Source organism: Mycolicibacterium sediminis (assembly GCF_010731735.1).
Lineage (GTDB): Bacteria > Actinomycetota > Actinomycetes > Mycobacteriales > Mycobacteriaceae > Mycobacterium > Mycobacterium sediminis.
In genome coordinates this window covers 1,415,941-1,646,626 of record NZ_AP022588.1, presented here as the reverse complement: position 1 = coordinate 1,646,626, position 230,686 = coordinate 1,415,941, and the positions used below count along the sequence as shown (strand labels likewise).

At 68.7% G+C, this 230,686-nt stretch carries 200 protein-coding genes and 3 pseudogenes (2 of these 203 running past the window's edge); 87 read left to right on the top strand and 116 right to left on the bottom strand.

All coding sequences use genetic code 11. The features are described 5' to 3' along the window. Together pgfA and G6N64_RS07905 are read left to right on the top strand one after the other, a co-directional pair. On the top strand, positions 1-725 hold the 3' portion of the coding sequence (gene pgfA, locus G6N64_RS07910; RefSeq protein ID WP_163796393.1) for a cell envelope lipid trafficking protein PgfA. Its footprint begins 484 nt before the window's first position; the window shows 725 of its 1,209 coding nt (coding positions 485-1,209); its start codon lies off the left edge, out of view; the stop codon is at positions 723-725. Between the two features lie 17 nt (positions 726-742). Further along, entirely contained in the window at positions 743-2,392 is a 1,650-nt protein-coding gene (locus tag G6N64_RS07905) for an MmpA family trehalose lipid delivery protein (RefSeq protein ID WP_246231030.1), read from the top strand. 93 nt (positions 2,393-2,485) lie between these two features. On the opposite strand, the gene G6N64_RS07900 is transcribed toward G6N64_RS07905, so the two are convergent. Next, on the bottom strand, positions 2,486-3,664 hold the full coding sequence (locus G6N64_RS07900) for a glycosyltransferase family 4 protein (protein ID WP_163796392.1): 1,179 nt from the start codon (positions 3,662-3,664) through the stop codon (positions 2,486-2,488). A gap of 101 nt (positions 3,665-3,765) precedes the next feature. Between G6N64_RS07900 and G6N64_RS07895 the strand changes: the two genes are divergently transcribed. Together G6N64_RS07895 and G6N64_RS07890 are read left to right on the top strand one after the other, a co-directional pair. Continuing rightward, positions 3,766-4,530 carry a class I SAM-dependent methyltransferase gene (locus G6N64_RS07895; protein WP_163796391.1) on the top strand — a complete coding sequence of 255 codons (765 nt, stop codon included), beginning with the start codon at positions 3,766-3,768 and terminating at the stop codon, positions 4,528-4,530. A 55-nt stretch (positions 4,531-4,585) separates the two neighbouring features. After that, a complete protein-coding gene (locus G6N64_RS07890; protein ID WP_163796390.1) occupies positions 4,586-6,058 on the top strand; it encodes an aldehyde dehydrogenase in 1,473 nt (490 codons plus the stop codon). A gap of 85 nt (positions 6,059-6,143) precedes the next feature. Here G6N64_RS07890 and G6N64_RS07885 read toward each other — a convergent pair whose 3' ends face one another. Both G6N64_RS07885 and G6N64_RS07880 read right to left on the bottom strand, forming a co-directional pair. Further along, positions 6,144-7,979: an acyl-CoA dehydrogenase gene (locus G6N64_RS07885; protein WP_163796389.1), complete on the bottom strand. Its 1,836-nt coding sequence runs from the start codon at positions 7,977-7,979 to the stop codon at positions 6,144-6,146. A 5-nt stretch (positions 7,980-7,984) separates the two neighbouring features. Then, complete coding sequence (locus G6N64_RS07880; protein ID WP_163796388.1) at positions 7,985-9,820, bottom strand: acyl-CoA dehydrogenase; 1,836 nt, start codon at positions 9,818-9,820, stop codon at positions 7,985-7,987. Positions 9,821-9,988: 168 nt separating this feature from the next. Here G6N64_RS07880 and G6N64_RS07875 point away from each other — a divergent pair, with 168 nt between their 5' ends. Beyond that, positions 9,989-10,126 (top strand): hypothetical protein, encoded by a 138-nt coding sequence (locus G6N64_RS07875; protein ID WP_163796387.1) that lies wholly within the window; start codon positions 9,989-9,991, stop codon positions 10,124-10,126. A 10-nt stretch (positions 10,127-10,136) separates the two neighbouring features. Here the strand turns inward: G6N64_RS07875 and G6N64_RS07870 are convergent, their stop codons facing one another. The 3 genes from G6N64_RS07870 to G6N64_RS07860 are packed head-to-tail and all read right to left on the bottom strand — an operon-like array spanning position 10,137 to position 12,322. Beyond that, complete coding sequence (locus tag G6N64_RS07870; RefSeq protein WP_163796386.1) at positions 10,137-10,418, bottom strand: hypothetical protein; 282 nt, start codon at positions 10,416-10,418, stop codon at positions 10,137-10,139. Positions 10,419-10,425: 7 nt separating this feature from the next. Beyond that, positions 10,426-11,310, bottom strand: coding sequence for a polysaccharide deacetylase family protein (locus G6N64_RS07865; RefSeq protein ID WP_163796385.1), 885 nt, complete (start codon positions 11,308-11,310; stop codon positions 10,426-10,428). Between the two features lie 40 nt (positions 11,311-11,350). Then, the gene (locus G6N64_RS07860; protein WP_163796384.1) at positions 11,351-12,322 is read right to left on the bottom strand and encodes an asparaginase; all 972 of its coding nucleotides are present in this window, start codon (positions 12,320-12,322) and stop codon (positions 11,351-11,353) included. Between the two features lie 199 nt (positions 12,323-12,521). On the opposite strand from G6N64_RS07860, the gene G6N64_RS07855 reads away from it, so the two are divergent. Next, positions 12,522-13,553, top strand: a complete 1,032-nt coding sequence (locus G6N64_RS07855; protein ID WP_163796383.1) for a LacI family DNA-binding transcriptional regulator — start codon at positions 12,522-12,524, stop codon at positions 13,551-13,553. A gap of 38 nt (positions 13,554-13,591) precedes the next feature. Next, entirely contained in the window at positions 13,592-14,368 is a 777-nt protein-coding gene (locus G6N64_RS07850; RefSeq protein ID WP_163796382.1) for an SDR family NAD(P)-dependent oxidoreductase, read from the top strand. A 302-nt stretch (positions 14,369-14,670) separates the two neighbouring features. Here the strand turns inward: G6N64_RS07850 and G6N64_RS07845 are convergent, their stop codons facing one another. Further along, on the bottom strand, positions 14,671-15,192 hold the full coding sequence (locus G6N64_RS07845) for a dihydrofolate reductase family protein (protein WP_163796381.1): 522 nt from the start codon (positions 15,190-15,192) through the stop codon (positions 14,671-14,673). Beyond that, entirely contained in the window at positions 15,192-16,121 is a 930-nt protein-coding gene (locus G6N64_RS07840; RefSeq protein WP_409370754.1) for a helix-turn-helix domain-containing protein, read from the bottom strand. Before G6N64_RS07840 ends, G6N64_RS07845 begins: the two co-directional genes overlap by 1 nt. 75 nt (positions 16,122-16,196) lie before the next feature. On the opposite strand from G6N64_RS07840, the pseudogene G6N64_RS07835 reads away from it, so the two are divergent. Both G6N64_RS07835 and G6N64_RS30185 read left to right on the top strand, forming a co-directional pair. Continuing rightward, positions 16,197-17,327, top strand: a pseudogene (locus tag G6N64_RS07835) (acyl-CoA dehydrogenase family protein); the annotation flags it as partial. Next, positions 17,301-18,365 (top strand): acyl-CoA dehydrogenase family protein, encoded by a 1,065-nt coding sequence (locus tag G6N64_RS30185; protein ID WP_343044058.1) that lies wholly within the window; start codon positions 17,301-17,303, stop codon positions 18,363-18,365. The pseudogene G6N64_RS07835 and the gene G6N64_RS30185, both read left to right, overlap by 27 nt. 619 nt (positions 18,366-18,984) lie before the next feature. On the opposite strand, the gene G6N64_RS07830 is transcribed toward G6N64_RS30185, so the two are convergent. Genes G6N64_RS07830 through G6N64_RS07805 form a run of 6 tightly spaced genes read right to left on the bottom strand, consistent with a single transcriptional unit; the run spans position 18,985 to position 27,195 of the window. Then, complete coding sequence (locus G6N64_RS07830) at positions 18,985-19,722, bottom strand: HAD family hydrolase (RefSeq protein WP_163796380.1); 738 nt, start codon at positions 19,720-19,722, stop codon at positions 18,985-18,987. Then, entirely contained in the window at positions 19,700-20,359 is a 660-nt protein-coding gene (locus tag G6N64_RS07825; RefSeq protein ID WP_197748338.1) for a uridine kinase family protein, read from the bottom strand. Before G6N64_RS07825 ends, G6N64_RS07830 begins: the two co-directional genes overlap by 23 nt. After that, positions 20,356-21,840 (bottom strand): NAD-dependent succinate-semialdehyde dehydrogenase, encoded by a 1,485-nt coding sequence (locus G6N64_RS07820; RefSeq protein ID WP_163796379.1) that lies wholly within the window; start codon positions 21,838-21,840, stop codon positions 20,356-20,358. The genes G6N64_RS07825 and G6N64_RS07820 overlap by 4 nt, the downstream gene beginning before the upstream one ends. Continuing rightward, a complete protein-coding gene (locus G6N64_RS07815; protein ID WP_163796378.1) occupies positions 21,837-24,722 on the bottom strand; it encodes an FAD-binding and (Fe-S)-binding domain-containing protein in 2,886 nt (961 codons plus the stop codon). Before G6N64_RS07815 ends, G6N64_RS07820 begins: the two co-directional genes overlap by 4 nt. Positions 24,723-24,748: 26 nt before the next feature. Beyond that, on the bottom strand, positions 24,749-26,068 hold the full coding sequence (locus tag G6N64_RS07810; RefSeq protein ID WP_163801514.1) for an aspartate aminotransferase family protein: 1,320 nt from the start codon (positions 26,066-26,068) through the stop codon (positions 24,749-24,751). A gap of 32 nt (positions 26,069-26,100) precedes the next feature. Further along, on the bottom strand, positions 26,101-27,195 hold the full coding sequence (locus tag G6N64_RS07805) for a phosphotransferase (RefSeq protein WP_163796377.1): 1,095 nt from the start codon (positions 27,193-27,195) through the stop codon (positions 26,101-26,103). Between the two features lie 276 nt (positions 27,196-27,471). Between G6N64_RS07805 and G6N64_RS07800 the strand changes: the two genes are divergently transcribed. From G6N64_RS07800 to G6N64_RS07780, 5 genes are all read left to right on the top strand, one after another. Then, complete coding sequence (locus tag G6N64_RS07800) at positions 27,472-28,149, top strand: GntR family transcriptional regulator (protein WP_163796376.1); 678 nt, start codon at positions 27,472-27,474, stop codon at positions 28,147-28,149. 283 nt (positions 28,150-28,432) lie between these two features. Further along, a complete protein-coding gene (locus tag G6N64_RS07795) occupies positions 28,433-29,866 on the top strand; it encodes a gamma-aminobutyraldehyde dehydrogenase (protein ID WP_197748337.1) in 1,434 nt (477 codons plus the stop codon). A 38-nt stretch (positions 29,867-29,904) separates the two neighbouring features. Then, on the top strand, positions 29,905-30,249 hold the full coding sequence (locus G6N64_RS07790; protein ID WP_163796374.1) for a RedY/HapK family protein: 345 nt from the start codon (positions 29,905-29,907) through the stop codon (positions 30,247-30,249). Next, positions 30,246-31,985, top strand: a complete 1,740-nt coding sequence (locus G6N64_RS07785; protein ID WP_163796373.1) for a phytoene desaturase family protein — start codon at positions 30,246-30,248, stop codon at positions 31,983-31,985. Before G6N64_RS07790 ends, G6N64_RS07785 begins: the two co-directional genes overlap by 4 nt. A gap of 22 nt (positions 31,986-32,007) precedes the next feature. Further along, the gene (locus tag G6N64_RS07780) at positions 32,008-33,492 is read left to right on the top strand and encodes an APC family permease (RefSeq protein ID WP_163796371.1); all 1,485 of its coding nucleotides are present in this window, start codon (positions 32,008-32,010) and stop codon (positions 33,490-33,492) included. An 88-nt stretch (positions 33,493-33,580) separates the two neighbouring features. On the opposite strand, the gene G6N64_RS07775 is transcribed toward G6N64_RS07780, so the two are convergent. The 5 genes from G6N64_RS07775 to G6N64_RS07755 form a co-directional block, all read right to left on the bottom strand. Continuing rightward, on the bottom strand, positions 33,581-34,243 hold the full coding sequence (locus tag G6N64_RS07775; RefSeq protein ID WP_163796367.1) for an Rv1733c family protein: 663 nt from the start codon (positions 34,241-34,243) through the stop codon (positions 33,581-33,583). A gap of 763 nt (positions 34,244-35,006) precedes the next feature. Then, positions 35,007-36,743: a diol dehydratase reactivase ATPase-like domain-containing protein gene (locus G6N64_RS07770; protein ID WP_163796366.1), complete on the bottom strand. Its 1,737-nt coding sequence runs from the start codon at positions 36,741-36,743 to the stop codon at positions 35,007-35,009. Further along, positions 36,740-37,075 carry a diol dehydratase small subunit gene (locus G6N64_RS07765; RefSeq protein ID WP_163796364.1) on the bottom strand — a complete coding sequence of 112 codons (336 nt, stop codon included), beginning with the start codon at positions 37,073-37,075 and terminating at the stop codon, positions 36,740-36,742. The genes G6N64_RS07770 and G6N64_RS07765 overlap by 4 nt, the downstream gene beginning before the upstream one ends. Continuing rightward, a complete protein-coding gene (locus tag G6N64_RS07760) occupies positions 37,072-39,327 on the bottom strand; it encodes a propanediol/glycerol family dehydratase large subunit (RefSeq protein WP_264002264.1) in 2,256 nt (751 codons plus the stop codon). The genes G6N64_RS07765 and G6N64_RS07760 overlap by 4 nt, the downstream gene beginning before the upstream one ends. A gap of 173 nt (positions 39,328-39,500) precedes the next feature. After that, the gene (locus G6N64_RS07755; RefSeq protein ID WP_163796360.1) at positions 39,501-41,708 is read right to left on the bottom strand and encodes an oxidoreductase; all 2,208 of its coding nucleotides are present in this window, start codon (positions 41,706-41,708) and stop codon (positions 39,501-39,503) included. A 639-nt stretch (positions 41,709-42,347) separates the two neighbouring features. Here G6N64_RS07755 and G6N64_RS07750 point away from each other — a divergent pair. Together G6N64_RS07750 and G6N64_RS07745 are read left to right on the top strand one after the other, a co-directional pair. Beyond that, positions 42,348-43,145: a FadR/GntR family transcriptional regulator gene (locus G6N64_RS07750; protein WP_163796358.1), complete on the top strand. Its 798-nt coding sequence runs from the start codon at positions 42,348-42,350 to the stop codon at positions 43,143-43,145. Beyond that, positions 43,142-43,852, top strand: coding sequence for a cache domain-containing protein (locus G6N64_RS07745; protein ID WP_163796357.1), 711 nt, complete (start codon positions 43,142-43,144; stop codon positions 43,850-43,852). The genes G6N64_RS07750 and G6N64_RS07745 overlap by 4 nt, the downstream gene beginning before the upstream one ends. 80 nt (positions 43,853-43,932) lie before the next feature. Here the strand turns inward: G6N64_RS07745 and G6N64_RS07740 are convergent, their stop codons facing one another. The 6 genes from G6N64_RS07740 to G6N64_RS07715 form a co-directional block, all read right to left on the bottom strand. Further along, complete coding sequence (locus tag G6N64_RS07740) at positions 43,933-45,438, bottom strand: APC family permease (RefSeq protein ID WP_246231024.1); 1,506 nt, start codon at positions 45,436-45,438, stop codon at positions 43,933-43,935. A 335-nt stretch (positions 45,439-45,773) separates the two neighbouring features. After that, entirely contained in the window at positions 45,774-46,526 is a 753-nt protein-coding gene (locus G6N64_RS07735) for an SDR family NAD(P)-dependent oxidoreductase (protein WP_163796354.1), read from the bottom strand. 42 nt (positions 46,527-46,568) lie between these two features. Beyond that, positions 46,569-47,321, bottom strand: coding sequence for a glucose 1-dehydrogenase (locus G6N64_RS07730; RefSeq protein ID WP_246231022.1), 753 nt, complete (start codon positions 47,319-47,321; stop codon positions 46,569-46,571). A 270-nt stretch (positions 47,322-47,591) separates the two neighbouring features. Then, the gene (locus G6N64_RS07725) at positions 47,592-48,482 is read right to left on the bottom strand and encodes an LLM class flavin-dependent oxidoreductase (protein ID WP_163796350.1); all 891 of its coding nucleotides are present in this window, start codon (positions 48,480-48,482) and stop codon (positions 47,592-47,594) included. Positions 48,483-48,557: 75 nt separating this feature from the next. Beyond that, positions 48,558-50,051, bottom strand: a complete 1,494-nt coding sequence (locus G6N64_RS07720) for an NAD-dependent succinate-semialdehyde dehydrogenase (RefSeq protein WP_163796349.1) — start codon at positions 50,049-50,051, stop codon at positions 48,558-48,560. After that, positions 50,048-51,322, bottom strand: coding sequence for an aminotransferase family protein (locus G6N64_RS07715; RefSeq protein ID WP_174266773.1), 1,275 nt, complete (start codon positions 51,320-51,322; stop codon positions 50,048-50,050). The genes G6N64_RS07720 and G6N64_RS07715 overlap by 4 nt, the downstream gene beginning before the upstream one ends. Before the next feature lie 242 nt (positions 51,323-51,564). On the opposite strand from G6N64_RS07715, the gene G6N64_RS07710 reads away from it, so the two are divergent. Continuing rightward, a complete protein-coding gene (locus G6N64_RS07710; RefSeq protein WP_163796347.1) occupies positions 51,565-52,449 on the top strand; it encodes a LysR family transcriptional regulator in 885 nt (294 codons plus the stop codon). Between the two features lie 109 nt (positions 52,450-52,558). Here the strand turns inward: G6N64_RS07710 and G6N64_RS07705 are convergent, their stop codons facing one another. From G6N64_RS07705 to G6N64_RS07680, 6 genes are all read right to left on the bottom strand, one after another. Further along, the gene (locus G6N64_RS07705; protein WP_409370755.1) at positions 52,559-53,863 is read right to left on the bottom strand and encodes an aspartate aminotransferase family protein; all 1,305 of its coding nucleotides are present in this window, start codon (positions 53,861-53,863) and stop codon (positions 52,559-52,561) included. An 88-nt stretch (positions 53,864-53,951) separates the two neighbouring features. Continuing rightward, the gene (locus tag G6N64_RS07700) at positions 53,952-55,022 is read right to left on the bottom strand and encodes a phosphotransferase (RefSeq protein WP_163796346.1); all 1,071 of its coding nucleotides are present in this window, start codon (positions 55,020-55,022) and stop codon (positions 53,952-53,954) included. Between the two features lie 475 nt (positions 55,023-55,497). Further along, the gene (locus tag G6N64_RS07695) at positions 55,498-56,841 is read right to left on the bottom strand and encodes an NAD-dependent succinate-semialdehyde dehydrogenase (protein WP_163796345.1); all 1,344 of its coding nucleotides are present in this window, start codon (positions 56,839-56,841) and stop codon (positions 55,498-55,500) included. Positions 56,842-57,161: 320 nt separating this feature from the next. Beyond that, a complete protein-coding gene (locus G6N64_RS07690; protein ID WP_246231019.1) occupies positions 57,162-59,309 on the bottom strand; it encodes a N,N-dimethylformamidase beta subunit family domain-containing protein in 2,148 nt (715 codons plus the stop codon). 186 nt (positions 59,310-59,495) lie between these two features. Continuing rightward, complete coding sequence (locus G6N64_RS07685; RefSeq protein WP_163796342.1) at positions 59,496-59,861, bottom strand: N,N-dimethylformamidase alpha subunit family protein; 366 nt, start codon at positions 59,859-59,861, stop codon at positions 59,496-59,498. A 1-nt stretch (position 59,862) separates the two neighbouring features. Then, the gene (locus G6N64_RS07680) at positions 59,863-61,320 is read right to left on the bottom strand and encodes an APC family permease (RefSeq protein ID WP_246231017.1); all 1,458 of its coding nucleotides are present in this window, start codon (positions 61,318-61,320) and stop codon (positions 59,863-59,865) included. A gap of 490 nt (positions 61,321-61,810) precedes the next feature. On the opposite strand from G6N64_RS07680, the gene G6N64_RS07675 reads away from it, so the two are divergent. The 13 genes from G6N64_RS07675 to pdxS all read left to right on the top strand — a co-directional run bounded on the left by G6N64_RS07675 (position 61,811) and on the right by pdxS (position 74,709). Further along, the gene (locus G6N64_RS07675) at positions 61,811-62,500 is read left to right on the top strand and encodes a hypothetical protein (protein WP_163796341.1); all 690 of its coding nucleotides are present in this window, start codon (positions 61,811-61,813) and stop codon (positions 62,498-62,500) included. Further along, complete coding sequence (locus tag G6N64_RS07670; RefSeq protein ID WP_163796340.1) at positions 62,497-63,618, top strand: substrate-binding domain-containing protein; 1,122 nt, start codon at positions 62,497-62,499, stop codon at positions 63,616-63,618. The genes G6N64_RS07675 and G6N64_RS07670 overlap by 4 nt, the downstream gene beginning before the upstream one ends. A gap of 160 nt (positions 63,619-63,778) precedes the next feature. Next, entirely contained in the window at positions 63,779-64,906 is a 1,128-nt protein-coding gene (locus G6N64_RS07665; protein ID WP_163796339.1) for a sugar ABC transporter permease, read from the top strand. Further along, a complete protein-coding gene (locus G6N64_RS07660) occupies positions 64,899-65,690 on the top strand; it encodes a 5-oxoprolinase subunit PxpA (protein WP_163796337.1) in 792 nt (263 codons plus the stop codon). The genes G6N64_RS07665 and G6N64_RS07660 overlap by 8 nt, the downstream gene beginning before the upstream one ends. Further along, entirely contained in the window at positions 65,687-66,559 is an 873-nt protein-coding gene (locus G6N64_RS07655; protein WP_163796336.1) for a 5-oxoprolinase subunit B family protein, read from the top strand. Before G6N64_RS07660 ends, G6N64_RS07655 begins: the two co-directional genes overlap by 4 nt. Continuing rightward, positions 66,556-67,557, top strand: a complete 1,002-nt coding sequence (locus tag G6N64_RS07650) for a 5-oxoprolinase subunit C family protein (RefSeq protein WP_163796333.1) — start codon at positions 66,556-66,558, stop codon at positions 67,555-67,557. The genes G6N64_RS07655 and G6N64_RS07650 overlap by 4 nt, the downstream gene beginning before the upstream one ends. A gap of 31 nt (positions 67,558-67,588) precedes the next feature. After that, the gene (gene otnK, locus G6N64_RS07645; RefSeq protein ID WP_163796331.1) at positions 67,589-68,845 is read left to right on the top strand and encodes a 3-oxo-tetronate kinase; all 1,257 of its coding nucleotides are present in this window, start codon (positions 67,589-67,591) and stop codon (positions 68,843-68,845) included. Between the two features lie 8 nt (positions 68,846-68,853). Continuing rightward, complete coding sequence (locus G6N64_RS07640) at positions 68,854-69,450, top strand: class II aldolase/adducin family protein (RefSeq protein ID WP_246231015.1); 597 nt, start codon at positions 68,854-68,856, stop codon at positions 69,448-69,450. Positions 69,451-69,576: 126 nt separating this feature from the next. Then, a complete protein-coding gene (locus G6N64_RS07635; RefSeq protein WP_163796327.1) occupies positions 69,577-71,070 on the top strand; it encodes a sugar ABC transporter ATP-binding protein in 1,494 nt (497 codons plus the stop codon). Then, complete coding sequence (locus G6N64_RS07630; protein ID WP_163796326.1) at positions 71,067-72,350, top strand: aminotransferase family protein; 1,284 nt, start codon at positions 71,067-71,069, stop codon at positions 72,348-72,350. Before G6N64_RS07635 ends, G6N64_RS07630 begins: the two co-directional genes overlap by 4 nt. Further along, positions 72,325-73,059 (top strand): GntR family transcriptional regulator, encoded by a 735-nt coding sequence (locus G6N64_RS07625; protein ID WP_246231014.1) that lies wholly within the window; start codon positions 72,325-72,327, stop codon positions 73,057-73,059. The genes G6N64_RS07630 and G6N64_RS07625 overlap by 26 nt, the downstream gene beginning before the upstream one ends. Continuing rightward, a complete protein-coding gene (locus G6N64_RS07620) occupies positions 73,056-73,748 on the top strand; it encodes an aspartate/glutamate racemase family protein (protein WP_163796325.1) in 693 nt (230 codons plus the stop codon). Before G6N64_RS07625 ends, G6N64_RS07620 begins: the two co-directional genes overlap by 4 nt. A gap of 73 nt (positions 73,749-73,821) precedes the next feature. After that, a complete protein-coding gene (gene pdxS / locus G6N64_RS07615) occupies positions 73,822-74,709 on the top strand; it encodes a pyridoxal 5'-phosphate synthase lyase subunit PdxS (RefSeq protein ID WP_163796324.1) in 888 nt (295 codons plus the stop codon). A 100-nt stretch (positions 74,710-74,809) separates the two neighbouring features. Here the strand turns inward: pdxS and G6N64_RS07610 are convergent, their stop codons facing one another. The 3 genes from G6N64_RS07610 to G6N64_RS07600 are packed head-to-tail and all read right to left on the bottom strand — an operon-like array spanning position 74,810 to position 80,770. Then, positions 74,810-77,755 carry an aminotransferase gene (locus G6N64_RS07610; protein ID WP_163796322.1) on the bottom strand — a complete coding sequence of 982 codons (2,946 nt, stop codon included), beginning with the start codon at positions 77,753-77,755 and terminating at the stop codon, positions 74,810-74,812. Next, positions 77,752-79,095: an APC family permease gene (locus G6N64_RS07605; RefSeq protein WP_163796320.1), complete on the bottom strand. Its 1,344-nt coding sequence runs from the start codon at positions 79,093-79,095 to the stop codon at positions 77,752-77,754. The genes G6N64_RS07610 and G6N64_RS07605 overlap by 4 nt, the downstream gene beginning before the upstream one ends. Before the next feature lie 40 nt (positions 79,096-79,135). Further along, positions 79,136-80,770 carry an amidohydrolase gene (locus G6N64_RS07600; protein WP_163796318.1) on the bottom strand — a complete coding sequence of 545 codons (1,635 nt, stop codon included), beginning with the start codon at positions 80,768-80,770 and terminating at the stop codon, positions 79,136-79,138. A gap of 289 nt (positions 80,771-81,059) precedes the next feature. On the opposite strand from G6N64_RS07600, the gene G6N64_RS07595 reads away from it, so the two are divergent. Both G6N64_RS07595 and G6N64_RS07590 read left to right on the top strand, forming a co-directional pair. Beyond that, positions 81,060-81,353 carry an SDR family oxidoreductase gene (locus G6N64_RS07595; RefSeq protein ID WP_246231212.1) on the top strand — a complete coding sequence of 98 codons (294 nt, stop codon included), beginning with the start codon at positions 81,060-81,062 and terminating at the stop codon, positions 81,351-81,353. Positions 81,354-81,825: 472 nt separating this feature from the next. Next, positions 81,826-82,830 (top strand): response regulator transcription factor, encoded by a 1,005-nt coding sequence (locus tag G6N64_RS07590; RefSeq protein ID WP_163796317.1) that lies wholly within the window; start codon positions 81,826-81,828, stop codon positions 82,828-82,830. Positions 82,831-82,876: 46 nt separating this feature from the next. On the opposite strand, the gene G6N64_RS07585 is transcribed toward G6N64_RS07590, so the two are convergent. The 4 genes and pseudogenes from G6N64_RS07585 to G6N64_RS07575 all read right to left on the bottom strand — a co-directional run bounded on the left by G6N64_RS07585 (position 82,877) and on the right by G6N64_RS07575 (position 85,811). Further along, positions 82,877-83,611, bottom strand: a complete 735-nt coding sequence (locus G6N64_RS07585) for a GntR family transcriptional regulator (RefSeq protein WP_246231012.1) — start codon at positions 83,609-83,611, stop codon at positions 82,877-82,879. 298 nt (positions 83,612-83,909) lie between these two features. Beyond that, positions 83,910-84,284, bottom strand: coding sequence for an alpha/beta hydrolase (locus G6N64_RS30615; protein WP_308206609.1), 375 nt, complete (start codon positions 84,282-84,284; stop codon positions 83,910-83,912). Between the two features lie 13 nt (positions 84,285-84,297). Next, positions 84,298-84,546 (bottom strand): annotated as a pseudogene (locus tag G6N64_RS30610) (alpha/beta hydrolase); the annotation flags it as partial. Between the two features lie 434 nt (positions 84,547-84,980). Further along, complete coding sequence (locus G6N64_RS07575) at positions 84,981-85,811, bottom strand: arylamine N-acetyltransferase family protein (protein WP_163796316.1); 831 nt, start codon at positions 85,809-85,811, stop codon at positions 84,981-84,983. Between the two features lie 104 nt (positions 85,812-85,915). Between G6N64_RS07575 and G6N64_RS07570 the strand changes: the two genes are divergently transcribed. From G6N64_RS07570 to G6N64_RS07555, 4 genes are all read left to right on the top strand, one after another. After that, positions 85,916-86,395: a hypothetical protein gene (locus G6N64_RS07570; protein WP_163796315.1), complete on the top strand. Its 480-nt coding sequence runs from the start codon at positions 85,916-85,918 to the stop codon at positions 86,393-86,395. Positions 86,396-86,552: 157 nt separating this feature from the next. After that, entirely contained in the window at positions 86,553-87,293 is a 741-nt protein-coding gene (locus tag G6N64_RS07565) for a 1-acyl-sn-glycerol-3-phosphate acyltransferase (RefSeq protein WP_163801507.1), read from the top strand. Between the two features lies 1 nt (position 87,294). After that, the gene (fadD12, locus tag G6N64_RS07560; protein ID WP_163796314.1) at positions 87,295-88,917 is read left to right on the top strand and encodes an acyl-CoA ligase FadD12; all 1,623 of its coding nucleotides are present in this window, start codon (positions 87,295-87,297) and stop codon (positions 88,915-88,917) included. After that, positions 88,907-90,130 carry an alpha/beta hydrolase gene (locus tag G6N64_RS07555; RefSeq protein WP_163801506.1) on the top strand — a complete coding sequence of 408 codons (1,224 nt, stop codon included), beginning with the start codon at positions 88,907-88,909 and terminating at the stop codon, positions 90,128-90,130. Before fadD12 ends, G6N64_RS07555 begins: the two co-directional genes overlap by 11 nt. Here G6N64_RS07555 and G6N64_RS07550 read toward each other — a convergent pair. Together G6N64_RS07550 and G6N64_RS07545 are read right to left on the bottom strand one after the other, a co-directional pair. Beyond that, positions 90,127-91,545: a WS/DGAT/MGAT family O-acyltransferase gene (locus G6N64_RS07550; protein ID WP_163796313.1), complete on the bottom strand. Its 1,419-nt coding sequence runs from the start codon at positions 91,543-91,545 to the stop codon at positions 90,127-90,129. The genes G6N64_RS07555 and G6N64_RS07550 overlap by 4 nt on opposite strands. A 70-nt stretch (positions 91,546-91,615) precedes the next feature. After that, on the bottom strand, positions 91,616-92,839 hold the full coding sequence (locus G6N64_RS07545; RefSeq protein WP_163796312.1) for an alpha/beta hydrolase: 1,224 nt from the start codon (positions 92,837-92,839) through the stop codon (positions 91,616-91,618). 132 nt (positions 92,840-92,971) lie between these two features. Here G6N64_RS07545 and G6N64_RS07540 point away from each other — a divergent pair, with 132 nt between their 5' ends. The 3 genes from G6N64_RS07540 to G6N64_RS07530 all read left to right on the top strand — a co-directional run bounded on the left by G6N64_RS07540 (position 92,972) and on the right by G6N64_RS07530 (position 96,945). Beyond that, positions 92,972-95,140 (top strand): acyl-CoA dehydrogenase family protein, encoded by a 2,169-nt coding sequence (locus tag G6N64_RS07540; protein ID WP_163796311.1) that lies wholly within the window; start codon positions 92,972-92,974, stop codon positions 95,138-95,140. A 145-nt stretch (positions 95,141-95,285) separates the two neighbouring features. Further along, complete coding sequence (locus G6N64_RS07535; RefSeq protein WP_163796310.1) at positions 95,286-96,587, top strand: septum formation family protein; 1,302 nt, start codon at positions 95,286-95,288, stop codon at positions 96,585-96,587. A 121-nt stretch (positions 96,588-96,708) separates the two neighbouring features. Next, a complete protein-coding gene (locus G6N64_RS07530) occupies positions 96,709-96,945 on the top strand; it encodes a hypothetical protein (RefSeq protein WP_163796309.1) in 237 nt (78 codons plus the stop codon). Positions 96,946-97,074: 129 nt separating this feature from the next. Here G6N64_RS07530 and G6N64_RS07525 read toward each other — a convergent pair whose 3' ends face one another. Genes G6N64_RS07525 through G6N64_RS07500 form a run of 6 tightly spaced genes read right to left on the bottom strand, consistent with a single transcriptional unit; the run spans position 97,075 to position 102,785 of the window. Further along, the gene (locus G6N64_RS07525; RefSeq protein ID WP_163796308.1) at positions 97,075-97,872 is read right to left on the bottom strand and encodes an ABC transporter permease; all 798 of its coding nucleotides are present in this window, start codon (positions 97,870-97,872) and stop codon (positions 97,075-97,077) included. Then, positions 97,847-98,758 carry a 2-aminoethylphosphonate ABC transporter permease subunit gene (locus tag G6N64_RS07520; protein ID WP_409370756.1) on the bottom strand — a complete coding sequence of 304 codons (912 nt, stop codon included), beginning with the start codon at positions 98,756-98,758 and terminating at the stop codon, positions 97,847-97,849. The genes G6N64_RS07525 and G6N64_RS07520 overlap by 26 nt, the downstream gene beginning before the upstream one ends. After that, positions 98,749-99,912: an ABC transporter ATP-binding protein gene (locus G6N64_RS07515; RefSeq protein ID WP_163796306.1), complete on the bottom strand. Its 1,164-nt coding sequence runs from the start codon at positions 99,910-99,912 to the stop codon at positions 98,749-98,751. The genes G6N64_RS07520 and G6N64_RS07515 overlap by 10 nt, the downstream gene beginning before the upstream one ends. Position 99,913: 1 nt before the next feature. After that, on the bottom strand, positions 99,914-100,954 hold the full coding sequence (locus tag G6N64_RS07510) for a 2-aminoethylphosphonate ABC transporter substrate-binding protein (RefSeq protein WP_163796305.1): 1,041 nt from the start codon (positions 100,952-100,954) through the stop codon (positions 99,914-99,916). 2 nt (positions 100,955-100,956) lie between these two features. Continuing rightward, positions 100,957-101,658: a phosphonatase-like hydrolase gene (locus G6N64_RS07505; RefSeq protein WP_163796304.1), complete on the bottom strand. Its 702-nt coding sequence runs from the start codon at positions 101,656-101,658 to the stop codon at positions 100,957-100,959. Between the two features lie 11 nt (positions 101,659-101,669). Continuing rightward, the gene (locus G6N64_RS07500; RefSeq protein ID WP_174266772.1) at positions 101,670-102,785 is read right to left on the bottom strand and encodes a TIGR03364 family FAD-dependent oxidoreductase; all 1,116 of its coding nucleotides are present in this window, start codon (positions 102,783-102,785) and stop codon (positions 101,670-101,672) included. A 109-nt stretch (positions 102,786-102,894) separates the two neighbouring features. Between G6N64_RS07500 and G6N64_RS30175 the strand changes: the two genes are divergently transcribed. The 3 genes from G6N64_RS30175 (at position 102,895) to G6N64_RS07490 (ending at position 105,116) form a co-directional block, all read left to right on the top strand. Continuing rightward, on the top strand, positions 102,895-103,404 hold the full coding sequence (locus G6N64_RS30175; protein ID WP_246231010.1) for an HD domain-containing protein: 510 nt from the start codon (positions 102,895-102,897) through the stop codon (positions 103,402-103,404). After that, on the top strand, positions 103,401-104,087 hold the full coding sequence (locus G6N64_RS30170) for a GntR family transcriptional regulator (protein WP_246231008.1): 687 nt from the start codon (positions 103,401-103,403) through the stop codon (positions 104,085-104,087). The genes G6N64_RS30175 and G6N64_RS30170 overlap by 4 nt, the downstream gene beginning before the upstream one ends. A gap of 150 nt (positions 104,088-104,237) precedes the next feature. Beyond that, positions 104,238-105,116 (top strand): alpha/beta hydrolase, encoded by an 879-nt coding sequence (locus tag G6N64_RS07490; RefSeq protein ID WP_163801504.1) that lies wholly within the window; start codon positions 104,238-104,240, stop codon positions 105,114-105,116. Here G6N64_RS07490 and G6N64_RS07485 read toward each other — a convergent pair. Genes G6N64_RS07485 through G6N64_RS07470 form a run of 4 tightly spaced genes read right to left on the bottom strand, consistent with a single transcriptional unit; the run spans position 105,088 to position 109,655 of the window. Further along, positions 105,088-106,137 (bottom strand): aldo/keto reductase, encoded by a 1,050-nt coding sequence (locus G6N64_RS07485; RefSeq protein WP_163796302.1) that lies wholly within the window; start codon positions 106,135-106,137, stop codon positions 105,088-105,090. The two genes, G6N64_RS07490 and G6N64_RS07485, sit on opposite strands and share 29 nt — an antisense overlap. A 42-nt stretch (positions 106,138-106,179) precedes the next feature. Continuing rightward, the gene (locus G6N64_RS07480; protein WP_163796301.1) at positions 106,180-107,481 is read right to left on the bottom strand and encodes an amidohydrolase family protein; all 1,302 of its coding nucleotides are present in this window, start codon (positions 107,479-107,481) and stop codon (positions 106,180-106,182) included. Further along, positions 107,475-108,638: a CoA transferase gene (locus tag G6N64_RS07475; RefSeq protein WP_163796300.1), complete on the bottom strand. Its 1,164-nt coding sequence runs from the start codon at positions 108,636-108,638 to the stop codon at positions 107,475-107,477. The genes G6N64_RS07480 and G6N64_RS07475 overlap by 7 nt, the downstream gene beginning before the upstream one ends. A 33-nt stretch (positions 108,639-108,671) precedes the next feature. Next, entirely contained in the window at positions 108,672-109,655 is a 984-nt protein-coding gene (locus tag G6N64_RS07470; protein WP_163801503.1) for a MaoC family dehydratase, read from the bottom strand. A gap of 81 nt (positions 109,656-109,736) precedes the next feature. Between G6N64_RS07470 and G6N64_RS07465 the strand changes: the two genes are divergently transcribed. After that, positions 109,737-110,927 (top strand): acyl-CoA dehydrogenase family protein, encoded by a 1,191-nt coding sequence (locus G6N64_RS07465; RefSeq protein ID WP_163796299.1) that lies wholly within the window; start codon positions 109,737-109,739, stop codon positions 110,925-110,927. A 3-nt stretch (positions 110,928-110,930) separates the two neighbouring features. After that, positions 110,931-111,656: a GntR family transcriptional regulator gene (locus G6N64_RS07460; RefSeq protein WP_163796298.1), complete on the top strand. Its 726-nt coding sequence runs from the start codon at positions 110,931-110,933 to the stop codon at positions 111,654-111,656. Between the two features lie 9 nt (positions 111,657-111,665). On the opposite strand, the gene G6N64_RS07455 is transcribed toward G6N64_RS07460, so the two are convergent. The 3 genes from G6N64_RS07455 to G6N64_RS07445 form a co-directional block, all read right to left on the bottom strand. Beyond that, entirely contained in the window at positions 111,666-112,592 is a 927-nt protein-coding gene (locus G6N64_RS07455; protein WP_246231210.1) for an enoyl-CoA hydratase/isomerase family protein, read from the bottom strand. Positions 112,593-112,601: 9 nt separating this feature from the next. After that, on the bottom strand, positions 112,602-114,134 hold the full coding sequence (fadD4, locus tag G6N64_RS07450; RefSeq protein WP_163796297.1) for a fatty-acid--CoA ligase FadD4: 1,533 nt from the start codon (positions 114,132-114,134) through the stop codon (positions 112,602-112,604). A gap of 122 nt (positions 114,135-114,256) precedes the next feature. Then, entirely contained in the window at positions 114,257-116,086 is a 1,830-nt protein-coding gene (locus G6N64_RS07445) for a phosphoenolpyruvate carboxykinase (GTP) (protein ID WP_163796296.1), read from the bottom strand. A 238-nt stretch (positions 116,087-116,324) separates the two neighbouring features. Between G6N64_RS07445 and G6N64_RS07440 the strand changes: the two genes are divergently transcribed. Further along, positions 116,325-116,945: a PepSY domain-containing protein gene (locus G6N64_RS07440; protein ID WP_163796295.1), complete on the top strand. Its 621-nt coding sequence runs from the start codon at positions 116,325-116,327 to the stop codon at positions 116,943-116,945. A 1-nt stretch (position 116,946) separates the two neighbouring features. Here the strand turns inward: G6N64_RS07440 and G6N64_RS07435 are convergent, their stop codons facing one another. Both G6N64_RS07435 and G6N64_RS07430 read right to left on the bottom strand, forming a co-directional pair. After that, positions 116,947-117,975 (bottom strand): hypothetical protein, encoded by a 1,029-nt coding sequence (locus G6N64_RS07435; RefSeq protein ID WP_163796294.1) that lies wholly within the window; start codon positions 117,973-117,975, stop codon positions 116,947-116,949. Then, positions 117,972-118,946, bottom strand: a complete 975-nt coding sequence (locus G6N64_RS07430; RefSeq protein ID WP_246231006.1) for a hypothetical protein — start codon at positions 118,944-118,946, stop codon at positions 117,972-117,974. The genes G6N64_RS07435 and G6N64_RS07430 overlap by 4 nt, the downstream gene beginning before the upstream one ends. Before the next feature lie 154 nt (positions 118,947-119,100). Between G6N64_RS07430 and trmB the strand changes: the two genes are divergently transcribed. The 4 genes from trmB (at position 119,101) to G6N64_RS07410 (ending at position 128,626) form a co-directional block, all read left to right on the top strand. Next, complete coding sequence (trmB, locus tag G6N64_RS07425) at positions 119,101-119,862, top strand: tRNA (guanosine(46)-N7)-methyltransferase TrmB (RefSeq protein WP_163796293.1); 762 nt, start codon at positions 119,101-119,103, stop codon at positions 119,860-119,862. A 70-nt stretch (positions 119,863-119,932) separates the two neighbouring features. After that, the gene (locus tag G6N64_RS07420; RefSeq protein ID WP_246231209.1) at positions 119,933-120,571 is read left to right on the top strand and encodes an NYN domain-containing protein; all 639 of its coding nucleotides are present in this window, start codon (positions 119,933-119,935) and stop codon (positions 120,569-120,571) included. Between the two features lie 54 nt (positions 120,572-120,625). After that, a complete protein-coding gene (locus tag G6N64_RS07415; RefSeq protein WP_163796291.1) occupies positions 120,626-123,946 on the top strand; it encodes an MMPL family transporter in 3,321 nt (1,106 codons plus the stop codon). Positions 123,947-124,087: 141 nt separating this feature from the next. Next, a complete protein-coding gene (locus G6N64_RS07410) occupies positions 124,088-128,626 on the top strand; it encodes an EAL domain-containing protein (protein WP_163796290.1) in 4,539 nt (1,512 codons plus the stop codon). Here G6N64_RS07410 and G6N64_RS07405 read toward each other — a convergent pair. Further along, a complete protein-coding gene (locus tag G6N64_RS07405; protein ID WP_163796289.1) occupies positions 128,623-129,804 on the bottom strand; it encodes an AI-2E family transporter in 1,182 nt (393 codons plus the stop codon). The two genes, G6N64_RS07410 and G6N64_RS07405, sit on opposite strands and share 4 nt — an antisense overlap. A 76-nt stretch (positions 129,805-129,880) precedes the next feature. On the opposite strand from G6N64_RS07405, the gene G6N64_RS07400 reads away from it, so the two are divergent. The 3 genes from G6N64_RS07400 to G6N64_RS07390 are packed head-to-tail and all read left to right on the top strand — an operon-like array spanning position 129,881 to position 132,674. Further along, entirely contained in the window at positions 129,881-131,029 is a 1,149-nt protein-coding gene (locus tag G6N64_RS07400) for a lysylphosphatidylglycerol synthase transmembrane domain-containing protein (protein WP_163796288.1), read from the top strand. A 9-nt stretch (positions 131,030-131,038) separates the two neighbouring features. After that, on the top strand, positions 131,039-132,292 hold the full coding sequence (locus G6N64_RS07395) for a M23 family metallopeptidase (protein ID WP_163796287.1): 1,254 nt from the start codon (positions 131,039-131,041) through the stop codon (positions 132,290-132,292). Continuing rightward, positions 132,279-132,674: a DUF3054 domain-containing protein gene (locus G6N64_RS07390; protein ID WP_163796286.1), complete on the top strand. Its 396-nt coding sequence runs from the start codon at positions 132,279-132,281 to the stop codon at positions 132,672-132,674. Before G6N64_RS07395 ends, G6N64_RS07390 begins: the two co-directional genes overlap by 14 nt. Here the strand turns inward: G6N64_RS07390 and G6N64_RS07385 are convergent. The 4 genes from G6N64_RS07385 to G6N64_RS07370 form a co-directional block, all read right to left on the bottom strand. Next, on the bottom strand, positions 132,568-133,998 hold the full coding sequence (locus tag G6N64_RS07385) for a sensor histidine kinase (protein WP_163796285.1): 1,431 nt from the start codon (positions 133,996-133,998) through the stop codon (positions 132,568-132,570). The two genes, G6N64_RS07390 and G6N64_RS07385, sit on opposite strands and share 107 nt — an antisense overlap. A 9-nt stretch (positions 133,999-134,007) precedes the next feature. Further along, positions 134,008-134,685, bottom strand: coding sequence for a response regulator transcription factor (locus G6N64_RS07380; RefSeq protein WP_174266932.1), 678 nt, complete (start codon positions 134,683-134,685; stop codon positions 134,008-134,010). Positions 134,686-134,786: 101 nt separating this feature from the next. Beyond that, entirely contained in the window at positions 134,787-135,167 is a 381-nt protein-coding gene (locus G6N64_RS07375) for a heme-binding protein (RefSeq protein WP_163796284.1), read from the bottom strand. 171 nt (positions 135,168-135,338) lie between these two features. Further along, a complete protein-coding gene (locus G6N64_RS07370; RefSeq protein WP_163796283.1) occupies positions 135,339-135,926 on the bottom strand; it encodes a hemophore in 588 nt (195 codons plus the stop codon). A gap of 285 nt (positions 135,927-136,211) precedes the next feature. Here G6N64_RS07370 and G6N64_RS07365 point away from each other — a divergent pair, with 285 nt between their 5' ends. Together G6N64_RS07365 and G6N64_RS07360 are read left to right on the top strand one after the other, a co-directional pair. Further along, entirely contained in the window at positions 136,212-139,205 is a 2,994-nt protein-coding gene (locus G6N64_RS07365) for an MMPL family transporter (protein ID WP_163796282.1), read from the top strand. Further along, positions 139,202-139,723 carry a helix-turn-helix domain-containing protein gene (locus G6N64_RS07360; protein ID WP_163796281.1) on the top strand — a complete coding sequence of 174 codons (522 nt, stop codon included), beginning with the start codon at positions 139,202-139,204 and terminating at the stop codon, positions 139,721-139,723. The genes G6N64_RS07365 and G6N64_RS07360 overlap by 4 nt, the downstream gene beginning before the upstream one ends. Positions 139,724-139,726: 3 nt before the next feature. Here G6N64_RS07360 and G6N64_RS07355 read toward each other — a convergent pair whose 3' ends face one another. After that, on the bottom strand, positions 139,727-140,416 hold the full coding sequence (locus G6N64_RS07355; protein ID WP_163796280.1) for a hypothetical protein: 690 nt from the start codon (positions 140,414-140,416) through the stop codon (positions 139,727-139,729). Beyond that, complete coding sequence (locus tag G6N64_RS07350; protein WP_163796279.1) at positions 140,413-141,012, bottom strand: hypothetical protein; 600 nt, start codon at positions 141,010-141,012, stop codon at positions 140,413-140,415. The genes G6N64_RS07355 and G6N64_RS07350 overlap by 4 nt, the downstream gene beginning before the upstream one ends. A gap of 83 nt (positions 141,013-141,095) precedes the next feature. On the opposite strand from G6N64_RS07350, the gene G6N64_RS07345 reads away from it, so the two are divergent. Beyond that, positions 141,096-143,123, top strand: coding sequence for a M13 family metallopeptidase (locus tag G6N64_RS07345; protein WP_163796278.1), 2,028 nt, complete (start codon positions 141,096-141,098; stop codon positions 143,121-143,123). A gap of 87 nt (positions 143,124-143,210) precedes the next feature. Here G6N64_RS07345 and G6N64_RS07340 read toward each other — a convergent pair whose 3' ends face one another. Then, entirely contained in the window at positions 143,211-143,702 is a 492-nt protein-coding gene (locus G6N64_RS07340; protein WP_163796277.1) for a hypothetical protein, read from the bottom strand. Next, complete coding sequence (locus G6N64_RS07335; protein ID WP_246231004.1) at positions 143,693-144,265, bottom strand: RNA polymerase sigma factor; 573 nt, start codon at positions 144,263-144,265, stop codon at positions 143,693-143,695. Before G6N64_RS07335 ends, G6N64_RS07340 begins: the two co-directional genes overlap by 10 nt. Positions 144,266-144,357: 92 nt before the next feature. Here G6N64_RS07335 and G6N64_RS07330 point away from each other — a divergent pair, with 92 nt between their 5' ends. The 6 genes from G6N64_RS07330 (at position 144,358) to G6N64_RS07305 (ending at position 147,112) form a co-directional block, all read left to right on the top strand. Beyond that, positions 144,358-144,846 (top strand): Asp23/Gls24 family envelope stress response protein, encoded by a 489-nt coding sequence (locus G6N64_RS07330; protein WP_163796275.1) that lies wholly within the window; start codon positions 144,358-144,360, stop codon positions 144,844-144,846. Beyond that, positions 144,843-145,142 (top strand): hypothetical protein, encoded by a 300-nt coding sequence (locus tag G6N64_RS07325; protein ID WP_163796274.1) that lies wholly within the window; start codon positions 144,843-144,845, stop codon positions 145,140-145,142. Before G6N64_RS07330 ends, G6N64_RS07325 begins: the two co-directional genes overlap by 4 nt. A gap of 294 nt (positions 145,143-145,436) precedes the next feature. Further along, positions 145,437-145,616, top strand: coding sequence for a hypothetical protein (locus tag G6N64_RS07320; protein ID WP_163796273.1), 180 nt, complete (start codon positions 145,437-145,439; stop codon positions 145,614-145,616). Continuing rightward, on the top strand, positions 145,609-145,992 hold the full coding sequence (locus G6N64_RS07315) for an Asp23/Gls24 family envelope stress response protein (protein ID WP_246231002.1): 384 nt from the start codon (positions 145,609-145,611) through the stop codon (positions 145,990-145,992). The genes G6N64_RS07320 and G6N64_RS07315 overlap by 8 nt, the downstream gene beginning before the upstream one ends. Beyond that, complete coding sequence (locus tag G6N64_RS07310; protein ID WP_163796271.1) at positions 145,989-146,552, top strand: DUF6286 domain-containing protein; 564 nt, start codon at positions 145,989-145,991, stop codon at positions 146,550-146,552. Before G6N64_RS07315 ends, G6N64_RS07310 begins: the two co-directional genes overlap by 4 nt. Continuing rightward, positions 146,549-147,112, top strand: a complete 564-nt coding sequence (locus G6N64_RS07305) for a hypothetical protein (protein WP_163796270.1) — start codon at positions 146,549-146,551, stop codon at positions 147,110-147,112. Before G6N64_RS07310 ends, G6N64_RS07305 begins: the two co-directional genes overlap by 4 nt. 575 nt (positions 147,113-147,687) lie before the next feature. Here G6N64_RS07305 and G6N64_RS07300 read toward each other — a convergent pair. The 7 genes and pseudogenes from G6N64_RS07300 to G6N64_RS07270 all read right to left on the bottom strand — a co-directional run. Further along, positions 147,688-149,178, bottom strand: a pseudogene (locus tag G6N64_RS07300) (HNH endonuclease signature motif containing protein); the annotation flags it as partial. 57 nt (positions 149,179-149,235) lie between these two features. Further along, positions 149,236-149,904, bottom strand: a complete 669-nt coding sequence (locus tag G6N64_RS07295) for an alpha/beta hydrolase (RefSeq protein ID WP_163796269.1) — start codon at positions 149,902-149,904, stop codon at positions 149,236-149,238. Positions 149,905-149,916: 12 nt separating this feature from the next. Beyond that, a complete protein-coding gene (locus G6N64_RS07290; protein WP_163796268.1) occupies positions 149,917-150,879 on the bottom strand; it encodes a squalene cyclase in 963 nt (320 codons plus the stop codon). A gap of 19 nt (positions 150,880-150,898) precedes the next feature. Continuing rightward, complete coding sequence (locus G6N64_RS07285) at positions 150,899-151,984, bottom strand: L,D-transpeptidase (RefSeq protein ID WP_163796267.1); 1,086 nt, start codon at positions 151,982-151,984, stop codon at positions 150,899-150,901. Positions 151,985-152,141: 157 nt separating this feature from the next. After that, positions 152,142-152,633 carry a GNAT family N-acetyltransferase gene (locus G6N64_RS07280; protein ID WP_246231000.1) on the bottom strand — a complete coding sequence of 164 codons (492 nt, stop codon included), beginning with the start codon at positions 152,631-152,633 and terminating at the stop codon, positions 152,142-152,144. A 26-nt stretch (positions 152,634-152,659) separates the two neighbouring features. Then, on the bottom strand, positions 152,660-152,965 hold the full coding sequence (ricR, locus tag G6N64_RS07275) for a copper-sensing transcriptional repressor RicR (protein WP_163801498.1): 306 nt from the start codon (positions 152,963-152,965) through the stop codon (positions 152,660-152,662). A 16-nt stretch (positions 152,966-152,981) separates the two neighbouring features. Beyond that, positions 152,982-153,584 carry a DUF305 domain-containing protein gene (locus G6N64_RS07270; protein WP_163801497.1) on the bottom strand — a complete coding sequence of 201 codons (603 nt, stop codon included), beginning with the start codon at positions 153,582-153,584 and terminating at the stop codon, positions 152,982-152,984. A gap of 82 nt (positions 153,585-153,666) precedes the next feature. Here G6N64_RS07270 and ilvD point away from each other — a divergent pair, with 82 nt between their 5' ends. Further along, complete coding sequence (ilvD, locus tag G6N64_RS07265; protein ID WP_163796266.1) at positions 153,667-155,388, top strand: dihydroxy-acid dehydratase; 1,722 nt, start codon at positions 153,667-153,669, stop codon at positions 155,386-155,388. 76 nt (positions 155,389-155,464) lie between these two features. Here the strand turns inward: ilvD and G6N64_RS07260 are convergent, their stop codons facing one another. Continuing rightward, positions 155,465-155,863 (bottom strand): SRPBCC family protein, encoded by a 399-nt coding sequence (locus tag G6N64_RS07260; protein ID WP_409370743.1) that lies wholly within the window; start codon positions 155,861-155,863, stop codon positions 155,465-155,467. A 128-nt stretch (positions 155,864-155,991) separates the two neighbouring features. Here G6N64_RS07260 and G6N64_RS07255 point away from each other — a divergent pair, with 128 nt between their 5' ends. Further along, positions 155,992-156,474 carry a sigma factor-like helix-turn-helix DNA-binding protein gene (locus G6N64_RS07255; protein ID WP_163796264.1) on the top strand — a complete coding sequence of 161 codons (483 nt, stop codon included), beginning with the start codon at positions 155,992-155,994 and terminating at the stop codon, positions 156,472-156,474. A 23-nt stretch (positions 156,475-156,497) separates the two neighbouring features. Here G6N64_RS07255 and G6N64_RS07250 read toward each other — a convergent pair whose 3' ends face one another. The 8 genes from G6N64_RS07250 to G6N64_RS07215 all read right to left on the bottom strand — a co-directional run bounded on the left by G6N64_RS07250 (position 156,498) and on the right by G6N64_RS07215 (position 162,436). Further along, a complete protein-coding gene (locus G6N64_RS07250; protein WP_163801496.1) occupies positions 156,498-157,127 on the bottom strand; it encodes an O-methyltransferase in 630 nt (209 codons plus the stop codon). 43 nt (positions 157,128-157,170) lie between these two features. Further along, positions 157,171-158,448, bottom strand: a complete 1,278-nt coding sequence (locus tag G6N64_RS07245) for an MFS transporter (RefSeq protein ID WP_163796263.1) — start codon at positions 158,446-158,448, stop codon at positions 157,171-157,173. Then, positions 158,445-158,894 carry a hypothetical protein gene (locus G6N64_RS07240; RefSeq protein WP_163794983.1) on the bottom strand — a complete coding sequence of 150 codons (450 nt, stop codon included), beginning with the start codon at positions 158,892-158,894 and terminating at the stop codon, positions 158,445-158,447. The genes G6N64_RS07245 and G6N64_RS07240 overlap by 4 nt, the downstream gene beginning before the upstream one ends. Positions 158,895-158,985: 91 nt before the next feature. Beyond that, on the bottom strand, positions 158,986-159,477 hold the full coding sequence (locus tag G6N64_RS07235; protein ID WP_163796262.1) for a TIGR04338 family metallohydrolase: 492 nt from the start codon (positions 159,475-159,477) through the stop codon (positions 158,986-158,988). Between the two features lie 9 nt (positions 159,478-159,486). Then, positions 159,487-160,236, bottom strand: coding sequence for a DUF2786 domain-containing protein (locus tag G6N64_RS07230; RefSeq protein WP_163796261.1), 750 nt, complete (start codon positions 160,234-160,236; stop codon positions 159,487-159,489). Further along, positions 160,233-160,508, bottom strand: coding sequence for a hypothetical protein (locus G6N64_RS07225; RefSeq protein ID WP_163796260.1), 276 nt, complete (start codon positions 160,506-160,508; stop codon positions 160,233-160,235). Before G6N64_RS07225 ends, G6N64_RS07230 begins: the two co-directional genes overlap by 4 nt. Positions 160,509-160,538: 30 nt before the next feature. Continuing rightward, positions 160,539-161,588 carry an alpha/beta hydrolase family protein gene (locus G6N64_RS07220; protein WP_163796259.1) on the bottom strand — a complete coding sequence of 350 codons (1,050 nt, stop codon included), beginning with the start codon at positions 161,586-161,588 and terminating at the stop codon, positions 160,539-160,541. Continuing rightward, the gene (locus G6N64_RS07215) at positions 161,585-162,436 is read right to left on the bottom strand and encodes an alpha/beta hydrolase (protein ID WP_163796258.1); all 852 of its coding nucleotides are present in this window, start codon (positions 162,434-162,436) and stop codon (positions 161,585-161,587) included. The genes G6N64_RS07220 and G6N64_RS07215 overlap by 4 nt, the downstream gene beginning before the upstream one ends. Before the next feature lie 82 nt (positions 162,437-162,518). Between G6N64_RS07215 and G6N64_RS07210 the strand changes: the two genes are divergently transcribed. Together G6N64_RS07210 and G6N64_RS07205 are read left to right on the top strand one after the other, a co-directional pair. Then, positions 162,519-163,526 (top strand): sigma-70 family RNA polymerase sigma factor, encoded by a 1,008-nt coding sequence (locus G6N64_RS07210; protein ID WP_174266771.1) that lies wholly within the window; start codon positions 162,519-162,521, stop codon positions 163,524-163,526. A 5-nt stretch (positions 163,527-163,531) separates the two neighbouring features. Then, positions 163,532-164,239 (top strand): class I SAM-dependent methyltransferase, encoded by a 708-nt coding sequence (locus G6N64_RS07205; protein WP_163796256.1) that lies wholly within the window; start codon positions 163,532-163,534, stop codon positions 164,237-164,239. Between the two features lie 68 nt (positions 164,240-164,307). Here the strand turns inward: G6N64_RS07205 and G6N64_RS07200 are convergent, their stop codons facing one another. Continuing rightward, positions 164,308-164,760: a MarR family winged helix-turn-helix transcriptional regulator gene (locus G6N64_RS07200; protein WP_163796255.1), complete on the bottom strand. Its 453-nt coding sequence runs from the start codon at positions 164,758-164,760 to the stop codon at positions 164,308-164,310. A gap of 73 nt (positions 164,761-164,833) precedes the next feature. Here G6N64_RS07200 and G6N64_RS07195 point away from each other — a divergent pair, with 73 nt between their 5' ends. The 4 genes from G6N64_RS07195 to G6N64_RS07180 all read left to right on the top strand — a co-directional run bounded on the left by G6N64_RS07195 (position 164,834) and on the right by G6N64_RS07180 (position 168,477). Continuing rightward, positions 164,834-165,598, top strand: a complete 765-nt coding sequence (locus G6N64_RS07195; protein ID WP_163796254.1) for a pirin family protein — start codon at positions 164,834-164,836, stop codon at positions 165,596-165,598. Next, the gene (locus G6N64_RS07190) at positions 165,576-166,904 is read left to right on the top strand and encodes a PQQ-dependent sugar dehydrogenase (RefSeq protein WP_163796253.1); all 1,329 of its coding nucleotides are present in this window, start codon (positions 165,576-165,578) and stop codon (positions 166,902-166,904) included. Before G6N64_RS07195 ends, G6N64_RS07190 begins: the two co-directional genes overlap by 23 nt. Positions 166,905-167,041: 137 nt before the next feature. Beyond that, positions 167,042-168,124 (top strand): phosphodiester glycosidase family protein, encoded by a 1,083-nt coding sequence (locus G6N64_RS07185; protein ID WP_163796252.1) that lies wholly within the window; start codon positions 167,042-167,044, stop codon positions 168,122-168,124. A gap of 50 nt (positions 168,125-168,174) precedes the next feature. Then, complete coding sequence (locus tag G6N64_RS07180) at positions 168,175-168,477, top strand: hypothetical protein (RefSeq protein WP_163796251.1); 303 nt, start codon at positions 168,175-168,177, stop codon at positions 168,475-168,477. On the opposite strand, the gene G6N64_RS07175 is transcribed toward G6N64_RS07180, so the two are convergent. From G6N64_RS07175 to fadD5, 14 genes are all read right to left on the bottom strand, one after another. Next, positions 168,474-169,151 carry a YoaK family protein gene (locus G6N64_RS07175; protein WP_163796250.1) on the bottom strand — a complete coding sequence of 226 codons (678 nt, stop codon included), beginning with the start codon at positions 169,149-169,151 and terminating at the stop codon, positions 168,474-168,476. The genes G6N64_RS07180 and G6N64_RS07175 overlap by 4 nt on opposite strands. 19 nt (positions 169,152-169,170) lie before the next feature. Then, complete coding sequence (locus G6N64_RS30605; protein WP_163796249.1) at positions 169,171-170,274, bottom strand: mammalian cell entry protein; 1,104 nt, start codon at positions 170,272-170,274, stop codon at positions 169,171-169,173. Next, positions 170,241-170,801, bottom strand: coding sequence for an Rv1363c family protein (locus G6N64_RS07165; RefSeq protein WP_163796248.1), 561 nt, complete (start codon positions 170,799-170,801; stop codon positions 170,241-170,243). The genes G6N64_RS30605 and G6N64_RS07165 overlap by 34 nt, the downstream gene beginning before the upstream one ends. Next, positions 170,798-171,775, bottom strand: coding sequence for an RDD family protein (locus G6N64_RS07160; protein WP_163796247.1), 978 nt, complete (start codon positions 171,773-171,775; stop codon positions 170,798-170,800). Before G6N64_RS07160 ends, G6N64_RS07165 begins: the two co-directional genes overlap by 4 nt. Then, complete coding sequence (locus tag G6N64_RS07155) at positions 171,772-172,413, bottom strand: Rv1363c family protein (RefSeq protein ID WP_163796246.1); 642 nt, start codon at positions 172,411-172,413, stop codon at positions 171,772-171,774. Before G6N64_RS07155 ends, G6N64_RS07160 begins: the two co-directional genes overlap by 4 nt. Then, positions 172,383-173,939, bottom strand: a complete 1,557-nt coding sequence (locus tag G6N64_RS07150) for an MCE family protein (RefSeq protein WP_163796245.1) — start codon at positions 173,937-173,939, stop codon at positions 172,383-172,385. Before G6N64_RS07150 ends, G6N64_RS07155 begins: the two co-directional genes overlap by 31 nt. A gap of 3 nt (positions 173,940-173,942) precedes the next feature. Then, positions 173,943-175,103 carry a virulence factor Mce family protein gene (locus G6N64_RS07145; protein WP_163796244.1) on the bottom strand — a complete coding sequence of 387 codons (1,161 nt, stop codon included), beginning with the start codon at positions 175,101-175,103 and terminating at the stop codon, positions 173,943-173,945. Next, a complete protein-coding gene (locus G6N64_RS07140; protein ID WP_163796243.1) occupies positions 175,103-176,737 on the bottom strand; it encodes a virulence factor Mce family protein in 1,635 nt (544 codons plus the stop codon). The genes G6N64_RS07145 and G6N64_RS07140 overlap by 1 nt, the downstream gene beginning before the upstream one ends. A gap of 12 nt (positions 176,738-176,749) precedes the next feature. Next, positions 176,750-178,357 carry an MCE family protein gene (locus G6N64_RS07135; RefSeq protein WP_163796242.1) on the bottom strand — a complete coding sequence of 536 codons (1,608 nt, stop codon included), beginning with the start codon at positions 178,355-178,357 and terminating at the stop codon, positions 176,750-176,752. Beyond that, positions 178,354-179,385 (bottom strand): virulence factor Mce family protein, encoded by a 1,032-nt coding sequence (locus tag G6N64_RS07130; RefSeq protein ID WP_163796241.1) that lies wholly within the window; start codon positions 179,383-179,385, stop codon positions 178,354-178,356. Before G6N64_RS07130 ends, G6N64_RS07135 begins: the two co-directional genes overlap by 4 nt. Beyond that, entirely contained in the window at positions 179,382-180,614 is a 1,233-nt protein-coding gene (locus tag G6N64_RS07125) for an MCE family protein (RefSeq protein WP_163796240.1), read from the bottom strand. Before G6N64_RS07125 ends, G6N64_RS07130 begins: the two co-directional genes overlap by 4 nt. Before the next feature lie 4 nt (positions 180,615-180,618). Beyond that, positions 180,619-181,488, bottom strand: coding sequence for an MlaE family ABC transporter permease (locus G6N64_RS07120; protein ID WP_163796239.1), 870 nt, complete (start codon positions 181,486-181,488; stop codon positions 180,619-180,621). 1 nt (position 181,489) lies between these two features. Next, a complete protein-coding gene (locus G6N64_RS07115) occupies positions 181,490-182,290 on the bottom strand; it encodes an MlaE family ABC transporter permease (protein ID WP_163796238.1) in 801 nt (266 codons plus the stop codon). A 224-nt stretch (positions 182,291-182,514) separates the two neighbouring features. Then, on the bottom strand, positions 182,515-184,173 hold the full coding sequence (gene fadD5 / locus G6N64_RS07110) for a fatty-acid--CoA ligase FadD5 (RefSeq protein WP_163796237.1): 1,659 nt from the start codon (positions 184,171-184,173) through the stop codon (positions 182,515-182,517). A 133-nt stretch (positions 184,174-184,306) separates the two neighbouring features. Between fadD5 and G6N64_RS07105 the strand changes: the two genes are divergently transcribed. Continuing rightward, positions 184,307-184,984, top strand: a complete 678-nt coding sequence (locus G6N64_RS07105; RefSeq protein ID WP_197748371.1) for a GntR family transcriptional regulator — start codon at positions 184,307-184,309, stop codon at positions 184,982-184,984. Positions 184,985-185,062: 78 nt separating this feature from the next. Here G6N64_RS07105 and G6N64_RS07100 read toward each other — a convergent pair whose 3' ends face one another. Next, positions 185,063-185,503, bottom strand: a complete 441-nt coding sequence (locus G6N64_RS07100; protein WP_163796235.1) for an SRPBCC family protein — start codon at positions 185,501-185,503, stop codon at positions 185,063-185,065. Positions 185,504-185,545: 42 nt separating this feature from the next. On the opposite strand from G6N64_RS07100, the gene G6N64_RS07095 reads away from it, so the two are divergent. Further along, positions 185,546-186,487, top strand: coding sequence for a D-2-hydroxyacid dehydrogenase family protein (locus G6N64_RS07095; RefSeq protein ID WP_163796234.1), 942 nt, complete (start codon positions 185,546-185,548; stop codon positions 186,485-186,487). Here the strand turns inward: G6N64_RS07095 and G6N64_RS07090 are convergent, their stop codons facing one another. After that, on the bottom strand, positions 186,488-186,934 hold the full coding sequence (locus G6N64_RS07090) for an acyl-CoA thioesterase (protein ID WP_163796233.1): 447 nt from the start codon (positions 186,932-186,934) through the stop codon (positions 186,488-186,490). Between the two features lie 115 nt (positions 186,935-187,049). On the opposite strand from G6N64_RS07090, the gene G6N64_RS07085 reads away from it, so the two are divergent. From G6N64_RS07085 to G6N64_RS07075, 3 genes are all read left to right on the top strand, one after another. Next, a complete protein-coding gene (locus G6N64_RS07085) occupies positions 187,050-188,147 on the top strand; it encodes an alcohol dehydrogenase catalytic domain-containing protein (protein ID WP_163796232.1) in 1,098 nt (365 codons plus the stop codon). 95 nt (positions 188,148-188,242) lie between these two features. After that, positions 188,243-189,364: an L-talarate/galactarate dehydratase gene (locus tag G6N64_RS07080; protein ID WP_163796231.1), complete on the top strand. Its 1,122-nt coding sequence runs from the start codon at positions 188,243-188,245 to the stop codon at positions 189,362-189,364. Positions 189,365-189,402: 38 nt separating this feature from the next. Next, positions 189,403-190,086, top strand: coding sequence for a FadR/GntR family transcriptional regulator (locus G6N64_RS07075; protein ID WP_163796230.1), 684 nt, complete (start codon positions 189,403-189,405; stop codon positions 190,084-190,086). A gap of 4 nt (positions 190,087-190,090) precedes the next feature. Here G6N64_RS07075 and G6N64_RS07070 read toward each other — a convergent pair whose 3' ends face one another. The 6 genes from G6N64_RS07070 to G6N64_RS07045 form a co-directional block, all read right to left on the bottom strand. Then, positions 190,091-191,614: a tripartite tricarboxylate transporter permease gene (locus G6N64_RS07070; protein ID WP_163796229.1), complete on the bottom strand. Its 1,524-nt coding sequence runs from the start codon at positions 191,612-191,614 to the stop codon at positions 190,091-190,093. 13 nt (positions 191,615-191,627) lie between these two features. Further along, positions 191,628-192,224, bottom strand: coding sequence for a tripartite tricarboxylate transporter TctB family protein (locus tag G6N64_RS07065; RefSeq protein WP_246230995.1), 597 nt, complete (start codon positions 192,222-192,224; stop codon positions 191,628-191,630). A 3-nt stretch (positions 192,225-192,227) separates the two neighbouring features. After that, a complete protein-coding gene (locus G6N64_RS07060; RefSeq protein ID WP_163796228.1) occupies positions 192,228-193,244 on the bottom strand; it encodes a tripartite tricarboxylate transporter substrate binding protein in 1,017 nt (338 codons plus the stop codon). 154 nt (positions 193,245-193,398) lie between these two features. Continuing rightward, the gene (locus G6N64_RS07055) at positions 193,399-195,195 is read right to left on the bottom strand and encodes an acyl-CoA dehydrogenase (RefSeq protein WP_163796227.1); all 1,797 of its coding nucleotides are present in this window, start codon (positions 195,193-195,195) and stop codon (positions 193,399-193,401) included. Beyond that, entirely contained in the window at positions 195,192-195,965 is a 774-nt protein-coding gene (locus G6N64_RS07050) for an SDR family oxidoreductase (RefSeq protein ID WP_163796226.1), read from the bottom strand. The genes G6N64_RS07055 and G6N64_RS07050 overlap by 4 nt, the downstream gene beginning before the upstream one ends. Then, the gene (locus G6N64_RS07045) at positions 195,962-196,651 is read right to left on the bottom strand and encodes a TetR/AcrR family transcriptional regulator (RefSeq protein ID WP_163796225.1); all 690 of its coding nucleotides are present in this window, start codon (positions 196,649-196,651) and stop codon (positions 195,962-195,964) included. The genes G6N64_RS07050 and G6N64_RS07045 overlap by 4 nt, the downstream gene beginning before the upstream one ends. A 147-nt stretch (positions 196,652-196,798) precedes the next feature. On the opposite strand from G6N64_RS07045, the gene G6N64_RS07040 reads away from it, so the two are divergent. Next, entirely contained in the window at positions 196,799-196,912 is a 114-nt protein-coding gene (locus tag G6N64_RS07040; protein ID WP_174266930.1) for a hypothetical protein, read from the top strand. Here G6N64_RS07040 and G6N64_RS07035 read toward each other — a convergent pair. Genes G6N64_RS07035 through G6N64_RS07015 form a run of 5 tightly spaced genes read right to left on the bottom strand, consistent with a single transcriptional unit; the run spans position 196,909 to position 200,773 of the window. Beyond that, entirely contained in the window at positions 196,909-197,337 is a 429-nt protein-coding gene (locus tag G6N64_RS07035; protein WP_246230994.1) for an MOSC domain-containing protein, read from the bottom strand. The two genes, G6N64_RS07040 and G6N64_RS07035, sit on opposite strands and share 4 nt — an antisense overlap. Positions 197,338-197,342: 5 nt before the next feature. Beyond that, complete coding sequence (locus tag G6N64_RS07030) at positions 197,343-198,056, bottom strand: dienelactone hydrolase family protein (RefSeq protein WP_163796223.1); 714 nt, start codon at positions 198,054-198,056, stop codon at positions 197,343-197,345. Positions 198,057-198,103: 47 nt separating this feature from the next. Continuing rightward, on the bottom strand, positions 198,104-198,898 hold the full coding sequence (locus tag G6N64_RS07025) for an ABC transporter ATP-binding protein (RefSeq protein WP_163796222.1): 795 nt from the start codon (positions 198,896-198,898) through the stop codon (positions 198,104-198,106). After that, complete coding sequence (locus G6N64_RS07020) at positions 198,882-199,910, bottom strand: taurine ABC transporter substrate-binding protein (protein ID WP_163796221.1); 1,029 nt, start codon at positions 199,908-199,910, stop codon at positions 198,882-198,884. The genes G6N64_RS07025 and G6N64_RS07020 overlap by 17 nt, the downstream gene beginning before the upstream one ends. Continuing rightward, positions 199,910-200,773 (bottom strand): ABC transporter permease, encoded by an 864-nt coding sequence (locus tag G6N64_RS07015; protein ID WP_163796220.1) that lies wholly within the window; start codon positions 200,771-200,773, stop codon positions 199,910-199,912. The genes G6N64_RS07020 and G6N64_RS07015 overlap by 1 nt, the downstream gene beginning before the upstream one ends. A gap of 192 nt (positions 200,774-200,965) precedes the next feature. Between G6N64_RS07015 and G6N64_RS07010 the strand changes: the two genes are divergently transcribed. Then, a complete protein-coding gene (locus G6N64_RS07010; protein WP_163796219.1) occupies positions 200,966-201,988 on the top strand; it encodes an iron-containing redox enzyme family protein in 1,023 nt (340 codons plus the stop codon). A gap of 63 nt (positions 201,989-202,051) precedes the next feature. Here the strand turns inward: G6N64_RS07010 and G6N64_RS07005 are convergent, their stop codons facing one another. Both G6N64_RS07005 and G6N64_RS07000 read right to left on the bottom strand, forming a co-directional pair. Further along, entirely contained in the window at positions 202,052-202,222 is a 171-nt protein-coding gene (locus G6N64_RS07005) for a CDGSH iron-sulfur domain-containing protein (protein WP_163801494.1), read from the bottom strand. Positions 202,223-202,245: 23 nt separating this feature from the next. Further along, complete coding sequence (locus tag G6N64_RS07000) at positions 202,246-202,932, bottom strand: HemK2/MTQ2 family protein methyltransferase (RefSeq protein WP_163796218.1); 687 nt, start codon at positions 202,930-202,932, stop codon at positions 202,246-202,248. Positions 202,933-203,437: 505 nt separating this feature from the next. Between G6N64_RS07000 and G6N64_RS06995 the strand changes: the two genes are divergently transcribed. Further along, complete coding sequence (locus G6N64_RS06995) at positions 203,438-204,256, top strand: SigB/SigF/SigG family RNA polymerase sigma factor (RefSeq protein WP_163801493.1); 819 nt, start codon at positions 203,438-203,440, stop codon at positions 204,254-204,256. 51 nt (positions 204,257-204,307) lie between these two features. On the opposite strand, the gene G6N64_RS06990 is transcribed toward G6N64_RS06995, so the two are convergent. After that, the gene (locus G6N64_RS06990) at positions 204,308-204,709 is read right to left on the bottom strand and encodes a hypothetical protein (RefSeq protein ID WP_163794981.1); all 402 of its coding nucleotides are present in this window, start codon (positions 204,707-204,709) and stop codon (positions 204,308-204,310) included. Between the two features lie 118 nt (positions 204,710-204,827). Here G6N64_RS06990 and G6N64_RS06985 point away from each other — a divergent pair, with 118 nt between their 5' ends. From G6N64_RS06985 to G6N64_RS06945, 9 genes are all read left to right on the top strand, one after another. Further along, complete coding sequence (locus tag G6N64_RS06985; protein WP_163796217.1) at positions 204,828-205,829, top strand: magnesium transporter CorA family protein; 1,002 nt, start codon at positions 204,828-204,830, stop codon at positions 205,827-205,829. 113 nt (positions 205,830-205,942) lie between these two features. Next, positions 205,943-206,281: a DUF732 domain-containing protein gene (locus tag G6N64_RS06980; protein ID WP_163796216.1), complete on the top strand. Its 339-nt coding sequence runs from the start codon at positions 205,943-205,945 to the stop codon at positions 206,279-206,281. 83 nt (positions 206,282-206,364) lie between these two features. After that, positions 206,365-207,894, top strand: coding sequence for a Re/Si-specific NAD(P)(+) transhydrogenase subunit alpha (locus G6N64_RS06975; protein ID WP_163796215.1), 1,530 nt, complete (start codon positions 206,365-206,367; stop codon positions 207,892-207,894). Positions 207,895-207,897: 3 nt separating this feature from the next. Continuing rightward, complete coding sequence (gene pntB / locus G6N64_RS06970; protein ID WP_163796214.1) at positions 207,898-209,319, top strand: Re/Si-specific NAD(P)(+) transhydrogenase subunit beta; 1,422 nt, start codon at positions 207,898-207,900, stop codon at positions 209,317-209,319. A 6-nt stretch (positions 209,320-209,325) separates the two neighbouring features. Beyond that, a complete protein-coding gene (locus G6N64_RS06965; protein ID WP_246230992.1) occupies positions 209,326-210,192 on the top strand; it encodes an EamA family transporter in 867 nt (288 codons plus the stop codon). 54 nt (positions 210,193-210,246) lie between these two features. After that, positions 210,247-210,816 (top strand): TetR/AcrR family transcriptional regulator, encoded by a 570-nt coding sequence (locus G6N64_RS06960; protein WP_163796213.1) that lies wholly within the window; start codon positions 210,247-210,249, stop codon positions 210,814-210,816. Positions 210,817-210,973: 157 nt separating this feature from the next. After that, positions 210,974-211,408, top strand: a complete 435-nt coding sequence (locus tag G6N64_RS30160; RefSeq protein WP_163796212.1) for an ester cyclase — start codon at positions 210,974-210,976, stop codon at positions 211,406-211,408. After that, positions 211,405-212,151 (top strand): SDR family NAD(P)-dependent oxidoreductase, encoded by a 747-nt coding sequence (locus G6N64_RS06950; protein WP_163796211.1) that lies wholly within the window; start codon positions 211,405-211,407, stop codon positions 212,149-212,151. Before G6N64_RS30160 ends, G6N64_RS06950 begins: the two co-directional genes overlap by 4 nt. 104 nt (positions 212,152-212,255) lie before the next feature. Then, positions 212,256-213,395 carry an acyl-CoA dehydrogenase family protein gene (locus tag G6N64_RS06945; RefSeq protein WP_163796210.1) on the top strand — a complete coding sequence of 380 codons (1,140 nt, stop codon included), beginning with the start codon at positions 212,256-212,258 and terminating at the stop codon, positions 213,393-213,395. 63 nt (positions 213,396-213,458) lie between these two features. On the opposite strand, the gene G6N64_RS06940 is transcribed toward G6N64_RS06945, so the two are convergent. The 5 genes from G6N64_RS06940 to G6N64_RS06920 all read right to left on the bottom strand — a co-directional run bounded on the left by G6N64_RS06940 (position 213,459) and on the right by G6N64_RS06920 (position 220,102). Further along, entirely contained in the window at positions 213,459-214,676 is a 1,218-nt protein-coding gene (locus G6N64_RS06940; protein ID WP_246230991.1) for a sensor histidine kinase, read from the bottom strand. Positions 214,677-214,678: 2 nt separating this feature from the next. Then, positions 214,679-215,317 carry a response regulator gene (locus G6N64_RS06935; protein ID WP_163796209.1) on the bottom strand — a complete coding sequence of 213 codons (639 nt, stop codon included), beginning with the start codon at positions 215,315-215,317 and terminating at the stop codon, positions 214,679-214,681. Positions 215,318-215,545: 228 nt separating this feature from the next. Continuing rightward, the gene (locus G6N64_RS06930; RefSeq protein ID WP_163801490.1) at positions 215,546-217,822 is read right to left on the bottom strand and encodes an MMPL family transporter; all 2,277 of its coding nucleotides are present in this window, start codon (positions 217,820-217,822) and stop codon (positions 215,546-215,548) included. 94 nt (positions 217,823-217,916) lie between these two features. Beyond that, positions 217,917-218,486 (bottom strand): MarR family transcriptional regulator, encoded by a 570-nt coding sequence (locus G6N64_RS06925; protein ID WP_163796208.1) that lies wholly within the window; start codon positions 218,484-218,486, stop codon positions 217,917-217,919. Continuing rightward, positions 218,483-220,102, bottom strand: a complete 1,620-nt coding sequence (locus G6N64_RS06920; protein ID WP_163796207.1) for a pyruvate, phosphate dikinase — start codon at positions 220,100-220,102, stop codon at positions 218,483-218,485. The genes G6N64_RS06925 and G6N64_RS06920 overlap by 4 nt, the downstream gene beginning before the upstream one ends. A 373-nt stretch (positions 220,103-220,475) precedes the next feature. Here G6N64_RS06920 and G6N64_RS06915 point away from each other — a divergent pair, with 373 nt between their 5' ends. After that, positions 220,476-230,686, top strand: the 5' portion of a protein-coding gene (locus tag G6N64_RS06915) for a type I polyketide synthase (protein WP_163796206.1). 2,221 nt of this gene lie beyond the right edge of the window; 10,211 of the gene's 12,432 nt are visible here — the first part of the coding sequence; its start codon is at positions 220,476-220,478; its stop codon lies beyond the right edge, outside the window.

Below are 230,686 nucleotides of genomic sequence, written 5' to 3'. Positions count from 1 at the left end.
ACCGGTTCCCGTTCGACACCGAGAAGAAGACCTATCCCTTCTTCGACCCGATCGCGCAGAAGGCCTACGACGCCAACTACGAGGGCGAGGAAGACGTCAACGGGCTGACCACCTACCGGTTCACCCAGAACGTCGGCTACGACGACGACGGCAAGCTCACCGATCCGATCCCGTACGCGTCGCTCTACGACAACGACGAGGACAGCCAGGTCACCGCACGCGCCGAGCTGTGGGGCGTCCCGGCCGAGGATCCCGCCGAGCCAGTCACGATGGACCGCTACTACGCCGCCCAGCGCACCTTCTGGGTCGACCCGGTCTCGGGAACCATCGTGAAGTCCAAGGACCACGGCTTCCACTACTACGCCCGGGATGCGCTCAAGCCCGAGGTGACGTTCGCCGACTTCACGCTGACGTCGAACGAGGAGACCGTCGAGTCCCAGGTCGCCGCCGCCCGCGACGAAGGCGACACCGTCGGACTGTGGGGCCGCATCCTGCCCATCACGTTCACCGCGCTCGGCCTGGTCGGGCTGGTCGGCGGCGTGCTGCTCGGATCGTTCACGCTGCGGGCCGAGTCCGCGCTCATCGACCCCGGTCTCGACGAGGCCGACCACGGCTTCTTCGGGCGACGCCCGACCGACACCGGGCCCATGCCCGCGGCCGAGGCCCAGACCGAGAAATTGCCCACCCAGCGGCCGTCCGACCTGCCGCCGGACAGACCGGTCTGATCCGGCGCAGTTGGGCGGTGCCGGCGTACGCGCTGGCACTCGCCCTGCTGGTCACCGGGCCGCTACTGGGCCCGGGCTATCTGCTCCTGCGCGATGCGGTCTCGACGCCGCGGTCCTACCTGACCGACGCCGCGCTCGGGCTGTCCGAGGCGGCGCCGCGCGCGCTGCCGCAGGACTTCCTCGTCGCGGTGCTGTCCTCGATGATCGACGGCGGCGTGCTGGTCAAGGCGCTACTGATCGCCGGGCTGTGGGCCGCCGGCTGGGGTGCGGCGCACCTCGTGGCGACCGTCGTGCCCGACGCGGGACTGGCCGGCCGGTTCGTCGCCGCGACGCTCGCGATCTGGAATCCCTACGTCGCCGAGCGTCTGCTGCAGGGGCACTGGAGTCTGCTCGTCGGCTACGGCGCCCTGCCGTGGGTCGCGGCCGCCGTGCTCCGCGCGCGATCGGGTGACGGCGGCTGGTGGCCGGTGGTGGGGTCGATCGCCGTCGCCGGCCTCACGCCGACCGGGCTGATGCTCGCCGCCGTCGTGGCGCTGGCCGGCTGCGCGGCGCCCGGCGGGGGCCGCCCGCGGTGGGCGTGCGCGGCGGTGTCGATGGTCGCCGCCGTGGCGGGCGCGCTGCCGTGGCTGGTGGCGTCGGTCGTGGGCGACTCGCTCGCGTCGTCCCAGGCGGTGGGCATCTCGGCGTTCGCGGCGCGCGCCGAGCCGGGCCTCGGCACGCTGGGGAGTCTGGCCGGCCTCGGCGGCATCTGGAACGCCGATGCGATCCCGGCGTCGCGGACGTCGCTGTTCGCGGTGGTGGCCACGGTCGTCCTGCTGGCGGTCGTCGCCGTGGGCCTGCCGGTCGCGCTGCGCCGCCCCGGCGCCGTGGCGCTACTGGTGCTCGCCGGGGTCGCCGTCGTGGCGCCCGCGCTGATGGCGACGGGCCCCGGCCTGGCCGCGGTCGAGTCGATCGTCCGCTCGGTCCCCGGTCTGGGCGTGCTGCGGGACGGGCAGAAGTGGGTGGCCCTCGCGCTGCCCGGCTACGCGGTCGCCGCCGGGGCCGCGGTAGTGACGCTGCGGGGCCGGGTGCCCGCCGTCGCGGCCGCTGCGGTGTGTTGCGCAGCGCTCGTGGCGGTGCTGCCCGACCTGGCGTGGGGGGTCGGCGGGCAGATGACGGCGGTGCGCTATCCGGCCGGGTGGACGGCGGTTGCTCGTGCGGTGAACGCCGATCCGCGACCGGTCGCCGTGCTGCCGCCCGACAGCATGCGGACGTTCGGGTGGGCGGGCACCGCACCCGTACTCGACCCGCTGCCGCGCTGGGTGTCGGCCGACGTGCTGAGCACCGGAGACCTGGTGATCGGCGGCGAGGTCATCCCGGGTGAGGGCGTGCGTGCCCGCGAGGTCCAGCGGCTGCTGCTCGAGGGTGCGGACGCCTCCGCGCTGGCCCGTGCGGGAGTCGGCTGGGTGATGGTCGAGTCCGGTGCGGCCGCCCTCGACCTGCCCGTGACGTACCGGGACGACGACCTGGTGCTCTACCGTGTCGGTGGCGATCACCCGCCCGCCGCGCACCGCGGCACGCTGATCGCGGCGCACCTGGTGTGGCTGGCGACCATCTTGGCGGCGGTCGTGGGTGGGGCAGTGGGGGCGCTGCGTCGGCGGCGCGCGGCGGCGGCGGCGAGCCAGTAACCACGGCGAGCCAGTATCCACTGTCGCGACGGCGGCCGCTTAGCGACAGGGAATGCCGTTTCGGCGGTATTGCAAGGGGCGGCGGGCGCGCTGCTAGACCAGCCCGCTGACGGTGCGGCCATCGACCACCGCGTCGAGCACGGTCCGCATCGCGTCGGCGCTCTGCTGCCAGGAGAACTCGCCGCTGCGCACCTGCGCCTTCGCGCCGAGCTGCTCGCGCAGCACCGGGTCGGACAGCAGGCGGCATACGCGTTCGACGAGGTCGTCGAGGTCGTCGACCAGTAGCCCGGTGACACCGTCGACGATCGAGTCGGTGAGCCCGCCCGACGACCGATAGCCCACGGTCGGCACGCCGTGCTGAGCGGCCTCGATCACCGCGAGCCCCCACCCCTCCTTGCGCGACGGCAGCACGTGCACCCAACTGCGTTGCAGCACGCCGTGTTTCGTCCACTCGTCGACGTGGCCGTGGAACACGACGGCGTCGGTGATGCCGAGCCGGGTGGCGTGGGCGACCAGCTTGTCGTCCCACCAGCCGCCGCCGAGCACCTCGAGCCGCAGCCCCGGCACGTCCGGCAGCAGCCGCGCTACCGCGTCGAGCACGTCCTCGATCTGCTTGTGCGGCACCAGCCGCGACAGCACTGCGATGGTCGGCGTGGTCGCACGGGGAGCGGCCAGTGTGTCGGCAGGCGCCTCGTCGACGCCGTTGCGGACGACGGCGATGTCGCCGGTGTGCACGCCGAGGTCGGCGAGGTCGCGAGCCGAGGGCAGGGAGACCGTCACGTACTGGTTGCCGCGATGCGCGCGCGGCGACAGCCACGACTCGACGAACCAGCCCACCCGGCTCAGCACCGGACCGGCGACCGGCCACTGCTCCCGGTGGCAGTGGTGGACCAGGACGACAGCGCGGCGGCCGAACACCACGCGCGCCAGGAACGGGATGCCGTTCTGGGTGTCGAGCACGACGTCGGGGCGGACGCCGCGGAGCGGGCCGAGGCCGATCCGCGCGGCGAGCATCGCGAACATGGCGAGCACGTAGACGCCGTAGGGACCGCCGGCCCGGTGGATCGCGACCCCGTCGACCACCTCGCGGCGGGCAGCGCCCGGGTAGCGCGCGGTCCGGAGGGTGACGTCGACCCCGGATGCGGCGAGCCGCGCGCCGATGCGCTGCAGGTACGTCTCGCTGCCCCCACCCTGCGGATGCCCGGTGTCGCGCCAGCACAGCAGCAGCACCGAGCGGACGGGCCGCGGGCTGACGTGGGTGGACGGGGACATCGAGGAGCCAGCTTAGTCGCTGCGCGAGTGGCCAGTTATGGCACGCTTGCCGCCCAGATACGCGCAACAACTGGCCACTCGACGACGGACGGAGGCGACCGGTGCAGGCCCTGACCACGCTCGCGCGCCGCGCCACCCTCGCGCGCTCGGTACGACTGCTCGGCGAGTTCCGCTTCGAGCAGAGCGACCCGGCGCGCTTCTACGGCGGGCTGGCCGACGACACCGTCGCGCTCGTCGAGGACCTGTGGACCGACGTCACCGGCACGGCATCTCGGGGCCGGACGGTGCTCGACGTCGGCGGTGGCCCGGGGTACTTCGCCAGCGCCTTCTCCGCAGCCGGGATGCAGTACGTCGGCGTCGAGCCCGATCCCAGCGAGATGCACGCCGGACCGGCCGGCGAACCCGGCGCCGGGACGTTCGTGCGGGCGTCGGGCACGGCACTGCCGATCGCCACCGGCAGCGTCGACGTCTGCCTGTCGTCGAACGTCGCCGAACACGTCCGCGAGCCGTGGCGGCTGGGCGCCGAGATGCTGCGCGTCACCCGGCCCGGCGGCCTGGTGGTGCTCTCGTACACGGTGTGGCTCGGCCCGTTCGGCGGCCACGAGATGGGGCTGACGCACTATCTGGGCGGCGCCCGGGCGGCCGAGCGGTACACCCGCCAGCACGGTCACCGGCCCAAGAACGACTACGGCTCGTCGTTGTTCGCGGTGTCCGCCGCCGACGGCCTGGAATGGGCGGCGAGCACCGGCGCGCTCGTCGCCGCATTTCCTCGCTACCACCCGCGATGGGCGTGGTGGGTGGTCCGCGTCCCTGTCCTGCGCGAGTTCGCGGTGAGCAACCTGGTGCTGGTGTTGCGGCCGTCCTGAATCACTGAACTGCAACAGGTTCTCGTTTCGCGATCCGGTCGGTACTGTGACTCACATGACACAGAGCACGGCGTTCAAAACACAGTGGGACAAGCTGTTCATCGGCGGCAAGTGGGTGGAGCCGTCCACGTCCGACGTCATCGAGGTGCGCTCGCCCGCCACCGACGAGGTCGTCGGCAGGGTGCCGCTGGCCGCCGAGGCCGACGTCAACGCGGCGTGCGCCGCCGCGCGCAAGGCGTTCGACGAGGGGCCGTGGCCGCAGATGTCGCCGCAGGAGCGCGGTGACGTGCTCGCCGCCGCGGTGAAGATCATGGAGGAACGCGCCGACGAGCTGAAGTTCCTGCTCGGCGCCGAGACCGGCCAGCCGCCGACGATCGTCGACATGATGCAGTACGGCGCAGCGATGTCGGCGTTCCAGCACTACGCCGGCGCCGCGGACAAGTTCACTTGGCGCGACTTTCGCGACGGTGTCTACGGGCAGACGATGGTCGTGCGAGAGCCGATCGGCGTCGTCGGCGCCGTCACCGCGTGGAACGTGCCGTTCTTCCTGGCCGCCAACAAGCTGGGCCCGGCGCTGCTGGCCGGCTGCACCATCGTGCTCAAGCCCGCGTCGGAGACGCCGCTGTCGGTGTTCGCGATGGCCGAGATGTTCGCCGAGGCCGGCCTGCCCGAGGGCGTGCTGTCGGTCGTGCCGGGCGGCGTCGAGACGGGCCGGGCGCTGACCACGAACCCCGAACTCGACAAGTACACGTTCACCGGCAGCAGCGCCGTCGGCAAGGAGATCGCGAAGATCGCCGCCGAGAACCTCAAGGCCTGCACGCTGGAACTCGGTGGCAAGTCCGCCGCGATCATCCTCGAGGACGCCGACCTCGACTCGACGCTGCCAATGCTCGTGTTCTCCGGCCTGATGAACACCGGTCAGGCCTGCGTCGGCCAGACCCGCATCCTCGCGCCGCGGTCGCGCTACGACGAGGTCGTCGAGAAGCTGTCGGCGGCCGTCGCGGCGATGCCCGTCGGGCGGTCCGACGACGCCGGCGCGATGATCGGCCCGCTGATCTCGGAGAAGCAGCGCGAGCGCGTCGAGGGCTACATCAAGCAGGGCGTCGACGAGGGCGCGCGCATCGTCACCGGCGGCGGCCGCCCCGAGGGCCTCGACACCGGCTGGTTCGTCGAGCCGACCGTGTTCGCCGACGTCGACAACTCGATGGTGATCGCGCAGGAGGAGATCTTCGGACCCGTCCTCGCGGTGATCCCCTACGAGACCGAGGAGGACGCGATCCGCATCGCCAACGACTCCGTCTACGGCCTCGCGGGCAGCGTCTACACCCAGGACAACGACAAGGCGATGAAGATCGCGTCGAAGATCCGCACGGGCACCTACGCCGTCAACATGTACGCCTTCGATCCGGGCGCACCGTTCGGCGGCTACAAGAACTCGGGCATCGGTCGCGAGAACGGCTGGGAGGGCATCGAGTCCTACTGCGAGCAGAAGAGCATCCTGCTGCCGTTCGGCTACACCCCGGAGTAGCGCCTCCCCTCCGCCGAACGTTGGTTACCGTCACGGTTTTCACGAAATACTTTGATGGTAACCAACGTTCGCGGCGTGTCCGGGACTAGAAGGCGTTCTCCGCGAGGTCCATTGCCGTCAGGTCGGCGGCGTCGATCACGGCGCGCACGGCGGACAGTCGCGGCAGCACGTTCGCCGCGAAGAATCGTCCGACGGCGACCTTGCCGCGATAGAACGCGGCGTCGCGATCCGACGGCGTGCCGTCGAGGGCGGCGAGCGCGATCTCCGCGTGCCACAGCAGCAACCAGCCGATCAGCAGGTCCCCGACCGCCAGCAGGAACGGCACCGACTGCAGGCCGATGCGGTACACGTCGCGGGGTTCTTCGCTCGACGCCGCCAGGAACCCAGTGAGCGAGACGACCATCGCCCGCACGTCGGCGAGCGCGGTCGCCAGCGCGATGCGAGCGGCCTTCAACTCCGCCCGCTCGGCCGATCCGGCGATGAACGCCTCGACGCGTCCGAGCACGTGGTCGAGCGCGCGGGCCTTGTCGCGCACGATCTTGCGGAAGAAGAAGTCCTGCGCCTGGATCGCGGTGGTGCCCTCGTACAGCGAGTCGATCTTCGCGTCGCGGACGTACTGCTCGATCGGGTAGTCCTGCAGGAAGCCCGAACCGCCCAGAACTTGCAGCGACTCGGCGAGGCACTCGTAGGACCGCCCCGAGCCGACTCCCTTGACCAGCGGCAGCAGGAGGTCGTCGACGCGGTGCGCCATGGCGGCGTCGGCGCCCGAGACGACCTCCGCGGCGACGGGGTCCTGGTGCGCGGCGGTGTAGAGGTAGAGCGCACGAAGTCCCTCGGCGTAGGCCTTCTGCACGAGCAGCGACCGCCGGACGTCGGGGTGGGAGACGATCGGTACCCGGGCGGCGGCCGTGTCCGTCATCTGCACCTGATCGGAACCCTGCACGCGCTGGCGGGCATAGTCGAGTGCGTTCAGGTATCCGGTGGACAGCGTCGCGATGGCCTTGGCGCCCACGGCCATTCGAGCGAACTCCATGACCTTGAACATCTGCACGATGCCGTTGTGCACGTCACCGACGAGCCAACCGACCGCGGGTCGGTCGTGGGCGCCGAAGGTGAGTTCGCACGTCGCGGAGGCGGTCAGGCCCATCTTGTGTTCGAGACCGGCCACGTAGACGCCGTTGCGTTCGCCGGGTGCCGCCGTCCGAGGGTCGGGGATGAACTTCGGGACGAAGAACAGGCTGAGCCCCTTGGTACCGGCAGCGGCGCCAACGGGCCGCGCCAGTACCAGGTGAGCGATGTTCTCGAAGAGGTCGTCGCAGTCACCCGAGGTGATGAACCGCTTGACGCCCTCGAGATGCCATGTGCCGTCTGTCTGTTCTACGGCTCTTGTGCGGCCTGCACCGACGTCGGAGCCCGCGTCGGGTTCGGTGAGCACCATCGTGGCGCCCCAGTTCCGTTCGACGGCGAGCGCCGCCCAGTGCCGCTGCTGGACGTTGCCCTCGCGGAACAGCACGTCCATCATGGGCGGGCCGTCGAGGTAGAAGAAGGCCGCGGGTTGACCGCCGACCAGGAATTCGTTGATGGCCCAGCGAACCATCGCGGGGGCGGGCGTGCCGCCGATCCCCTCGTGCAGTCCGATTCGGGTCCATCCGCCGCGCTGCCACACCCGCACCGACTCCTTGAACGACTCGGGGAGGGTCACAGCGTGGGTCGCCGGATCGAAGGTCGGTGGGTCGCGATCGCCGTCGGCGAAGGCGTCGGCCAGTGGCCCCTCGGCCTGACGCGCCGCCTCGTCGAGCCAGTCGCGGACGGTCTCGGAGTCCAGGTCGTCGTAGTCACCCGCGCCGAGGACGTCGTCGAGCCCCAGCACCTCGAAGAGGTTGAACGCCAGATCGCGGACGTTGGACCGGTAATGGCCCACGACGCTCAGAACCCGTCTTCGTCGAGGTCCATCGGGACGAGGTCGGCGGCGTCGACGATCCCGCGGTCGGCCGTCAGGCGTGGCAGCACGTTGCGCGCGAAGAACCTTGCGGCGGCGATCTTTCCTGCGTAGAAGTCCCGGTCGCGGTCCGACGGCGACTCGTCGAGTGCGTGCAGGGCGACCTCGGCACCGCGCAGGAGCAGCCATCCGATCACCAGGTCGCCGAACGCGAACAGGAAGCGCACCGACTCGAGGCCGAGTCGGTACAGCTCGCGGGGCGACTGCTGAGACTCCATCAGGAACCCGGTCATGCTGACCACCATCGCCTGCACGTCGGCCAGCGCCGTCGCGAGCAGGACGCGGACGTCGGCCAGTTCTGTTCGTGCCGAGGAACTTTCGATGAACGACGTGATCTGGGCGGCGAGATGGCCGAGCGCCACTCCCTGGTCGCGGGCGATCTTGCGGAAGAAGAAGTCCTGCGCCTGAATGGCGGTGGTGCCCTCGTAGAGGGAGTCGATCTTCGCGTCGCGGATGTACTGCTCGATCGGATAGTCCTGCAGGAAGCCCGACCCGCCGAAGGTCTGCAGCGACTCGGTGAGCGTCTGGTAGGCGCGTTCTGAGCCGACGCCCTTCACGATCGGCAGAAGCAGGTCGTTGACGCGATCGGCCAGCGCGGGGTCGGCACCGGAGACGATGGCCGCGGCCGACGGGTCCTGGTGCGCCGCCGTGTAGAGGTAGAGACTCCGCAGACCCTCGGCGTACGCCTTCTGCGTCATCAGCGCGCGACGGACGTCCGGGTGGTGCAGGATCGTGACGCGCGGGGCCGCCTTGTCCGTCATCTGGGTCATGTCGGCCCCTTGGACGCGCGTCTTGGCGTAGTCCAGCGCGTTGAGGTAGCCGGTGGACAGCGTCGAGATGGCCTTGGTGCCCACCATCATTCGTGCATACTCGATCACCTTGAACATCTGCGCGATGCCGTTGTGGATGTCGCCGACCAGCCATCCGACCGCCGGCCGGCCGTGCTGACCGAGCGTCAGTTCGCACGTCGCCGACACCTTGAGCCCCATCTTGTGTTCGAGGCCGGTGACGTAGACGCCGTTGCGCTCACCCGGTTCGCCGGTCTCGGGGTCGAAGTGGAACTTCGGCACCAGGAACAGCGAGAGCCCCTTCGTGCCGGGACCTGCTCCCTCCGGACGGGCGAGCACCAGGTGCGCGATGTTCTCGAAGAGGTCGTCCGAGTCGCCGGAGGTGATGAAGCGCTTGACGCCATCGAGGTGCCACGTGCCGTCGGCCTGCTCGACGGCCTTGGTGCGCCCCGCGCCGACGTCGGAACCGGCATCGGGTTCGGTGAGCACCATCGTCGAACCCCAGTTGCGTTCGACTGCCATTGCGGCCCAACGCTTCTGCTGCTCGTTGCCGATGTGGTGGAGGATGTCGGCGAAGACGGGCCCGGCCAGGTACATGAAGGCGGCCGGTTGCGCGCCCAGCGCCAGTTCGTTGACCGCCCAGGTGACCGTCGAGGGTGCGGGAACGCCGCCGACGGGCTCCGACAGTCCGATGCGGAACCACTCGCCCTGCTGCCACGCCCGGACGGAGTCCTTGAACGCCTTCGGCAGCGTGACGACGTGAGTCTGCGGATCGAAGGTGGGCGGGTGCCGGTCCGCCTCGGCGAACGACGCCGCCAACGGACCCTCGGCCTGTCGTGCCGCCTCGGCGAGCATCTCCCTGACGGAGTCGGCGTCGAGATCGCCGAATTCGCCGCCGGCCAGCACCTTCTCCAGGTCGAGGACCTCGAAGAGGTTGAACTCCAGGTCGCGCACGTTGCTCTTGTAGTGGCCCACTGCCGTGCCTTTCGCCTCCGTCCCCGCGAACCCAGGGTAGACCCGGAGTCCACACCCGACCAGGAAACGAAGCGATGCCGAGCAAACCGGTCGGACCACGGGCTTCGGACCGTCCAGGCACGGGTACCCGCTCGGCAGCACACCGAGAAGCACCACGGAGGAGACCCGATGAGCACACCCGATCACGTCGAGAACACCGGCGAGAACCTTCGTCGCGCCGCCGAGGTCACCGGTGCGACCGACGCGGACGAGACGGTGGTGGCGGACGAGGCACCCGAGACCCCGCTCCCCGACTTCAACACCTAGCCAGGCGGCGTTAGGACGGCCTGGACACCGACCCGGCAGCATCGAGCAGGGCCGACCGGAGCGTCGCACGGTCGAGACCGGTCCGGCCGAGGACGTCGACCAGATCGTCGAAGGTGCGGCAGACGTCGACCTTGCCCGTCGATCCGGAGACGGTCCACGCCCGTCCGCTGACCCGGATGCGGTGACGTCTCGCATGCCGGCCGGCCTCCGCCGCGATCGCAGCCCGCCGTCGCGGGCCCGAGATCAGCGCACCCATCTCGTCGTGTGGTCCGGCGCCGCAGGCTCCACACATCAGGGCATCACGTCGCTACGCGCGGCCGACGGGTGACGAAGTCCTTGGCGATGCCGTCGAAGGTGCTCCAGGTGACTCCGTCGTGGGAGTTGATGTGTTCGATCAGGCGCTCGAGCATCAGCAGCACCTGCGGCCGTCCGGACACGTCGGGGTGGATGGTGAACGTGAAGACGGCGTAGTCGCTTTCGCGGTACACCCAGTCGAACTGGTCGCGCCACATCTCCTCGATGTGCCGCGGGTTGACGAAGCCGTGGCTGTTGGGGCTGGTCTTGATGAACATCATCGGCGGCAGGTCGTCGAGGTACCAGCTGGCCGGGATCTCGACCAGGTCGGTCTCCTGCCCGCGCACCAGCGGCTTCATCCACGTGGCCGCGGGCTGGTCGTAGTCGATGGGAGTCCACTCGTCACCGACGCGGACGTAGTACGGCTCGAAGTCGCGGTGCATCAGGGAGTGGTCGTAGGAGATGCCGCGTTCGATCAGCAGTTCGTTGGTGACCCGGCTGAACTCCCACCACGGCGCCACGTACCCGGTCGGCCTCCTCCCGGAGCGGTCCTCGATCAACGAGATGCAGTGATCCAGGATGTCGGACTCCTGCTCGCGGCTCATGGCAATGGGGTTCTCGTGGCTGTAGCCGTGTACGCCGATCTCGTGGCCGGCGGCGACGATCTGATCGAACTGCTCCGGGAAGGTCTCGATGGAGTGCCCGGGCCAGAACCACGTGGATGGCAGCTGGTAGCGGTCGAAGAGCTTGTTGAGCCGTGGCACTCCGACCTCACCGGCGAAGATGCCGCGCGAGATGTCCCCGGGCGAATCCTCGCCTCCGTAGGAGCCGAGCCAGCCGCCCACTGCGTCGACGTCGACGCCGAATGCCACGAAGATCTCCTTGGCCATGTCACCAATTCCTTTCTAGGGGTTGTGAATACGAGTTGATTCAGGCGTAGTCGCCGAGTGCGCCGGCGACCGCTGCCGGCGTCGCGCCTGACGAGAGCAGCAGCGCGAGGGCGATACGGGCCTGCGATGGTGGCAGTGACGCCGGTACGGCTCCCGCCGCCACCAAGTCGTAACCGCCGCCGTTGCCGTACACCGGCAGCACCGGGCCTGCGGGGACGCGGGTCGACAGGGCGACCACTACGCCGTCGGCGACGATCTCGGCGACGGCACGGGCGATCCCCTCCGGAGCGTTGCCGAGGCCGGTACCGACCAGGACGATGCCGCGGGCACCGGCGCCGACGGCGGCGCGCAGGAGCACGTCGTCGCCGCCCGGGTAGACGGCCACGACGTCCACGCGGGTGGTGTCGAACTCGGGACGCGGGCGCGCCAACGCACCCGGCCGGACCGGGGTGCTGTGGATGCGCACCGTTCCGGTGCGGACCGTCCCCACCGTGCCTGCCGGGTTGGCGAACGCGGCGAGGTCGACGGTGTGCTCCTTGCGGACGCCCCGGGCGGCGTGGATCGAACCGTCGAACACCACGACGACCCCCCTCCCGCGTGCGTCGGCACTGGCGGCGACGGTGATCGCGTCCCGGATGTTCCGGGGCCCATCGGTGTCGGCGACGTCGGCGGCGCGTTGCGCACCGGTGAGTGCGACCGGGCGCGGGTCGTCGTGCACGAGGTCGAGGAGGATCGCGGTCTCCTCGAGGGTGTCGGTGCCGTGGGTGACGACGATGCCGTGCACGTCGTCACGGCGAAGGTGGGTGGCCACGGCATCGGCGATCGCCCGCATGTCCGACGGGGTCATCCGGTAGGAACCGACGCGCACCACCTCGTGCGCCTCGACCGAGATGCCCTCGTCGACGACGACACCGGCCAGCAGCGCCGACGCGTCGTCCACGGCGACGACTGAATCGCCGCTGCGGCGCGACGAGATGGTTCCACCGCTGGTGAGGACGACGACGTGCGGCATGCGGACGGACTCCGATCGGCAGATGTGAGATCCAGGTCACTCGTTATGCCCCAGTCAAGCGCACTCGAACGCGTTACACAATCGTTTGGGCCAAACGTTTGTGTAAATTCGATGCAACGACGCCGGCGTGCCTCCCGGTCTGGCTAAGGTGCTAAGACGAGGCGCGGCACAGCAGACGCGCCACCTCGTGAGGAGGGCGATGGCCGAGTCGAGCGGAGCATCGGTGCCGTTCCCGGCGCCGGTGACACTGCGCGTCATCGCCGAGGAGATGGGCGTCAGCGCCTCCACCGTGTCGCGGGTCCTCAAGACCGAGGGCGACGCCGCCACCCGGTGGGCGTCGGCGGAGACGGTCGCCCGGATCAGGGCGTATGCGAAGTCGCGCGAATACCGGCCGCACCCCCACGCGGCCAGCCTGCGCACCGCACGCTCCGGCCTGGTGGGCGTCCTCGTCCCCCGACTGCAGGACTTCGTGCTCGCCACGGTCTACGAGGGGGTGGAGGAGGCCGCCACGGAGAACGGCTACTCCACGTTCGTCACGAACTCCCTCGACGATCCGGCCACGAAGGCCGAGCGGGCGGAGATGATGCTGCAGCGACGCGTCGAGGGGATCGTCTTCGGCGACGCGCACCACCACGACCCCCTGTTGGCCGCGTTCGCCGGGCGCGGGCAACCCTTCGTACTCGTGTCACGACGGAGCGGGGACTACGTCTCGGCCACGTGCGACGACCTGCTCGGTGGCGCGCTGGTGGGCCGGCATCTCGTTCGCGCCGGCCGCCGCGACCTCGCCGTGCTCGCCGGGTTGCCGTTCGCCTCCACCGCCATCGAGCGGACCACCGGGGCGGTCGACGCGTTCACCGAGGCGGGGCTCCACGTCGCGCCGGAGCGCATCGAGTGGGGGCCCTTCGACGCTGCCGGCGGCCGGTTGGCCGCGGAGAAGATCCTCTCCCGCAGGCCCTACCCGGACGCCATCTTCGCCACCAACGACTTCGCGGCGATCGGCGCGCTCGGAGTGTTGCGCGACCACGGCCTGCGCGTGCCCGACGACATCGCGCTGATCGGGTACAACGACACGCCGCTGGCCGCGGAGATGCCCACTCCGTTGACGACGGTCCGCTCGCCCATGCACCAGATGGGCCGCCGCGGAATCGAATTGCTCATCGAGCTGCTCGGCGGTCGGTCGCCCGCGTCGGAGCGCTTGACCCCGGAACTCGTGGTGCGTCGATCCGGGTGACGGCGCAGCCGGCCCGATGATCGGTAGCGTCGGTGACCATGTCGTCGAAGCGCTTTCAGGACAGGGTCGCCATCGTCACCGGCGCGGGGGCTCCCGGCGGCATCGGTGTCGCCATCGCACGGGACTTCGTCGCCGAGGGTGGTCGCGTCGTCCTCGGAGCAACGTCCGACCGCGTCCACGAGCGCGCGGCGGAACTCGGGGACTCCGCGGTCGGGGTCGTCGAGGACCTGACGGTCGACGGCGGCGCCGAGCGGGTGGTGCAGTCGGCGCTCGATCGGTGGGGCCGCATCGACGTCCTGGTGAACAACGCCGGGATGACGTCGGTGGCGGCGGGGTGGGACGCCGACGGCGACGTGGCCGACCTGTCGCGCGCGGACTGGGACGCGGCGTTGGCCCGCAACCTCACCACGGCGTTCCTGATGTGCCGCGCGGTCGTGCCGGCGATGACCGCAGCGGGCTACGGACGCATCGTCTCGGTGGGGTCCACCACCGGGACGGTGAACGCGATGCCCGGCCAGTCGACGTACACGGCCGCGAAGGCGGCGATGGTCGGCCTGTCCCGGGCGCTGGCTCTCGAGGTGGTGCAGAACGGCATCACGGTGAACGTCGTCGCACCCGGCTACGTTGAGACCGGCTCGCAGCTCCCCTTCGAGGCGAGCGCGGCCGCGGCCGGACCCATCGGGCGCAGCGGATCGCCCGCCGAGGTGTCGGCGTGCGTGCTGTTCCTCGCCCACGAGAGCGCGTCGTTCGTCACCGGAACGGTTCTGGTGGTCGACGGCGGACACGGCCTCCCCGAGACGTGGCCCCGTCCCTAGTCGGACGCGGGTCTCCGGGGTGAGTTCTGGCCGTTCGACGTGCCTGACCAACCGCTGGTCGACCGAACCTCGTGATCCGGAATACATGCACTGCCGCACTGTGTTGTCCGCCTTAGGCTGAGCTGAGTAGACCGAGGAGCGCACGATGTGGACCGTTGAAGTGAACGTCTTCGGTAACCGGTTCACGCGCACCCTGCGCCGCCCCGGCTCTCCGAGGACCTACCCGAGTCGGGTGCAGGGACGTCTGCACCAATTCCTCCGCCCGGGGTTCGCGGCCTGACGCAGGCCGGCGCGGGAATCCCCTAGGCCTTGAGCCAGCGCGCGCAGAGGAACTCGCCGTTCACCGCCGACTCCATCAGCCTCCACTCCGATCGGGTCGGCAGCACGCGCGCTCCGGAGCCCAGCGAGCACGGCGCATAGGTCATCACCATCTCGTCGATCAGGCCCGCGGCCGCGAACTGCGCCGCGACCCGGCCGCCGCCCATCAGCCACACGTCGCGGTCACCGGCGGCGCGGACCACGTGCGGATACAACTCCTCGACGGTGCCGTCGAACGTCTCGACCGGGTGTCCGTCGGCCACGATCTCCGGCCGGCTGGTCAGCACCCAGGACGGTTGCTCGTACATCCAGTCGCCGGGCTGGTCCTTCAGAATCCACTCATACGTCGCCGACCCCATCACCAGAGCACCCACGGACTCGGCGAACGCCTCGTAGCCGAAGGGTCCCTTCGGGTCGTGGTGGCGGCTGGTCAACCAGTCCAGGCTGTCGTCCTCGTCTACGACGAAGCCGTCCAGGCTCGACGCGGTGTAGTACACGCAGGCCATCAGTTCCTCCTCATCCAGTCCAACGGGTCGCCGCGGCCGGCCGTGACGCCGTGGCGGGCGAGCATGCTGCGGGCCACCTCTCGCCGGTGCGCCGAGTACGTCAGGACGTGCGCGACGATCCCGTAGAGCTGGAACGACTCCGGTGGATCGCAGAGCGCGTCGATCACGGTGTCCCCCAACCGGCCCCGAGCGGCGTGGTCGGCGATCATCGCAGTCCACCGCGCGGCGACGTCCCGGTGGTCGGCAGCCAGGTCGGCGACGGACCTCACCTCGCCGCGCCCCGGTTGGTCCGCCCCGCAGATGCTGGCCAGCCACACCTGCTTGGTCCACACCAGCGCATCGAGGACGGCGCCGACGCTCGGCTCCTCGCCGTCCCAGTCGAGGACCACCTGTCCGGGCGAAATGGGCTGGCGCCATTGCACTTCGGCCAGTTCGCCGGACAAGCCGATCAGGTACTCGGTGTCGGCGACGTCGTGCGCGACCATCAGCCCGGATACGTCCGGCGTGGTGTCCTCGCTGCTGCTGCGCAGCCACAGCGACTCCGGCGGGTGAAAGTGCAGACCGTTGGGGGCGGTCAACCAGAAGTCGACGTCGGCGGCCTGCGAAGGCGGCACCCCGTACGACCGCCGAAACGCCCGGGAGAACACCTCGGACGACGACCAGCCCTCGTCGGCGGCGACCGCCGCGACGCCCTCCCCACGCTGCAGCCGCCACGCGGCACGCTCGAGCATGACCCGCCGGCGCAGCGCGGCGGGCGGCTCCCCGGTGAGCCGGCTGACCTGCCGGGAGAAGTGGAACTCGGAGGCGAACGAGCTGCGCGCCATGTCGGCGACGTCGGAGTTTGCCGCGTCGACGACGGCGTCGAGCAGCTCGCGCAGGCGGTCCCGCCGCGGTGCGCTGCCCGGGCTCGGCTGATCGGTCACAGTGATCGAGTATGTCGCCGCCGTCCGCCCGGGGACATGACTTTTCCTGCTGCTTCGCAACCCGCACTACTGTGGTGATCGGTGAGCGAATTCGACGCATTGTGTGCCAACGACGGCGACCTCGCCGACCTCCGGTCGGCGGTGCGGACGTTCCTGCGTGCCGATCAGGACGATTTCGGCTGGCAGCCCGCCGTCGACTGCTGGCTGTCCAAGTGGGATGCCGCCTTCAGCATCCGGCTCGCCGAGGCCGGCTTCGTCGGCCTGACGGTCCCCGTCGAGTACGGCGGCCGCGGGCTCGGCTACCTGCACCGCTATGTCGTCACCGAGGAACTGCTCGCCCACGGCGCCCCGGTGGGGGCGCACTGGATCGCGGACCGCCAGGTGGCCCCCGCCCTGCTCGCCTACGGCACCGAGGAGCAGCGCCGACGCATACTGCCGCGGATCGCCGAGGGCCGGTTGTACTCGGCGATCGGGATGAGTGAGCACGGCGCGGGGTCGGACCTGGCCGCCGTCGCCACCCGCGCCACCCGCACCGACGACGGCTGGTCGCTCAACGGCACCAAGGTCTGGACCAGCGGGGCCCACGAGGCGCATCAGATGGTGGTGCTCGCCCGCACCAGCCCGCTGGACCCCGACCACCGGCACGCCGGCTTCAGCCAGTTCGTCGTCCGGACCGACCTGCCCGGCGTGACGATCGACCCCATCGTGCTGATGAACGGTGAGCACCACTTCAACGAGGTGCTGTTCACCGACGTCCACCTCACCGACGACGACCTCCTCGGCGAGGTCGGCGACGGATGGCACCAGGTGACGTCGGAACTCGGCTTCGAGCGCAGCGGACCCGAACGCGTGCTGTCCACGGCCACACTGCTTTTCGGCACCATCCGCGCGCTGGCAGCGCAGGACACCGACGATCGCACCGCTGCAGAGATCGGCGACCTGGTCGCCCGGATGGTGTCCGTGCGCCAGCTGTCGATCTCCGTGGCCCGCGCGCTGACCGAGGGCCAGGACGCGAATGTCCGTGCGGCACTGGTGAAGGACCTCGGCACCCGCTTCGAGCAGGACTCGGTCGAGGTGGCGGCCGACCTGATCGACGCCGTCGACGACGCGGCTTCACTGCGCGCCATGCTGACGACCGCACGGGTCCACTCGCCGCTGTTCACCCTGCGCGGCGGCACCAACGAGGTGCTCCGCGGCATCGTGGCCAAGGGCAGTCGCGAGGCTCCGTCGACGGACAACGCGGAACTCCGCGAACTCGTCGACGACATCGGCCGTCGCGCGCTCGATGCGCGGGCGAGCACGCCGGTGGTGCCCGAGCCCGTCGACGACGACGCGTGGCGCACGCTGGAGGACACCGGACTCGCGCGACTCACCAGCGAGCAGGACGCAGGGGTTAGCGAAGCAGCCGTGGTGCTGCACGGTCTGGCGCGTCACCTCGTCGCAGCGCCCGCAGCCGAAACCGACGTCCTCGCAGGGTGGTTGGCGGCGACGGCCGGCCTGAAGCTCCCCGCGGACGGTACGGCGACCGTGGCACTGGCCACCACTGAGCCGTCCGGCGGCCGACTCGTCGGAACGGCCGCCGGCGTGCCGTGGCCCGGGGCTGCGACCGTGCTCCTGGCCGTCCGCGCACCCGACGCGACCTACGTCGCGGTCCTCCCGCCGTGGACCGGCACGCCGACGGCCAACCCCGCGGGCGAGCCCCGCGCCGCGGTGGAGTTCGACGTGGCAGTCGAGGATGCGGTCCGACTGCCCGCAGAGACGTACGACGAACTGCTGCGCCGCGGGGCCTGGGCGCGGTGCGTGCAGATCGTCGGCGCGTTCGACGCCGCGGTCGAGCTGACCACCGCGCACGTCCGCGAACGCCAGCAGTTCGGCCGACCGCTCAATGCCTTTCAGGCCGTGCAGCATTCGCTGGCCGGGATGATCGGTGAAGTCGAGCGGGCACGGGCGGTGACGGCACTGGCCACCGCCGCGGCCGACGATCACGGGTTCGGCAGCCCGCAGTCTGACTTCGCGGTGACGGCGGCCAAGGTCGCCGTCGGCCGAGCGGTCGCCTCGGTGAGCACCACCGCCCACCAGCTGCACGGCGCGATCGGCGTCACCGTCGAGCACCGGTTGTGGCTCGCCACGATGCGGGCGCGCAGCTGGGCCGACGAGTTCGGCACCCCCGCGCACCACGCGCGGCGGCTGGGCCGGATGGCTTTGGCCGCGCCCGATCCGTGGGACCTCGTCGTCGGGCTTGGCTTCTAGCGGTCAGATGACGCGCACTGCCCGGTGAGGTTCGCATTACCCACAGTCCGCGGCCACTTTGTTTTCGAAAGAACGGTGCCTCCCGCAAGCGTTTGCGCGTTCGCAGGCGCGCACCCTCACACGACATGCAACTTGCCCGCACGTACCGCGCACCCGCCTATGTCGGACGAAACCGAAGGCCTCTGAGCGGCAGCCACTGCCGCATCTGTTGCGTCGCTTCGTGTAAATCTCCGTTAGGCCCCTCGTTACGGGCGGTCGTTAACCCGACGCCACTCGAGGGCATCGGCAACCTGCGCACGAGCGACTGCCTCGGACCGTGCGAACGTTCCAACGTCGTCGTGGTCTCGCCGTCAGCCCCCGTCATCGTGCCGGCGGTCGGCCTACGTGGCTCGGCCACGTCCTCGACGCGCAGACCGAGATTGACATCTCCGACTGGCTCCGCGACGGGGGACCCGGGCTCGCGCAGCCTCTGGAAGCGTGCGCGCAGAATCGCTTTCGGCCAATGTCGGGCAAGAGGACGAGGGCCTGGCCGGGCTGAGTGAGCCTGCGGCGATGCCGAACCGACCGATCGAGGAGCGGGCAGTCGAGTCGTGGGTGCTCGGGCGGTACGTCGATCGATCTACCTCTGGTCGAAGCACCCATCGAGCAGTCGTGGCGTCAACCGTCGAATCACGCCAGTCGTGACCGCGCGCAGGCCATCGCTGGGCCCGTCACCTGCGACCGCGATGCACCGCATGCCAGCGGCCAGCGCAGCGCCGACTCCGACCACCGAGTCCTCGAACACCAAGACCTCCCGTGCGGGCACGCGCAACGCTCTCGCCCCCATGGCGTATCCCGTCGGGTCCGGTTTGCCATGCTGGACGTCTTCGTCCGCCACGATCACGGGGATCAGGTCGGCGATGGGAGACGAACCGAGCACCGCCAGCACCTGTTCGCGCTGCGCTCCAGTGACAATTCCCATCGGAATGTGATATTCAGCCAGCATTTCGACGAGCTGGACCGTATCCGGGGCTACGAGTTCTTCGCATTCGGCTCGCTTGGCATACAAGGCAGTGTGTAGTCGTTTGACTCGGGCGATCTGTTCGGCAGTGCCGTCGCCCCGGCGATGAACGGCCTTGGTGACGATCTCGGTATCGCTGAGTCCCACGAACTCGGCGAGATACACCGACGCCGTCATGGTCCATCCCAAGCCTTCCTCGAATGCGGCACGGAACGTCTCGCAGAGCAGGTCCGGTTCGTCGTCGGAGAGGGTCCCGTTGAAGTCGAACAGGACGCTGGGTTGCCGGCCGCCTGCCCAGGCGGACATGATGTCGCGCACCTCGTCGCCGATCGGCTCACCGCCACGCATGGTGGCCATCACGCTCGGCTGTGCACGGCGGACCTTCGGCGATGAGGAGCCGTCCGTCGCCCAACGATGATTGGCCCGACACGACCACCGTGGCACGTGCCCAGGGACGATCATTCGCCAGGAAGGGGATCTCGCGCGCTGTCCAATCGTCGACGAACTCGACGGAATCGTCACCGCGAGCAAGGACGCGGCGATACGCGAGATCGGCGTCGGACTGGATCCACACCGTCGCATCGAACCAGGAATGCAGTTGCTCGCGGCACGCACCGACGCCCTCGACGACGAGTACTTCCGTGTCGGCCGGAACCTCGACGGAGCCCGGCCGGTGGCGCACGTCCCACGCCGGCGGCCTGAACGCGACCGGCGGCCCCGCGCGTCGCAGTCGTGACAACACGCCGTCGACGAGGTGGTCGTGCCAGTCGAAGAAACTGTGGTGCCACGCTATGTCGTCGGTGTGAATGACGGCGACGTGCGCGGCTGCACGTGCCAGGTTGGCCGCGAAGGTCGACTTGCCGGACCCGCTGCGTCCGTCAACACCGATGAGCACGATCCCCCCGTGCCGGCGGTCGGAACGCAGTCTGGTCAGCACCTCCGCGTACGTGGTCTCCGCCCACTCGGTGAACGTCGGCTCGTCCCCGGAGTTCACGATCGCGCGATTGATCGGCCCTGGCGTCGGGGAACCGCGAGGTACTTGTACTCCAAGAACTCGTCGATGCCGACCCTGCCGCCTTCGCGTCCCAGACCGGATTGCTTGACCCCGCCGAACGGTGCGGCCGGGTTGGACACCAGCCCGGTGTTGACACCCACCATGCCGACTTCGAGTCGCTCGCTGAGGTCGAACGCGCGGTCGATGTCCTGGGTGAAGAGGTATCCCACCAATCCCCACTCGGTGTCGTTGGCGCGATCGATCACGTCGTCCTCGTCGTCGAAGGGAATGACCGGGGCGACGGGTCCGAACACCTCGGTGCTCATGAGGTCGGACTCGGCGGAGACGTCAGCCAAGACGGTCGGTGGGTAGAAGTAACCCGGCCCCTCCGGCAGCCGGCCGCCCGTCAGTGCCGTCGCACCTCGCGCCAGCGCATCGTCGACGAGTCGCTGGACCTTCGCCCGCCCCGCCGAGTCGATCAATGGCCCCACCTCGGTGTCGCTTTCGAGTCCGTTGCCCACCGTCAACGCCGCCATCCGCGCCGCCAGCCGTTCGGCGAACGTCGCGGCGAGGTCGCGGTGAACGTACATGCGGTTGGCGGCGGTGCACGCCTCCCCCATGTTGCGCATCTTGGCGGCCATGGCACCGTCGACGGCGGTGTCGACGTCCGCGTCCGCGCAGACGATGAAGGGGGCGTTGCCGCCGAGTTCCATCGAGGAACGCATCACGGTCTCAGCGGCCTGGCGCAACAGCAGCTTGCCCACTCCGGTGGAGCCGGTGAAGCTCACCTTGCGGGCCTTGCCGCTGGTCATCCACCGCTCCACCACGGACGCCGCGTCGGTCGTGTTGACGACGTTCAGCACGCCGTCTGGCAGACCTGCCTCCTGCAGAATCCCGGCCAGCGCCAACGAACTCAGCGGAGTCTGCGGCGCCGGCTTGAGCACCATGGTGCACCCGGCGGCGACCGCGGGCGCGATCTTGCGCGTTCCCATCGCCAGTGGGAAGTTCCACGGGGTGATGAGCACGCACGGGCCGACCGGTTCGCGGGTCACGATGATCCGGTTCGCTCCGTCCCCAGTGGTGGTGTGGTCGCCGGAGACCCGTACCGCCTCCTCGGAGAACCACCGCAGGAACTCGGCGGCGTAGGCCACCTCGCCCTTCGCCTCAGCGAGCGGTTTGCCCATCTCGAGGGTCATCACCTCAGCCAGCCAGTCCTGGCGTGACATCACCAGATCGTATGCGCGGCGCAGTATCTCGCTGCGGTACCGCGGGGCGGTGCGCGCCCACGAAGCCTGTGCCCGCACCGCGGCCGCCAGCGCGGCGTCTCCGTCGGCCGGGTCGGCGTCGGCGACGGCGGTCAGCACGTCACCGGTGGCCGGGTTCTCGACGTCGAACACTCGTCCTTCGACGGCAGCCCGCCACTGCCCGTCGATCAGGAGTTCGGTGCGAATCGATGCGACGGCAGAGTGGGGTGTGGTCATGGGGATGACTCCTGTCGGTTGCGGGGGTCGAGGATCTGCGCGAGATGCAGAGAGGCAGTCGGTGCGGGGTTGCCGGTGAGTTGCCGGGCCTGCATGTGGCAGCTGAACCCGTCGGTGAGCACGACCGAGTCGGGATCGGCCCTCAGTGCCGGTGCGAGCGCTTGCTCGGCGACGGCCATGCTGACGTCGAAGTGCTGCCGCTCGAAACCGAAGTTGCCGGCGACGCCGCAGCACCCGGTGGCCTCGCGGACGCCGTCGATGCCGACGGCCTTCAGTGCCCGCACCTGTGTGGCAGCACCGAACACGGCGTACTCGTGGCAGTGGGTCTGCACGGTCACCGCGGAGGGCAGCGCCGCACTCGGAGTCCAGCCGCCGGCCCGTTGCGCACTGACGTGTTCGGCGAAGGTGCGGACCCGTCGAGCCACTCGGTGAGCGGCCGGCGTGTCGACGAGTTCGGGTAGGTCCTTGCGCAGCGCCGCTGCACAACTCGGCTCGATGACGACGACCGGTCGGTCGGAACCGTCGTCGAGCGCAGTGGCACTGCGGCTCAATCGCTTTCGCGCCTGCGACAGCTGTCCGGTGGAGATCCAGGTCAGCCCGCAGCAGACGTCGGTGCGCACCTCTGCAGCCCGTCCGGCGTCCTCCACGACCCGCAGGGCCGCCCCGGCGACCTCGGGTCGGAAGCCCTTCGTGAAGGAGTCCACGACCAGCACCACGTCACCACGGCCGGTGCGGTGGGGTGACAGTTCGCGGCGGAGTCGGCGCCGAGAGGCGAAACTCGGTAGTGGACGCTCGGTGGTCAAGCCGCCCAACCGGAGTCCCACCGAGCGCAGCGGACTGGCCAACACGGCATTGACCAGCGGCGCCATCCGCGACGTCATCGCCAGCCATCGAGGGAGCCAGCCCAGCGAATAGTGCGCCGCCGGGCGGAGTCGCCCACGGTAGTGGTGATCGAAGAACTCGGCCTTGTACGTCGCCATGTCCACGCCGGTCGGGCAGTCCGACGAGCATGCCTTGCAGGACAGGCACAGATCCAGCGCCTCACGCACGTCCTCCGACGCCCACCCCTGCTCGACGCTGGCCGCACCGCGCACCATGTCCTGCAGCACGCGGGCGCGGCCGCGCGTGGAGTCCTTCTCGTCACCAGTGGCCCGAAAACTGGGGCACATGACGCCCCCACCGTGCGAGCGGCACCGTCCGACGCCGATGCAGCGCTGGACGGCGTCCGCGAACCCTCCTCCCGAGCCGTTCGCGTCGTGCAGAACGAACGTCGTCTGCCACGGCAGCGCGGGGATGTCCGCCAGCGCCAACGCCTCGGTCACCGGCTCCGGGTCGACGATCATGCCGGGGTTGAGGGCGTTGGTGGGGTCGAAGAGCCTCTTGAAGGTCGAGAAGGCCTCCATGATGGTCGGGGAGTACATCTCGGGGAGGAGTTCGGAGCGGGCCCTGCCGTCGCCGTGTTCTCCCGAGAGAGTGCCGCCGTGCTTGACCACCAGACGGGCGGCGGCGGTGAGGAAGGCCGACATCACCTGTCGACCCTCCGGTGTGCGTTGGTCGAACGTGATGCGGATGTGCATGCACCCGGCGCCGAAATGCCCGTACATGACCCCGATGAGGCCGTGCCGTTCGAGCAGCACCCGGAAGTCGGCGAGGTAGTCGGCGAGATCTTCCGGGGCGACCGCCGAGTCCTCCCAGCCCGGCCACGATGTGACGCTCGATCCGTCGGGCAGCTCCAGCCGCGATGACAGGCCCGCGCCGTCCTCTCGAACGCGCCACAACTTCCTGCGCTCAGTGGGGTCGTGAACTTCGCGGACGTCCAGCGCTCGCCCGTGGGCGCGAAGGTCGCGCAGGAGCCTTCTGGCCTCCGCCTCGACGGCGACGTCGTCCTCCCCGTCGAGGTCTACGTAGAGCCACGCGCGCCCAGCCGGTAGTTCGGACACCGACTCCGGGCCACGACGAGCCTTCATGGTCGCCACGATTCGCTCGTCGATGCCCTCGATCGCGGCGGGCGAGTACTTCAAGATGGTCGTGACGTCGCGCGCCGCGTCCACGACGTCGTCATAGGCCACGATCAATAGCAGTGCCGACGACGGCACGTCCACCAGCCGCATGGTCGCCCCGACCACTATCGCGCACGTTCCCTCGCTGCCCACGAGTGCGCGGGCGACGTCGAAGCCGTTCTCCGGCAGCAGATTCGCCAGGTGGAAACCCGACACCTGCCGCGGAATGCGGCCCAGTTCGAGACGGAACTGGGCCATGTAGCCGCTGGCGAGGGCCTTGAGATCGGCGGTCAACCCACTCGCACGCTCGACCGCGGCCGTGTCGTCGGGGTCCGTGGCACGAAGTCCGCTGCGGGTGGCGGTGAGTCGCGTTCCGTCGGCGAGCACCACGTCGAGGGACACCACGTGGTCACCTGTGCGGCCGTACCGAACCGAGTGGTTGCCGCACGCGTCGTTGCCTATGGAACCCCCGATGGTGGCGCGGTTCCTGCTCGAGGGGTCGGGCGCGAAGGTCAGTCGATTCCCGGTGCGTCGCTCGACGGCCTCGGAGAGACGGGAGAGGACGACCCCTGGCTCGACGACGGCGGTCCGGTTTTCAGCGTCGATGGACACGATGGCGTTCATGTGGCGCGACGTGTCGAGGACGACTCCACGGCCGATCGCGTTGCCTGCCATCGATGTTCCACCACCACGGGCGACGATGGGCACACCGGCCCGCTGACACGTCGTGACGATGCGGCTGACGTCGTCGGCGTTGCGCGGAAACGCCACCGCCAGCGGCGGGACGCGGTAGTTCGACGCGTCGTAGCTGTACTCGGCGAGGCGCCTGCTCGTCGTGTCGAGTTCGACCCCACTCGTGGCAAGCAGTTCGACGAGGGGCATCCGGGGCCGGACCTTGGGGCCACCGCTCAATGCAGTTCCTCGGCCAGAACCACGGCCAGATTCTCCAACATGCGATCCGCATCGGCGATCGAGAAGGGCAGCGGTGGGCGGACCTTGAGGACGCTCCCCCGTGGTCCCGATGCGGAGATCAGAACGCGGCGGCGCCGCATGTGATTGACCACGCGGAGCGTCGCCTCCCCGTCGGGAGTGTTGGAGTCACGGTCGGTCACGATGTCCACGCCGACGAACAATCCCGCACCGCGCACTTCGGCGATCTGCTCGTAGCCGGCGGCCAGCGTGGCGATCTCGGACTTGATGTAGTTGCCGACCTCGTCGGCGTTGGCGATCAGACCCTCGTCGTTGATCACGTCCAGTACCGCCTGAGCGGCTGCGATCGATACCGAGTTGCCACCGAAGGTGTTGAAGTATCGGATGTTGCGGCCGAACTCGACGAGTAGTTCCGGCCGGAAGGCGGCGGCGGCGATGGGTATGCCGTTGCCCATCGGCTTGCCGGTGGTCACGATGTCGGGTACCAGGCCATGGCGCTGAAACCCCCACCAGTGTTTTCCGGTGCGCCCGAAACCTGGCTGTACCTCGTCGGCGATGAAGAGGCCGCCGGCGGCGTGGACCTCTTCGATGACCGGCTGAAGGAAGCCCGCGGGGTCGGCGTAGATGCCGTCGGAGGAGAAGATCGTGTCGGCGATGAATGCCGCGACCCCGAAGCCGTGGCGTTCCAAGTCGGAGATGGCTTCCCGAACTTCGCGGCGGATGGCCTCGACCACGTCGCCGTCTCCACCGTGCCGGAGGCGATCGGGGGCGCTGATCGTCCGCACGTGCGGCCCCAGCGGAACGCCGACGCCCAGAGACGGCGAGAAGGACGACACGTCGGCCGTGAGGCCGTGGTAGGCGCCGGAGGTGACGATGATGCCGTGGTTGCCGGTGTAGTACCGGGCCACTCGCATCGCCAGGTCGTTGGCTTCAGAACCGGTGCAGGTGAACATGACGTGCCCGAGCTCGGCGGGCATGGTGCCCAGGAACTGCTCGCTGTAGCCGAGGATCGACTGCTGGATGTAGCGGGTGTTGGTGTTCAACGTGCAGAGCTGCCGGTGCACGGCCTCGACGACGTAGGGGTGGCAGTGGCCGACGCTCGTTACGTTGTTGTACACGTCGAGGTAGTCGTTGCCGTCGGCGTCGTAGAGCAGCGTGCCTGCGCCGCGCACTATTTCGACGGGTTCGTCGTAGAACAGTCGGTACCCGGGCCCGAGAAGCCGTTCCCGGTCGCCGACCTGCCGGCGTGCCCGAGGGGGCAGTTCCTCGATGCGCGACGGATCGAAGCCGTTCACCATCGGCTCGGATGCCTTGGGTGCGTAGGCCTTGGTCAAGGTCGTTCCCTTCCTGTCGGGGAGGCTGGTGTACCGGTGGAGATCAGCAGGGCTTCGACGGTCGACGTGGCTACCGACATCGCGTACCGCAGCCTGTTCCAGTCGAGAGCCGAGTGAGACGATCCGTAGTCTCGGCTGTGAGGGTGAACCGAGGCGCGCCAGCCGAAGATCAACGCCCGTAGGAGAAGCCGCGCAGGACCGGTGATGGCGAGCAGCGCCACGTCGTCGTCCGCCAAGCGACACTCCTGCCGGTAGCCGCGAACGATGTCCAGTGCACTGGCCCACGGTCGTTGCTCGTCGGCGCCGATCTGGTTGGCCACTGCAACACTGAGTTCGAACACGATCGGGCTTCGCACCACGTCGCCGAAGTCGATGATCCCGGTGACGAACTCGTCGGCCGCCGGATCGACGACGACGTTGAAGGGACTGAAGTCGCCGTGGATCATCTGGGTGTCCAAGTCGACGATCCGGGGGGCGACGTGGGCGTCGAACTGGTCGAAGATCCACGTAGCCATGGTCACGTCGTCGCGGTCGGTGACCCATTCCAGCAGCGGTCTCATGTGGGAGAAGTTCTTGAGATCCCAGATCAGCAGCCGGGAGTCGTCCGGATGCGTGAAGCCACCGAGCGCTCGATCCAGTCGAGCCAGGATCGCACCCACTTCAGCGAACTGAGCAGGCGTCGGCTGCGCGGACGCGAGAAGGCCGCCCTCGAGGTAGCTCAGGACGCGCAGGATGCGCGCGTTGCCGTCCGGGTCGACGACGGTGGACTCGGTCTGGCCGCGCACCCCGCGGATCAGCCGTTGCGCGGGGATCGGCTCTCCGGATTCCTCCAGGTGCAGCATGACGGCGGACTGCAGGTTGACGATCCGTGCGCTCTCCGACGCGGGAGCGATCTTGACGAGGAATCGACCTTCTGTGGTGGCGAGGCGGAACGTGTCGTCCTTCTCGGTGGGTATGCGCGTCAGCTGACCGCTCAGGCCGTAGAGCCGGCGCAGTTCGGCTGCGACCCGCTGCTCTGGGAACGCCTGGGCACCGTCCACCAGTGCGCTCTCCTGGGCGATGCGCGCGAGGACGCCGGAATTCGTGATCATGGCGTCGACTCGCCCGTCGGACCCATTTGGGTGGGGTGCGGTTGTGGTGCCGTACGGCGGTGTGTGGCGTTCGGCATCCGAGGTCTGGCCCCTTTCGCGATTGGAGGACACGCCACGGGTTACCGATGCGTGCTGTCCAGTTCGCACCCGGTCGGTGCGGGCCGAGTCGAGACTCTGGCGAGCGCAACTGTAGAACATTAGGGCAACACAGTCCAGGCCCTATGATTTCTCCAGTGGTGACCGTGAGCGATGTTGAACAGTTGTACGCTGGCGACCATGTCGGTGGCAGATCGCATTCGAATCGTCGGACGCAGCAGTGCGCAACAAATAGCCGACGGTCTGATGGACATGATCCTCGAGGGTGAACTCAAGCCAGGTGAGCGCATCAGGGAGAGTGTCATCGCCGAGCAGTTGGGAATCTCTCGCAATACGGTGCGCGAGGCCGTGCGCCTGCTGCAGGGGACCGGCCTTGTTCGATACGTCTTCAACCGCGGATTGGCGGTATGGAACCCCTCCGACGAGGAGGTGCTGGACATCTATCGCGCGCGGCTCCACCTGGAGACCGCAGCCGCGGCGTCGGTGGGATACGACACCGATCTGACGCCCCTGACCGCTGCGCTGGACGCCCTCAAGTTGGCGATGCCGACTCAGGATCCGCGCACGATCGTGGAGAAGGACCTCGACATACACCGCGCCATAGTCGGTTTGATGAACAGCCCGCGCCTGAACAAGTTCTACGACGAGCTGCTGGGCGATCTGCGGTACTTCCTGCTCATCCTGTCCCTGGACCACCATGAGTACGAGAGCGGTTCGACTCTGGAAGAGGAGCACCAGCGGATCGTCACGGCCTTCGCGTCTCGCGATCCCGAGCTGGCACGAGCGACCATTGCCGGAATCATCACCGAGAATCGCGACGAAGTGCGCAAGATCTTGGCCATTCGCACCGCCGGTTAGGAACCTGTCCGACCTCGACCGCACACCCGCTGGGTTGAGTCGCCTGCCCGCGGAATCGAGCACGTCGAATCGACGACACCGCGCGGGCCCCTGGGGGGCGGATCTTCGGCGCACGCCCCCGACACCAGCCGAGGCGATTCAATCGAGCCGCATTCGCAATGGATTCCGGCCGTCGTCTTGCGCGGCACTGTGGGCTGTGCTTAAGTCCAACATGTCAACTGTTCAACACTTGGACACAGGGCGGCCCTCGGGTGGTCGTCGCAAGAGTCTGGAGACACTTCACATGACAGACGGCCATCTCATGTACGTCGCGGGCGAGCACGTCGGCGCTGCGAGCGGAGCGACCGAAGAGGTCGTGAACCCCGCCACGGGCGAAAAGATCGCCACCGTCCCCCTGGGCGATGCGACCGACGTGGATCGCGCCGTGGCCGCGGCGGAGGGGGCCTTCGACGACTGGGCAGCCACCACCCCTGGGAAGCGGGCCGAGCTGTTGTTGAAGTTGGCCGACCGGTTGGAGGCTCACGCCGAGGAGTTCGCGCAGCTGGAATCCCGGAACGTCGGTAAACCCATTGCCGTGGCCCGCGACGAGGTTCCCTTCGGCGTGGACAACATGCGCTTCTTCGCCGGCGCCGCCCGCGTACTCGAGGGTCGCGCCGCCGGCGAGTACTCCCCCACCCACACCAGCATCATTCGACGTGATCCACTCGGCGTCGTCGGCAGCGTCGCACCGTGGAACTTCCCACTCGTCATGGCGATCTGGAAGCTCTGCCCCGCCCTGATGACCGGGAACACCCTGGTGCTCAAGCCCAGCGAGCAGACCCCGCTCAGCACGCTGCGATTGGCCGAACTCGCAGCGGATCTGTTCCCGCCCGGTGTGTTCAACGTCGTCACCGGTCACGGCGACACCGTAGGCGCCGCGTTGACCTCGCACCCGCGGGTACGCATGAGTTCGCTCACCGGGGACACCAACACCGGCAAGGTCGTGGCACGTGCGGGCGCCGACAATCTCAAGCGTCTTCACCTCGAATTAGGTGGCAAGGCACCGGTGTTGGTGTTCGACGATTGCGACGCCGAGTTGGCGATCACCAAGATCTGCGAAGGCGGCTACGGAAACTCCGGGCAGGACTGCATGGCCGCCTCGCGGGTCTACATCGCCGAAGGGATCTACGACGAGTTCGTCACCGAACTCGTGCGTGCGGTGTCGAAGGTCGCCATGGGTAGCCCAGAACTCGAGTCCACCGAGATGGGCCCCGTGATCTCCGAACGTCAGCGCGATCGCGTCGCCGGCTTCGTCGACCGGGCAGTCTCGACGGGACCGGCCGCGCTGGCGGTCGGCGGACTCGGCGAGGGACCCGGTTTCTGGTACAAGCCCTCGCTCATCGTCGACGCGGCGCAAGACTCGGAGATCGTGCAGAAGGAGGTCTTCGGACCAGTCGTCACGACCACCCGGTTCAGCGACGAGGCGCAGGCGTTCGCATGGGCCAACGACGTCGAATACGGCTTGGCGGCATCGGTGTTCACCCGCGACGTCGGCCGCGCGATGCGTGCAGCCCGCAAGCTCCAGTTCGGCACCGTGTGGATCAACGACCACCTGCCGATCGTGTCTGAGATGCCACACGGCGGCTTCAAGCAGTCCGGCCACGGCAACGACATGTCGATCTACTCCGTCGAGGAGTACACCGAGATCAAGCACATCATGATCAACCTCGCGTCCTAGACGACACGCCCCTACACAGCCACCTTGGAGCCCCTGCGATGACGTCAACCAGCCGCTCGGTGATAGCGGTCAACCTGTTCTCGATGCTGCCCGGAGTAGACCCGGCCGCCTTCGAGCGCTTCTCCACCGAGGTCGACCGGCCGACGTGTCTGGCTCACCGCGACGTCGTCAGGCGGTTCGAAGCCTTTCGCGTCCACGAGGCACCCGATGGAGCCCCCGCGGACATCCTGGAAGTCATGGAGGTCACCGACTGGGCGGCGTGGGAACAGCTCCGCGACACCCACCCCACGATGAAGCCCGTCACCGACGGATTCGACGAACTTGTCGACCCGGCCACCGTACGCACCTACTTCACCCACCCGATCCCTGGAGAACTCCGATGACCCACCCCACCACCACCACCTACGACGCGATCGTCATCGGCGCCGGACACAACGGTCTGATCACCGCCGGCTACCTCGCCCGCGCCGGCAAGAAGGTCCTCGTCGTCGAGGCACGCGACGTCGTGGGCGGCGCGTGTACCAGCGAGGAATTGATCCCTGGTGCCACCTGGTCGTCGTGTGCGTTCATCGCCAGCCTGCTGCGCCCCGAGATCATCGCCGACCTCGAACTCGAACGCTACGGCCTGGAGATGTACCAGACCGAAGCGAACGAGGTCAGCATCTTCCCGGACGGTAGCCATCTGTTCGTGTGGAAGGACATGGACAAGACGCTCAAGGAGATCGAGAAGTTCTCCAAGCGTGATGCCGCCGCCTTCCTGGACTTCGGCCTGCGGGTCAAGAAGTTCGCCTCCATCCTGACGCCGTTCCTGCTGTCGCCGGCACCGAGTCGCTCGCAGGTGTTGGCAGCGTTCGAGGCCGCCGGCGCCGAGGACCTGTTCAACGAGATGGTCCTGCTCTCCACCAAGGACCTACTCGACCGGTACTTCGAGAACGAACACATCAAGGGCCTCTTCACCTTCTTCGGGATGATCTCGGTCTGGGGCGGCCCGTCGACGCCGGGCACCGGCTACGTCTATGGGCACCACTCCGTCGGCGAGTTCGAGGGCACCCTCGGACAATGGGGCTTCGTCAGGGGCGGAATGGGTGGCATCACGCAGGCGATGGCCCGCAGTGCCGAAGCGCACGGAGCCGAGATCCGGCTGAACTCACCCGTTCGGCAGGTCGTCGTCGAGCGAGGACGGGCGTCGGGGGTCGAGTTGGTCAGCGGTGAGGTCATCTCGGCGCGCACGGTCATCTCCAACGCCGACCCGCAGCGCTCCATGCTCCAGCTACTGCCGGCCGGCACCATCGACGCGAAACTGACCGAGAAGCTCGAGGACTACGACGCCCGCGGCTCCATGGCGCGCATCCACCTGCTGATCGACGAACTGCCCGACTACATCGGCTTCCCGGCCGGCGAGTTCGGACCGCAGCACCAGGCCCAGGCCATCATGGGTGCCTCCATCGAGAACTTCGAACGTGCCTGGGAAGCGGAGCGGCGGGGCGAGATCCCCGAGGACTTCGTCATCGAAGCAGTCATCCAGTCCACCCACGACGACACGTTGGCACCGCAGGGCAAGCACACCATGACCCTTGGTGTGCAGCAGCTCCCGTTCGAGCTGGCCGGAACCGACTGGGACACCATCCGAGACGAGTGGGCCGACCGCGTGCTGGAGGTGCTGTTCCGGTACGCCCCGAACCTACGCGGGCACATCCTCGAGCGAGTCATCATCACCCCCAAGGACCTCGAACGTGACTACGGCCTGACCGGCGGCAACATCTTTCACGGTGCCATGTTCTTCGACCAACTCTTCAACAATCGACCCACCCCGGAGCTGGCCGACTACCGCACCACCGTCGCCGACTACTACCTCTGCGGCTCGGGCACCCACCCCGGTGGCGGCGTGATGGGCGCCAACGGACACAACGCCGCTCAGGTCGTCATCGCCGACCTCAACGGCACGGCTGCACCCGCCGCGGTGCGTGTCGGCCCGGGCCCCAGAGCCGGCGTCGTCGACCGGGCGATGGAAACGGTCATGGGCAGCAAGACCGGCAAGAAGCTCGGCTACACCGTCGCAACGACCCCGGCACTGCGCAAGGTCGTCAAGTTCGCCGCACGTAGCAAATCCACTCGCTGACCTCTACCCCAAAGGATCCGCCATGCTGCATCAGGACGAACCCCAAAAGTTGGCGACTGCCAAGGAACCGCCCGCCGGATCAACGGGATTGGCTCGCAACCAGATCGGCGTCCTTGGCATCGTCTTCTTCGTCGTGGCCGCGGCCGCGCCGTTGACGGTGGTGGTGGCGCTCTTCCCGGTCATCATCGGCTCCGGGAACGGTATCGGCATCGCCGGCGCATTCGTGGTGGTCGCCCTGGTGCTGACCATCTTCGCGGTCGGTTACGTGGCGATGAGCAAGCACATCACCAATGCCGGAGCCTTCTACGCCTTCATCACCCGAGGCCTCGGTCGACCACTCGGGTTGGGATCCGCCTCGCTGGCGATCTTCGCCTACAACGCGATTCAACTCGGCGTCATCGGCGGGTTCGGCTACTACGCAGCTGAGTTCGCCTCCAAGCACACCGGCGTCGACGTCCCGTGGTGGGTCTTCTCCTTCATCGCGATGGGAGCGTCGTTGTTCCTCGGGGTCCGGCAGATCCATGCCGGTGCCCGCGTGCTGGCCGTGCTCCTGACGCTGGAGACCGCGATCATCCTCATCCTCAACGTCGGCATCCTGGTCAACTCGCCGACGCCGGTCAGTGACTACTCCTTCGAACCGTTCGCCCCGTCAGCGGTGTTCGCCGGCGCCATCGGCGTCGCATTGATGTTCGCTCACGCTTCGTTCATCGGCTTCGAGGGCACCGCCATCTACGGGGAGGAAGCCAAGGACCCCAAACGGACCGTGCCGCGGGCCACGTACGCCTCGGTGATCTTCATGGGCGTCTTCTACGCGGTCACTGCATTCCTCATCGTAAACGCCGTCGGCGTCGGCAACATCGCCGGTCTCGCAGCAAGCGAAGGCGGCAACCTGGTCTTCGCGGTCAGTGACAGCGTGCTCGGACGCGTGGGGACCGAGGCGTTCCAGTTGTTGGTCATCACCAGCCTCTTCGCGGCCATTCTCACGTTCCACAACAACGTGGCCCGCTACCTGTACTCGCTTGGCCGACAAGGTGTCATCTGGTCCCGTCTGGGCACCACCCACCCGACTCGCCAATCACCCGCCGTCGCCTGCTACGTCCAGATCGGCATGGTCGCCGTCGTGGTCGCCATCTTCGCCATCTTCGGTCTCGATCCCTACACAACGCTGTTCACCTGGTGGACCGGCGTCGGCGCCGCCGGAATCATCCTGCTGCAGACCATCGCGAGCGTGGCGATCTTCGTCTTCTTCCGCCGCTCCAACGTCGACAAGCGACCCTGGAACACCTTCATCGCACCGCTTCTCGGCATCGCAGGCCTGATGCCCTTCCTGTGGTACGCGGTAACGGGAATGGACGTCTTGCTCGGCGGTGGCGGCTGGCTCCAGTTCACATTCACCGCGATGCTGTTCGCCTCACTCGCCATCGGCGTCATCGGCGCCTACGTCATCAAGGCCCGGTCACCCCAACGCTACGCACAGCTCAATTCCACCCTGGGTGACCGCGTCTGAACGCATGCGAGACTTCGACGAATCCGGCGGGCGCGATGGGGTCCGCCGGGTTCGTGTGCCGGATCGACGTCGTGACGTGATGGCCTGCTCATAGGTCGTGGCTGGCCCAGCCGTCGTCGTTGTGCGCCAACAGGCGAAACTCACGGTGCCAGCACGCCGCACGGACGTGATCGAGGTAGCGACGGAATCCGAAGGCCAGCAGCGCGCAGAGCCCTACGATGCCGACCCATACGGCCCACGCCCGCCCCGCAGCATCCGCTTGCGCGTCGACTTCTCGGTCTGGGGCAGAGACCACTGCACCCGCGTCGTCGAGCCACACGGTCACCGGCGTCTTCGCCGCGACGAACGACGGATTGGTGACGACTTCGGATCGACGGTGCGATCCCTCGAGCCATTCGACACGGACAGAAGCGTCTGCCCCGAGGCGGCGAGGCGCTGGGCTCGAACTGTCCGCGGTTGCGACTGCCACGACGGAGTGCCGGGACTGCTGCTGTGCGCTGATCAGTTGCATGCGATCTGCGTACGCCTCATCACCCTCCCGCTGGGCAACGGGGATGACGAGTAACGCTACTGCCAAGACCATCAGGACCGCCAGTGCCTCCAGACGGTCGCTCGTCCGGACGAGGCGGTTGCGACTCAGTGCATGCAGCAGCCAACGGACCCGGAGTGCAGGGACGGACCTGTTCACCGTCACGCCCGCGCCTTTGGTTGCAGCGAACCAGTTGTTACAACCACGTTTCCATGCTGGCACTCCCCGAGCCGGGCGAGCCAATCGTGCGCGTTGATAGCGACAGAACTCACAAAGGGGGTCGCAGCGACGTCACGGCAGATCCCTGGGGACTGCCAGGCGGTTCGTCAATCTTGGCAGCGCAGTTTTGGGATCGGTAGTGCACGTCTGTTGGTGATGTTGCGGCATCGACGCCGAATCGCGACGCGGGACCAGAGGGGCACGTCATGAGGCACCAGCGCAGGCGGATGATCGCCGGAGCATGCTGTGCGCCGGCGTCGCCATCACGGGACTCGGCCTGTCCACCGGCCTGTCTGCGGGCATCGCCCAGGCTGAGGTCCCGCTTGACGGCCCTTTCAGTGGTGCCCGGGAGATCCGCTCCGCCGGTAACCGGCCACAAGCGGATCAACCCGGTGCGCTGGGACGAGGGCATCTGGCCATGAGTACTGGATGGTCCATCACGGGGCAGGGCAGGGGTAATCACAACGCCCTTTGGACAACCACTCATGAAAAGCGACGCTTCTGAATAAGAACGTGTCAGAATCACTTACATGATTTCAAGGTCCTGGCATGGGCTGTCTGATCAGTTCTCCTCGAGAGGACCGTCCTCGGAGTGCACGAAAGCTGCGACCCGCAGAAGGTCGTCCCCATCGTGTCGGTGCAGAACCCCTCCAACCTGACAAACCGCCCCGCCGAGCCCCTGCTGGACGAGCCCGCGAGGCAGGGCATCGCCGAACGTCGCGGCCGACCAACTCGGCGGTGCGGCAGTCCTGGCGCGACCGCTCGATTAGGAAGAAGCCTCGGCTTCATGCGTTGTGCTCTGGGAGCGACTGCACGCATCGAGATGCACGAGGCCGGATGCCACCGCGTAGCGCGGACCGTGAATGGAGTCGACGTTCGCGCGTCCGACCACCACTCCGGTGGCACGCATCAATTCCCCGACGGTACGCATCAGTTCGTCGTCGAGCGCCCCTCCCCCAGCGAGCAACAATGCGGCAGGTTGGTTTCCGAATGAACGCAGGCATCGAGCGATATTGGCCGCGACGGTCTGCTGCTTGATGGCCAATCGGAGGCTGCGCCATTCCTCGGGGGCCAGCGAGTGTACGAACGGCACGAGGCCCGCGGTACCGCGCGTGCACAGACGACCGATTGTGTCGGCTGCCGCAGGGGTGGGTAAGAACTCGCGTCTGCCGTCTTCTTCATGTGCGATGTGAGGCCCTTCGACCAAGATCGCGGGTGAGCGTTTCACCCGTTCAGCCAGTGCGCGGGGTATTCCCAACACAGCGGCTACCGCCGAGGTAATGGATTCGCCCGCCCCCGCTGCGGTAACAACGGTGTCGTCGGCGATGAGGTCGACGGTGCCGCCGCCTATGTCGCACACCATCGTTCCTGGCGGTACGCCAGGGGTAGTGAGCGCACCCGCCGCGGCGGCGCGGGGTTCGCCGGCGACGGTCCGCGTGGGCCTCCCGGTCAACGTGGCGACCGTCGTCGCCGCGTCGCTGACGACGTCAGTCGCGAGTAGCGCGACGACGCTCCCGCGGGTGTCCACGGTGCCGCGTCGCAACCACGATCCATCGTCGATGGCTGCCAGGCTGGTGAAGTACGCATCGTCCACGGAGAGTCCTGCTGACGCGCTTGGCATGGTGTTGAGTTTGACGTAGGCCACCGAACCTACCGGGGCCGTGTGTAGGAGGTCCGCAGCCTCGGCGACCGGGTAGCGAATGAGGCGTCCACCGGTGTACACGTCGGCGAAATCGATGGAGGTCGATTGAGGTTGAGCCGGGCGTTCGTCGAGGGTTATCGCCAGGGCGGGCGCATCGGAAAGCTCCCTGGCGAATCGGGCGACATCGCTCAGGACTTCGTGCGGCAGACCGAATGTCGCGGACAGCGCGATGGGATCGGTGAGCGCCCGGTAGGCGCGGCCGCGCTCCACGACCTCGACGGCGACGCAAGCGCCCATCGCCAGACCAGTCAAGTCGACTTCGTCGACGATCGGCAGATCGATGGGGATGCGGTTGTGTATGAGCACGGCGTCGTCGTCCGCGACGAGTACTCCAACGATCTGCCACTCACGCGCGAGTGCGGCCGTGATCGCGCTCGCTGCGTAGTCGAAATCGGTACCTGACGGAACCGAAACGACGACCTGGTCGTGCCAGACCGGTTGCACGAGCGCTGCCAAGGTGACGTGGCGCCCCACGGCGACGCCGCTGCCGGCGGGTGTACTGGCATGGCGGTGACGCATGCTCCGCAGGGGCGCGTGGGTTGGCGCAGTGATGGAGATCGGTGTGGTGGCAGTGTCGACGGGTCGAAGTTCCGAAAGCAGGAGTTCGTCGACTCTCAGGTCGTGTTCGACTTCCATCTTGTGCAGCAGCGCGGTAGCACCTTCAAGCGAGTCGTAGGACCCCTTGCGGTCGCGGGTGTGCGCGTTGCCGTGAGCCAGCATGCGTACGTGTCCATTGCTGGATTCAGCCAGCACGATCTCGGTCGTGTGGTTTCCGACATCGATCCCCCCGACCAGTGTCATCGCAACAATCCGCGGCGCTCGTAGATTGCGCGTGCCTCGCGCACCAGCGCAGCGCAGCGCCGCGCATGGTCGCCCTCGAGCCGCACAGCTAGAGCGTCGAGTTCGACAGCAGTGGAGCGGTTGGGGCGCAAGGCCTCATACAGCGCCATGACGGCGTCGTCCGACATTGCCGCCATCTCTGCTGCGCGACGGAAGTTGTCAGCAAGCTGGGGATTGCCATCGGCGGCCGCCACCGCCGCTTGATGCTCCAGCACATCAGCATCCATGCGGAGCAGTTCCGATCCAAGCTTTTCATCGACAGCGGCCGCAACTGTCAGGTCATCGACGTTCACTGCACCCTCACCTTCACCGTCTGCGGGGCCTTGCCGGGTTCGCTGGCAGCACGTTCCAGGGCCACCAGCGCCACGACGCGGGCATGGTAGCGCGCGGAGATCGACTCTTCCGTGCCGCCCGAGAGAATGGGCACGGGGACCATCCCCTTGGCATGCCGCGCGGCGTTCTTGCCGAGCTCCCTGTACCGCTGCGCAGTCAGTAGCGGTGCAACACTGAATAATTCAAGATTGGCTAGGGGCGCCAGATCGCGTCGGTGAATCAACGCCGTACCCTTTGCCTGCAGACCGATACCGATACCTGAGCCCGATAGCCGCGCAGCGGTCAGGCCGATCATGCCCACATCGATGGTCGATCTCATTCGTACGTATCGTGCGACACAGCCTTCTTCTTCGAGGCCTGCCGAAATCTGCCGCAGCACCTCGCCCACCGGCAGACCACACAGCGACACCCACACAGTTGAGGCGAAGGCCGGTGAAAGGCCGATGCATACTTCGCGCGGGTCTGTCCCTGCGTGCGCCTCCCCGATCACGTCGAGAGTGATGTGGTCGCGATGGTCATCCTGGTCTGCCGTCCATTGGCCGGTGGTACGCGCTTGGCGGATATCGTCGATTTCGCGTCGCCGTTCGGTAGTCAGCGCGTATCCAGTGGCCGGCCCGGTGTAGTCATTTGGATCGGTGATCTTCGAGAGCACGTCGAGGTTCTCATCGAAGATGGCGGCCGTCTGAAGTTGATCGCCGCTGAGTCTCTTGCGGGTCAGCGCCATGATGGTCTCCGCCTCGGGGACGAACCCCGTGCGGTGCAACGCGGCGATGATGTCGAAGACGTGCAGTTGCCTTGCTTCGATGGCCTGCGCCGCCTCGGCGACCTTCTTGGGATCACCAACGGGTAGGTCGCGCGAACCGTTGGCCACGACTACGGCGTCGACCCAGGCGTCGTCGTAATCGGCCAGTCCAAGGTCTCGGTACACCGCCTGTACCGCCGATGCTGCGCGGCGCCGCACTCGGGCGAGATGCTCGGGAGTGACCGTCCGTAGTCCGCCGTCCACCCCCCAGTCCCGTTGCAGCACCAGGTAGTCGTCCATGTCATCGGAGTTGAAATTGGATATGGCGAAGCAATTGTCGTATCGAGGTGTCGACCCGAAGCCGCCGAAGTAGAAGTCGGCCCCCCCGAGCAGTGTGGGAAGCGTGTGCGCGGTACGGCGAATGTCGGACTCCGAGATGAGGTTGTCGTTGCCTGCGCAGAGTTCCATGTCGCGCATCATCACCATCAGGTTCTCCGCGATGAGTTCTTTCATGCCTTCGGGCACGGATGCGACGACGCCCACGCCGTCGAGCCCCCCGTTTTGGACTCCCTGGGAGCCGAGAGCTCTGGCCAGCGAGACGCACCGAGACTCCAGATACAGTATCGAGCACCGCTCCGCGGCGCCCATCAAGACCTCTGACCCTCCGCCGCTGCTGATCCGCATCTTCAGGCCGCGCGACGCGTAAGCCGAGGTGAGGATGGCCTTCGAGTACGGGGTGTCGTCACCGTCGGTGAAGACCTGCTCCGTGCCGTAGACGGATACGGTCTCCGCATAACTGGTCAGGCCGCGCAACCCCAGCCGCAACTCGAGGGCTTCCTCGATGGAGCACTGCGCCATCGCGCCGGCGACCCCAACCTGCGAGCCGATGAGTAGGGATACCGCATTGGAGGGCGCGTCACTGAGGACCACAGTCGTTGTCTCGAGTTCCCGAAAGCCGTGTGCCACAGCGCTGGCAGCGTCGGCGGCCAGCAGCACCGGGTCGTCGAGCTGGTTGGTGACGTGCGCCTGGTTGCTCGGTGTACGCCGGGCGCGCATCTTGCCCATGGCGACCTGGAGTTCGGCAGCGTTCAGTAGAGCGACAACGCGGGCAAGCTTGGCCGGAGTAGTGCCGCCGATGAGCCTCACGACCTCGGCGCGGGGCACGTTGATGTCCACGACCATGCGGGCCAACTGTTGGTCCGGCGTGCTCATGGCTTCCTCGGCGACGGAAAGATCGATCCCACGGTTCGCGATGAACTCGTCTATGACGTCGAAGTCATTGCGCGCCTTACCATCAAGATCGACGATACGTCCGCTCTCGATGACCAGCGAAGGTTCGGGATCGAACGGGCTGGACATCGCAATGAGCCCCAGCTCGGGGTCGGGCACGCTGAACCCATCGAGGTTGACCGGACGGGCGTCGAGGACGCGCATCCGTCCCAACCTTTCGTGCTCACCGGTGTGGTCCATGTTCACTGGCTACCTTCTCATCGATGGTTCATGTGGTGCCGGCGGCACCGGCCGAGCTGTCTTGTCCACCCTGCAAACCGCTGTGCTCGCGGCGGAGGGCAGTTCGGTTCGCATCGGCCGGCGCCTACTCGGGTGCACCCGAACCGACGGTGCCACGACTCCCACGGTGCCGTCTAGACCAGGAGGTCTCCCTCAACGACCGGTCGCGCGTCACCGAGCTTGGGAAACGTCTCGTGACCCCACACCTGGCGCTCGCGGATGAACGGCAAGGGACGTTGCGGGTCGGGAGATTCGAACTCCCGGGCAAGTCGATGCCCGTCGAACACCGCGTCCATGGCGTGGCGCGGCTGCACGCAATCGCCAATCCGATAAACGGCCTTGACGCCAGATTCCTCCCACCGACCCCTAGCCTCTTTCAGGCCCGCGTAGAGCTCAGCATTGGGGACTCGCGAGGTGGTGAGAATGAGCGCATCGCAGGCAATCTCGGTCACCTCGTCTGAGAACGTGCGGCCCCACTGACCTGGCCGCTGTTCGCTTAGCGCAGCGGAGTCCTTATAAAGAAAGAACAGCTGCAATTTGCCGCCCTCGTACCCCACGGCCCAATGGTTGCGGATGTACCCGATGCCCTTCTCGTGCATGACCCGCTTGTTGTTTGGCATTTCCATCGTGAATTTGGAGAACTCGAAGACGTCGTGCGTGTTGGTGACTATGGTGACGTTCTTACCGCGGTCAGCCATCATTTCGGCCATCGCGAACCCGACGAAGTGCCCATCACCGTCGAGCACCACCACATTCGACCCGGGAACTTCCTTGCCCGCCATAATCTGCTCAGGAGTCAAGACATCGGGTCGAGATGCATCTACGCCCTGCAGCGGGAGATGCGTCTCAGGACCGAGACCCACCGTGGACCAGTGAGATCCAGTCGCGATGACAACCTTCTCAGCGCCGTAGTCCAGCACGTCGTCCACTGTCATGGGCGCGACCCCAAGCTGAATCTCGACGTTGTCGAGCTTCGACATCATGACCTCGCGGTAGTCGATTACGCGTCCGTACTCACTGCAGCGCGGATACTTGGCAACACTCCGCCAGTGCCCACCCAGTTCATTCGCGCTGTCCCGCAGATGCACGAGGTAACCGCGCCGTCCCAACGTCAGCGCGCACTCCATGCCCGCGGGCCCCGCGCCAACGACCAGAACAGTCTCGGGTTCAGTGACCGTGGTGAACTTCTCGGGGTGCCAACCGCGGCGATACTCTTCGCCGGTGGTGGGGTTTTGGGTGCAGTACATCAGTGCTTGCTGCTGCATGCGTCCCACACACATGTTGCACCCTATGCACTCGCGTACTTCGTCAGTGCGACCTTCTGAGATCTTCGTGGGGAGGAATGGATCCGAAATCGACGGTCGTGCGGCGCCGATGATGTCGCACTGGCCGTTTCGGATGGCGACGACCATGTCGTCGGCCGAGGTGAATCGCCCGTTGCTGACCACGGGAACGCTGACCAAATCCTTGGCACCTTGGATGAACGGTGCCGCCCAATTCGATTCCCGAAAGCGCGAACTCCCGGCGTCCTCGCCCCATTCCTCGTAGTCACCGATCTTCAGCGACCACAGGTCGACCACACCTTCCTTCTCCATGATCTCGAGGAATTTCGACCCCTCGTCGAAGTGCTTGATGCGGTGGTCGCCGTTGACGGTGTCCACCTCGAAGCGCGTGGTCACCGCCATCGAATCGCCTACTGCTTTCTTCAGTGCCGTCATCAACTCGATGTAGAACCGGGCACGGTTTTCAAGAGAGCCGCCGTACTCGTCGGTGCGATGGTTGTATCGGGTCTCCAAGAATTGCAGCGGAATAGTGGAGTCGCCGCCGGAGACCTCGGCGATGTCGAAGCCGGCCTGCTCTGCGCGCTTGGCGCCGAGGATGTACATGTTGATGATCGCACGGATGTCGTCGTGGTCGGCGTAGGACGCATAGACATTGCGTTCCGGGAACACGTTTGACGGTAGTGGCGACGGCCCGCGTGCTGTCTCGCGGGCCTCGAGACGCGGCGAGTGCATGCCGTTGTACCAGAGTTGCACCGCGGCCAGTGCACCGCGCTTCTGAATCTCTTCGGTCAGATGGCCAAGATTGATCACATCCCCGTCATCCCAAAGCCGTGAGGACGTCCAAGGGAACTCGTCGGATTCGGGATGTATCGAGCAGAAGTCGCTCGAGACGACCCCCCAGCCACCTTCGGCCTTCATACCCCGGAAACCGGCTTGAATTCCCGGGCGTTCCGAGCCGTACCCGGTGGAATGGGAGGTCGCCCAGAAACGATTACGCATCGTCTTCGGGCCGAACGTCACGGGTTCGAAGAGGATGTCGTGCCGTGGGTCGCGAGACATGTCGTGTACTCCCTTTGGGCTGTGCCGGGGCCGGCGATGGGTGAGACGTGGAAGTTGTTGCTCAGGTGTCGAGTGCTGACATCAGGTGCTAGATGCGCGTGTAGATCTCGGCCGCGATAGACGCCGTGTCGAGGTCTGCCGCGCCAGTGACGGGAGCCTCGACGAAGGCCTTGCCGTCCGTTGGGCTGACGCCATTGATGGTCTGGCACCGTGCGCGCGCCGGTAACCCCCGCTGGCGAAGTCTTACACCTCGATGGTTACCGATCGGTCCTCCTGGGCTACGAACGGCGCCGCGGCGGGGCGGCACAATTGGGGCGGTCGAGGGAGCCGAGGCTGGGGGGGTGTGCCCTCTGCCGGAGCCCTCGAGGACTACGCGTGCCAAACATTTAATATCCACTGTTATATCTTTTTTGCATGATCTGCGCAACACCCTCTCACGAGGCTCCGGCTGGGGTTTCGGGCGAGCGGATCTCGACCACTCCACACGGCGCCCGGCGGCGGCCCGCGAACGCGCCATCGGGGCTCGGCGGTATGCCAAACTGTGAAGGCCTGTTGTTAACGTCTTTGTGCGGACCAGTAAAGGCCGGGATGACCTCGGTAGCGCAACCGCAGGGTGAGGATGGATTGCAGATGCCCCCCGTGGCAGACCCCGGAGAGACAGCGGGACTCGCCGACGACAGTGTGTTCGCAGTCAGTTCCTCGCTGCTGCAGGTGGCTTTAGATCCCCTGGACTCGTCGACGCGTGCGGACGTGGTGACGAAGCGACTCCAACAAGCCATCGCGCTCGGCCTGCTTAGAAGCGGAGCACCGTTGCCGAGCGAGGCGGATCTGGCGTCCCAGCTTCAGGTTTCCAACGTGACGCTGCGGGCGTCGTTGGCTGAGCTGCGCCGGGAGGGTCTGATCGAGACGAAACGCGGACGCGGGGGTGGCAGCTTCATTCGGTCGGGCGCAGGACATGACCAAGCGATCCTGCGCCGCCAGTTACTCTCGCTCAACATCGACGAAATCCGTGACACCCGTGATCTTCAGGTAGGGGTCACCGGACGGGCCGCGTATCTGGCGGCCGAGAGAGCCAGGGGATACGAGGTTGGCAGACTCTCGAGTTTCGCTCAGGCCCTCGCCGCAGCCTCAACACCAATAGCGCGCGTCAAGGCAGACTTCCGATTTCACGCGGAACTCGCGGCCGCAACGCGATCGGCGCACCTCACGCGAGTGGAGATTGGCATCATGACTACGTTGTCGCCGCTGCTGTGGATCGAAGGATGCGAAGCTCGCCCCGCACATCAATCTTCAACCGAACATCAGGCCATCGTCGAAGCTGTCGCAGCACGCGATCGAAATGCCGCACGAATGCACGCCGAGGAGCACGTACATCGCACACTGGACGGTCTCATCGAATTGCGCATGGAACTCGGCCGCGTCGAGGACCGAGCATGACGCGGGAGTCGGCAGCTCGAGCGCGAAGAAGCCTCAGCCGCAAGTTGGTCACGCTCAGCAAGCAGGTCAACGTCCTGCTGGATTCCATGCGCGCGCGCGTCGAGGAGGAGGCCGCCGGATCCGCTGGCGAGTCCGCGTTGCGCCTAGCAGGCTTCGAGGCATTCGTTCGCGGTCTCTATGACAGCCAAGACACACCCGTGCTTGGGATGGGATTCCTCCCGAACCCAAAAGCGTTGCCGGACACAGCGGTACGATGGTGGTACCACAGTAGCCGCCAACCAGACAGCAGGGGTGGTCTAAGGCCGCTTGCGGTCGGTCTGCAACCCGACGCCATGGACTTCTACGACACGACCTCGACGGAGTGGTGGCACCGAGGTGCGACGTCGGAGGGCCCAGTGGTCTCAGGTCCATTCGTGGACATCAGTGGCACGAACGCCTATGTCGTGACCTTTGCTCAGGCGGTGAGATTGTCCGAACGACTCATTGGCTTGGTAGCTGCCGATATCACTGTCGCCACGCTACAAACCTTGTGCCAAAACCATCTTCTGGACATGCCTCGCCCGACCAGCGTCATCAGCAGCGAAGGCATGGTCATCGCGACGAATGCGGGCGCCCTGCTGGGTGGTGTGGTGGAACAGGAGGCAACTGCCCAGGGCCGAAGCGCGCCGATAAGCGGCACGTCCTGGTACCTCACCACTGCTCATTGATTCTCCGGACGGCCCACAGCTCGCGCAGGCGGCGTGATCGCGGCTGCAACCACGCAACCCGCGCGAGCTGCGCTGCCCGATCAGGTGGTCGTCTTGACCGGGATGGCATCCGAGTAGGGGCCAGTGCTGTCTTCTGCCCGTCCCGATGCCAGCATGTAGACGAGTCCGATACCCACGACGACGACGGCCGCGAGAAGGACCAGATAATCGTCATACCAAGCTGCATCGGGGTTGCGCGGCCACATCATGTTGACCACCGCACCGACGCCCCAGGCCAGCGCCGCTAGGTTGACCGGGAGGCCCCACCGACCCATCGTGAACGGGCCCGACGGAACCCATCCCCTCAGGCGAGCCCGGAGTGCAGCCAAGACCACCATCTGGAAGCCGATGTATATACCTGCCGTCGCGAAGGAGACGATCTTGAAGAGACCGTCCTCGGAGACAAGGGCAATGAGCACCAAGACGCACGGGATGATTCCGGTCACGACGATCGCTGCCGGAGGGATTCCGAGGCGCTCATTGAAGCGCGACAGCAGATGACTGCCCATGATCATGTTGTCCCTCGCATACGCGAACATCAAGCGGCTCGACGCGGCTTGCAAGCTCAGAGTGCACGCGAAGAATGAGATGAGTACGACTACGAGCACGATCGTTGATCCGATGGGACCGAAGGACTGCAACAAGATTTGATTGATCGGGTCGGTGTTCTCTCCGCTGATGACGGCTGCGAAGTCGGTGATGGCGAGGATCAGCGCCAGACACACGAAGATGGCTGCACCGCCGCCGACATAGATCGTCATACGCATGGTCTTGGGGATGTGGCGGCTCGGGTCCGGGACCTCCTCCGCCACATCGCCGCATGCTTCGAACCCGTAGTACTGGTAGACACCGATGAGGCCGGCGGCCAGGAAAGCGGCGACGTAATTGCGGCCGTCGCCAACACCGTGTGTATCGAAGAGGACGTCCAGGCCGTGGTGCCTGCTGAACACCAGCAGCCACGCACCCACGGCGAGAGCGCCGATGAGTTCGGTGACGAATCCGAACTTGGCCACTGCCGAAAGGACCCTGGTGCCTGCGAAGTTGGTGAATGTAGCGACGGTCATCAAGGCAATTGCGAGGAGGATGCTGGTATGCACGCTGTAGTCGACGCCGAGCAGAGCCGAGAGGTAGGGCCCCGCACCGTAGGTGTTAGCCGCCAAGGTCGCGAAGAGGGCAAACATGTAGACCCAGCCCGTCATCCATGCCCACTTACGACCCCACAGTCGGCGGGCCCAGGGGTAGATGCCACCAGCTACCGGGAACTGCGACACCACCTCGCCGAATACCATTGCGACGAGCAGCTGCCCCACACCGGCAATGACCAACGTCCAGATCATCGGCGGTCCGCCGGTGCCCAGCGCGATGGCGAACGTCACGTAGATGCCGACCACTGGAGAGAGGTAGGCGAATCCAATTGCGAAGTTTGCCCATAGGCTCATCTCCCGCTTGAACTTGGGCTCGTACCCCAGGGCGGTCAGTGCCGCATTGTCGCCGGCCAGTTCGCCCGCGGGTGGTTCAGACGCTGAGGTGGATTTACTCGTGGTCACACTGGTCTCCGAAATCCTGTGATGCCGAGAGGGGACTGCCCTCGACGGTGATGGAGCGCGGGATCGGCAAGTGCGGCTCATTCGTCTTCTTTGGCGTGTGTGCGTGATGGGGTTGCCAGTCCAGCGCTGCGACGCCCAGTCGAGGCGTGGCAGGCATCACCCTACAATGATTTTTCATTTAATGATGCATGTTTTACAAGCGTCTTTGGGATGGGCTTCTAGGGGCAGCCACCTCGGTGTCCGGAACACTGGGGTGTCACACGAAGAAATGCCGGTCGGCCATGCGGCCGCCGGCTTCCCCTCCGCCCCAGGCCAACTGCGCCGACGGGCCTGCTCTAGTACGTCTTGGCGATCAGCGCCCCATCGACGACGAGCGAGGTGCCGTTGATGAACGACGCCCGCTCGCTCAGTAAGAACGCAGCCCCCTCAGCGACCTCGCGCGGATGTGCCATTCGCTTGCCTGGGTAGGCGTTCTCCATCTCTTCGCGCGCAGCCGCAGGATCGTCAGTGCCGTTGAAATATTGCGCGATCATGGGGGTTTCCATGTCGCCGGGGCATAGGCAATTGCAGCGGATGTTGTCTGCGGCGTAGTCGATAGCGATTGCCTTCGTCAGACCGAGCACACCGGTCTTCATGGCGGTGTACGCGCCGAGATAGCCATCCGCCGTGAAAGACAGGATGGAGCCGATGTTGACGATCGCACCTGGGGTAGCACGCTCGCGGAAAGTGTTGACGGCGTGCTTGCAACCCCAAAACGCGCCCGTCAAGTGCGTCGCGATCAAGGCGTCCCACAGCTCGTTCGTCGTCTCGTGAAGCCGGCTCTCCCCTAGTATTCCGGCGTTGTTGACGATGAAGTCGAACCCGCCGTAGGTGTCGATGCAGAGCTTGATCGCATCGAGGAAAGTCTGCTCGACCGTGACGTCCCCTCTCACGTCGATGACGTGCTCAGGGCGCACCTCGCCCGCGGGTCGACCCGATCTCGACAGTGCGACGACACGGCCACCCTGTTCGCCGATCACATTGACGACTTCGGCACCGAGCCCTTTGTGGCCACCGGTGACGATGCCAACCTTGCCTTCTAGGTCCATTCTGCGTCTCCTTCGTCTAGTCAGCTGCGTGTGGTCCAAGCGCTACTGCGCGAGGTATCCGCCGTCGACGGCGATCTCAGTACCGGTAACGAACGACGATTCGTCGGAGGCCAAGAAGACTATGGCACCGGACACTTCACTTGGTTCGGCGCCGCGACCCATGGGTGTGAGGGCGATGAGCGCAGCGTTGTTCTCCTCGCCCTCCTCGATCGCCATTTCTGTCATGATCATGCCGGGGCAGACGTTGTTGACCCGGATCTTTTCGGCGGCATGACCAATGGCAGCACTGCGCGTCATCATCCGTACCGCGCCTTTACTGGCTTGATAGGACAGATAGTCTCCGACACCGCTCACGCCCCAGATGGAGCATATGTTGACTATCGAGCCTCCCCCGGCCGACCGCATCAACGGTATTGCATACTTCATACCCAAGAACACCCCTGTCTGATTGACAGCAATGGTGCGGTACCAAGCCTCCTCGGTTTCGTCGGCAGCGCCCAACATCGAGCCAATGATGCCGGCGTTGTTGACCAAGGTAGTCAGAGTGCCGTATTCCTCTGTGGCGATGCGAAATACGCGCTGCCAGTCGTCGGCGCTCGTGACATCGGCTCGTGTGAACGTTGCCCGCCCTCCGTCGGCGCGAATACTAGTAGCAACCGCCTCTCCGAGGTCGTCCAAGACGTCCGACAATACGATTGCTGCGCCCTCCCGCGCCATCGCACGAGCGTGAGCGGCACCCATTCCGCGCGCGGCGCCCGTGACGACGACCACCTTGCCGGCCAGACGGTTCGTCAATCCATTCTCCCTCGGGGTGGTCACAGGCGAGAGGCGTATTACCCTACCGCGCATTTCGATGTAACACTACATGTTAAATGTCGGGTGTGGCCCGATTCAGCTACCCGGGAGAATTCGACACGAGTCCCGCGAGCTCTGTCTACAGCAGTTCGCGTTCGGTGCGGCACGAAGAGTCGGCGCCACACCTCGTCTCTCAGCGCATCTCAATGTGGAGAAACCGCAGGCTGCGATCCGTTGACGCAGTGCGGGTCTGACTCACTTCCATGTGGTTCATCTGTTTGCCCTGCCGTTGAGCAGTGGTTGCACTTCTCTCGCGGCGAGTGTGACGAATTCAGTGAAATCAACGTCGGGGGCAGGCTGAAGGACGATGGTGTCGGCTCCGGCATCTACCCAACGTTCAGCTGCCTCGGTCACTTCTTGGGCGGTGCCGTAGGCAGCGAGATCCGCCGTGGTGTCGAAGCCCCACTTCTCCAGCTCTTCCACGGCACGGGCCTTGGCATTATCACCAAATGTAGTCTGCAAGTACGTGATCGCGGAGTGCGGTACGTCGTCGGGGCGGCGGGCTTGTCCCTCGCGAATACTCACGACTGACTCGCGCAGCATCTGCGGTGTCGTCCAACTGGCGAAGACTGTTGCCGTCGCGAGTTCACCGCTGAGCTGAAGGGTCTTCGGTCCGGTTGCGGCGCAAAGAAGATCGACACCCGGCTCCGGCGGCCACGCCAACTTGACTCCATCGAGTTTGACGTACGTGCCGTCGACCGTGACCTCGTCGCCATCCAGTAACGATCGCAGAGCCATCAGATACTCACGCAAGAACGTCATCGGCGAATCCACCTTGGCGCCAATTTGTTTCATCCAGTCTTGGACACCATGCCCAACGCCGATGCGGACCCGGCCCGGGTACACCCGGCACAAGGTTGCGATCTCCATTGCAGTAAGGGCGACGTTACGCATCGGAGCGGGTAGCACGCCCACCGCAACGGTGAGCCGGCTGCTGTTGGCCAAAGCGATGGCCGCAGCGGAGATGCCTCCGTTGAAGAAGCAATCCTCGAAGATCCACAATTCGTCGAGACCAGCGTCATCGGCTGCGAGAGCAGCGGCGGGCAGTTTCTCCGGCGGATTTTCGGGGCGGAAAACACAGCCTACTTTGATGTCAGTCACCGCGTCAGTCCTCTCCGGTTGTGGTCACCGATGGTTGTCATGATTGGCCTCAACTCGTCCGATTTGCAGCATGTTTCACTCAGTTGTGCGACGGGCGACGTTGTAGAAGCGTGTCTCCTGGTATTCCTCGAGCCCCTCGGCGCTCCCCTCCCGGCCCATACCGCTGTGTTTCATCCCGCCGAACGGTGCGGCTGCGCTGGAGGGCACACCTTGGTTGATCCCAACCAGTCCGGTGTGCAGTGCATCGGCGACATTGAGCGCGCGATCCAGGTTCTCCGTGAAGACGTAGCCGGCGAGGCCATAGACGGTGTCGTTGGCCCGGGCGATGGCTTCGCCTTGAGTCGCGAAGCGCTGGACTGCCGCGATGGGACCGAAGATCTCGGTGTTGGCGATCTCAGCGGTGACCGGCACGTAATCGAGAAGGGTCGCTTCGAAGAAGTAACCTCTACCTCCAATGGCCGTACCGCCGGCGCGCACGGTCGCGCCGTTGCCGACAGCGTCGTCGACGAGCTTCTGCATGTTCGCCACCGCACGGTCGTCGATCAGCGGGCCGAGGTCGACGTCGTTGGCGAGGCCATCGCCGACGCGTGCGGCCGCGAGTTTCTCGGCCAGACCCTCGACAAATGCGTCTGCGATACCTTCCTGGACGAAGATGCGGTTCGCGGCGATACACGACTGACCCCCATTGCGCATCTTCGCCGCGAAAGCTCCATTGACGGCGCGCTCGAGATCGGCGTCGTCGAACACGATCAGCGGTGCGTCGCCACCGAGTTCCATGGAGGAACGCAAGACGTTGTCCGCGGCGAGCCGAAGCAGCACCTTGCCGACACCGGTGGAGCCGGTGAAGGACACCTTCCGCACCCGCGCGTCGGTGAGGATCGCTTCGCTGAATGCGGACGCATTAGTAGTTGTGACGACTCGGACGAGTTCGTCGGGAACCCCGGCTCGTCGCGCAAGGTCGACAGCGAAGAATGTGGCCAGCGGCGTCAGCGTCGCGGGTTTGATGACCGCGGGGCATCCAGCCGCCAAAGCCGGTGCGATCTTTCGTGTCGCCATGGCGAGGGGAAAGTTCCACGGCGTGATCAGAACTGAGAGCCCGACAGGAGCGCGGCGGGTCAGCAACGTGCCACCGCCCGTTGGTAGGTCCCGGACATTACCGCCCGGGCGCACGGCCTCCTCGGCGTACCAACGGACGAAGTCGCTGCCGTAGGTCACTTCTGCGCGGGATTCAGCCAGCGGCTTGCCCATTTCCCGGGTGATGAGCAAGGCGAGTTGGTCGGCGTGCTCGATCAGCAGGTCGTACCAGCGGCGCAGGACATCGGCACGCTCCCGGGGAGTGCGTGCGGCCCACTCGCGGCCGGCCTCGTCCGCTTCCGACACCGCGCGAAGCGCGCCGTCGACATCGATATCGGGTACGGCGGCCACCAAATCGCCTGTAGCAGGGTTGAAGACGTCGGCATTGCGCGCGCTTTTGGGCAAGGTCAAGGCAGCTACTACTGCATCGGCCGCTGCAGCCTGCCGTGGGTCGGCGATTTGCACGCTTCTCTCTGCCGTCAGTTCCGGGCTCATTTGGACTCCTCCTCAACCAGAACGTGGGAGATGGCGCCGACGTACTGAGTCAGTTCCTCGTCGGTCGTGATGAAGGGAGGGCTCAGTTGCAGCGTGTTGCCGCGCAGGGGGCGTGAGATGAACCCGATGTCGATCAGTTTGTCCGCGATGACTTCCGCGGACAGGTCCCCCCGCAGGGTGACACCCCCGAGGAACCCGGCCACTCGAACATCAGCCACGCTAGGGCGGTCGGCGTTCAGCTGATTGAGCTGTACGCGCAACAGCTGTTCGAGTTCGCCGGCCCGCTCTACCAGGCCATCGCGCTCCAGCACGTCGAGATTGGCCATGGCCACTGCGCAGGCGGTGGCGTGACCGGCGTAGGTGGCTCCGTGCCGGAAGATCGGCGTAGCGGTGTCATCGACGTAGAACGGCTCCCAGACACTCGGAGACACCAGCACGCCGCCGAGTGGCGCATAACCCGAGGTGACACCCTTGGCGAAGGTGATGAGGTCGGGGCTCAGTCCGAACCTGTCCGCGGCGAACATCGAGCCGGTCCTGCCGAACCCGGTGATGACCTCGTCCAGGACGAACAGGATGTCGTTTTCTTGACACAGCTGTTGGAGCGTCTCCAGATAACCCGCTTGAGGGGGGTTGACGCCGCCGGTGCCCTGAATGGGCTCGGTCACGATGGCAGCGATGTTTTCAGCGCCTACGTCCGCGATCACGCCCTTGAGGGCATCGACGTCGTGTACGGGCACCCGACGTGTCTCCGGCACGAGGGAGTCGGTGCCATAACCGTCGCGGTTGAACTCCAGGCCGGCGATGCTGGTTCCGTACGCATGCAGGCCGTGATAGGCGAACTCACGGCTGATGATCGTGGTCTTGCTGGTGCGCCCCTCGCGCTGCCAGTGCCGGCGCGCGAGCTTGCATGCGACATCGATCGCGTCCGAACCACCTGAATTCAGGATCACCTTCGGATTGTCGATCGGCGACATGGCGGCGAGTCGGTTCGCGAGCGCCAAGGCCTGGTCATTCACGAAGCGGCCGAAGATGTGGTACGTCTCGAGCTTCAACATCTGGGTGTGCGCGGCGGCGGCAAGGTCGGGGTGACCGTGGCCGACGTTCGCGTGCCACAAACCGGCCGTACCGTCGAACAACCGCTGCCCGTCCGCGGTGTAGACGTAGGCCCCCTCACCGCGTTCGATCACCAGTTGTCGGCCGAGCACAGACGGAAGATGCGCTTGGGCGGACCACAATGCTGGTCCATCGAGGATGTCTGAATCTACCGTCATGGCAGTACCTTTCGAAATCGGAACTCGCTGAAGTTAGGCCGCCGACGAAGCCGTCCTGCAACTGCAGCCCGTCCTCGACGCTGATCACCGCCCCCACCTCGTCGTGCGCGACCGATTAGCACCCAACCTTCAGTGGTACGCCCAACGTACTGCGGAGAACCATTCATTAAAATTGACGCTTTCGAACATGTACGTGTCAGAATCACTTACATGTTTCAGGGTCCTGGCATGGACGTCCGCTGATGTTGGATGTGCGCAAGCTGGTCTTACTTCGCGAGGTGCAGTTACGAGGGAGTATCAGTGCGGCGGCGCAGGCGCTGTCCTATTCGCATTCTGCGGTATCTCAGCAGCTGAGCGCCTTGGAGGCTCAGGCCGGCGTACCACTCTTGGAGAAGGTCGGCCGGGGTGTCCGCCTCACCAATGCCGGCGAGGAGCTGGCGCGCCATGCCGAGGACATCGTGGTCATACTCGAACGCGCGGAAAGCGACCTGGCGTCCAGCGACACCAACGTTCGCGGTGTGCTGCGACTGGCCGCATTCACCACTGTCAGCCGCCTGCTGGTTCCCGGAGTGATCTCCCGCTTGCATGAACTTCACCCGCAGCTCGATGTTCGGTACCGGCAGGTCGAACCTGAAACCGGTCTGCGGCTGTTGTCGTCACGCCGGATCGACGTCCTGATGGTCGACACTTACCCCGGCACTTCGCATTCGACACCTCCGGACCTGCACGCCGAACTCCTGATGGAGGATCCCATCCGGGTGTACCCGCCTGCCAACTCGAACGCTGTACGTCTCGAACATTTGAAGCGTGTGCGTTGGGTGCTGGAACCAGGCGGTACCGAGTCGAATGCGTGGACTCGAACTATCTGTCGCCAGAATGGCTTTGAGCCGGATGTGGCGTTCGAGTCGCCGGACCTCTTGTTCCACCTCCGGATGGTTCAGGCAGGTGTGGCTGCGGCCTTCCTACCTGACCTACTCGTGCGCGGTGCTGGTGTGGACGTGGCTTCGGCTGCTCTGGCAGACCTTCACCACCTGCGCGGCATCTCCTTCGTCTGCCGCTCCGGCGCCGAGCGACGTCCCTCCGTGACCGCCTGCCGAGCAGCGTTCGCCCAGTTGCTCGCTAATTGACAAGGGTGAGCTGCAGCGACTCTGCGCCGCTGCAGACCCGCCGCTGTCTGATCAGATGCCGTCCAGAGGACCGTCATGCGGGCGCCGGCTCGAATCAGCCCGGCTCGAGTTAGCTCCGCACCACCGACTCGAGCTCAGTGAGCAGCCGGTCGGCATCCGCGGCGCGGAACGCCATCGGCGGACGGATCTTGAGAACGTTCCCGTGATAGCCGGAAGCGGAGATGAGCACGCGACGGTCGCGCAGACGGTTGACGATCGATGCCGCCGCTTGCGGATCCGGACGGCCGGGGTGCTCGGTCGAGCCGACCTCCACGCCTATGAAGAGGCCAGCGCCTCGCACGTCGGTGAAACGTGGATCGTTGCCGATGATCTGGGAGATGCCCTCGCGCAGCACCGCACCAACTGCCCCGGCGTTGGCGATGAGCTTCTCGTCGCGTATCACTCGTAGCACCTCATGCGCTGCGGCAATGGACACCGAGCTTCCACCAAATGTGTTGAAGTATCGAATATCTCGGCCGAACTCGGTGAGCAGGTGCGGGCGGAACACCCCGGCCGCGATCGGCAGTCCGTTACCCATCGGCTTTCCGATGGTCACGATGTCTGGGGCGATTCCGTGTCGCTGGAATCCCCACCACGTAGTGCCGGTGCGTCCGAATCCTGGTTGTACCTCGTCCGCGATCCACAGCCCGCCCGCGACGTGCACCTCCTCCATGGCCGCGGCCAGGAAGCCCGGGGGGTCCGCGAACACGCCGTCGGAGGAGAAGATGCTGTCTGCCATCAGCGCGCAGAGGCCGAATCCGTGCCGCCGTAGATCCGCGATCGCACGTCGCACCTCGGTCGCCAAATGAGCCGAAAGGTCACCAGCCGCCAACCGCGGGTCGGGGGCCGAGATCGTCCGCACGTGAGGGCCAAGCGGAGAATTTTCACCCAGTGAGGGCGAGCATGCGGCGACCGCGGCCGTCAGACCGTGGTAGGCGTTTGCCGTGACGATGACCCCCTCACTTCCGGTCACCCGTCGCGCCACCCGTAGCGCGAGGTCGTTGGCCTCCGAGCCGGTACTGGTGAAGGTGACGTTGCCGAGTTCGTCGGGAAAGGTACCGAGGAGGTCTTCGGCGTAGTCCACGACCATGTCCTGGACGTAGCGGGTGTTGGTGTTCACCAACTGCATCTGCCGGTGAACGGCGTCGACCACTCGCGGATGGGAGTGCCCGACGCACGGCACGTTGTTGTACGCGTCCAGGAACTCGTTGCCGGCAGAGTCATAAAGGTAGGTCCCCTGCCCCCGGACGACTTCGACTGGTACGTCGTAGAAGAGTCGATATCCGGGTCCGAGCACCCGCTCGCGGCGCTGCACCTTCTGACGCAGTGCCGAGGGAAGCTCGTCGAGCCGCTCACGATCGAATCCGTTGGCCATGGTCACCGGTCCCGCATCGGATCCGACTAACCCTCGGGTCATCACGCCTCCTACCTACTTGGTGGACATCGTCCTTGGGGTGGCCGCATCAGGCCAGTCGGTCATCCTGGTGATCGGTCGAGCTCGGGCGCCCCCGATGGCCTTGCAGCGTGTCAAGGACCTCCCGGGGGTCGAGCGCGACCAGCTGCGCCAGAGTCGACCAGGTGTGCTGGGATCGCTTCCACCCGTAGCCGCCCTGGATCGCTGCATTCCTCGACGCCCACGTCACTCCGTTGAGCGCGAGGCGGAGCGCAGCCATCGGGAAGAGCACCGACACTTCGAGTTCGGTCAGTTCGACCACCTCGCCGAATCCGTTGACCACGGTTGCGAGCGCCGCCACTGGATCTGGCTTCCTGAGCATGGCGTAGGCCCCGGCGATTGCGACCTCGCTGACCCTGGCCGTCAACAGTGCGTCGGTGAAGTCGATGACTCCGGTGAGCAGTTGGACACCGGACGAATCGACCTCGGCAAGGATGTTGTGGTCGTTCAGATCCTGGTGGATGACCGAGCGGGGCAGGTCCGTACGTCGTGGTGCGACGATGTCGTCGAACCACTGCAACACGGTTTCGACGCTACGGCGACCCTCGTCATCCGCAACGGCGTCGAAATGCATCGCAATGGCCCGAGGTGCAGCCAGGAGGTCCCATTCATGGGTAGTTCTGATCTCCGGTCCGGGGGTCATCCCCTCCAAGGCAACGACCATGTGGCCCGCAGCTCGACCCCATGCCGCGAGGAGATCCGCTGTATGACAGGGTAACTCGCCCACGATTCGTCCAGGAAGCCAGGAATAGCATGACACCAACCACGGATCGGCGTCCAACGACAGGGTGGCGGTGTCGGACCCCGATGGATCTCGCATCACGCTGGGCGTGGGCAGATCCGAAGACGGCCCGCACCGGTCGAGCAAGTCGTGCTGCCAACGCACCTGTGCGCGTTCCACGTCGTCGTCGGGAATCGTCTTGGCGATGAAACGCCGGCCACCCTCGGCGGTCAGATGATAGGTGCGGTTGAACTCGCCACCAAGCTGGGCGACCCGCTCGATCACGCACCCCAGCAATTCAGCCGCAGCGGCGGCGACGGCGACGTTCGAAGCGATCTGGCCGTTAGACGCTTTGGACATGTAACCCCAGTTCGGTGGCGTCGTTTTGAATCGACTTCACGGGCATTGGAGAAGCTTCAGCGTGCCGCTCCTCGTCTACCGTATCGGCCACTCATAGCATTGGTCAATTGGTCACCAATAATATGCCGCCGGGACCACTGCGCCTCATCTGGCAGCGGACCTCGGGTTCTTTCCCGGGTCGACAAGAGAAGCGACTTCGTAGAACGTCTGCCGACTGATCTGCTCACGGTGAGAACTCCGCCACGTTGTCCATCTGCCCGGCCAACGCCGCTGCCACGCGAATGTCCATCGCCATCACCTTCTGAGCCAAGAACCACCATTGTCGCAGCTCTGGTCAGGTGTCAGCGATGTCCCGAGACACAAAAGTGTCAGCGATGCCCCCGAGCAGGACATGGGTCTCCACCGCCGTCCGCGTGCCTCGACCTGCGGGTAACAGCGCGCCTCTCAGGCAGAGTGGCGCGCTGCCCCCGGGTGGTTACGGTTGGCGCAGGGTGCGAATCAGCTTCTTGTTCGCGAACTCGTCGATCCCATGACGCCCGAGTTCACGGCCGAAGCCTGAACGCTTGACCCCACCGAATGGCAGCTCCGCACCTTCGCCGCCAAAACCGTTGATGTAGACCATTCCCGCCTCGAGTTGCTCGGCAACCCGGTTGGCCTGGTCGGCATCGGTGGTGAAGAGGTAGGAGCCGAGTCCGAACGGGGTGTCGTTGGCGATCCTGATCGCCTCGTCCTCGTCCTGGACGCGGAAGACCATCGCCACTGGGCCGAAGAACTCTTCGTAGAACACGTCACCGCCGGGTTGGACGCCGGTGAGCACGCCCGGGGGGAACCAGGCCCCGTCGCGTTCGCCGCTGGTCTGCAGCGTCGCTCCGGAGGCCACCGCACGGCCCACCTGGTCGCTCAGCCGCTCCGCGGCGACCAGTGAGGATACCGGGGACGCGGGCCGTGCCAGCATCTTCGCGGTGTATCGCGCGACGAAGTCGTCGTACAACTCGTCGAGGACGATGACGCGCTTGCCCGCGTTGCAGGACTGGCCGGTGTTCTCCATGCGCGCCTCGAAGGCTGCGTCAACGGCCTCATCCATGTCGCTGACGCCGAGCACGATGAAGGGGTCCGATCCGCCGAGTTCGAGGACGACCTTCTTCAGGTTGCGGCCGGCGATCTCTGCGACCGCCGCCCCCGCTCGCTCCGAACCCGTGACCGAGACGCCTTGCACGCGGGGATCGCCGATGATCCGTTCGACCTGCTCGTTGGTCGCGAACACGTTGTTGTACGTTCCCGCCGGGAACCCCGCGTCATCGAACAGGCCTTGCAGGGCGAGACCGGATTCCGGGCACTGCGGGGCCGGCTTGAGCAGGATCGTATTGCCCAGCGCGAGGTTCGGTCCGGCGAACCGCGCCACCTGGTAGTAGGGAAAATTCCACGGCATGATGCCGAGAAGAATTCCAACGGGCCGCCTTTGGACGATCGCGGTACCCGGGCCGCTGGTGACCTCGATCGTCTCGTCGGCTAGGAATGCGGCGGCGTTCTCAGCGTAGTAGCGATAGATCGAGATGCACACGCCGATCTCGCCGAGGGCGTCCTCGCGAGACTTCCCCATCTCCTTCTGGATGATCTCGGCGAGTGCGTCCTGACGCTCTTCGTGGAGTTCGGCGAGGCGTTGCAGGAGCGCCACCCGCTCCTCGATCGTCTGACGAGCCCACGTCTTGTAGGCGCCGTGGGCGGTGTCGAGCTTCGCGTCGATCTCGGCGTCGGTGTCGACCGGGTAGGACGTCAGTTCCTCGCCGGACCTTGGATCGATCACGGTATAGCTGCTCATGGCTGTCTCCTCATCGTGTTGTTTCGTTGATGCGCAGGGGATTTCGTGGCTCTCGACGAGAAGCGATCCAAGTCGAGACCACGAACGACGGTAGGGTGGCGGGGCAGGTGGAGGCTGGCGGGCGACAGGGCAGGGTTCACCGGTGTCGATCCGCGCGCTCTCGCGCGCGCCGACCATCCGGCATCACCGGGCTCGCCGCCCATCACTCGGCATCGATCGTCAGTGCCGTCGGTGCCCAGCACAGCCAAGGGTCGCCATCTCGCACGGGAGAGTATCCCGCACGAGATGGCGGCCGGGAGAGAGCCTGCGTCCAACGTCGCTCAGTCGACCATCTGATCCAGGGGTTCCTTGGCCACGAAGCGCGTCAGGACGTTACCGGTGATTTTCGCGACATTATTGTCGTATCCATTGTGCGACAGGGCAGCCGTCCACGCGATCGACCCAACCGAGAAGAATCCACCTCCGCCCTCAAGTGCCCCGAGAACCATGTCGGACCGAACGTAGGAGTGTTCAGTGCCGCCCTGTCCGGGCAGGTTCTCATACACTTCCTCGATGACGACCAGGAAGGCGTCGGTCAACGGCCCGGAGGTAGCGAGTACCAGGGTGCCTGGCGGAGAGCCCAGCGCCGGGTCGTAACAGTCGATTTCGGCCCCCGCCGCTCCACCGCCCATGATGCCGAAGTCACCGATGATCTCATCGTCATCGATTCCCTCGAATACGAACGCAGCGAGCGGATCACGGCTGTCTTCGAGCCGCTCGTAGTGGGTCGAGCGGTCGAATCCTTGCGCGGCGAAGCCGACGCCGGTCAATCGCTGAGGCGCCTTGCCCTTGTGTCGCCACAGTCCCGCCATCTCCCCCGAAGTGGCGTGCCGTCGTTCGCCGTAGTTCGACTGGTGGGGCCGGGTGCCCCCGGCGGATCGGCGGAGTTCCAGCACGTACGGCTGATCCGGCACGAACGAGGCGGTCGCGAAGAACCCGTTGCCGCCCAGGTACATCAGCCGACCGCCACGTGCGGTGAACAGGTCGAGCGCGTCCAATTCGCCGCGGGTGACGTACTCAGGGTGTGCGCCGGTGATCACCACTTTGTAGTCGGCCAGCAGCTCGTAGCCGCCTGCGTCCAGGTCCTCGTCGGTGATGACGTCGAACTCGCAGTCGAGCGTGTCGAGCCAGTGCACGATGCACAGATCCGCCGGCAGGCCCCAGACGCCGTTTGCCCCGTACCAGGCCCGGTGCTTGGGCTGGAGTGTGATGATCGGCTTGCGCACGCTGCTGAATACGACACCGCTGCCGTCGTTGTGGATTTCGTAGCAGCACCGTCCGAATTCGGGGTGGTTCTGGAGATCGACGTCATTCTGGTTGAGGATCGGGGTGTGCGACACGATGACCTCGGCGCCGTCGGCTTCGAAGGCGGTCCGGTCGTTGGCGTAGGCGAGGTAGGTGGCGGTCGGAAGCAGCAGTGCCACCTCCTTCTTCCGGCTGCCGGGTCCCACGATGAACGGGACGTAGTGAGCTTTGTCGTGCGCCACCAGGCGGGCGGCGTACACGCCGCTGGGAAGGTCATCGGGGACCGCGAAGGTGAATGCGACGGGCCAATCGGCGTCGGCGATGTCGTCGTCGTGGAAGTGGATCGCGTCGAACTCATCGGGTGCGTTGCGAAAGTCCTCCGACAGCCCCGCGTAGAGAGGTCCGGTCACGGCTCGTATCGGCGCGTTGAAGCACCGACCGTTCAGCTTGTTGTCAGAAAGATCGACGACATCCCACAGCAAGAGGCCGTCGTCGGAAGACGAGCGACCGAAGTGCCAACGTGCCAGGAGTTCGGCACCGGTGCCGTCGATCGGGTCTTCGCCCCGGGTGACGGTGAGCGCGCCGATCTTGCCGTTGAACGGTGCGACGGCCAACCACCGGTCGCCGTCGCGGCGGGCGAGCGCCGCGACCCGGAATGGATGAGCACTTCGGGCGGGGGTGCCTTGACCCAACGAAGCAGTCGCCTCGTCGACGTCGATGGGCGAGGCTTGATCGGAGAACTGGTTCATGCAGTTTGCGATGGGTGTCTGCGTCAGCTGGACTTCGCCCGCACCGCTTCCGAAGTGCAGATCGAGTCGGTACCAGTGGTTCGCCTGCAGGACATTCGTCGTGGAGAGGGTTCGCTCCTGCCCGTCGTCGCCCCACAGCACCGTTGGCACGCCGTCGTCCAGCACCAGCGCATAACCGGTTGCAGTGTCCTCATCCCATGTGCCACAGATTGTTTGACGCTTGTTGGTCAGGCTCATGGAGTTCTGCGTGACGTGGTAGGCGCCGATATTGTCGGCCCGGTCGGACAAGGGGAGTGTCGCGTAGACGTACACGCTGATCGCCACGTCGGTCGGGTCGGCGAGCATTGAGGTGGGATCCTCGATCTCGACGAACGAGCCTGGTTGGCAGACGTGGTGTTCGCCGGCGTAGCTACCCGCGAAACTTGCGTCGGGCACGTCGTACTCGACGAACCCGGGGCCGGCGGACCCGGTGTAACCGTGACTCAGCCGGACCAGCGACGCGTCATACCGAGTTGGTTCGTCGCTGCTGACGTGGAACGACAGCGTCTCCCCTGGACGGGCAGAGAAGCGATCGGTGTAGCCGAAGATCGTGGTGGGGTCATGGTTCATTTTTCAACCTGCCTATTCAGCGGTATCGACGAAACGGGCTAGACGACGGCGCAATACGGTGCGCGCGGCCGTTGTGTAGTCGTCGAAGACGTCGTCCTCGACGATCACGTTTCCTGGTGCACCAATGACGATCCTCCCGATCGCCCACGCGTCGTCGCCTGAGGCGAAGAGGACTTCCTTGCCGGCGATGGGCAGACTGCGCAGATATCGGAGCACCCGCGCCGTGCGATCGGTGTGGGGTCCGAACGGGTTGGCGTCCAATTCGGCGGCGACGACTTCGTCGTGTTCGGCGGTGACTCGCTCGAGGGTCCGCCGGGCGTGGAGTCGAGCCAGTTCTGCGGTGCGGTCGGACGCCTTGCGTCGGGTCGTGGTGGTCATGTCAGCGCTCCTTCTCGGCGGTGACGACTGGGGTGCCGTGCGACTCGTCGACCGCCGTGGGGGGGGTGTCCGATGCGCCATCGATGTCCGATTGCGCCAACGACCGGCCGGTCGCGCGGAAGTACACGGCGATCAAAACGCCGATGCCCAACCAGATCAGCCCGACGAGCTTGGCGTTGAAGCTGCCGCTCCATAGAGCGTAGATCAGCACGGCCGCGCCTAGGATGGGAGAAACGTAGTGGGCGAAAATCTTTCGGCTCCTCAGGCGTCCCCCGAAGTGCACCAGGACACTGATGTGGAGCATGATGTACGCGGTCAGGGCGCCGAAGGTGACCAGGCTGGTGAGCAGCGCAGGGTTCTCGATCCCGAAAATTCCCACGGCCAGGGACACCGCCATGATGAAGATCATCGCGTTGGCCGGGACCTGGGTCTTCGAGTTCACCTTCGCCAGGAATTTCGGGAGCTGACGGTCGCGGGCCATGCTGAACACAAGGCGCGACGAAATGCCGTTGGAAGCAACGATGTTGGCGAACAATGCGATCAGCGCAGTCGTCAGGGTGACGACGATCTGGAACCAGTTCGCCATGACCTGACCCGTGATGTTGTAGAAGGCGTTGTTGGTGTCATCACCATCGGCGAACACCGTGCCGTTGGGTACGAAGATCGCTGCGAGGTAGACCTGGAGGACGAACAGGGCGGTACAGATCCACAGCACGATCATGGTGGCCCGTGCGACGGTCTTGCCGCCCCCCTTGGCTTCCTCGTTGAGCGTCGAGATGCCGTCGAAGCCGCAGAAGCTCAGCGCGGCGATCGGAATGGCACCGAAGACGACCGACCAGGTGAACGTGTTCGAGCTGAAGATCGGATCGAAGGAGAAGTGGCCCTTGCCCTGCGCCACGGCCACGAGCGCCCACACGCAGAACACCGCGAGGACCACGAGCTGGATGACGAGGAAGATCTTGTTCATCGACGCGGTGAACGTAATGCCACGCAGGTTGATGCTGGCGGTGACGACGACGAAGACGATGATCCACACCCAGGCCGGCAGGCTCGGCACCAGCGAAACCATTGCCGAGGCCGCGAAGACCGACAGCAGTGCCGGCATCAGGAGATAGTCCAGCAGGATCGCCCAGCCGGAGATGAATCCGACGAACTGGTTGACTCCGTAACGGACGTAGGAGTACACCGAACCCGCGATCGGGAAGGTCCGCGCCATCTCCCGGTAGCTCACCGCACTGAACACCATGGCGATCGCGGCCACGAGATACACCAGGCCGACCGCGCCAGCGGAGAAGTTGTACACGATTCCGAACACGGCGATCGGCGCGATCGGCACCATGTAGATGAGGCCGAAGATGACCACGTCAGCCAAGCTCATCGCTCGCTTCAGCTCAGGGTCGTACCCGAGCCTCTCGAGTTCGGCGTTGGCCGAAGTCCCGCTGTCGTCGTTCGAACTCATGATTCTTCCTTCCGTGAGTGACGGGATTCCGCGCGATTCGCGGCTCGGAGTCCGGCCGGGCAAGTGCAGCCAAAGGCACCTGTTCCGCGGCCGGCGGATGTGTCGTCACAGAACTAGGATGAACTCAAGGTAGCCAGCACGTGGACGCACCGATATTGGTACTTTTACCGATGCCTGGCGCTCCTGAGCGGAGCGCCCCGACACCGACGGACGACGACGGCGGGGCCGCCGAATCCTGATGGTCTGTGCACACGACTGCCGCCGAGGCGATTACCACCGTCCGGCCGGCGACTTGAGTCGGCCGTCTCGACGTCGACGGGGCGTTCGTGGCCGTCAGACATTTCTCCGCCACAGCCGCTCAGCGGAACGCCCACCCCGATCGACCGCCGCACGTCGCGTCGCGGCGCACTCTGGGCCGAATTTCATCGCAACGCCGGTCTATGTGTGTTGACTCACACCTTCCATCAGCTTTAAGCTTATTGTCGGATTGATGGACAATCAGTTGACGAACGGAAGCTGGCAAGCACTTTCGAAAGGTGGGCGGATGGGCCCCAGCCGTCGCGACGGTGCCGATATGTACGCGCTGTCGGCGAAACTCGGCACCACCCGACTGCCCGCGTGGATTCGCACCGCAGCCTGGTCCGCGGTGGCGATCTCCGTCCGTTGCAGGCTCGTGGGCCGTGGCGTTCGGCGGACTTCGCCCGCCGAATATCAGGCGGCCGGAGCACTGGCCGGTCCTGCAGGGTTGCAGCCGCACCTGCCCGACTCTCTACCGACGGGGTACGTCCTCACCGCGGCGTCGGCTTTCAAGAGTGGCGGAGGAGTGGAGTTCGTCTTTCGGTCACCCGACGGCGAGCGATCCTTCCGCTTGACGCAGCGAGCCTGGTTCGTCCCACTGACTGAAGAGATTCAGTTGGCGAAGGTCCCCCACACACGCGTCCGGGGGGTCCGCAACGACCTCTTCGTGCTGCCCGGCGAGTTCTACGAAGAGCCCATCGACCATGGGTTCTGGCATCAGACGCGCTGGGCGACCGCCTGGCAGCGTGGGCCCCTAGTCAGCCAGTTCCGGTGCGTCCGCGGGCGCGCCCCATCCGCAGCAACGCTCATCCGCTGCTCGCTCGACGTTCGGGAACCACCCTTCACCAGCTACCGACCTCCCATGGAAAGAGATGAACTATGAGCCCCAACAGACGATTCGGTCTTCTCAGCGGTGCTTCAGGACGACTCGACGACAAGTTCGTGATGAGCCGGCGCCGCGCGCTCGGCCTGGCAGCCGGTGCCACCGCCGCCGCTGTCGCCGGTCCCGCTCTTGCCGCCTGTGCCCAAGGAGGTGGCGGAGGTGGCTACAAGGTGGCCATGATCGTCCCCACGTATGACGCGGTGCGCTGGAAGGCAGCCGATGGCCCGTTCTTCGTCAAACAGGCCGAAAGCCTGGGGATGAGCCCCATGCCGATCCAATCCTCGAACAACGATGTCGACCTGCAACTCAAGCAGGTCGAGAATGCACTCAATCAGGGTATCGAGGGTCTGGTGCTCGCACCGGTGAACGTCGATGCGGCGAAGGCTTCGGTCCAGATGGCGAATGCTGCGGGTGTTCCCGTGGTCGCCCACAACTACGTCGTTCCCGACGTCAAGCTCGCTGGCGTTTCGGCGCGCGACGGCGTGGCCCTGGGGGTCATGCTCGGCAAAGCGATGATCGCGGTGGCGCCCGAAGGAAACTACGTGATCGCCAAGGGCGAAGAGGGCACCGACATGGCGCAATTGAAGGCCGAAGGTGGGATGAACGTCCTCCGGCCAAGCATCGACAGCGGCGCCATCAAGGTGGTGTCGGATCAGTGGAATCGAGCCTGGTCCGGCGAACTCGCGCAGAAGCAGGTGGAACAGGCACTCACCCTGACCCGCAACCAGCTAGCCGGCGTGCTCTCTTACTGCGACTGCATGACGTACGGCATCGTGCAAGCCATCCGCACGCAGGGACTCGCAGGCCGCGTCATCGTCTCTGGCGAAGACTGCGAGCCGGAGATGCTCAAGCTCATCCTCTCAGGAGACGCCCACGTCAGCGCGTGGACGGCATTCGATCAGATGGGCAAGAACTCAGCCACTCTGTTGCACAACGCTCTCGAGGGCAAGAGCTGGGACGGCGATACCTACGACAACGGCAGCGGCGAGCGCATTCCGTTCTTCAAGACTCCGTTGAAGAACGTGTCCAAGGACGGCTCGCTACCCGATTCGATCTCGGTCGAGCAGTTCGTGAACGAAAACCCGTGGTGGACAACGCCTGCCGCCGTTGGTCTGTGAACCGACGACATCTACCCGCATCAACCCCGACCCGAGGACGTTCGAGATGACATCTACGACCACCAGCCGGTCTCACCCGTCCGACGGGCCCGCACCGACGGTGCCGCCTCCCGATAGCGGCCCCGGATGGCGGACCCGACTCGCCAGGCTTGGCGTACCGGTGAGCCAGTTCCGCGCGCTGAGTCTGATCGGCGTTCTCATTCTGATGTGGCTGGCCTTTCAGGTCCTCACCGACGGTCTGTTCCTGACGCCACGTAACCTCACCACCCTGACCGTTCAGGTGGCCATCACCGCATTGCTGGCGGCGGGCGTCGTGATGATCATGGTGGCCGGGCACATCGACCTCTCGGTCGGGTCGTCGGTCGGCTTCTGCGCGGTCTTCTCCGCCCTACTCGTCGACTCGACCAATGGCTTCGGGCTGGCGCTGTCCACCCCGATGCTGATCGTGGCGACGATCGGCATCGGCATGATAATTGGCGTCTGGCAGGGCTTTTGGGTTGCCGTACTCGGTGTACCGTCCTTCATCGTCACGCTGGGCTCCCTGCTGGGGTTGCGTGGCCTGGCGCTGGCCCTGACCGACGGATCGACGGTCTCGGCAGGCAACTCGACATCGTTCATCTCCCAGACATTCTTGTCCGCGAACGTCTTCGTCCCCCTCACCGTTGCCCTGCTGGCGGCGTTCATCTGGGTCAAGTACCGCGACTTCCGCGCCCGCCGATCGGTCGGCATCGAGGCGTCACTGACTTCGATCGTCCTGATCCCAGCCGCACTGACCTTGGTAGCCGCTGCGGCTGCGACCCTGGTCATGATGTCCTACCGAGGCGCCCCGTTGCCGTCAGCCATCATGGTGGTGGTCCTGGTTCTGGTGACCTTCATACTGTCGCGTACCCGATTCGGTCGTTCGCTCTTCGCGATCGGCGGCAACGCCGAGGCCGCACGTTATGCCGGCATCAACGCGCGCAAGCTGACCTTCATCGTGTTCGTGTTCATGGGCGCGCTGTACGGCATCGCCGGTCTGATGCTGTTGTCGCGCACCGGTGTCGGCAGCCCCAACGCTGGAGTAGGGCTGGAATTGTCGGTGATCGGTGCCGCCGTGATCGGCGGCACCAGTCTCTTCGGCGGCATAGGAACCGCCACTGGTGCCGTGTTCGGCGCACTTCTGCTGGAAACGCTCATCAACGGTATGGGGCTGATGAACATCGACTCCTCCTACCAGATGATCGTGACCGGAGTCGTGCTCCTGGTGGCCGTCTACATCGACATCCGGGGACGGCGGGCGAATGCCTGAGGCGGTGACCCGATCAGTCTTGCGCCGCGGTGTCAACTGCGATCTCGGCGAATCCTACGGCCGGCTGCGTGTCGGATTCGACGACGAGGTAATGCCATTCCTCTCTACGGCCAACATCGCGTGCGGGTACCACGGAGGTGATCCCTCGACGATGCGCCGCGCCGCCGAGAGCGCTGTAGAACACGGCGTGTTGTGCGGTGCCCACCCGTCGTTGCCCGACTTGCAGGGTTTCGGGCGGAGGCGGATGGACGTCTCCCCGACCGAACTCACCGACATGGTCATCTATCAGATCGGCGCACTCCAAGCGATCCTTGGAGCGGTTGGGACATCGCTGTCGCACGTCAAGGCGCACGGGGTGCTCTACTCGATGACATGGGAGCCTGATCTTGCCCACGCCTTTGCCGACGCGATCGAGGCCATAGACCCTGGCCTTCCATGGATCGCAATGACGGACACACCGACATTTGCGATTGCTCAGGAGCGTGGGCTCAACCCGGTCCCAGAGTTCACCGCAGACCGTGACTACAGTTCGGACGGTCGGCTGATCATCACTCGGTCCCCCGGACCCGTTGACGTGGAACAGATGTCGCGACGGGTGCGTGACGTGGTGTCCACTGGGTCGACACTGGCAAGTGACGGCGTGACGAGACTCTCGTTCCAGACCGATGTCGTGTGCATGCACAGCGATGGTCCCAACGCCCCAGAGGTGGCGGCTCGGCTGTGGTCGATCCTCACACACGATGGACACCAGCCGTGGGCGTCCCCCGTGGGGTTCAACTCGTGACCGCGTCAGTCGACGCCCCAGAGGAAGTCCGGGTACTGCCATGCGGAGAACAGCACATCCTGATCGAGCTGGGACGGTGCGGCGGGCTAAGGATGAGCCTGCGCACCCTGCGTTTGGCCGGCCTACTGGAGGACGCCGCAATCCCCGGCATGGTCGATATCGTGCCGATGTTCGCCTCGGTGCTTCTCGGATTCGACCCGTTGACGGCCGACGCGGAGGCAATCGAGCACGAATGTCAGGCACTGATACCCGCGATTGGTGACGATGCCGCGCTCTCGCACGTGTCCAGGCTGATCGAGATCCCGGTGTGTTACGGCGACCCGTGGACAGCGGCCTGCGTGGACGATTACCGGGCCAAAGTCGCGCCAATCGAACATAATCCGACCTACGTCGCACGAGCCAACGGCATGTCCGACTGTGACCAGGTCTACCAACGGCACAGCTCGACCGAGCACTGGGTTGCCGGCGTCGGCTTCTGGCCCGGCCTGCCCGACATGTTCCCGCTCGACCCCGAGTGCCGTCTTTTCGTGCCCAAGTACGATCCGCCTCGCATCTGGACCGTTCCTGGCGGTGTCGGCGTTGGTGGGGGGTTTACGTCGATCTATCCGCTCGAGACACCCGGTGGCTACCACCTCATAGGTCGTACCCCGACGCCGATCTACGGGCTGAACCGCACCCATCAGGCCGGGTTCGACGGGTCGGTGGTGTTGTTTCGCCCCGGCGACCGGGTCCGGTTCCGCAGGATCGACGTCGACGAGTTCACCGTTATCGAGGCCGAGGTCAGCAATGGGGACTACGAGCACGTCGTCGTCGAAGAGGAGACGTTCGACCTCCGCCGCTATCACCGGCAGTACGGAGCCGCCGCATGATTCGTGTGATTGATGCCGGAATGGAAACCACCGTTCAGGACTATCCTGGGCGGCGCGGCCGACGCGCAGCAGGCATTCCGCCGTCCGGACCTTACGATGACCGGTCGTTTCGCATCGCAAATGCCCTACTGAACAATCCACCATCAGCCGCCGGTCTAGAGATCCAGCTCATCGGACCCACCCTTGTGTTCGAAGCGCCGACGACGATTGCCGTGACCGGGGCTGAAACGCAGGTAACCATCGATGGCCAACGGTGTCCGATGTGGCAGACCCTTGAGATCGCTGCGGGACAACAGATCCAGATCGGCACGGCGAGTCGGGGACTGCGAAGCTATCTGGCCGTCGCAGGCGGCATTCAGACCGCACCCGTGCTCGGCAGCAGGTCGACATTCGCCCGCGCGGGTATTGGCGGTGTCGATGGTGCCGCCCTTGCCGCAGGGATGCGAATCCCGATTCGCAAAGTTTTGGGGATACGCCCACAGTTCCTGTCGCCGAACGCGATTCCCGACTTCTCCGAGACAGCTCAAATCGACGTCACACCAGGCCCGCATGGCGACTGGCTGGATGGCGCCGGACACCGCACCTTTCTTGGGTCGAGTTGGACGGTGGCCGCCCAGAGTGATCGGACCGGCTGCCGTCTGATCGGCCCCGGACTCAGCTTCTCAGGCAGGGCCACGACGAAACCCCCGGACAATGGCAGCGACCCCTCGAACGTCGTCAACACCGGGTATCCGCTCGGTGGGGTGAATCTGGCCGGAACGTCTCCGATCGTGCTGCCGGTCGACGGTCCCAGCCAGGGTGGTTTCATCACTCCCTACGTCGTCACCGCCGCGTCGATGTGGTTGCTCGGCCAGGCCGGCGCCGGGCAGCGGATCCGATTTCGTGCCGTCACCCGATCCCAGGCTCGAAGCCGACTTCTCGAACACGAGAAAGCCTGCACGGCAGTCGGTCACATGATCGAACGAGATGAACTCACCACGGCCAGCGGAGCGGCATGAGCGACCAGCAGAAGAGCACGAGAGGAACCGCATGACACGCATCGCCGTCATCGCCGACGACTACACGGGCGGTACCGACGCCGCAGCCGCCCTGCGCCGCAGTGGACTTCGCGTCGTCATGCTTTTCGGCGCCCCGAATCCCGACAGCACGCTGCAGGAATGCGACGCAGTGGTGGTTGGAATCAAGTTTCGCAGCGCCAATCCCGCCGACGCATGCGCATGCGTCGAGCAGACGGTCGGCTGGCTGCGCGGACACGGAATCACCCGGTACTACTACAAGTACTGCTCGACATTCGACTCCACGCCCCAGGGAAATATCGGCCCGGTACTGGACACCCTCGGAACACTGACCAGCGCTCGCTACACGATCGTCTGTCCGGCAACACCGCTCCACCAGCGCACCACCTACCTCGGCTACCTGTTCGTCGGCGACAGGCTGCTCAGCGAATCCCCGCTGCGCAACCATCCGCTGACACCGATGACCGATGCGAATCTGGTGCGCTGGCTGTCGATGCAGACCGAATCCACGGTGGGGTCGCTGCCGCTCAACGCGGTACGTGCCGGTAACGAGGCTGCGATGGACCACGTCAAGAGTCTCGTCGAGCAGGGTGTTCGGCACATCGTCGCGGATGCCACCGTCGAAGCCGATCTCGACACGATCGCCGTCGGTCACGATGATGGCCTCCTGAGCGGTGGCGCCGGCCTGATCGAGGCACTGGGGCGCACCATGGCAGCGGCGCGGCCGCCAGAGCGCCAAACGAACGGCGACTTCGGTGCGCCCGCTGCCTCGGGCGGGACCCTGGTCCTAGCCGGAAGCTGTTCAGAGGCGACCCTGGAGCAGGTACGGCGGGCGCAGCTCACCATGCCCGCGTTGCGACTGGATCCCGGCGAGACGTCCGACTCCGATGCCCTCATCGCGACCGCCGTGGCGTGGGACGAGGCACAGGACCAGAGCCGGCCGCGGCTCATCTACACCTCTGCCGACGCCGAGCAGCGGCGTCGGGGCGCGCTCGCCATGGGGGCGGACACTCCACAGATCTTGGAGAAGGTGCTCGCCCGGGTTGCAGCGAGCGCGGTCGAGCGCGGGGCGCGTCGCATCGTCGTCGCGGGCGGCGAGACCTCCGGAGCGGTGGTGACCGAACTCGGAGTGCAGCAGGTTCTCGTCGGCGAGGAGGCCGCGCCCGGAGTTCCCTGGTGTACGACCGTGTGCGGCGACCCGATCACCCTGTTGCTCAAGTCCGGAAACTTCGGTGGCGCCGACTTCCTCGTCGAGACGGCCTCGTCATGACGGGAACAATGACAGCCGAGCGGACCGAGATCGTCCGCCAGGGTGCGTCGCTGTTCGATCGCCGACTCACGGCAGGACGGACAGGCAACATCAGCGTGCGGGTCGGACCACGGATCCTGATCACTCCGACCGGCACCTCGCTGGGGAACCTGGTCTCCGACGAGCTTGCGATACTCGATCTGAACGGACAGCACCTGGCGGGATCCAGACCGTCCAAGGAATGGCCGATCCATGTCGAGACCTATCGCGCGAGGCCCGACTCAGGGGCGGTCGTCCATCTGCACAGCTCGCACGCGGCCGCGGTGTCCTGCCTGGCCGGACTGAACGTGGCCGATTGTTTCCCTCCGCTGACCGCCTACCACGTGATGCGTGTGGGGCGAGTACCTCTCGTCCGGTACCTGCCTCCTGGTGACCCAGCCCTCGGCGACGAGGTGGGACGCGCTATGAGTTCGGCGCATTCGGTGCTCCTGGCCAACCACGGCTCGGTGCTGGCCGGCAGGACGCTGGCCGATGCCGTCGACGCGGCAGAGGAACTCGAAGAGACGGCGCGAATCCTGCTTCTGCTCGGTGACCGGCCCGTTTCTCTGGTCGACCAATCACCATGACTGCCGTCGCCTCATATTGTCCGACAATTGACAGTCAAACAAAGAAGGTGCATGATGACTGACGTGGGGAACGAATTCCGAGATTCAGCGCAGCGCAGAAACGTTCCCCTGGTGACCGTCTCGGGTGTGAGCAAGACCTTTGGCGGCACCCGAGCGCTCAAGGACGTGACGGCCTGTTTCGGTGCATCCGAAGTGCATGCCCTGCTTGGCGAGAACGGTGCAGGCAAGTCGACGCTGATCAAGCTGCTGGGCGGGTTCTACCCCACGTCGAGCGCCAGCGGCACGATCGCGATCGACGGCCAGACGGTGACCTTCCAGTCGGTCGGAGACGCCGAGGCACGCGGCATCTTCCTCGTACCGCAAGAACTTCAGGTAGTACCCGAGATGAGCGTGGCCGAAAATCTCCTACTGAATCGCGAGAAGGTGAGATTTGGCCTGCTCGACCAAAAGTCGATGCTCGCCGAAGCCGTGCGGTGGTTGAGGACCTTCAAGCTGGACATCGACCCCACCCAGCCGATGCGTGGTCTGACCGCGGCGCAGAAGCAGTTGGTGAGTATCGCCAGGGCGATGAGCCAAGGCGCGCGGGTAGTCGTGCTCGACGAACCGACCGCCGCCCTGACCGAAGCCGAGATCGACGTGCTCTTCCAACGAATCAGGGATTTTCGTGATCACGGCGTGCTGATCATCTACATCTCACATCGACTCAAGGAGATCGCCCGGATCGCCGACAAGATCACCGTGATGCGCGATGGACGGGTGGTTGAAAACGGAGTCATTGCGGGCAATCTGGATTCGGCGTCGATCATCAAGGCGATGATCGGCCGCGATGTCGCCAACTTGTACCCCAAGCGCGTCGCGGAGACCGGCAAGGTGCTGCTGGCGGTTCGTGACTTGCGGGTCCCGAATCCTCTCCCGCGCAAACGTCATCTCGTCGACGGCGTCGACTTCGACCTGCGCGCCGGCGAGGTCCTCGGGGTGTACGGCGTAGTCGGGTCCGGCACCACCGAGGTAGCGCGCAGCTTGTTCGGGGTGAGCTCGAGCGCCACGTCGGCGACGTTTCACCGCGATGGTGAGCCTGTCGAGATCGACTGTCCGGCAGACGCGATCCGACACGGCATCGCCTACATCCCCGACGACCGCAAGAACCGCGCGATCCTCCCGCACATGTCGGTCGCAGCCAACATGTCGATTGCCGCACTGCCGTCACTGTCACGCTTCGGAGTAATTCGTACCCGTGACGACTTGGCCTTGACGGCCCAGCACCGCAAGGGGATGCAGATCAGCGTTTCCTCGGTCGACCAAAAGATCGCGGAACTCAGCGGTGGCAATCAGCAGAAGGTCATCGCCGGTCGGTGGCTGGCCACCGACCCGCAGATCCTGATCATGCACGAACCCACGCTCGGCGTCGATGTGGGCGCGCGGGCACGCATTTACGAAACCATGAACGAACTCGCCCACGACGGGCGCAGCATTCTGCTGGTGTCCTCGGACATCTCCGAGGTCATCGGCATGGCGGACCGGATGCTCGTGCTCTCTCACGGTCGGATCACCGCGGAGCTGACGCGGCCGGAATTCAACGAAGAAACAATCATGTCTGCAGCAATAGGAGAACAATCATGACCGAGACCAGCTACTGGCACCCCTTCGCTCAGATGAGCGCGGTGAAGAACGACACCGTGACGATCGTCCGCGGCGAAGGCCGCACGGTGTGGGACGCTGAAGGCAATAGCTATCTCGATTCCCTTGCCGGACTGTGGTATTGCAATGTCGGACTGGGTCGTACCGAGATTGCCGACGTCGCTCGCCAGCAAGCGATCGACCTCGCGGCGTTCCAGACCTTCGATGTCTTCACCACACCCAACACCGAGCTCTTCGCCTCCCGCATCGCCGACTATCTACCCTTCCCCGACGGCAAGATCTTCTTCTCCGCCGGCGGCGGTTCTGAGGCAGTCGACACGGCGGCGAAGCTGGCCCGCCTGTACTGGTCGGTCGTCGAGCAACCCAGCAAGAAGATGATCATCAGCCGCACCCGGGCCTACCACGGCATGAACGCCTACGGCACCTCGCTCGCGGGCCTGCCCGCCAACCTCGCCGGTCTCGGACCGATGGTCGAATCGGTGGCGCAGGTGCCGTGGAATGATGCCGAGGCGCTGCGCACCAAGATCACCGAGCTGGGCGCCGAGAACGTCGCGGCATTCTTCTGCGAGCCGATCATCGGCGCCGGCGGTGTCCTGCATCCGCCGAAGGGTTACCTCCCCGAGATCGAGAAGATCTGCCGCGAGAACGACGTGCTGCTCGTCGTCGACGAAGTGGTGTCCGCCTTCGGACGCGGTGGCGACTGGTTCTCCGCCGGCCGCTACGGAATCCAGCCCGATATGATCACCATGGCCAAGGGCCTGACGTCCGGTTACGCACCGCTCGGTGCGGTCGCGATCGCGCCGCGCGTGTCAGAGGTGTTCTGGAAGGACGGCTCGACTGCGATGTTCCGCCACGGCTACACGTATTCCGGACACGCGATGGCCACCGCGGTGGGCAACGCCAACCTCGACATCCTGGAAAAGGAGAGCCTCGTCGACCGAGTGGCCGAATACGAATCGGTGATGGCATCGCATTTGGCCCCGCTGGCTGATCACCCGTTGGTCGACGAGGTGCGCGCCGGGGTGGGACTGCTGGGAGCCGTAAACATCGATCCGAAGGTCAAGGAGGCGAATCCCGCCGTGCTGGCCAAACTGGTTCGCGAAGCCCGCAAGCGCGGCGTGATCACCCGTAACCTCGGAGACGTCGCGCTGCAGGTGTCGCCGGCATTCACCATCACCGACGAGGAATTGGCGAAGGTCGCCAACACCATCCACGAAAGCCTGGAGGTGGTTTCACGTGAGTCCGACTTCGTTGGGCCCTGATGGGGTCCAAGCCGACCCCGATGACTCGCGTGCGCGGCCGCGTGGACTAGCGCGGCCCAAGACGCTCACCCATGCCGTCATCGATCACATCGCCGAGGCGGTGATCCGCGGGACGTATCCGCCGGGTTCACCGCTGCCCGAGGTCACCCTCGCCGCGGAGCTCAATACCGCTCGGGGCACGGTGCGCGAAGCGTTGCGCGCCCTGCGCGATCGGGGTCTGGTGGAGATCCACCCACACCGAGGTGCCTTCGTCCAGAGCATCGGCGAGAAGCGGGTCCGCGAAGTGTTCAATCTCCGCGCACTGCTGGAATGCTATGCGCTGCGCACCGCGATGACGGCCGGCTACATCGACGACGCCCCCCTGGGGACCATCCGAGCAGCTTTCGCCAGGCTCGACGATGCCTACGGGCGGGGTGACCTGTTCGCGGTGGTCGACGCCGACATTGAATTGCACTACGTAATTGCATCCACCTGCCGCGAAGATCTCTTGTTGGACCACCTCAAGTCCATTCAAATGGAGACTCGCCGGGTGATCATCCTGACGAAAGTCCTCGACTCGGACACCTCTGCAGAGCCCGACACTCATCGTCCGATCATCGAGGCCATCGAGGCCGGCGATGTCGAACTCGCCGTGTCGCGGCTCGACGACCACATCTGCCAGTCCCGCGAACAGCTGCTGGCCCGCCTCCGAGAAAGAGATCCGTCATGACCCGTCGCGTAGTACTGCTTCACACCGTCAGCGGGCTCCTCCCGGTGTTCGGTGAGCTCGGCGCGAAACTGCCCGCCGATGTCAAAGTGTCCAACATCGTCGACGAGTCACTGCTCGCCGACGCACTTGCGAACGGCGCTCTGACGGCCGCGATCTCTCGCCGCGTGGTCGACCATGTCGTCTCGGCGGCCGACAGCGGCGCCGTGGCGGTGATGGCCACCTGCTCGTCCATTGGGCCCGCGGTCGAACTCGCTGCGCAGCTGGTGGACGTCCCCGTACTGCGCGTGGACACGCCGATGGTGGATACGGCGATCGAAACCGCCAAGGCGGCCGCCGGCACCGAACGAACGCCCCGGATCGCCGTGCTGGCAACCGCAAAGTCCACGCTGTCGCCCACCGTGGATCTGGTCCGCCGCCGCGCTGAGCACGCCTCGGTCGAAGTCGATCTCGACGTCCGACTGCTTGCCGAAGCGTTCACCGCCAATGCCTCGGGCGATGCCGCCCGCCACGACGCGATCATTGCCGAAGCACTTCAGGAACTCGCTGCGTCTGTCGATGCCATCGTGCTCGCGCAGGCGTCTATGGCGCGTGCCGCGGCCAGCGTCTCCGACGAGGGTCTGCGCACGCCGACCTTCTCGAGTCCCGGTCTGGCCATGAGCAGGCTCGCCGATGTCCTGGTCCGCGGGTGACGTCCCGGCCCGGCGACCACATCCGTCGAACGGAAGCCCAGCTGCTGACACGGCTGCACGAGAGACGTCGAACATGACGACGTCGGTGGGCACCGCGCGGGTGAAGCGCGGGATGGCCGAGATGCTCAAGGGCGGCGTCATCATGGACGTCGTCACACCGGAGCAGGCGCGCATCGCCGAGGGTGCAGGAGCGGTCGCGGTGATGGCGCTCGAACGTGTGCCGGCCGACATCCGGGCCCAGGGTGGGGTGTCGCGGATGAGTGATCCGGACATGATCGAGGGCATCGTCTCGGCGGTGACCATTCCGGTGATGGCCAAGGCGCGTATCGGGCACTTCGTGGAGGCGCAGATCCTGCAGAGCCTCGGGGTGGACTACGTCGACGAGTCCGAGGTGCTGACACCGGCCGACTATGCCAACCACATCGACAAGTGGAAGTTCACCGTCCCCTTCGTGTGTGGCGCGACGAACCTGGGTGAGGCGCTGCGGCGTCTGACAGAGGGCGCGGCGATGATCCGCTCCAAGGGTGAGGCCGGTACGGGTGACGTGTCGAACGCGACGACGCACATGCGCAAGATCGGTGGGGAGATCCGCCGGCTGACCTCGCTGTCAGAGGACGAGTTGTTCGTCACCGCAAAGGAACTGCAAGCACCCCATGACTTGGTGGTGGAGGTGGCCCGGGCCGGGAAGCTGCCGGTGACGCTGTTCACCGCCGGCGGCATCGCCACCCCGGCCGATGCGGCGATGATGATGCAGCTCGGCGCCGAGGGTGTGTTCGTCGGCTCCGGCATCTTCAAGTCCGGGGATCCGGCGGCGCGGGCCGCCGCAATCGTGAAGGCGACCACCTTTTACGACGATCCCGACGTGCTGGCCAAGGTGTCGCGCGGGCTCGGCGAGGCGATGGTCGGCATCAACGTAGAGGATGTGCCGCAGCCTCACCGGCTGGCCGAACGCGGCTGGTAGGACGCGCTCGGACTATCCGCCAAGCCGGTGGTGAAGATCGCTACGCCGTCGTCGCGACCGCGAGCCAACGGCCTGCTGATCCGACCCGCGAACGGGTCGTCTACCAGCCTTCGGTCAAGACGCTGTCGAGCGCATCCACGAAGTAGTCCGCACCCGTCTGGTCCAAGCACAGTGGCGGCTTCACCTTCAGCACGCACATCCGATCGCCCGTGGGCTGGATGACCACGCCCTTGTCCAACATCCGTTCGCAAATCGCCAGTGTCTCCTCGGTGGCAGGCTCCAGAGTGTCTCGGTCCCGTACCAACTCGACGCCGAGATACAGACCGTGCCCATGGACCGTGCCGATGATCGAGTGCCGTTCCGCGAGTTCCAGCAGACGCCCCACGAGGTGCCCGCCGACACGACGGGCGTTGCCCTGCAGGTCCTCGTCCTCGAGGATGTCCAGGACCGTGCTCCCGACCACGCACGACGCGGGGCTGCCACCGGCCGAGGAGAAGAAGTAGCCCTGGGATCGATAGGCCTCGGCGATGACCTTCGTGGTCGCCACGATCCCAAGCGGATACCCGTTGCCCACCGCCTTCGCCACCGAGACGACGTCGGGCACCACGTCCTGCTGCTCGAAACCCCAGAACCACTGTCCCAGACGGCCGTATCCAACTTGGACCTCGTCGGCGATCGCCAGTCCCCCGACGTCGCGAATCGCGGCGTAGACCTGCTTCAGGTACCCGTCGGGAAGGGCCATTCCGCCGGCATTCCCGTAGACGGGTTCGGCGATGAACCCCGCGAGGTCTACGCCGTCGGCGGCCAGTTTGCCGATGTCTGCAACGGCATCCCGCGCGTACTGGTGCGCTTGCGCCCCCCGGTATCGCCCGCGATAGGAGTTGGCGGATTCCACTGTGTGGACCCACCCGGGACGGGTCGTTAGGGCGTTGGGGTTGTCCGCCGTCGACGTGGAGACCGCATCGGTGAGGTAGGTCCAGCCGTGATAGGCCTCCCCCATCGAGACGAGGTGCTGCCGGCCGGTGGTGCCCAGCGCCAGTCGCATCGCGAGGTCACCCGCCTCCGAGCCCGAGTTGACCAGGAAGATCTGATCGAGCGATGGTGGCAGCCGAGCGGCGATCTTCGCGGTGAACTCGGCGATGGCCGAGTAGTTGAACCGCGAGTTCGTATTGAGTAGTTCGTATTGGCGGCCGACGGCATCTGACAACCGAGGATGCGAATGACCAAGCAATGCAACATTGTTGACCATGTCCAAATACGATCTGCCGTCGGTGGACAGCAAGTGATGCCGCCAGCCCCGCTCGATCCGGGGCGGGCTGACGTAATAGTGCTCCTGCACGTCAGCCAGGTACCGGCCGCGGCGTTCGAGTAGTTCAGCACTCGATTCGGGTGTGTCGCCGTCGGGGGCGCTGAGCAGCGCTGCGGGATCGGCGGTGAGGGCCAGCCAGCCTGGGCCATAGCGCGGGGCGACGAACGGAGGCACAGCCGGACCGTCCGCGCGGCGCACCTGAACGCGGATTCGGCGTACTGCTGCGACCGTCGTCAGTGCCGAACCTGCCGTCACCTCGCCGATCTGCAGTCCCTGAAGGGCTGCGTCGTCCTCGGCGTCGAGTGTGACGTCGAGGACGACGTCGTCGTCTGCGGCGGACAGGGTGAAGCCGTGATCGGTCCTTCGAGTGACGCCCGCCCACGGCGCGCGCAGCGCGGTTGCCTCGAAGAACCATGCGTCGCAAAAGGTCGGCAACGTGGCGGGTTCGGTATCCCGGAGGGGTGCAGCCTGATCTAGGCGGGGTTGTGCGTACGCACTCACCGCGACACTCGCCCCCGTCGCGCGTGCGGCGCCCAGTGCCCTCTCGATGGCATCCGGGTGCAGCCAGGCACCGCGGTCCCACACCGGTGCGGTGGTCGAGAGGTCCAGCACCGCGGGTTGCCCGGCGACGAGTGGAACGTAGTCGTCCGGGAGCGTCACCCCACCGGGTCGCGGCAGCGATAGCGCGTCGCAAATCAGGGTGGACATCACCTCGATGGGCACCGCCACCGCCGTGTCGAACATCCGCCACTCGTCGTGCAGCCCGGTGACGGCATATTCGTTGTCCGGCTCGATGCTGACCTGCATCGTGCCGTTGAGGACCAGGATCGCCGCGCGGATCACGACCAACGGCCAGACTGCCTGGGCTTCGGCGGTCGACAACGGTCGCACCGCGTGGAAGCCCGTCACGGTTGGGAGCGCCGACAGTGCGTCCGCACCGGGATGGTGCAGGACTGACGTTGCCGTACAAGCGAGTTCGGCGACGGCCCACGTTCGGCACAGGTCGCCGAAGTCCAGGATGCCGTCATAGCGGCGTGGGTCACCCGGCTCGGCTATCAGGTTGGAGTTGGTCAAGTCGAGGTGTACGGCTTGACGCGGGAGTTCCCCGCCGAGCCGTTCCAGGATCTTCCACGCCCGGGCCACGACGTGAAGAAGCTGGTCACGGCGACCCTCGTCGTCCTGATAGGAGATGAGTTTCTCCGTCACGGCGGGAACGTGTTGTGGATCCCAGGCCAGCGTGCGGTCGAGTCCGGGATGGTCGAACGAGCGCAGCGCTCTGCTGACGCGACCACACACATCACCCATCTGCCGGGCGACGTCGGCTCCTAGATACGTGTCGGCCTCGACTGTGGGACCGGGCAGATAGCGGAGAACACGCGCGATGAGCGACGTTCCGTCCGAGTGCCGGACGGTTCTGTGTGTCCGCCCGTCGACGCCGGGGAGTGCTGTGGCCAGTCGCAACTGGGGTTCGGCTGCCTGCACGAGCTGGACGGCGTCATCTTGCGCTCGCACCTCGGCTTCAGAGAACACCGGGTTCGCGATCTTGAGGACCCCGATGCGCCGGCCGTCGTCGGTCGTGAGCATGAAGTTCTGGTCCTGCTGGCTGCCGAGCGACTCGGCGATCACCGGGTGGCCGAAGTGTTGCGCCCCGAGACTCTCCGCCTCCGCGTCGCTGATGCGGAGGGCGGCGATCTCCGGCCGTGCGAAGAAATCGTAGCCAATCGTTTTGTTGCTCAAGGTGTTACGACCCTGTCATCGTCGTGGGGAGTCAATGGTGAGTGCTCGGCGTCGAACTGTATCTCTGGTGGGGCCTTGCGGAAGCCTCGGGTGATGCCGGCGAGGTACAGGACGCCCACGACGATCCAGACGAGTCCGACGATGAAGCCCAGACGAGACAGGCTGAACCACAGGTAGAAGGTGAGCAGAAACCCGATCGCGGGCGCGAGCCCGTACCGGAACAGATGCCACGGAGTGCGTTCGGTGGCGTCGACGAGGAAGAGCTTGATGACCGCCAGGTTGACGACCGAGAATGCGGCCAGCGCACCGAAACTCACGATCGAGGCCAGGGTCCCTAGGTCGGCTACCAACGCCATCAAGGAGATGACTCCGACGAACGCGATCGCACCGACCGGGGTCTGGAACCTGCGGCTGAGCCGACCGAACAACCTTCGCGGCAACACGCCATCTCGGCCCATCGCATACAGAATCCTCGTAACGCCAACCTGAGAGGCCAGGGCCGAGGCCACACACGCGGCCATGTAACTGAAGAGGAAGAACGTCTGAAGCCACTGCCCGGCGGTCATGCCCATGATCTCGATTGCCGCGGAGTCTGGATCCACGATCGCAGACGGATCGCGCTGCACCAGTGTCGCCAGATAGGACACCGCGATGAAGATGAGCCCGGCGATGGCGACGGTCAGCATGATTGCTCGCGGCACCGTGCGGCGCGGGTCCCGCGCTTCTTCGGACATCGTCGAGATGGCGTCGAAGCCAAGGAAACTCAACGCGAGCGTTGCGGCTCCCGTGAACAACGTCGCCGCGGCGACACCTTGGTCGTAGATGGGCTGCAGGAGCGAGACACCCGGGTTCTCGACGACGTGCTTGACCGCAAGGATCGCGAACACCAACGCGAACAGCATCTGTAGCCCCACCATGACCAGATTCGCGTTGCGCACCACCGTGATGCCCACGACGCTGAGAACCGTGACGACGCCGATCCCCAAGAGTGAGTACAGCCAGATGGGCACCGCCGGGTATTCAGCGTGCAGATAGATGCCGATGAGGAGGTAGTTCGTGAGGGGTAGCAAGAGGTAGTCCAGCAGCAGCGCCCAGCCGGTGACGAAGCCGACGTTCCCGCCGAAGGCCCGCCGGGAGTAGGTGTACGCGCCACCGGCGACCGGGTAGGCCCTGACCAGGACCGCGTAGCTGCCCGCCGTGAAGAGCACCGCCAACAGCGTGATCAGATACGCGGTCGCCACATGGCCTGACGTCGATTCATTCACGACACCGTAAGTCGTGAACACTGCCAGCGGCGCCGTGTAGGCCAATCCGAAGATGACCAGTCCGGGCACGCCCATGACCCGCCGCAATGTAGGGACGGACGAGGTGGGTGAGGGTTCAGACACGAGTACGCTCCATCTGCGCCTGCAGGGTGCTGGACGTCGAATTCAATTGGTAAGTGGGGATTCCCGCGACCCAGGTGCCGAGAACCGATATCGAACTCAGGTCGCTTACGGGTGACTGCCGCGGGTCGGCCGACAGCCACACCAGGTCCGCCTCGAAGCCGTCGTTCAACACACCGCGGCTGGTCTCCGCGCCGGCTTGATAGGCGACGCCGCGGGTGACGATGTCGAGTGCGTCGACGATGTCTATGCGTTCCTCCGGCATCCAACCACCGTGTGGGGTGCCGTCTTGGCGTGCCCGGGTGACGGCCGTCTGCAGAGCCGGTAGGACGTCTGCACTGGTGACGGGCCAGTCACTGCCGAAGCTCATCGGTGCGCCGGACCTCAAGACCGAGCCGATGCGGTACTGCCGGTGGCCTCGCTCGTGCCCCAACCGCGGGAGCGTCAATTGCTGCATGACGTCATCCGTGGTGGCCCACAATGGCTGGAAGCACGCGATGACACCGAGGTCGGCAAACCTGGGCAGGTCATCGTCGTCGACGAGTTGGGCATGGGCGATGACCGGGCGCCGGTCCCGAGGACCGTTGACGGCTTGGATGTGCTCCACGGCGTCGAGGGCAGAGCGGGCTCCCGCGTCACCGATGGCGTGCAGGTGCAATTCGAAGCCGAGCTCGTCGACGAACGCCGCGGCAGCCAGGAGCTCGTCGTGCTGCCACACCTTCATGCCACGGGTGCACGCATCGGCATAGTCGTGAAGCAGGTGCGCGGTGTGGTTCTCGATGATTCCGTCGACGAAGAACTTGATGGTGTTGCACGTGAGATGGGGTGCGGCACGGATACGATCGCGTTGCCCGGCAATCTGGTAGCGCTGTTCGGCCCACCGCAGCGGGTCCGCCCGCAGCGCTAGATCGGCGCGGCATCGGAGCACGCCCCGCTGGGCAGCCGCCAGCCAGATCTCGATGTCGTCCGGATCCACCCACGCGTCCTGGAACCAGGCGATGCCACGGCCGGCGAGGTGTCCCGTGGCGTACTCCAACGCTTCGACCCCTTGATCGAGACTGGGCGCCGGAGCGACCCGTAGCGCAAGGTCTACCGCACCCCACTCCAGAAGCGTGCCCAGCGGCTGACCGTCGTCCCGCCGCGGGATCTCGCCGACGTCGGGCTGCGGAGTGTCCTCGTCGATGCCGGCGAGTTCGAGCGCCCGCGTGTTGCACCACACCGAGTGGTAGTCCCACGCCCGCAGCATCACCGGGCGATCGGGCACCACGGCGTCGAGCCAGCGAGCGTCGAACAACCCAGACGGGGTGAGGGTGGCGTCGTAACTAGCAGCCACGATCCACTCGTCGTCGGGGTGGTCCTGCGCCCACGCCTGTACCCGTTCGACGATCTCGGACACGTCGCGCGCATCCCGAATCGCCGGTCCCTGCTGTTCCAGGCCCGCAAGAATGGGGTGTGCGTGACCGTCACCGAAGGCGGGCGCCAAGAGTCCGCCGTTCAGGTCGACGGAGACGTCCGGGCTCACATCCTCGTCCCACGGCGCGATGCGACCGTCGACGACCAGGAGCCGATCCGTGTCCGGAAGGCCATTGCCCCTCCACACGGTTCCGTTGCGGAACGCCATTACGCCCATCGGTCAACCCCTCGGTCGTTGCAACATTGGTCACCAATTAAACAAATTCTGATCGGCATACCGTATATGCCGGAGGCCGCACGCGCCATAGGGACGCCAACCGAACGGTCGAGCGGTCACGTTGTTGTCCGTAATTGGTCACCCATCGACCGATCAGCGCACCCGTGATTCGGTCCCGATCGTCCATTCGCGGATACGGCCGGGTGGTCAACGTGTCCTCGGTATCGGGACCGCTGTGCGCTGCCCCAGGAGACGGGCCTATCACGCGGCCAAGGCGGGTTCGGTGGGCATGACCCGGTCAGTCGCCATCGACTACGCCGGGGCCGGCATCACCTGCAACGCCGTAGCGCCTGGGTGGATCGTGACGGAATCGACCACCGAGGACGAGCTGGCAGCAGGTGCTTCCTGCCCGCTCGGCAGATCCGGAACGGCGGATGAGGTGGCGCACTCCATCCTGATGCTGACCGCCAGGGCGGCTTCCTACATCACGGGCCAATGCCTCGTGGTCGACGGCGGTAACTCGATTCAGGAAGATCACGGGTTGCAGAGGCGCGTCGGCGTCATCCCGGCACGGTCGGCGTGAAAGAGCCGTCCGCCCAATGGATTCCAATGGGGCGCGGCCGCCAGAACGCACGGCTACGTCCCAAAGGCGGGTCGGCGTCCTGACCGATCCGCGTCGCCAGGCAAATTCACCGCAACGGCTTCACCGCTTCCCGGCTTCACGGCGTCCGAACGGGATCGAACGAGGTTCGGAGCATTCCGGACTGGCGACGCCCTCAGAGATGGCATCGAACCGATGTCGCGATTGCCCGGGGATGTCGACGCTTTCGGGACGCCCGTCGGATCTGTTGCGGGGTCGGCCGTGCTGTCGCACAATGGCATCACCATCACCACGTTTGTCCAGCGCTTTCCCAGACTTCGAATTGCTGGCCGAACACCTGAACTCGGGGCGCAATCGACGACGACGGCGCTAGAATAGGTGGCGGCTGACCGCGTCGCCCCTTCCTCTCGGGTTCAGCCTCTTCACAACCTCATCCGAGATGAGAGGTCGTCGAGTGCCCCTTCACTACGACACGGAAAGCGACGTCCACCTGACCGGGCCGGACGTGGATCTCATTGCGGACTGCGCCTACAGCGCCGGCAGTGAGGAACGCGGTCCGGCCGGCGCGTACATCCTCGAACGGCTGGGCGGCATCGTGCACGCCGATGCGGCGGCGATCCTCGGGTGGAACCCCGTCGCCCGTCACCATGTGCTCGTGAGCAACGTCGAATACGCACCATCGACGCTGCTAGGCCTGAGCGAGCCCTACACAGACACCGATCCGCACCACGAGATGCTCGCGTGCAAGCAGCCGCTGCGCTTCGCGGACCTACCCTACGACTACCGCACGACCGAGTTCTACGAAGACGTCATCGGTCCCGCTGGCTTTCAGGACGGCATGACGACGTGCCTGTTCGGTCAAAGCGGGGACTACGTGGGCATGGTCCACATGTCGTCGGACACGCGGGGGACGTTCGACCGGAGGCATTCGCTTCTACTCAAGGCCATCGCTCCAAGCATCGGGCGGTTGTGCTCCCCGGTGCGTCCCCGGCTGACGGCCGACACGTCGTCCCTTGCCTACATGGACGGCACCGGCCGCAGTCACGCCTGGGGACGGTGTCCCGCACCCGGGGTCTGCGACGAGCCCGAGTTCATCCTCGCCACCGCCCGCTTCTTGAGTAGCGGCAGGGAGTCCGTCATCGGACTATGGCCGACTGCCACGTCCTGGCTGCGGGTGCGCATGGACCGTGTCGACGAACCCCTCTGGGGGTCAGGGATTGTCGCTTTGGTCGCCACGACTCCGACGCAGGTTCCCTACGGTTTGACCGGTCGCGAGGTCGACATCCTCACCGGGGTGGCCCACGGCCTGTCGAATCAACAAATAGCTTCGCGCTTTGGGATATCGGTGCGCACCACGACTGCTCACGTCGAGAAGATCTTGCACAAACTTGCCGAACGGTCGCGCACGGGCGCTGCGGTACGCGCCATCGAGGAGGGCCTGGCCCGCCTCATCCCGTGACCACGGCACCCGGCGCCGGGGCGGCAACGCACCGCGGATCGGGACGTCAGTCGCCCCCGACGTGCACGTCTTGCGCGCGCACGATGGCAACTAGCCGTTCACGGTTGGTCTCAACGTGGGTGGTGATGAGTTCTCGAGCACGATCGTGGTCGCGGTCCATCAATGCATGGCGAATTGCTTCGTGTTCGGCCAGCGCTTGAGCGGGGCGGGTCTGCGTCTCACGCTGCGTGGCCTCGAGGATGGCGATGGCGAACGCCATTTCTTGAGCGATGGATCCGAAGAACCGGTCGGCGCGAGGACTAGCCATCAATCCGATCACGGCGGCATGGAATCCGAGATCAGCCTCCACCACCTGCACCGCGTCGAGTTGTTCGCTGGCGGCGCGCAGCCTATCGAAGGCCTCGCTCAACCGTTCGGCGAGCGCATCGTCGGGGGCCGCCGGGTCCGCGGTACACCACCGTTGTGCCGCAGCGGTTTCCAGCACCAGACGCGTGTTGTACAGGTCGCGGATGTCGGCCGCGGAGAAATCGGCCACCTGGGTACCCTTGTGGCGCTGATGTCGGACCAGCCCGAATCCCTCCAAGATTCGCAACGCGTCGCGCACGGTCCGGCGGGATACTTCGAACTGCGCCGCGATGGCCTCTTCGCGCAGGGGCGCGCTGCGTCCGATCGCACCCGTGATGATGGCCTGCCGAATCAGTTCGGCAACCTGCTCTCCGGTGGTCGACCTGCTGGGCAACCCATTCCGAACAGGTGAGTAGTCGCTGGCGACCCGGTCCATGAGCTGACCCCCTTCGCGGTGCGGTGCTCCTGTGGCAGCAAGGCGATTCGCGCCGTACTGTAACCCAGATCGATTTTGTTGCGTAATTGGTCACCAATCTTGACAGGCGCGCCTCACCAGCGATCAGTACGCGGGGGCGAACGAGGCCGCCGTGGTGCTCCACGGTCTGGCACGTCACCTCGTCGCCGTGCCCGCGGCCGAAACCGACGTCCTCGCAGGGTGGTTGGCGGCGACGGCCGGCCTAAAGCTCCCCCGCGGACGGTACGGCGGGACTTGGGGATCTAAATGAGCCCGCCCGTCAGCCCTGGCCCGACACCCAGGTGTCGATACGTTCGGCGACAGCGGCCAATCCCGGCTCAAGCATCATGTTGTGGCCCATGTCGGGGAAGACTTCCGCGTCCGAGCCGTAAGCCTTTGCGGTCGCAGTTATTTCAGCCAGCGTGATGACGGCATCGAGTTGCGCCCCGAGGACCAGAACCGGCGTCGTCACCCTCTCCGGATGTGCGATCGGCCGCAGGGCGTCGTATGCGACCAGTTGGCTGTCGTTGCACAACTTCGCGGAGTATCGGACCACATCGGATTCTGCTGTGGCGCTCGAGAAGAACACCCGGCGGGCGGCGGTCGGCGTGTTGAATCCGTTCACCAAGTCTCCGGTGATTCCGTTGCGCAGCATCAGCCAGGGGTTTTGTGTCGTGAGGCGATTGGTGAAAGCGCGGCTGCCCTTGGACTGAGGTGGACGCCATCAACACCGCTGCAGGGGCGTCGTGACGCTGCAAGTGCTTCTGCACGATGAACCCGCCCATCGAGTGGCCAACCAGCACTGGTTCAGCGGGCAGCTCCGCCACGACGGATCGCACATCGTCGACATAGTCTTCCAACCTGCAGAACCTCAGTCGCTTCGGGGAGGGACTGCCGCCGTGCCCGCGAAGGCTCATTGCCAGTGCGTGGTAACCCTTGTCGGCAAAGAAGTCGAGGAAGTACTCGTCCCAGCATCAAGCTCCGTGGTAAGCGCCATGGACGAACAGCAGAGGTGCAGGGTGCGACGGGGTCGCTGACCCCTTGTCGATGACTTCGAGCATTGCCTACGCCTTCCGTCGGCTTGCTTCGCGAATATCTCTTCAGGGCTCTGCGGGTGGGGGCTCGATTCGACAGTCCGATTGACGAGTTGATTGGTCCTCATCTCTCGGGGCTAGACGCCCCGGTATTTCTTCGGATCAGCCCACGTTGCAGCCGCGGATCACTCCTAGCTGGTTCAGGAAGCCGATGCGCGTCCGCGAGACTGCGTGGTGTCCATTCTCCTGGCTGTAAACCCGAGCCTGTCGAGTGCTCGACGGCGGACACAGCGAACCACCGCCATTCGGGTCACAGCTCAGCCATCCAGCACCTGCGCCACCCGAGCCTCCACCACCCCGCGGTCCCCCAGATCGTCGACGTCGATGCCGAACCGGTCGCCGAGCGTGTCCAGCACCTGCGCGGCGGTGTCGAACCGGACCCTCTCGCTGCCGTCGGCCCGGTGGATCGCGAGGTTGCGGCCGCGCAGGTTGTACCGCGCGTCGTCGGTGACCAGTGCCGCGCTGAGACCGACGACGAAGACCGACCGCGGGTGAGTGGAGACGTACCAGCTGCCCACTTCGAGGTCGATAAGCGGCTGCGGCGCGGTGCCGAACGCGTACAGCGCCTGCCAGTGATCGCGCACCAACGCCTCGAGCAGCAGGTCGTCGCCGTGGGCGCTGATGCGGTACGGCTCGATCCGCGTCTGCTGCACGGGTCCCGCCTCGAGCCGGATCGGCGAGGGCAGCGTCTGGCCGCCGAAGCCGACGTCGACCAGGAACGGGACGTCGTCACCGGGCACGGTCACCGCCAGCACGTTGTGGGTCATCGCCGGCAGCGGCGCGTCGGGCGGTGCCATCCACACGACGCGGCCCGCGAGACGCTCGACGCCGTAGCCCAGCGCCTCGAGCACGTATCCGAGCAGACCGTTGTGCTCGTAGCAGTAGCCCCCGCGCCTGCGGTCCACCATCTTCTCGGCGAGCACGGCAGCGCCGAGGTCGTCGACCGGGACGCCCAGCAGGGGGTCGAGATTCTCGAACGGGATGGTCCGGCCGTGCGCGGTGACGATGGCGTGCAGCGTCACGAGGGTCGGATCGGTGGGACCGGTGTGGCCGATCCGGGCGAGGTACCCAGCGGGGTCGAGCGTCACGGGTCCATCCTGGAACCTCGACCACCGTTGAGGTCAAGCACCTCTGACCAGCGTTGTGACCCGAGCAACTGCGGCGGGGGCCGATAACCAGGACAATGCCCCTCATGACCACACTGACGTGCGCGCTGGTAGTCGCCGCCGCCACCGGCCTGTCCGTCCTCAGCCCCGCCGTCGCGTCCGCGGACACCCCCAGGACCCAGGTCCCGCTGCTGAGCAACTACAAGAGCTGCGACTTCATCCAGCAGGACTTCGTCGACGCGACCGGCTACGCCCGCGGGACCGCCTACCTCAGCACGTCCGGTAACACCGTCTCGGCAGACGTCGACTTCAACACCGCCGTGCCCGACTCGTTCTACGACGTGCGGATCATCCAGACCCCACGCGGCTCGATGGGCTGCGGTCCCGGCGCGCCGGGCGTCGTCACCGGCATCCTTCGCACCGACCCGGGCGGGAGCGGCCGCACCACCGTGTCGGGTCCGATCGACGCCAACGCCACCGGCGCATGGGTGATCGTGACGCGTCCCGCACCCTTCTCGCAGACGCCGGTGGAGTTCTACACGTCGGAGTTCATCGTCAAGGTCTGACGAATCGAACGACATTTGGCCGGGCCCGGCACCCCCGCTAGGATCAGAACTAGAACACGTTCCAATTCCAGCAGGGGGATCCGTGAGCGCGAACGAACCGACCGACCCGACGCCCACCGAGGTGACGAAGTGGGACCCCGGTTTCACTGCGCGGGTGATGGGGGTGCTCCGCCCGCTGATCAAGGGCTATCACCGGGCCGAGGTCCGCGGTCTGGACGACTTCCCCACCGGCGGTGCGCTCGTGGTCGGCAACCACTCCGGCGGCCTGTTCGCGATGGACGTCCCGGTGTTCGCGACCGGCTTCTACGAGCGGTTCGGCTACGACCGGCCGATCTTCACGCTGTCCCACGACATCATGTTCATGGGACCCACCGGCGACTTCTTCCGCCGGACCGGGTTCATCGGCGCGAGCCACGAGAACGCCGACGAGGCATTGCGCTCCGGCGGCGTGGTGGTCGTCTTCCCCGGCGGTGACTACGACGTCTACCGGCCGACCTTCGCGGGGGACAAGATCGACTTCGGCGGCCGGACCGGATACGTCCGGGCCGCGCTCAACGCCGGCGTCCCCATCGTCCCGTCGGTGTCGATCGGCGGGCAGGAGGCGCAACTGTTCCTGTCCCGCGGGGAGTGGATGGCCAAGACCCTGCGTCTCGACAAGCTGCTGCGCGCCAAGATCCTGCCCATCTCGTTCGGCTTCCCGTTCGGATTGTCGGCCGTCCTGCCGGTCAACCTGCCGCTGCCCACCAAGATCGTCACCCAGGTGCTCCCCGCCATCGACGTCGTCGCCGAGTTCGGCGAGGACCCCGACGTCGACGAGGTCGACGCGCACGTGCGGCACGTCATGCAGCGCGCACTCGACCACCTCGCCAGAGAACGACGACTGCCGGTGATCGGCTGACATGGCCTTCGTCGACCGCGTGGGAGCCACCCTCGGACTGGTGACGACCATGGCGCGCGCCGGCGTCATCGCGCCGATGCGGCCGGACAGGTACGTCCGGGTCGCGGCGGCAATGGCACGCGAGAACATGGGCGTCACATCGGGATTCGCGGCCGCCGCGCAGCGCTGCCCCGACCGCGCAGGACTGATCGACGAGATCGGCACGCTCACCTGGCGCGAGATCGACCGGCGCACCGACGCCTTGGCCGCCGCACTGCAGGAGCTGGGCGCTCCCCGTGTCATCGGGATCATGGCGCGCAACCACCGCGGCTTCGTCGAGTCGCTGATCGCCGCCAACCGCATCGGCGCCGACGTCCTGCTGCTCAACACGTCGTTCGCCGGACCGGCCCTCGCCGAGGTCGTGACCCGCGAGGGTGCCGACGCGGTGATCTACGACGAGGAGTTCACCGCCACGGTGGACCGTGCGCTGGCCGACTCGCCCGACACGACCCGGATCGTCGCCTGGACCGACGGTGGTGCCGACCTGACCGTCGAGGGTCTCATCAGAAGCCATCTCGGCGATCAGCCCGAGCGATCGTCGACCAAGAGCCGCACCATCCTGCTCACGTCCGGAACCACCGGAACCCCCAAGGGCGCCAGCCACTCCGGCGGCGGGCCCGACACCCTCAAGGCCATCCTGGACCGCACGCCGTGGCACGCGGAAGAGACGACGGTCATCGTCGCGCCGATGTTCCACGCCTGGGGCTTCTCGCAATTGGCGTTCGCGGCGTCGCTGGCCTGCACCATCGTCACGCGCCGCAAGTTCGACCCCGAGGCCACCCTCGCGCTCGTCGACACCCACCGCGCCACCGGACTGTGCGTCGTCCCCGTCATGTTCGACCGGATCATGGACCTGCCCGACGCCGTGCGCGCCCGCTACAGCGGACGCACTCTCCGCTTCGCCGCCGCCTCGGGATCACGCATGCGCCCCGACGTGGTAACCGCCTTCATGGACCAGTTCGGCGACGTCGTCTACAACAACTACAACGCCACCGAGGCCGGCATGATCGCCACCGCGACACCGGCCGACCTGCGTGCCGCGCCCGACACCGCGGGCCGGCCCGCCGAGGGGACCGACGTCAGGATCCTCGACCCGGAGTTCCGCGAACTCCAGACCGGCGAGGTGGGCACGATCTACGTGCGCAACTCGACGCAGTTCGACGGCTACACGTCGGGCGCCACCAAGGACTTCCACGAGGACTACATGTCCTCGGGCGACGTCGGCTACCTCGACGACACGGGCCGGTTGTTCGTGGTCGGCCGCGACGACGAGATGATCGTCTCCGGCGGCGAGAACGTGTACCCGATCGAGGTGGAGAAGACGCTGGCCGCGCACCCCGAGGTCGCCGAGGCGGCGGTACTCGGCGTCGACGACGCCGAGTACGGGCAGCGCCTCGCGGCATTCGTGGTCCTGACAGACGGCTCGTCGGCCGGGGTCGACGACCTCAAGGCACACGTCCGCGAGAATCTGGCGAACTACAAGGTGCCGAGGAGCATCACGGTGCTGGAAGGTTTGCCGCGGGGCAGCACTGGCAAGATCCTTCGGCGTGAACTCTCCGAACTGGCTACGCGCGATGCGCCGTAGGCGGCGCTTCCCCGTCGTCCGCGCCACCGCCGAGGTACTCAACGCCGCCAACGCGGTGCAACCGCTCGGCCGCGAGGGTTACGTCACGATTCCCGTGTTCTTCCTCGGCTGGCCTACCGGCGAGGCTGCCCCGGTGATCGCGGGCGCCTCGATGCTCGACGCGCTGCGCCGGGGAATCCGCGGTGACTTCCGCGGGACCGAGGGACGAATCGCATTGGGGCTGACGGCCGCGTCCTGGGCTCTGCTGGGCTACGTGTACGCCCGGAACAAGCGGTCTCGACCGGCGTTCGAGGAACCGTTGCGCAAGGCCCTCGGCGACGACTACGTCACCGTCGCCAAGGCAGAGCGGCGTCGCAGGCCCGGTGGCGTCCTGCGCACGTCGTGGTCGCGCCGGGCGTACGTCAAGAAGACCGACGTCGTCCGCTACGGGCCGCACCGCGCCAACGTCGCCGACATCTGGCACCGGTCGGACCTGCCCCTCGACGGCAAGGCACCCGTGCTGCTGCAGGTCCCCGGCGGCGCATGGGCGATCGGCATGCGCCGCCCGCAGGCCTACCCGCTCATGGGCCACCTCGCCGACCGCGGTTGGATCTGCGTGTCGATGGCCTACCGGATCAGCCCGCGGCACACGTGGCCCGCGCACATCATCGACGTCAAGCGAGCCCTGGCGTGGGTCAAGGAGAACATCGCCGACTACGGCGGTGATCCCGAGTCGATCTCGATCACCGGCGGGTCGGCGGGCGGTCACCTCTGCGCCCTCACCGCGCTGACGCCGAACGAACCCCAGTGGCAGCCGGGATTCGAGGACGCCGACACCTCCGTCTCGTGCGCCGTGCCCATCTACGGCCGCTACGACTGGTTCACCAGCAAGGGATCCGGGCGACCCGAGTTCATCTCGATCCTGCAAAAGTTCATCGTCAAGCGGCCGTTCGCCGAGGCGCGCAACCTGTATCTCGAGGCGTCACCGATCACGAAGGTCCGCGCGGATGCGCCGCCGTTCTTCGTGCTGCACGGCGAGGACGACTCGATCATCCCCGTGCAGGAGGGGCGCGACTTCGCCGCCGCACTCTCAGCGGTGTCGAAGAACCCCGTCGTCTACGCCGAGATCCCGCACGCGCAGCACGCGTTCGACTTCTTCGGCTCACCGCACGGCGACTACACCGCCCAGGCGGTCGGCCGGTTCCTGGACTGGGTGCGCGCGAAGCGCGACTAGGGAGCCATGACGTTGTCGGGCACCACAAGATCCGCGGAAAGTCCTGCTGCCGAGCGGATCTCGACGAACGCGCGGGTCATCGCGTCGGTCAGCTCGTGGGGGTCCTCGAGCGTCGCACCGTCGGACAGCACCGACACGTTCAGCTGGTCGACGTAGCTCCACACCGTGATGTTCAGCCCGCTGCCGGTGGTGAGCGGACCCACCGAGTAGATCTCGGTGACCAGAGCGCCACCCACCCGACCGTGTTCGCGAGGACCGGGGACGTTGGAGATGGGCAGGTTCAGCACCTTGTTCTGCCCGTCCTTCTCCGCGAGCCAGCCGAACAGCCGTTCCGCCGGGGCCGGCGGGAAGTACGCCGACCACCGGCTGACGAGTTCCGGCCCCATGAGGTGGTGCGTCTCCTTGGCCTCGACGGCCGCGTCGTGCACGGCTCGGACGCGCTCGAGGGGGTCGGCGAGCTCGATGGGGACCACCATCATCACGCCGGTGAAGTAGTTGCCCGAGACACGATCTCGGGAGAAGTCGAAGCTCACCGGAACCGACGCCAGCAGCGGGTGGTCGGCGTGGTGGTCGTACTTCAGCGACAGTTCGCGTAGCGCGCCCGCGGAGATCGCCAGCACCATGTCGTTGATCGTCACGCCGAGGTGCTTCGCCGTCTCCTTGACGTCGGCGAGTCCCAGTGTGGCCGTGGCGAATTTGCGGGTGGCGTCGACGCGGTGGTTCATGAACGACGGCGGCGGGGTGAACGGACGCGTCAGTTCGGGGGACAGCTTCTTCGAACTCTTGCGGACCCTGCCGATGCCCTCGGCGGTGTAGCGCATGACGCCGGGGAGACGCTGGATCTGCCGGAGGTGGTCGACGAAGGCGGAGCGCACCAGTTCGGTCCTGGCCGGCGCCGGATCCGTTGCGTACGAATCGCGGTCGGCCTGCGGGCTGGTCTCGAGGTCCATGCCTCGTGCAAGGAGATTCGCCGACGCCACGCCGTCGGCGAGGGCGTGATGGATCTTGCCGAGGACGGCGATCCGGCCGTTGGCGAGACCCTCGATGAAGTACATCTCCCACAGCGGCCTGCTGCGGTCCAGCGGGGTGCTGGCGATCTCACCGATGGCCTCGTCGAGTTCGCGTCGGCCGCCCGGACTCGCGACGCGCCAGGGCCGTACGTGATAGTCGAGGTCGACCTCGCAGTTCTCCCGCCACATCGGGTGGTGGAACTTGAAGGGGATGTCGACGAGTTCGTAGCGGAACGGGTCGAGCTTGTAGAGCCTGCCGTGGATCACCTGGCGGAACTCGTCGACGCCGAACTGCCGGCCGTCGAGTTGCGAGATGTCGATCACGGCGAGCTTCAGGGTGTGCATGTGCACCGTGGGGGTCTCGGTGTACAGCAGCACCGCGTCCCACCCGCTGAGCCTCTTCACCGGAACACCTCCACCGACGGGCGCGTACGCCTCCCGCGCGGCTGCGCGAGGACGATTCCAGACGCGGTGGCTATATAACCTGCTTGGAGCCCATCACCGTATGGTTTCGGTGAACCTGGTTGAGGAACAACCCGATTGCGCGGGCCATCGGCCCGGTGCGGGCGCCGTCGGTCATGTCGAAGCCGTGTCCGGCGCCGGGCAGTTCGACGTAGCTGACCACCGAACGCGACACCCGCTTGAGCTTCTCGACGAAGTCGCGGGCCTGTTTGACCGGGATGACGGTGTCGCCGGATCCGTGGATCACGAGGAACGGCGGGGCATCCGGCCGTACCTGGGCCAGTGGGGACGCCTTCCGGAACAACTCCGGGTGCCTGTCGATTTTGCGCTTCACGACGACGCGTTCGAGGAAGTCGACGAACCGTGCCCGCTCGACCGTCGACCGGTCCTCCCAGCAGTAGCGGCCGTAGATGCCGATCACCGCGTCGACCGAGGTGTCCGATCCCTCGGGCAGCTCGTCCTGCATCTCCGGGTCGTTCGGGGTGAGGCCGGCAAGCGCGGCGAGGTGTCCACCGGCCGACGTGCCCGCGATCGCGACGAAGTTCCTGTCGCCACCGAACTTGTCGACGTTGGCGCGCGCCCAGGCGATCGCCGTCTTGACGTCGGTGATGTGCTGCGGCCACCGGTTGTTCGGCGCGACGCGGTAGTCGATGGACAGGCACACCCAGCCCATCTCGGCGAGGTGGGACATCAGCGCGTAGCCCTGCAGGATCCGGCTGCCGTGCACCCACGCGCCGCCCGGCACGAAGATCAGCACGGGGGCGGGCTGGGCGGGCAGTTCCCGGGGCCGCCAGACGTCGAGGAGCTGCGAGGGATGGTCGCCGTACCGCACCGACGAGCGGTAGACGTTGCGGCGGTGCGCATGCGCCTTCCACACCGGCGGGGTGCCGTCGGGGGCGGGCCACTCCTCGTCGAGGGTGTCGGCATGAACGACCCCGCGCAGCGCGGTCTGGGCCACGGCGCTCGCGGCGTCACGGTCCTTCCTGCGCAGCTCGGCGGCTCCGGGGGCCAGCATCGACTTGGCCGCGGCACCGATCAGCTCGGGCGCCTGCCGCATGCCCCAGATGGTCATCGCGGTCATGCCGCCCAGCGGTTCGAGGTGCTTGCCGACCACGGGCAGTGAGGCTGCGCCGACGCTCATCGCCAGCAGGCGGTCCGACGGGCTCGCGGTCATCAGCCAACGCAGCCGCGTCGTCATCGTTGGGCCTGGATACCGGACGTCCGGTCGAGCCGTCATCGGGCGACTGTATACCCGCCACCTGGGCTGAAGCGACAGATGAGCGATTCTGTCTACACATGACGATTCGGTCATTTGTTCGTGATCCACATCACATGCGCTGACCAGGCCTTCGGTGGTTGAGTCGAGGTCGTGGCCACCTCCGCGCTCGCGCTCACCGACGACCATCGCGCCCTCGCCGAATCGGCGTCCGGCCAGCTCAGACGCCTCGACGTCCGAGCGCTCGGACGCGACACGCTGGAGTCGGGTTCGCGCCATCCCGCCCAGCTGTGGACGGCGGCCACCGACCTCGGGTGGCAGGGCCTGGCGATCCCGGAGGAACACGGTGGCGCAGGCTTCGGCCTCGCCGAACTCGCCGTCGTCCTCGAGGTGCTCGGCCGCGAACTGGCGCCGGGCCCGTTCTTGCCGACGGTCGCGGCGGCCGTCGTGATCGACCGGTGCGGATCGGACGACGTCCGCGCCGACCTGCTTCCCGGCCTCGCCGACGGATCCACCGTGGCCGCCGTGGGCCTGGGCGGATCGGTGGTGCTCGGACGGGACCTGGTGGCCTCCGGTGAGGTCCCTGCGGTGCTGGGGGCACCCGACGCCGCGATGCTGGTGCTGGTCAGCGGTGACGACGTGCTGATCCTCGATGCCGGCGGGGACGGCGTGACCGTCACCCCGACGGACGCCCTGGACACCACCCGCAGCATGGGGACGGTCACGGTGCACGACGTCACGGTGGACGAGACGCGGGTGCTACGCGGCGCAGCCCGGCGTGCCCGCACGGCGTTCCGCACGCTGGCGGCCGCGGAGGCGGTGGGGATCAGCTGGGCCACGTTGGACACGGCCGTCGAGTACGCGAAGGTCCGCGAGCAGTTCGGCCGGACCATCGGCACGTTCCAGGCCGTCAAGCACCACGCCGCCAACATGCTCGTCGACGCCGAGCAGACCACGGCGGCGACGTGGGACGCGGCCCGCGCCGACGACCTGGACGGCGCGTGGTTCCCCGCCGCCGTCGCCGCATCCCACGCGATCCGTACACAGGTCTCCAACGCGCAGATGAATATTCAGCTGCACGGCGGTATCGGCTTCACGTGGGAGCACGACGCGCACCTGTATCTGCGGCGAGCCCGCACCCTGGCGGCGGTGACCGCCGACGGCGGCGACCCCCTCGTCGACGTGGTGGAGGCGCAACGACGCGGCCAGGCCCGCGGTGCGGTGTTCACGTTGCCGGAGGAGGCCGAGGTGCACCGGGCGGCCGCCCGCGAGGCCGTCGCCACCGTGCTCGGGCTGCCCGCGGACCGGCGCCGCGACTTCCTGGTGGAGTCCGGCTACCTCGTGCCGCACTGGCCCAAGCCCTGGGGACGCGAGGCCGGTGTCCTCGAGCAGTTGGTGATCGAGGAGGAGTTCGCCTCGGTGGAGCGACCCGACATGGGCATCACGGGGTGGGTCACGCTGACCATCGCCCAGGCGGGCAACGACGACCAGCGGGAGCGCTGGGTGGAGCCCGTGCTGCGCGGCGAGGTGATGTGGTGCCAGCTGTTCTCCGAGCCCGGCGCGGGGTCCGACGCGGCGGCGGTGCGGACGGCGGCGAAGCGGGTCGACGGCGGATGGCGCATCACGGGCCAGAAGGTGTGGACCAGCCTCGCGCACCAGTGCCAATGGGGGCTCGCCACGGTGCGGACCAATCCCGACGCACCGAAGCACGCCGGCGTCACGATGATGGCGATCGACATGTCCGCCGACGGCGTGACCGTCAACCCCCTGCGCGGACTGACCGGCCACTCGCACTTCAACGAGGTGTTCTTCGACGACGTGTTCGTCCCCGACGGCGACGTTGTCGGTGACGTCGACAAGGGCTGGCTGGTGGCCCGCGCGACGCTGGGCAACGAGCGGATCTCGATCGGCGGGGGCTCGTCGGCGCCCACCGGCTTCGGCCCGGACGACCTGGTCGCGCTGCTCGACGCCGCGTCCCCCGAGGTGGCCGCCGCGCACGTGCGGCGGGCCGGTGAGGCCATCGCCGAGGGACACACACTGCGGCTGCTGAACCTGCGACGCGTCACGAGGGCGATCACGGGCGCCGAACCGGGACCCGAGGGCAACGTCACGAAGCTCCTGGTCGCCGAGCAGTGCCAGCACCTGACCGAGGTCGGCATGGACCTGGCCGCGGCCGCGGCGGTGGCGGGGCTGACCCCGCAGCTCACGCTCGCCTACATGGGCAACCGCGGGATGACGATCGCCGGCGGCACCTCCGAGATCACGCGCAACACGATCGCGGAACGGATCCTCGGTCTGCCGCGCGATCCGCTGCTGAAGTAACGATCCAGCGCCAACCAAAGCACGATGCGGCGTCCTCGCGTAGCGGGGCCGTTTCAGCTGTGCCAGGCTCTGAAGTCGTGGCTGGCACACCCCGTTGCCCGGCCGCCGAATGCGGCGTCCGGGCTGAATCACTACGGTCGCGCCGGTGAAGGACTCAGACCTCGACACCGCGCTGGCCGCGCTGGCGCGCCGGCGGGACGAGGCGGCGAGCGGTTCCGGCGCCTCCCGGTGTCCCTCACCCACCACGCGGACCAACCGGCGGGCGGCGATCGGTCTGCTGCTCATCGGCCTGCTGGTCGGCGGCACGCTGCAGCTGACGGCGCCCGACTCGATCATCCGCGACGCGAACAAGGACAGCCGCGCGGCCAAGGTCTTCGCCAACTCCGAGCCCGGGACCTGCCTCAGCTGGCCTGCCGACGAGCCCGAGAAGCCGTCGTTCGTGCAGTGCAGCAGCGACCATCTGTTCGAGGTCGCCAAGTCCGTCGACATGGACGCCTTCGCCGAGCCGTGCCAGCGCGCGGTCAGCGAGTACCTGGGACCCCGATACGACCCGAACAGCCGGTTCACCAGCAGCGTGCTCTGGGCCGGTGACGCCGCCGCCGCTCCCGCCGACCGCAAGCTGCTGTGCGGACTGCAACTGCTGGGCGCCGGCGCGAAGCCCATGCCGTTCACGGGTCTGGTCGCCGAACTCGACCAGTCGAAGGTGTGGCCGACGGGCACGTGCCTCGGCGTCGATGGTGCGACCACCCGCCCCACTGACGAGATCGTCGACTGCGCCCAGCCGCACGCCGCCGAGGTGGCGGGGGCAGTGAGCCTCGCTCAGCGCTTCCCGACCACGCCTCCCACCGAGGCCGATCAGGACGCGTTCCTCCGCGACGAGTGCACCCGGCTCGCGGAGGGATACCTGGCGCCGGGTGGGTTGCAGGCCGCCGGTCTGGTGCCCGAGTACACCGCGCTCGCGAGGACGAGCTGGGCGGCGGGCAGCCGTCAGGTGTCGTGCAACGTGGCGCCGCCCGCCGGCCCGGAGTGGAAGCCGTTGCTGGGCAGGGTCGGTCGTTTGCAGAGTGACGTGCCGGCGCCGGCTGCGCCCGCACCTGCCGCGCCGTCGCCCGTGCCTGCCGCACCGGCACCTGCGCCGGCCCCGGTCGTGGCGCCGCCCCCGCCCGTGTACACCGAACCGCTCGCGCCGGCGCCGACCGCGGGACCGGCGGAACCCATTGCGCCGCCGCCGACTTCCCCGCCGCCGAGCACGACCGAGACCAGTCCGCCCTCGGAGCCCGCCCCGCCGCCACCCAGCTCGCCGCCGCCGTCGCCTACCTCCTCGGAGCCGCCGCTCGGCCCCCCGCCCGGTCCCGCCCCCGGCGAGGTCCCCCCGGAGGCACCGCCCGCCAACGTCCTCGAGATCCCGGGGCTGGCGCCCATCACGCTGCCCGCCCCACCCCCGTAGCCCGGTTGCCTTCCTCGGCGAGCGTGCGTGTCTGCGGGCGACACGCCGGGGTGGAAGCTGAGTTCGCGCACGCTCGCGGGACGCTCGGTTGGACGGTCGCCCGATGAAGGGTTTACGGTTCGTGCGTCGCGTGGATGGTCTGGCGTATGTGTTCGTCCGAGATGGCGAGTTGGACGGCTATCCCGACTACAAGCGCATCGACGGCGACGTCTGGTGCCGTCGGCTCCCCGACTTCGGCTGGGCGGTGTGCGACGGAAGCGGCGCAGTGTCCGGCCGCCCGTTCGAAGACGCGGGATCCGGTGACGTTCCGCCGGTGGGTGTATGGGTCAGTTACAAGGGCGATTGGTCGTACGTGTAAGCCTTGGTGCGAGTGGACGACGCCTGAGTCTCGGGATCTGCGCGAGCGTTCCGCGAGCGTGCGCCGACTCGGGTCCTGATCCGGCGTGTCGCCCGCAAACACGCACGCTCGCCGGAGAAGCGAGACCGGTCAGCGGAGGGCGGCGCGGCCGCGGATCCGGCCGAGCAACACCAGGGCAAGCAGCGTCACCAGCAGCAGGATGCTCGTGCATGCGGCGGCCTGCAGGGCCTGGCCTCGGTCGGTCAGTGCGAAGATGCTGACGGGCAAGGTCTTCCAGGTCGCGGGGTAGACCATCACGGTGGCGCCCAGCTCGCCCATCGACAGCGCGACCGCCAGTCCGGCCGCCGCACCCAACGCGGGCATCAGCAGCGGCAGCGTCACCTTGACCAGCACCCGCGTCGGACTCGCACCGAGCGACTCCGCGGCCTGCCGGTAGGCCGGGTCGAGCCGGTCGAGCGCCGCCGACACCGCGCTGAACGCGAACGCGAGCACCAGCACGGCGTGCGCGAGGATGACGATCCACCGCGTACCGCCGAGCAGCAGCGGCCGTTCGTTGAACGCGATGAGCAGGCCGAGGCCGATCGCCACCGACGGCACCGCGATCGGCAGGTGGAACACCGCGTCGACCACGCGAGCCAGCCACGGCGGGCACTCCCGCGCCGCGAGCGCCGCCCACGTGCCCAGCACCAGCGCCACGCCACCCGCCAGGAACGCCGTCTGCAGGCTCACCGACAGGCTCGCCAGGTTCTCTCCCGAGAGCGCGTCGCCAACGTGATCGAAGCCGAGATCCGACGGCAGCGGTCCCGTCCACGACCCGGCGAGTCCGGCGGCGACCACGGTGCCCAGCGGCGCGATGAACACGACGAGCACCACCAGACCGAAGACCGCGAGCAGCACAGCCCTACTTCGGCGGGTCCACAACAGCATCGGTCTCACCCCTCCCCGTCATCAGGCGTGCGAAGACCACCCGGTAGAGCGTGTACAGCGTCAGCGACAGCGCGATCTGCACGGTGGCGATCACCGCGGCGCCCGGCAGGTCGAACGTCACGATGCCGCGCGTATAGATCAGCACCGGCAGCGTGGTCACGCCCTTCGCGCCGGTGAATAGCACGATGCCGAACTCGTTGAGCGTCAACAGCAGAACGAGGCTGCCACCCGCCACCAGTGCGGGCCACGCCTCTGGCAGCACCACCGTCCGCAGCACCCGCAGCGGTGACGCCCCCAGGCTGGCCGCCACGTCGAGCTGCGCCCGCGGCAGCGTCGAGAACGAGGCCAGCAGCGGGCGGATGACGAACGGCGTGAAGAACGTGATCTCGGCGGCGATGACACCCGCCGGCGTGTAGAGGAAGTTCAGGAGCGGCGACGCGTCGCCCGTCAGCCCCGCGAGCGCCGCGTTCACCGCGCCCGCGGTGCCGTAGAGGAACGTGAACGCCAGCGTGATCAGGAACGACGGCAGCGCCAGCACGGTATCGATGAGCCGTCCCACCACCTGTGAGCCGGGGAACGGCACGAAGGCCAGCACGATCGCCAGGAAGGTACCGAGCACCAGGCAGCCGACCGTCGACGTCGCCGCAATGGCGATCGTGCGCCACAACGCATCCCGGAATGCCTCCGACCCGAGCACGCCGCCCCACGTCGACGATCCCGTCGCTCCGCCGAACGACTCGAGGCACACCCTGACGAGCGGGTACAGCACCGCTGCCAGCACGACGAGCAGCGGCGGCACCGCCCACCACACGGCCCGCGACCGCGGCGGATCGGTCCGCCGCGCGGTGGCCTCGGGTGCCGGTGCGTCGAGGACCGTCACGGCGATGCGACCAGCACGCCGGCCGGCTCGGGGAACCGGACCCCGACCTCGGTGCCGATCTCGAACCGGGCATTGCCGGGGACGTCGACGTCGAGCAGCTGGTCGGGCATGCCGCCGACCGACAGCACCAGCCTGGTGGTCGCGCCGCGCCACGCCGCTGCGGTCACGTTGGCGCGCAACGCGTCCCGGTCGCCCAGCGACACGATGCGCAGAGCGTGCGGGCGGACGCAAAGCAGCGCTCTGGAGCCGGGCGCCCAGTCCACGCGGCCCACCGCCGGCTGCGGAGCCTCGGTGTTGGCGGTCTTGTGGGCGAAGGTGACCAGCGCCGAGGTGCCGATCACCCGGCCCACGGTGCAGGGAATGAGGTTGGCGCCGCCGAGGAATGCGGCGGTGAAGCTCGTCGGCGGCCGCTTCCACAGATTGTCGGCGGTGTCGACGTCCATCAGGCGAGCGTCGTTCATCACCACGATGCGGTCGGCCAGGGCGAGCGCCTCCGATTGATCGTGGGTGACGTAGAGCATGGCGGTGTCCGGCAGCGCCTCCTTCAGCCGCTGCAGCTCGGCCAGCATCGACTGTCGCAGTTGGGCGTCGAGTGCGGCGAGTGGCTCGTCGAGGAGCAGGACCTTCGGCCGGATCGCCAGCGCGCGGGCGATCGCGACGCGCTGCTGCTGGCCGCCGGAGAGTTCGCGCGGCAGGCGGCCTGCATAGGCGGACATGCCGACCATGTCGAGGGCCTCGGCGACCCTGCCGGCGACCTGCGCCCGTGGCACCCGCTGCGATCTCAAGCCGAAGGCAACGTTGTCGGTTACCCGCATGTGCGGGAACAGGGCGTAGGACTGCAGGACCACGCCGATGCCCCGCTTGGCCGGCGGCAGGTCGGTGACGTCGCGACCGGCCAGTCGCACCCAGCCCGACGTCGGTCGCACGAACCCCGCCAACGCGTTCAGCGCCGTCGACTTGCCCGATCCACTGGGACCGAGCAGCGCCACCGTCTCCCCCGCCGCCACGCGGAGGTTGAAGTCGACCAGCGCCGCGGTCGCCTTCCTACCCCGCCCGTAGCTCACCCCGACGCGGTCGAAGACGATTGCAGGCGAATCTTTTTCGAGTGCTGTGGTCGTCGACGGCGCGGCGGTCGTCCGCCCGAGCCCGATGTCGGTCACGTCAGCTACCGGTCGCCTTCTGGTACGCCGCCAGGTCGGCGTCGAGGTCGGCCAGGACGGAGTTCCAGTCCGGCACCATGACGTCGACGCCGGCGAGGACGCCGGACGGGGTGTTCGGCTCGGCGGCTCCCGACGACTCGGTCAGGGACGTCAGTACCGGGATGCCGAGGGCATCGGTCGCGACGGTCTTCTGGACGTCCTCGGAGATCAGGTACGCCAGTAGCTTCTTCGCGCCGTCGGCATGCGGTGCGCCCTTGGTCACGCCTGCCACGTAGGGCAGCGAGACGGTCGTCTTCTTGCCGCTCGCGTCGGCCGGGATGAAGATCCGGAACGTCGAGCCGTCGTCCTTGATGGAGCCGAGGTTCATCTGCACGTCCCCGTTGGCGACCAGCAGCTCGCCATTGCTCACCTTGGGCTGGAGCTTGCCGGTCGACGACGACGGGCCGACGTTGTTGGCCTGCAGCTTCGTCAGGTAGTCCAGCGCGCCAGGCTTGCCCATCAGCTGCTGCAGCAGGATCAGCACCGCCGTGCCGTCGCCGGCCTGACCGGGCGTGGAGTACTGCAGCTTGCCCTTGAACTCGGGCTTCAGCAGGTCGTCCCAGGTCGCGGGCTGCGGGTTGGCGCCGGGGTTGGCGATGAAGCTCAGCGCGTTGTTGACGATCGGGACGTAGCTGGCGTCGGGACCCACCTGGTCGCTGGGGATCCCGCTGGCGTCGACGCCACTGGGCTGCAACAGGTTCGACTCGGCGGCCTTCTGAATGAACGGAGGCAGCGTCACCAGCAGGTCGGCCTGCGGGTTGGACTGCTCCTTCTCGACCCGCGACACCACCTCGCCGGAGCCGGCCTCGACGATGTTCACGTTGATGCCGGTGTCGTCGGTGAACTGCTTGAACCGCCCCTCGTACCAGGTCGCGAGGCCGTCGGCGCTGTAGACGGTGATCGTCTCACCGCCGCCGGAGCCCGACGAGCCGGTGCCGCCGCACGCGGTCATGGTGAGCGCGAGGAGAGCGGCGAGGCCCGCCCGCAGCAGTGGTCTCGTCATGGTCAGCCCTTCGCGGTGCGGTTGGAGGTGATGATCAGGTCGGCGAACTCGGCAACGTCGGCGACGACATGGGTCGCGTGGGCGGCCCACAGCCGGTCGGCATCGTGGGCGCCGGTGAGAGTGCCTGCGGCGACGGCACATCCGGCACGGAGTGCGCTCTCGACGTCACTCGAGGTGTCGCCGAGGGCGGCAACTGAGGTGACCGCGTCGGCCTCCAGCCGGATCAGCGCGGTGAGGATCAGGTCCGGGTACGGGCGGCCGCGGACGCCGTTCCCGGGGGCCAGGACGAGGTCCGGCAGCGTCTGCCATCCGAGCGCGGCGAGCAGTTTCTCCTGCGTCGTGCCACTGAAGCCGGTGGTCAGTGCGACCTTCACCCCGGCGTCCCGCAGCAGCGTGATCGCCTCTGCCGCGCCGTCGATCGGCCGTGCACCGCCCTCGTCGATGGCCCGCTCGTATGCGCCCTCGAACTCGGCGTTGGCGCGCTGGGCGCGGTCCTCGTCGCCGAACAGCCCACGGAACACCACGATCTTGGACTGACCCATGGTGTCGAGCACGTACTGGCGTGCGCGGTCGCGCTCCGGTCCGTCGGTGGGCAGACCCACCGCGGTGGCGGCGGCGTCGAACGCGCTGACCACCAGCCCGTCGTCGGCGACGGTGGTGCCGGCCATGTCGATGACGGCGAGTTGAATCTCGTTGTCGGGCATGTCAGTTCCTCTCAGAGTTCAAGCAGATCGGCGGTCTGTTCGGCGATGACGGGGCCCAGCGTCATGCCACGACCACCCGGGCCGGTGACCACCCATACGCCGTCGTCGGCCATGACGCGGCAGACCAGCTCACCGGGCTCGATGCACTGGCTGTAGACGCCCGCCCACCGTTGCCGGATCGTGGGCAGCGGCCGGCCGAGGAACTCCTCGACGACGCCGGTCAGGTAGGCGTACGGCGACTCGTGGACGTCGAAGTCGAACGGCTCGTCGTAGGCATGGGTGTCGCCGATCGTGAGACCGCCGTGCGCGCGCTGCACGCACAGCAGTTGCATCCGGCGTTCGGCGGCGACGTCGTCCTGCGGTTCGGCGTCGCGGAGGGCAGTCAGCGCGTCGCCGGCGAAACCCGGGTAGTAGCGGAAGCTGTCGCCGTCGGCGATCGACGTTGTGAGCGTTTCACCGAGCGGTTCGGTCTGCATCATCTGCAGCCGCACGCGTCGCACCGGCAGGTCGCCCGCGATCTCCCGGGTGAGGCCACCGTGGGCTGCGCCGGGGCACACGATCACGAGGTCGGCGTCGTACCGGCGGCCGCGGTCGTCGACGACGGTCCGCCCGGACACCGAGCGCGCCTCCGTGCCGGGCACCCACTGGTAGCGACCCGACGCTTGGAGGTGGCTGCGGATGGCGGGCAGGGCCTGGCGGGACTCGACGGCCGCATCGGTCGAACAGTGCAGTGCGCCAATGAACTTGCCGCGCAGGGCCGGGTTGATCTCGCGTACCCGATCCGCGTCGACGAACTGGAAACCCCGGGCAGCGGCGTCGGACCGCGTGGCGGCCTCCTCGGCGACGGCGACTTCTCGCGGGGTCCGCAGCAGGGTCAGCGACCCGACGGGCCGGAACCCGACGCCCGGGACGTCGGCACCGATCCGCTCCCACAGCTCGCGGGACCGCAGCGCGGCCTCCAGTTCGACGGCCGAGCGGCCGGAGACCCACACCAGTCCGAAGTTGCGCACCGTGGCGCCGCGCGCCTCGACCTCGCGTTCGAGGTGGGTGACGTGGTGGCCGCGTCGAACGGCCTCCAGCGCATGGGCGGTGCCGAGGATGCCGCCGCCGATGATGGTCATACGCATGGGAACAGACCTTTCAAGGTGTGGACGTCGCCGCACCGACCTCCGGATGGTCGGGGGCGGAACAACAGGTTAACAATTGGTATAGACCAATTGGGGTTACACTCGACGCATGCACCAGCTGGCCGAGACCGCCACCGTCCTGCGTTCGCTGCGTGGCGTGTGGGACGAGGAGGCCGTCGACGAACTCGACCACGCGCTGCAGTCCGCGGCGCGGGCCGTCGACGACGGCGCCGACGACGAACTGGTCCTCGCCGCTGCCCTACACGACGTCGCACACAGCCCGCTGCTCGGGCCGTCGACGGCGCACGACGCGGCCGCCCGGAAGTGGTTGCGACCACGCTTCGGCGAGCGCGTCGCGTGGCTGGCAGGCGCCCACGTCGCCGCCAAGCGTTACCTGACCGCCACCGAACCTGGTTATGCGGCAGCACTTTCCGAGACGTCGGTCGCCTCGCTGCAGGCGCAGGGTGGCGCGGGCGTCGACGCGGCGTGGACCGAGCACCCGTGGTGGCCGGACGCCCTGCGGCTGCGCCGCTACGACGACGCGGCGAAGGATCCGGCCGCGCGCGGACTGACGGTGGCCCAGGTGCTGTCAATCGCCGAACGGGTGGCCGCGCGGTGAGCAAGCCGCACCAGATCCGCACGGCGCTCGACGAACTGCTCGACGGGCTCGTCGAGGGCGATCCGTTCCCGCCCGAGCGGGAACTCGCGACGAGGTTCGGCGTGGCCCGCGAGACCCTGCGCCAGGCGCTGCACGAACTGCTCGTCGAGGGCCGCATCGAGCGGCGCGGCCGCGGCACCGTCGTCGCGAAGTCAAAACTGGTGCAACCGCTTTCGCTGAGTTCCTACACCGAGGGCGCGCTGCGGATGGGTCGTAAGCCCGGCCGCATCCTGGTGACGTGGGACGACGTGCCCGCCACCGCCGAACTGGCCGACGCCCTCGACGTGACGGAGGGCGTCGCGGTGATGCGCCTCGAGCGCATCCTGCTCGCCGACGGTCAGCGCATCGGACTGGAGAGCACCCACCTGCCGAGCCACCGCTTCGGCACGTTCCGCAAGACGTTCGACCCCACCACCTCGCTGTACGCGGCGATTCGGGCGACCGGCGTGACGTTCGGGTCGGCTGTCGAGCGCATCGAGACGGTGCTGGCGGCTCCGCGAGAGGCCGGGCTGCTCGAGTCGACGACGGCGATGCCGATGCTGCGGTTGCACCGACGCTCGCTGGACACCGACGGGACGCCGATCGAGGTGGTGCATGCGCTGTACCGCGGGGATCGGGTCGCGTTCGAGGCGCGGCTCACCTGAGCGCGAGCGTGCGCAAACTCAGGTCTGGGGTCGGCGTGTCGCCCGCAGACACTGGAGCCGCTTGCGGAACGCTCGCCGAAGGGGCCAACCACGCACGGGGCCGGCAGTAGGGTCGAGCGCGTGGACGACTTTCACCCCGAACTGCGTCGCATGGCCCGCCGGCTGCCCCGCACGGTGATCACCAAGCGGTCGCTGCCCGTGCTCCGCACACTGTCGAAGGCCATGGACCGCAAGGCGGCACCCACGGACGTCGAGGTGCTGACCCTGTCGTCGGGCGTCGGCGTCCGGCTGCACCGTCCCGCCGGGGCCACCGCGCCCGGCCCCGCCGTGCTGTGGATCCACGGCGGCGGCTACGTCATCGGCAGCCCGAGCCAGGACGACGCCGGCTGCCGCAAGCTCGCCGACCAGCTCGGCGTCACCGTCGCCGCGGTGAAGTACCGACTGGCGCCGGAGAACCCGTACCCGGCGGCGCTCGACGACTGCCACGACGCGCTCGTCTGGCTGGCGGGGCTACCGGCCGTCGACCCGTCGCGGGTCGCCATCGCCGGTGCCAGCGCGGGCGGCGGGCTCGCGGCGGCGCTCGCGCTGGCGGCGCGGGACCGCGGCCGGGTCGACGTGGCGGCGCAGGTGCTCGTGTACCCGATGCTCGACGACCGGTCGGCGCGCCAGGCCGGCCTCGACAGCGCGAACCACCGGTTGTGGACGCAGGCGTCGAACGTGTTCGGGTGGGCGAGCTACCTCGGCGGCGCCGACCCCGAGTCGGCCGTACCCGGGCGGCGCACCGATCTGGCCGGGTTGCCGCCGGCGTGGATCGGTGTCGGCTCGCTCGACCTGTTCCACGACGAGGACCTCGCCTATGCCGATCGTCTCCGGGAGGCCGGCGTGCCGTGCGACGTCGAGGTCGTTCGGGGCGCGTTCCACGGCTTCGACGGGTTGGCGCCGAAAGCCGCCGTCGCGCAGTCGTTCTTCGCCGACCAGGTCGACTTCCTGCGCCGCAACCTCACGCAGACGGAATCCGCGGAGGCCTGAACTCGCCGCCGCCGCGCGTCGCCGTCAGCTGCTCGGAGATCTGCTGGTGCGGCTGGCCCAGCGAGATGCGACTGACCTCGTCGAGTCGCCCGTAGTGGTCGCCGAGGTCGAGGTTCAGGGCGGCGAGGTACTCGTCGAGCTGCTCGACCGTGCGCGGCCCGATGATCGGCACGACTCCCGTCGGGGAGCGACGGCCACGCTCCAGCAGCCACGCCACCGCGACCCGGCCGGGCGGCACGTCCAGTTCGGCGGCCACCGCGAGCACCTCGTCCACGGTCGCCGTCTTCACCGGTCCGTCCTCGCTGTGCACCACCTTGTTCCACTCCGTCAGCCGGCCGGACGCGCCGTCGCGGTACTTCCCGGTCAGCAGGCCACCGCCCAGCGGCGACCACAGCGCGGCGCCCAGGCCGAGCGACTCCACCATCGGCAGGACGTCGCGGTCCGCGGTCCGCTCGACGAGGCTGTACTCGAACTGCACGGCGGAGATCGGCGACCAACCCCGGACCTCCGCGAGCGTCACGCCGCGCGCGGTGAGCCACGCCGGGAAGTTCGACAGCCCGGCGTAGAGCACCTTGCCGGAGGAGACGAGGTCATGGAACGCCCGCACGATCTCGTCGACGGGGGTGACGAAGTCGGGCCAGTGCACCCACAGCAGGTCGATGTAGTCGGTGTCCAGGCGGCGCAGGCTGTGCTCGACGGACCGGAACATGGCACGCCTGCCGTTGCCCGTCTGCAGCGCGCCGCTGCCTTCCTTGGTGCCGCCGACCGCGAACTTGGTGGCGAGGGTGACGTCCTCGCGACGGCCCGCGAGGATCCGGCCGAGGAACTCCTCGGACTGGCCCACCTGATAGGTCGCGGCGGTGTCGATGAAGGTGCCACCCGCCTCGGCGAACCGGTCGACGATCGCGCGTGACGTGTCGAGGTCGGCGCCGTAGCCCCATCCCGTGCCGAAGTTCCCAGCGCCAAGCGCCAGCTCGGAGACTCGTAAGCCGTTGTTACGGCCGAACGTGAAGTGCTTCATGGGAGCACCAAGTCCGAGACTGCTGGGTTCATTCCCTCGAACTCAGACGTGGTGGACGACGTGGCCGTCGATCACGGTGGCCACCACGCGGTCGGCGCGGAGGTCGGCCAGCAGGTCGTCGGCCGTCCCCTCCACCAGGACCAGGTCACCGGGATGACCGGGGGTGACCAGTCGCGGCACCGTCGGCCGCTCGGCCTCGCCGAGGAACATGGTGAGGGCGTCGAGCGGCGACACCGCCTCGGACGCCCCGAGCACCGCGCCCGACGCCGTCGTCCGGTGCACCGCGGCGCGCATCGCGGCCCACGGGTCCGCGTCGCCGAAGGGCATGTCGGTGGACAGCACGACGGGGACGTCGGCGGCGATCAACGAACTCACCCGCCACAGGTCGTCCTGCTCGCCCTCGGGGACGTCGGCGAGGTACTGGTCGCCGCGTTCGCACACGAAGTTGGGCTGCGTGGCGACGACGACGCCCAGCTCGGCCAGGTCCGCGAGGCAGTCGTCGGGCACGACGGCGGCGTGCTCGATGCGGTCACCGGGGACGCTGCCCGCCGCGCGCAGCGCCGCGATCGTCACGACGAGCTGGGCGGCGGTGACGCAGTGGACGGCGACGTGACCGTCGTCGTCGTGACGCCGCCCGATCCACGCCGTCAGATCCGCGAGGTCGAGGTCGTCGTCGTGCAGGATGCGCTTGCCGGGCGCGAGGGAGTGCACCCGCTGCAGCAGCTCGCCGTGCCGATGGGCCTCGGCAAACGCGACGACGTCCGCGATGCCGAGGTCGGGCGTCGCGTCCGTGACCCCGGTGACGCCGTACGCCGCGAGCCTGCGGCTGATCTCGGCGAGGCCGACCTCCCTGCGCGCCAACGCACCCGACCAGCCGCTGTCCGCACTGCGCAGCCGGCCGTCGGGATGGTCGGGCAGGCCGACGCGCTCGAGGCCGACGGTGTTCAGCGTCCACAGCACGCCGCTGCGGTGCTGGACGCGCACCGGCACCGGCGGCGACACGGCGTCGAGCGTCTCGCGGTCCAGCGGGCCGGCCACCGCGTCGTGATATGCGACGGCCCGGATCCAGCCGTCCTCGCCGACCGGCGCCGCGGCGAGCACCCGGGCGAGATCGTCGCGGCCGGCGGCGTCGCGGGGTCCCACGCGGACCGACGTCAGCGCCGCCGCCGCGGAGTGCAGGTGGACGTGATGGTCGTGCAGGCCCGGGAGCAGGGTGCGATGGGCGGCGTCGAGGACGTCCTCGTGCGGGCCGGGGGTCAGGCCCGTCCCCAGCTCGACGATCCGGTGTTCGACGCGGACGTCGCAGAGCCGGCCGTCGAGCAGCCGTGCCCGCTGGATCAGCACGGGGCCGGGCTCCTCTCGTCGAGCAGCCGGACCACCCGCGCGTGGTCGGCGTCGAGTGCGGCGGCGGGCGGCGTCGGGCGCGGCGCGACGGGCGCGAGGACCGGACCCGTGCCGTCGGTCAGTGGCAGGGCGGCGTACGTCGCGGCCACGTCGGCCATCGCCACGCGGACCTCCTCCCCGCCGCCGCGGTGCAGCGCCTCGACGACCGCCAGCGCGGCGTGCAGCCCGGTCAGCGGGTCGGCGATCGCGTCGCCGCAGAACACCGGACCGCGCCCGACGAGGCCGCCAGCGACGGCAGCGTCGTCCCCGAAGGCGACGCGTCGGAGTTCGTCCCGGTACCCCGTGATGCCGAGCCACACCCGGCCGCCGCGGCCCGTGACGTCCGCCGGTCCGAGGCCTCGACGGCGCAGACCCGCGGGACGCGACGACTCGACGACGACGTCGGCCGCCTCCAGCAGGATACGCAGCCCTTCGTCGTCGAAACTGGTTGCATAGCTGAGCTTTCCGCCGTTCACCCAGTCGAAGAAGGCCGACGGTCCGGCGCGGGTACCGTCCGGCCGGGACGGACTCTCGACCTTGACGACGGTCGCGCCCGCTCGTCTCAGCAGCTGGGCGCACGACGGGCCCGCCCACATCGACGACAGGTCGACCACGAGCAGACCGGCCGGCGTGCGCGGCGCGGTCGCGGTGCCGATCCGGCGCACCACCGGCGCCGCGGGCGTCGCCTCACCGAGTACCGCCGCGGGCAGGTCGAGCAGTCGCGCCCGTTCGACGACGTCGGCGGGAGTGCGACCGCGGGCCCACCGGCGCACCGCCGCCCACGGGTCGTCGACCGAGTCCTCCTCGACCAGCGCAGGCACCAGGTGGACGTCGTCGGTGCGGGACAGCGTCAGCGCGAACCAGCCGTCGGACGCGGGCAGGAGTCGGGTCGCGCCACCGGCGGAGGTCCGGCCGCGGCGGGTGAGGCCGAGAAGTGCCGCGCGGCCCGCCAGGAGTTCGGCGGCGTCCACGTCGACCCCGGTCAGCGCGGTGAACCTCGCGGCGGTCGACCGTGCTTCGGTCAGGACGGCGGCACGGCTGAAGTCTCCGAGCCCGTCGGCGGGGCCGGTGAGGCACGCCAGCCCGCTCGCGCCCCACGCATCGGCGTCGTCGTCCACCCGGCCATCATCCCCTCGGCCGGGCCCCCGAGGCTAGAACTGCAGGGCGGTGAATCTCCAGTCGAGCACCGGCCGGTCCGGCTCGCCCGCGCCGTCCGCGTGCACCAGGGATCGCAGGCTCAGCACGCCACCGCGGCCGTCCGGCAGCGGCCGGGCCGCCTCGACGTGGATCTCGCTGACGAGGGTGTCGCCCTCGTACACCGGGCCGGTGTGGTCGCACGACTGCCACCCCAGCACCGTCACCAGGTCGGGCAACGCCCTCGTCACCTGCGCCAGGGCCAGCCCGATGGTGTGGCCGCCGTAGACGAGCCGCCGCCCGCTGATCCGTGAATCATGATGGATGGCAGCGAGATTGAGAGTCAGTCGAGCCAGCTCCGGGGCACTGCTCACCACGTCGGCCGTCCCCGTCAGCACCGAACCGACCAGGTCGGGCTCGAAGCCCGAACCCGGGACGCGGACGCGGTAGGCCGCGGCGTCCCAGTCGGCGGTCGGATCGGGTGGCGCGGGGGCGTCCGCACCGATCGCGGACAGGTCGTCGGCGTGGCCGGTGTCGCCCGCACCGGGACTCAGCGGCAGCATCGCGCAGCGATGGAAGTCGAGGACCAACCGGTCGGCCTGGTCGATGGTCGTCATCCGCAGCGCAGCCATCCCGGTGGCCGCGCGGCCCGCCTTCGCCGAGTTCTGCCGCAGCCCAACGACTTCGGTGCGGGTGTAGAGGGTGTCGCCGAGGACGGGGAACCGGTGGAAGTCCAGACCGCGGTAGAACAGGTTGGCCTTGACCCGCTGCGTCGCGAGCGTCGACTGACCGATCGCCACGTCCGTGACGTAGCCGGGGTGGGCGAGCACCGCCGGCGCACCCGTGACGGCGTGGGTGAGCGTCGCGTCGAGCGGCAGTCGCAGCCGGTCGCCGATGATCGACTGGTGGACCGCGGCCGCGCCGTGGCCGAGCGTCACGGCGGGCGCGGCGTCGAACACCATCCCGACGTCCAGGTCGTCGAAGAACGGGCCGCCGTGCATTTGGCCGGACAAAGTCACGGGAAGTCATGCTGGCAGCGTCCTGATCGGCGTGTCAAGATGGGTTCCGATATGGCCGTACATATGAGTGCTCACGACCTGGACGCCGACGAAGCCATGCTGGTCGACACCGTCCGCGCCTTCGTCGACCGCGACGTGAAGCCGACCGTGCGCGACGTCGAGCACGCCAACGCCTACCCCGAGGCGTGGATCGAGCAGATGAAGCAGCTCGGGATCTACGGCCTCGCCGTGCCCGAGGACTTCGGCGGCACGCCCGTGTCCACCCGCTGCTACGTGCTGGTGACCCAGGAACTGGCCCGGGGCTGGATGAGCCTGGCCGGGGCGATGGGCGGACACACCGTCGTCGCCAAGCTCCTCGATCTGTTCGGCACCGACGAGCAGAAGCGGCGCTACCTGCCGCTGATGGCCACCGGCGAACTGCGCGCGACGATGGCGCTCACCGAACCGGGCGGCGGCTCCGACCTGCAGGCCATGACGACCGTGGCACGTCGCGACGGTGACGACCTGGTGATCAGCGGAGCCAAGACGTGGATCTCGAACGCCCGTCGCTCCGGCCTGATCGCGCTGCTGTGCAAGACCGATCCGGCCGCGACGCCCAAGCACCGGGGCATGTCGATCGTGCTAGCCGAGCACGGAGAGGCCGCCCCGGGCCTCGACCTCCGGTCGAGCGACGGCCTGACGGTCTCACGCGACCTGCCCAAGCTCGGGTACAAGGGCGTCGAGTCGTGCGAGCTGTCGTTCGACGGCTACCGCGTGCCCACCTCGGCCGTCCTGGGAGATGTTCCCGGACATGGCTTCTCGCAGATGATGAAGGGGCTCGAGACCGGCCGCATCCAGGTCGCGGCGCGGGCGCTCGGCGTGGCCACCGCGGCACTCGAGGACGCGCTTGCCTACGCGCAGGAGCGGGAGAGCTTCGGCCAGCCCATCTGGAAGCACCAGGCCGTCGGGCACTACCTCGCCGACATGGCGACCAAGCTGACCGCCGCCCGCCAGCTGACCTTCCACGCCGCCGACCGCTACGACGGCGGCGAGCGCGCCGACATGGAGGCGGGCATGGCGAAGCTGTTCGCCTCCGAGACCGCGATGGAGATCGCGTTGAACGCGGTCCGCATCCACGGCGGCTACGGCTACTCTACCGAGTACGACGTCGAGCGGTACTTCCGCGACGCACCGCTGATGATCGTCGGTGAGGGCACCAACGAGATCCAGCGCAACGTCATCGCCGCACAGCTGGTCGCACGCGGCGGGATCTGAGCGGTGCGCGCGCCACCGGCGTATCAGGCTCTTCGCGAACGCCTTCGGGATGAGATCGGCGCAGGGGTCTACTCCGGCGGCGCTCGACTGCCGACGGAGTCCGAACTCGTGGCCCGGCTCGGCCTGTCGCGGCAGACCGTGCGGCGGGCCTTCCAGGAGCTGGTCGCCGAGGGCGTCGTCTACCGGGTGCCGGGTCGCGGCACCTACGCCAACGACGCCGGCCGCTACCTCCGACAGCTCGGGTCGATCGAGGACCTCATGAGCCTGTCCGACGACACGACGATGGAGGTGCTGACGGGCCTGCGCCGCCGGGTCGACGTCGACGCCGCCAGCCGGTTGCGCCTCGACGACGACGTCGTCTACGCGGTGACGTTCCGGCGGCTGCACGACGCCGTCCCGTTCGTCGTCACGCGAGTCTTCCTGCCCGAACACGTCGCCCGACCGGTGCTCGGTGCCGCCGAGACCTCCGACGGCGCGGTCAGCACGACGACGATCATCGGGTTGATCGAGCCGCACCTGGCGCAGCCGATCGCCGAGGCAGCACAATCGATCACCGTCGGGGCCGCGGACGTCGACGTGGCCACCGGTGTCGGCTGCGCGGCCGGCCACCCGATGCTGCGCGTCGACCGGCTCTACGCCGACGCCTCGGGCACGCCCGTCGAGCTGGCGGTCAGCCACTTCCTGCCGGAGCAGTACACCTATCGGGTCACGCTGCGCCGGTCGCGCTGACCTGAGCGACTAGGTGACGGCGTCGACCAGACCCCACTCCAGCGCCGTGGCGGGGGTGATCGTCGCGCCGGACAGCACCAGGTACGCCGTCCGCCAGCGACCGATGCGGCGGGTGATGCTCACCGTTCCGCCCGCGCCGGGGATGAGCCCGAGTGCGAGTTCCGGCAGCCCGAACACCGCGTCCGGGGTACTCGTCACGTGCCCGCAGAACGCCGCCATCTCCAGTCCGCTGCCCAGCACCTGGCCGTGCACCTCGGCGCGGCAGGCCCGCCCGAGGCGTCGGGTGAGTTCGTCGAAGACGAGCGCCGGGCTATGGCGGGTGCGGGCGAGATGCGCCGTCGCGGGGTCGTCGAACGTGCCGAATTCCGCGAGATCGCCTCCGCTGCAGAAGGATGGACCGATGCCGCCGAGTACGACGCCGGTGACCGACGGGTCGATTCGGGCGACCTCCAGCGCCTCGAGGAGGGCAGCGCGCACGGGGGTGGAGAACGCGTTGTGGCGGCGTGGCCGGTTGAATCGCACGTGCAGCACGTCGCCGTCCCGGTCGGCGATCACCGGCTCGGGGTCGTCGGGCGGGTGCGCCGGGCCGCGCGCCGCGAGCCACCGCGCGAACTCGCCGCCCGCCTGCAACGTGGAGTAGGCCAGCGATTCTGCGATGACCCCGGGGAAGGCGGGGCCGGCGACGTCCACCGCTCGCAGCACGTCGTCGCACACCGCCGAGGCCTGGGGCCACTCGTCCACCCGTTCGGCGATGGCCGCGGCGCTGGCGCTCACCGACGGCACCCGGACGGTACGACGATCGACGGGAGGTGACTCGACGAGCGTGAACGTCGCACGCTGCAGCCAGTATTCGGCGTTCGACGCCTGTGGGTCACCGGTGGCAATCACGACGCCCGCCGTCGCGCAGGGCTCGTCGGCCAGGTCGACGACCCGCAGCGCCACGGGTCAGCTCACCGGTGCCGAGTACTTGTCGATCAGCGTCTGCTTGTAGAGCTTGCCGGTGTCGGTCCGGGGCAGCTCGGCCTCGAACGAGATCGACCGCGGACACTTGTAGTGCGCCAGGCGTTCTCGCAGCCACGTCACGAGTTCCTCGGCGAACTCGTCGGTCGCGTCGGCCGGGTCGACGGTCTGCACCACGCCCTTGACGCTCTGGCCCATCTCGTCGTGCGGGACGCCGAAGACGGCCGCGTCCATCACCCTCGGGTGCGTGACGAGCAGGTTCTCGGCTTCCTGCGGGTAGATGTTCACCCCGCCCGAGATGATCATGTGGTGCCTGCGGTCGGTGAGGTACAGGTACCCCTCCTCGTCGACGTAGCCGATGTCGCCGACCGTCATCCAGCCGTGGCCCTGCTTGTCCCGCGACGACTCGGTCTTGCCCGGATCGTTGAGGTACTCGAAGTCGCGGCCGCCCTCGAAGTAGATCTCGCCGGACTGGCCCGGCGGCAGTTCGTTGCCGTCCTCGTCGAGGATGTGCAGGCCACCGGCCATCGGCCTGCCGACCGAGCCGGGGTGGGTCAGCCACTCGTCGGCGCTGATGAGCGTGGAGCCGTGGGCCTCCGAGGACGCGTAGTACTCGTCGACGATGGGTCCCCACCAGTCGATCATCTGCTTCTTGATCTCGACCGGGCACGGCGCCGCCGCATGGATGACGCGCTCCAGGCTGGACACGTCGTAGGAGGTGCGGACGTCCTCCGGGAGCTTGAGCATGCGGGTGAACATGGCGGGGACGAACTGGCCGTGGGTCACGCGGTGCCGGGCGATCGCGTCCAAACACCCTGCGGCGTCGAACTTCTCCATCACGACGGTGGTGATGCCACCGGCCTGCACGTTCATCGACCACACCGACGGCGCCGTGTGGTAGAGCGGCGCCGGGCTGAGGTAGACGGCGTCGGGATGCATCCAGAAGCTCACCAGCGCCGACATCATGCCGGGCGCCTCGGCCGGCGAGACGTGGGGCAGCGCGCGCTTGATGCCCTTCGGCCGGCCGGTGGTCCCCGACGAGTACTGCAGCAGATCGCCCTCCCACTCGTCGTCGATGGGGGTGTCGGGCTGGTCGGCGACGCACTCCGGGTAGCTCTCCCAGCCGTCGAGGTCACCGTCGGCGAGCAGCAGGACGGCGGGCAGACCGTTGGGCAGTTCGGCGGCGAGTCCCCGGCACGTGTCGCGCAGCGCGTCGGAGCCGATGATCGCCGACGCACCGGAGTTGTCGATGATGTAAGCCGCCTCGGCGGAGGTGAGGTGCGTGTTGATCGGCACGTAGTAGAGGCCGCTGCGGCGGGCCGCCCACATGACCGCGTGCATGTGCTCGTTGTTCTCCAGCAGGATCGCGACCACGTCGCCCTCGCGCAGACCGCGGCTGCGGAAGTAGTGCGCGAGCCGGTTCGCCCGCGCCTCGAGCTGGTCGAACGTGACGACCGTGCCCGAGGGATAGAGGACGATGGCGGGTTTGTCGGAGCCCAGATGCTCGCGGATCTGCATGCCAAAACTTTACGACGGCCTCAGTTGACAGGTGTCAAGAGGGGTCGCGAGCGTGCGCAAACTCCGGGCCGGAGCGGCGTGTCGCGGAACAGACACGCACGGTCGCGGGGAGAGGGGACCGACTAGTCCGCTTCGGCGAGCCGGGTCTTGAGCGCGTCGAACTCGTCCTTGATGCCGGTGGGCAGCTTCTCGCCGACGAACTCGAACCACTCCTCGATCAGCGGGAGTTCCCTGCGCCACTCGTCGGCGTTCACCGCGAGCGCCTCGTCGACGTCGGCGGGGTCGACGTCCAGACCCTCGAGGTCCATGTCCGCCGCGGTGGGCACGATGCCGATCGGCGTGCTCTTGCCCTCGGCCTGGTGCTCGATGCGCTCGACGGCCCACTTCAGCACGCGGCTGTTCTCGCCGAACCCGGGCCACAGGAAGCGACCGTCGTCGCCGCGACGGAACCAGTTGACGAAGAACACCTTCGGCATCTTCGACTCGTCGGCGTTCTTGCCGATGTCGATCCAGTGCTGGAAGTAGTCGCCGACGTTGTAGCCCAGGAACGGCAGCATCGCCATCGGGTCGCGGCGCACGGTGCCGACCTTGCCCTCGGCGGCGGCGGTCTGCTCGGAGCCGAGCGTGGCGCCGATGAACACCCCGTGCTGCCAGTCGCGGGCCTCGGTGATCAGCGGGACGGTGGTCTTGCGGCGGCCGCCGAACAGGATCGCCGAGATCGGCACGCCCTGCGGGTCGTCCCACTCGGGAGCCAGCGTCGGGCACTGCGAGATCGGGGTGCAGTAGCGCGAATTCGGGTGCGCCGCCTTGCTTTCCGTCTCCCGCAGGATCCAGTCGTTGCCCTTCCAGTCGATCAGGTGGTCGGGCTCGCCCTCGAGGCCCTCCCACCACACGTCGCCGTCGTCGGTCTTGGCGACGTTGGTGAAGACGGTGTTGCCCCCGGCGATGGTCTTCATCGCGTTCGGGTTGCTGCTCCAGTTGGTGCCCGGCGCGACGCCGAAGAAGCCGAACTCGGGGTTGACGGCGTAGAGCCGGCCGTCCTTGCCGAATCGCATCCATGCGATGTCGTCGCCGACGGTCTCGGCGCGCCACCCGGGAATGGTGGGCTGCAGCATCGCCAGGTTGGTCTTGCCGCACGCCGACGGGAACGCCGCGGCGATGAAGTAGGCCTTGTTCTCCGGGCTGATCAGCTTGAGGATCAGCATGTGCTCGGCGAGCCACCCCTCGTCGTGGGCCATGGCCGACGCGATGCGCAGGGAGTAGCACTTCTTGCCGAGCAGCGCGTTGCCGCCGTAGCCCGAGCCGAAGCTCCAGATCTCGCGGGACTCGGGGAAGTGGGTGATGTACTTCGTGTCGTTGCACGGCCACGGCACGTCCGCCTGGCCCGGCTCCAGCGGGGCGCCGATCGAGTGCAGCGCCTTGACGAAGAAGCCGTCGTCGCCGATCTTGTCGAGCGCGGCCTGGCCCATCCGGGTCATGGTGCGCATGGAGACCACGACGTACTCCGAGTCGGTGATCTCGACGCCCAGCTTGGGGTCCTCGGCGCCGAGCGGTCCCATGCAGAACGGGACCACCCACATGGTCCGGCCGCGCATGCTGCCGCGGTACAGCTCGGTCATGAGCCCGCGCATCTCGGCGGGGTCCATCCAGTTGTTGGTCGGACCGGCGTCGACCTCGCGCTCCGAGCAGATGTAGGTCCGGGACTCGACGCGGGCGACGTCGGAGGGATCCGACAGCGCCAGGTACGAGTTCGGCTGCTTCTGGTCGTTCAGCTTCTGGAAGGTGCCGGCGGCGACGAGCTGCTCCGCCAGTCTCTCGTACTCTTCCTGGGAGCCATCCGCGAACGCGACCCGTTCCGGCTGGGTGAGTTCGGCAACCTCGCGGACCCAGGCCAGCAGGCCCTCGTGTGTGGTCGGCGCGTTGTCCAATCCGGGAATGGTCGCTGAGGTCATTTTCGATATCTCCTGCGTGCAGTCACGGTGGTCGCTTGATTGAGGTTAACGCGGGTGACGTACCCCCGGTTAATCGGGAGTATGTCCGATCTCTCACAGGAACGATTCAGAGACGGCGGAATCGGGCGTTTTTCGTCCGACGCCATTCGTACTGGTCGGTAACACCTTTCGATCCGTTTCCCGAGTCCGCGCGGCGCCTGATGTTCGTCGTCGGCCGCGCCTGGGTAGAGACGCGGGCGTGACGACGACGCAGAGGTTCAGAACGTCCCTGGTGTGCGCGACGGCGATCGGCGCCCTGGCCCTGTCCGGGTGTTCCTCGGGCGATGGCGGCGAGACCGCTGCGTCGTCGACGTCCTCGGCGTCCGCGTCGTCGTCCGAATCCGCGACGTCGACCACCCCACCCGCGACCGCGGGCCCCGGACCGGATGCCGACCTCGCCACGGCCAGGTTTCCCGTGGACCTCGACCGTGCGCTGTCGGTCGCCGAGCAGACCCTCCCCGGGGGCACGGTCACCAAGATCGAGCTGGAGTTCGATCGCAGCGGCAATGCGTGGGTGTGGAAGATCGACTCCCAGCAGAACACCGACCAGCACGAGATCAAGGTCGACGCCGTCTCCGCGCGGGTGATCGCCGACGACCGCGATCAGGAGTCGGCGAATCCGAGGGCTGTCGACCCCCGGAAGCTGACGCCGAAGGACGCCCTCGGCAAGGCGACCGCACTGGTACCGGGTTCGGTGGCCGAGTGGGCACTGGAGTGGGACGACGGCGTACAGCGCTACACGGTCGACGTCCGGACGTCCGGCACGGACACCCAGGACGTGGCCGTGGACGTCGACACCGGCACGGCCACCAGGAAGTAGCTCACGGCCCCGCCCGGCGACGTCGCATCCACTCCACCTCGGCGGCCAGCAGCCGTTCGGCGACCACCGACTCGGCGTGCCACCGCAGCGCCGCGACGGCCTCGACGACCCAGCCGTCGAGCACCGCCCGATCGTGCAGCAGCCGCCGCGTCCTGACCATCCACGCCACCAGCGCCAGGCCCACCGCCACGCCGGCGCCGATCCCCAGCGCCGGAGGGCCGCCCGCCAGGCCCGTCAGCACCCGGCCGATCGCCAGCGCGACCCCGAGGCCGAAACCGGCGCCGAGGACGGCCATCAGCCGGCCCTCCAGTCGGCGGGACGTCGTGCGTGGCGGTGCGGGCGGGTCCTGACGGTCAGGCGCCACGGCGTCCGCCGGGACGTCGACGCCCAGGTCGGTGGCAGCGACCGCGATCGCGCGGGTGATCTCGGCGTCGAGATCGGCGAGGACGGCGTCGACCGACCCGCGGGCGTCGGACTCGAAGCGCGCCACACCCCCGCTCGGGACGGCGGCGGCGTCCTCCCGCAGGACGACGCGCAGTGTCGAACACCGGTCGCGCACGACCCGCAGGAGCTGCAACCGGGTGCGCGCCAGCGCGGTCCTGACCTCGACGGCGTCGGCCCGCGGCGGTTCGACCGGGCGCGGATCCGTCAGCAGCTCGACCAGGTCGCCGAGGTGGGGCTCGCCCAGGTCGGGGGCGGCGGCGACGCCCACCCACGGGATCGTCCGATGCCGGGGGCTCCACCCGCCGACCCGCAGCCGGTCGGCGGCCAGTACCTCGCGCCATCCGCGGTGGGCGTCGATCTTCGAGACCACGCCGACCACCCGTCCCCCGTCCTCCGCTGCCCGCCGCAGCGGCTCCCAGTCGGAGCGTGTCAGCGGGGCGACGGCCGAGACGACCGTGACCACCGCGTCCGGCGCCGTCGCCCCGTCCCGGGTCACCACCACGTGTGCGGGCAGCGCCGCGCGCAGGGCCGTGACGACGCCGTCGACCCCGGCGAGAGGCGGTCCCACGACCCGGACGACGGTCACCGGGCGGACCCGTCGAGCAGCCGCAGCGAGCCGCGGACGATGTCCACGCTGCAACGGTGGTGCAGCGTGGAGACCGGCCCGCGGCCGTACCGGCGCCACAGTCGTGCCCGCTCGAGGTGGTCGGCGGCGGTGTCACCACGGTCCACCCGCAGGCCATCGGCTTCGACGACGTCGACGGCGGCCGCCATCACGGCGAGGACGGTGTCGTCGGAGGCCAGCCAGGCGTCGACGGAAGTGTCTGTCAGAGAACGCAGTTCGGCGACGGCGTCGAGCACCCGTCCGTAGCCGACGCGTGCCGACGCAGCGTCCAGCGCGGACGACACCTCGTCGACGTTGCCCAGCCGTCGCAGATGATCGGACAGACCCGACGGGTCGACGCCGCGGTCCAGCGCCAGGATGGCGTGCGCGATCCCGAACCGGTCGAGCACCGCCAGCAGTCGCGTCCGGACGTCCCGCCCGACCCGGTGCGGGTCGTCGACGAAGGAGTCGACGCCGGTCATGTCCGGCGGGTGGACGGCGAAGGCGCGCAGCGCGGCGACGAGGTCGTCGTCGAGCGAATCCGGGCCGAGGGCGCCGAGCAGGCCCACGACGGGCACCGTCGGGACCGCCGAGCGCGACTGGATCGCCGCGGCGCGGCGGCGGGCGACGGCGAGCGGGCCGCCCGCACCAGAGCCGGCCAGGTCGGCCTTCGTCAGCGCGAACAGCGCGGGTCGGTCGGCAGAGCGCACGAGCGCCAGGTCCTCGGCCTTGGCGTCCTCCGCGATGACGACGACCGCGACCTCGGCGTCACCTCCCGACACCGCCACCCCGGCCCGCCGCAGCGCGGCCTCGACGGTGCGCCGACCGACCCCCGCGCGGCCGAGCACCGCAACCCGATCGGGCCGGCGCAGACGGTCGGCGAGCAGCCATGCGTGCGGACACGACCCGGTGCTAGCGAAGTCCGCCAGGTGAACGGCGAAGGCATGCGTCACGATGGAAGTCCCCCCGTTCCATCGTGGCACCGGCGGGTACACCCGCGGAGCACCGATTTCGGCTACCACGGCGGCCCGACCCGGAAGGCAACCATTGGGTATCAATCCGCACCACGATGCGGGCACCCGGCCCGACACGAGGGACGATGGGGTAATGCATGCCCAGCGCGAGGACGCCGGTCAGGACGTCGGCGCCTCCGCTCGGGAACCCCTGCACCCGCACCCCCGCATCACCAGCTTCCGGGCGCGTCACGCCGGCCTCACGGACCGGCAGGAGGAGACCTGGGCCCGCAGGTGGCCCGACCTCGGTGCGGAGGCCCGAAACGCCGACGGCAGCCCGGCGGCCCCACTCGACGCGGCGGCGTGGTTCGGCCGACGGGGGCCGCTGGTCCTGGAGATCGGCTGCGGTGCCGGCACCTCCACCCACGCGATGGCCCTCGAGGAGCCCGACCTCGACGTGATCGCGGTCGAGGTCTACCGCAAGGGACTGGCCCAGCTGATGGGCGCCGTCGAGCGCGACGGCCTGACCAACATCCGGTTCGTGCGCGGTGACGGCGTCGACGTGCTCGAGCACATGCTGGAGCCCGGGTCGCTGACCGGCATCCGCGTCTTCTTCCCGGACCCGTGGCCGAAGTCACGTCACCACAAGCGCAGGCTCCTGCAGCCCGCCACCGTCGCCCTGATGGCCGACCGACTGAAGCCCGGCGGGGTGCTGCACGCAGCGACCGACCACGCCGAGTACGCCGAGCAGATAGCGGAGGTCGGCGACGGTGAGCCACAGCTCGAACGAATCGATCCGGACCGGACCGACCTCCCGATCTCGGTCCGCCGGCCGGAGACGAAGTACGAGGCCAGAGGGCTGCGTGCCGGCAGCGCCATCACCGAACTGCTCTGGCAGAAGAGAGACCGCCGATGACGACGAGCAGTCGACCGTGACCGTCACCGACGACGTCGAGGTCGTCGAGGACCCTGCCGACGACGCCCCCGTGGTGCCGCAACGCGTGCTGCTGGTGTGGGATGCCCCCAACCTGGACATGGGGCTCGGCTCGATCCTGGGTGGCAGGCCCACCGCGGCGCACCGCCCCCGGTTCGACGCGCTGGGCCGCTGGCTGCTGGCTCAGACGGCCGATCTGTCCGCCGCGCGCGCCGAGGAGGGCCTCCCGGCCGCACTGGAGCCCGAGGCGACGGTCTTCACCAACATCGCCCAGGGCAGCGCCGACGTCGTCCGACCCTGGGTGGAGGCACTCCGCAACGTCGGATTCGCGGTGTTCGCCAAGCCCAAGATCGACGACGACAGCGACGTCGACTCGGACATGCTCGCGCACATCGCGTTACGCCGCAGCGAGGGTCTGGCCAGCGTCTACGTGGCGTCCGCCGACGGCCAGGCGTTCCGGCTCCCGCTCGAGGACGTGGCCCGCGAGGGCATCGCCGTACACGTCCTGGGATTTCGTGAACATGCCAGTTGGGCGTTAGCGTCGGATACCTTGGAGTTCGTCGACCTCGAGGACATTCCCGGCGTCTTCAGAGAATCGCTCCCGCGAATCGGCCTTGATTCGCTACCCGAGCAGGGTGCGTGGCTACAGCCGTTCCGGCCGTTGTCCGCGTTGCTCGCCTCGCGGGCCTGACAATGACAAACAGCTCAGGCCGAAACGACTTGACGCAGATCATAAGGAGTTGACGTGTTCGCCTGGTGGGGTCGAACGGTGTACCGATTCCGATACGCAGTCATCGGAATCATGGTCGCACTGTGCCTAGGTGGCGGCGTGTTCGGGATGAGTCTCGGCGCGCACGTTACTCAGAGTGGTTTCTACGACGAGGGCAGCCAGTCGGTGCACGCCTCGTTGGCGGCCGACGCGGCGTACGGACGTGACACGTCCGGCCACATCGTCGCGCTCTACACCGCGCCCGACGGCAAGACCGTCGACGATCCGGCCTTCAAGCAGAAGGTGCTGGACAACCTGGCCGAGGTGGAGCGCACGCACCCCGACCAGATCCTTCGGACGATCGGCTACTTCAAGGCGCCCGAGGTCCTCAAGACCATGGCCGACGCCGACAAGAAGCACGCCTTCATGTCCGTGCAACTCAAGGGCGACAACGACGACGTCATCCTGAACAACTACAACAAGAACGTCGGGTCCGACGGCACGACCGTCAAGGAAGCGCTGAACATCCCCGGCGTCGAGGTCCAGCAGGCCGGCCTGCAGCCGCTGGCCAGCGAGCTGACCGGCACGATCGGCGAGGACCAGAAGCGCGCCGAGGTGGCCGCCATCCCGCTGGTCTGCGTGGTGCTCTTCTTCGTGTTCGGCGGCGTCATCGCCGCGGCGCTGCCCGGCCTGATCGGCGGCCTGACCATCGCGGGCGCGCTCGGCGTGATGCGCCTCGCGGCCGAATTCATCCCGGTGCACTTCTTCGCGCAGCCGGTGGTGACCCTGATGGGGCTCGGCATCGCCGTCGACTACGGGCTCTTCATGGTCAGCCGATTCCGTGAGGAACTGGCCGAGGGCTACGACACCGAGGCGGCCGTCCGCCGCACCGTGATGACGTCCGGCCGCACCGTCATGTTCTCCGCGGTGATCCTGGTCGCCTCGTCGGTGCCGCTGCTGCTGTTCCCGCAGGGCTTCCTGAAGTCGATCACCTACGCGATCATCGCGTCGGTCATGATCGCGGCGATCCTGTCGATCACGGTGCTGGCCGCCGCGCTGGCGATCCTCGGCCCGCGCGTCGACGCGCTCGGCGTCAAGACGCTGGTCAAGTTCGCGCTGCCCGACCCCGTCGAGGCCGATCCCGACAACCCGAAGACCAACACCTTCGCCGTCGCCTCGATCCCGCTGGGCGTGCTGCTCCCGCCGGTCGGCATCGCGCTGGGCCACATCGCCCGCAAGCGCATCAAGGAGACCGGCGAGAAGGGTGCCAACCTCGCCCTGATCGGCCAGGTCCTCGGCTACACCGCGCTGTACGGCGCCATGACCTATGGGATCATCGCGCTGAAGGACGCCGACGTCATCGGCAGCGCCGTCTACTGGATGCTGCTCGGCATCGTCATCTTCCTGGTGGTCGTGACGTTCGGCCTGGCACTCGCCCGCTACGTGCCGCTGGCCCGCAAGCCCATCGTCTGGTGGCTGCACTGGCTCGCCGAGAAGACGCAGAAGAACAAGACGCGCGCCGAGGTCGAGAAGGGCTTCTGGGGCAAGCTCGTCAACCGCGTGATGAAGCGGCCCATCGCGTTCGCGGCGCCGATCGTGATCTTCATGATCATCCTCATCATCCCGCTCGGCCAGCTCGCGCTCGCCGGCATCAGCGAGAAGTACCTGCCGCCGGACAACTCCGTCCGCCAGGCGCAGGAGGCGTTCGACAGGACGTTCCCCGGCTTCCGCACCGAACCGCTGACGATGGTCCTGGAGAGCCAGAACGGCGAACCGGTCACCGATCAGCAGATCGCCGAGGTCCGCGCGAACGCGACGGCCATCCCGGGCTTCATCGAGCCGGACGACGACCCGTCGAAGATGTGGCAGGAACGGTCCTACCTCGACGGCGCGTCGAAGAACCCCGACACCCGCGTCATCCAGAACGGTCTGGTGAACCGCGCCGACGCCCCCGAGAAGATCGAGGAGTTGCGCGCGCTGGCCGCACCGCGGGGCATCACGGTGTCCGTCGGCGGCACGCCCGCGCTCGAACAGGACTCTATCCACAGTCTGTTCGACAAGCTGCCACTGATGGGCCTGCTGCTCATCACGACCACGACGATCCTGATGTTCCTGGCGTTCGGGTCGGTGGTCCTGCCCATCAAGGCCGCGCTGATGAGCGCGCTGACCCTCGGTTCGACGATGGGCGTCCTCACGTGGATGTTCGTCGACGGCCACGGGTCCGGCGTCATGAACTACACGCCGCAGCCACTGATGGCCCCGATGATCGGTCTGATCATCGCGGTGATCTGGGGGTTGTCGACCGACTACGAGGTGTTCCTGGTCTCCCGAATGGTGGAGGCGAGAGCCCGCGGTATGTCCACGGCCGAGGCCATCCGAATCGGTACCGCGACCACGGGCCGGTTGATCACCGGCGCCGCCCTGGTGCTGGCCGTCGTTGCGGGTGCGTTCGTCTTCTCCGACCTGGTGATGATGAAGTACCTGGCGTTCGGTCTGCTGCTCGCGCTGCTGCTCGACGCCACGATCGTCCGCATGTTCCTGGTCCCCGCGATCATGAAGATGCTGGGCGACGACTGCTGGTGGGCACCGCGCTGGATGAAGCGGCTGCAGGAGCGGCTCGGCCTCGGCGAGACCGAACTGCCCGACGAGCGCAGGCGACCGACGGTGCGCGAACAGGAGAACGATCCCGCCGCGCTGGTCGGTGCGGGCGCTCCCATCCGGCCGCGGCCACCGCACGATCCCGGCCACCCCGAGGGCGGCCTGCCCGCCGCACCGCGGCCCGGGCTGCCGACCGGACCCGGCGGCGGACGGGCGCAGCCCGTGGCCGTTCCGCCGCGGGTCAGCCAGCCGTCCGCGACGGCGACCACGCGCATCCCGACGCCTGCCGGCTCTGGCGCGGGGTCGGGCGAGGCACCCACGACGCGGTTCGCCGCGCCGACCGAGCCCGCATCGAACGCCACGGCAGCCACCCAGCGGACGCCTCGCGTCGACCCTGGCCGAGCCGCACCCCCGCGTGGCGGTGCACCCCGCGCTCCCGAGCCGACGCCGGCGCGTCAGCCCGAACCCGCGCGGGCCTCGAACCGGGAGATCGAGTCCTGGCTCGGCGAGCTGCGGGGTTCGGCGCCCGCCGGATCACACCCCGCGCCGACTCCGCCGTCGGCCGAGCCGACCCGGGCGATGCCGGGACCGGCAGAAGCCGGGAACGAGCCCACGACGGCCATCCCCACCCCGCGCAAGCAGGATGCGGATGCCACCGAGAAGATCGACACCCGCGACGCGGCCGTCGACGAGGAGCGCAAGCGGCGCGGCGGCGGCATGAGTGCAGCCGATCTGCTGCGCCGCGAAGGGCGGATGTAGCCGACTCGGCAACTGCTGCTGCCGTACGCTGGGAAGCGCCCGACGTCCGCCTGGACATTCGTTCGACGCGGGGACGACGCGTGAGTTTGCCGTCTTCTCCGTTACCCGTCGGCCTATCGGCACCGGGGGGTCTGATGCGAGATGAGCGGTGAGTTCGACGGGGTCACCCCGCGGACGATCGTGGTGGGCTCCTCGGCGGGCGGTCTCGACTCCCTGACCGCACTCCTGCGTGCCGTTCCGGCCCGCACCGGGTGGTGCTTCGTCGTCGCTCAGCACCTGGGCCCGACGGACCGGAGCATGCTCGTCGACCTGCTGCAGCGGATCACGCCGCTGCGGGTCGTGGAGGCCACCGACGGCGCCCGACTCGAACCCGAGGTGGTGTTCGTCGCTCCGCCCGGCACCGACGTCGTGGTGAGCGACACGACCGTCGGCCTGTCCAAGGCCGACGGCGAGCGACGGCCGTGGCCGAGCATCGACCGGCTGTTCGCCTCCGCTGCGACGTCGTTCGGCGAGGCGTCCGTCGGGATCGTGCTGTCCGGAACCGGGCAGGACGGCGCGGCCGGCGTGGCCGCGATCGGCATGGCGGGCGGTGTGGTCATCGCCCAGGACCACACGTCGGCGGCGTTCGAATCGATGCCCGACGCGGCCGATGCGACCGGTGCCGCGGACCTCCGATTGCCGCCCCAGGAGATCCCGGACGCGCTCGACCGCATCCTGGCCGATTCCCCCGCCGGCTCTCGCGGTGGTGTTCAGGCGGCTCAGGAGTACGGGCCGTCGGACCTCGACGGCAACGGGCAGGTGCTCGACGACGCGGCGGTGGAGACGACCGTCGCCGCCCTGCGGTCGGCGACGGGCGTGGACTACTCGGGCTACAAGCGGACGACGCTGCGTCGCCAGATCGAACGGCGGCTGCGGGTCACCGACCGCACGCCCGCGGACTATGCGGACGTCCTCGCCGCCAGCCCCGGCGAGGCGACCGCGCTCACCCACGGCCTCCTCGTCGGCGTCACGGCGTTCTTCCGGGACCGTGCCGTGTGGGACGAGGTCGCGGTGCAGTTGCGCGGCATCGTCGACGCCCTCGACCCGGCGACACAGCTGCGTATGTGGGTGCCCGGCTGCGCCAGCGGCGAAGAGGTCTACACCCTCGCCATGCTCGCCGCCGAGGCGCTGGGCGGCCGGGACACCCGGGCACTGTCGGACGGGCTGAAGGTGTTCGCCACCGACCTCAACGAGTCCGCACTCGTCGCAGCACGCCGCGGCCGCTACTCCGAGGGATCCACCGCGGCGATCCCGCCTGCCCTGCGGGAGCGCTGGCTGACGCGGACGGGACAGGACTGGGAGGTGACACCCGACCTGCGGGAGTGCGTGGTGATCGCCCGGCACAACGTGGCCTTCGATCCCCCGTTCCCCCGACTGCATCTGATCTCGTTGCGCAACACGATGATCTACTTCCAGCCCCACCTCCAGGAGCGGGTCCTCGAACTGTGCAGGTTCGCGCTGCTGCCCGACGGGCTCCTCATCCTAGGCAAGTCGGAGAACGTCCCGCGCCTGGGACAGCGATTCTCCGTCGCGGCGGCCGAGCACCGCATCTACCGGCGCCGCAGCGTCGAGGGGCCCGTCACGGCGCCGACGGGACGGTTCGCGCCGATGACCACCACCGTCGCCAAGTCCGCTGCGGCGCAACGCCACGACCACGACGCGGCGCTGTACCGGCGCCTGCTGCGCGTACTTGCCTCACCGTCCCTGGTCCTCGACGGCGACGACCGGCTGCTCGAGGTGGTCGGCGACGTGACCCCATGGTGCGCGGTCGGCGAGGGACGTCACTTCGGCTACGCCGCCGAACTGGTGCGCGAGCCCTACCGCCTCGCCGTACGAACGCTGCTCAGCCAATTGCGGCACGGTAGCTCGGAGGCGCTGGAGCGCACGGTCGCCGGACCCGACGGACCCGTCACGCTGCGGGCGTCGAGGGTGGGGGCGGACGGCGTCAGCACGGTCGTGAGCTTCGGCGTCCCCTTGGCGTCGTCCACCGGACACGGGGTCGCCGCCGCCGAATCGGTGGCCGACCCCCAGATGACGAAGGCCCTCGAGTCCGCACAGGACGCGCTGCAGGCCACCATCGAGGACCTGAGTGGGTCCAACGAGGAGCTGCAGGCCCTCAACGAGGAACTGCAGGCCTCCACCGAGGAACTCCAGGCCTCGACCGAGGAGGCGCAGGCCTCGAACGAGGAACTCGAGGCGGCCAACGAGGAACTCGTCACCCTCAACCAGGAGCTGCAGGCCCGCAGCGCTGAATTGACCATGGCCAACGCCGATCTCGAGAACATCCAGGCGTCGCTCACCAGCGGTCTCGTCATCGTCGACCGCGACCTGCGGGTGCTGCGGTACACTCCGATCGCGGTACGACTCTTCTCGCTCATCCCGGAGGACGTCGGCAGGCCGATCCCGGCAGTGCCCACGACCATTGCCGTCCCGACCCTGGCCGCCGACCTCCATCACACGATCGCATCGCGCACCCCCGCACTCTTCGAACTCAGCGACGCGACCCGGGACCTGCTGCTGCAACTGCAGCCCTATCTCGGCTCGCGGGGCGAGGTGCTCGGCGCGCTGGTGATCGTCATCGACGTCGGTGACGTCGCCGAGGCGCGGCGTGAACGACAGCGGGCGCTGACGACGCTGGAGACCGTCGCCGGGTCGGTGCGCGAATTCGTCTGGCAGCGCGACGGTTCGGGCGCCTTCACGTTCCTCAACGATCGCGTGGCGGACGTCTACGGCCTCGACGGGAACCGCGTGGCGGAGAACCCGACGCTCCTGACCGCCGCGATCCACCCGGCGGACCGCACCCGCGTGGCGGCAGCGATGGCCAGTGCGGACCGGCGGTGGCAACTCGAGTACCGCATCGTCCGACCCGACGGAGGCGTCCGATGGATCGACGAGTCTGCGGCGGCGGGTGCCGACGATCCGACGACGGTCACCGGCAGCGCACTCGACGTCACCGATCGGCACCGACTCGAGGTGGCCGCATCCGAACGCGGGGCGGTCCTCGACGCGCTGCTGACCACCCGAACCGTCGGGATGTTGGTCCTCGACGCCGACGATCGCATCCTTCAGGCCAGTGACCTCGTCGCCGTCATCTCCGGACACCGACCCGAGACCCTGGTGGGCACGCCCCTGAACGTCCTGCTGGAACCCGAGCCCACGACGACCGCGCAACCGTCGGAGATCCGTCCGGGCCTCGATGCGCGCCGGATCCTCGGCCCGGACGGCGCGTACCGGGCGGTGACCCTCGAGCTGCTACCGGTCGCACTCGTCGGCGACGACGACGCGCGCGACGTGCCCGGTCGGGTCGCCCTGGTGCACGACGTCACCCAGATGCGGGAGACGACGGCGGATCTCGCCGCGCGAGAACAGTTCGACCAGCAGACCGGACTGCTCACCCGGACGTACTTCCGCTCGCGGACCGACGAGCAGGTGCGAACGGGCGGAACGGAATTCGCGCTGCTGTGGATCGATCTCGACGGGTTCAAGGAGATCAACGACCGCTTCGGGCACCGCTCGGGAGACATCCTGCTCGCCACGATCGCGACGCGGCTGCGGCGCGCCGCCCGCCGCTACGACGTGATCGGTCGGCTCGGTGGAGACGAATTCGCCATGCTGGTCACCCGCGTGCGGGATCTGGACGGGATCGAGACGCTGGTCCACCGGATCCTCGCCGCCGTGCGCGAACCGATCGACATCGACGGCACCCTGGCCTACGTCTCCGCGTCCGTGGGAATTGCGATGCACCCCCGAGACGGTGCGACCGCGGACGAACTCCTGCACAACGCGGACACCGCGATGTACGCGGCCAAGCACCAGGGCCGTGACCGCCACGTCTACTTCGCCAGCGACATGAACCTGCGCGCCGACGAGCGCGCCGAGATTCGCCGCGAACTCGCCGGGGCGGTTCGCAACCGCGAGTTCGAACTGCACTACCAACCGGTCCTCGACGTCACGACTCGCGAGGTGGCGCACGTCGAGGCGCTCGTCCGGTGGCGACGCAACGGTGAGATCGTCACCGCGGACGCGTTCCTCGGCCACGCGGCCGAGACGGGGCAGCTGCGCGGCATCGGCCGAATCGTGCTGGCGCTGCTGGACTCCGACATCGCCGAGTTGCACCGCAGGTTCGGCGATGCGCGGCCACGGGTCGCGGTCAACCTCTCGGGCGCCGAACTCGAGGAGCGCGACATCATCGACTGGCTGGTGGCGTGGAACCCCGCAGGCGGGTTCGAACGCGTCATCGTCGAGGTCACCGAGTCGGTGCTGCTCGCACCGGGCGGACGGTCGATCGACACCGTGACGGTGCTGCGGCGGCTCGGGGCGACGATCAGCATCGACGACTTCGGCACCGGCTACTCGAACCTCGAGGCGCTCGACCGGCTGCAGCCCGACATCATCAAGATCGACCGGTCGCTGCTCGAGCGCGCGGGTGACGCCGGCGACGGCAGGGGTGCCAACATCCTGAGGGCGGCGGTCCAGCTCGCTCGCGCGCTCGACGCCGCGGTCGTGATGGAGGGCGTCTCCGACGAGGCGATGTGGGAACGCGTCCGCGACCTCGGCGTCGACCTGGCCCAGGGCTACTTCCTGGCGCCACCCATGCCGATGCACGCCCTGCTGGAGTGGATCGGCGGCACCGCGGGTTAGTCGGCTGCGGGCTGCTTCGGTTCCGGGTCGGGATCCTCCGGCCCGGTGGCCGGGCCCTTGATCGGCCCGCCCACGGCGGCCTCCACCTCGGCCGCCTCGGCGCCGTGGTCGTCGGCGACCAACACCCGGATCGAACTGTTCAGGAAGGCGACGAGCGGTACCGCCAGCAGCGCGCCGACGATGCCGGCCAACACGCCGCCGGTGGCGATGGCCAGCACCACCCCGAGCGGGTGGATCGACACCGCCCGGCCCATCACCAGCGGCTGCAGCACGTGCGCCTCCAGCTGCTGCACGGCGAGGATCAGCCCGAACGTGATCGCGGCGTAGACCCACCCCTTGGCGATCAGCGCGACGATGACCGCGAGCCCTCCCGTCAGCACCGCGCCGACGAGCGGGATGAACGCGCCCAGGAACACCAGCGACGCCAGGGGCAGCGCCAGCGGGATGCCCATGATCGCCAAACCCGTCCCGATGCCGATCGCGTCGACGAGGGCCACCAGGAATGTCGCGCGCACGTAGCCGATCAGCGAGTGGAAGCCCGCCCGCCCCGCGTCGCGGACCCGGTCGCGGACGGTAGTCGGGAAGGCCCGGCTGATGAACGAGAAGATGTCGCGGCCGCCGTGCAGCAGGAAGATCAGCGTGAAGAACATCAGCAGCGCGCCGGTGACGATCTCGGCGATGGTGCCCGCCGTGGAGAACGCGCCGCTCGTGAGCTTGGCCTGGTTGTTCTTGAGCGCCTCGATGGCCGCGTCCGTCGCGCTCTTGACCTGGTCGTTGCTGAAGTGCGCGAGCATGCCCGTCGACAGCGTCTCGCGCGCCCCGGCGATGCTGCGCGTCACCTGCTCGATCAGCGCCGGTGCGCCCGAGATGAACTGGCTGACGACGAACGTCAGCAGGCCGCCGACGACGACGAGACTGCCGACCATGACCAGCGCGACCGCCGCGCCGCGGTTCATCCCGCGGGTGTCCAGGTGGTCGACGACCGGCAGCAGCATCGCCGTGACCATCGTCGCGAGGAGCACCGGCACCACGATCACCTCGAGGTGCCCGACCACCCACAGCAGCGCCACCAGGGCGGCGAGGATGACGATGAGCCGCCACGACCACGCCGCCGCCCTGCGAACCAGCGGACTGACCGACGCGTCGGCCGTCGAGTCGACCGAGAACCCCTGTGACATGGCGGAAGCGTAACGACTTGATACGCCCCGACCAGGGACGCGCTGACCGGACAGGTCCGCCGTTACCCTGTTAGGCGTGTCGCACGAGGAGTCGGTCGGCGACGCTCCCCCCGAGGGTCGCCCCCGCGGCAAGTACTGGTGGGTGCGGTGGGTGCTCATCGCCCTCGCGGTGATCGTGCTGACCGTCGAGGTGGTGCTGGTCTGGGATCAGCTCGCCAAGGCGTGGAAGAGCCTGCGGACCGCCGACCCCCGGTGGGTCGCCGCCTGCGTGGTCGCGTCGATGGCCTCGATGCACAGCTTCGCGCAGATCCAGCGCACGCTGCTGCGATCGGCAGGCGTCGCCGTGCGGCAGTGGCGCTCCGAGGCCGCGTTCTACGCGGGCAACGCGCTGTCGACCACCATGCCCGGCGGGCCCGTGCTCTCGGCGACGTTCATCTACCGCCAGCAGCGGCTCTGGGGTGCCACGCCCGTCGTGGCGTCGTGGCAGCTGGTGATGTCGGGCGTGCTGCAGGCCGTCGGACTGGCGCTGCTGGGCCTCGGCGGCGCCTTCCTGCTCGGAGCCAGCAAGAACCCGCTGTCGCTGATCTTCACCCTCGGCGGGTTCGTCGCCCTGCTGCTGCTCGCGCAGTCGGTGGCGTCCAACCCGCAGCAGATCGACGGCATCGGGGTGCGGGTGCTGACGTGGGTGAACTCCGTGCGCGGCAAGCCCTCGGACACCGGCCTGGCCAAGTGGCGGGAGACCCTCGAGCAGCTGGAGTCGGTGAGCCTCGGCCGGCGGGCGCTCGGCACGGCATTCGGATGGTCGCTGTTCAACTGGATCGCCGACGTCGCCTGCCTCGCGTTCGCCGCGTACGCGGCGGGCGGACATCCCTCGCTGGCCGGTCTCACCGTTGCCTACGCCGCGGCACGCGCGGTCGGCTCGATACCCCTGATGCCCGGCGGACTGCTGGTGGTGGAGGCGGTGCTCGTCCCCGGCCTGGTGACCAGCGGGATGACGCTGGCGTCGGCGATCTCGGCGATGCTCATCTACCGGATGGTCAGCTGGATCTTCATCTCGGCCATCGGCTGGGTGATCTTCTTCTTCATGTTCCGCACCGAGAAGGACATCGACCCCGACGCAGCCGTCGGCGGCATCGACGCCGATCCCGTCGACGACGTCACCCCGTTCAGCCCGGACCCGGAGGTCGTTCACGAACCGGAGTCGCGGCGCGATCCCGAGCCCTAGGATCGACTCATGAGAGCACCGCTCCCCGGCATCGTCGCCGTCGTCGCCACGGTGGCGATGCTCGCCGCGTGTTCGGGATCATCCGAATCCTCAAGTGCGTCCGACGAATCCACCACGTCGACGACCGCGCCCGCCGCGGCCGATGCGGGGCCGGTCGCCCCCACCCCGGTGCTCGCCAGCGTGCTGTCCGCACCCGTGCCGGTCCCGACGACCGACGGCAAGGTGCACCTGGCCTACGAACTGTCGCTCACCAACTCGATGGGCCAGGACGTCGACCTCGAGTCGGTCGCCGTGCGGGCGGGGGACCGCACGCTGCTGACGCTGTCGGGCGACCGGCTGGCCTACTGGACCAGGATCCTCGGCGCGGGGGACGTACCCACCACCCGGCTCGGACCCGCACAGGCGGCGACGGTGTGGCTGGACGTCGTCGTCGACGGCGCGCAGGGCAGCACACCCGCTGTGCCGCAGGAGCTTTCGCACATGGTGGCGGTGAAGCTCAGCAAGCCCATGCCGCCGCTGCTGCCCGCCACGATGACCGAGGACGTCGCCACGGTGGCGGTGTCCACGCACGCACCACCGGTGATCGCGCCACCGCTGAACGGGCCGGGATGGCTCGACGGCAACAGCTGCTGCGACATGACGGCACACCGGATGGCGCTGAACCCGCTGAACGGAAGTCTCTACGCCGCAGAGCGATTCGCGATCGACTACGTGCAGCTGTCGGCGGACGGGACGGTGTTCCGCGGCCCGAAGGACCGGACGGAGTCCTACCCGTACTTCGGCGCCGACATCCACGCCGTCGCCGACGGTCCTGTCGTGTCGGTGCTCGACGGCCTGCCCGAGCAGACGCCCGGGGAGAGTCCGTCGGGGCTGCGCCTCGAGGAGTACGGGGGCAACCACGTCGTGCAGGACATCGGGGACGGCAACTACGCGTTCTACGCCCACATGAAGACGGGCTCGGTGCGGGTGCGGCCCGGCGACCAGCTGACGACCGGACAGGTGGTCGGCAACCTGGGCAACAGCGGCAACACCGACGCGCCGCATCTGCACTTCCACGTGATGAACGGACCCGATCCACTCATGTCCGACGGACTGCCCTTCGTCTTCCGGTCGTTCGAGCTGGAGAGCCGGCTCGCGACCATGGACGCGCTCGGCCCACTGCTCGACGGAACGCCGGCGCCGCTCCAACCCGGCGTCACCGCCCGCACCGAGACCGACACGAGCCCCCTCGTCCTGGACGTGATGCGCTATGACGTCGGATAGCCGCGCCCGTCGCGCGGTCGCGCTGGCACTGGTGGCCGACGCCGCGTGCGTCCTGGCGTTCGCCGCCGTCGGCAGGCGGAGTCACGCCGAGGGGCTGACCGTCACGGGCGTCCTCGAGACGGCTTGGCCGTTCCTGTCCGGAACGGCCCTGGGCTGGTTGATCATTCGCGGTTGGCGCAACCCCTCGTCGGTCGTGCCGACCGGAGTCGCGGTGTGGGTCGCGACCGTCGTGGTCGGCATGGCGCTGCGCAGGGCGACGTCGCAGGGCACGGCCGTCAGCTTCGTGATCGTCGCTTCGCTCGCGACCGGAGTCCTGCTGCTCGGCTGGCGCGGCGGCGCAGCGATCCTGACTCGGCGCCGGTCAGTTCGACCCGATCGGTGACCGCGTCGCCGTCCTGATCGGCCGTCACGGTCAGGGTGGCGCGCAGCCCACCCAGTGGCCCGTTCGACAGCTCGATCGTGCCGCCGTGCAACGCCGCCTGTTGCGCCACCAGTGCCAGACCCAGGCCGGACCCACCCGGCGCGGCGGTGCTGCCGCGCGCGAAGCGCCCCATGACGGCACCGTGCTCCTCGGTCGGCAGCCCGCGACCGTCGTCGTCGACCACGATCACCATCGACCGGTCCCACCGGTGCGCGGCCAGCACGATGCGCGTCGCCTCCCCGTGCGCTATCGCGTTGCGCACCAGATTGTCCACCGCCAGCCGGAGCCCACCGGGCCACCCCCACACGGTGCCCACGCCGTCGTCCGACTCGACCGCGATCTCCACGTCGCCGGTGTGGGTGTTCTCCCGGGCGACGCGGTCGAGCATGTCGGTGACGTCGATCTCCTCGCGGTCCTCGGCCTGCGCCAGCTGACCGGACGCGAGCTGCCCGAGCGCGGTGATGATCGCCTCGACGCGGCGCTGGGCCCGCGCCAGGTCGGCCACGACCTCGTCGCGCTCCTCGGCGGGCAGGTCGTGGATGCGCAGCGTGTCGAGATCGGCACGCATGGCGGTCAAGGGCGTGCGCAGCTCGTGGGCGGCGTTGGCGGCGAAGTCCTGCGCCGCCTGCAGGCTGTTGGTGGTGGCCTGCTGCGCCGCCGTCAACCGGCTGAGCATGCCGACCATGGCCTCCGACAGCTCCTCCGCCTCCCGCACACCGGTGACCGCGTCGATCCGATCGGTCCCCGTGCCCAGCCGCATGGTCTGCACGGTCAGCCGCCGCAGCGGACGGATCGCGGGGCCGGCGAGCAGCCAGCCCAACCCGCCCGCGATCAGCACCGCGCCGAGGCCCACCGCGGTGTAGAGCGGAATCCTGGCCGGGCTCAACAGGATGCTGTCGGCGCGGATGCCCACCGACATCAGGACGCCGCCCTGCTGGTCCATCGGGACCGTGCGGACGCGGAAGTCGACGCCGTTGACCTCGACGGTCTCGGTCCCCGGGATGAGTTGCGGCAGTTGGAAGCCGCGCTGGAAGACCACCTGGCCCGAGGAGCGGGACCGACCGGTGGTCAGCACGCCGCGACTCGGATCGCTGAGCTGCTCGGGATACATGCTGGCGTCGACGATCGAGTCGAGCCGCCGATCCAGTTGCGCCGCATCGTTGTTCGCCAACACCACCGACGTCAGCACGGTGAAGACCGCGACCACGGCGGCCGCCGCGGCGGCGGACGCCAGCGCGACGCGGGTGCGCAGTGACGCCGACCGGAGGAAGCGGGGAAGCTGCAAGCGAGGCTTCTAGGGGTCCTGGCGCAGGACGTAGCCGATCCCGCGGACGGTGTGGATCACCCGGGGCCGGCCCTCACGCTCGAGCTTGCGTCGCAGATAGCTGATGAAGACGTCGGCGACGTTCGTGTCGACGTCGAAGTCGTAGCCCCAGACGAGTTCGAGCAGACGCTGCCGGGACAGCACGACCCCCGCGTTCTCCGCGAGCACCGCCAGGAGGTCGAACTCGCGCTTGGTGAGTTCCGCGCGTTCGCCGTCCACGAACACCAGGCGACGCGCGGTGTCGATGGTCAACGGGCCCACCGTCATGGTGTCCGACGGCTGGTCCGAGTGCGACGACCGGCGCAGCAGCGCATGCAGGCGCGCCACGAGTTCACCCAGGTCGAACGGCTTCGTGAGGTAGTCGTCAGCGCCCGCCTCGAGACCGGCGATGCGGTCGTTCACGGTGTCGCGGGCCGACAGCACGCAGATCGGGATGTCGTTGCCGAGCGCCCGCAGCGCGGTCACCACGGCGACGCCGTCGAGTTCGGGCATCTGCACGTCGAGGACCAGCGCGTCGTGCGTCTCCGTCGACAGCAGCCGCAGCGCCTCCCTGCCGTTCGACGCGACCCGGACGTCGAAACCCGAGTGCCGCAGGCCGCGCGACACCGACGTACGCACGTCGGGATCGTCGTCGACCATCAGCACCATGTGCCCGGAGCCGTCCGGAGACGACTCCACGCCGGTGTCATCCCCCTGGTCGCTGCGCTCCAGCCCGCCGGTGTCATCCCCCTGCCTCAGCGGCACGGGGCCTACGGGAGTGCGGGCGCCGGTGCCGAGCCGCAGCGGTTCTTGAGGTCGACCAGCGGCTGGCGGATGCCCGTCAGCTCGGCCTTGGTCTGCGGGTTGTCGTTGAGGTAGCGGTCGACCTCGACGCGGACCTCTTCGCGGTTCTTGCCCTCGAGGCCGGTGAAGAAGTTGTTCACGTCCGGGTGCGTGAACAGGTAGGCCGACGTCGACGCGGAGACGCCGGAGGCCACGCCTGCCAGATCGGCGGCGGTGCAGTTCGGCGGGTTCGGCGCGGGCTCCGCCATGGCGGAGGGCAGCGCACCGAACAGCATCGCGCCTGCGATCGCGCCGGCGCCCACGACGCCAGCAACCGCACGTCGCCCAGCATTGGCCGAGAGCAACATGATCAAGCTCCTTCTTCGAAGACTGAGAGGCCGTAACCCCAGGCGGTTACCGACATCGAAGAGCTAAGCAGAATCTGTGACGAGTTTCTTGCCTTGCGGTCAATCAGCTGTGAGGAAGCGTAAAAGCCCAGGTCGTTTCTCAGTCGACCGTGGCGTTCGCGCCGGGAATCGCTATCCGGCGGTGGTCGACGCCGGTCCGGGCAGCGGCCCGGTGCCCAATCGTGGGGCCGGCCGAGGGGCCTGCACGGCCGGTGCCGTCGCGCCGGGCACGCCGACCGTCTGTGCCGACGGCGCGCCTGCCGGCAAACCTCCGGGCACCGCACCGGCGACGGCACCGCCCTGCGATTGCGCGGTCTGCATCAGACCCAGCAGCTGCGGCAGCGTGAGCGGCAACTTGCACCGTCCGGACAGCGTCGTCAGCGGAGCCTGCAACTTCTTCAGGTCGTCGGCGGCCTGGGGGTTCGCGTCGAAGTAGGTCTTGAGCGAGACGAGTGACTGCGGCCCGCCCTGCTGCTGCGAGATCGTCGTCAGCGCGGTGTTGGTCTCGGGGTGTGCGTCGAGGTAGGTGCCGGTCGACGTGGCCACCGAGCCGATGGTCTTGGCCACCTCGCTGGCGGCGCAGGGATCGGTCGCCGCGGTCGCCGACGGCGCCGACACCGCGCCGGGCACCGCCACGGCTGCGACGGCTGCGCCGCCGGCCGCCGTCACGGCGAACACACCGAGCAGACCTCGCCGAGCGAATGCGGGCATCGTGGTCATGGGTTTCTCCTCACGGTCCGCGCGCGCTTCCGGCGTCGTGGACTCTCGTCGAGCGGCAACGATCCGTGTCCCCGACCCGTCGTCGCCGGAGGCCATGGTGCCATCCACCGCCGCCGCCCGCACAATCCACTCAGCTAAGCCTCAGGTCACCGGTGAACCGCCCTCGGACCCGGCCTCACCACCCCCTCGGGGCGGCTCGCGGGCGGGCAACCCTACCTGCTACTGCGGTACGCTCCAGTCTACGAAACGCCGGGAAGAAGGCCGAGGTTCGTCATCCAGCAGTTCATGATGCGCTTGAGCGGCAACCTGCGCAGATACCGCTGGGCGGTGTTCGCGGCATGGCTGTTCCTGCTCCTTCCGTCGGTGTACCTCGCGCTGACGAACTCCGGCAACCTCGTCGGCGGCGGTTTCGAGGTCTCGGGCTCGCAGTCGCTCAACGTCGAGTACCAGGTCGAGGACCACTATCCGGATCAGGGCGCCTCTCCCCTGGCGCTCGTCGCGGCCCCCCGGGCCGACGCGTCCTACGCCGACATGACCGCCGCGGTCTCCGAACTCGAGCGAATAGCGGCGAGCGAACCGCGCGTCAAGATCGTCCCCAACCCGCAGCAGCCGCCGCCGCAGCCCGACCGGCCGTACGTGCTGTCGCTGCAGACCGGGTTCGACAGCGGCAGCACCGACATCGCCAAGAAGTTGCGCAAGGACGTCGGCATCGACGGCGAGGAGGCGGGCCAGACCGCTGACGGCAGGGTCCGGCTGTACGTGATCGGTCAGGGCGCACTGAGCGCGGCGGCCGGTGAGGCGACCAAGCACGACATCGCCCAGGCCGAGAAGTGGAACCTGCCGATCGTCATGATCGTGCTGCTCGCGGTGTTCGGGTCGCTGGCCGCAGCCGCCCTGCCCCTGCTCCTCGGCATCTGCACCGTCGCGGTCACGATGGGCTTGGTCTTCCTGCTGTCGACGATCACCACCATGTCGGTGTTCGTGACGTCGACGGTGTCCATGTTCGGGATCGCGCTGGCGGTCGACTACTCCCTGTTCATCCTGATGCGCTTCCGCGAGGAGTTGCGGGCGGGCCGAGACGCCGAACAGGCGGCGGACGCCGCCATGGGTACGTCCGGGCTGGCGGTGCTGCTGTCGGGGCTGACGGTGATCGCGTCGATGACCGGCATCTACCTGATCAACACCCCCGTGCTGTCGTCGATGGCGACCGGTGCCATCCTCGCCGTCGCCGTCGCCGTGCTCACCTCGACGACGCTGACGCCGGCGGTGCTGCGGACGTTCGGCAAGCACGCCGCCAAGCGCTCAACCTACCTGCACATGTCGCGCCGCCCCGACACCACGCAGTCCCGGTTCTGGACGCGGTGGGTCACGTCGGTGATGCGCAGGCCGTGGATCGCGGCGGCGGCCGCGACCGCCTGCCTCCTCGTGCTCGCGGCGCCGGCCTTCGCGATGACGCTCGGCAACAGCCTGCAGCGGCAGTTCGAGCCCACCCACGAGATCCGCGGCGGCATCAACGCCGCAGCGGAGGCGCTCGGTCCGGGTGCGCTGGGACCTATCCGGGTTCTGGTGTCGTTCCCCGACGGCGGGGCCAACCAGCCCGCGAACGCCCCGACGCTGACCGCGATCGAGCAGCGGATCACCGAGGCGCCCTACGTCGTGAACGTCTCGCCGCCGGTGTTCGCCGACGACAACCGCAGCGCGCTGACGTCGGTGGTGCTGTCCATCGACCCCGAGGACGCCGGCGCCCGCGAGACCGTCGACTGGCTGCGGAGCAACGTGCCGCAGGCGGCAGGCGACCGCGCGACGATCGACGTCGGCGGTCCCACGGCTCTGCTGAAGGACTTCGACGACCGCGTGTCGGCCAGCCAACCGCTGGTGTTCGTGTTCGTCGCCCTGATCGCGTTCGTCATGCTGCTGATCTCGATCCGCTCGGTGTTCCTCGCGTTCAAGGGCGTCCTGATGACGGTGCTGTCGGTGGCAGCGGCCTACGGCAGCCTGGTGGTCGTCTTCGAGTGGGGCTGGCTGGAACCGCTGGGATTCGAACCGCTGACGTCGATCGACAGCACCATCCCGCCGCTGGTCCTCGCCATGACGTTCGGCCTGTCGATGGACTACGAGATCTTCCTGCTGACCCGGATCCGGGAGCGGTTCGTCCAGACGCAGAACACCCGTGACGCCGTCGCCTACGGCGTGAGCACCAGCGCCAGGACCATCACCAGTGCCGCGCTGATCATGATCGCGGTGTTCGTGGGGTTCGCGTTCGCCGGCATGCCGCTGGTCGGTCAGCTCGGCGTCGCGTGCGCGGTGGCGATCGCGGTGGACGCCACCATCGTCCGGCTCGTGCTGGTGCCTGCGCTGATGGCGATGTTCGCCGAGTGGAACTGGTGGCTGCCGCGCTGGCTCGACCGCATCCTCCCGTCGGTCGACTTCGAGAAGCCGCTGCCCAAGGTCGACATCGGCGACCTGGTCATCATCCCGGAGGACATCTCCGAACTCGGTCCGTCGGGCAGCGACATCCGCACCGTCGTCCGCACCGCCGCGAAGCTCAAGAACCTGGCCCCGCACGCGATCATCGTCGCCGACCCGCTGGCGTTCAGCGGCTGCGGCCCCGCCCGGATGAGCCGGGTGGTCCCGGCCGCTCAACCGCAGCTCGTCGGGTCCGCGGTCCGCGCGACCTCCGGCGGCGCCGCAGCCGGATCGGCAGACACCGTCCGCATCCCCACCCGCACCGGCGGCAGGTTCGGCTCCCGCAGCGGCGGCGCGAACGGCAAGCGGACGGCGCCTGCCACCGTGCACCCGGTGACCATGTGGCGGGGCCGGCTGGCCGTCGCCCTCGACGCGCTGCAGACCACGTCCGATCCCGACGCGCCGGTGCTCGAACGGCGCAAGCCGATGGAGACCACCAACGTCCTGCTGCCCACCGGCGACCGGCTGCAGATCCCCACGGGCGCCGAGACGCTGCGGCTCAAGAGCTATCTGATCGTGTGCCGCAACTCACGGCGCGACTTCGCGGAGTTCGCCGATCTGGTCGACTCGATGGAGACCCTGACCGCCGCGGAAGTGCTGGCCCGGATGGACCGGTACTACTCTGGGAACCGCTCGCGCAGACAGTGGGTGGCCACGCAGCTCATCAGGCGGCTGGCCGACCCCCATCCGTCGGACCTCGACGACGACCCGGCCGACGGTCAGACGCCGGACCCCGACCGGGAGGCGGACTGGGAGCGGGTGCGGAGTCGCTGCCTATCCGTGGCGGTGGCGATGTTGGAGGAGGCTAGGTGACGTTGTCCGCTGACACGCGGAACACGCGCAGCGATGACGCCGCTTTCGGTCGTCCGCGCCCCCCCTCCCCCCAGCGCCCCCAGATCGACGATCGCCCCGTCGAGTTCTGGCCTACGTCGTCCATCCGCGCGGCCCTCGACACCGACGACCTCACCGTCTGGCAGCGCATCGTCGTCGCGGTCAAGCGCGATCCCTACGGCAGGACCGCCCGGCAGGTGGAGGAGGTGCTCGAGACGGCACCGCCCTACGGCGTCTCCAAGGCACTGGCCGAGGTCCTCGTCCGGACCCGCGCCCATCTCGAGGCCAACGAGTGCGCCGAGGTCGCGCGCCACGTCAGGCTGCTCCTCGAACGTTCCGGCCTCGGGCAGCAGGAGTTCGCGTCGCGCATCGGGTTGCCCCCGGCCACGCTCGCGACCTACCTGGAGGGCACGGACTGCCCCGCCGCGTCGCTCATGATCCGCATGCGCCGCCTGTCGGACCGCTTCGCCAAGATCCACGACGATCGCACCGACCGCTGATCCCTAGCGGGTGTTGATCGGCGTCACGTCCACCACCAGCCACGTACCGCCGTCCTTGGTGAGCGTGATGCGCAGTGCGTACGTCGCGACGTCGGCGGGCTTGCCCGGGGCGTTCTGCGTGCCGCGCATGACGACGGCGACGCTCGCCACGGCGGGGCCGATGGCCTCGACGCCCGCGGAGATGGTCTCCGCCTGACCCGAGATGTTCTTGCTCGTCAATTCCTTTGCCACGGTGGAGAAGTCACGTCGGTAGACCTCGGCGCGCTCCGGTGTCATCAGGCCGGTGGCCCGGTTGATCGAGGCGTCCGGATCCTGTGGGGTGAACGTCGCCGACGCCTCGGCGACGCTGCTCGCGATGCCGGTCACCTCGGCGATGTCGGCGCGCATGTCCCGGTCGGGCACGGTCCACTGCGTGTAACCGACGACGACCGCGGCGATCAGCGCGGCAGCGGCCACCGCGGCGACGGCCAGCCGGAGCCCGGGCCCGTCGTCATCGGTGCCGACCGTGACGCCGTCGCGGCGGTAGAGCACGAAGTCCACGACCATGCCCTGCAGGATCAGCAGGCACAGCACTGACGTCACCGCGACCCACCACACCGGCCACTGCAGCGCGACGCCGACGAAGATCAGCGCGGCGATCGCCGCGAGCGGGGCGAGGACGTCGAACAGCGCGACGCGCAACCGGTTCCTCATCGCAGTGCCTCCAGCTTGGAGACGAGCAGCTTGCCGTTGACGTCGGAGACGCCCAGCCGCAGGTTCCACCGGATGGGCTTCGGGGCCGCGTTGCCCGCGTTCGTGCTCACCGAGGTCGCGACGACGATCACGGTGTCGGTGCGCGACGCGACGGTCGACAGCTCGGGCTGCGGCCCGGCCGGCTTCTGGCCCGGGAGGTCGTGGTGCAGCGACTCGATCGACACCGACTCGACCTGGCCGGTGGTCTGCGACTGCAGCTTCGCGACGAGTTGCCGGAACGGTTCGACCGTCGTGTCGAAGTCGGCGTTCAGCTGACCGACCGTGCCCTCGTGCAGCGTGCGCAGGCTCTCGTCAATGGTGCCCGCATTCATGTTGACCAGCACGTTGGTCCAGTCGACCGCGGCCTGCAGCACCTCGGTCTGGTAAGTCCGCTCCTCGGCGTCGCTGCGGTGGCCCGACCAGATCATGAAACCGAGGACGACGGCCGCGACGGAGAGGACGCCGAGCACGGCGGACGCGATGCCGTAGCCGGTGATCGTGCGGTCGGACGTCGTCTCGGTGGGCTCGCGCTGCGCTTCTGCGGGCTCGTCGGGCATGGGCGTGAGGGTACCCGGCAGCCGAATTCGCCCGGCCGACCTCGCCCCGGCGAGCATCCCCCGCCCGGTGGCAGGATGGCAGGGTGACGCTTGAAGCCATCAGATCCGGTATCGATCTCTCCTACGTCGACGACGACGCCCGCCCGCAGGACGACCTCTTCGGTCACGTCAACGGGCGCTGGCTCACCGAGTACGAGATTCCCGCCGACCGCGCGACCGACGGTGCGTTCCGCACGCTCGCCGATCGGGCCGAGGAGCAGGTGCGGGAGTTGATCGACGAGTCCGCTGCCGCTTCCGGCGGGCAGGAGCGCAGCGACCCGGGGAATACCAGCGCGCCGGAGGGCACCGAGGAGCAGCGCGTGGGCGACCTCTTCGCGAGCTTCATGGACGAGGCCGCCGTCGCCGCCGCGGGTGTCCGGCCGTTGCTGGCCGAACTCGCCGCCGTCGACGAGGCCGCCGACCACGACGCCCTGGCCGCCGTCCTCGGCGCTCTGCAGCGCGTCGGCATCGGCGGCGGGACCGGCGTGTACGTCGACACCGATTCCAAGGACTCGACCCGCTACCTGCTGCACTTCTCGCAGTCCGGGCTCGGGCTGCCCGACGAGTCGTACTACCGCGACCCGCAGCACGCGGACATCCTCGCGGCCTACCCCGGCCACGTCGCCCGGATGTTCGGGCTGGTGTTCGGCGAGGAGCCGCAGCCCGGCGAATGGCAGGCAACGGCCGAGCGCATCGTCGCGCTCGAGACCGAACTGGCCGCCGCACACTGGGACGTCGTCAAGCGCCGCGACGCCGACCTGACCTACAACCTGCGCCGCTTCGCCGAGCTGCCCGACGAGGCACCGGGATTCGACTGGTCGGGCTGGGCCGCCGCACTGGGCACCACCGGCGAGCAGATCGCCGAGATCGTCGTCCGGCAGCCCGACTACCTGACCGCGTTCGCGGCGCGGTGGGCCGAGCGCGACCTCGAGGACTGGAAGAACTGGTTGCGCTGGCGGGTCATCAGCGCGCGCTCCGCGATCCTCACCGACGACGTCATCGCCGAGAACTTCGACTTCTACGGCCGCAGGCTGTCGGGCACCGAGCAGATCCGGGACCGCTGGAAGCGCGGGGTGTCGCTGGTCGAGGGCCTCCTGGGCGACGCGGTGGGCAAGCTGTACGTCGAGCGCCACTTCCCACCCGGGTCGAAGGCCCGGATGGACGAGCTGGTCGAGAACCTGCGCAAGGCCTACCGGGTGAGCATCGGCGACCTCGAGTGGATGACGCCGGAGACGCGGCAGCGCGCCCTGGCCAAGCTCGACAAGTTCACCCCGAAGATCGGCTACCCGGCGCGGTGGCGCGACTACTCGGCGCTGGTGATCGACCGCAACGACCTCTACGGCAATTACGTGCGGGGCCAGGCCGTCGAAACCGACCGCGAACTGGCGAAGCTCGGTGGGCCGGTCGACCGCGACGAGTGGTTCATGACGCCGCAGACGGTCAACGCCTACTACAACCCCGGGATGAACGAGATCGTCTTTCCCGCCGCGATCCTGCAGCCGCCGTTCTTCGACGCCGAGGCGGACGACGCCGCGAACTACGGCGGGATCGGCGCCGTCATCGGCCACGAGATCGGCCACGGCTTCGACGATCAGGGTGCCAAGTACGACGGCGACGGCAACCTCGTCGACTGGTGGACCGACCACGACCGCGCCGAGTTCGGCCAGCGCACCAAGGCGCTCATCGACCAGTACGAGGAGTTCGTGCCGCGCCAGCTCGACGAGGGCCAGCACGTGAACGGCGCGTTCACCGTCGGCGAGAACATCGGCGACCTCGGCGGGCTGTCGATCGCGCTGCTGGCGTACGAGCTGTCGCTGGAGGGCAAGGAGGCCCCGGTGATCGACGGGCTGACCGGCGTGCAGCGGGTGTTCTACGGGTGGGCGCAGGTGTGGCGGACGAAGTCCCGTGACGCAGAGGCGATCCGGCGACTCGCCATCGACCCGCACTCGCCGCCGGAGTTCCGCTGCAACGGCGTGATCCGCAACATGGACGCCTACTACGACGCGTTCGACGTCACCGAGTCCGACGAGCTGTATCTCGAGCCCGCCTCGCGGGTGCGCATCTGGCGCTAGCCTCAGCGGAGAAGCACCGACGACACCCCTCGTCGGGCGCCCGGGGAGAGCGAGATGGTGGTCGGCGGCGTTCGCGACCCGCGACGGTCAGTCGCGGAGCGGATCCGTGTCGTCCGGGTCCGGCCCGTCGGTGACGACGTCGGTGAACACCAGGTCGATCGGCACTCCCGCGGCGCGGTCGCCGAGGGTCTCGGCGAGGACGTCCTCGATCGCGGTGCGCACCACGCCGCCGGTGGGTCCGAGGCGGGCGCCGTAGTGGCCCGCGAGGTCGACGCGTACGGCCGTCAGCCGCTCGTCGACGACCCTGATCTCGACGCCGTCGAGTTCCACGTCGGCCATCGTCCGCACCCGGCGGGCGATCTGACCGCTCAGCGCCAGATCGGTGACGGCGATCCCGCCCGGGGCGACGCCGGCGGCGGGGTCCTCGGCGCGGATCGGCCAGCCCTGCCGCGGGGTGGCGCGCACCCGCGCAAGTACCTGTTCCACGACGGCGTCCCACCCCGGCTCGGGGGTGTCGCGCAGTACGTCGCGCGCACGCTCGAGGATCCGTTCGGAGATCGGGTCGGTAGTCATCGCCATCGCTGCAGTCGTTGGGCCAGGGTGGTACGCGCACGGTGATGATGTCCTCGCGCCGCGTCGGGACTCAAACTCAGGATGTCGCCAATCTGCGGAAACGTCAATCGCTCAATGTCTCTCAGGATCCACACCTCACGTTGACGCACGGGCAGTTCGGAGAGGGCGACCTCCAGTGCGGCCAGGAACTCGTGATTCGACACCGACGCGAACGGATCGGATCCCGCGGACGTGTCCGCCGGATCGACCAGCCGGTCGTCGATGGGCTGCGCGACGCGCACGCGCCGCGAATCGACCACCTTGCGCGCGCAGATCGCGAACAGCCAGGTCCGGACCGACGAATCGGCGCGGAAGTCCTCGATCCGGCGCCACGCAGCGACGAACGTCTCCTGGGCGATGTCGGCCGCCGCGCCCTCGTCGCGGACCATGCGCCGCGCGTAGCGGTAGAGGGCGGGACCATGTCTGCGGACGAGCACCTCGAACGCGCTCCGGTCGCCTGCGGCAGCCGCGGCGGCCAGGTATCGGTCGTCCCCGGCGTCCTCGTCGGTGGACTCCGCTGTGCTGTACACCACATCCTCACGACGTTCGGTTCACGACCCGGGCTGCGTCCAACCTTATGTACGAAAGATCAACCCCGTTACGAGTTTTCACAGGAGAAATCATGACCAGCGCAAAGACCACCGACGGCCAGGCCACCTCGTCGACTTCCCCGGCGTCGACCGTAGCCCCCTCGAGCCCCAGCGTCCTGCAGACCACCCACGGCAAGACCGTGATCGCCGACACCGTCGTGTCGAAGATCGCCGGGCTCGCCGCACGCGAGGTGCACGGCGTCTACGACCTGGGTGGCAACACCTCGCGCGTCGTCGGCTCGCTCCGTGAGCGCATCCCGGGCGCCACCACCAACTTCTCGCAGGGCGTCTCCGTCGAGGTCGGCGAGAAGCAGGCCGCCATCGACATCGACATCGTCGCCGAGTACGGCGTCTCCATCGCCGATCTCGCCGGTGGCATCCGCCGCAACGTGATCGCCGCGATCGAGCGCATGACCGGTCTCGAGGTCATCGAGGTCGACATCACCGTGCACGACATCCACGTCGTCGACGACTCCGACACCAAGACCGACGACGATCCCCACGCCGCACGCGTCCAGTGACCGGCACCGAGCCCTCGGCCGCGGCTGAGCCCGCCGACCGCCTCGCCGCGGTCGTGCGGGCCATCCCCGGCGTGGCGGACCTGCACTCGGGCATGTTCGGCGAGGTGGGCACCTACCTGCCGGGGCGGCGCGTCCCAGGCATCCGCCTCACCGACGACACCGTGCAGATCCACCTCAGCGCGCTCGTCGGTTCGCCGATCCGCGACGTCGCCGCAGCCGTGCGGCGCGCGGTGACCGCCGAGTACCCCGGGCTCGCGGTCGACGTCACCGTCGAAGACGTGATCGAACCGGCATGACCCACCCGCACGACAGACTCGGCCGAGCCGCTGCACGCAGGGCCGCCGCCAGGGCGCATCACCCCGACGCCGGCGGCTCTGCGTCAGCGTTCATCGCAGCCTTGGCCGAGATCGACGCGCGACGCCCAGAACCATCCGTGGTCGTACGCACCACCGGAGGCCGGCGGCGTGCAGCACTGCGCCGTTGGTGGCGCAGACGTGCCACCCGCCACTACGTGACGCTCCCGCACTGAGCGTTCCCCACTTTTCGCTTCACCCGAACACCTGAACCATCCAACCGATACGGAGATCGACATGACCACTTCGACCGTGGGCCTGCTGGCCGGCCTGTTGCTCGGCGTCGCCGCAGCCGCAGGCGGTTTCACCGGCTTCCTCGTCGCACTCGTGCTCGGCGCCATCGGCTACGTCATCGGTGGACACCGCGATGGCGAGTTCGACGCGACCGCACTGCTACGGGGACGGGGCCGTGGCTGACGAACCCGGCGAGCCGCGCGACGACGACGTCGCCACGCGTGGGCGCCTCACCCTGAAGGATCGCGTCGCGGAACGGATCGCCACCCGCGCCGCGCTCGACACCCATGGCGTGCGGAGCCACTCCGGCGCCGTCGGCCGACTGGTCGGTCGCGATCTCCCGCGCACCCACGTCGCCGTCGCCGGAGACCGCATCCGCGCAGAGGTGGACATCGCGGTCGCGTGGTCGCATCCGCTGCCCGCCGTTGCGGCCGCCGTGCACCACAACGTGACCGCGGCCCTGACCGACCTGGCCGGGCTGCACGTCGACGGTGTCACCGTGCGGATCGACCGCATCGTCGTCGATGACGACGTCCGTCCGGAGAGGACCGTGCTGTGACCGCCACCGTCGACGCGACGCCCACCGTGGAACCCGCGAAGGCGCACGCACCCGTCGCGTCCGCCGGGGCGACCTACGTCGGTGCCGCATTGAGCATCGTCCTGATCGCATTGGGCGCCATTGCGATTCGCGACGCCGCCGTCATATTCGACTGGGTCGGGGGACGACCGTGGTCTGGGGCAGCCATCGACGCCGTCGACGGACTCCGGCCGGCTCCGTGGCTCGTGCCGGCAGCGGTGATCGTCGCCCTCGTCGGGCTCGTCTGCGTGGTCGCCGCGCTGAAGCCGCGCAAGAAGATCGGCCGCGAGGTCACCGCGCACACGTCGGTGTACCTCGAAGACGACGCCGTGGCGCGGCTGGCCGGCACCGCGGTGCGCGCCGTGCCGGGAGTGCTGAAGGCCCACGTCCGGGCATCGCGCTCGACCGTCGTGGTCCGCGCCGACGTGACGACCACCGCCATCACGTCGGAGACGATCACCGCCGCCGTGCGAGAGGCGTTGCAGCCGTTGACCCGTCAGCCCAGCATCAAGGTTCGAACGAAGACCGGAGGACCCTCGTGACCCGCACCGCCGTCACCCTGGATCGGGTGGCCTCGTTCGTCATCGGTGCGCTGCTCCTCGGCGCGGCTGCCGTGGCCATCCTGTGGTCGCTGAACCGTTTGTCCGGTGCGCCCCGTGAGCTGTCCGCGAAGCCGGTGCTCGACGCCAGCGGGCAGGGATGGTGGCCGATCGCACTGCTGGCGGGCGGTGTGCTGCTCGTCCTGATCGGGCTGCGCTGGCTCGCCATCCACCGGCCTGCCCGACGCATCTCCGACTTCACCCTGAGTACGCCGGGTGGCGATCAGCACTTCACCGCCGACCTGGGCTCACTCGCCGATGCCACCGCCGTTGCGGTGCAGGCTCATCCGGCCGTGCGGTCCGCCAAGGCCGTCGCCATCGAGGATCGCGGCCGACCCACCGTCGTCGTGCGAGCCACCGTCGACGCGGCGTCGCGGCTGCACGACGTGGTCGCCGCCGTGGACGAGGCCGCCACCACCGCGGTCACCATGCTGGGTGACGGCGACGTAGCCGTGATCACCCGGGTACGGCTGCCGCGCAATGATCGTCGCGGGGTGCGCTAGAGCGTCCCGCGCCTGACGGCCGCGCCGAGACTCGGAAGTTGGCGGGTATCACCCGTTCTCGCCAACCGGCAACCGACGTCTCGGCGCGCGCTCGTCGTTGGAGGGTGCGTTGACTCCCCACGTTCTCGCCTCACAACAAGCGTTCGGCCCTGGCACCGAGTGGTGCTGGGGTGGCGGGTGCGGCGGCGCTAGGCCGCGGCGGTGTCGGGTGGGCCGCGTCCGTCGGCGTGGGGGTGGATGCGCAGCAGGGTCCAGCCTGCGTCGCGGAGGCGGGTGTGGTGGGGCGGGTCGGGATCGGTGCTGTCGGCTCGCGCCGGGAACGGTTGAGTCCCGACGGGCGTGGCCATGAACGCGAGGGTCAGCGCTGCCAAGTGGTCGGAAGTGGTTGCGGGCGTGGGGGTGCCGGGCTCGTGGTCGGGCTGCATTGGTGTCGGCTGCGGCTCCGGCGACCCCTGTGGCTCCGGCAGCGGCTGCTCGAGCCCTTCCTCGGCATGTGCCTCTGCGGGCCCCGGCTCCGACGGCGCCGCCCCCGGCGACCCTTGTGGCCGCGGGTCGAGCCCTTCCTCGGCAGGTATCTCTGCGGGCGCCGGCTCCTGCGGCTCCGAGTCCTCTGCGCCCGGCGGTTGTCGCAGGCTGGCGGATCTGCGTCGGGGCGCGTCGCCGTCGTCGGCGGCGCCGCCGTCGCCCGTGTCGTCGTGGGGTGGGCGTAGGAGTAGTTCGGGGCGGTGGTGGTAGTTGATGGGGGTGTGGCCGTTGTCGAGGTCGGGTGGGGGCTGCCATTCCACGTCGCCGCGGTCGGTGATGGTGGTGGTCCAGCCGCCCTCGCCGACGAGGCGGTTGTCCGCGCCGCACGCCAACGCCATCTCATCGACGTTGGTGTTGCCGCCCTGGGCCCAGTCGGTGACCGCGTGATGGACCTGGCAGCCGTACGCCCCGACCGGGCATCCCGGTTTGGTGCAGCCCCCGTCGCGGGCGATCAACATGATCCGTTGCGCGGGGGAGGCGACCCGACGGGCCCGAAACAACTCCAACGCCGACCCGCTGGCCTTGTCGAACACCGCCAGGTAGTGGTGGGCGTGCGCCCCCATCCGCACCACGTCCTTGATGGGCACGGTGGTGCCGCCGCCGGTGACGCCGACCCCGGCGCTGGACTCCAGGTCTTGGAGGGTGGTGCGGATGATCACCGACACCGGGAGCCCGTTGAGCCGGCCGAGGTCTCCACTCATCAACGCGATCCGCCCGATCACGATCAGCGCGTCGTGCTGGCGTTGCGCGCGGGTGCGGTGATCACCGTCGATCTGGGCCTGGCTGGGGGTGCCCGAGGTGCACGGGTCGGGGTCGGCGGGATTGCACATCCCGGGTGCGGCGTACTTGGCCATCAGCGGCTCCAGCACCGCCGCCGCCTCCGGGCTGAGTTGGCCGCTCATCGTTCTGGTGCCGTCAGGCCCTTGCGGGCCGATCTCCACACCCCGGGACTGCTGGGGTTCGGTGTCGTCGGGTTCGGGGCCGTCCTGGTCGAGCAGGAACAGCCGCATCTCCGCGGCGTCCTTGAGGTCCTTGGGTCCGACGGTGACCGCGATCCGCACCAGGTCCACTTCGATCTGGTCGCGGGTGGGGGTGTCCACCCACGCCGGCATCCGGCTCATCGCGTCGCGCAGGATCTTGACGTGTTCGGCGGTGATCGCTCCGACCGCCTGGGCGGCGGCCACTGCGGGTAGCAGCGGCGCCAACGGTTCCCCGGTCAGACCCGTCCGGGGTGCGAGGTCGGCGGCTTCGGCCAGCCGGCGGCTCGCCTCGGCCGCAGACACCCGCCACCGCAACCGCAGCACCTCGTTCCAGGACTTCGCGCCCATCCCCTGGGGGGTGGTCTCGGCCTGCAACCGGGCCAGCAGGCGGTGGCGTTGGGTGGGCATCTGACACGCCATCGCCTCGAACTCGTCCCACACGGCCAGCACCTGGGATCGGGTCAGCAGATCGATCGGCAACGCGGCGAACGCCTCGTAGTCGGCGCGCAGCCGCCCGACCGCCTCCCACGCCGCCTCCGCCTGCATACTTCGAACATACATTCGAACACCGACAAGCGGGGCTAAATCGCGAAGATTCCGACGCGGACATCCGCTGAGTCACGCTGCGCCGCAACGACCGAACGCCCACCCGACCATCACCGGAAACTCACGCTCCCAGAACCCGTCACCGTGCGACCCGGCCCGCTCGTGCATGACGACGTCGGCCCCGGCATCGCGCAAGGCGTCCGCCCATCGCGTGGCGTTCTCGAGGAAGAACGGCTCCGACGTACCTGCGACGAGGTACGCCCGCGGAAGCGGCTGCGGCATCGACGCCGGCGGCCGATAACCCGCCCCCGGTGAGGCGCAGAGGACCGCGCCATAGATGTCGGGATGCCGAAGCCCCAGCGCGAGAGCGAGTTCCGCACCAGCGGAGACTCCGAGGATTGCGGTTCGCTCGGCCAGCAGCTCCACTCCGAACCTCGACGCGGTCCATCGTCGGACGTCGTCGACGAAGAATAGTTCGTGCGCCGCGAACCGGTCGGGATCGAAGTGCGGTGAGTACTCGTGCAGACGGAGAGTCTCATCGGCCGGCCGGTGAGCGGCGACGATCATCGTCGAGGGCACGCCATCCGATTCGAGAAGCCCTCCCCAGGGCGAGATCACCTGTCCGTCACCAGCGAACACGATTGCCTCTGGTGGGTCCGGTGGGACGTACACCGTGACCTTACGCCCGCCGTCGTAGCCGAACGTCTCGGTGACGAAGTCCCCTGCGGATGGACGAGCCATGCTACGGCGTCGTCATGACGACCGCGCGGCGTCCCACCACGCCAGCACGCGAGTTGCGTACAGCGTCAACCACTTCGACGGCTCTCCGACGCCGGCGTCGACCTCGAACCACTCCCTGCCCGGCGGGCGACCGGCCTGGAGCCAGGTGCCGTCGTCGCGGCGTTGCGCTCGGATGAGTTCGATGGCCTCGGCCATCCGTGGGTCCGGTGCCCGCCCATCGGTCAGTGCGGCGTCACGGAAGTAGTCGGCGGCGTTGAGCACGCTGTAGCGCCAGCGGAACGGATGGCCGAACTCCGTCACCCACGGCGCCACTGGCTGGCCGGTCGAGAGCCGACGGAACAGGCTGCGCTGCAACAGATATTCTTCGCCGGCCCGGCGTGCGGCGCGAGTGGCGGCAGTGCCGCCCGTCGCCACCTCGAACGCGAGCAACCCCTTCAGCGCATTCAGCGTCGAGTGGAAGGACGACCGGGTCGAGCCCTCCACCCACTCGCAGTTCCAGCCGCCGTCGGGCAGGCGATGCTCGACGAACCACCGAGCCAATTCGGCGACGTCGAGACCGAGCCAGACTCCGTTCGCCACCGTCCACGCGTTGATGCAGCAGTCGACCTCACCGCCCCAGTACGGCAGGTCGTCGTACTCCCACCGACTGTTGGTAGCGAGCAGCTCGGCGGTCCGCCGCTCCTGGAGGACGGAGGGGTCGAGGCCCCACTCCCGCAAAGAGTTCAGCGACCAGGTCGTCGCCGTCCACGGCTGACCGGTGTCGCGCTCGGGCCCGTCGAAGTCGAAGTCGGCGGGGAAGAAGGCGCCGCCGGCCCACTGGCCGTCGTCGTCCTGGAGCGCGAGCAGGCGGGCACCGAAGCCCTCCGTGGCGACCCGCGCCCGAGTGGACCGCCAGACCACGTCCGGAGCACCGGCGAGGTCGCGCTCCACCCGCCAGCGGATCGCCGGATCGGAGTCCAGTAGCCAGTCGAGCACGTGCGCGGCGTGAGAACGCCTAGAACATCTGCCAATCCGACGCGCCGTCGGGCTGGTTGTAGAGGCCGACGGAGTTCTTGATGACGACGGGGTCGCCACTGCCGAAGTTGTCGTAGAACCACTGGGCGTTGGCAGCGCTGAGGTTGATGCAGCCGTGGCTGACGTTGCGCTTGCCCTGGTCACCGACCGACCACGGCGCGCCATGCACGAAGATGCCGCTGTTGTCGATGCGAACGGCGTCCTGCACCTTCAGCTTGTAGCCCTCCGACGAATTCACGGGGACGCCGTAGGTGGACGAATCCATGACGATGTCGGCGAAGCGCTCCAGCACGTAGTAGGTGCCGTTCTTGGTCTCGTGCTTGCCGTCTTCCTTGCCCATCGACACGGGGAAGGTCTTCTCGAGCTGGCCGTTGCGCCGGATCTCCATCTGGTGCGTCGCGTCGTCGACGGTGGCCACCAGGTAGTCACCGGTGCGGAAGCTGGACTTGGTGCCACCCGCGTCGATGTTCACGGTGGTGTTGGCGGGCCAGAAGTTGATCGGGCGCCAGCGCAACTGGGTGTCACCGGTCCAGTAGAACCGTCCGGGCACCGCAGGGGTCGACGAGATGTGCACGGCCTGCTCGGCCATCGCGCGGTCGACGATGGGCCGGGCGAAGTTGATGTAGATCGGCTTGGCCACACCGACCATGGACCCGTTGACCGGGTTGAAGGTCGGCGGCGCGAAGACCGGCTCACCCGTGTAGGGCAGCGGGTTCTGGCCCGCGGGCGTGCCCTCGGGAACGGCGGCGGGTGCGCCGTAGTTGTTGAGCGGCGCCGCCGGTGCGGCGGGCGCGAGTGGATCGGCCGGTGCCAGCGGATCCACCGGCGCGGCCGCCGGAGGGGCGGCAGCGGGTGCCGGGGGCGGATCCCACGGCATCGGGGGCATCTGGAACGGCGGCGGTGCCGGCGCGGGAGGCGCGTCGATCACCGCGGGGTCGGGAGCCGGCTCTGCCAGCGCCGACGGCGTACCGACGACTGCTCCTCCGACCAGCACACCGGCGACGATCGCGATGCCTAGTTTCTTCAGTGCCTTCGTTGGCAACCCGTACGACGTCCCTTGCGGCATTGCGCCACCTCCATAACCCAAAAACTGACCCCAGTGTGTCACAGCGCCGGCACCCACTCCTGCCGTCGACGGCCCCTGGACACCCGTCCAGCAATGCGTGAACGGGCGACGAGCCGCCGCTGATCTGCTGTGTAGTTCGGTTCCCTGCCGCCATCCGTTACCTCTTCAGCGCTGAGAACGGACTCAGCGGGACCTCCGGACACGCGAGTTCCCACCGCCAGACCGTGCCCTCCTCCTCGTCGGGGAACGTGCCGAGGAATCCGAACCCGATCCGCTCGAGCACCGACGTGGAGGCGCTGCGGTGCGATGCGGTGTGCGCGAGGACGGTGTGGACGTTCCCGGCCGCGAAGGCCTGGGCGGCGAGTGCGCGGGCGGCGCCCGTGGCGCGGCCCCGGCCGCGGTAGGCGGGGGCGATCTCGTAGCCGATCTCGACGACCCCATCGTCAGGCGGGCCGACGAAGCCGCCCGAGCCGACCAGGACGTCGTCGTCGAAGAACAGGTGCAGCCACCACTGCGCCTGCGCGGGCCGCTCGCGCAGGACGTCGATGGTGAACTCGATGCCCTCGTCGAACTGAGGCCATCCGGCGGGCACGGGACTGCCGACCAGTGCGGCGAATTCGTCGGCGTCGCGGCGCAACGCCTCGAGCACCGGAATGGTCGCGGCGACGAGACGGATCAGGAACGCACCAGGCGCGCGATGGCCGCCGACGCCTCGGCGAGCTTGCGTTCGGCTTCGTCACCGCCCTCGGCGACGGCGTGCGAGACGCAGTGTCCGAGGTGCTCGTCGAGCAGTCCCAGGGCGACCGACTGCAGCGCACTGTTGACCGCACTGATCTGGGTGAGCACGTCGATGCAGTACTTGTCGTCGTCGATCATCTTCGCGATGCCGCGGACCTGGCCCTCGATGCGTCGCAGCCGCTTGGCGTAGTTGTCTTTGTTCGTCGAATAGCCATGCAGTGCAGCGTCGTTCGACTCCGCCATGTCAACCTCGGTCACGTCACTCTCCCAACATCGACTTCATCTGGGCGATCTCCGACTGCTGCGCGTCGACGATCGACTCGGCGAGCTTCTTCGCATCGGCGTCGGCGCCGTCGGCGATCTCCGTCTTGGCCATGGCGATGGCTCCCTCGTGATGGCCGATCATCGATCGGAGCCACAGCGTGTCGAAGTCGGCGCCCTTCAGCGTCTTCAGCTTCTCCATCGTGGCCCCATCGACCATTCCCTGCATGTTCATCGCGCCCATGTCGTGGCCCTCGTGCCCGGTCTCCGAGCTGCCGGTCCACTCCTTCAGGAACGCCTGCATCTGCCCCACTTCTGGCTCCTGGGCCTTCGAGATCGCGGCGGCGAGTTCGACGACGGCGGGATCGGACGAGCGGTCGGGCACGAGCGCCGACATCTCGACGGCCTGCTCGTGGTGCGGGATCATGTCCTTCGCGAAGGTCACGTCGGCGTCGTTGAACGCCGCGGGCTGAGCACCTTCGGAGGCGCCGTGGGTGTGATCGGTGTGGCCGTCCGAAGCCGGCGTCTCGGTGCAGCCTGACACGAAGAGGACCGCGGCGAAGGCGGCCGCGAGGGCAAGGAGGCGGGGCGTTGGCGTCATCACCCGGCCCACCCTACCGGATACCCCCATGGGGTATGAAAACGTTTTGGCTGCCTAACGGTTCAGGCGCATAATCGACCGCATGCCCTCAGGTCCCACCGACGCAACCACCACCACCCATGACGTCAAGCCCCGGAGCCGCGACGTCACCGACGGCCTCGAGAAGACCGCCGCCCGCGGCATGCTGCGGGCCGTCGGCATGGGCGACGACGACTGGGTGAAGTCCCAGATCGGCGTCGCGTCGTCGTGGAACGAGATCACCCCGTGCAACCTGTCCCTGGACCGGCTGGCGAAGTCCGTGAAGGACGGCGTGCACGCCGCGGGCGGCTTCCCCATGGAGTTCGGCACGATCTCCGTCTCCGATGGCATCTCCATGGGCCACGAGGGGATGCACTTCTCGCTCGTCAGCCGCGAGGTGATCGCCGACAGCGTCGAGACCGTGATGATGGCCGAGCGCCTCGACGGCTCCGTCCTGCTGGCCGGCTGCGACAAGTCGCTGCCCGGCATGCTGATGGCGGCCGCGCGCCTCGACCTGGCCAGCGTGTTCCTCTACGCCGGCTCGATCATGCCCGGCAAGGCCACGCTCACCGACGGGACCGAGCGGGACGTCACGATCATCGATGCGTTCGAGGCCGTCGGCGCCTGCGCGCGCGGTCTGATGTCGCGCGAGGACGTCGACATCATCGAGCGCGCCATCTGTCCGGGCGAGGGTGCCTGCGGCGGCATGTACACCGCCAACACCATGGCGTCCGCAGCCGAGGCGCTCGGCATGTCGCTTCCCGGATCGGCGGCGCCGCCCGCCAGCGACCGTCGCCGCGACGGCTACGCCCGGGCCAGCGGTGAGGCCGTCGTCGAACTGCTCAAGCGCGGCATCACGGCCCGCGACATCATGACCAAGGAGGCGTTCGAGAACGCCATCGCCGTCGTCATGGCGTTCGGCGGATCCACCAACGCGGTGCTGCACCTGCTCGCGATCGCGTGGGAGGCCGGTGTCGAACTCACCCTCGCCGACTTCACCCGCGTCGGCGCGAAGGTGCCCCACCTGGCCGACGTGAAGCCGTTCGGCAAGCACGTCATGTTCGACGTCGACCGCATCGGTGGCGTCCCCGTCGTGATGAAGGCGTTGCTCGACGCCGGGCTGCTGCACGGCGACTGCCTCACCGTGACCGGCCGGACCATGGCCGAGAACCTCGCCGACATCGCCCCGCCCGACCCGGACGGCAAGGTGCTGCGCGCGCTGACATCGCCGATCCACCCCACCGGCGGCATCACGATCCTGCACGGGTCGCTGGCCCCCGAGGGCGCGGTCGTCAAGTCCGCGGGCTTCGACTCCGACGTGTTCGAGGGCACCGCACGAGTCTTCGAGCGCGAGCGCGCCGCACTCGACGCGCTCGAGGACGGCACCATCACGGGCGGCGACGTCGTCGTCATCCGCTACGAGGGCCCCAAGGGCGGCCCCGGCATGCGCGAGATGCTGGCCATCACCGGCGCGATCAAAGGCGCGGGTCTCGGCAAGGACGTGCTGCTGATGACCGACGGCCGGTTCTCCGGCGGCACCACCGGGCTGTGCGTGGGTCACGTCGCGCCGGAGGCCGTCGACGGCGGACCCATCGCGTTCGTCCGCGACGGTGACCGGATCAGGCTCGACGTCGGCAAGGGCACGCTCGACCTGCTGGTCGACGCCGACGAACTCGAGTCCCGCAAGGTCGGCTTCGAGCCGCTGCCTCCCGTCTACACCACGGGCGTGCTCGCCAAGTACACGAAGCTCGTGCACTCGGCGGCGACGGGCGCGGTCTGCAGCTAGCCGTCCCCTACCGCGCCGAACGTTGGTTACCATCACGCTTCTTCGCGAATAGCGTGACGGTAATCAACGTTCGGCGCTATCCCGCGGTCGCCATCGCATCGATGCGGGACAGCGCGTTCGCGAGGACCGGGAGGTAGGCCGGCGCCCACAGTGGCGCGGTCATCCAAGCGCGGCACCCGTCGCCCTCGGGATCGACGCCGTGCTTGGTCGCGGGCACGCCGGCTACCCGCCAACTCCACGACCGGCCCGGGACGAACCCGTCGATCGTGAACTTCAGCGGCACGCCCACCGGCGTCCACACCAGGCCGGTCGAGCCCAGCGTCAGGAGATCGCCCTCGTCGAGTTGCGCCGCGCTGACGGTCGCACCCCACTTCGGCCACGCCTCGAGGTCGGTCATGATGTCCCACACGGTCTGGGAAGGTGCGGCGATGACGCGATCGACCGCAATGTTCGTGCCCTTGAGTGAGATGCCCACCGCACGACCATGCCCGAGGCCGGCCATCGGCAAACGTCGGCCAGGTTTTCGCGCGGACGCCGCCGGGTAAAGACCGGTAGCCGTGCGCGAGCGCGGATGCACGTCACGCTGAGAGAACGGCTACGCCGATGAACGCGAACCTGACTTCACTGCTCGAGGGCATCGCCCGGGGCAACTCCGCGGATCTCCTCAGGTTCTACGACCGCACGTCGGCGCGCGTCTTCGGAGTCATCGGCAACCTGGTTCCCGATCCCGCCCGGCGCGAGGCGCTCATGGAACGCATCTACCTCGAGGTGTGGAACACGGCGGGCGGCTTCGACCCCGACGTCTTCTCCCCCGGCGCCTGGCTGATCACGCTGGCACACCGGATGGCCGTGGCCGACGCCCGCGGCGACGCCACAGTCGACGCACGCGGGACGGATGGTGCACCCGTCATGGACTCGCTGTCCGGCGTGCAACGCAAGTGCGTCGAACTCACCTACTACCGCGGCATGACCGTCGCACAGGCCTCCGAGCACCTCGGGATGACCGAGCAGGCGACGTCCGGTGCGCTGTCCGAGGCCGTCGGGTCCATGACGCCCGCTGCCGACGAATTCCTCTCCGCCGGCTGATCTTCCGCGCTAGGACACCAGCGCTAGGACACCAACGCGATAGCGAACCCGTCCCAGCCCTTGGTGCCCACCGTCTGGATCGCGGCGGTGTCGAGGCGCGGATGCTCGCCCATCATGGCGAACATGTCGCGGACCGCACGCGCCTGACGGTCGTCGGGCGAGGGGTCCAGCACCCGGCCCATCCGCGCGATGTTGTCGACGACGATCACCGCGCCGGGATCGGCGAGCGTGACCGCGTACTCGACGTACGCCGAGTTGTTCTCCTTGTCGGCGTCGATGAAGAAGAAGTCGAAGCGATCGCCGCGGGTGACCAGCCGGGGCAGGGTGTCGAGTGCCGCGCCGACGACGATCTCCACGCGCTCGCCGACGTCGGCCCGGTCGAGGTTGCGGCGCGCCACGTCGGCGTGGGCCTGGTCGTACTCGAGCGTGACGACCCGGCCGCCCGGTCCGACACCCCGCGCCAGCGCGATCGTGCTGTAGCCGCCGAGCGTGCCGATCTCCAGCACGCGCTCGGCGCGCGACATGGTGGCGAGCAGCGTCAGCAGCTTCGCGTGTTGCGCGGACACCTCGATGCGGGGCATGCCCGCGGCGTCGGTCGCCTCCCGCGCCGCGGAGAGCGCATCGTCCTCGGTGCGCAGCAGGCGGCCGAACATGGCGTCGAGGGCGATCGGATCCGGCTCGTTCACCTGGCCCACGTTAACCGGCGGCCGACTCCTTGGCGGGCAGGAACTCTTCGCCCGAGGATTCCTTGGTCTCCGGCATCAGGGTGGCGTAGAGGATCAGCCCGACGACCGCGATGCCGGCCAGGGTCCAGAACGCCACGTTGTAGCCGAGGGTCACGATGATCGCGCCGGCCATGCCCGCGCTCAGCGCGCCGCCGAGGCCCTGCGTCGTCGCCACGGCGCCCTGTGCCACGTTGAACCGGCCCGTGCCGCGGGTCAGATCGGCGATGACGACGGGGAACAGCGCACCGAAGATGCCTGCGCCGATGCCGTCGAGCGCCTGCACGACGAGCAGCCACACCCCGTTGTCGGACACCGTGTAGAGGACGCCACGCACGGCCAGCACGACGAACGCGGTCAGGAAGATCGGCTTTCGACCCCAGACGTCTGCCTTGCGGCCGACGACGATCGCCACCGGGATCATCACCAGCTGGGCGGCGAGCACGCACAGCGCGACCAGCGACGTGGCGCTGTCCTTTCCGACCACCCTGGTCAGGAGCTGGCTCACCGACGTCAGCATCGCCGCGTTCGACAGGTGGAACGTGAACGCGATCACCGCGAAGATCAGCAGCGAACGATTCGTCAACAGCGCGCGGAAGCCGCTCGCCCCGCTGCCGCCCTCGTCCGGCGCCGAGTCGGTGAGCCCACGGGCCTGTCGCTCGTCGATCTCCTCGGCGCGGATCTTCATCGTCGACGCCACGCTGCACAGCGCCAGGACGCCCATCATCCAGAACACGACCACCGGGCCGAAGAAGTACGCCAGCCCTGCCGCGATACCTGCGGAGGCGGCGTTCCCGGCATGGTTGAACGCCTCGTTGCGACCGATCCGCGGCGAGAACATCTTGGGTCCCACCAGGCCGAGCGTGATCGCCGAGATCGCCGGTGCCACGGCCGCACCTGCGATCGACGCGATCGATTGCGTGGCCGTCACGAGTGCAAAGCCGCTGACGAACGGCAGCACCAGGCAGCTCACGGTGACCGCCGACGCCGCCACCACGACCACCAGGCGACGGCGCACCACCCGGTCGACGAGGGCGCCGAGGGGCGTCTGGAAGAGCAGTCCGACGATCCCGGCCGTGGTGATGACACCGCCGACGGTCGCCTCGTTCCACCCGTGCTCCGGGCCGCGAACGGCCAGCAGGTAGATCGCCAGGTACGGCCCGAGTCCGTCGCGCACGTCGGCCAGGAAGAAGTTCAGTGCGTCGAGGGCGCGCAGCGACTGCGTCGACGGGGACGCCACGGGCGCGCTCACGTCGCGTCCATCGTGGTCCGCAGCGTCTCGAAGGCGCCGCGGCCCCTCGCGAACGTCGCCGCGTCACCGCCTTGATCCGGGTGGTGCCGGGCCGCGTACTCACGCCACGCCCGCTTGAGCGTCGACGTGGTCAGCGGCTGGCGGAGTCCGAGGATCTCGAGCGGATCGGTTGGCGCCGCGGGCAATTCGGGCAGGCCCATGGATGGTCCCGACGGCGTCGAGGCCTTCTTCGCGCCCTTCGCCGGCGGCGACTTCTTGGCGGCCTTCTTCGCCGCCTTCTTGGCGGCCTTCGCGGGGGTCTTCTTCGCCGCCTTCTTGGCCGGCGCCGTCACCGCCTTCTTGGCCGGCGCCTTCTTCGCGACCTTCTTGACGGCCTTCTTGGTGGCCTTCTTGGCGGGTGCCCGCGTGGCGGGTCCGTCGTCGGGCCGCTTGGCCAGTGCTCCCATGGCGTCTGTCTATCCCGCCAACCTGTGAGCAGCCCCTCCCACCGCCCGACGTCATCAACTCGTCAGCGATTGTCAGCGACGGCCAGATTCCCTAGCGCACACCTTCCTTCGCGTAGACGACGCGCAGCACGTAGGCCACCTCCGGGCCCATCACGGCGTCGGCCAGTTCGCAGAACGTCGAGGTGAACTCCGGACCGTGTGCCGGTTCGGTCTGACTCAGGTGGTGGGCGACCTCGTGCAGCACGACGAGTTCGCGCAGTGCCCACGTGGTGCTCCGGTCGGGCACGGCGATGGTGGCGTCGCCTCCCGCCCGCTCGTAGTGCGCGGCGGTGCGCCCGCGTCTACTGCGCACCGCGAGCGGGCCCGCCTCGGGCCACGACCGCCGGACCGCGGGCAGAGCGAGCACGTCGTCGACGTAGCGCCGCACCGACTCCACGGAGGCGAAGCGTGCTTCCGGCGGCAGCGTGATCGACGTGCCGAAGAAGTCGAGGGTGGCGGTGCCGCGCGCCGCGGCCCGGTCGAACAGGGTGCGCACGAACTCCTCCGCCGCGTAGACCCGGGATCGCTGCGCGTCGCGAACCACGGCGGCCGGTCAGTGCTCCAGCGCCGAGCGGGCACCGGAGAACTCCGTGCTCGGCCCCAACCGCGCGCGCTGCCCGGCCCGGTCGCCCGCGCGTCTGGCCGCCGACGAGTACCCCGCCGACGCGTTGGTCGCACGCCACGTTCCGCGGGCCTTGGAGGCCTGCCTGTAGAACGACTTCAACTCGATGTCCTTGTTGCGCAACGCGATCTCGGTGCCTGCGCGCTCCTCGGCGTCGACCCGGGCCTGCCGCGTCGCGTCGTCGCGGGCCTCCGACAGGCGCTGCCCGATGCGGGCCCCGAAGGCGAGGTGAAAGTTCAGCCGGGCGGTGATGGTCGGCGTCGGCCGGTGTTGGCCCGTCGCGATGTAAGCGTCGGCGGCCTTGACCATCTGCACCACCAGGCTGGCGTACAGCGCGTGGGTGGCATCGATGTCCTCGGCGAACCCGTAGGCGTAGACGAACGTCGAGTTGGAGGCCACGTCGCACTTCACGTCGTTGGCCATGGCGATCGCCACGAACAGCTGCACGTAGGTGCGCAGTCCCTTCGACCCCGCGTTGCCGATGGTGACGGTGCGCTGCACCGGCGCCTGAGCGGCGGTACGGGTCGCCGAGTGTGCCCGCGCCACTGCCAGATCGATCGACGTGGTGGTCGCCAGCCGCTGCGCGGCCGTCATGAAGGCTTCCGCCTCGTGCGGGTTCTCGGTGTTCTCGGCCTGCCGCAGTAGCGCGGCGATGCGGGCGAGCATCTTGTCGTCGGTCATGGGCGGATCCGCTTCGCTGATCGGTGAGACGTCATGAGGCCGACGGTAGGGAGCCGGTACGACTCGACGGCGAGTCGCCGGGCCGGTACTGCGCCGTCCATCCCCAGAGCGGTGGTCGTCCACAGGTGCCATTCCGCCGAGAGCACCGCGCCGTTGCGTGTCGGTACTCCGGTGTAGCCGACCGGCACCTGCCCGAACGCGTAGACCTCGAGCCCTTGCGCCGCAGGCACTTCCGGGCAATCCGGACCCCTGGCGACGATGGTTCGCGTCATGCGGGCAGTCTAGTCGTCGTCATTGCCGGCCTACTTGGTGACGAACCCGTTCAGCGCCGTGATCAGCTGCGGCGACAGCGGGGCCTGCTTGGCATAGTTCGCGACGTTGTCACTCGGGTCGTCGCGCAGGACGTGGCTGACGCCCTTGAGTTCGACGACGGTCAGAGCGGTCTGGGCCAAGGAGTCGAACAGCGGCTTCTCCCCCACGCAGTTGGCTTGCGCGTCGGCGTCCGAACAGGTCACCAGCACCGGCGTCCCCGCCGGAATCTTGGCTGCGAGCGCCTGGGGGTCGATCGCGTCCGCCTCGACGACGGCCTTGACGTTGGCGGGGTTGAGGATTGCGCCGAGACCCTCCGGCAGGGTCGCGGGCGCCGTGCCCTTCGTACGGGCCTCGGTCACGGCGGCCGCCCACGAGCCGAGCACCTGATCGCCCTGCTGGCGGGTCTTGGCTCCCGACGCCACCGCCGAGTCGACGTCGGCGCGCACCCGCCCGGTGATGATGTCGAGGTAGCGGCCCGACAGCGGCTGGAATAGCGCCAGCGAGTGCACCTTCAGCGCGTCCGGCGAGTCGTCGGTGGCCAGTGCCATCGCGTGCACCGTGCCCTCACCCAACGCGTACAACGAGATTCGCGACTTGTCGGTGCGGGCCTGCCCGGCGAGGTAGCGCGCGGCCGACTTGGCCCCCGCCGTGTAGACCGCGCTTCCGACGTCGGCCGGGTTCTTGGCGTACGGGCCCAGACCCGTCTTGCCAGTGCCTACCTTGTCGTAGCGCAGGCTGGCGATTCCCTTGTCGGACAGGTACTCCGCGATTTGACGCATGTTTCCGACCGGTCCCGCCACCGCGTTGTCGCCGTTGCGGTCGGTGTTGCCGCTCTCCGAGATGAGCAGCGCCGCAGGCCCGGGTGCAGAATCGTCGCGATGCCGGTAGGTGCCGTACAGGGTGAGCCCGTCGGTGACGAACGTGACGTCCTCGTCGACCCACCCCCCGCCGCCGGTGGACTGCTGCTCGGCCTTCGACGAACACCCGACGAGCACGAACAGCATCAGCAGCGCCGCCAGCAGCCGGCCGGGCGACCTCACAGGTGGACCTCGATCCACGACACGACGTCGTCGAGCACCAGTTCTCGTTCCGGCTCGTTGAACACTTCGTGGTACAGCTCGGGATACACCTTGAGGTTGGCGTCGAGCGGTCCGACGCACTCCAGCAGGCGCCTGCTTCCGGCGACGGGGATCAGCTTGTCGTCCTCGCCGTGCACCACCAGCAGCGGCGAGGTCAACGCGGCCGCCCGTCGCGGCATCGATTCGCCCACGCCGATCAGTGCCTTCGCGATGCCCGCGGGCAGCTTGCCGTGGTGGACCATCGGGTCGGCCTCGTACGCGGCGACGACGGCGGGGTCCCGCGACACGGCGTCGGCGGGCAGATCCTCGACCGGCAGTCCGGGCAGGATGCTGCCCACCACCTTCGCCACCCCGATCATGAACGACGACACCGCGTCCTGGGCGTAGACCGCCGGGCCGGACAGGACCATCGCCGCGTAGTCGTCGGGATGCTCGACGCCGTAGGTGAACACCACCCCGCCACCCATGCTGTGGCCGAGGACGACGCGCTTCAGCCCGGGGTACTCGGCGGCCGCGATGCCGACGAGCTGGTCGAAGTCGTCGGTGTACTCCGAGATGTTCTTCAGGTAGACGCGCTTGCCGCCGGACCTGCCGTGGCCCCGCTGGTCCAGGGCGTAGGTGACGAGGCCGGCCCTGGCGAAGCGCTCGGCGACGTGGTCGTAGCGGCGCGCGTGCTCGGCGTACCCGTGGCACAGCACCACCACCCCCCGCGGTTGGCCCTCGCCCGGGGTCGGGGTCCACACGTCGTAGACGATGTTCAGGTTCCCGTGGCGGCTCGTGAAGCTGCGTTCCTCGCGGGTTGTGGGCATCAGGCGAGACTAACGGTCGGGTCGTGGGGCCGTCGGCGTCGTCGGCGGGCCTTCGTCGGTGCCGGTGGGTAGGCTCGCAACCGTGAGCGTCCTCACCGAGGTTCCCGTGATCCCGGAGTCGTTCGACTCCAAAGACGCGTTCCTGGCCGATGCCCAGAGGTACCGGCGGGAACTGCTCGCGCACTGCTACCGGATGACCGGTTCGCTGCACGACGCCGAGGACCTGGTGCAGGACACCTACCTGCGGGCATGGAAGTCCTACGACAACTTCGAGGGACGCTCCTCGGTGCGGACGTGGCTCTACCGCATCGCCACCAACACGTGCCTCACCTCGCTCGACGGCCGCAAGCGACGGCCGCTGCCCACCGGGCTCGGAGCGCCCGCCTCCGATCCGACGTCTGACATCGCCGAGCACCACGAGATCACCTGGCTCGAACCACTTCCCGACGCACCGCGCGAGGATCCGTCGGACCCCTCGGTGATCGCCGAATCCCGCGAGTCCGTGCGCCTGGCGTTCGTCGCCGCACTGCAGCACCTGTCGGCCCGGCAGCGAGCCGTCCTGGTGCTGCGCGAGGTGCTGCAGTGGAAGGCAGCGGAGGTCGGTGAGGCCATCGGCGCCTCGACCGCCGCCGTCAACAGCCTCCTGCAGCGGGCGCGCGCGCAACTCGACGCCGTGCAGCCGACCCAGGACGACGACATCGCCGCGCCGGACTCCCCCGAGGCGCAGGACCGGCTGGCCCGGTACGTCGAGGCCTTCGAGACCTACGACATGGACAAGCTCGTCGACATGTTCACCGCGGACGCCATCTTCGAGATGCCCCCGTTCGACGGGTGGTACCAGGGCCCCGAGGACATCGTCACGCTGTCGAAGACGCACTGCCCCGCCGAGGGACCGGGCGACATGCGCTTCCTGACGACGACGGCGAACGGTCAGCCCGCCGCCGCCCTCTACATGCTGAATCGCGAGTCCGGCCGGCACGAGGAGTTCCAGCTGCACGTGCTGGCGGTCCGCGCCGACGGCGTCTCGCACGTGGTGGCGTTCCACGCGGACGGCCTGTTCGAGAAGTTCGGCCTGCCCGTCGCGCTGTAGCTCCCATGCCAGATCGCGTGGGGCCGGATCCGCAGTACGACGTGTTCGCCGACGAGTTCCTCGAGCACGGGCGCGACGGCCTCTACAACGCGCACTACGACCGCCCCGCGTGTCTGGACCTCCTCGGCGGCGTCGCGGGGAAGACGGTTCTCGACGCCGCCTGCGGTCCCGGCCTCTACGCGGCGGAGCTGGTCGACCGCGGAGCGTCGGTGCTCGGCTTCGACCTCAGCCCGCGCATGGTCGAACTGAGTCGGCGGCGGGTGCCCGCGGGGTCGTTCCGGGTGCACGACCTGGCCGCCCCGCTGGACTGGCTGCCCGCCGAGTCGGTCGACCTCGTGCTGTTCGCGCTGGCGCTCGAGTACGTCGACGACCGGGTGCGTGCGCTCGCCGAGCTGCGACGGGTCCTGCGCCCGGGCGGTGCGCTGGTCCTCTCCCGCCTGCACCCGACCGGCGACTGGCTCCGGCACGGCGGCAACTACTTCGAGGCCCGGGTCATCGAGGAGGTGTGGAGCCGGGGCTGGCACGTCCGCTACTGGCTGTCTCCGCTGGAGCAGACCTGCGCGGAACTGCGCGAGGCGGGCTTCCTCATCGAGCGCCTGGTCGAGCCGCGGCCCCAACCCGAGGCCGCGGCGATCAACGCCGACGCGTATCGACGCCTGACGAGCGAGCCGACCGGGTTCCTGGCGATCAGGGCGATCCCGGACCCCCGCTAGCCCGCCGCGAGTGGCCAGTTACGGCGCGGTTCAAGCCAGCAGACGCGCTGTAAGTGGTGACTCGCGGGCTATTGCACCTCCCCCAGCCGGCCGAGCACCGCCGTCGTCCAGCGGTCGACGGCCCGCAGCTCGGCGGGGGTCACGCCCTCGAAGACGATCTCGCGCACAAGTTCGGCGTGGCCGGGCGCGGCGGTCTCCAGCGCCCGCCTGCCCGCGGGGGTGAGGTCGACGGTGGCCACGCGGCGATCGTCCGAGGACCCGTCCCGCCGCAGCAGGCCGCGCGTGCGCATCCGCGTCAGCTGGTGGGACAGCCGGCTCTGCTCCCAGCCCAGGCGGTCGCCGAGTTCGGAGATGCGGCAGCCCGCCCGCTCGTCGAGCGCCACCAGCACCTCGTATTCGGCCAGGGACAGACCGCAGTCCCGCTGCAGCTGACGGTTCATCGCCGCCTGCAGCCGACCGGTCATCGACAGGTAGTTCCGCCACACCCGCTGTTCGTCCTCGCTGAGCCACACGGAATACATGACACATCATTCATGTTGTCGTGTCCAGTGCCGGCACCTAGGCTGGCGAAGAACTCCCGAGGAGTGATCGACCATGACCACGAACGAAATCGTCGACGTCCGGCGTGCCGCGGATCGCGGCGCCACGAAGATCTCCTGGCTCGACTCGAAGCACTCGTTCTCCTTCGGCGGCAACTACGACCCGGCCAACACCCACCACGGGCTGCTCCTGGTGAACAACGACGACGTCGTCACGCCGGGCTCGGGTTTCGACACCCACCCGCACCGCGACATGGAGATCGTGACCTGGGTGCTGCGCGGCTCGCTGGTGCACCAGGACTCGACGGGCCACTCGGGCGTCATCTATCCCGGCCTGGCGCAACGCATGTCCGCCGGCCGCGGCATCCTGCACTCGGAGAAGAACGACTCCTGGACCCTCACCGGCGACCCGTCGCATCTTGAGCCTGTGCACTTCGTCCAGATGTGGGTCGTGCCCGACGAGTCCGGCATCACGCCCGGCTACCAGCAGCTCGAGATCGACGACGACCTGCTCCGCGGACGGTTGACCACCGTCGCGTCGGGTATGCCCGAACACGCCGACGACACGGCGATCACCATTCGCAACAAGTACGCCGCGTTGAAGGTGGCCCGCCTGGAGCCGGGCGACTCCGTCGAGTTGCCCGACGCGCCGTACCTCCACCTGTTCGTGCCTCGCGGCGACGTCACGCTGGAGGGTGCGGGCCGACTGTCCGAAGGCGACGCGGTCCGGTTCACCGCGTCCGGTGGCCAACGGGTCACCGCCACCGAACCGTCCGAGATCCTGGTGTGGGAGATGCATGCGAGTTTGGCAGCGGCGTAGCAGGGAGGCCGCGGCGTTCGCGGCCGTAGCCATGGTGGTGGCGTCGTGTTCGTCGGCGCCGCCACCGACCGCCGAGTCGAGCCAGCCGAGCGCGCCCGCCGGCACGACTGCCGCGCCCGCCTCGGCGGGGCTCGAGGAGGTCGACGTCCAGGTGCCCGACGACCTCGGCGCGGCACCGTTCGACGCGCCGCGAAAGGCGAAGGTGCCCAAGGGGTGGTCGCTGTCGGTGTGGGCCCGGACGTCCAAGCCGCGACTGCTGGCCTGGGCCCCCGACGGCAACCTGCTCGTGTCGGTGCCGAGCGCGGGACAGGTCCTGCGGTTCGAGCCCACCGGCGCGGGCCCGCTCGAGAACACCCTCCTCACCGGCCTCGACCAGCCGCACGGTCTGACGTTCGCCGGGCCCACCCTGTACGTCGCCGAGAGCGACCAGATCGACGCCTACGACTACGCCGGCGGCGCCGCGACCGCGCAGCGGACCATTGCCCCCGGCCTGCCCGACGCCAAGAGCCCCGACCTGCGTGGCGCGTACTCGCACGCGCTGAAGAGCGTCGCCGTCGGCCCCGACGGCGCGGTGTACTTCTCGATCGGATCCACCGGCAACGTCTCCGTCGAGGACCGCACGGCGACCCCGCCGCGGGCCACCATCATGCGCATCCCGCCGGGTGGAGGTCCGGCCGAGCCGTTCGCCACGGGCGTCCGCAACGGGACCGGACTCGCCGTCGCCCCCGACGGCTCGGTGTGGACCGCGGTCAACAACCGCGACAACATCGCCGTCCCCGATCCCGGTCCGGACTACGGCAGGGTGGTGCCCGATTACGTCGACGATCACCCGCGGGAGTCCCTCGCCAAGCTCGTGCCGGGACGCGAACTCGGCTGGCCGTACTGCAATCCCGACGGCGGGCCGGCCGACCTGCCGTTCGTCCGGGACGTCCAGACCAACGCCGATGGGCAGTTCCTGGACTGTGCGTCGCTGCCTCCCGTCGAGCAGAGCTTCGGCGCGCACTCCGCGCCCCTGGGCCTGAGCTTCACCAACGGCGGCCTCCCCGCCCCCTACGACCGGGGCGCGCTGGTCGGCGTGCACGGGTCGTGGAACCGGCAGAACCCGCAGGAGCCTGACGTGTCGTTCTTCCCGTGGCAGGACGGCGGCCTGGGTGACCAGCAGACACTCGTCGGCGGCTTCCAGTCCGAGGACGGCTCCCGATGGGGACGTCCAGTGAGTGCCGTGGCCGGTCCGGACGGCGGTGCCATCTACGTCAGTGACGACTACGCCGACGCCATCTACCGCTTGGCACCCCCGGCCGGCTGAGCCCGCGCCAGCAAAGCACAACGGCTCGACGCAACCGCTCCGATGCGGGTCCGTGATGCGCCTGTGACCAAAGTTGACAGTGCGTCACCTGTGGTTATTGTGATCACAACCTGTGTGCACTTCTGGAGGGACCGCCGGTGCCGAACCCAACCGCAAACTTCCGGCGCCTACTCGCCCATCTGACGACCGTCGCCCTGTGCGCGACGCTGGCGTCGATCGGCGGCGCGCCCGTCGCCCACGCGGCGGATGCCCGTGAGTTGCTCGCGTCGGCGATCGCCGGCACCAAGGGCTCCTACCTGGTCTACAACTTCGGCGGCGGCAATCCGGCGCCGATGATGAACGCCGCCGGCGACTGGTACGACCTGACCAGCGGCGGCCACCTCATGATCATCAAGAACGCGTCCCAGCGCCTCACCCCCAAACTCCTCGTCGACTCCCACCGCGGCTATCAGTCGCGGTGCGAACGGGATCCGCGCGCCCGCACGGGCGAGGGACTGCTGCAGGCGTCCGAGACGTTCACCCCGCTCCAGGCCTGGCAGGCACTCGGCAAGCCGACGATCGCGATCAATGCCAACTTCTTCGACGTGCGCGGCCAGACCGGTGGGTCCTGGAAGTCGACCGGATGCAGTTCCCCGCTCGGCGCCTACGTCGACAACACCGCGAGCGGGGGCCGCGCCAACGCGGCGGTCACCGGCACCATCGCCTACGCGGGCAAGCAGGGACTCTCCGGTGGCAACGAGACGTGGACCGCGCTCAGCACGATGATCCTGCCCGTCGGCGGGGCGCCGTTCGTCGTGACGCCGAAGTCGACCGACGACTACGACGCCGCCACCCCCGTGATCACCGACCTGATGGACAAGGGCACCAGGTTCGTCGCCGTCGCCGGACTGGGCCTGCTCGCCCCCGGCGACAGCTCGCAGATGAACGACGGCGGCCCGAGCGCGGCACGCACGGCCCTCGCCTACTCCCGCACCAAGGACGAGATGTACGTGTTCCAGGGCGGCAGCTATACGCCCGATCAGATCCAGGACCTGTTCCGCGGTCTCGGTAGCGACACCGCCATCCTGCTCGACGGCGGCGGCTCGTCGGCGATCGTGCTGCGCCGCGACACCGGCGGGATGTGGGCCGGCGCAGGCGTTCCCAAGGGATCCTGCGACACCTATCAGGTGCTCTGCGACTCGCGCGAGCGAGCGCTGCCCAGCTGGCTGGCGTTCACCTGACCGCGACCGGCACCACCCTCCGTCGACGGCGCGATGCCGCACCGCCGGGGATGCCGATCCTCGCGCTGCTCCTCCTGCGGCGGCTGGTACCGCGGCGGGTCGACCAGACGAGGCGGCGACTGCGACTCGTGCTGACCCTGTGGCGCCTGGCGCCACCGCCGGTGCGATCGGTCGTGCACCGGCTGACGAGTGGACGTGTGGGCTTCGTGACCGGAATGGCCCTCGGCGCCATCGGGTCTCGGGCCGGAAGCCGGCTGCTCCGCCGTCGGTCCCGCCGCAAGCCGGCCACCCTCGCGCTGGCGGCCGGCGCCGCACTGCTCGTCGTGTTCCTGGTGGCGGCGCAGTACCTCTAGGGGTTCTCGGAAGCCGGGCCGAACCAGAACACCGCCGCGCTGGCCGCGACCACCAGGGCCGCGAGGCCGATGATGGGTGCCACCACGAAGCGGGTCAGCGTCGCGCCGAGCGCCGCGCCGCCCAGCATCGTCGCGACCACCCCGTAGCGGAGCTTCTCCCGATGCCCGGTCCCGCCGGCCAACCGGCTGTCGGATCCGAGACCCACGATCGTCGACGTCAGCACCGTCGTACTCAGTTCCTGGATGCCGAACTGGCGGGCCGTCGCATTCTGGCTGCCGAACGTCACTGCCAGACCGGCGATCAGGATGAGCTTCCCGTTGTCGTGATACTCCAGCACGCCCGCGCCCGCGAGTAGGGCGAGCGTCGTCAGCGCGAGGACCTCCACGCTCAACGCGACCACCAGCCAGTGGCGCACGTCGGTGTCGAGGTGCCTCGCCAACCGACCACCCAGCACGGTGCCCGCCAGGAAGCTGACGAAGGCGACGACCGCGGCCAACATGTCGACGCCCGAGTGCGGCACGAACCAGAACCCTAGGAAGATCACGTTGCCCGTCATGTTCGCGACGAAGACGTGCCCGAGCACCAGCACGCTGACCGCGTCCACCAGTCCCGTCGCGAACGTCAGCAGCAGCAGCGCCGTGACCGTCGCCGGATGTGAGACAGGGGACTTCATTGCCGACCGCCGCCGGGGCCTACAGTCGCGGCGTCAGGTCCAGGGACGTGACGGCCGTCATCCTGGTGATCAGCCACTCTTTTCCCTTGCGCTCCAACGAGAGTCGGTAGGACAGGTAGCGCAGCGACGGGATGCCCTTGGTCACGGGGCTCGTCGCCACCGAGTTGGTGTAGACCAGAGCCGTTGCCTCCGTAGGGGTCAACGACTCGACCGCTGCGCCGAGCACCTCCGTGGCATTGCTGACCTGAGCCTGCTTGTTCGGCTCGACGATCGAGTCGATGTACCGCCGGTAGTCGGCGGCGAAGTCGCCGCCCAGGTACTTCGCCGCACGGTCGGGCAGCCTGTCCATGTCCTCGGGCGTGTAGGTCCACAGCGTCGTGATCGCATCGGCGGAGATCTCCGCGATCTCGAACTTCGTGTGCACCTCGGCGCGATCGGCGAGGTAGGGCTGCAGCGTCGCACCCGCGAAGGACGCGGCTCCGACGAACACCACACCTGCCGCGACCGCGGCGACCTTCAGTCCGCGGGGCGCCGTGCGGTGGGGCACCAGGACCGGCTCGGCGACGGGATCGTCGGAGTCGTCGGTCAGCTCGGTTTCTGCGGCGCCCTCCGGCCGATCGTCGTCGGGGACGTCGGCCTGCTCGGCGACGGGCTCGGGCGTGTCGACCGGTTCGGACACCGGTTCCACTGTCTCGGTGGAGGTTTCGACGGCGTTGGCGGGCTCGGCAACAGGAGCCTCGGGAACGGCGACCGCCGAGGTGTCGGTCTTCGCGCGCCGCCACGGGAAGCGGCGTCGGGCCGGCGGCGCGACGGCGGCGGCGGGCTCGGGTTCCGGGTCTGGGTCCGTCGTAGCCGAGGGTTCCGCGACGGGTTCGGACTCGGTCTCGACGACGGCCTCCGGCTCGGCCGCGACCTCAGGCGTCGACTCGACCGGTGCTGCCGTACTCGGTTCCGCGGCAGCCCGTTCCACAGCAGCGGCCGGCTCGTCCGTCGCCACGTCGTCGGTCGACGGGGCGGGGTCGCGGGGTTTCTGGCGCGGAAGCCGGTGCCGCCTGGCCGACTTGCCCTCGGGGACCGCGGCGCGAGCGGTCAGATCACCTGAATCAGCTGGCTGATCTTCCACTGCTGTCCCTCCTCGATCGTCGTCGCCACCCAGCGGCTCGCGCTCTCGACCGTGGGCCGGCCGTCACGTCCCGGCGTCGTGACGTTGGCGGCGACCAGGATCTGCGCGCTGCCGTCGTCGTTCCACCGCTGCACGCCGGCGTCCAGCACGGACCCGGTCGTGGGCTCGGCACGAGCCACCTGAATGGTGATCTCGTTCATCTTCTCCTTGAACGACGTCTCGAAGTCGCCGGTCGCCTGCCGATAGATGTTCTCGGTGTACTCGTTGGCGTGGAACGGATCGAGCGACGTGTACTCGATCATGAACGTCCGCACGTAGCCGAGAGCCGCCACGTCGCGCAGATCGGTGCGGCGCTGACTCTCGTGTCCCACCAGCATGAAGACGCTGCCTGCGATGGCGGCGACGGCGAGCAGCGTCGACACCACGCCGGTCAGGGCCAGGCCCCACCGGCGCGGCGGCCTCGGGGTGACGACCGGCTGGGTGAAGTAGTCGCGCTCGGCGGCGTCGACCTTGCGACGGGGGCTCATCCGCCCGCCTCGCTCGCGGTGGGCTTCTTCAGGACGATGAGGCTGTTGACCAGCCACCGATCGCCTGACTTCTGGAACTCGACCCGCACCGTCGCGGAGATGAACTTGAGCGACTTGGGGTCGGTGCCGCGCTGACCCTGCAGCGCCAGCAGCATCGTCGCCTTCTCCGGCGTCACCGGCGGGTCCGACAGCACGGCGCTGTTGGTCGACCAGTACTCGTTGGTGGTCGCGCCGCCCTTCTCGACGAGCTGCTGCTGGGCGGCCAACAGCGGCCGGTAGGCCTCGGTGGCGAGGTCCAGGGAGCGGGCGAAGTCCGGCTGCATGGTCGCGGCGCCGTAGCTCAGCATCTGCTCGACCATCCGCGGCCCCTCCGCGGCGATCTGGGTGCGTGCCGCCTCGACCGCGCGATCGTGCTTGTAGACGACCAGGTAGGCCAGGCCGCTACCCGCCACGCAGAGCAGCGCCGCCACCAGCAGGACGATGCCTGCCGGCCTGCGGACGTCGCGCTGCGGCGGAGCCACCCGACGTGCCTCGGTACGAGCGAGCAGGTCGGCGAACGTTCGGTTCCGGCTGTCCCACAGCGGCCACAGCCATCCGATGAACAGCGCGAGGGTGTCCAGCACGTGCGCGAGGTCGCGCAGCAGGAGGCGGACGCTGCCGGCCGGCGCGCCCGAGCGGGTGACGACCCGAATCCCGAACAGCGACCGGCCCAGGCTCCACCCGGTGATCGACGGGAGGGCCCACCGGTTCATCGCCGCAGCGACGAGGGCCAGCGCCGCGGTGACGGTGAGGATCCACCACAGCCATCCCCAGAGCGGGGTGGTGAACGCGAGCAGCGCCATCGTCGCGACGACCGCCGCCGCGGGCAGCACGTCGACGGCCAGCGCCCCGGCCCGCGCGGCCCAGCCGGCGTAGTGGACGTCCTGCGACTCGGTGGTCGAGGCGGTGCGGTCGGCGTCGAGAACGGCGGTCACGACGTGACCTGTTCCAGCTTGGCGATCTTGTAGGTGCCGTCCTCGGGGACCATCTGCACCCGCAGGCGGTAGCCCTGCTCCTGGTCGGCGACCTGGAGGTTGCTCACCTTGATGCGCATCGCGACGAGCACGTCGATCGAGCCGTCGTCGTTGTGGCCCTCGACGGCGGTCCGCATCTCGGTGACCTGGACCTTCACGGCCGCGGCCTGGTACGCCTCGGCGATGATGCCGCTGTACAGGGCCGCCTGGGTGCCGAAGTCGCCGGTGGAGCAGTTGACGATCTTGGCCTGGCTGGCGCTCATGACCGCGGTGTCGGGCGCCTGGGTCGCCGTCACGCAGTCCTTCGCGGCGGCGATGGCCGCCTCGTCGGCCTGTGCGAGTGCCTTGCTCTGGTCGTGCCAGTTGAGGGCGAAGTAGCCGCCCACTCCCACGCCTGCCGCCGCGAGGACAAGGACCGCTGCGATCGCGGCGACCCACGTGCGGCCGAACCTCTCCGGCCGGCGCAGTGACGCCTCGTCTGGGTAACCGACGATCGGGTCCTGGTCCTGCGGTGTCTCCGCAGACGCCGTCAACGGCTGGTCAATGCTGTCCTGCGCATCGGTGGGGTTCAGCCGGCCGGAGCCAGCATCCTCTTCCATCCGTCGTCTCCTGGATTGCTCGAGTTGTCGACGGAGTACTTGACGCCGTCGGGTCCGACCACCTCACCGCTCGACGGGTTGTAGACCGCAGACGGACCTGATGCCGGAGTGTAGATGCACGGGTTGGGCTGCTGTCCACTGCAGCTGACGCTGCCCTGGCCAGGTGCGGTCAGCGGGTCGCTGATCGGCGTCTGGGACTGCGACGGTGGCAGCTTGTTCGCGGGCAACGGGTTCATGCCGTTGTTCACCGACGGTGCGGGGACGACGTAGCCGGGCTTGACCGGCTGATCGCACCGCGCGCCCGCTGCCGGACAGGTCAGGACCTGGTTGGGATCGCCGTACCAGGGGTTGGTGCCCGCCGGGGTGTACGGCTCGTTGCTGCGGCACTCGGTCGGCGTCGCCGCGCGCTTGCCAGGAACGTCGACACACGGGTAGTTGCGCGCACCACGAACGGCGTTGCCCTGGAAGTCCTTCGGGATCTTGCAGTAAACGTCGCTCGGGATCTCCGCGGTCGTGGTGTCGGCCGGCGAGCGCCACTGCGACGCCGGCAAGAAGCCGGTGTAGCAGGGCGGCGGCTGGTTGATCGACAGCGCCAGGGGCAGCAGCGCCTGACCCGGGAAGATCGTGCCCATTTGGCCCACGGCCCCCGCCTGTGGGAATGCCACGAGCAGCTGCTCGACGCCCTTGTTGTTGCGCTTGAGCAGATCGGCCACGATGGCCACGTTCGCCAGCGTCTGCGGCAGCGAGTCCTTCACGTCGGTGAAGAATTCGCTCACCTCGTCGGCCGTGGGCGCCGCCTGCTGCAGGCCGGTGCGCAGGGCCGCATCCTGCTCGGCCGTCTGCGCCGCGATCACGTCGAGGTTGTTGGCCCACTGCTGAATGGAGTCACCCGACTGCACCTGACTGTCCAGGATGGGTGCTGCGTTGTTGATGATGTCGGTGACCTGCGGCAGGTTCTCCTTCAGACCCTGCGCGATGTTCGTCGTCGAGTCCACCAGTCGCTGCAGCGCAGGGCCGAGGCCGCCCACCGCGAGCGAGGTCTCGGTGAGCAGCGAGTCGATCTTCTCCTTGGGCAGCACCGCGAGACCCTTGTTGGCGGCGTCGAGCGCGGGGCCGACCTCGCTGGGCACCGTGCTCTTGGTGATCGTCGCGCCACTCGACAGGTACTGGCCCGTACTGCCGTCGGGTGCGACCAGGTCCAGGTACTGCTCACCGATCGCCGACACCGAGTGCACGTTCGCCGACGTATCCGCCGGGATCCTGTACTGGCTGTCGATGCTCATCGTGGCCCGGGCACCGTTCTCGGTGGGCACCACGTCGGTGACCTTGCCGATGGTGGTGCCGCGGTACGTCACGTTGGCCGTGGCGTACAGCCCGCCCGAGCGCGGCAGGTCGGCCTTCAGCTCGTACTGGCCGATGCCCACCAGGCTCGGGATGCGCAGGTAGTACCACCCCAGCACGATCAACGCGATGAGCGTGAGGATCGTGAACAGGATCAGCTGGATCTTGATGAAACGTGTCAGCACCGCTCACTCACCCCTTTCGACGAGTGGTCCACCCGGCACCGAGTGCGGATTGGGCGTGAATCGAACGTCCGGGACCATCGTCGCCGGGTCGCGGCCCCACGACTGCTCGAGTGCGCGCAGTGCGCCCGAGAAGCCCGTACCCGACAGCAGTCCGTTGTCGACCGACGACAGGGTCAGGTCGACGTTCAGCGAGACGTTGATGTAGTCGCCGCGCACCGCCTTGTCCGCCGATTCGATCGGGAACGGCGCGGTCAGCATGAACTTCAGCGCGCCGATCAGGTACGGCGACGCCTTGCCCAGCTGCTTCAGCGGACGCTGCAGGCTCTGCAGGTTGGTGTTCAGGTCACCGCTGATCGGTGCCAGCGCGTCGTCGGCCGCCCTGCTGATCCGGCCCAGCGACACCACGGCGTCGCCGAACAGGTCGCGGGTGTCCGCGAAGTGCTTGATCAGCGGCGGGAACTCGGTGAGCACCCGGTCGAGGGTGTCGTTGCGCTGCGCGACGACCGACAGCAGCCGGTTGGTCGAGTCGATCGCCCGGGTGATGTCCTCGCGCTGCTCGTTGAGCTGGGCGGTGAACGTGTCCAACCGGCCGAGGAACTCGCGGATCTGGTCGCCGCGGCCCGTCAGCAGGTTGTTCAGCTCGGTCTGGATGACCTCGAGGTTCGGGATGCCACCACCGGTGAGGATGGTGCCGATGCTGGCCAGCGTCCGCTCAGTGGTCGGGAAGGCCGACGACCGATCGAGCGGGATCGTGTCGCCGCTCTTGAGTTCGCCCTGGGGATCCCGGGGCGAGTCAAGCTGGATGTGCTGGCTGCCCAGGAGGCTGGTCTGGCCGATCGCTGCCGTCGCGTTCTCCGGCAGTTCGACGCCCGGTTCGACGTCGAGCGTCAGGGTCGCAACCCAGTTCTTCAACTCGATGGACCGCACGCTGCCGACGAACACGTCGGCCACCCGCACCCGGCTGTTCACGTTCAGCGCCAAGGTATCCGGCATCTGCACGTAGATCGTCATGCCCTTGGACCCGCCCGGGCCGCCCGGAAGCGGCACGTTGGCGATGCCCTGCCAACCGCACGACGTCAGGACGACGGCGGCGGCCGACAGCACTCCGGCGCGCTTGGCCAACCGGCGCACGTTGGGAACCTTCAACGACTTGGTCACCTTCATCAGGGTCCTGCCTCTGCCGGCAACGGAGGTCCTGCCGGCGCCGGCGCCGCGACGGGCGCCGGAGCGGCCGTCGGTGCCATTGCCGACAGCGGGTCACCGGCGACGACGCCCGGTGCGGGGCCCGGCGGCGGACCCGGCTGCGGGTACCACGGCGGGGGCAGCGGGTTGTTCTGGTCGAACGCGTTGGGCGGACCGGGCAGGTTGCCGTCGCGCGTCGTTCCGAACGCGGGCGGCGCAGGAGGTATCGCGGAGTCCGCGCCACCCATCAGCGTCGCCAGCGAGTCCGGCGTGAGCATGTTGGCCGTGAACGGCTGCACCTCGACGCCCTGCATGCCCGGCGCCACCACCCATCCGGGTTCGTGGTTGCCGTGGGAGAACAGAGTGTCCCGGGAGAAGATGCCGGGCACCGTCGTGTCCTTGTATCCCGCCGGCGGCTGCAGTCGCGGATCGGAGTACGCGATCTGCTTCGGCAGCGTGAGTGCGGAGCTGAACTGGTTCAGCCCGAACGGCAGGAAGTTGAACTTGATCGCGTCGAGGATCGGCGCGAGGTACTGCGCGCAGAGCTCGGCGGACTCCTGGTAGCCGAGTCGGCTGCCGGCCTGGATCGAGCTGCAGATGAACTCCATCGGGTTGGCGAAGTTGCCGATCACCGGGATGGCTGTGACGCCACCGGGGACGGGCGGCGCGATGTTCAGCGCGTTGGCCGCGAGATTGGGGAACACGTGCAGGCCGGTCTCGAGGCCCTTGAACGGCTCGGGCTGCAGGATCGCGTTCGTCGCCTCGGCGAGGTTGTCGACGTCCTTGGCCAGCACTCCACCGTTCTCGTCGAAGAACTGGCGGGTGTTGGTGAACAGGACGTTGAGGTCCCGGACGGCGTCGGCCACTTCGCGGTCGGTGTTCGTGAACGCACCGGTGAACTGGGCGAGGTTGTCGTTCAGGGAGACGAACTGCTGGTCGCTCTTGTAGAGGGCGTTGACGAACAGCGCCAGGCTCTTGATGACGGCGAACAGGTCACCGCGGCCCTGGTTCAGGGTCGACAGCGCCTCGGAGAGGTTGTTCAGCGTCGTGTTGATCTGCTGGCCCTTGCCCTGGAGACCGTCCGCGAACGACTCGATGACGTCGCCGAACGGCCCCTTGGGCTGCTCCGGCGTGGGGCCGAGGTCGGTGAGGATGCGCTCGACGGCGTTGCGCAGGTCGTCGTACTCGACCGGCACCTGGGTGCGCTCGAGCGGAATGACCGCGTCGTTCTCCATGACCGGGCCGCCGGTGTAGGGCGGGGACAGCTGGACGGTGCGCGACGCGACGAGGCTCGGGTTCAGGATCGAGGCGTTGGCATCCTTGGGGACCTTGTACTTGCTCTCGTAGTGGAAGGTGACCTTCGTCCGGCTACCTTCCGGCTCGATCGAATCGATCTGCCCGACGCGGACACCCATGATCTGAACTCGGTCGCCCGGGTACAGGGCCAGCGCCTGCGGGAAGTAGGCCACCACGGTGTTCGTGGTCAGCCGCTTGTAGAGACCCCAGCCGAGGAAGGCCAGCACGATCGCCACGACCACGACGATGGTGCCGATGATGACCGTCGCCCTGGACAGGGCGGGCAGCTTCATGTTCCTGACGTTGAAGATCGTCGACATGTCAGAGGCCTCCTATCCCGTTACCTGTGAGCCGGGCGGCAGGAACGGCGGGTTGCCCGGAAGTGGTGGTGTGCCGACGGGTGGGAGCTGCTGTCCCGGTCCCGGCGGAGGCGGCGGCCCCGTGAGCGCCGGAGGCAGCGGCGACGTGCCGTCACCCTGCAGCGACCCCGGTGCGATGTACGGGTCCGACGGGCCCGGCGTGACCGGTACCGTGCGCGCCCCGGGCTGACCGGGATCGAACGGCGCGGGCGGGATGCCCTGGACCGGCGGCGAGTACTCGCCGGGGAACGCGGCGCTGGGGACGCCGGGTGCCGGCGGGGGCGCATCCGGGTTCGGCGGCAGTCCGAGGACGTTGGGCGGACCATAGTTGTTGGCGCCGTACGGGTTCGGGCCGAACGGACCGTTCGGTGCCTGGGTGCAGGGCAGCGGGTTGGCCGGCGTCGGGAAGTTGCCTGCGGCCGGTGCGTACGAGCACGGCGAGCCGGCGATGACGGCCGGGCCGGGGTTCTCGGGCGTGCCCTCGAGCGGCGTCGGCGCCGGCGGCGGCGCACCGTTGTCGAAGCGCTGGCCGTTGGGGTCCGGGTACCGGAACTCGGGCAGGCCCGCGTTGCGCCAGAACTCCTCGGGGTTGATCCCGCGCTTCTTGAACGCGGCGTCCACCCACGGCTGGATGATCTGGTACGGGAGGATGTTGATCAGGATGACCTTGAAGTAGGGGCCCGACGCCAAGGCCTCGCCGAGCGCCGTCGCCACCTTGCTGACGTTGCTCAGGACGTCCATGAGGTCGAACTTCCGCGCGACGAGGGTGTCGCTGATGGTGCGGAGCTGCTCCAGCACGCGGTTGAGGTTCGGGTTGTCCTTGGTGAAGCCCGCCACCTGCTGTGAGAAACCGGCAACCCGCTCCAGCAGGGCGTTGACCGCCGAGGCGCGCTCGTTGATCGCCGCGAGCAGGGTCCGCGAGTTGACCAGTAGTTCGTTGATCTGGCCGCCGCGGTTGCCGAGTACGCCGGCGATCTTGTTGGCGTTGGCCAGCAGCTTCTGGATGTCCTCGTCGCGCTTGCCGATCGTGTCCGAGAACCGCGCGACACCGTCGAGTGCTGCGCTGAGGTTCGGGTACGTCTGGTCGATCGTCTCCGTCAGGACGTTGAGCGATTCCTTCAAGGTCTTGGTGTCGACCCCGGATCCCGCCTTGGCCAAGTCGGAGAACGCGTCGTAGATCTGGTACGGCGTCGTCGTCTGGTCGATCGGCAGCGTCGCGTTCGGCTTGAGCGCCGTCGATCCGCGGGGCTCGATCTCCAGGTTCTTGCGACCCAGGATGGTGTCGGTGCGGATCGCGGCACGGCTTTCGGTGCCGATCCTGGTGCCGTTGAGCGTGTAGCTCAACTCGACCTTGTCGCCGTCGATGCCGGTGGTCTTGATCTCGCCGACGTCGACGCCGGCGATGCGGACCTTGTCACCGGGGTTGATGCCCGCGGTGTCGGCGAACTGCGCGTAGAACACCGGCTGTGCCCAGATCATCGGCACGTTGGCGAAGCTCTGCCCCACGCCGATGACGAGCACCAGGATGAGGATGCCCTTCAGCCCGTTGCCGACTCTGTTGTCGCCCTCGAGGGTTCTCATTTCGGCGTGCACCTACCCGACGGCTGATTGGTGAGCTTGACGGTTCGTACCGGCCCGCCCGGCTGCAGACCGTTGAGGATCAGCGAGATGTCACAGGCGTAGAAGTTGAAGAAGTCGCCGTAAATGCCACCGGCGCGACCGAGGATCCGGACGGCCTGCGGGAACTTGACCAGCAGGTCGTTGAGTTCCTGATTCTGGTCGACGAGCGGCTGCTGGAGCACGTCGAGGTAGTTGGTCGTGTCCCGCAGCAGGGGACGGTTGTCCGCCAGGAGATCGGAGATGGTCCCCGCGGCGTCGCTGATGTCGGCCACTCCCTCGGCGATCGGGTCGGCGCGGTTCTTCAATCCGGTGACCAACTTCTCGAAGTTCTGGATGGTTTCGTCGAGCTGCACCTGGTGCTTGACCGTGGTGTCGAGGACGGTGTTCAGGTTCTTCACGACCTCGCCGATGGCCTGGTCGCGGTCGGCGAGCGCTGACGTCAACTGGGCGGTCTGGTTCAGGATGTCGTTGATGGTGCCGCCCTGGCCCTGGAAGATCGTGACGATCGCCTGGGTGATGTTGTTGACCTTGTCCGGCTCCAGGGAGCGGAACAGGGGGCGGAAGCCGCCGAGGAGCGCGTCGAGGTCCAGAGCGGGCTCGGTCCGCTCTATCGGGATGGTGCCGCCGGCGGGCAGACGCGTCTCGTCGTCACCGCGCTTCAACTCCAGGTACCGGTCACCGATCAGGTTGAGGTAGCGGATGGAAGCAGTGGTGCCCTGGAAGAGGGGCAGCGTCCGGTCGACGTCGAAGTCGACCTCGACACGGTTGCCGCCGGGGAGCAGTCGGACGTCGGAGACCTTCCCGACCTCGACGCCCGAGGCGCGGACGAACTGGCCGGACCGCAGACCGCTGGCGTTCTGGAAGACCGCCGTGTATCCGGAGGTGCGGTCGAAACGCATCTGGCCGAACACCACGATGATGAGGGCGGTGAACATGAGCAGCACCAATGACAGCGCGCCGAGTTTGATTGCCGTACCGGTGATTTTCATGGGTTGATCGTGTTCTCCCCGATCTGGCGTCCCCAGACGTACTCGATGGCGATGGGCTGACCCAGTTCGAAGTGGTTGTACGGGGCGATGCTGGCACCGGTGTCCATCACCAGGTACGGCGCGGGCCACAGGTCACGCGTGATGGGCTGCCAGCAGCCGGGCCGACCCTCGGGACCACCGCTCGCGTTCACGCGCGGCAGGTTGTCGGGGAAGACGTACGGGTTGGCCGCGCCGATGATCGAGGTGCGGGTGTTCAGCGAGTAGCCGTTGCCGCCACCGAACGCCGCACGTGCCTTCGGCTCGACGTCGTGGAAGTTGCGGATCGTGCAGAACAGCGCGGGGCTGTACTCGTCGAGGAGTGCCGTCGTCGGCAGTAGGTCCTTGACGGCGCGGGTCAGGTAGGGCCCGCCCTTCTCGAAGACCTCGCCGCCGGTGTTGCCGAAGCCGACGGCACCCATCAGCGCCTGGTCGACGTCGTCCTGCTGCTCGTTGAGGGTGCGGGCCGTGACGACGAAGTTCTCGAGCCCGTCGAACAGGGGGGACGCCGCTTCGGCGTACACGTCGTTGAAGCCGGTCAGCAGCTGGAAGTCGCGCTGGAGCTGCGGCAGCTGCGGATTGACGTCGGCGAGGATCTGGTTGCCGTCCTCGATCGACTTGCCGAACCGCTCGCCGAGCCCGTCGAGCGCCTGGGCCGTCGCGGTCAGCGTCTGGTTCAGCTTGATCGGGTCGACCTGCTGGGTGATCGAGACGATGGTCTCGAAGAGCGTGTTGAACTCGGTGGTCACCGCCGAGGCCTGGATCGGGGTCGAGCTGCTCATGCGCTCGGGGCTGGGGTTCTTCGGCGTCGAGAACGCGATGTACTTGTTGCCGAACACGGTGCTGGCCTTGATCTCCGCGTCCACGTTGCGGGGGATCAGGTTCACGAACTGCTTGTTGACGTCCAAGAGGACCTTGGCGCTGGGCGTGCCGCCGACGTCGACGGCCTCGACCTCGGTGACCCGGCCGATCTCGACGCCGTTGTAGGTGACCTTCGAGCCCGGATCCATCGACAGGCCCGAGCGCGCCGCGATCATCGTGAGCCGCTCGGGGTTGGCGAATCCGCCGCGGAACTGGACCCACACCAGTCCGCACACGATGGCGGCGACCAGCAGCAGGACCAGGCCGGCGATCTTGTAGGGCGGGGTCCTGGGCTTGTTGATCGGCAGCGCCGTCTGATCAGGTCTCGTCATCGCGCTACACCGTCAGGTTGAAGTTGGCGTTGGTGCCGTAGAGCGCCAACGATGCGAACAGGACGACGAGCACGATCGAGATCAGTGAGGCCCGCATCGCGCGGCCGACGGCCTCGCCGACGCCGACGGGGCCGCCGTTGGCGTAGAACCCGTAGTAGCAGTGGTTGATCATGACGATCACCGCGATGAGCACCGCCTGGACGAAGGACCAGGCCACGTCGTCGGGCCGCAGGAACGTCCGGAAGTAGTGCTCGTAGGTGCCGGTCGACTGGCCGTAGAAGAAGGTCGTGACGACCTGCGCGGACAGGAACGACATGATGATCGCCATCGCGTAGAGCGGGATGATGACCACGAAGCCGGCCAGCAGCCTGGTCGACACGAGGTAGCTGATGGACTTGATGCCCATGACCTCGAGCGCGTCGATCTCCTCGCTGATGCGCATGGCGCCCAGCTCGGCGGTCGCACCGGCGCCGACGGTGGCGGCGAGCGCCACGCCGGAGACCACGGGCGCGGCGATGCGGACGTTGACCAGTGCGGCGAAGAAGCCGGTGAAGGCCTCGACGCCGATGTTGCCCAGGGACGAGAAGCCCTGGATGGCGATCAGCGAGCCGCCCGACAGGGTGACGAAGCCGACGATCGCGACGGTGCCGCCGATGACGGCCATGGCGCCGGTGCCCATGCCGATCTCGGCGATGAGGCGCAGCACCTCCTTGCGGTAGAACCGCACGGCGTGGCCCATCGATCCGACGGCGGTGACGACGAACCAGGCGACGTGCCCGACGCTGTCGAGACCACGGGCCGGCGCAGCCGCGAGCCGCTCGCCGCGGGCGACGGCCCGGGGGAAGCGCTGGCGGACGACTGATGCTGTGGACACGTCAGCTCCCCGTTCCGAATTTGACGCCGATGGTGGTCATCACGACGTTGACCGCGAACAGCGCGATCACGCAGAGGACCAGCGTCTCGTTGACCGCGGTGCCGACGCCCTTGGCGCCGCCGGAGACGGTCAGGCCGCGGTAGCAGCCGACCAGTCCGGCGATGAGGCCGAAGGTCAGGGCCTTGATCACGGAGATGAGGACCTCGGGCAGGCCGGTGACCAGGGTCAGCGTCGAGACGTAGGCGCCTGCCGAGATGTTCTGGATGTAGACGCCGAAGACGAAGCCGCCGACGAGACCGATCGTGATCACTGCGCCGTTGAGGAGCAGTGCGACGAACGTGGAGGCGAGGACGCGGGGGACGACGAGGCGCTGGATCGGGTCGATGCCGAGCACCTCGAGGGCGTCGATCTCCTCGCGGATGGTGCGGGCCCCGATGTCGGCGCAGATCGCCGTCGACCCGGCGCCGGCGACCACGAGCACGGTTACCAGCGGACCGAGCTGGGTAACCGCACCGAGAGCTGCACCGGCACCCGAGATGTCGGCAGCACCGAACTCGGCGAGCAGGATGTTGAGGGTAAAGATGATGAGGACGGTCAGCGGGATGGCGACCGCGATCGTGGGCAGGAATGCCACCCGCATCAGGAACCAGCCCTGGAGGATGAACTCCCGCCACTGGAACGGGCCGCGGAACAGGGCCTTGGCCGTGAGGACGCACATCTTGACGAAGCCACCGACCGCCGTGAGGCCGGGCTTGATCTGGTCTCGCACGTAGTTGGCGAGACCCGGCTGCTGAGCGGTCACGCGTGGGCCTTCAGCCCGTGAAGGGCTGCGCTCCCGTAGCCGCTGCGGCGGACCATTGGAACCCGTCGCACTCGCCCTCCTCGCCGATACCCCGCGTGTGTGATGGCCATCTCCCTACTGGTTGGTAGTAAGACGGACCACAGGAGAGTACCCGATGCCCAGTGGCCGCTGCACCGCATCGGCAGTATTGGCCGCGCGGCCGCTGGCAAACTGATCATCACAGGTCAGGCCTCTCCGGTGGTGCCAGAATGCGTTGAGGCGGTGGAACTTTCGCGGGCGTCAATCGAGGGAGTCGCGCCGAAGCGCTGCCTCAGTTCCGTCTTCAAGACCTTGCCCGCGGGGTTGCGAGGCAGTGCCTCGACGACCTCGAGGGCCTTCGGATGCTTGTACCGGGCGAGGCGTTCGGTGAGGAAGTCGTCGAGATCTGCCAGTTCGAGCGATGCCGGTGCGGCGGCTCCGAGGGCGACGACCGCCACCGGAACCTCACCCCACTTGTCGTGGGCGCGGCCGATCACGGCGACCTCCGCGATCGACGGGTGGCCGGCGAGGACGTTCTCGACCTCGGCGCAGTAGATGTTCTCGCCGCCGGAGATGATCATGTCCTTCTTGCGGTCGACCACCCAGACGTAGCCCTCCTCGTCCTGGCGGACGAGGTCACCGGAGTGGAACCAGCCGCCGCGGAACGCCTCGGCCGTGGCGTCGGGGTTGTTCCAGTAGCCCGCCATCAGCGTCGGGGCGCGATAGACGATCTCGCCGACCTCGCCGACGGCGACGTCGTTCATGTCCTCGTCGACCACGCGCGCCGCGACCGTGGGGATGACCTTGCCCACCGAACCGAGCTTCCGGATGGCGTCGTCGCCGAGCAGCATGCACGTCACCGGGGACATCTCGGTCTGGCCGAACGCCGCGAGGATCTGGGAACCGGGGAAGGTGCTGGCCATGTCGCGCAGCAGAGTATCCGACGCCGGCGCGGCACCCCAGGACAGCGCACGTAGGTGGACCTCGCGTGGGTTCGCCCGCTGCGCCGCGCACACCGCCTGCCACTGCGCGGGCACGAGGAAGATGGCGGTCACCTTCTCCGCGGCGAGCACGTCGAGGAGTTCACCCGGGTCGAAGGCGCCGAGCGGATAGAGCACGGTCGGCCTGCCGAGGGCGAGGCCGACGATCATGTTGCCGATGCCGGCGATGTGGAACAGCGGGACGCCGATGAAGCCGACGTCGCGGTTCAGGTCGACGCCGATCGTGAACATGCTCGACATGCCCTGCAGCGCGATGTTGGTGTGGGTGAGGACGGCGCCCTTGGGTCTGCCGGTCGTGCCCGACGTGTACATGATCAGCGCGGCCGAGTCGTTGGGGACGTCCACCGGATCCGGCGCCGGTCCGTCCTCGCCGACGAGGTCCTCGTAGCCGAGCAGCCCGTCGTCGCCCGGTCCGCCCGCCACGACGACGGTGGCCAGCGAGGCGTCGAGGTCCCGGACGGCGGTGGCCACGCCGACCAGCACGGGCTCGGTGATCGCGACGCGGGCCTCGCAGTCGCTCACCAGGAAGGCGATCTCCGGCGGCGTCATGCGGAAGTTGACCGGCACGGCGATCGCGCCGAGCAGGTTGGTCGCGAGTATCGACTCGATGAACTCGGTGCGGTTCAGCATCAGGATCAGCACCCGGTCGCCGACGGCCACGCCGCGGCGGCCCAGTGCGCCCGCGAGTGCGACGACCCGCCGGTTCAGCTCGTCCCAGGTGGTGGTCCGGCCGAGGAAGCGCAGCGCCACGGCGTCGGGCTGCATCAGCGCGTGCCGGGCCAGCTGGTTCGTCCAGTTGTTCCGGCGGGCCAGGTACGGCTGCTCGGTCGGGCCGGCGGCGGGGTCGACGTGCGGGGAGGTCACCTGCCGAACCCCCTCGTCTTCGTCCTACGGCTTGCGCGCCGGTGATATTTGATCAAACATCGTGTTGCCCGGGTCACACTATGGTCTCGGCGGCCCGGGTACAAGCCCCCGCCAGTTCGCTCGGCAGAGATGGATCGACGTGAAGACAGCCGCCAGGACGCGCCGTCGCGAACAGCTGTCCGACGAGGTGGCGGCGCACCTCCGGATCGGCATCCTGACCGGCGCGCTGCGGCCCGGTACCTTCATCCGGCTCGACGAGACCGCGACCGAACTCGGCGTGAGCAACACCCCGGTGCGCGAGGCGCTGCGCACGCTGCGCGGTGAGGGGATGGTGCACCTCGAGCCGCATCGCGGGCACGTCGTCGCACCCTTCACCCGCGCCGACGTCGAAGACGTCTTCTGGTTGCAGTCCGTGATCGCCGACCGGCTCGTCCGCACGGCGACCCGGCGCATCACCGACGCCGAACTCGACGAACTCGACGGCCTCGTCGACCTCCTCTCCACCGGCGTCGAAACGCGCGACGCCGACCTGGTGATCGAGGCGGAGTTCGCCTTCTTCCGCACGTTGAACAGATCCGCCGGACGGATGAAGCTGGCGTGGTTCCTGTTGCACGCGAGCCGGTACCTGCCGTCCACGATGTACGCCGACGACGCCGAGTGGGGTGCGCAGGCGATACTCAAGAACCGGGCACTGGTCGCGGCGTTGCGCAGTCGCGACGAGACCGCCGTCGCGCACCTGACCGCGGATCAGTACGCCGACGGAGCCCGGCGCCTCACCGCGCGACTGGACGAACTCGGCCTCTGGCGCTGACCCCTTCTCGCCGAACGTTGGTTACCGCCACGCCGCGAGCGCGTTTAGGGGGACACGAGGTCACACTCGGCGAGGACGTCAGACCGCGCCGAGTTGCTCGGCGCGCGCCTTGAGGTTGTCGGCGAGGTGGTCGAGCGCGTCGTTGACGACCTTCTTCAGCATCATCGCGGGCACCGGCATCGTCGTCTCGACGTCGAGGTCGACGGTGAGCAGCGTGGTGGGCCCCATCTCGACGACCGAGAACACCTGCTCCTGCTTGGAGAACAGGTCGCCCTGCTGCATGACCGTCTGGATCTGGTTGGGCCCCGGGTAGTAGACGGCCTGGATGTACATGCCCTCCATCCCCTGCACGGACGTGTCGAGCCGGAGCTGGCTCGGCCGGCCGTCGTCGTAGCGCGCGAGGATCCAGCAGCCCTTGATCTCCTCGTTCCACTGGGGGTAGGCCTCGAAGTCCGCCACGATCCCCAGGATCGCCTGGGCCGACGCTGACACCTCGACGGTCTTGCTCACGATGGGCATCGGGCGAGCATATCGTCGCCTGGTGAGCACTCAGGAAGGCCGATGAGCCCGCGGGTCCGGGTGGCCGTTCTCGACGACTACCAGAACGTCGCACTGACCTCGGCGGACTGGTCGGCGGTCACCGCGCGCGCCGACGTGACCGTGTTCGACGACCACGTGGCCGATCCCGACGAGCTGGTGGACCGGCTGGCGCCGTTCGACGTGGTGTTCGTGATGCGCGAGCGAACCCCGTTGCCGCGCAACGTCCTCGAACGCCTGCCCCGGTTGCGGATGATCGCGTCGACGGGCCCGGCCAACGCGTCGATCGACATGGCGGCGACCGAGGAGTTGGGCATCCACGTCAGCGGGACGGGTGGCAGCGTCGCGTCGACGGTGGAACTGACCTGGGCGCTGATCCTCGCGGCCGCACGGAACCTCGTCGCCGAGAGCCGGTCCGTCGCCGACGGCGGCTGGCAGACCACGGTGGGCCGCGAACTCGACCGCCGCGTGCTCGGCGTCCTCGGGCTCGGCCGGATCGGATCGCGGATGGCCCGCATCGGGGCGGCCTTCGGTATGGACGTGGTCGCGTGGAGCCAGAACCTCACGCCGGACGCGGCGGCCGACGCCGGTGTCCGGTACCTGCCCCGCGACGAGTTCTTCGCGACGGCAGACGTGCTGACCGTGCACCTCAAGCTGAGCGAGCGGTCCCGGGGGCTGATCGGCGCGCCGGAACTCGATGCGATGAAACCGACTGCGCTGCTGATCAATACGTCGCGTGGGCCGATCGTCGACGAGGCCGCCCTGATCGACGCGCTCCGGTCGGGGTCGATCGCGGGTGCCGGCCTCGACGTCTTCGACACCGAACCGCTGCCCCCCGGCCACCCGCTGCGCACGCTGCCGAACGTCACGGCCACGCCGCACGTCGGCTACGTGGCCGACCGGCCCTACCGGATCTTCTTCCGCGACGGTGTCGCCGCGATCGCGGAGTGGCTCGACGGCCGCTGACTACTCCACGACCGCCGTCGCCAGCAGCGCCCGGATCGCGTCGGGGATCGGCACGGGCCGCCGGGTGGTCCGGTCGACGTACACGTGCACCCAGTGCCCCACCGCCGCAACGGGTGCCGCGTCGACGTCCGGCGCGAAGACCGACAGCCGGTACGTGACGCTGCTGGTGCCCAGCCGCGTGACGGCCAGGCCAACGACGAGCGGGTCCGGGAAGGCGAGTTCGGCGAAGTAGCGGCAGCCGGACTCGGCGACGACGCCCAGCCACGGCGCGGTCACGGGGTCGACGTCGGCGGTCGTGTTGATCCAGGCGTTGATCGCGGTGTCGAACAGCTCGTAGTAGACCGCGTTGTTGAGGTGGCCGAACATGTCGTTGTCGGTCCACCGCGTCAGCACCGGCCAGTGCACGGGGAAGTCTCGACTGGTCAGCGTGCGCTCCTCGACGGCCATGCCGCCAGTCTCTCAGGCCGCGAGTGGCCAGTTACGACGCGTATTGGGCACTCGAGCGCGCCGTAAGTGGCCACTCGCGCTGTCCCGGCGCGACCGGGCAGGGCAGGCTGGTGTCATGAAGATTCGTGGAGCCGTCCTCGAGAACATCGGATCGCCGCGTCGGTACGCCGAGTCCCGCCCGCTGGTGGTGTCCGACCTGGACCTCGCCCCGCCGGGTGACACCGAGATCCTGGTGCGCATCGAGGCGTCCGGCCTGTGTCACTCCGACCTGTCGGTGGTCGACGGCAACCGGGTGCGCCCGATCCCGATGCTGCTGGGGCACGAGGCCGCGGGCGTGGTCGAGGCCGTCGGCGCCGCGGTCACCGATCTGCCGGTGGGACGACGGGTGGTCATGACGTTCCTCCCGCGCTGCGGCGAGTGCGCGGGCTGCGCCACCGACGGGCTGGCACCGTGCGTGCCGGGCAGTGCGGCCAACGGCGCGGGCACGCTGCTGTCGGGCGACGTCCGGTTGACCCGCGACGGCGATCGGGTGCTGCACCACCTGGGCGTCTCCGCGTTCGCGACGCACGCGGTGGTCGACCGCCGCTCGGTGGTGCCCGTCGACGACGACGTGCCGCCCGTCGTCGCGTCCCTGCTGGGATGCGCGGTGCTCACCGGTGGCGGCGCGGTGCTCAACGCGGGCCATCCCCAGCCGGGGCAGACGGTGGCCGTCGTCGGCGCAGGCGGTGTCGGCATGGCGGCCATCCTGACCGCACTCGCGCACGACGACGTCCGCGTCGTGGCCGTCGACCGGCTGCCCGAGAAGTTGAACCGGACCCGCGAACTCGGTGCCCACGCCGCGGTGACGCCCGACGACATCGGCGACCTGAGGGCCGAGGTGGTGATCGAGGCCGTCGGCCATCCGGCGGCGCTGGAGACCGCCCTCGCGATCACGGCGCCGGGCGGTCGCACCATCACCGTCGGCCTGCCGCACCCCGACGCGCGAATCACCCTGTCGCCCTTGGCCTTGGTGGCCGAGGGGCGGACGCTGATCGGCAGCTATCTGGGTTCGGCGGTCCCCGCCCGCGACATCCCCAAGTTCGTCGACATGTGGCGGTCGGGCCGGCTGCCCGTGGAGCAACTGGTGTCGTCGACCATCACCCTCGATCAGATCAACGAGGGGATGGATCAGCTCGCCGACGGCAACGCCGTGCGCCAGATCATCGAGTTCTAAGGGCCCCGCCACCGGTGAACACCGTGGGCGACAGGGGGTTGTCATACGTCTCGCAACTTGTATGATGAGTTGAACACTTATCATAGGAGTCCTTGATGTCCGACCGCATCCGCCACCTCACCCTGTCGCACGTCGTGCTGCCGCTCGACAACCCCGTCAGCGACGCGAAGGTCCTCACCGGCCGCCAGAAGCCGCTGACGGAGACCGTGCTGCTGTTCGTCGAGGTGCTCACCGAGCAGGGCCTGACCGGCATGGGCTTCAGCTACTCGAAGCGGGCCGGCGGCAAGGCGCAGTACGCGCACCTCGCCGAGATCGCCGAGGTGGCGATCGGCCAGGATCCGTCCGACATCGACCGGATCTACCAGTCGCTGCTGTGGGCCGGAGCGTCGGTGGGACGGTCCGGGGTCGCCTCGCAGGCCATCGCCGCCCTCGACGTCGCGCTCTGGGACCTCAAGGCGCGCCGCGCCGACCTTCCGCTCGCCAAACTGATCGGCGCGCAACGAGATTCGTGCCGAGTGTACAACACCTCCGGCGGGTTCCTGCAGGCCTCCGTCGAGGAGATGAAGGAGAAGGCGAGCGCCTCCCTGGACTCCGGCATCGGCGGCATCAAGATCAAGGTCGGCCAGCCGGACTGGAAGAAGGATCTCGAGCGCGTGACCGCCATGCGCGAGCACCTCGGCGAGACCCCGCTGATGGTCGACGCGAACCAGCAGTGGGACCGCGCCCGCGCCCGCCGCATGTGCCGCGAACTCGAGAAGTTCGACCTGATCTGGATCGAGGAGCCGCTCGACGCGTGGGATGCCGTCGGCCACGCCGACCTCAGCCACGTCTTCGACACCCCGATCGCCACCGGCGAGATGCTGACCTCGGTGCCCGAGCACATGGCCCTGATCGACGCGGGCTACCGCGGCATCGTGCAGCCGGACGCCCCGCGCATCGGCGGCATCACCCCGTTCCTGCGCTTCGCGACCCTCGCCGCCCACGCCGGGCTGGCGCTGGCGCCGCACTACGCGATGGAGATCCACCTGCACCTGGCCGCCACGTACCCGACCGAGCCGTGGGTGGAGCACTTCGAATGGCTGAACCCACTCTTCAACGAGCGCATCGACATTCACGACGGCCGCATGTGGCTCGCGGAGCGCCCCGGGCTCGGCTTCACGCTGAGCGACCAGATGCGGGCGCGGACGGTGGAGACGGCGTCCTTCGGCAAGCCGTGACCGAGCCCCACCCGCGAGCGCGGTAGAGTCGCCCGACCGTGACGACGACGCTCGCCCAGAAGGTCGTCACCGGGCTGAAGGACAAGATCTTCGCCGGTGACCTGCCGCCCGGCCACAAGCTGCCCTCGGAAGCCGAGCTGATCGACGAGTTCGGGGTCTCCCGCACCGTCATCCGCGAGGCGGTGACGAGACTGCGGGCCGAGGGCCTCGTCGAGACCTTCCAGGGCCGCGGCTCGTTCGTACTCGCCGTGCCGGAGCCGACGTCGTTCACCGTCGAGTCGGCGGCGATCCGGACGCACGACGACGTCCTCGACATGGTCGACTTCCGCATCGGGATCGAATGCGAGGCAGCGGCCTTGGCGGCCGGCCGGGTCGACGACCGACAGCGTGCGGCCATCCGCTCGGCACTGGACGCCTTCACCGCGGCGGCCCCCGAGGACGCGGTCGAGGCGGACTTCCTGTTCCACCGTGCCGTGGCGGCCGCCAGCGGCAACCGGTTCTACCTCGAACTGCTCGACTCGCTGGGCCCGATGGTGATCATGCTGGCGCGCACCCGGCTCGGCGACCAGCACTCCCAGGCCGACGTCGCCCAGGCCGAGCGCCTGCGTCGCGAGCACGACGACGTCGCCGCCGCCGTGCTCGCCGGCGATCCGGACACCGCACGGGCCGCGATGCGCGTGCACCTGGGCAACACGCGCAGGCGCCTCGACACCGGGCACTGACCGGTCAGACGCCGATTTTCTCAGGCGTACCCACGGATTCGCGCTTCGTCCGGCGGGTCGAGACGACGTGCCGGATCACCGGCAGCAGTGCCAGCACCAGGAACACGGCCAGGATGGTGCCCGAGATGGGCCGGGTGACGAAGCCCGTCGGATCGCCGCCGAAGATCAACAGCGAACGGCGCGTGCTCGATTCGATGATGGAGCCGAGCACGAAGGCCAGCACCATCGGTCCGGGATCGAAGCCGGCCTTCTTCATGAGGTAGCCGATGATGCCGAAGCCCACCATGAGGAAGATGTCGAAGATCGAGTTGTTGATCGTGTAGACGCCGAGGATCGTGATGAGCGCCGTGATCGGCGCCAGGATCGCCGGACGCACGCGCAGGATGCGAACGAACAGGCCCACCAGCGGAATCGACAGGATCAGCAGCAGGATGTTGCCGATGTACATCGAGTTGATGACGCCCCAGAAGACGTCCGGATGCTCGGTGACGAGCTGCGGTCCGGGTGACACGCCGAGGATCAGCAGCGCCCCGAACAGCATGGCCATCGTGGCGTTCGCCGGCAGGCCGATGGTCAGCAGCGGGATGAACGACGACGTGGCCGCCGCGTTGTTCGCGGTCTCGGGTGCGGCGACGCCCTCGATGGCGCCGCGGCCGAACCGTTCCGGCGTCTTGGAGCGGCGCTTCTCCGTCGCGTAGGCGACGATCGACGACAGCACCGCGCCACCGCCGGGCAGCACGCCCAGGACGAAGCCGATGACCGAGCCGCGGCCGATGGCGCCGGAGGACTGCCGTAGCTCCTTGCGCGACGGCCAGACGTTGCCGACCTTCGCGGGCACGTGCGGCTTGCCGTGGCGCGCCTCGAGGTTGTAGAGGATCTCACCGACGCCGAACAGCCCCATGGCCACGACCACGAAGTCGATGCCGTCGGCGAGCTGCAGGCTGTCGAACGTGAATCGCTCTGCACCGCTGAAGGTGTCGCGACCCACGGTGGCGAGCAGCAGGCCCACGGCACCGGCGATCATCGCCTTGAGCTTGTTGCCGCTGCCGATGGTGGCGACCAGCAGGACGCCGAGCAGGGCCAGCGCCGCGTACTCCGGCGGGCCGAAGTCCAGCGCGACCTCCGCCACCACCGGGGCCAGCAGCGTCAGGCCGACGATCGAGATGGTCGCGCCGACGAACGATCCGATGGCGGCGATGCCGAGCGCCGTACCGGCCTTGCCCTGCTTGGCGAGGGCGAACCCGTCGAAGACCGTGACGACCGAGGACGCCTCGCCGGGCAGTCGCAGCAGGACCGACGTGATGGTGCCGCCGTACTGGGCGCCGTAGTAGATGCCGGCCAGCATGATGATCGCCGAGACGGGGTCGATCGTGTAGGTGATGGGCAGCAGGATCGCGATGGTCGCCGCGGGCCCGAGGCCGGGCAGCACGCCGATGACCATGCCGATCAGCACGCCGACGAGACAGTAGAGCAGGTTGGTCGGTTGGACGACGAGCGCGAACCCGTCGACGAAGGCGTTGAAGTCCATGGTCGGCGTCTTTTCAGATCGAGATCAGGTGGGGCAGAGGGATGCTCAACCCGTAGAGGAACAGGAAGTAGAACGCCGTCACCGTGATGAGGCTGATCACCACCGTGTTGCGCCAACTCTCGCCGCCGAGGAACCGCAGCCAGATGACGCACAGCGCCAGCGCCGGGATCTCGAAGCCGGTCAGCGGCAGCATCAGGCCGAACGCGACGAAGGTGACGATGCCGACGACGGGCAGCACGCTGCTGCGGGTGAACGCCTCGCTGTCACCGAGCCCGCGGCCGACGACCAGCAGCACGATCGACAGTGCCGCGATCAGGACGCTGACGACGAAGGGCCACAGGCCGGGTCCGGGCTCGCGCAGGGAGCCGAGCCCGTAGCCGAAGGCCATGACCGCGCCGCCGATGCCGATCGCGGCTCCCACGCACGCGCCGACGATCTGGTAGACCGGTCCACCCGAGGGTGGGCGCTCCTCCTCCATCTCCGCGGCCACCTCGGCCTCGAGTTCGGCGAGGATGTCGCGGGTGTGCGGGTGGTCCTGGGCCGGCCGGTCGTCGGTCTCGTTCGCGGCGCGAGCGGGTCCGCTCCCCTCGGCCGCATCCGTCGCGCTCACGGGTCAGCCCTCGTTGCGCAGGTTGATGTCGTACTGCGCGACCAGATCGGTGTAGCGCTTCTGGTCCTCCTGCAGAGAGGCCGTGACCTCGTCCCCCGACACCTCCATCGGCGTGAGGCTGTTCTGCTTGTTGAACTCCTTGTAGGACTCGGTCTCGAAGGTCGCCTTCAGTCCCTTGACGAGGGCGTCCTTGACGTTCTGCGGGGTGCCCTTGGGCACGGTCATGAAGCGGTACTGGGTGACCTCGACGTCGAGGCCCTGCTCCTTGGCGGTCGGCACCTCGGGCAGGTACTCGATGCGCTCGGGCCCGAACACGGCCAGGGGAGTCAGCTTTCCGGACTGGATGTTCTCGATGGCCTCGCCGACCTGGATGCTGGCGACGTCGACCTGGTTGCCGAGCACGGCGGCCAGGGCCGGCGCCCCGCCGTCGAAGGGCACCGCCTGCGAGCTGACCCCGCTGGTCTTGAACAGCAGCGCGGCCGACAGCTGCGCGCCGGTCCCGACGCCGGTCGTGCCGTAGCGGACGACGCGGGGCGACTTCTCGACGTCGGCGAGGGTGCGGAACCCGCTGGCGGGGCTGGTCACGAGGACGTAGTCGTCACGGGAGATGCCCTGAACGACGTCGAACTCGTCGATCTTGGTGACCTCGTCGGGGCTGACCGCGAGGGGCGTGATGGTGAACAGCGACGCGTTCTGGATGGCGATCTTGGCGCCGTCCGGGGCGGCGTTGGCGACCTCGGCGGCGGCGAGCGCACCGTTGGCGCCCTCGCGGTTGATCACTGGGAACGATGCGCCGAGGTCGTCGGACAGACCCTTCGACACGGCGCGGCTGATCAGGTCGCTCGAGCCGCCGGCGGATGCGCCGACGTACATCTCGACGGTGCCGGACGGGTAGTCGCCGCCGGAGCTGCCGCCGGTGCTGGTCTGGACGCCGCCGCAACCGGTCAGGACGAGGCCGGTGGCGGCCGCGGCCACGACCCCTGCGCGGAGGGAGCGCCTGGTGCGCGCGATGCTGGACATGGAGTCACTCCTCGTTGTGTGATCTGCACGGCATCACAGCTGGCTGTGTCCGTCGTCACTCAACGTAGGCAGGCGAGGCAATACCTGTCCAAGCCACTTTTAGCATCCTTTGATGCTGATCGCGCATAGATGCTGCGTCGGGCGGGGCCTGGGGTCAGAACCAGCCGTCGCGCATGTCGAGCGTGGTCCGGTCCAATCCGGCCAACAGGTCGAACTGCGGTGCGGTCCGCGGCAGCTCGTAGCGGAAGAAGAACCGCGCCGCGGCCCGCTTGCCGTCGTAGAAGTCACCGGCGTGCCCGTCGGCGGCCACGGCCTGCTCGAGCCACATCCACGCCACGACGACGTGCCCGAACGCCTCGAGGTAGATCGCGCTGTTGGCCATCGCGGCATCGACGTCGCCGGCGGCGAACATGGCCGCCGTCACGTCGACCACTCGCTGCCACGACGCGCGGAGGTCCCTCGCCAGTTCGGCGACGTCGCCGCCCACCGAGTCGGCACGGTCGCACGTCGCCGTGACGGCCCGGCCCAACTCGGCCAGGCTCGCACCACCGCGCTGGGTCACCTTGCGGCCCAGCAGATCCAGGCCCTGGATGCCGTTGGTGCCCTCGTGGATGGGGTTGAGCCGGTTGTCGCGGTAGTGCTGCTCGACGTCGTACTCGCGGGTGTAGCCGTACCCGCCGTAGACCTGGATGGCCAGGTCGTTGGCCGCCAGGCACCACTGCGACGGCCAGGCCTTCGCGACCGGGATCAGGATGTCGAGCAGCAGGGTCGTCGCGTCGCGTTCCTCATCCGACTCCGCCGTGTGCTGCAGATCGATCAGCCGCGCGCAGTACAGCGCCAGCGCCATTCCGCCCTCGACGTAGGCCTTCTGCGCCAACAGCATTCGCTTGACGTCGGCGTGCTCGACGATCGGCACCTGCGGCGTCGACGGATCCTTGGCGGTGACGAGCCTGCCCTGCGGCCGCTCGCGCGCGTACTGAAGGGACTTCAGGTAGCCGGTGTAGCCGAGCGCGACGGCACCCATGCCGACGCCGAGCCGGGCCTCGTTCATCATGTGGAACATGTGCATCAGGCCGCGGTGCGCCTCGCCCACCAGGTAGCCGACGGCACCGGGTTCGCCTGCGGGCGTGTGGGTTCCGTCGCCGAAGTTCAGCACGGTGTTCGTGATGCCGCGCTGGCCCATCTTGTGGTTCAGGCCGGCGATGGCGACGTCGTTGCGCTCGCCGATGGACCCGTCCGGGCCGACCAGGAACTTCGGCACCAGGAACAGCGAGATGCCCTTGGTGCCGGGGGGGCCTTCCGGGATCTTCGCCAGGACGAGGTTGACGATGTTCTCGCTCATCTCGTGTTCGGCGCCCGAGATCCACATCTTCGAGCCGAACAGCCGGTAGGTGCCGTCGTCGCGCGGCTCCGCGCGGGTGGTGATGTCGGCCAGCGAGGATCCCGCCTGCGTCTCCGACAGCGCCATCGTGCCGAGGAACCGGCCCGAGAGCATGGGCCGCACGTACTCGTCGACCTGCTCGTCGGTACCGAAGTGCGCGACCAGGTTCGCGTTGGCGATGGTGAGCATCAGGTAGCCGGAGGTCGAGACGTTGGCCGCAGCGATCCAGGCGAATCCGGCCTGCGCGACGCACACGGGAAGCTGTGCGCCGCCGTGCCGTTCGTCGGCGGTCATGCCGAGCAGGTCGGCCTGGGCGAAGGCGTCGATCGCCTCCTTCACCTCGGGGACCACGGTGACGGTCGTGCCGTCGAACGTCGGCTCGTGGGCGTCGCTGGTCTTGTTGTGCGGCGCGAAGTACCGGGTGGCGAGCTGCTCGCACAGGTCGAGGACGCCGTCGAACGTCTCCCGGGAGTGCTCGGCGAAGCGGTCGCGCTTGGTGAGGTCGTCCACCCCAAGCCACTCGTACAGGAGGAAGTCCAGGTCGCGGCGGGAGAGGATGGTCGACTTCATCGGATGGTGCTCACTCCTCCGTCGACGGGGATGACCGTGCCGGTGATGTACGCGCTGGCGCGGCTGGCCAGGAAGACGGCGATGCCCGCCATGTCGTCGGGTGCCCCGATGCGGCCCAGCGGCAGCGCCGAACCCACCGCATCCGAGCCCGCCGCCAGCAGTTCCTTGGTCATGCGGGACTGGAAGAGTCCGGGGGCGATGGCGTTCACCAGGATTCGCGGTGCCAGCTCGCCGGCGAGGTGCCGGGTCAGCATGTGGACGGCGGCCTTGCTGGCGCTGTAGGAGAAGTTGTCGCGGCCCTTCTCGGGGGCGACGATGCCGTCGATGCTGCCGGTGTTGACGACCCGCGCTGGGTCGCCGTCGGTGGCGCCCGCGGTGAGCAGCGGCACCATCGCGCGGGTGAGCAGGAAGACGCCCTTCACGTTGACGTCGAAGACCTTGTCGAAGCCGGACTCCGGGAAGTCCTCGAACGTCGCGCCCCACGCCGCGCCGGCGTTGTTGAACAGGGCGTGGACCGCGTCCTCGCGCTCGCCGACGTAGGACGTCAATGTCGCGACGCCGTCGGCGGTGCCGAGGTCGGCGGACACGGCGTCGACCTGGCCCAGCGGGGACAGCTCGGCGACGGCGGCCTCGAGTTCGGCGGCCTTGCGGCTCGAGAGGTACACGCGCGCACCGGCTTCCAGCAGTCCGCGGGCGATCATCACGCCGATGCCGCGGCCGCCGCCCGTCACGACGGCGACCTTGCCGTCCAACCGAAACAGGTCGCTCATTCCGACCCCGCCGTGGTCGCGACGTCGATGCCCAGGGGCGACTCGCGCCGGACGGTCTCGTCCTTGATCAGGCCGCGCAGCAGTGCCGTGCTGAACTCGACGGCGATCTCCTGGGCACTGCGCCGGCCCTGCGGTCGCAGCCACCGGTACGCGCCGAGCGTCATGCCGATGTAGCCGAGCGCAAGCACGTGGGAGTCGCAGTCGTTGAACTCGCCGCTGGCGATGCCGCGGTCGATGACGTCGCGGACGTGCTCGTAGACCGTGGTCTCGGAGGTCCGGATGTAGGCGACCTGCTCCTCGGTGAACCACTCCGAGATGTAGGGCCCCTCCTGGAAGTAGACGGCGGCGCGCTCGATGTCGCTGGCGATGCCCACCAGCAGCCGGCGGGTGAAGTGGTAGATCGTCTCCCGGGCGGACGCCGTCGGATCGTCGTGCAGGGCACCGACGGTGAAGTCGGCGGCGCTCTTGTAGACGTCGTAGAGGATCAGCGACTTGCTCGCGTAGTAGTGGTAGACCGTCGCCTTGTTGAGGCCGACGGCGTCGGCGACGTCGTCCATCCTGGTGCCGTGATAACCGCGGGCGGCGAACAGCTTGGTGGCGACGGCGAGTAGCTCCTCGCGCCGGGTGGACCCGTTCGCACTCGACGAGCCGCTCGTGCGGAGGGCATCGGATCGTTCGGCGGGCATGGCGACTCACTATAGGCAGGCCGGGACGGTGCCCGGGGACCAATCAACTGGTTGGCCGCTAGTTTATTCACAGGCTCGAATCGGGTACCCGCCGCGTCTGCCCGAGGTCTAGACTCGAGCCAACCGAAGGCCCGTTGCTGGGAGGCACTGATGGATCCGAACCCGGATTACGACGCGAGTGACGAGATCGAATACTTCTTCCAGTTCCTCCCCTGGGGTCTGCGCGGCGTCTACCCGCCCCCCGCGTACCCGCCGGTCTAGTCCGCCGCCACCACCGTCACCTCGTCGCCGACGCTGATCGTCCCCGAGGACAGCAGTCGGCACACCGAACCCGTCCGTCGGCTCAACGCCGCAGCCGCCCCGCGGCCGATGTCGTCGTCGAGCAGTCGGCACGGCGGCGACACCCGCAGCACCTCGAGGTGGACGTCGCCGATCGTCATCCGCGTCCCGGGCTTCGTCGGGATCTCCCCCGCGTCGACCGTCACGTTGCGCCGGGTGCCGCCGCTGTCGATCTCGCGGCCCAGTTCCACGGCGGCGAGGTCCAGCATCTCGCGCGATTGGATGGTGACGTGCATGCGTTTCGTCCCGTGATAGCGGTCGCCCACCAGCCCGCGGTTCTCCTCCGCCTGAACGGACTCGACCGCCTTCACCGGAAGCCGGCGCCCGGGCGCGGTATGGATGGCCACCACCCTCACGACTCGGGTCCCGCGAGGTGCTCGCCGAAGAAGTCGACGATCCTGCGCCACGCGTCGTCGGCCGCCGGCTCGGAGTAGCGGAACCCGGGCACCATCTCGAAGATGCGCAGACGCAGTGGCGCCGAGCGCCAGTCGTTCATGAACGAGTGGCCGACCCCCGGATACTCTTCGACGTCGTGCGCGACCCCGGCGTCCTCGAGCAGTGCCGACAACTTCGCGGCGGCACCCTTCAGCGTCGGATCGTCGGCGCCGTAGCTCGCGACGACCGGGCAGGCCCGTCGCAGGGAGTCGACGTCGGCGGGCCAGTTGCCGTAGTTGGGCGCCGTCGCGACGAACGACCCGCGCGGAGCCAGCACCAGGCACATGCCACCCCCGATGCAGAACCCCACCGCGCCGATCCGGCCCGTGCACCTCGGATCCTCCGCGAGCATGTCGCGCACCGCCTCGACGTCGTCGACCGCCGGGCCGACACCGGTCTTCAGCGAGCGCAGCATGCTCACCACGCAGCGGATGGCGTTGCCGCGGTACAGGTTCGGCGCCGCGGCGAGGAAGCCGGCGGCGGCCAGGCGGTCGGCGTGCCGACGGATGTCGTCGGTCAGGCCGCCCACGTCGTGGATGACCACCACGCCGGGCCACGGTCCGGGGCCGTCGGGCACCGCGAGGTAGCCCGGCAGGTCACCCGTCCGGGTCGCGAACGTGCTGTCGGTCATCGTCGGTCCAGGATGTGCACACATCCCATGATCCACGCGCCGGCGGGTCAGGCGGCGGCGGCCTTGACGGCTCGACCCACCTCGGCGCGCAGCCGGGTGTACTCCGGGGAACGGCGCAGCTCGTCCGGGTCGATGCCGGTGCGGGGCAGGTCCACCGGCAGATCCAGCGCGACCTGGCCCGGTCGACGGGTCAGCACCACGATGCGGGAACCGAGGAACGCGGCCTCGTCGGCGCTGTGCGTGACGAACACCGTGGTGCGACCGGTCTCCGCGCTGACCTGACGGACGTCCTCCTGCAGCCGCTCGCGGGTCAGCGCGTCGAGCGCGGCGAACGGCTCGTCGAGCAGGAACAGCGGCGTCTCCGCGGCCAGGGCGCGGGCGATCGCGACGCGCTGCTGCTGCCCGCCGCTGATCTCCCAGATCTTGCGGCCGGCGGTGCCCTCGAGTCCGACCCGCGCGAGCAGCTGGTCGCGTCGCTCGGTGCGGCGCTCGCGCGGCACGTTCGCGTATTTGAGTGCGAGGTCGACGTTCCCGCCGACGGTGCGCCACGGGAAGAGCCGCGGCTGCTGGAACACCACGCCCGAGGTGACGCCCGGCGTCGGTGCACCGCCGGAGATCTTCACCTCGCCGGACGACGGCTCCTCGAAGCCCGCGATCAGGCGCAGCAGCGTGCTCTTGCCGCAGCCGGACGCGCCGACCAGCACCAGGAACGCCCCGGGCTCCACGTCCAGGTCGACCGGTCCGAGCGCTGTCACCTGATCGCGGCCCTCGCCGTACCGGTGCTCGACGCCCGCGATCCTCAGACCGCCGCGCTGGGTACCGACGTCACTGCTTGAGGGCATCGGGCAGACCCTTGGTGTAGATGGCGTCCTGGAAGGTCTTGAGCGGCGCGGCTTCTGGAATCTGCTTCTGCTCGGCCAGGAACTTCGAGGCACTCTCCAGGTTGGCGGCGATGTTGCCGGGCTTGCCCTCGGATCCGAGCCATTCCGGCGAGGCCACCTCTGCGGGGGTCAGGTAGACGCCCTGCTTGAGCTGTCCCTCGAGATCCTCGGGGGTGAGACCGACCTCGGCGGCGATGGCCTTGGCGGCCGCGGCCGGGTCGTCGGCGATCACGTCCAGGGCACGGGCCTCCTGCTGGCGCCACGCGTCGACGACGTCGGGGTGGGCGTCGGCGAACTCGGTGCGCACCGCGCCCAGGTCCAGCGTCGGCTTGCCGTCCTTCGCCAGCTGGCGGCTGGTGATGAGGTCCTTACCCGTCTTGCGCAGGTCGTTCAGCGTCGGCAGCCAGGTGTACGCGGCGTCGATGTCGCCGCGCTCCCAGGCGGCCAGAATGGCTTGCGGCTGCAGGTCGACGAGCTGAACGTCGCTGGCGGACAATCCGTTCTGGGCCAGTGCGGCCAGCAGGCTGTAGTGCGCGGTCGACGCGAACGGCGTCGCGATGCGCTTGCCGCGCAGCTCGGGGATCGTGTTCACCCCGGATTCGTTGCGCACCACCAGCGCCTCGTTGTCGCCGGCCACGTCGAGGACGAACGCCACCTGGTAGGGAATGTTCAGCGGCGCGGACAGGCCGCGGGCGACGGGGCTGGAGCCCAGCGCGCCGAAGTCGAGTTCCTTGGCAATGAAGGCGGTGTTCACGTCGGCGCCGGAGTCGAACTTGATCCACTTGACGTTGTAGTTCGGCAGCGCCTCCTCCAGCCACTTGTTCTGCTTGACGATGAGGTCGCCGCTCGGGAACGACTGGTAGCCGATCCGGATGGTCTCCTTGGTCGAGTCGCTGCCGGAGTTGTCGACCGCGCAGCCCGACAGTGCGATCGTCGTGACCGCCGCGGCGGCCAGGAGTGCCTTCAGCTTCATCAGATCTTTCCTCTCCAGGGGACGGCGCGCCGTTCAGCGGCGCGAAGTAGACCGTCGATGATCAGGCCCGAGAATCCGATGGCGAAGATGCCGACCAAAACCACGGGGGTGTTGTTGTAGTTGCTCGCGTCCTTGACCAGGCCGCCGACGCCGGGGATGCCGTTGAACAGCTCGGCGGCGACCACGGATGAATAGGCCATGCCGACGGCGAGGCGGATGCCGGTGAACGTCTCGGGCAGCGCGGACGGGATGACGACGTCGCGGATGACCTGCGTGCGGGACGCGCCCAGCGCGCGGGCCGCCTCCTGCAGGCCGACCGGCGCCGACACGACGGCGGCCGTGGTGGCGACCGCGGCGGGCGGCAGCGCGGCGAGGGCCAGCAGCGTGATCTTCGGCGCCTCGTCGATGCCGAGCCAGATCACCAGCAGGAAGAAGTACGCCAGCGGGGGAAGGGCGCGGAGGAAGGTCAGCCACGGCTCGAGCACGCTGCGCACCCAGCCGACCGACCCCATCACCAGGCCCAGCAGCACGCCGAGGACGATGCCGATCACGACACCGGCCAGCACCCGCCGGATCGTCATGTAGAGGTGCTCCCACAGCAGGTAGCCCGCGTAGCCGCGGACGCCGTCGTGCGTGGTGGAGACGTCGATGAAGGCCTGCCACACCGTGCTGGGGTACGGCACGAAGGTCTGATTCCAGATGCCGCTGGCGGCGACGAGCTGCCAGACGCCGCCGAACACGACGACCGAGAGCAGCGGGAGCACGGCCTTGGTCAGCAGCGACCGGCCTCGGCGCCGCGACGTGGGTCTGCCCGGAGAGTCGAGACGCGACTCGTCGGGGGTGATGTCGACGAAAACGGACACTGCCTACCTACGACTTTCGGGAGCTGGTGCTGGACGGGAACGCGGTCAGCGACAGCAGGGGTCGGCGAGCGGTGTCACGCGCATCCCGGTATCCAATCCCACGGCGCGGAAATGGCGTAGACCTGCACTCGTGACGATTTTTAGTCGCCTCCCGAGGGGTTTTGCCGGCACCGGCCCGGGTAGTACCGGGAGGTGACACTTGCTCAACCGACTACGCAACCGCGCCTGCCGAGCGCCCGCGGGCCCCTGTCGTCGACCGTGATCGATCTGGTCGCCGAGCGCGCCCCGCACGGGCACCTGCAGCGCATCGAGACCTCGCTGGGCGACGCCGACCCCTACGGCCTGGATCTGCAACTGGCACTGGCCGTCTGCTACGAACTGCACTACCAGGGCTTCGCGGGCGTCGACTCCCGCTGGGAGTGGAACGCCGGCTTGCTGCACCTGCGCGGCCGCATGGAGGACGCCTTCCTCGCGGCACTGCGCCGCGACGTCGGTCCGATCGAGGCAGACGACGGCGTCGAGGCCGAGATGGCCCGCCTGTCGCTCGAGCCGACGTCGGGTAACGGTCCCACCTGGTTCCTCGGCAGCGAGGGAACGTGGGAGCACATGCAGGAGTACTTCGTGCACCGCTCGATCTACCACCTCAAGGAGGGCGACCCGCACGCCTGGGCGATCCCACGCCTGCGGGGCCGGGCCAAGGCCGCGTTCGTCGCCGTAGAGTTCGACGAGTTCGGCGGGGGCCGGCCCTCCGAGGTGCACCAGCAGTTGTTCGCCGATCTGCTCGCCGCGGTGGGGCTGGACAACTCGTATCTGGGCTATCTCGATTACGCGGTCGCCGAGTCGCTCGTCGCGGTCAACCTGATGTCGCTGTTCGGTCTGCACCGAGCGCTGCGCGGGTCGACGATCGGCCACTTCGCGGCCACCGAGATCACGTCCCCCTCCGGCTCGCAGCGGATGGTGCGTGCGCTCGAGACCTTGGGTGCGCCGGCGGAAGCCATTCGCTTCTACGCCGAGCACGTCGAAGCCGACGCGGTGCACGAGCAGATCGTGCGCGCCGACGTCGTCGGTGACCTGGTGGCGCGCGAACCCGATCTGGAGGACGACGTCGTCTTCGGCATCCGTGCCTTCGAGTTCGTCGAGGATCGCCTGGCCGACCACATGGTGGCGTGCTGGACGGCCGGCCAGACGTCACTGCGCCGCCCACTCGAGGACTGAGTACACGACCAAAGACCACGGTGGGCGACGGAAATCCGTCGCCCACCGTGGTGTCGGTACCCGTCAGTTCTTGGCGCGCAACTTCTTTCGATGGCTGGTGTCGCACAGCGGGTAGATCTTGCTGCGCTTGCACGTACAGATCGCGACCATGAAACGGTCGGACTCCACGACCCGACCGTCCTCCATCTCGATCCGGACCGGGCCCTCGACCATCATGGGACCGGACTTGGCCATGCGCACGACGCGCGCGTCATCGCTCACGGCTTGACCGCAGCGACCACCGCGATGCGCTCGACGCGTCGGCCCGCCTCGAGCCGACCGGTGCGCTCCAGCCAGCCGGCACGTGCCGTCATGACCGGCCCGAACGGAATGCGCTGGCTGGTAACCACTTCCGAGCGCAGTCCCGCGGCCCGCAGGCACTCGACGGTCCGGTCGACGTCGGCGAACTCGGAGTGGACGACGAGCAGCGTGCCACCGGGAGCCAGGAGCTTGGGGGCGTGCTCGCACAGCGGGTCGAGCACCAGTCGCCCGTCGATGCCGGCGTCGAAGGCCAGGGAGGGGCCCGCGGACTCGGGGACCGACGCCGCCTCGTCTTCGTCGACCGGCACGTAGGGCGGGTTGCTCAGCACGAGATCGAAGGGCTTGAACTCGGCGGCCCGGGCCCAGTGCCCGAGGTGGACGTCGACCTCGACGTCCGCGGCGACGGCGTTCGCCCTCGCCGTCCTCACGGCCTGTGCGGAGAGGTCGAAGGCGGTCACCGAGGCCGCCCCGCGCAGCGCGGCCGAGATGGCCACGAAACCGCTGCCGGTGCAGAGGTCGGCGACACGGAGACCGGCGGGAGGCGCATGCCTCTCCATCACGTCGACGAGCAGTTGGGAGTCTTCTTGGGGACGGTAGACGTCGGCGGGAACGAGTTCGACCGGGTAGGAGATCGCAGTGGTCACGTTGGCCTTTCGCGGAAAGAAATGTCCTCGCCGTCGGGCTACAGCGTCGGGAAAATCAATGCCCGCTGCTCAGGGTTGTAAACCTGCCGGTAACACCGGGGGTATCGGTATCGGGTGACGGGGCGTATCGTTGACCACGTCCTCCTGGACACTTCGCCGTTTAGTTAGAAGCGGTCAACGCACGCCGCACCGCGATGGTCCGGCAGCGCCTACCTCGTAGAGTCTCCTGCGAGGCGAGTACCTCGTGTAGACCCACGCGAGTTCTGGCGCCCGCCATCGTTCAGCGACTACGGCAGATCGCCGGTTCCGTTTGAAGACGGATTGATGCAGCCAAGCGCTCCATCACGGCTGCATCAGGACACTCCTAAGGGGTTCGTCCCATGAACGACCACACCCACGTCACCACCGTGACCACCACCTCCGCGTGCGCCGTCGGGGGTACCTCGTGACCATCGAACTCGAAGCCGTGGCCGGCGCCGACACGTTGACCGAGACGTCCGTCGAGATGACGACGATCCACACCATCGACGTCGAGCCCGCCGTACGGGTCGCGCCGGAACGCACCAACGACAACGACGAGTACGCCGACGTCATCGACATGTTCCGGGTGCTCAACACCCTCGACGAGGACTCACCGGCCTTCCGGCGTCAGCGCGACGCCATCGTCACCCGCTGCCTGCCGCTGGCCGAGCACATCGCCCGGCACTACGACAGGCGCGGCGAGGACCTCGAGGACCTGACGCAGATCGCGCGACTGGGCCTGGTCAACGCCGTCAAGCGCTTCGACCCCGAGAAGGGCGCAGGCTTCCTGTCCTTCGCGGTGCCGACGATGATGGGCGAGGTCCGTCGCCACTTCCGCGACCACGGCTGGGCGATGCACGTCCCGCGCCGGCTGAAGGACCGCCACGTCCAGCTCACGCGGGCGATGTCCGACATGACGCAGTCGCTGGGCCGCGCACCGACGCCCAGCGAGCTGGCCGAGTACCTCGGCATCGACCGTCAGGACGTCGTGGAGAGCCTGGTCGCGTCGGCCGCCTACCGCACGCATTCGATCGACGCGCCGATGGGCGGCGGCGACGACGGCGACGCCCGCATGCTCCAGGACACCGTCGGCGGTCCCGACCCGGCCTTCGCCAGGATCACCGACCAGGAGTCGGTGCGGCCGCTGATCGCCGCGCTCCCCGAACGCGAGCGGACGATCCTGTACCTGCGCTTCTTCGACTCGATGACGCAGAGCCAGATCGCCGAGCGGATCGGTGTGTCGCAGATGCACGTCTCGCGCATCCTGGAGCGCACCCTCAAGGAACTCCGCGGCAAGCTCTGACGCTCGAATCCCGCGCCGGCAGCACGGTTTCGGCTGCCGGCGGGGGATCGGTCAGACGGCGTGCGCGGCGCCGCGTCCCGCCTCGAGTTCGCGCAGCGGCGACTGCGGGAGACGCTTGGGCAGTTGACCCAGGGCGTCGCGGGCGTCGCCCAGCGCGTCGCGGGCCGCGGCCGCTGCCTCCAGCGCCAACAGCCGGGTGCGTCGTCCGGTCGCCACGACGCGCAGCCACGGCTGGGCGCGGACGCGCTCGCTGTAGGGCGTGTAGACGTAGATCTCGGCGTCGGTCAGCAGCGGGAGCAGCTCGGTCGACGTCACCTCGCGGTAGACCTCGCCGCACTGCCCGCAGCGCACCTCGTACTCCATTGTGTCCGGGCCACATTCGACGAACGAATAGTCGGCGAATGCGACGCAGCTGGGACAGCGGGTCTTGCCACGTTCGACCACCAGGCTCATGCATGGATCGTCCGCCTCGCCGCGCCCGTACACAGCACCTCGGCCCATGTCGTTGCGCTTCCGGTGCCGGATCGAGACCAAGCCCGGCACCGGCCGCGCCGGGGAGCATGATGGTCGCGTGACCGAGGTACGCGGCCGGGTGTGGCGCAACGGCCGACCACAGGACGGCTTCTCCTTCCACGCCATCTCGGACTGCCTCGCGTCGGAGGACGAACTGGTGTGGGCCGACGTCTACGACCCCGACCGGGCCGCGCTCGACGACCTCGCCGCCGAACTGGGTCTCAACTCCTGGGCCGTCGAAGACGCCACCGCCCCCAAGGAGCGGGCCAAGGCGAGCGTCTACCCGACGCACACGTTCTTCACCGTCTACGCCGTCGACGCGGTGCCACCCGTCGACGACACCACCTCGCTGCTGGTCAAGCACCGCATCTCGGCCTTCGTGCTGCCCCGGGGGCTGATCACGGTGCGGCTGCCGCCGGTGGCGGGGACGGCGGACTTCGACGTCACCACGGTGTCCGACCGGTTCGACGAACTCGGCGGCCAGAACCACGGGGTCGGCGCGCTGGTGCATGGTCTCCTCGACGTCGTCGTCGACGGGCACTTCGAGGCCGTGCAGGCGCTCGACGACGCCATCGAGGCGCTGGAGGACGAGCTGTTCGCCGAGGGCGGGCCCTCACGGGGACTGCAGCGCAGGACGTTTCGGCTCCGCAAGGACCTGGTGGACCTGCGCCGCGTCGTGCTGCCGATGCGGGAGGTGGTGAGCGCCATCCAGCACCGCCGCCTCGACGCCAGGACCTCGCCCGAGCTGGACCCCCTCTACGCCGACCTGTACGACCACGTGTTGCGCGCCTCGGAATGGACGGAGTCACTGCGCGACATGGTTACCACTGTGTTCGAGACCAACCTGTCGCTGCAGGACGCCCGGCTGAACGTCGTCATGAAGAAGCTCACCGGCTGGGCCGCGATCATCGCGGTACCGACCGCCGTGACGGGCTTCTACGGCCAGAACGTCCAGTACCCGGGCATCGACACCACGCACGGGTTCGTGGTCAGCACGCTGATCATCGCGCTGCTGGTAGGGCTGCTCTACGTGACGTTCAAGCGCCGCGACTGGCTGTAGCCGCCGGACCGCCTGGCGGGGACGCCAAGAATCCGTTGAGAAGACGCCAAGCGGTGCGTCCGACGCTGTGTGCACACCTCGCAGACAGCGGGGACGACAGCGAAGGAACCGACATGATCCGCACCCACCTCGCCCGCATCGCCGCCACCACCGTCGCCGCAGGAGCGCTCGGCCTGGCCGCCGTCGCAGGGGCCGGCACGGCGGCGGCGGGAACCGCCGACTACGAGTTCCTGTCCAACCTCGACGCCGGCGGCATCGTCTACCCCACCGACCGCGCCGCCATCTCCGACGGCCACCTGGTGTGCGACATGCTGGCCGACGGCCAGTCCGGGACCGACATCGGCGCCACGATCATGGGCAACAGCGACCTCTCGGCCGACCAGGCCGCCACGCTGGTCGTCGAGGCCGCCAGCGCCTACTGCCCGGGCTACTTCGACCAGGTCGTCGCCTGACGGTGCCCCGGAGCCGGTGAGCGCATCGCTCACCGGCAGAGGGGTGTTCAGGCCCGTGCTGAGCAAAATGCGAGACTCTTCGGATGCAGATCGGGATTCCGCGCGAGTCTCACGCGGGTGAGACGCGTGTCGCCGCCACGCCGCAGACCGTCGGGCAGCTACTCAAGCTGGGCTACTCCGTCGTCGTCGAGTCCGGCGCGGGCGATGCCTCCAGCTTCGCCGACGCCGCATACGTCGAGGCAGGCGCCGATGTCGGCGATCCCTGGACCGCCGACGTGGTGCTCAAGGTCAACGCTCCCGACGACACCGAGATCGCCCGGCTCGCCGACCACGCCACACTGGTCGGCCTCATCTCCCCGGCGCTGAACCCGGAGCTGGTGGAGAAGCTGTCCGCCCGCCCGATCACGGTTCTGGCGATGGACGCCGTCCCGCGCATCTCGCGCGCGCAGTCCCTCGACGTGCTGTCGTCGATGGCGAACATCGCCGGCTACCGGGCGGTCGTCGAGTCCGCGCACGCGTTCGGCCGGTTCTTCACCGGCCAGGTGACCGCGGCGGGCAAGGTGCCGCCCGCGAAGGTGCTGGTCGTCGGCGCCGGCGTGGCCGGGCTCGCCGCGATCGGCGCTGCGGGCAGCATGGGCGCCATCGTGCGTGCCACCGACCCGCGGCCCGAGGTCGCCGACCAGGTCAAGTCGCTCGGCGGGGAGTACCTCTACGTCGACAAGGAGGCCGCCGAGGTCTCGGCCACCGGCTACGCCAAGGAGATGGGCGACGACTACAAGGCCCGCGAGGCGGCGCTCTACGCCGAGCAGGCCCAGGACGTCGACATCGTCATCACCACCGCGCTGATCCCCGGCCGCCCCGCGCCGCGCATCATCACCGCCGAGATGGTCGCCTCGATGAAGCCGGGCAGCGTGATCGTCGACATGGCCGCGGCCAACGGCGGGAACGTCGAGGGCACCGTCAAGGACCAGGCGATCGTCACCGACAACGGCGTCACGATCATCGGCTACACGGATCTGGCCGGACGGCTGCCCGCCACGGCCTCCCAGCTCTACGGCACCAACCTGGTCAACCTGCTCAAGCTGCTCACCCCGGAGAAGGACGGCCGGCTCGTCCTCGACTTCGACGACGTCGTGCAGCGGTCGGTGACCGTCGTCCGCGACGGCGAGACCACCTGGCCACCGCCGCCGGTACAGGTCTCCGCCGCCCCGCCGGCCGCCGCCGTCGCGGCCGCGCCCGTGCAGGCCAAGCCCGTCAAGGAACCGATGACCGCCGGACGCCGGTTGGCTGTCACGTTCATCGCCGCCGCAGTGCTGTTCCTGCTCATCGCGCTGTCCCCCGCGGCCCTGCAGGTGCACCTCACGGTCTTCGCTCTGGCGATCGTGATCGGCTACTACGTCATCGGGCACGTGCACCACGCGCTGCACACGCCGCTGATGTCGGTGACGAACGCGATCTCCGGGATCATCGTCGTCGGCGCGCTACTGCAGATCGGCCACGGCGACGCCGTCGTCACCGCGCTGGCCGCCGTGGCGATCCTGCTGGCCAGCATCAACGTCTTCGGCGGCTTCGCGGTGACGCGTCGCATGCTCGCAATGTTCTCGAGGAGCTAAGTCATGTTCACCCTGGAGACCACTGCCACCGCGGCCTACGTCGTCGCGGCCCTGCTGTTCATCCTGGCCCTCGCCGGCCTGTCCAAGCACGAAACCTCGCGCGCAGGCAACACGTTCGGCATCGCGGGCATGACCGTGGCGCTGGTCGCCACCGTCGCCCTGGCCATCAGCCGCCACATCGAGCCGCTGGGCCTGGGCCTGCTCGCGGTGGCGATGGTCATCGGCGCCGCGATCGGTCTGTGGCGCGCCCGCGTCGTCGAGATGACCGGCATGCCCGAGCTGATCGCGCTGCTGCACAGCTTCGTCGGCCTCGCCGCGGTACTGGTCGGCTGGAACGGCTACCTGCACGTCGAGGGCGACCTCGCCGGCACCGAGGCCGCGGTGCTGGACGGTCAGAACCTGCTCGGCATCCACTCCGCCGAGGTCTTCATCGGCGTGTTCATCGGCGCGGTCACCTTCACCGGGTCGATCGTCGCGAACCTCAAGCTCTCAGCGCGCATCAAGTCCACCCCGCTGATGCTGCCCGGCAAGAACTTCCTCAACGTCGGCGCGCTGGTCCTGTTCGTCGCGCTCACGGTGTGGTTCGTCATCACCCCGCAGCTGTGGCTGCTCATCGTCGTCACGGTGCTCGCCCTGCTGCTCGGCTGGCACCTGGTCGCCTCGATCGGCGGCGGCGACATGCCCGTCGTGGTCTCGATGCTCAACAGCTACTCCGGCTGGGCCGCCGCGGCGTCGGGCTTCCTGCTGTCCAACGACCTGCTCATCGTCACCGGCGCGCTCGTCGGCTCCTCCGGCGCGTACCTGTCCTACATCATGTGCAAGGCGATGAACCGGTCGTTCATCTCCGTCATCGCGGGTGGCTTCGGCATCGAGGCCGGCCCCGCCGAGGACAAGGACTACGGCGAGCACCGCGAGATCACCGCCGAGAACGCCGCGGAGCTGCTCACCTCGGCCAGCTCGGTGATCATCACCCCCGGCTACGGCATGGCCGTCGCGCAGGCCCAGTACGGCGTCGCCGACCTCACCCGCAAGCTGCGCGACCGCGGCGTGAACGTCCGGTTCGGCATCCATCCCGTCGCCGGTCGCCTGCCCGGCCACATGAACGTGCTGCTCGCCGAGGCGAAGGTGCCCTACGACATCGTCCTCGAGATGGACGAGATCAACGACGACTTCGACGACACGTCCGTCGTCCTCGTCATCGGCGCCAACGACACCGTCAACCCGGCCGCGTCGGAGGACCCCAGCAGCCCCATCGCGGGCATGCCGGTGCTCACCGTGTGGAACGCCGACAACGTCATCGTGTTCAAGCGGTCCATGGCCTCGGGCTACGCCGGCGTGCAGAACCCGCTGTTCTTCCGCGAGAACACCCAGATGCTGTTCGGCGACGCCAAGGACCGCGTGGACGCGATCAACGCCGCGCTGTAGTCCCCCGTGGTCCGCGTCCCGTCGTGGTCGGTGCCGCTGTTCTTCGTCGTCGGCGCGGTGTCGCAGTACGTCGGCGCGGCCGTCGGGGTGTTCCTCTTCGAGACCACCGACCCGGCGGCCGTCGCGTGGCTGCGCTGCGCCGCCGCCGCGGTGGCGCTGCTCGCGTGGCGACGGCCGTGGCGGACGCGGTGGACCCGGCGTGGAATCGCGGTCGCGGGCGGATTCGGCATCGTCACCGTCGGCATGAACGTCGCGTTCTTCGAGTCGATCGCTCGCATCCCGCTGGGTACGGCGGTCGCCATCGAGTTCGTCGGTCCGGTGGCGGTCGCCGTGCTGGGCTCCCGACGTCCCCGCGACCTGCTGGCCGTCGCGCTCGTCACGGCAGGCGTGGCGCTGGTGGCCGGCGTGCAGGTGGGCGTCGACCCGGCGGGCGTGGGCTTCGCCCTGCTGGCCGCCGCACTGTGGGCCGGTTACATCCTGCTGGGCAAGCGGGTGGCGGACGCGGGCGCCGGGCTGGACTCGCTGGCGGTGGGGATCGCGGTCGCGGCCGTGCTGCTCGCGGCCCCGCTGCTGTGCGGCCAGCTGATCGACGACGCGCACGTGTTCGCCGACCCGCGCACCTGGGTGCTCGGCACCGCCGTGGGCGTGCTCTCGACGGCGGTGCCCTACGCGCTGGATCAGGTGGTGCTGAAACGGATCGGCCGCGCGCGGTTCGCGCTGCTGCTGGCACTGCTGCCCGCGACGGCCGCCGTGGTCGGTGCCGTGGTGCTCGCGCAGCGGCCGACCGTCGCCGAGGTGTTCGGGATCGCGCTGGTGATGGCCGCCCTGGCGGTCGGCGCGGAGCGTGGCCCACGGACCGTCGCGGCGCCCTGACCTGGCCTGATCCGCGCTTCCAGTCCCGGGGACGCGCCTCCGTAGGATGGTCGCATGGCACGACCGCCGGAGTTCGACCGCGCGCAGGCGCTGGTCAGTGCCCTACACCTGTTCTGGGAGAAGGGTTATGACCGCACCACGGTCCGCGACCTGACCCAGGCGATGGGCATCTCGGCCCCGAGTCTGTACAACGCGTTCGGCGGCAAGCAGGAACTCTTCGACGAGGCCGTCGCCACCTACACGGGAGCCCCGACCCGCGTCGTGCCGCCGGGACTCCGCGAACGCACCGCCCGCGAGGTGTTCGCGAAGATCCTCGACATCGCCATCCGCGAGTACTGCAGTTCCACTCAACCGCGGGGATGCTTCGTCATCTCCGATCCCGTGCTGATCGACGAGCGCCAACTCGGGCGCGACGCGATCCGGACGCGGCTTCGGCAGGCCCACGACGACGGCGACCTCCCCGAGGACTCGAGCGTGGACGCGCTGACCGACTACGTCGACGTCGTCCTGCGCGGCCTGTCCTCACTCGCTAGGGACGGTGCGGATCCCGACGCGATGCGGGCTGCGGCGGACGTCGCACTCGGCGCGTGGCCGCGGGCACCGCGACGGTCCGCCCGGGGCTGATCCGGGCCCGACCGCCTCGCGCATCACTTCGTGTTCGCCTCGTGCGCAACCGCTTTCGGTTCGCGGCGCATCCGGGGTGCGTTCAGGGCACGGGTGGGACTATGGTTTTATCATCCTTGTTACAGAACCGTGGTCCGCCCGCAGCCAGGAGCCCCCGTTGAGCACTCCCCACCCGACACCCATAGACGTCGTCCGCCGCAACGTCGAGGCCGTGCAGAACGACGGTGACTTCGCCGTGTTCGACGAGATCTTCGCCGACGACTTCACCGACCACACCCCGCAACGGGGCGTGACCGCAGACAAGGACGGTGTCCGCGCGCTCTACACCGGACTGCGCGCGGCGTTCGGCGACTTCCACGCCGACATCCACTGGCAGACGGTCGACGGCGACAAGGTGACGACGTTCAAGACCTACAGCGGCACCCATCAGGGTCCGTTCCTGGGGGTTCCGGCGACCGGCCGAGCCGTCCGCTTCGACACCATCGACGTCTTCCGCGTACGCGAGGGCAGGCTCACCGACCACTGGGGCATCGCCGACCTGGTGGGCGTCCTGATCCAACTCGGCCAACTCTCGGACGAGACCGCGCTGTGAAGCCGCTCGACGGGAAGATCGCACTGGTCACCGGGGGATCTCGGGGCATCGGTGCCGCCATCTCCGCCCGCCTCGCCGCGGACGGGGCCACCGTCGCGTTCAGCTACGCGCGCGCGGCCGGGGTGGCCGCCGATCTCGCAGAGAGACTGCGCAGTGACGGCGCACGTACCGAGGCGTTCCAGGCCGACCAGGCCGACCCCGCGTCCTGCGCCCGCCTCGTCGACGACGTCGTCGCGACGTTCGGACCGCTCGACATCCTCGTCAACAGCGCGGGCGTCTACCGAACCGGAACGATCGACGATCCCGACCGCGACGAGGCGTCCTTCGCCGACCAACTGCAGACCAACGTCGTCGGCGTCGTCGCCACCACCCGCGCCGCGGTCCTGAACTTCACCGACGGCGGCCGCATCGTGTCCGTCGGGACGACCGGCGCGGCGCAGGCGCCATTTCCCGGGATCGGCGACTACGTGGCGACGAAGGCCGCACTGGCGGCGTACACCCGGGCGTGGTCCCGCGACCTGGGTCCTCGGCGCATCACGGTGAACATCGTGCAGCCCGGTGCCGTCGACACCGACATGAACCCGGCGGACGGCCCGAACGGCGACTTCCAGAAGTCGCTGAACTCGCTGAACAGATTCGCCGATCCGAGTGAGGTTGCGGCGCTGGTCGCCTTCCTCGTCGGGCCCGAAGCCGGTTTCATCACCGGCTCCACCGTGAACATCGACGGCGGCCTCAGCGCGTGAGCACAGCGCCCAAGGGCACACGGACGGGCAGCGATACAGTGGGCGGCATCCCGCTCGGCTGACGGTTCTTCGCGCGAGCGCTCATCACCGTAGGAGACGCACTCATGCCGGTCGACCGCCTGCTCCCCTCCGACGAGGCCGTCGAGCTGATCGCGCTGACCCGTGACGTCGCCGACAAGCTCCTCGACGGAGGAGTCGATGAACACGAGCGCAGCGAGACCTACCCCGACGGCCTGTTCGCCCAGCTCGGCGCCGCCGGGCTGCTGAGCCTGCCGCAACCCGAGGAGTGGGGTGGCGGCGGTCAGCCCTTCGAGGTGTACCTGCAGGTACTCGAGGAACTCGCCGCCCGGTGGGCCGCGGTCGCCGTCGCGGTCAGCGTGCACAGCCTGTCGTCGCACCCGCTGCTCGCGTTCGGCACCGAGGAGCAGAAGCAGCGGTGGCTGCCGGACATGTTGTCGGGCAACCGGATCGGCGCCTACAGCCTGTCGGAGCCGCAGGCCGGCTCCGACGCGGCCGCGCTGCGGTGCAGCGCCGTGGCAGACGGCGACGGGTACGTGCTGAACGGGTCGAAGTCGTGGATCACCCACGGCGGGATCGCCGACTTCTACACGCTGTTCGGGCGGACCGGCGAGGGCTCGAAGGGCATCTCCTGCTTCCTCGTCCCGGGCGACCTGCCGGGGCTGACGTTTGGCAAGCCCGAGGAGAAGATGGGGCTCGCCGCCATCCCGACGACGTCCGCCTTCTACGACAACGCGCACATCGACGCCGACCGCCGCATCGGCGCTGAGGGGCAGGGCCTGCAAATCGCCTTCAGCGCACTGGATTCCGGGCGGCTCGGCATCGCCGCGGTGGCCGTCGGGATCGCCCAGGCCGCACTCGACGAGGCCACCCGATACGCTAACGAGCGGACGACGTTCGGCCGCAAGATCATCGACCACCAGGGCCTCGGGTTCCTCCTCGCCGACATGTCGGCCGCCACGGTCAGCGCCCGCGCCACCTACCTCGACGCCGCCCGCCGACGGGATCGCGGCCTGCCCTACGGCGCGCAGGCCAGCGTCGCGAAGCTCATCGCCACCGACGCCGCGATGAAGGTCACCACCGACGCCGTCCAGGTGTTCGGCGGCGCCGGCTACACCCGCGACTACCGCGTCGAGCGGTTCATGCGCGAGGCGAAGATCACGCAGATCTTCGAGGGCACCAACCAGATTCAGCGCCTCGTCATCGCGCGCGGCCTGGCGGGCTGATCCCGCTCAGCCTTGCCGAGTGTCCGCTGGTGTCACGGTTTTCGCCCAGATCCGTGACGTAAGTCAACGTTCGGCGCGAAGGACCCCAGCGGACGTCTCCGGTGGCGAGGTGACGGTCACCAGCGTGCCGTGGGCCGACGAGTCGAACTCCATCGCTCCGCCCATCGCGTCAAAGCGGGCGAGCAGCGATCCCAGGCCGATGTGTCCGTCGGCCACCCTGTCGGCGATGCGGTCCGGGTCGAAGCCGGCGCCGTCGTCGCGGACCGTCAGGACGACGTGCTCGCCGGCCCGGCGCAGTCCGACCTCGACGTGCGTGGCGCGGGCGTGCTTGTGGACGTTGGCCAGCAGTTCCCGCGCGGCGCGGTACATCAGAGCCTGGGACTCGGGCTTGCCGACATCGTCGAGGTCGGCCACGATGACGTAGCTGCCACGATTCTGGAACTGCCGCAGCAGTTCTCGTACACCGGCCTCGAGGCCCAACTGTGCGAGCACCTGCGGGTGCAGTTCGCTGACGCCCGCGCGCAGGCTCGCAGCGGTCTGCTGCAGCGCGTCGTAGACGAGGTCGAGTGCCGGGTCGGGGGAGCGCTCGCGGAGTTCGTCGACCTCCATCCGCGCTGCCAGCAGGTTCTGCAGCGGCCCGTCGTGCAGGTGCTCGGCGATCTCGCGGTTGTGCCGTTCGTCGGCGGACATCGCCTCGGCGACGAGCAGACGCCGCACCTCCTGCAGCGCGTCCACTCTCGCTTGACGGCGGGCCAGGAAGAAGCACAGCGCGGTCACGGCGACGGCGAGCCACAGTAGGAACCCGACCTGGGTGTAGACGATGTCGGGCAGACCGACGTGGTCGTCGCGCTTCGAGTAGACGATCCACACCGCGAGATACCCGATGGGCGCACTGATTCCGAGCACACCGGTCAGCACGGGACGGTCCTGAAAGGCCACCGAGATCGGCAGCAGGAAGAACACCGGCAGCAGCGCAGCGGTCGCGCCACCGGACACCAGGCACAGTACGACCACCACCAGCACGTCGATCGCCGTCGACGCCCAGGACGCCCAGCGGGGCACCCCTCCGCGGATCACGATCGCCACCCACACGACGGCTGCGACGGCGTACACGCCGAGCACGATGGCGTACACCTCGGGCAGCCACGAGTCGACGTCCCAGATCCACACCAGCACCGCGATGAGGACGATCAGCGGCAAGCGCAGGAACGCCGACACCCGAACGGGATCCGAGGCGAAGTAGCCGAGGGTGCGATCCCACCGACTCTCGTGCAGCGCCACGGCTATTCCAGCAACCCGCGCCGCATCGCCTCGGCGACGGCGGCCCCCCGGTCGCTGACACCGAGCTTCTCGTAGAGCCGCTGTACGTGCGTCTTGACCGTGGACGGCGCGAGGAACAGTTCCTTCGCCATCGCCGGAATGCTGCGGCCGGTGGCGATCATCACCAGGACCTCGCGCTCACGCGGGCTGAGCGTGGGGGTGTCGTTGTCTCCGCGCCTGCGGATCTCGCCGGCGAGGCCAGCGGCCAGGCTCGGTGCGACGACGTCGCGGCCCTTGGCGCACTCCAGCACGGCGTTGACCAGTTCCGAGCGGCTCGACTCCTTCGGCAGAAAGCCCGCCGCGCCGTCCTGCAGCGCCTTGAACACGATCGCCGGTTCGTCGTGCGCGGACAGCAGCACCACCCGGGTGGGGAGCCGGTCGCGCACGACCGCGGCCGCGACCTGGGCGCCGTCGAGCCCGGGCATGCGGTAGTCGAGCAGGGCGACCACGGGCGAGTGATCGCGGATGGCCTGCAACGCCGCCATCCCGTCGTCGGCCTCGGCGACCACGTCGATCAACCCGCTGCCGGTCAGCGCCCGCACGACGCCGTCCCGGAACATCGGATGGTCGTCGCCCACCACCACACGCACCTTGTCGCTCACGGCGTCAGCTTCCCACAGCACCCTGGCGTCGGGTGGGTACTCGCGGCCCCCTCACCCGCACGTCCGCCGCGTCAGCGCTCGCCCAACCAGCCGCCGGGCGGTGCCGCGCCAGGGATCGTCATCAAACGTTGACGGCTCCAGCCGGATCGGTGCTCCGGAGCGTCGAGTGGGTACTCACGGCCCCCTCACCCGCACGTCCGTCGCGTCACCGCCATCTCGACGGTGCGTTCAGCGCGCGAACTCCCGCGGCATCCGGTGCCTGCCGCCCAGCATGCGGCGCGGCGGCGCGACCCGTCCGCACTCGCGCAACCCGAAGCGGTCGTGCCAGCGCGCCATACCCTCGGGCGCCCACCAGTTCCGCGGCCCCATCAGGTGCATGAACGCCGGGACCAGCAGCATGCGCACCAGGGTGGCGTCCATCAGCACGGCGAGCGTCAACCCGAGGCCGAACATCCGCATGATCGACACCTCCGACGCCATCAGCGCCGCGAACGAGATCGCCATCAGCAGCGCGGCGGCCGTCACGATGCGGCCGGTGCGCGAGAGCCCGAGTGCGATGGCCTCGTCGTTGTCGGCCTTGGTCCGGCGCCCGGACGCGAGCCAGTACTCGCGGATGCGCGAGATGAGGAACACCTCGTAGTCCATCGACAACCCGAACGCCACGCAGAACAGCAGCACCGGCACGTGGGCCACCAGCGATCCCGTCGCCGTCGTCCCCAGCGCACCGAGCGCCCCGTCCTGGAAGATCCACACCAGCGCGCCGAACGTCGCGGTCAGCGACAGCACGTTCAGCACCACGGCCTTGATCGGTAACAGCAGGCTCCCGGTGAGCAGGAACAGCAGCACGAACGTGATGACGGCGATCACCGCGAGCACGAGCGGCAGCCGAGCGCTGATCGCCTCGGCGTTGTCGTGGGTCACCTGCGCGATGCCGCCGACGAGGAAGTCCCGGCCGCCGGGTCCGATGACGGAGTGGATCCAGTCCAGCGGGGTGGGCGTCTCGTCGGTGACGATCGGCGCGTCGCTGGCGACCGTGAGATACGCACTGCCGTCGACGATTCCGGTGGGCGCCGACGGCGGACCGCGCAGCGCGCCGCCGGCGAACGTGCCGGTCGGCGCGGACACCGAGGTCACGTAGCGGGTGGCCGACAGGTCGCGGGCGAAGCGCGAGATCTCGGCGCCGCCGACGCCGTCCGCATCCGGCACCACGATCGTCATGGCCGTGGCCGGGTTGTAGCCGAACTCGTCGCGCAGCTGGTCGCCGACCTGCCGCGCCGACGCCGTCTCGGGCAGCATCCGCTCGTCGGGGAAGCCCCACTTCACGTGCAGGAAGGGCGCGCCGAGCGTCAGCAGCAGCACGGTGACGCCGATGCCGACGGCCACCGACCGCCGGGTCGCGAACCGCGCGGTGCGGTACCAGAACGTCCCGTCGACGTGTGGTGCGCGCCCGGGTCGGCCGATCGCCCGCCGCGCGAACGGCCGGAGGTCGAGGGCGTCGATGCGGTCGCCGAGCACCACGATCGCGGCGGGCGCGATGACGAGCGCCGCGAACGCGGTCAGCGCCACGACGGTCAGGCCGGCGTACGCGAACGACTTCAGGAAGTACATCGGGAACAGCACCAGCGCCACCATCGACAGGCCGACGGTGGTGGCGGAGAACAGCACGGTGCGGCCCGCCGTCGCCATCGTCTGGCACAGCGCGGTGTCCACGTCGGAGCCGGCGGCACGCTCCTCGCGGTAGCGGCTGACGATCAGCAGCGTGTAGTCGACGGCCAGCGCCAGCCCCATCGCGATCGTCAGGTTCAGCGCGAACGTCGACACCTCGGTCACCCGGGTGAGCAGCCGCAGCAGCGCCGTCGACCCCACGATCGCCCAGATGCCGACCAGCAGCGGGATCGACGCGGCGAGCAGACCACCGAAGACGCCGACGAGCACCAGGAAGGTGAACGGGATCGCGAGCGCCTCCATCGTCAGCAGGTCGCGCTCGGACTGCCGGTTGATCTCGACGTAGGCCATCGCCGGTCCACCCGCATTCACCGTCACGTCGCCGTGCCTGCCGGCGAACTGGTCGGCGAGTTCCTCCGCGTGGCGCTGGGACTGGCTGCCACCGCCGGTGATGCCGACGATCACCAGGCCGGTCGAGCCGTCGGAGCTGACGAGCGCGTCGGCGCTCGCCGGCGGCAGCGTCCACGCCGACTGCACGCCGACGACGAACGGGTAGGAGTCGAGCTGGTCGGCGATGTCGTGGCCGACGGCGCGGGTCGACTCGGCGCGGGCACCGCCGGGACCGTCGACGGTGAACACCATCTGCAGGTCGCCCTGGCCGAACCGGGTGGCCATCAGATCGGCCACGCGGGACGACTCGGCGCCGGGGTCGCGGAAGCCGGCCGCGGACAGCGACTTGGTGACGTGGATGCCGAAGACGGCTGCTCCGACGGCGAGCAGCGCGGCGACGGCGAGGATCAGGCGAGGTGCCGTGAGTGCGAGGCGAGCGATGAATTGCAGCGGGCTGAACCTTCCTCATTTCAGGAGTGGTTCAAGCGTGCAAGATCACTTTCAAGGTCACTGCTGAAATGCGCCGAATGGCCGAACCGGGGCGTCAGTCGCCGTCGCGGGTGCGCCCGGCCAGCCCGATCAGTTCCTCGTGCAGTTCGAACCACACCGTGTGATACGAGTCGACGAGCGGGCGGGAGATCCAGGTCAGGTCGCCGGAGCGGGCCCTGCCCAGCGCCGCGGCAAGCCGGTCGGCGTAGCGCCGCAGCCGGGGCAGGACGTCGCCCGCGGCGGCGACGACGGGCGTCACGCGCCGGTGCACGTCCTCGACGGCGGCGAGCACCTCGGCGTCGCGCGCCGGGTCCTCCTGCGCACTTCCCCGTGCCAGCTGCCACTCCGACAGCGCCGCCTTGAAGTCGGCGTTGACGGGCGTGAAGTCCCGATAGACGGACTCGGCTGCCGCGGTGTCCACGGTCGCGCGCTCGTCGGCGAGCAGCGTCGCCAGCCGGACCCGGCCGTCGGGAGTCAGGCGCAGCGTGGGCCCGGCGACCACGAGGCCGTCGGCGGCCAGCCGGTCGACGGTGGCCCCAGGATCGGCGCCGAGGGCCGCGGCCACGTCGGCGATCGCCACCCGTCCCTTGAGCCGGACCGTCTGCAACACCTCGAGGTCGTTCATGCCGTCGATCCTCGACGGGCCGCCACCAGCGTCGCAACCAGGGGTTCGGGCGACACGACGTCCACCCACCCCGCGTCGATCGCCGAGCCCACCGCGGCGTCGTCGGCCGCCACCACGGGGTACGCGCCGGCCGGGTGGACGCGCAGCGGGCTCAGCGTGCGCGCGACGCCGTCGAGCCGGTGCAGTTCGGGCGTGTCGTCGGCGGTCCACTCCGTCAGCTCCAACGCACCCTCGCGGACCTCCCCCGCACTCCCGTCGACGGTGACCACGCGGCCCTCCCACGCGGCGAGGCCGGGGCCGCAGCCGACCACGGCGGGCAGGCCGAGTTCGCGGGCCACGATCGCGGCGTGGCTGGTCGCGCCGCCGACTTCGGTGACGATGCCGCGCGCGGCGACCATGCCCGCCATGTCGTCCGGGCTGGTGGTCGGGCGGACCAGGATGACGTCGTGCCCCTCGTCGGCGGCGTCGGCCGCGGCGTCGCTGGTGGTGCACACCCGGCCCGCTGCGACGCCGGGGCTCGCGTGCAGCCCGGTGGCCAGCAGCGGCGCGGCCTGCCGCGTCTCCGGGGGCAGCGTGGGCGCCATCGCGGCGCGCAGTTGGGCGGGCGTCACCCGGGCCACGACCTCCGCGGCGTCGATGGCGCCGTCGTCGTGCAGGTCGAGGGCCAGCCGCACCGCAGCCCGGGCGGACCGCTGGGCGATCCGCGACTGCAGCAGCCACAGCCGACCCGCCTCGACGGTGAACTCGACGTCCTGCACGTCGGCGGCGTCGCGTTCCAGCCGGTCACCCGCCGCGAGCAGGTCGTCGTGCACCCGCGGGAGTCGAGCGCGCAGCGCGTCGAGCGACTCGCAGTCCCGCGCGCCGGACACCACGTCCTCGCCCTGGCCGGTGGGCAGCCACTCGCCGAACGGCTCGCGAGACCCGGTCGCGGGGTTGCGGGTGAACAGCACGCCGGTGCCCGAGTCGGCGTCGAGGTTGCCGAAGACCATCGCCTGGACGAGCACGGCGGCCCGGTCGGCGTCGGCGAGCCGGTGGTGGCGGCGGTAGGCGGTGACGCGGTCGGACGACCACGACGTCAGGACGGCGGCCAGCGCGCCCCGCAGCTGGTCGCGGGGGTCGTCGGGCGGCGGCTGGTGCACGGCCCGTCGGTACCCCCGCCGGAAGCGGGCCAGGGTGTCCTCGGCGAAGCCGGCCGAGTGGGCGGCGGCCAGCGCCTCGGTCACCGCGTCGTCGATGCCGACGTCGAGCACCGTCTCCAGCATCCCCGGCATCGAGGTCACCCCGCTGCTGCGCACCGACACCAGCAGCGGTCGCGGGCCCGCGCCGAACGTCGCACCCGTGCGGCCCTCGAGCCAGGTCAGGCCGTCGAGCACGTCGGCCCACGCGGCGTCGAGCACGCCGGCCGGGTCGGGCGTGACGCCCGGCGTCCACTCGACGGCCAGGCAGAAGGCCGGCGGCACCGGAAGCCCCATGCGCGCCATCCGGACCAGCCCGTGGCCCTTGGCGCCGAGCACCGACCGGGGCTGATCGGCGTGCTCGTCGAGCAGGACGACGTCGTGGCGGGGGGCCGGGTACGACGCGGGATCGACGCGCTGCTGCGTCGTATCCACCGCCATCACCACCTTCGTCCGGGGACCGGGCCCGCCGCCCGTCGTCGGGGACCATTCAACCCCGCCCACGTCAGGCGCTTGCGGACCCGTCCGATGACCACTTGGCGGGCCTATTCGGATATGGTCACCCAAGCGCGACGCGCGGGCCACGCCACCAGTACATTTGCGGCAGTGACCCGCTTGGCAGCGCGAAATCGTCGGGGACGAGAACTGCACCGTGACATCGGCGTCCCGGTGCGCACACCGGGCTCCCTCACAGGGCCGACGATGACCGGCCGTCGAAAGAGGCCAGTCAGCGCGTTCGGGGCGAGCCCGGCACCGAATACTTCAGCGTCGTCCAGCACGGGCGTCTGACACGGGCCGACAAGGGATACACCGCATGGTCAATCAACTCGAACACGCCACCGAAGCGCTCCGCAAGGCGCTCGTCCAGGTCGAGCGCCTGAAGAATCAGAATCGCGCTCTGCTGGAACGGTCCGGCGAACCTATCGCGGTCGTCGGCATGTCGTGCCGGTACCCGGGCGGCGTCGAGTCCCCCGAGGACCTGTGGCAGATGGTGGCCGAGGGCCGCGACGTCATCTCGGATCTGCCGGACGACCGCGGCTGGGACGTCGCCAACCTCTTCGATCCGGATCCCGACGCGCCGGGCAAGTCGTACGCCAACACCGGCGGCTTCGTCGAGCGGGTCGGTGACTTCGACGCCGGCTTCTTCGGCATCGCCACCAACGAGGCGCTCGCGATGGATCCGCAACAGCGCATGCTCCTCGAGCTGTCCTGGGAGGCGCTCGAGCGGTCGGGCGTCGACCCGACGTCGCTGCGCGGGAGCTCCACCGGCGTGTTCGCAGGCGTCATCGCCGGTGGCTACGGCATGTCCGACGACGCGATCGAGGGCTACCGGCTGACCGGCATGACCTCGAGCGTCACCTCCGGCCGCGTCGCCTACGTGCTGGGCCTGGAGGGTCCGGCCGTCTCGGTCGACACCGCGTGCTCGTCGTCGCTGGTCGCGCTGCACATGGCGGTCCAGGCGCTGCGCCTCGGCGAGTGCGACCTCGCGCTCGCGGGCGGTGTGACCGTCAACGCGACGCCGACGATCTTCGTCGAGTTCAGCCGCCACCGCGGCCTCGCCCCCGACGGCCGCTGCAAGCCCTACGCCAACGCCGCGAACGGCGTGGGCTGGGCCGAGGGCGGCGGCGTGCTGGTCGTCGAGCGGCTCTCCGACGCACTGCGCAACGGCCATCAGGTGCTGGCCGTCGTCAAGGGCACCGCCGTCAACCAGGACGGCGCCTCCAACGGGTTGACGGCCCCCAACGGCCCGTCGCAGCAGCGCGTGGTGCGCGCCGCGCTGGCCAACGCCGGTCTGACGACGTCGCAGGTCGACGTGGTCGAGGGCCACGGCACCGGGACGCCGCTGGGCGACCCGATCGAGGCGCAGGCGCTGCTCGCGACCTACGGGCAAGACCGCACCGAGCCGCTGTGGCTGGGGTCGGTGAAGTCGAACATGGGCCACACGCAGGCCGCGGCAGGCGTCGCCGGCGTCATCAAGATGATCATGGCGATGCGCAACGACGTGCTGCCCAAGTCGCTGCACGTCGACCAGCCCAGCCCGCACGTCGACTGGACCGCGGGTGCGGTCTCCCTGCTGGCCGAGCCGCAGCCGTGGCCCGCGCGTGACGCACCGCGTCGCGCAGGCATCTCGTCGTTCGGCATCAGCGGCACCAACGCCCACGTGATCGTCGAGGAGCCGGCCGCCAGCGAGAAGGCCCCAGCGCGACCGATCGCCGAGGTCACGCCGGCAGTACTGCCGTGGGTGCTGACCGCGAAGACCCCCGGCGCGCTCGCCGGACAGGCCGCCCGCCTCACCGAACACCTGGGCACGCACGACGTCAGCGACCTGGATGTGGCGTTCACGCTCGCCGGCCGCGCCGCGTTCGACCACCGCGCCGTGGTGCTGGGCACCGACCGCGCGTCGCTGCTGGCCGGCCTCGCCGAGATCGCCGCCCAGTCCGAGACGCCCGAGCACTCCATCACCGGGCACGCCACCCCGAGCAGCAAGACGGCGTTCGTCTTCCCGGGCCAGGGCAGCCAGTGGCTCGGCATGGGCCTCCAATTGCTGGACAGCGCACCGGTTTTCGCCGACGAGATCTCCGCGTGCGGCGAGGCGCTCGCGGAGTTCGTGGACTGGTCGCTCCTCGACGTGCTGCGAGGTGCCGACGGTGCGCCCAGCTTGGACCGCGTCGACGTGGTGCAGCCCGTGCTGTTCGCGATCATGGTGTCGCTGGCCAAGCTGTGGCGGTCGCACGGCGTGACGCCGGACGCCGTGATCGGGCACTCGCAGGGCGAGATCGCCGCGGCCTACGTGGCAGGCGCACTGTCCCTGCGCGACGCCGCCCGCGTGGTCGCGCTGCGCAGCAAGCTCCTGGTCGCGCTGTCCGGCCAGGCGGGCATGGTCTCGCTGGCGTGCAGCGCCGACCGCACCCGCGAACTGCTGCTCGGCTTCGACGGCCTCAGCATCGCCGCGATCAACGGACGGTCCGCCGTCGTCGTGTCCGGGGCGAGCGGCCAGCTCGACGAGCTGGTCCGCCAGTGCGAGGCGCTCGAGATCCGCGCCCGCCGCATCGACGTCGACTACGCCTCGCACTCGGTGCAGGTCGAGGCCATTCGCGACGCGCTGCTGGAGGCGCTCGCCGACATCGAACCCCGTTCCACGCGAACGTCGTTCATCTCCACGGTCACCGGCGAGTCGATGGACACCGCGGGCCTGAACGCCGAGTACTGGTACCGCAACATCCGGCAGACCGTCGAGTTCGACAGGGCGATCCGCTCGGCGTGCAAGCACGGCTACCGCGCCTTCGTCGAGGCGAGCCCGCACCCGGTGCTGATGGCCGGTGTCGAGGACACCGCGGCCGACTGCATCGAGGGTGCCGACCCGATCGTCGTCCCGTCGCTGGGCCGCGACGACGGCGGCCTGGACCGCTTCCTCGCCTCGGTCGCGCAGGCACACGTCGCCGGCGTCCCGGTGGCGTGGCGCGCGACCTGCCCCGGCGGCGCGCTGTCCGACCTGCCCACCTACGCCTTCGAGCGACGCCGATTCTGGTTGTCCGGCGGCACTTCCGGCTCCGGCGACGCCAGTGGCTTCGGCCTGGGCGGCACCACCCACGCGCTGCTCGGCGCCGTGGTCGAGGTGCCCGACTCCGACCAGATCGTCCTGACGGGCCGCCTCGCGGCGTCGTCGCAGTCCTGGCTGGCCGACCACGCCGTCGGCGGCACCGTGCTGTTCCCCGGCGCCGGTTTCGTCGATCTGGTCATCCGTGCGGGTGACGAGGTGGGCTGCCCCGCCATCGAGGAACTCACGCTGCAGGCCCCGCTGATCGTGCCGCCGACGGGCGTGCCGCTGCGCGTGGTCGTCGGCGCCGCTGCCGAGTCCGGGTCCCGTGCGGTGGGCGTGTTCTCGCGTCCGACCGACGACGACGCCTGGGTGCTGCATGCCGAGGCGATCGTCACTGCCGAGACCGATTCTCCCGCAACTGATCTGGCCGCATGGCCGCCCGCAGGCGCCGTGCCGGTCGACGTCTCCGACGCGTACGGCTCGCTGGCCGCCCGCGGCTACGAGTACGGCCCGGCCTTCCGCGGCCTGACCGCGATGTGGCGCCGAGGCGCAGAGGTGTTCGCCGAGGTCGCGCTCCCGCAGGACCTCGCCGCGGGCGAGTTCGGCGTCCACCCTGCGCTTCTCGACGCGTCACTGCACGCGGTGGCGCTGGCCGCCGACGATTCGGCCCTCGCCCTGCCGTTCTCCTGGGAGCGGGTGACGCTGCACGCCGCGGGCGCCTCCGCGGTCCGCGTGAAGATCACCCCCACCGGTACGAACTCGGTGTCGATCGAACTGGCCGACGGCCTCGGCCTGCCGGTGCTCTCGGTCGGGACCATGACGGCCCGGCCGGTCAGCGCCGACCAGATCGCCTCGTCCTTCAAGGGCGCCGGCCACGCCGACGGCGAGCTGTTCGAGGTCGAGTGGTCCGCGGTCACCGCGCCGGACACGGCCGCCGCACTGCCCGAGGGCGTCGTCACGTTCGAATCGGAGCCCGCCGCAGTAGATTCCGACGATCTACCCGCGGCCGTCCGCGCGGCCACCAACCGCGCCCTGGAGCGCATTCAGACCTGGCTGGCCGAGCCCACGGGCACGCTGCTCGTCGTCACCCGAGGTGCGGTCGCCCTGCCGGGCGAGGACGTCACCGACCTGGCGGGCGCCGCGGTCTGGGGTCTGGTCCGCGCCGCGCAGACCGAGAACCCCGGCCGCATCGTGCTGGCAGATGTGTTGGATGACCTAGATGAGTCTGTCGCCGCCACCCTGCTCGCGGTCGGCGAACCGCAACTCGCCGTCCGTCACGGTGCGCTGCACGCTCCGCGCGTGACGCGCAGCCGCGGCACCGACGGCGTCCTCACCCCGCCCGAGAGCGGCAAGCCGTGGCGCCTCGGCGTCACCGAGGCCGGCACGTTCGACAACCTCGCGCTGATCGAGGTCCCGAACTCCGACCAGCCGCTGCCGCCGGGACACATCCGCGTCGAGATCAACGCCGTCGCAGCCAACTTCCGCGACGTCATGATCACGCTCGGCATGTTCACCCACGACGCGCTGATCGGCAGCGAGGCCGCGGGCGTCGTCACCGAGATCGGCCCGGACGTCGAGGGCTTCACCGTCGGCCAGCGCGTGATGGGCCTGTTCCCCGAGGGCACCGGCACCCGCGTCGCCGCCGACGCGCGCCTGATCACCCCGATCCCGACCGGCTGGTCCGACGCCGAGGCCGCCGCCGCGCTCGTCGTGTTCACCACCGCCTTCTACGGCCTGAGGGAACTCGCCAAGGTCCAGCCCGGCCAGTCGATCCTGATCCACGCCGCCACCGGCGGTGTCGGCCTGGCCGCCATCCAGCTGGCCCGGCACTGGGGACTCGAGGTGTTCACCACCGCGAGCCGGCCCAAGTGGGACACGTTGCGCGCCTTGGGCTTCGACGATGACCACATCGGCGACTCGCGCACGCTCGAGTTCGAGCAGAAGTTCCTCGAAATCACCGGCGGCCGCGGCTTCGACGTCGTCCTCGACTCGCTGGCCGGTGAGTTCGTCGACGCGTCGCTGCGTCTGCTGCCCCGCGGCGGCGTCTTCCTGGAGATGGGCAAGACCGACATCCGCGACGCGGACACCATCGCCGCCGCACACGAGGGCGTGCACTACCGCGCGTTCGACCTGTTCGAGCCCGGCCGGCCGCGCATGCACGAGTACATCGTCGAGCTGTCCGGCATGTTCGAGGCGGGCACCCTGACGCCGCTGCCGGTCACCACGTGGGACATCCGCCGCGGCGCCTCGGCGCTGCGGTACCTGAGCCAGGCCCGCCACGTCGGCAAGGTCGTCATGACCATGCCCGACGCGTGGGCCACCGGCACCGTCCTGATCACCGGCGGCACCGGCATGGCGGGCGCCACGGTGGCCCGGCACGTGGTCGCCACGCACGGCGTCCAGCACCTGCTGCTGGTGTCGCGCCGCGGGGCCGACGCCCCCGGCGCCGCCGAACTGGCCGCCGAACTCACCGAACTGGGCGCCGACGTCCGGATCGTCGCGGCCGACGCCGCCGATCGCGATCAGCTGCGCGCAGTGCTCGCCGACGTCGCGGTGCCGCTGTCCGCGGTGATCCACGCGACCGGCGTGCTCGACGACGCAATGCTCGGGTCGCTGACCCCCGAGCGCGTCGACCCGGTGCTGCGCGCAAAGGTCGACGCCGCGTGGAACCTGCACGAGCTGACCCGCGACGCCAACCTCGGTGCCTTCGTGCTGTTCTCGTCGATGGCGGGCGTGGTCGGCTCCGCCGGTCAGGCCAACTACTGCGCGGCCAACACGTTCGTCGACGGTCTCGCGGCGCACCGCCGTGCCCACGGCCTGCCCGCGACGTCGCTCGCGTGGGGCCTGTGGGATCAGGCCAGCGCCATGACCGGTCACCTCGAGCAGGCCGACCTGTCCCGGCTGGGCCGCGACGGCATCCTGGCGATGTCGGGCGCCGACGCGATGACGCTGTTCGACTCCGCGCTCGTCGTCGGGGAGCCGCTGCTCGCCCCGGCCAAGATCGACCGCGGCGCGCTGCGCAAGCGGTCGGCCCAGGGCGTGCTGCCGCCGATGTTCTCGGCACTCGCGAGCGCTCCCACCCGGCGCCGCGTGGACGACTCGCTGGTCGCCGCCAAGTCGAAGTCCGCTCTGGCACAGCGTTTGCAGGGGCTCACCGAGCCCGCCCAGCAGGCGCTGATCCTGGACCTGCTGCGCTCGCACATGTCGACGGTGCTGGGCACCGGCGACCCCGACGCGATCGTCGCGGAGCTGGCCTTCTCCGACCTCGGCTTCGACTCGCTCACCGCGGTCGAGCTGCGCAACCGGCTGAAGACCGCCACCGGGCTCGCGCTGTCGCCGACGCTGATCTTCGACTACCCCACCCCCGCCGCGCTCGCGGGCTACATCCGCACCGAACTCGCCGGTGAGGCACCGACGCTCGAGCAGGTGCCCACGGCGCTGTCGGTCATCGACGAGCCCATCGCGATCGTCGGCATCTCCTGTCGCTACCCCGGCGGGGTCGACTCGCCGGAGACGCTGTGGGAGATGGTCGCCGAGGGTCGTGACGTGGTGTCGGACTTCCCGACCGACCGTGGCTGGGACCTCGCGAACCTCTACGACAGCGACCCCGATGCGGTCGGCACCTCGTACGCCAACACCGGCGGCTTCCTCTACGACGCCGCGGACTTCGACCCGGCGTTCTTCGGGGTCTCCCCCACCGAGGCGCTGGCGATGGACCCGCAGCAGCGGCTGTTCCTCGAACTCGCTTGGGAGGCACTGGAACGCGGCGGCTTCGACCCCGCCGCGCTGCGCGGGAGTGCCACCGGCGTGTTCGCGGGCGTCTACGCCCAGGGCTACGGCATCGGCGTCGACGGCGCCGAGGGCTTCCGCCTGACCGGGCAGGCCTCCAGCGTCGCGTCGGGCCGGGTGTCCTACGTGCTGGGCCTCGAGGGTCCCGCGGTGTCGGTCGACACCGCGTGCTCGTCGTCACTGGTCGCGCTGCACATGGCCGTTCAGGCGCTGCGCCTCGGCGAGTGCGACCTCGCGCTCGCGGGCGGCGTCACCATCAACGCCACGCCGGACGTCTTCGTGGAGTTCAGCAGGCAGCGCGGCCTCTCCTCCGACGGCCGCTGCAAGTCGTTCGCGGGCGCCGCGGACGGCACCGGGTTCGCCGACGGCGGCGGAATCCTCGTCGTCGAGCGGCTCTCCGACGCCAAGCGCCACGGCCACGAGATCCTCGCCGTGGTGCGCGGATCGGCGATCAACCAGGACGGCGCCTCCAACGGCCTCACCGCCCCCAACGGCCCGTCGCAGCAGCGCGTGGTCCGGGCGGCACTCGCCAACGCGGGCCTGGTGCCCAGCGACGTCGACGCCGTCGAGGCGCACGGCACCGGCACCACTCTGGGCGATCCGATCGAGGCGCAGGCACTGCTCGCGACCTACGGCCAGAACCGCGCCGAGCCGCTGTACCTCGGGTCGATCAAGTCCAACATGGGACACAGCCAGGCCGCGGCAGGCGTCGCCGGCATCATCAAGGTCGTCGAATCCCTGCGCCACGACATGCTTCCCGCGACGCTGCACGTCGACGAGCCCAGCCCGCACGTCGACTGGACCATGGGGTCGATCGCGCTGCTCACCGAGGCCCGGCCGTGGAAGGCCAACGGCCACCTGCGCCGTGCCGGCGTCTCGTCGTTCGGCATCAGCGGCACCAACGCCCACGTCATCATCGAGGAGGCACCGCCGGTCGACGCGCCGGTCGTCGTCACCGAGCACCCGCCGGTGCTGCCGTGGACGCTGTCGGCGAAGAACCCCGATGCGCTTGCGGTGCAAGCACTCCGGATCGCCGAGCACGTCGAGTCCCGTCCCGAGGTCGACGCGCTCGACGTCGGCTGGACCCTCGGCGGCCGCTCGGCGTTCGCCCACCGCGCCGTCGTCGTCGGTTCCGACCGCGACGAACTGCTGGCCGGACTCAAGGCGCTGGCCGAGGGTGAGTCCCCGGCCGGCGTCATCCGCGGCCGGGCCGTCGGCGCGGGCAAGACCGCGTTCGTCTTCCCCGGTCAGGGATCGCAGGCACTCGGCATGGGCCGCGACCTGTACGCCGCCTACCCGGTGTTCGCGACGTCGTTCGACGACACCACCCGCGAGCTGGACCGCCACCTCCTGCGCCCGGTGCGCGACGTGATGTGGGGCGCCAACGACGCGCTGCTCGACAGCACGGAGTTCGCCCAGCCGGCCCTGTTCGCGATCGAGGTCGCGCTGTTCCACCTGCTCGACTCGTGGGGCGTGCGGCCGGACTTCCTGATCGGCCACTCGGTCGGCGAGTTGTCCGCCGCGCACGTGGCGGGCGTGCTGTCGCTGGAGAACGCCGCCGCCCTCGTGGTGGCGCGCGGCAGGCTCATGCAGCGGCTGCCCGAGGGTGGCGCGATGGTCGCCGTCGCGGCGACCGAGGACGAGGTGGCCCCGCTGCTGACCGACGAGGTGTCGATCGCCGCGGTCAACGCACCCGGCTCCGTGGTGATCTCGGGTCCCCAGGACGCGGTCACCGCCGTCGCGGAGACGCTGCGCGAGCAGGGCCGCCGCACGCACCAGCTGGCCGTCTCGCACGCGTTCCACTCGTCGCTCATGGAGCCGATGCTGCTGGAGTTCACCTCCGTCGCCAGCGGCATGGCCGTGTCGGCGCCCACCATCCCGGTGGTGTCCAACCTGACCGGCGCCGTGGCGGGCCCCGACTTCGGGACCGCCGCCTACTGGCAGCGCCACGTCCGCGAGGCAGTGCGCTTCGCCGACGGCGTGCGCGCGCTGTCCGCGGCGGGCGTCACCCGCTTCCTCGAACTGGGTTCCGCCAGCGGCCTGACGGCGTCGATCGCCCAGACCCTCGCCGATCCGGACGCCGTGGTCGAGCCGGTCGCGACGTCGCTGCTGCGCAAGGACCGTCCGGAGCCGGCGCAGCTGCTGACCGCGCTCGCGGAGTTCTCCGTCGCGGGCGGTGACGTCGCGTGGCGCCACGTATGTGGCGGTGGCCGGCTGGTCGACCTGCCCACCTACGCCTTCCAGCGCCGCCGCTTCTGGCTGTCGGGCGGTGGCTCGGGTGCCACCAACGCCGTGGGCCTGGGCCTCGGCGGTGCCGAGCACGCGCTGCTCGGGGCGATCGTCGAGATGCCGGAGACCGGTGGAGTCACGCTGACCGGCCGCCTCACCACGTCGACGCAGTCCTGGTTGTCCGACCACGCGGTCGGCGGGGTCGTGCTGTTCCCCGGTGCCGGGTTCGTCGAGCTGGCGATCCGGGCGGGCGACGAGGTCGGCTGCAACACCGTCGACGAACTGATGCTGCACGCGCCGCTGGTGCTGCCGTCGGAGGGCGTCGCCGTCCAGGTGGTCGTCAGTGCCGCCGACGCCGGTGGTGCGCGGGTCTTCTCGATCTTCTCGCGGCCCGACGGCGACAACACCCCGTGGACCCTGCATGCCGAGGGCGAACTCGGCGTCGAGACCACCGCGCCCGGAACCGAACTGGTGGTGTGGCCGCCGGTCGGCGCCCGCGAGGTCGACGTCACCGACGCCTACGCGGTGCTCGCGGAGCGCGGCTACCAGTACGGTCCGGCGTTCCAGAACCTCACCGCCATGTGGCGGCGCGGCGACGAGATCTTCGCCGAGGTGAAGCTCGGTAGGGACGCGTCCGTCACCGGGCTCGGCGTGCACCCCGCGCTGCTCGACGGCGCACTGCACGCGGTGATCCTGGGCATGGACTCCGACGAGCTGGCCCTGCCCTTCTCGTGGCAGAAGGTGTCCCTGCACGCCGCGGGTGCGTCCGCGGTCCGCGCCAGGATCGCGCCGAACGGCCCGAGTTCGATGTCGATCGACCTCGCCGACGGCCTCGGCCTGCCGGTGCTGTCGGTGCAGTCGATGGTCGCCCGGCCGGTGACGGCAGCGCAGCTCGCGGCCGCCGTCGGCACCACCACCGGCGGCGAGCTGTTCGAGGTCATCTGGACGCCGCTGACCCCGCCGGCCGAGGCGCCCGCGGTGGACGGCGAGATCGGCGTCTACGACACGCGTCCGGTCGCGTACGAGACCGGCGTGCCCGGCGTCTACGCGTCCACCCACGACGCGCTCGCGCGCATGCAGTCGTGGCTCGCCGAGCCTGCGGGCACGCTGGTGGTCGTCACCCACGGCGCGGTCGCGCTGCCCGGCGAGGACCTCGTCGACCTGCCGGGTGCGGCGGCGTGGGGCCTGGTCAGGGCCGCGCAGACCGAGCATCCCGGTCGCGTCGTGCTGGTCGACACCGACGCCGAGGGCGACCTCGACGCGGCCGACCTGGCGGCGATCGTCGCCACCGGCGAGCCGCAGATCGTGATCCGCACCGGGACGCTGCACTCCGCCCGCGTGGTGCCCAGCCGGGCCGCCGACGCGGTCCTGGACCCGCCCGCCGACGGGTCGCCGTGGCGACTCGCCGTGAGCAAGTCGGGCACGTCCGGAACATTTGAAGACCTGGTGCTGGAACCGATCCCGGA

Coding starts and splice junctions, on each gene's coding strand:
- G6N64_RS07900 (WP_163796392.1), bottom strand. CDS start 3,664: ATGTCCCCGTCCACCCACGTCAGCCCGCGGCCCGTCCGCTCGGTGCTG.
- G6N64_RS07890 (WP_163796390.1), top strand. CDS start 4,586: ATGACACAGAGCACGGCGTTCAAAACACAGTGGGACAAGCTGTTCATC.
- G6N64_RS07875 (WP_163796387.1), top strand. CDS start 9,989: ATGAGCACACCCGATCACGTCGAGAACACCGGCGAGAACCTTCGTCGC.
- G6N64_RS07870 (WP_163796386.1), bottom strand. CDS start 10,418: ATGTGTGGAGCCTGCGGCGCCGGACCACACGACGAGATGGGTGCGCTG.
- G6N64_RS07865 (WP_163796385.1), bottom strand. CDS start 11,310: ATGGCCAAGGAGATCTTCGTGGCATTCGGCGTCGACGTCGACGCAGTG.
- G6N64_RS07860 (WP_163796384.1), bottom strand. CDS start 12,322: ATGCCGCACGTCGTCGTCCTCACCAGCGGTGGAACCATCTCGTCGCGC.
- G6N64_RS07855 (WP_163796383.1), top strand. CDS start 12,522: ATGGCCGAGTCGAGCGGAGCATCGGTGCCGTTCCCGGCGCCGGTGACA.
- G6N64_RS07850 (WP_163796382.1), top strand. CDS start 13,592: ATGTCGTCGAAGCGCTTTCAGGACAGGGTCGCCATCGTCACCGGCGCG.
- G6N64_RS07845 (WP_163796381.1), bottom strand. CDS start 15,192: ATGGCCTGCGTGTACTACACCGCGTCGAGCCTGGACGGCTTCGTCGTA.
- G6N64_RS07830 (WP_163796380.1), bottom strand. CDS start 19,722: ATGGCCACCATGCGTGGCGGTGAGCCGATCGGCGACGAGGTGCGCGAC.
- G6N64_RS07820 (WP_163796379.1), bottom strand. CDS start 21,840: ATGACCACACCCCACTCTGCCGTCGCATCGATTCGCACCGAACTCCTG.
- G6N64_RS07815 (WP_163796378.1), bottom strand. CDS start 24,722: ATGCCCCTCGTCGAACTGCTTGCCACGAGTGGGGTCGAACTCGACACG.
- G6N64_RS07810 (WP_163801514.1), bottom strand. CDS start 26,068: ATGGTGAACGGCTTCGATCCGTCGCGCATCGAGGAACTGCCCCCTCGG.
- G6N64_RS07805 (WP_163796377.1), bottom strand. CDS start 27,195: ATGATCACGAATTCCGGCGTCCTCGCGCGCATCGCCCAGGAGAGCGCA.
- G6N64_RS07800 (WP_163796376.1), top strand. CDS start 27,472: ATGTCGGTGGCAGATCGCATTCGAATCGTCGGACGCAGCAGTGCGCAA.
- G6N64_RS07795 (WP_197748337.1), top strand. CDS start 28,433: ATGACAGACGGCCATCTCATGTACGTCGCGGGCGAGCACGTCGGCGCT.
- G6N64_RS07790 (WP_163796374.1), top strand. CDS start 29,905: ATGACGTCAACCAGCCGCTCGGTGATAGCGGTCAACCTGTTCTCGATG.
- G6N64_RS07785 (WP_163796373.1), top strand. CDS start 30,246: ATGACCCACCCCACCACCACCACCTACGACGCGATCGTCATCGGCGCC.
- G6N64_RS07780 (WP_163796371.1), top strand. CDS start 32,008: ATGCTGCATCAGGACGAACCCCAAAAGTTGGCGACTGCCAAGGAACCG.
- G6N64_RS07770 (WP_163796366.1), bottom strand. CDS start 36,743: ATGACACTGGTCGGGGGGATCGATGTCGGAAACCACACGACCGAGATC.
- G6N64_RS07760 (WP_264002264.1), bottom strand. CDS start 39,327: ATGGACCACACCGGTGAGCACGAAAGGTTGGGACGGATGCGCGTCCTC.
- G6N64_RS07755 (WP_163796360.1), bottom strand. CDS start 41,708: ATGTCTCGCGACCCACGGCACGACATCCTCTTCGAACCCGTGACGTTC.
- G6N64_RS07745 (WP_163796357.1), top strand. CDS start 43,142: ATGACGCGGGAGTCGGCAGCTCGAGCGCGAAGAAGCCTCAGCCGCAAG.
- G6N64_RS07735 (WP_163796354.1), bottom strand. CDS start 46,526: ATGGACCTAGAAGGCAAGGTTGGCATCGTCACCGGTGGCCACAAAGGG.
- G6N64_RS07720 (WP_163796349.1), bottom strand. CDS start 50,051: ATGAGCCCGGAACTGACGGCAGAGAGAAGCGTGCAAATCGCCGACCCA.
- G6N64_RS07715 (WP_174266773.1), bottom strand. CDS start 51,322: ATGACGGTAGATTCAGACATCCTCGATGGACCAGCATTGTGGTCCGCC.
- G6N64_RS07710 (WP_163796347.1), top strand. CDS start 51,565: ATGTTGGATGTGCGCAAGCTGGTCTTACTTCGCGAGGTGCAGTTACGA.
- G6N64_RS07705 (WP_409370755.1), bottom strand. CDS start 53,863: ATGGCCAACGGATTCGATCGTGAGCGGCTCGACGAGCTTCCCTCGGCA.
- G6N64_RS07700 (WP_163796346.1), bottom strand. CDS start 55,022: ATGTCCAAAGCGTCTAACGGCCAGATCGCTTCGAACGTCGCCGTCGCC.
- G6N64_RS07695 (WP_163796345.1), bottom strand. CDS start 56,841: ATGAGCAGCTATACCGTGATCGATCCAAGGTCCGGCGAGGAACTGACG.
- G6N64_RS07685 (WP_163796342.1), bottom strand. CDS start 59,861: ATGACCACCACGACCCGACGCAAGGCGTCCGACCGCACCGCAGAACTG.
- G6N64_RS07680 (WP_246231017.1), bottom strand. CDS start 61,320: ATGAGTTCGAACGACGACAGCGGGACTTCGGCCAACGCCGAACTCGAG.
- G6N64_RS07675 (WP_163796341.1), top strand. CDS start 61,811: ATGGACAATCAGTTGACGAACGGAAGCTGGCAAGCACTTTCGAAAGGT.
- G6N64_RS07670 (WP_163796340.1), top strand. CDS start 62,497: ATGAGCCCCAACAGACGATTCGGTCTTCTCAGCGGTGCTTCAGGACGA.
- G6N64_RS07660 (WP_163796337.1), top strand. CDS start 64,899: ATGCCTGAGGCGGTGACCCGATCAGTCTTGCGCCGCGGTGTCAACTGC.
- G6N64_RS07650 (WP_163796333.1), top strand. CDS start 66,556: ATGATTCGTGTGATTGATGCCGGAATGGAAACCACCGTTCAGGACTAT.
- otnK (WP_163796331.1), top strand. CDS start 67,589: ATGACACGCATCGCCGTCATCGCCGACGACTACACGGGCGGTACCGAC.
- G6N64_RS07640 (WP_246231015.1), top strand. CDS start 68,854: ATGACAGCCGAGCGGACCGAGATCGTCCGCCAGGGTGCGTCGCTGTTC.
- G6N64_RS07630 (WP_163796326.1), top strand. CDS start 71,067: ATGACCGAGACCAGCTACTGGCACCCCTTCGCTCAGATGAGCGCGGTG.
- G6N64_RS07620 (WP_163796325.1), top strand. CDS start 73,056: ATGACCCGTCGCGTAGTACTGCTTCACACCGTCAGCGGGCTCCTCCCG.
- pdxS (WP_163796324.1), top strand. CDS start 73,822: ATGACGACGTCGGTGGGCACCGCGCGGGTGAAGCGCGGGATGGCCGAG.
- G6N64_RS07605 (WP_163796320.1), bottom strand. CDS start 79,095: ATGGGCGTGCCCGGACTGGTCATCTTCGGATTGGCCTACACGGCGCCG.
- G6N64_RS07600 (WP_163796318.1), bottom strand. CDS start 80,770: ATGGGCGTAATGGCGTTCCGCAACGGAACCGTGTGGAGGGGCAATGGC.
- G6N64_RS07595 (WP_246231212.1), top strand. CDS start 81,060: ATGACCCGGTCAGTCGCCATCGACTACGCCGGGGCCGGCATCACCTGC.
- G6N64_RS07585 (WP_246231012.1), bottom strand. CDS start 83,611: ATGGACCGGGTCGCCAGCGACTACTCACCTGTTCGGAATGGGTTGCCC.
- G6N64_RS30615 (WP_308206609.1), bottom strand. CDS start 84,284: ATGCTGCGCAACGGAATCACCGGAGACTTGGTGAACGGATTCAACACG.
- G6N64_RS07570 (WP_163796315.1), top strand. CDS start 85,916: ATGACCACACTGACGTGCGCGCTGGTAGTCGCCGCCGCCACCGGCCTG.
- G6N64_RS07565 (WP_163801507.1), top strand. CDS start 86,553: ATGGGGGTGCTCCGCCCGCTGATCAAGGGCTATCACCGGGCCGAGGTC.
- fadD12 (WP_163796314.1), top strand. CDS start 87,295: ATGGCCTTCGTCGACCGCGTGGGAGCCACCCTCGGACTGGTGACGACC.
- G6N64_RS07555 (WP_163801506.1), top strand. CDS start 88,907: ATGCGCCGTAGGCGGCGCTTCCCCGTCGTCCGCGCCACCGCCGAGGTA.
- G6N64_RS07545 (WP_163796312.1), bottom strand. CDS start 92,839: ATGACGGCTCGACCGGACGTCCGGTATCCAGGCCCAACGATGACGACG.
- G6N64_RS07525 (WP_163796308.1), bottom strand. CDS start 97,872: ATGCTGTTGTGGACCCGCCGAAGTAGGGCTGTGCTGCTCGCGGTCTTC.
- G6N64_RS07510 (WP_163796305.1), bottom strand. CDS start 100,954: ATGACGAGACCACTGCTGCGGGCGGGCCTCGCCGCTCTCCTCGCGCTC.
- G6N64_RS07505 (WP_163796304.1), bottom strand. CDS start 101,658: ATGCCCGACAACGAGATTCAACTCGCCGTCATCGACATGGCCGGCACC.
- G6N64_RS07500 (WP_174266772.1), bottom strand. CDS start 102,785: ATGCGTATGACCATCATCGGCGGCGGCATCCTCGGCACCGCCCATGCG.
- G6N64_RS30175 (WP_246231010.1), top strand. CDS start 102,895: ATGCACCAGCTGGCCGAGACCGCCACCGTCCTGCGTTCGCTGCGTGGC.
- G6N64_RS07490 (WP_163801504.1), top strand. CDS start 104,238: ATGGCCCGCCGGCTGCCCCGCACGGTGATCACCAAGCGGTCGCTGCCC.
- G6N64_RS07485 (WP_163796302.1), bottom strand. CDS start 106,137: ATGAAGCACTTCACGTTCGGCCGTAACAACGGCTTACGAGTCTCCGAG.
- G6N64_RS07470 (WP_163801503.1), bottom strand. CDS start 109,655: ATGCACGGCGGCCCGTTCTTCGACGACCTGGACGTCGGGATGGTGTTC.
- G6N64_RS07465 (WP_163796299.1), top strand. CDS start 109,737: ATGAGTGCTCACGACCTGGACGCCGACGAAGCCATGCTGGTCGACACC.
- fadD4 (WP_163796297.1), bottom strand. CDS start 114,134: ATGCAGATCCGCGAGCATCTGGGCTCCGACAAACCCGCCATCGTCCTC.
- G6N64_RS07445 (WP_163796296.1), bottom strand. CDS start 116,086: ATGACCTCAGCGACCATTCCCGGATTGGACAACGCGCCGACCACACAC.
- trmB (WP_163796293.1), top strand. CDS start 119,101: ATGCATGCCCAGCGCGAGGACGCCGGTCAGGACGTCGGCGCCTCCGCT.
- G6N64_RS07410 (WP_163796290.1), top strand. CDS start 124,088: ATGAGCGGTGAGTTCGACGGGGTCACCCCGCGGACGATCGTGGTGGGC.
- G6N64_RS07405 (WP_163796289.1), bottom strand. CDS start 129,804: ATGTCACAGGGGTTCTCGGTCGACTCGACGGCCGACGCGTCGGTCAGT.
- G6N64_RS07395 (WP_163796287.1), top strand. CDS start 131,039: ATGAGAGCACCGCTCCCCGGCATCGTCGCCGTCGTCGCCACGGTGGCG.
- G6N64_RS07390 (WP_163796286.1), top strand. CDS start 132,279: ATGACGTCGGATAGCCGCGCCCGTCGCGCGGTCGCGCTGGCACTGGTG.
- G6N64_RS07380 (WP_174266932.1), bottom strand. CDS start 134,685: ATGGTGCTGATGGTCGACGACGATCCCGACGTGCGTACGTCGGTGTCG.
- G6N64_RS07375 (WP_163796284.1), bottom strand. CDS start 135,167: ATGTTGCTCTCGGCCAATGCTGGGCGACGTGCGGTTGCTGGCGTCGTG.
- G6N64_RS07370 (WP_163796283.1), bottom strand. CDS start 135,926: ATGACCACGATGCCCGCATTCGCTCGGCGAGGTCTGCTCGGTGTGTTC.
- G6N64_RS07365 (WP_163796282.1), top strand. CDS start 136,212: ATGATGCGCTTGAGCGGCAACCTGCGCAGATACCGCTGGGCGGTGTTC.
- G6N64_RS07355 (WP_163796280.1), bottom strand. CDS start 140,416: ATGAGGAACCGGTTGCGCGTCGCGCTGTTCGACGTCCTCGCCCCGCTC.
- G6N64_RS07350 (WP_163796279.1), bottom strand. CDS start 141,012: ATGCCCGACGAGCCCGCAGAAGCGCAGCGCGAGCCCACCGAGACGACG.
- G6N64_RS07340 (WP_163796277.1), bottom strand. CDS start 143,702: ATGGCGATGACTACCGACCCGATCTCCGAACGGATCCTCGAGCGTGCG.
- G6N64_RS07330 (WP_163796275.1), top strand. CDS start 144,358: ATGACCAGCGCAAAGACCACCGACGGCCAGGCCACCTCGTCGACTTCC.
- G6N64_RS07320 (WP_163796273.1), top strand. CDS start 145,437: ATGACCACTTCGACCGTGGGCCTGCTGGCCGGCCTGTTGCTCGGCGTC.
- G6N64_RS07295 (WP_163796269.1), bottom strand. CDS start 149,904: ATGGCTCGTCCATCCGCAGGGGACTTCGTCACCGAGACGTTCGGCTAC.
- G6N64_RS07285 (WP_163796267.1), bottom strand. CDS start 151,984: ATGCCGCAAGGGACGTCGTACGGGTTGCCAACGAAGGCACTGAAGAAA.
- ricR (WP_163801498.1), bottom strand. CDS start 152,965: ATGGCGGAGTCGAACGACGCTGCACTGCATGGCTATTCGACGAACAAA.
- G6N64_RS07270 (WP_163801497.1), bottom strand. CDS start 153,584: ATGACGCCAACGCCCCGCCTCCTTGCCCTCGCGGCCGCCTTCGCCGCG.
- ilvD (WP_163796266.1), top strand. CDS start 153,667: ATGCCCTCAGGTCCCACCGACGCAACCACCACCACCCATGACGTCAAG.
- G6N64_RS07255 (WP_163796264.1), top strand. CDS start 155,992: ATGAACGCGAACCTGACTTCACTGCTCGAGGGCATCGCCCGGGGCAAC.
- G6N64_RS07250 (WP_163801496.1), bottom strand. CDS start 157,127: ATGTTCGGCCGCCTGCTGCGCACCGAGGACGATGCGCTCTCCGCGGCG.
- G6N64_RS07240 (WP_163794983.1), bottom strand. CDS start 158,894: ATGGGAGCACTGGCCAAGCGGCCCGACGACGGACCCGCCACGCGGGCA.
- G6N64_RS07230 (WP_163796261.1), bottom strand. CDS start 160,236: ATGACCGACGACAAGATGCTCGCCCGCATCGCCGCGCTACTGCGGCAG.
- G6N64_RS07225 (WP_163796260.1), bottom strand. CDS start 160,508: ATGACGCGAACCATCGTCGCCAGGGGTCCGGATTGCCCGGAAGTGCCT.
- G6N64_RS07215 (WP_163796258.1), bottom strand. CDS start 162,436: ATGCCCACAACCCGCGAGGAACGCAGCTTCACGAGCCGCCACGGGAAC.
- G6N64_RS07205 (WP_163796256.1), top strand. CDS start 163,532: ATGCCAGATCGCGTGGGGCCGGATCCGCAGTACGACGTGTTCGCCGAC.
- G6N64_RS07200 (WP_163796255.1), bottom strand. CDS start 164,760: ATGTATTCCGTGTGGCTCAGCGAGGACGAACAGCGGGTGTGGCGGAAC.
- G6N64_RS07195 (WP_163796254.1), top strand. CDS start 164,834: ATGACCACGAACGAAATCGTCGACGTCCGGCGTGCCGCGGATCGCGGC.
- G6N64_RS07190 (WP_163796253.1), top strand. CDS start 165,576: ATGCGAGTTTGGCAGCGGCGTAGCAGGGAGGCCGCGGCGTTCGCGGCC.
- G6N64_RS07180 (WP_163796251.1), top strand. CDS start 168,175: ATGCCGATCCTCGCGCTGCTCCTCCTGCGGCGGCTGGTACCGCGGCGG.
- G6N64_RS07175 (WP_163796250.1), bottom strand. CDS start 169,151: ATGAAGTCCCCTGTCTCACATCCGGCGACGGTCACGGCGCTGCTGCTG.
- G6N64_RS07165 (WP_163796248.1), bottom strand. CDS start 170,801: ATGAGCCCCCGTCGCAAGGTCGACGCCGCCGAGCGCGACTACTTCACC.
- G6N64_RS07155 (WP_163796246.1), bottom strand. CDS start 172,413: ATGGAAGAGGATGCTGGCTCCGGCCGGCTGAACCCCACCGATGCGCAG.
- G6N64_RS07145 (WP_163796244.1), bottom strand. CDS start 175,103: ATGAAGGTGACCAAGTCGTTGAAGGTTCCCAACGTGCGCCGGTTGGCC.
- G6N64_RS07140 (WP_163796243.1), bottom strand. CDS start 176,737: ATGTCGACGATCTTCAACGTCAGGAACATGAAGCTGCCCGCCCTGTCC.
- G6N64_RS07135 (WP_163796242.1), bottom strand. CDS start 178,357: ATGAGAACCCTCGAGGGCGACAACAGAGTCGGCAACGGGCTGAAGGGC.
- G6N64_RS07130 (WP_163796241.1), bottom strand. CDS start 179,385: ATGAAAATCACCGGTACGGCAATCAAACTCGGCGCGCTGTCATTGGTG.
- G6N64_RS07125 (WP_163796240.1), bottom strand. CDS start 180,614: ATGACGAGACCTGATCAGACGGCGCTGCCGATCAACAAGCCCAGGACC.
- G6N64_RS07100 (WP_163796235.1), bottom strand. CDS start 185,503: ATGCCCATCGTGAGCAAGACCGTCGAGGTGTCAGCGTCGGCCCAGGCG.
- G6N64_RS07095 (WP_163796234.1), top strand. CDS start 185,546: ATGAGCCCGCGGGTCCGGGTGGCCGTTCTCGACGACTACCAGAACGTC.
- G6N64_RS07090 (WP_163796233.1), bottom strand. CDS start 186,934: ATGGCCGTCGAGGAGCGCACGCTGACCAGTCGAGACTTCCCCGTGCAC.
- G6N64_RS07085 (WP_163796232.1), top strand. CDS start 187,050: ATGAAGATTCGTGGAGCCGTCCTCGAGAACATCGGATCGCCGCGTCGG.
- G6N64_RS07080 (WP_163796231.1), top strand. CDS start 188,243: ATGTCCGACCGCATCCGCCACCTCACCCTGTCGCACGTCGTGCTGCCG.
- G6N64_RS07070 (WP_163796229.1), bottom strand. CDS start 191,614: ATGGACTTCAACGCCTTCGTCGACGGGTTCGCGCTCGTCGTCCAACCG.
- G6N64_RS07060 (WP_163796228.1), bottom strand. CDS start 193,244: ATGTCCAGCATCGCGCGCACCAGGCGCTCCCTCCGCGCAGGGGTCGTG.
- G6N64_RS07055 (WP_163796227.1), bottom strand. CDS start 195,195: ATGAAGTCGACCATCCTCTCCCGCCGCGACCTGGACTTCCTCCTGTAC.
- G6N64_RS07050 (WP_163796226.1), bottom strand. CDS start 195,965: ATGAGCGACCTGTTTCGGTTGGACGGCAAGGTCGCCGTCGTGACGGGC.
- G6N64_RS07045 (WP_163796225.1), bottom strand. CDS start 196,651: ATGCCCGCCGAACGATCCGATGCCCTCCGCACGAGCGGCTCGTCGAGT.
- G6N64_RS07030 (WP_163796223.1), bottom strand. CDS start 198,056: ATGACCGACAGCACGTTCGCGACCCGGACGGGTGACCTGCCGGGCTAC.
- G6N64_RS07025 (WP_163796222.1), bottom strand. CDS start 198,898: ATGCCCTCAAGCAGTGACGTCGGTACCCAGCGCGGCGGTCTGAGGATC.
- G6N64_RS07020 (WP_163796221.1), bottom strand. CDS start 199,910: ATGAAGCTGAAGGCACTCCTGGCCGCCGCGGCGGTCACGACGATCGCA.
- G6N64_RS07005 (WP_163801494.1), bottom strand. CDS start 202,222: ATGGCCAAGTCCGGTCCCATGATGGTCGAGGGCCCGGTCCGGATCGAG.
- G6N64_RS06995 (WP_163801493.1), top strand. CDS start 203,438: ATGACGACGATCCACACCATCGACGTCGAGCCCGCCGTACGGGTCGCG.
- G6N64_RS06990 (WP_163794981.1), bottom strand. CDS start 204,709: ATGAGCCTGGTGGTCGAACGTGGCAAGACCCGCTGTCCCAGCTGCGTC.
- G6N64_RS06980 (WP_163796216.1), top strand. CDS start 205,943: ATGATCCGCACCCACCTCGCCCGCATCGCCGCCACCACCGTCGCCGCA.
- G6N64_RS06975 (WP_163796215.1), top strand. CDS start 206,365: ATGCAGATCGGGATTCCGCGCGAGTCTCACGCGGGTGAGACGCGTGTC.
- pntB (WP_163796214.1), top strand. CDS start 207,898: ATGTTCACCCTGGAGACCACTGCCACCGCGGCCTACGTCGTCGCGGCC.
- G6N64_RS06960 (WP_163796213.1), top strand. CDS start 210,247: ATGGCACGACCGCCGGAGTTCGACCGCGCGCAGGCGCTGGTCAGTGCC.
- G6N64_RS06945 (WP_163796210.1), top strand. CDS start 212,256: ATGCCGGTCGACCGCCTGCTCCCCTCCGACGAGGCCGTCGAGCTGATC.
- G6N64_RS06925 (WP_163796208.1), bottom strand. CDS start 218,486: ATGAACGACCTCGAGGTGTTGCAGACGGTCCGGCTCAAGGGACGGGTG.
- G6N64_RS06920 (WP_163796207.1), bottom strand. CDS start 220,102: ATGGCGGTGGATACGACGCAGCAGCGCGTCGATCCCGCGTCGTACCCG.